The 229,868-nt window shown below is 63.7% G+C and carries 199 protein-coding genes, 1 tRNA gene and 4 pseudogenes (1 of these 204 running past the window's edge); 123 read left to right on the top strand and 81 right to left on the bottom strand.

Annotation, left to right across the window (positions count from 1 at the left end; genetic code table 11):
* Positions 1–3,216, bottom strand: partial view of a diguanylate cyclase gene (locus LQ956_RS02735; RefSeq protein WP_238629353.1) — the 5' portion only. Its footprint begins 672 nt before the window's first position; the window shows 3,216 of its 3,888 coding nt (coding positions 1–3,216); its start codon is at positions 3,214–3,216; the stop codon falls past the left edge of the window.
* Positions 3,217–3,316: 100 nt separating this feature from the next.
* A complete protein-coding gene (locus LQ956_RS02730) occupies positions 3,317–3,655 on the bottom strand; it encodes a cysteine-rich small domain-containing protein (protein WP_238629352.1) in 339 nt (112 codons plus the stop codon).
* Positions 3,656–4,031: 376 nt separating this feature from the next.
* Here LQ956_RS02730 and LQ956_RS02725 point away from each other — a divergent pair, with 376 nt between their 5' ends.
* Genes LQ956_RS02725 through LQ956_RS02715 form a run of 3 tightly spaced genes read left to right on the top strand, consistent with a single transcriptional unit; the run spans position 4,032 to position 8,838 of the window.
* Complete coding sequence (locus LQ956_RS02725; RefSeq protein ID WP_238623342.1) at positions 4,032–5,978, top strand: PrkA family serine protein kinase; 1,947 nt, start codon at positions 4,032–4,034, stop codon at positions 5,976–5,978.
* A 27-nt stretch (positions 5,979–6,005) separates the two neighbouring features.
* The gene (locus tag LQ956_RS02720; protein WP_238629351.1) at positions 6,006–7,289 is read left to right on the top strand and encodes a YeaH/YhbH family protein; all 1,284 of its coding nucleotides are present in this window, start codon (positions 6,006–6,008) and stop codon (positions 7,287–7,289) included.
* 13 nt (positions 7,290–7,302) lie between these two features.
* The gene (locus LQ956_RS02715) at positions 7,303–8,838 is read left to right on the top strand and encodes a SpoVR family protein (RefSeq protein ID WP_238623340.1); all 1,536 of its coding nucleotides are present in this window, start codon (positions 7,303–7,305) and stop codon (positions 8,836–8,838) included.
* A gap of 157 nt (positions 8,839–8,995) precedes the next feature.
* Here LQ956_RS02715 and hemF read toward each other — a convergent pair whose 3' ends face one another.
* From hemF to LQ956_RS02685, 6 genes are read right to left on the bottom strand one after another with little or no spacing between them, the layout of a single operon-like run.
* Positions 8,996–9,913, bottom strand: coding sequence for an oxygen-dependent coproporphyrinogen oxidase (gene hemF, locus LQ956_RS02710; RefSeq protein WP_238629350.1), 918 nt, complete (start codon positions 9,911–9,913; stop codon positions 8,996–8,998).
* Between the two features lie 4 nt (positions 9,914–9,917).
* Positions 9,918–10,481 carry an L-threonylcarbamoyladenylate synthase type 1 TsaC gene (gene tsaC / locus LQ956_RS02705; protein WP_238623338.1) on the bottom strand — a complete coding sequence of 188 codons (564 nt, stop codon included), beginning with the start codon at positions 10,479–10,481 and terminating at the stop codon, positions 9,918–9,920.
* A gap of 11 nt (positions 10,482–10,492) precedes the next feature.
* A complete protein-coding gene (locus LQ956_RS02700) occupies positions 10,493–12,997 on the bottom strand; it encodes a DNA topoisomerase I (protein WP_238629349.1) in 2,505 nt (834 codons plus the stop codon).
* Positions 12,998–13,028: 31 nt separating this feature from the next.
* Positions 13,029–13,499 (bottom strand): DUF494 family protein, encoded by a 471-nt coding sequence (locus LQ956_RS02695; RefSeq protein ID WP_238623074.1) that lies wholly within the window; start codon positions 13,497–13,499, stop codon positions 13,029–13,031.
* Complete coding sequence (gene dprA, locus LQ956_RS02690; RefSeq protein WP_238629348.1) at positions 13,496–14,617, bottom strand: DNA-processing protein DprA; 1,122 nt, start codon at positions 14,615–14,617, stop codon at positions 13,496–13,498. The genes LQ956_RS02695 and dprA overlap by 4 nt, the downstream gene beginning before the upstream one ends.
* A 28-nt stretch (positions 14,618–14,645) precedes the next feature.
* The gene (locus tag LQ956_RS02685; RefSeq protein ID WP_238623072.1) at positions 14,646–15,779 is read right to left on the bottom strand and encodes a LysM peptidoglycan-binding domain-containing protein; all 1,134 of its coding nucleotides are present in this window, start codon (positions 15,777–15,779) and stop codon (positions 14,646–14,648) included.
* Between the two features lie 190 nt (positions 15,780–15,969).
* Here LQ956_RS02685 and def point away from each other — a divergent pair, with 190 nt between their 5' ends.
* The 14 genes from def (at position 15,970) to LQ956_RS02615 (ending at position 34,900) form a co-directional block, all read left to right on the top strand.
* Positions 15,970–16,533, top strand: a complete 564-nt coding sequence (gene def, locus LQ956_RS02680; protein ID WP_238623071.1) for a peptide deformylase — start codon at positions 15,970–15,972, stop codon at positions 16,531–16,533.
* A 51-nt stretch (positions 16,534–16,584) separates the two neighbouring features.
* Positions 16,585–17,544: a methionyl-tRNA formyltransferase gene (fmt, locus tag LQ956_RS02675; protein WP_238623070.1), complete on the top strand. Its 960-nt coding sequence runs from the start codon at positions 16,585–16,587 to the stop codon at positions 17,542–17,544.
* Positions 17,545–17,641: 97 nt separating this feature from the next.
* Positions 17,642–18,943 carry a 16S rRNA (cytosine(967)-C(5))-methyltransferase RsmB gene (gene rsmB / locus LQ956_RS02670; protein WP_238623069.1) on the top strand — a complete coding sequence of 434 codons (1,302 nt, stop codon included), beginning with the start codon at positions 17,642–17,644 and terminating at the stop codon, positions 18,941–18,943.
* Positions 18,940–19,521 (top strand): DUF4390 domain-containing protein, encoded by a 582-nt coding sequence (locus LQ956_RS02665; protein ID WP_238623068.1) that lies wholly within the window; start codon positions 18,940–18,942, stop codon positions 19,519–19,521. Before rsmB ends, LQ956_RS02665 begins: the two co-directional genes overlap by 4 nt.
* A complete protein-coding gene (locus tag LQ956_RS02660) occupies positions 19,506–21,722 on the top strand; it encodes a sensor histidine kinase (protein WP_238623067.1) in 2,217 nt (738 codons plus the stop codon). Before LQ956_RS02665 ends, LQ956_RS02660 begins: the two co-directional genes overlap by 16 nt.
* Complete coding sequence (locus LQ956_RS02655; protein ID WP_238623066.1) at positions 21,719–23,092, top strand: sigma-54-dependent transcriptional regulator; 1,374 nt, start codon at positions 21,719–21,721, stop codon at positions 23,090–23,092. Before LQ956_RS02660 ends, LQ956_RS02655 begins: the two co-directional genes overlap by 4 nt.
* On the top strand, positions 23,089–24,462 hold the full coding sequence (gene trkA, locus LQ956_RS02650) for a Trk system potassium transporter TrkA (RefSeq protein ID WP_238623065.1): 1,374 nt from the start codon (positions 23,089–23,091) through the stop codon (positions 24,460–24,462). Before LQ956_RS02655 ends, trkA begins: the two co-directional genes overlap by 4 nt.
* Positions 24,463–24,473: 11 nt before the next feature.
* A complete protein-coding gene (locus tag LQ956_RS02645; protein WP_238623064.1) occupies positions 24,474–24,806 on the top strand; it encodes a tetratricopeptide repeat protein in 333 nt (110 codons plus the stop codon).
* Positions 24,803–25,765: an LpxL/LpxP family acyltransferase gene (locus tag LQ956_RS02640; RefSeq protein WP_238629347.1), complete on the top strand. Its 963-nt coding sequence runs from the start codon at positions 24,803–24,805 to the stop codon at positions 25,763–25,765. The genes LQ956_RS02645 and LQ956_RS02640 overlap by 4 nt, the downstream gene beginning before the upstream one ends.
* 117 nt (positions 25,766–25,882) lie before the next feature.
* Entirely contained in the window at positions 25,883–26,566 is a 684-nt protein-coding gene (locus LQ956_RS02635; protein WP_238623062.1) for a TetR/AcrR family transcriptional regulator, read from the top strand.
* Positions 26,567–26,819: 253 nt separating this feature from the next.
* The gene (locus LQ956_RS02630) at positions 26,820–28,670 is read left to right on the top strand and encodes an AMP-dependent synthetase/ligase (RefSeq protein ID WP_238629346.1); all 1,851 of its coding nucleotides are present in this window, start codon (positions 26,820–26,822) and stop codon (positions 28,668–28,670) included.
* A gap of 11 nt (positions 28,671–28,681) precedes the next feature.
* Positions 28,682–31,093, top strand: coding sequence for a 3-hydroxyacyl-CoA dehydrogenase/enoyl-CoA hydratase family protein (locus LQ956_RS02625; RefSeq protein ID WP_238629345.1), 2,412 nt, complete (start codon positions 28,682–28,684; stop codon positions 31,091–31,093).
* Between the two features lie 32 nt (positions 31,094–31,125).
* Positions 31,126–32,319 (top strand): acetyl-CoA C-acyltransferase, encoded by a 1,194-nt coding sequence (locus LQ956_RS02620; RefSeq protein WP_238623177.1) that lies wholly within the window; start codon positions 31,126–31,128, stop codon positions 32,317–32,319.
* A 100-nt stretch (positions 32,320–32,419) separates the two neighbouring features.
* Positions 32,420–34,900, top strand: coding sequence for an acyl-CoA dehydrogenase (locus LQ956_RS02615; protein WP_238617042.1), 2,481 nt, complete (start codon positions 32,420–32,422; stop codon positions 34,898–34,900).
* A 49-nt stretch (positions 34,901–34,949) separates the two neighbouring features.
* On the opposite strand, the gene metE is transcribed toward LQ956_RS02615, so the two are convergent.
* The gene (metE, locus tag LQ956_RS02610; RefSeq protein ID WP_238629344.1) at positions 34,950–37,241 is read right to left on the bottom strand and encodes a 5-methyltetrahydropteroyltriglutamate--homocysteine S-methyltransferase; all 2,292 of its coding nucleotides are present in this window, start codon (positions 37,239–37,241) and stop codon (positions 34,950–34,952) included.
* A gap of 112 nt (positions 37,242–37,353) precedes the next feature.
* Here metE and LQ956_RS02605 point away from each other — a divergent pair, with 112 nt between their 5' ends.
* On the top strand, positions 37,354–38,268 hold the full coding sequence (locus LQ956_RS02605; RefSeq protein WP_238629343.1) for a LysR family transcriptional regulator: 915 nt from the start codon (positions 37,354–37,356) through the stop codon (positions 38,266–38,268).
* A gap of 32 nt (positions 38,269–38,300) precedes the next feature.
* On the opposite strand, the gene LQ956_RS02600 is transcribed toward LQ956_RS02605, so the two are convergent.
* Complete coding sequence (locus LQ956_RS02600) at positions 38,301–39,647, bottom strand: OmpP1/FadL family transporter (RefSeq protein WP_238629342.1); 1,347 nt, start codon at positions 39,645–39,647, stop codon at positions 38,301–38,303.
* Between the two features lie 149 nt (positions 39,648–39,796).
* On the opposite strand from LQ956_RS02600, the gene LQ956_RS02595 reads away from it, so the two are divergent.
* The 7 genes from LQ956_RS02595 to LQ956_RS02565 all read left to right on the top strand — a co-directional run bounded on the left by LQ956_RS02595 (position 39,797) and on the right by LQ956_RS02565 (position 47,285).
* Complete coding sequence (locus LQ956_RS02595) at positions 39,797–40,324, top strand: thioesterase family protein (RefSeq protein WP_200171278.1); 528 nt, start codon at positions 39,797–39,799, stop codon at positions 40,322–40,324.
* 571 nt (positions 40,325–40,895) lie between these two features.
* Positions 40,896–41,942: a DGQHR domain-containing protein gene (locus LQ956_RS02590; protein ID WP_238629341.1), complete on the top strand. Its 1,047-nt coding sequence runs from the start codon at positions 40,896–40,898 to the stop codon at positions 41,940–41,942.
* Positions 41,932–42,750, top strand: coding sequence for a hypothetical protein (locus tag LQ956_RS02585; protein WP_238630359.1), 819 nt, complete (start codon positions 41,932–41,934; stop codon positions 42,748–42,750). Before LQ956_RS02590 ends, LQ956_RS02585 begins: the two co-directional genes overlap by 11 nt.
* Before the next feature lie 390 nt (positions 42,751–43,140).
* Positions 43,141–43,506, top strand: coding sequence for a hypothetical protein (locus LQ956_RS02580; protein ID WP_238629340.1), 366 nt, complete (start codon positions 43,141–43,143; stop codon positions 43,504–43,506).
* Between the two features lie 405 nt (positions 43,507–43,911).
* A complete protein-coding gene (locus LQ956_RS02575) occupies positions 43,912–45,777 on the top strand; it encodes an anti-phage dCTP deaminase (protein ID WP_238629339.1) in 1,866 nt (621 codons plus the stop codon).
* 424 nt (positions 45,778–46,201) lie between these two features.
* Positions 46,202–46,999, top strand: a complete 798-nt coding sequence (locus tag LQ956_RS02570; RefSeq protein WP_238629338.1) for a glucose 1-dehydrogenase — start codon at positions 46,202–46,204, stop codon at positions 46,997–46,999.
* A complete protein-coding gene (locus LQ956_RS02565) occupies positions 46,956–47,285 on the top strand; it encodes an RpnC/YadD family protein (RefSeq protein ID WP_238629337.1) in 330 nt (109 codons plus the stop codon). Before LQ956_RS02570 ends, LQ956_RS02565 begins: the two co-directional genes overlap by 44 nt.
* Here the strand turns inward: LQ956_RS02565 and fadJ are convergent.
* Entirely contained in the window at positions 47,268–49,424 is a 2,157-nt protein-coding gene (gene fadJ, locus LQ956_RS02560; RefSeq protein WP_238629336.1) for a fatty acid oxidation complex subunit alpha FadJ, read from the bottom strand. The two genes, LQ956_RS02565 and fadJ, sit on opposite strands and share 18 nt — an antisense overlap.
* Complete coding sequence (gene fadI, locus LQ956_RS02555; RefSeq protein WP_238629335.1) at positions 49,424–50,737, bottom strand: acetyl-CoA C-acyltransferase FadI; 1,314 nt, start codon at positions 50,735–50,737, stop codon at positions 49,424–49,426. Before fadI ends, fadJ begins: the two co-directional genes overlap by 1 nt.
* Before the next feature lie 611 nt (positions 50,738–51,348).
* On the opposite strand from fadI, the gene LQ956_RS02550 reads away from it, so the two are divergent.
* The 7 genes and pseudogenes from LQ956_RS02550 (at position 51,349) to hsdR (ending at position 58,631) form a co-directional block, all read left to right on the top strand.
* A complete protein-coding gene (locus LQ956_RS02550) occupies positions 51,349–51,687 on the top strand; it encodes a zinc ribbon domain-containing protein YjdM (protein ID WP_200176632.1) in 339 nt (112 codons plus the stop codon).
* 188 nt (positions 51,688–51,875) lie between these two features.
* Positions 51,876–52,154 carry a type II toxin-antitoxin system RelE/ParE family toxin gene (locus LQ956_RS02545; protein ID WP_238629334.1) on the top strand — a complete coding sequence of 93 codons (279 nt, stop codon included), beginning with the start codon at positions 51,876–51,878 and terminating at the stop codon, positions 52,152–52,154.
* 10 nt (positions 52,155–52,164) lie between these two features.
* Positions 52,165–52,511: pseudogene (locus LQ956_RS02540) on the top strand (HigA family addiction module antitoxin).
* Positions 52,512–54,002 carry a class I SAM-dependent DNA methyltransferase gene (locus tag LQ956_RS02535; RefSeq protein WP_238629332.1) on the top strand — a complete coding sequence of 497 codons (1,491 nt, stop codon included), beginning with the start codon at positions 52,512–52,514 and terminating at the stop codon, positions 54,000–54,002.
* Positions 53,999–55,219: a restriction endonuclease subunit S gene (locus LQ956_RS02530; RefSeq protein WP_238629331.1), complete on the top strand. Its 1,221-nt coding sequence runs from the start codon at positions 53,999–54,001 to the stop codon at positions 55,217–55,219. Before LQ956_RS02535 ends, LQ956_RS02530 begins: the two co-directional genes overlap by 4 nt.
* On the top strand, positions 55,216–56,220 hold the full coding sequence (locus LQ956_RS02525; protein ID WP_238629330.1) for a virulence RhuM family protein/type II toxin-antitoxin system death-on-curing family toxin: 1,005 nt from the start codon (positions 55,216–55,218) through the stop codon (positions 56,218–56,220). Before LQ956_RS02530 ends, LQ956_RS02525 begins: the two co-directional genes overlap by 4 nt.
* Positions 56,217–58,631 carry an EcoAI/FtnUII family type I restriction enzme subunit R gene (gene hsdR / locus LQ956_RS02520; protein WP_238629329.1) on the top strand — a complete coding sequence of 805 codons (2,415 nt, stop codon included), beginning with the start codon at positions 56,217–56,219 and terminating at the stop codon, positions 58,629–58,631. The genes LQ956_RS02525 and hsdR overlap by 4 nt, the downstream gene beginning before the upstream one ends.
* 32 nt (positions 58,632–58,663) lie before the next feature.
* Here the strand turns inward: hsdR and LQ956_RS02515 are convergent, their stop codons facing one another.
* On the bottom strand, positions 58,664–59,920 hold the full coding sequence (locus tag LQ956_RS02515; protein ID WP_238629328.1) for a D-amino acid dehydrogenase: 1,257 nt from the start codon (positions 59,918–59,920) through the stop codon (positions 58,664–58,666).
* Positions 59,921–60,109: 189 nt separating this feature from the next.
* Positions 60,110–62,299, bottom strand: a complete 2,190-nt coding sequence (katG, locus tag LQ956_RS02510; RefSeq protein ID WP_238629327.1) for a catalase/peroxidase HPI — start codon at positions 62,297–62,299, stop codon at positions 60,110–60,112.
* 345 nt (positions 62,300–62,644) lie between these two features.
* On the opposite strand from katG, the gene LQ956_RS02505 reads away from it, so the two are divergent.
* From LQ956_RS02505 to LQ956_RS02485, 5 genes are all read left to right on the top strand, one after another.
* Positions 62,645–63,895: a NupC/NupG family nucleoside CNT transporter gene (locus tag LQ956_RS02505; RefSeq protein ID WP_255721755.1), complete on the top strand. Its 1,251-nt coding sequence runs from the start codon at positions 62,645–62,647 to the stop codon at positions 63,893–63,895.
* A gap of 269 nt (positions 63,896–64,164) precedes the next feature.
* The gene (locus LQ956_RS02500) at positions 64,165–65,400 is read left to right on the top strand and encodes an exonuclease SbcCD subunit D C-terminal domain-containing protein (protein ID WP_238621123.1); all 1,236 of its coding nucleotides are present in this window, start codon (positions 64,165–64,167) and stop codon (positions 65,398–65,400) included.
* An 11-nt stretch (positions 65,401–65,411) separates the two neighbouring features.
* Positions 65,412–69,086 (top strand): AAA family ATPase, encoded by a 3,675-nt coding sequence (locus tag LQ956_RS02495; RefSeq protein ID WP_238629326.1) that lies wholly within the window; start codon positions 65,412–65,414, stop codon positions 69,084–69,086.
* Positions 69,087–69,615: 529 nt separating this feature from the next.
* The gene (locus LQ956_RS02490) at positions 69,616–70,416 is read left to right on the top strand and encodes an undecaprenyl-diphosphate phosphatase (protein ID WP_238629325.1); all 801 of its coding nucleotides are present in this window, start codon (positions 69,616–69,618) and stop codon (positions 70,414–70,416) included.
* Between the two features lie 23 nt (positions 70,417–70,439).
* Positions 70,440–70,787, top strand: coding sequence for a hypothetical protein (locus tag LQ956_RS02485; RefSeq protein WP_238629324.1), 348 nt, complete (start codon positions 70,440–70,442; stop codon positions 70,785–70,787).
* Positions 70,788–70,808: 21 nt separating this feature from the next.
* Here the strand turns inward: LQ956_RS02485 and LQ956_RS02480 are convergent, their stop codons facing one another.
* Positions 70,809–72,215, bottom strand: coding sequence for an ATP-binding protein (locus LQ956_RS02480; RefSeq protein ID WP_238630358.1), 1,407 nt, complete (start codon positions 72,213–72,215; stop codon positions 70,809–70,811).
* Between the two features lie 4 nt (positions 72,216–72,219).
* Positions 72,220–72,957 (bottom strand): response regulator, encoded by a 738-nt coding sequence (locus LQ956_RS02475; protein WP_238629322.1) that lies wholly within the window; start codon positions 72,955–72,957, stop codon positions 72,220–72,222.
* Between the two features lie 290 nt (positions 72,958–73,247).
* On the opposite strand from LQ956_RS02475, the gene LQ956_RS02470 reads away from it, so the two are divergent.
* The 5 genes from LQ956_RS02470 to LQ956_RS02450 all read left to right on the top strand — a co-directional run bounded on the left by LQ956_RS02470 (position 73,248) and on the right by LQ956_RS02450 (position 82,885).
* On the top strand, positions 73,248–75,449 hold the full coding sequence (locus tag LQ956_RS02470) for a TonB-dependent receptor domain-containing protein (RefSeq protein ID WP_238629321.1): 2,202 nt from the start codon (positions 73,248–73,250) through the stop codon (positions 75,447–75,449).
* A gap of 193 nt (positions 75,450–75,642) precedes the next feature.
* Entirely contained in the window at positions 75,643–78,129 is a 2,487-nt protein-coding gene (locus LQ956_RS02465) for a PepSY domain-containing protein (RefSeq protein ID WP_238629320.1), read from the top strand.
* A 60-nt stretch (positions 78,130–78,189) separates the two neighbouring features.
* Positions 78,190–79,512 carry an efflux RND transporter periplasmic adaptor subunit gene (locus tag LQ956_RS02460; RefSeq protein ID WP_238629319.1) on the top strand — a complete coding sequence of 441 codons (1,323 nt, stop codon included), beginning with the start codon at positions 78,190–78,192 and terminating at the stop codon, positions 79,510–79,512.
* On the top strand, positions 79,512–81,446 hold the full coding sequence (locus tag LQ956_RS02455; protein WP_238621112.1) for a MacB family efflux pump subunit: 1,935 nt from the start codon (positions 79,512–79,514) through the stop codon (positions 81,444–81,446). The genes LQ956_RS02460 and LQ956_RS02455 overlap by 1 nt, the downstream gene beginning before the upstream one ends.
* 5 nt (positions 81,447–81,451) lie before the next feature.
* Entirely contained in the window at positions 81,452–82,885 is a 1,434-nt protein-coding gene (locus tag LQ956_RS02450) for an efflux transporter outer membrane subunit (RefSeq protein WP_238629318.1), read from the top strand.
* 12 nt (positions 82,886–82,897) lie between these two features.
* On the opposite strand, the gene LQ956_RS02445 is transcribed toward LQ956_RS02450, so the two are convergent.
* The 5 genes from LQ956_RS02445 to LQ956_RS02425 form a co-directional block, all read right to left on the bottom strand.
* Entirely contained in the window at positions 82,898–83,245 is a 348-nt protein-coding gene (locus LQ956_RS02445; RefSeq protein WP_238621110.1) for a copper-binding protein, read from the bottom strand.
* A gap of 32 nt (positions 83,246–83,277) precedes the next feature.
* A complete protein-coding gene (locus LQ956_RS02440; RefSeq protein WP_238629317.1) occupies positions 83,278–86,415 on the bottom strand; it encodes an efflux RND transporter permease subunit in 3,138 nt (1,045 codons plus the stop codon).
* A complete protein-coding gene (locus tag LQ956_RS02435) occupies positions 86,412–87,872 on the bottom strand; it encodes an efflux RND transporter periplasmic adaptor subunit (RefSeq protein WP_238629316.1) in 1,461 nt (486 codons plus the stop codon). Before LQ956_RS02435 ends, LQ956_RS02440 begins: the two co-directional genes overlap by 4 nt.
* Positions 87,869–89,122 carry a TolC family protein gene (locus LQ956_RS02430; protein WP_238629315.1) on the bottom strand — a complete coding sequence of 418 codons (1,254 nt, stop codon included), beginning with the start codon at positions 89,120–89,122 and terminating at the stop codon, positions 87,869–87,871. The genes LQ956_RS02435 and LQ956_RS02430 overlap by 4 nt, the downstream gene beginning before the upstream one ends.
* A gap of 154 nt (positions 89,123–89,276) precedes the next feature.
* Positions 89,277–89,630 (bottom strand): hypothetical protein, encoded by a 354-nt coding sequence (locus LQ956_RS02425; RefSeq protein ID WP_238621106.1) that lies wholly within the window; start codon positions 89,628–89,630, stop codon positions 89,277–89,279.
* Positions 89,631–89,822: 192 nt separating this feature from the next.
* Here LQ956_RS02425 and LQ956_RS02420 point away from each other — a divergent pair, with 192 nt between their 5' ends.
* Positions 89,823–91,751, top strand: coding sequence for a methyl-accepting chemotaxis protein (locus LQ956_RS02420; protein WP_238629314.1), 1,929 nt, complete (start codon positions 89,823–89,825; stop codon positions 91,749–91,751).
* Here the strand turns inward: LQ956_RS02420 and LQ956_RS02415 are convergent.
* Positions 91,719–92,147: a cobalamin biosynthesis protein gene (locus tag LQ956_RS02415; protein ID WP_238621104.1), complete on the bottom strand. Its 429-nt coding sequence runs from the start codon at positions 92,145–92,147 to the stop codon at positions 91,719–91,721. The genes LQ956_RS02420 and LQ956_RS02415 overlap by 33 nt on opposite strands.
* A 106-nt stretch (positions 92,148–92,253) precedes the next feature.
* On the opposite strand from LQ956_RS02415, the gene LQ956_RS02410 reads away from it, so the two are divergent.
* Positions 92,254–93,288, top strand: coding sequence for a GGDEF domain-containing protein (locus tag LQ956_RS02410; protein ID WP_238621103.1), 1,035 nt, complete (start codon positions 92,254–92,256; stop codon positions 93,286–93,288).
* A 10-nt stretch (positions 93,289–93,298) separates the two neighbouring features.
* Here the strand turns inward: LQ956_RS02410 and cobF are convergent, their stop codons facing one another.
* Positions 93,299–94,075: a precorrin-6A synthase (deacetylating) gene (gene cobF, locus LQ956_RS02405; RefSeq protein WP_238621102.1), complete on the bottom strand. Its 777-nt coding sequence runs from the start codon at positions 94,073–94,075 to the stop codon at positions 93,299–93,301.
* 314 nt (positions 94,076–94,389) lie between these two features.
* Between cobF and LQ956_RS02400 the strand changes: the two genes are divergently transcribed.
* Positions 94,390–95,442, top strand: coding sequence for an LbtU family siderophore porin (locus LQ956_RS02400; protein ID WP_238621101.1), 1,053 nt, complete (start codon positions 94,390–94,392; stop codon positions 95,440–95,442).
* Positions 95,443–95,505: 63 nt separating this feature from the next.
* Positions 95,506–95,877, top strand: coding sequence for a DUF6746 family protein (locus LQ956_RS02395; RefSeq protein ID WP_238621100.1), 372 nt, complete (start codon positions 95,506–95,508; stop codon positions 95,875–95,877).
* 328 nt (positions 95,878–96,205) lie between these two features.
* Here LQ956_RS02395 and LQ956_RS02390 read toward each other — a convergent pair whose 3' ends face one another.
* The 5 genes from LQ956_RS02390 to LQ956_RS02370 all read right to left on the bottom strand — a co-directional run bounded on the left by LQ956_RS02390 (position 96,206) and on the right by LQ956_RS02370 (position 100,660).
* Complete coding sequence (locus tag LQ956_RS02390) at positions 96,206–96,655, bottom strand: cytochrome c (RefSeq protein ID WP_238621099.1); 450 nt, start codon at positions 96,653–96,655, stop codon at positions 96,206–96,208.
* 112 nt (positions 96,656–96,767) lie between these two features.
* On the bottom strand, positions 96,768–97,319 hold the full coding sequence (locus LQ956_RS02385) for a DJ-1 family glyoxalase III (RefSeq protein WP_238621098.1): 552 nt from the start codon (positions 97,317–97,319) through the stop codon (positions 96,768–96,770).
* Entirely contained in the window at positions 97,259–98,077 is an 819-nt protein-coding gene (locus LQ956_RS02380; protein ID WP_238621097.1) for a divergent polysaccharide deacetylase family protein, read from the bottom strand. Before LQ956_RS02380 ends, LQ956_RS02385 begins: the two co-directional genes overlap by 61 nt.
* Positions 98,078–98,097: 20 nt before the next feature.
* A complete protein-coding gene (locus tag LQ956_RS02375) occupies positions 98,098–99,405 on the bottom strand; it encodes a S41 family peptidase (RefSeq protein ID WP_238621096.1) in 1,308 nt (435 codons plus the stop codon).
* Positions 99,406–99,502: 97 nt separating this feature from the next.
* The gene (locus LQ956_RS02370; RefSeq protein WP_238621095.1) at positions 99,503–100,660 is read right to left on the bottom strand and encodes a murein hydrolase activator EnvC family protein; all 1,158 of its coding nucleotides are present in this window, start codon (positions 100,658–100,660) and stop codon (positions 99,503–99,505) included.
* 167 nt (positions 100,661–100,827) lie between these two features.
* Between LQ956_RS02370 and LQ956_RS02365 the strand changes: the two genes are divergently transcribed.
* The 5 genes from LQ956_RS02365 to LQ956_RS02345 all read left to right on the top strand — a co-directional run bounded on the left by LQ956_RS02365 (position 100,828) and on the right by LQ956_RS02345 (position 103,604).
* Entirely contained in the window at positions 100,828–101,133 is a 306-nt protein-coding gene (locus LQ956_RS02365; RefSeq protein WP_238621094.1) for an ArsR/SmtB family transcription factor, read from the top strand.
* Positions 101,134–101,230: 97 nt separating this feature from the next.
* Positions 101,231–101,659 (top strand): rhodanese-like domain-containing protein, encoded by a 429-nt coding sequence (locus LQ956_RS02360; RefSeq protein WP_238621093.1) that lies wholly within the window; start codon positions 101,231–101,233, stop codon positions 101,657–101,659.
* Between the two features lie 9 nt (positions 101,660–101,668).
* Entirely contained in the window at positions 101,669–101,959 is a 291-nt protein-coding gene (gene grxC, locus LQ956_RS02355) for a glutaredoxin 3 (protein WP_347402040.1), read from the top strand.
* 106 nt (positions 101,960–102,065) lie between these two features.
* Complete coding sequence (gene secB, locus LQ956_RS02350; RefSeq protein WP_238621092.1) at positions 102,066–102,590, top strand: protein-export chaperone SecB; 525 nt, start codon at positions 102,066–102,068, stop codon at positions 102,588–102,590.
* 12 nt (positions 102,591–102,602) lie between these two features.
* A complete protein-coding gene (locus LQ956_RS02345; protein ID WP_238629313.1) occupies positions 102,603–103,604 on the top strand; it encodes an NAD(P)H-dependent glycerol-3-phosphate dehydrogenase in 1,002 nt (333 codons plus the stop codon).
* A gap of 277 nt (positions 103,605–103,881) precedes the next feature.
* Here LQ956_RS02345 and LQ956_RS02340 read toward each other — a convergent pair whose 3' ends face one another.
* Positions 103,882–104,349, bottom strand: a complete 468-nt coding sequence (locus tag LQ956_RS02340; protein ID WP_238629312.1) for a tRNA (cytidine(34)-2'-O)-methyltransferase — start codon at positions 104,347–104,349, stop codon at positions 103,882–103,884.
* On the opposite strand from LQ956_RS02340, the gene LQ956_RS02335 reads away from it, so the two are divergent.
* Complete coding sequence (locus LQ956_RS02335; RefSeq protein WP_238621089.1) at positions 104,348–105,295, top strand: dihydroorotate dehydrogenase; 948 nt, start codon at positions 104,348–104,350, stop codon at positions 105,293–105,295. The two genes, LQ956_RS02340 and LQ956_RS02335, sit on opposite strands and share 2 nt — an antisense overlap.
* Before the next feature lie 6 nt (positions 105,296–105,301).
* Here LQ956_RS02335 and ntrC read toward each other — a convergent pair whose 3' ends face one another.
* The 5 genes from ntrC to LQ956_RS02310 form a co-directional block, all read right to left on the bottom strand.
* Positions 105,302–106,717: a nitrogen regulation protein NR(I) gene (gene ntrC, locus LQ956_RS02330; RefSeq protein WP_238621088.1), complete on the bottom strand. Its 1,416-nt coding sequence runs from the start codon at positions 106,715–106,717 to the stop codon at positions 105,302–105,304.
* Positions 106,710–107,777 (bottom strand): nitrogen regulation protein NR(II), encoded by a 1,068-nt coding sequence (gene glnL / locus LQ956_RS02325; protein ID WP_238629311.1) that lies wholly within the window; start codon positions 107,775–107,777, stop codon positions 106,710–106,712. The genes ntrC and glnL overlap by 8 nt, the downstream gene beginning before the upstream one ends.
* Before the next feature lie 197 nt (positions 107,778–107,974).
* Positions 107,975–108,514, bottom strand: coding sequence for a DUF4124 domain-containing protein (locus LQ956_RS02320; RefSeq protein WP_238629310.1), 540 nt, complete (start codon positions 108,512–108,514; stop codon positions 107,975–107,977).
* Between the two features lie 103 nt (positions 108,515–108,617).
* Entirely contained in the window at positions 108,618–110,027 is a 1,410-nt protein-coding gene (glnA, locus tag LQ956_RS02315) for a glutamate--ammonia ligase (RefSeq protein WP_238621085.1), read from the bottom strand.
* A 255-nt stretch (positions 110,028–110,282) separates the two neighbouring features.
* Positions 110,283–111,434, bottom strand: coding sequence for a cation diffusion facilitator family transporter (locus LQ956_RS02310; RefSeq protein ID WP_238621084.1), 1,152 nt, complete (start codon positions 111,432–111,434; stop codon positions 110,283–110,285).
* Between the two features lie 219 nt (positions 111,435–111,653).
* Between LQ956_RS02310 and glyQ the strand changes: the two genes are divergently transcribed.
* The 5 genes from glyQ to LQ956_RS02285 are packed head-to-tail and all read left to right on the top strand — an operon-like array spanning position 111,654 to position 116,650.
* A complete protein-coding gene (glyQ, locus tag LQ956_RS02305; protein ID WP_238621127.1) occupies positions 111,654–112,574 on the top strand; it encodes a glycine--tRNA ligase subunit alpha in 921 nt (306 codons plus the stop codon).
* A 19-nt stretch (positions 112,575–112,593) separates the two neighbouring features.
* Positions 112,594–114,666, top strand: coding sequence for a glycine--tRNA ligase subunit beta (glyS, locus tag LQ956_RS02300; protein ID WP_238629309.1), 2,073 nt, complete (start codon positions 112,594–112,596; stop codon positions 114,664–114,666).
* Positions 114,663–115,217: a D-glycero-beta-D-manno-heptose 1,7-bisphosphate 7-phosphatase gene (gene gmhB / locus LQ956_RS02295; RefSeq protein WP_238622084.1), complete on the top strand. Its 555-nt coding sequence runs from the start codon at positions 114,663–114,665 to the stop codon at positions 115,215–115,217. Before glyS ends, gmhB begins: the two co-directional genes overlap by 4 nt.
* Positions 115,210–115,977, top strand: a complete 768-nt coding sequence (locus LQ956_RS02290) for a lysophospholipid acyltransferase family protein (protein ID WP_238622085.1) — start codon at positions 115,210–115,212, stop codon at positions 115,975–115,977. The genes gmhB and LQ956_RS02290 overlap by 8 nt, the downstream gene beginning before the upstream one ends.
* Entirely contained in the window at positions 115,970–116,650 is a 681-nt protein-coding gene (locus tag LQ956_RS02285) for a protein tyrosine phosphatase family protein (protein ID WP_238622086.1), read from the top strand. The genes LQ956_RS02290 and LQ956_RS02285 overlap by 8 nt, the downstream gene beginning before the upstream one ends.
* Before the next feature lie 9 nt (positions 116,651–116,659).
* Here the strand turns inward: LQ956_RS02285 and LQ956_RS02280 are convergent, their stop codons facing one another.
* From LQ956_RS02280 to LQ956_RS02270, 3 genes are all read right to left on the bottom strand, one after another.
* The gene (locus LQ956_RS02280) at positions 116,660–118,387 is read right to left on the bottom strand and encodes an EAL domain-containing protein (protein ID WP_238629308.1); all 1,728 of its coding nucleotides are present in this window, start codon (positions 118,385–118,387) and stop codon (positions 116,660–116,662) included.
* Positions 118,388–118,496: 109 nt separating this feature from the next.
* A complete protein-coding gene (locus LQ956_RS02275) occupies positions 118,497–119,246 on the bottom strand; it encodes a tRNA threonylcarbamoyladenosine dehydratase (RefSeq protein ID WP_238622088.1) in 750 nt (249 codons plus the stop codon).
* Positions 119,243–120,061 carry a TatD family hydrolase gene (locus LQ956_RS02270; protein WP_238622089.1) on the bottom strand — a complete coding sequence of 273 codons (819 nt, stop codon included), beginning with the start codon at positions 120,059–120,061 and terminating at the stop codon, positions 119,243–119,245. Before LQ956_RS02270 ends, LQ956_RS02275 begins: the two co-directional genes overlap by 4 nt.
* Positions 120,062–120,494: 433 nt before the next feature.
* Here LQ956_RS02270 and LQ956_RS02265 point away from each other — a divergent pair, with 433 nt between their 5' ends.
* Positions 120,495–121,235 carry a ferredoxin--NADP reductase gene (locus tag LQ956_RS02265; RefSeq protein WP_238622090.1) on the top strand — a complete coding sequence of 247 codons (741 nt, stop codon included), beginning with the start codon at positions 120,495–120,497 and terminating at the stop codon, positions 121,233–121,235.
* A 119-nt stretch (positions 121,236–121,354) separates the two neighbouring features.
* Here LQ956_RS02265 and LQ956_RS02260 read toward each other — a convergent pair whose 3' ends face one another.
* Positions 121,355–121,840, bottom strand: a complete 486-nt coding sequence (locus LQ956_RS02260; protein ID WP_238622091.1) for a transcriptional repressor — start codon at positions 121,838–121,840, stop codon at positions 121,355–121,357.
* A gap of 276 nt (positions 121,841–122,116) precedes the next feature.
* On the opposite strand from LQ956_RS02260, the gene LQ956_RS02255 reads away from it, so the two are divergent.
* The 4 genes from LQ956_RS02255 to LQ956_RS02240 are packed head-to-tail and all read left to right on the top strand — an operon-like array spanning position 122,117 to position 126,910.
* Positions 122,117–122,512 (top strand): hypothetical protein, encoded by a 396-nt coding sequence (locus LQ956_RS02255; protein WP_238629307.1) that lies wholly within the window; start codon positions 122,117–122,119, stop codon positions 122,510–122,512.
* The gene (locus LQ956_RS02250; RefSeq protein ID WP_238622093.1) at positions 122,509–123,732 is read left to right on the top strand and encodes a hypothetical protein; all 1,224 of its coding nucleotides are present in this window, start codon (positions 122,509–122,511) and stop codon (positions 123,730–123,732) included. The genes LQ956_RS02255 and LQ956_RS02250 overlap by 4 nt, the downstream gene beginning before the upstream one ends.
* A 38-nt stretch (positions 123,733–123,770) precedes the next feature.
* Positions 123,771–126,632 (top strand): bifunctional diguanylate cyclase/phosphodiesterase, encoded by a 2,862-nt coding sequence (locus LQ956_RS02245; protein WP_238629306.1) that lies wholly within the window; start codon positions 123,771–123,773, stop codon positions 126,630–126,632.
* Positions 126,633–126,637: 5 nt separating this feature from the next.
* The gene (locus LQ956_RS02240) at positions 126,638–126,910 is read left to right on the top strand and encodes a YdcH family protein (RefSeq protein ID WP_430733390.1); all 273 of its coding nucleotides are present in this window, start codon (positions 126,638–126,640) and stop codon (positions 126,908–126,910) included.
* 56 nt (positions 126,911–126,966) lie between these two features.
* Here the strand turns inward: LQ956_RS02240 and LQ956_RS02235 are convergent, their stop codons facing one another.
* Positions 126,967–128,259 carry an NAD(P)/FAD-dependent oxidoreductase gene (locus LQ956_RS02235; RefSeq protein ID WP_238622096.1) on the bottom strand — a complete coding sequence of 431 codons (1,293 nt, stop codon included), beginning with the start codon at positions 128,257–128,259 and terminating at the stop codon, positions 126,967–126,969.
* Between the two features lie 16 nt (positions 128,260–128,275).
* Positions 128,276–128,593: a c-type cytochrome gene (locus LQ956_RS02230; RefSeq protein WP_238622097.1), complete on the bottom strand. Its 318-nt coding sequence runs from the start codon at positions 128,591–128,593 to the stop codon at positions 128,276–128,278.
* Between the two features lie 265 nt (positions 128,594–128,858).
* On the opposite strand from LQ956_RS02230, the gene LQ956_RS02225 reads away from it, so the two are divergent.
* Positions 128,859–129,131: a PilZ domain-containing protein gene (locus LQ956_RS02225; RefSeq protein ID WP_238622098.1), complete on the top strand. Its 273-nt coding sequence runs from the start codon at positions 128,859–128,861 to the stop codon at positions 129,129–129,131.
* 31 nt (positions 129,132–129,162) lie between these two features.
* On the opposite strand, the gene LQ956_RS02220 is transcribed toward LQ956_RS02225, so the two are convergent.
* Entirely contained in the window at positions 129,163–130,038 is an 876-nt protein-coding gene (locus LQ956_RS02220; protein WP_238622099.1) for a lysophospholipid acyltransferase family protein, read from the bottom strand.
* Positions 130,026–130,823, bottom strand: a complete 798-nt coding sequence (locus tag LQ956_RS02215) for a tRNA 2-thiocytidine biosynthesis TtcA family protein (protein WP_238622100.1) — start codon at positions 130,821–130,823, stop codon at positions 130,026–130,028. The genes LQ956_RS02220 and LQ956_RS02215 overlap by 13 nt, the downstream gene beginning before the upstream one ends.
* 353 nt (positions 130,824–131,176) lie before the next feature.
* Between LQ956_RS02215 and pip the strand changes: the two genes are divergently transcribed.
* Both pip and dtd read left to right on the top strand, forming a co-directional pair.
* Positions 131,177–132,133 carry a prolyl aminopeptidase gene (pip, locus tag LQ956_RS02210; RefSeq protein ID WP_238622101.1) on the top strand — a complete coding sequence of 319 codons (957 nt, stop codon included), beginning with the start codon at positions 131,177–131,179 and terminating at the stop codon, positions 132,131–132,133.
* Positions 132,130–132,570 (top strand): D-aminoacyl-tRNA deacylase, encoded by a 441-nt coding sequence (gene dtd, locus LQ956_RS02205; protein WP_238622102.1) that lies wholly within the window; start codon positions 132,130–132,132, stop codon positions 132,568–132,570. Before pip ends, dtd begins: the two co-directional genes overlap by 4 nt.
* A gap of 21 nt (positions 132,571–132,591) precedes the next feature.
* Here the strand turns inward: dtd and fnr are convergent, their stop codons facing one another.
* Positions 132,592–133,374, bottom strand: coding sequence for a fumarate/nitrate reduction transcriptional regulator Fnr (gene fnr, locus LQ956_RS02200; protein WP_238622103.1), 783 nt, complete (start codon positions 133,372–133,374; stop codon positions 132,592–132,594).
* A gap of 179 nt (positions 133,375–133,553) precedes the next feature.
* Here fnr and hisB point away from each other — a divergent pair, with 179 nt between their 5' ends.
* The 10 genes and pseudogenes from hisB to gpmI all read left to right on the top strand — a co-directional run bounded on the left by hisB (position 133,554) and on the right by gpmI (position 140,783).
* A complete protein-coding gene (gene hisB, locus LQ956_RS02195; RefSeq protein ID WP_238622104.1) occupies positions 133,554–134,147 on the top strand; it encodes an imidazoleglycerol-phosphate dehydratase HisB in 594 nt (197 codons plus the stop codon).
* A 36-nt stretch (positions 134,148–134,183) separates the two neighbouring features.
* Positions 134,184–134,831 carry an imidazole glycerol phosphate synthase subunit HisH gene (gene hisH / locus LQ956_RS02190; protein ID WP_238622105.1) on the top strand — a complete coding sequence of 216 codons (648 nt, stop codon included), beginning with the start codon at positions 134,184–134,186 and terminating at the stop codon, positions 134,829–134,831.
* Positions 134,832–134,856: 25 nt separating this feature from the next.
* Positions 134,857–135,594 carry a 1-(5-phosphoribosyl)-5-[(5-phosphoribosylamino)methylideneamino]imidazole-4-carboxamide isomerase gene (hisA, locus tag LQ956_RS02185; RefSeq protein ID WP_238622106.1) on the top strand — a complete coding sequence of 246 codons (738 nt, stop codon included), beginning with the start codon at positions 134,857–134,859 and terminating at the stop codon, positions 135,592–135,594.
* A 14-nt stretch (positions 135,595–135,608) separates the two neighbouring features.
* Positions 135,609–136,379, top strand: coding sequence for an imidazole glycerol phosphate synthase subunit HisF (hisF, locus tag LQ956_RS02180; protein ID WP_238622107.1), 771 nt, complete (start codon positions 135,609–135,611; stop codon positions 136,377–136,379).
* A gap of 294 nt (positions 136,380–136,673) precedes the next feature.
* Positions 136,674–137,081 (top strand): phosphoribosyl-AMP cyclohydrolase, encoded by a 408-nt coding sequence (gene hisI, locus LQ956_RS02175; RefSeq protein WP_238622108.1) that lies wholly within the window; start codon positions 136,674–136,676, stop codon positions 137,079–137,081.
* Positions 137,074–137,400 carry a phosphoribosyl-ATP diphosphatase gene (locus tag LQ956_RS02170; protein ID WP_238622109.1) on the top strand — a complete coding sequence of 109 codons (327 nt, stop codon included), beginning with the start codon at positions 137,074–137,076 and terminating at the stop codon, positions 137,398–137,400. The genes hisI and LQ956_RS02170 overlap by 8 nt, the downstream gene beginning before the upstream one ends.
* A 59-nt stretch (positions 137,401–137,459) precedes the next feature.
* On the top strand, positions 137,460–137,732 hold the full coding sequence (gene tatA, locus LQ956_RS02165; protein ID WP_238622110.1) for a twin-arginine translocase TatA/TatE family subunit: 273 nt from the start codon (positions 137,460–137,462) through the stop codon (positions 137,730–137,732).
* Between the two features lie 83 nt (positions 137,733–137,815).
* Positions 137,816–138,094: pseudogene (gene tatB / locus LQ956_RS02160) on the top strand (Sec-independent protein translocase protein TatB); the annotation flags it as partial.
* Positions 138,095–138,203: 109 nt separating this feature from the next.
* Positions 138,204–139,235 (top strand): twin-arginine translocase subunit TatC, encoded by a 1,032-nt coding sequence (gene tatC, locus LQ956_RS02155; RefSeq protein WP_238629305.1) that lies wholly within the window; start codon positions 138,204–138,206, stop codon positions 139,233–139,235.
* Entirely contained in the window at positions 139,236–140,783 is a 1,548-nt protein-coding gene (gene gpmI, locus LQ956_RS02150) for a 2,3-bisphosphoglycerate-independent phosphoglycerate mutase (protein ID WP_238629304.1), read from the top strand. It begins immediately after the preceding gene.
* Here the strand turns inward: gpmI and LQ956_RS02145 are convergent.
* Positions 140,776–141,345 (bottom strand): FHA domain-containing protein, encoded by a 570-nt coding sequence (locus tag LQ956_RS02145; protein ID WP_238629302.1) that lies wholly within the window; start codon positions 141,343–141,345, stop codon positions 140,776–140,778. The genes gpmI and LQ956_RS02145 overlap by 8 nt on opposite strands.
* A 156-nt stretch (positions 141,346–141,501) precedes the next feature.
* Between LQ956_RS02145 and gspC the strand changes: the two genes are divergently transcribed.
* From gspC to LQ956_RS02075, 14 genes are all read left to right on the top strand, one after another.
* Positions 141,502–142,428, top strand: coding sequence for a type II secretion system protein GspC (gene gspC, locus LQ956_RS02140; RefSeq protein ID WP_238622114.1), 927 nt, complete (start codon positions 141,502–141,504; stop codon positions 142,426–142,428).
* 76 nt (positions 142,429–142,504) lie between these two features.
* On the top strand, positions 142,505–144,475 hold the full coding sequence (gene gspD / locus LQ956_RS02135; protein WP_430733391.1) for a type II secretion system secretin GspD: 1,971 nt from the start codon (positions 142,505–142,507) through the stop codon (positions 144,473–144,475).
* Positions 144,472–146,016, top strand: coding sequence for a type II secretion system ATPase GspE (gspE, locus tag LQ956_RS02130; protein ID WP_430733389.1), 1,545 nt, complete (start codon positions 144,472–144,474; stop codon positions 146,014–146,016). Before gspD ends, gspE begins: the two co-directional genes overlap by 4 nt.
* Before the next feature lie 49 nt (positions 146,017–146,065).
* A complete protein-coding gene (gene gspF / locus LQ956_RS02125; protein WP_238622116.1) occupies positions 146,066–147,280 on the top strand; it encodes a type II secretion system inner membrane protein GspF in 1,215 nt (404 codons plus the stop codon).
* A gap of 36 nt (positions 147,281–147,316) precedes the next feature.
* Positions 147,317–147,751 carry a type II secretion system major pseudopilin GspG gene (gene gspG / locus LQ956_RS02120; RefSeq protein WP_238622121.1) on the top strand — a complete coding sequence of 145 codons (435 nt, stop codon included), beginning with the start codon at positions 147,317–147,319 and terminating at the stop codon, positions 147,749–147,751.
* A gap of 5 nt (positions 147,752–147,756) precedes the next feature.
* Positions 147,757–148,311 carry a type II secretion system minor pseudopilin GspH gene (gene gspH, locus LQ956_RS02115; protein ID WP_238622117.1) on the top strand — a complete coding sequence of 185 codons (555 nt, stop codon included), beginning with the start codon at positions 147,757–147,759 and terminating at the stop codon, positions 148,309–148,311.
* Positions 148,308–148,697 carry a type II secretion system minor pseudopilin GspI gene (gene gspI, locus LQ956_RS02110; protein ID WP_430733388.1) on the top strand — a complete coding sequence of 130 codons (390 nt, stop codon included), beginning with the start codon at positions 148,308–148,310 and terminating at the stop codon, positions 148,695–148,697. The genes gspH and gspI overlap by 4 nt, the downstream gene beginning before the upstream one ends.
* Positions 148,694–149,356, top strand: a complete 663-nt coding sequence (gspJ, locus tag LQ956_RS02105; RefSeq protein WP_238629298.1) for a type II secretion system minor pseudopilin GspJ — start codon at positions 148,694–148,696, stop codon at positions 149,354–149,356. Before gspI ends, gspJ begins: the two co-directional genes overlap by 4 nt.
* A 338-nt stretch (positions 149,357–149,694) precedes the next feature.
* Positions 149,695–150,558, top strand: coding sequence for a diguanylate cyclase domain-containing protein (locus LQ956_RS02100; RefSeq protein WP_238629296.1), 864 nt, complete (start codon positions 149,695–149,697; stop codon positions 150,556–150,558).
* Between the two features lie 101 nt (positions 150,559–150,659).
* Positions 150,660–151,262 carry a chemotaxis protein CheB gene (locus tag LQ956_RS02095; RefSeq protein ID WP_238629287.1) on the top strand — a complete coding sequence of 201 codons (603 nt, stop codon included), beginning with the start codon at positions 150,660–150,662 and terminating at the stop codon, positions 151,260–151,262.
* Between the two features lie 48 nt (positions 151,263–151,310).
* A complete protein-coding gene (gene gspK, locus LQ956_RS02090) occupies positions 151,311–152,120 on the top strand; it encodes a type II secretion system minor pseudopilin GspK (protein WP_238621298.1) in 810 nt (269 codons plus the stop codon).
* 69 nt (positions 152,121–152,189) lie between these two features.
* Entirely contained in the window at positions 152,190–153,446 is a 1,257-nt protein-coding gene (gspL, locus tag LQ956_RS02085) for a type II secretion system protein GspL (protein ID WP_238621297.1), read from the top strand.
* A complete protein-coding gene (locus LQ956_RS02080) occupies positions 153,443–153,934 on the top strand; it encodes a type II secretion system protein M (protein WP_238621296.1) in 492 nt (163 codons plus the stop codon). The genes gspL and LQ956_RS02080 overlap by 4 nt, the downstream gene beginning before the upstream one ends.
* Entirely contained in the window at positions 153,931–154,701 is a 771-nt protein-coding gene (locus tag LQ956_RS02075) for a type II secretion system protein N (protein ID WP_238629286.1), read from the top strand. The genes LQ956_RS02080 and LQ956_RS02075 overlap by 4 nt, the downstream gene beginning before the upstream one ends.
* Before the next feature lie 19 nt (positions 154,702–154,720).
* Here LQ956_RS02075 and ppnP read toward each other — a convergent pair whose 3' ends face one another.
* The 4 genes from ppnP to LQ956_RS02055 are packed head-to-tail and all read right to left on the bottom strand — an operon-like array spanning position 154,721 to position 158,538.
* On the bottom strand, positions 154,721–155,044 hold the full coding sequence (gene ppnP, locus LQ956_RS02070; RefSeq protein WP_238621294.1) for a pyrimidine/purine nucleoside phosphorylase: 324 nt from the start codon (positions 155,042–155,044) through the stop codon (positions 154,721–154,723).
* 21 nt (positions 155,045–155,065) lie between these two features.
* Positions 155,066–156,478: an MFS transporter gene (locus LQ956_RS02065; protein WP_238629284.1), complete on the bottom strand. Its 1,413-nt coding sequence runs from the start codon at positions 156,476–156,478 to the stop codon at positions 155,066–155,068.
* A 16-nt stretch (positions 156,479–156,494) separates the two neighbouring features.
* Complete coding sequence (sohB, locus tag LQ956_RS02060) at positions 156,495–157,508, bottom strand: protease SohB (protein WP_238629282.1); 1,014 nt, start codon at positions 157,506–157,508, stop codon at positions 156,495–156,497.
* A 16-nt stretch (positions 157,509–157,524) separates the two neighbouring features.
* Positions 157,525–158,538, bottom strand: coding sequence for an alpha/beta fold hydrolase (locus LQ956_RS02055; RefSeq protein WP_238621291.1), 1,014 nt, complete (start codon positions 158,536–158,538; stop codon positions 157,525–157,527).
* A 186-nt stretch (positions 158,539–158,724) separates the two neighbouring features.
* Here LQ956_RS02055 and LQ956_RS02050 point away from each other — a divergent pair, with 186 nt between their 5' ends.
* The 6 genes from LQ956_RS02050 (at position 158,725) to spoT (ending at position 164,718) form a co-directional block, all read left to right on the top strand.
* A complete protein-coding gene (locus LQ956_RS02050; RefSeq protein ID WP_238621290.1) occupies positions 158,725–159,168 on the top strand; it encodes a DUF4399 domain-containing protein in 444 nt (147 codons plus the stop codon).
* A gap of 133 nt (positions 159,169–159,301) precedes the next feature.
* Complete coding sequence (locus LQ956_RS02045; RefSeq protein ID WP_238621289.1) at positions 159,302–160,312, top strand: class 1 fructose-bisphosphatase; 1,011 nt, start codon at positions 159,302–159,304, stop codon at positions 160,310–160,312.
* Positions 160,313–160,395: 83 nt separating this feature from the next.
* Positions 160,396–161,451, top strand: coding sequence for a thioredoxin family protein (locus tag LQ956_RS02040; RefSeq protein ID WP_238621288.1), 1,056 nt, complete (start codon positions 160,396–160,398; stop codon positions 161,449–161,451).
* Positions 161,452–161,529: 78 nt separating this feature from the next.
* Positions 161,530–162,162, top strand: coding sequence for a guanylate kinase (gene gmk, locus LQ956_RS02035; protein ID WP_238621287.1), 633 nt, complete (start codon positions 161,530–161,532; stop codon positions 162,160–162,162).
* A gap of 42 nt (positions 162,163–162,204) precedes the next feature.
* Entirely contained in the window at positions 162,205–162,465 is a 261-nt protein-coding gene (gene rpoZ, locus LQ956_RS02030; RefSeq protein ID WP_238621286.1) for a DNA-directed RNA polymerase subunit omega, read from the top strand.
* Positions 162,466–162,522: 57 nt separating this feature from the next.
* Positions 162,523–164,718: a bifunctional GTP diphosphokinase/guanosine-3',5'-bis pyrophosphate 3'-pyrophosphohydrolase gene (gene spoT, locus LQ956_RS02025; protein WP_238621285.1), complete on the top strand. Its 2,196-nt coding sequence runs from the start codon at positions 162,523–162,525 to the stop codon at positions 164,716–164,718.
* 83 nt (positions 164,719–164,801) lie between these two features.
* Here the strand turns inward: spoT and LQ956_RS02020 are convergent, their stop codons facing one another.
* The 3 genes from LQ956_RS02020 to LQ956_RS02010 form a co-directional block, all read right to left on the bottom strand.
* Complete coding sequence (locus tag LQ956_RS02020) at positions 164,802–165,113, bottom strand: hypothetical protein (RefSeq protein WP_238621284.1); 312 nt, start codon at positions 165,111–165,113, stop codon at positions 164,802–164,804.
* Between the two features lie 107 nt (positions 165,114–165,220).
* Positions 165,221–165,856, bottom strand: a complete 636-nt coding sequence (locus tag LQ956_RS02015) for a thiol:disulfide interchange protein DsbA/DsbL (RefSeq protein ID WP_238621283.1) — start codon at positions 165,854–165,856, stop codon at positions 165,221–165,223.
* A 398-nt stretch (positions 165,857–166,254) separates the two neighbouring features.
* Positions 166,255–166,398, bottom strand: a complete 144-nt coding sequence (locus tag LQ956_RS02010; RefSeq protein ID WP_238621282.1) for a hypothetical protein — start codon at positions 166,396–166,398, stop codon at positions 166,255–166,257.
* A 150-nt stretch (positions 166,399–166,548) separates the two neighbouring features.
* Here LQ956_RS02010 and LQ956_RS02005 point away from each other — a divergent pair, with 150 nt between their 5' ends.
* Complete coding sequence (locus LQ956_RS02005; RefSeq protein WP_238621281.1) at positions 166,549–167,397, top strand: alpha/beta hydrolase; 849 nt, start codon at positions 166,549–166,551, stop codon at positions 167,395–167,397.
* Positions 167,366–168,133: a sulfite exporter TauE/SafE family protein gene (locus LQ956_RS02000; RefSeq protein ID WP_238621280.1), complete on the top strand. Its 768-nt coding sequence runs from the start codon at positions 167,366–167,368 to the stop codon at positions 168,131–168,133. The genes LQ956_RS02005 and LQ956_RS02000 overlap by 32 nt, the downstream gene beginning before the upstream one ends.
* A 21-nt stretch (positions 168,134–168,154) precedes the next feature.
* Here LQ956_RS02000 and LQ956_RS01995 read toward each other — a convergent pair whose 3' ends face one another.
* The 6 genes from LQ956_RS01995 to gltB form a co-directional block, all read right to left on the bottom strand.
* Positions 168,155–169,480: a TRAP transporter large permease gene (locus LQ956_RS01995; RefSeq protein ID WP_238621279.1), complete on the bottom strand. Its 1,326-nt coding sequence runs from the start codon at positions 169,478–169,480 to the stop codon at positions 168,155–168,157.
* A complete protein-coding gene (locus tag LQ956_RS01990) occupies positions 169,470–170,021 on the bottom strand; it encodes a TRAP transporter small permease subunit (RefSeq protein ID WP_238621278.1) in 552 nt (183 codons plus the stop codon). The genes LQ956_RS01995 and LQ956_RS01990 overlap by 11 nt, the downstream gene beginning before the upstream one ends.
* 75 nt (positions 170,022–170,096) lie before the next feature.
* Positions 170,097–171,215 (bottom strand): TRAP transporter substrate-binding protein, encoded by a 1,119-nt coding sequence (locus LQ956_RS01985; protein ID WP_238621277.1) that lies wholly within the window; start codon positions 171,213–171,215, stop codon positions 170,097–170,099.
* 87 nt (positions 171,216–171,302) lie between these two features.
* On the bottom strand, positions 171,303–171,809 hold the full coding sequence (locus tag LQ956_RS01980) for a glutathione peroxidase (protein WP_238621276.1): 507 nt from the start codon (positions 171,807–171,809) through the stop codon (positions 171,303–171,305).
* A 98-nt stretch (positions 171,810–171,907) separates the two neighbouring features.
* Positions 171,908–173,374 carry a glutamate synthase subunit beta gene (locus LQ956_RS01975; protein ID WP_238621275.1) on the bottom strand — a complete coding sequence of 489 codons (1,467 nt, stop codon included), beginning with the start codon at positions 173,372–173,374 and terminating at the stop codon, positions 171,908–171,910.
* Positions 173,367–178,040 (bottom strand): glutamate synthase large subunit, encoded by a 4,674-nt coding sequence (gene gltB, locus LQ956_RS01970; RefSeq protein ID WP_238621274.1) that lies wholly within the window; start codon positions 178,038–178,040, stop codon positions 173,367–173,369. Before gltB ends, LQ956_RS01975 begins: the two co-directional genes overlap by 8 nt.
* Before the next feature lie 501 nt (positions 178,041–178,541).
* Between gltB and LQ956_RS01965 the strand changes: the two genes are divergently transcribed.
* On the top strand, positions 178,542–178,886 hold the full coding sequence (locus LQ956_RS01965) for a hypothetical protein (protein WP_238621273.1): 345 nt from the start codon (positions 178,542–178,544) through the stop codon (positions 178,884–178,886).
* Positions 178,887–179,137: 251 nt separating this feature from the next.
* On the opposite strand, the gene LQ956_RS01960 is transcribed toward LQ956_RS01965, so the two are convergent.
* From LQ956_RS01960 to LQ956_RS01950, 3 genes are all read right to left on the bottom strand, one after another.
* The gene (locus LQ956_RS01960; protein WP_238629280.1) at positions 179,138–180,130 is read right to left on the bottom strand and encodes an Abi family protein; all 993 of its coding nucleotides are present in this window, start codon (positions 180,128–180,130) and stop codon (positions 179,138–179,140) included.
* A 30-nt stretch (positions 180,131–180,160) separates the two neighbouring features.
* On the bottom strand, positions 180,161–183,340 hold the full coding sequence (locus LQ956_RS01955) for an RNA-directed DNA polymerase (RefSeq protein ID WP_238629279.1): 3,180 nt from the start codon (positions 183,338–183,340) through the stop codon (positions 180,161–180,163).
* Between the two features lie 81 nt (positions 183,341–183,421).
* A complete protein-coding gene (locus LQ956_RS01950; protein ID WP_238629277.1) occupies positions 183,422–186,955 on the bottom strand; it encodes a mechanosensitive ion channel domain-containing protein in 3,534 nt (1,177 codons plus the stop codon).
* A 157-nt stretch (positions 186,956–187,112) separates the two neighbouring features.
* Between LQ956_RS01950 and LQ956_RS01945 the strand changes: the two genes are divergently transcribed.
* Positions 187,113–188,030, top strand: coding sequence for a patatin-like phospholipase family protein (locus tag LQ956_RS01945; protein ID WP_238621265.1), 918 nt, complete (start codon positions 187,113–187,115; stop codon positions 188,028–188,030).
* Here the strand turns inward: LQ956_RS01945 and LQ956_RS01940 are convergent.
* From LQ956_RS01940 to ccmE, 6 genes are all read right to left on the bottom strand, one after another.
* Positions 188,027–189,223 carry a Coenzyme F420 hydrogenase/dehydrogenase, beta subunit C-terminal domain gene (locus LQ956_RS01940; protein ID WP_238629276.1) on the bottom strand — a complete coding sequence of 399 codons (1,197 nt, stop codon included), beginning with the start codon at positions 189,221–189,223 and terminating at the stop codon, positions 188,027–188,029. The two genes, LQ956_RS01945 and LQ956_RS01940, sit on opposite strands and share 4 nt — an antisense overlap.
* A 156-nt stretch (positions 189,224–189,379) precedes the next feature.
* Positions 189,380–190,639 (bottom strand): c-type cytochrome biogenesis protein CcmI, encoded by a 1,260-nt coding sequence (gene ccmI, locus LQ956_RS01935; protein ID WP_238621263.1) that lies wholly within the window; start codon positions 190,637–190,639, stop codon positions 189,380–189,382.
* Positions 190,636–191,112: a cytochrome c-type biogenesis protein gene (locus LQ956_RS01930; RefSeq protein ID WP_238621262.1), complete on the bottom strand. Its 477-nt coding sequence runs from the start codon at positions 191,110–191,112 to the stop codon at positions 190,636–190,638. The genes ccmI and LQ956_RS01930 overlap by 4 nt, the downstream gene beginning before the upstream one ends.
* Complete coding sequence (locus tag LQ956_RS01925) at positions 191,109–191,645, bottom strand: DsbE family thiol:disulfide interchange protein (protein WP_238621261.1); 537 nt, start codon at positions 191,643–191,645, stop codon at positions 191,109–191,111. The genes LQ956_RS01930 and LQ956_RS01925 overlap by 4 nt, the downstream gene beginning before the upstream one ends.
* The gene (locus LQ956_RS01920) at positions 191,642–193,663 is read right to left on the bottom strand and encodes a heme lyase CcmF/NrfE family subunit (RefSeq protein ID WP_238621260.1); all 2,022 of its coding nucleotides are present in this window, start codon (positions 193,661–193,663) and stop codon (positions 191,642–191,644) included. Before LQ956_RS01920 ends, LQ956_RS01925 begins: the two co-directional genes overlap by 4 nt.
* A gap of 2 nt (positions 193,664–193,665) precedes the next feature.
* Complete coding sequence (gene ccmE / locus LQ956_RS01915; protein WP_238621259.1) at positions 193,666–194,121, bottom strand: cytochrome c maturation protein CcmE; 456 nt, start codon at positions 194,119–194,121, stop codon at positions 193,666–193,668.
* 350 nt (positions 194,122–194,471) lie between these two features.
* Between ccmE and LQ956_RS01910 the strand changes: the two genes are divergently transcribed.
* Genes LQ956_RS01910 through ccmD form a run of 5 tightly spaced genes read left to right on the top strand, consistent with a single transcriptional unit; the run spans position 194,472 to position 197,737 of the window.
* Complete coding sequence (locus tag LQ956_RS01910; RefSeq protein WP_238621258.1) at positions 194,472–195,407, top strand: chemotaxis protein; 936 nt, start codon at positions 194,472–194,474, stop codon at positions 195,405–195,407.
* 55 nt (positions 195,408–195,462) lie between these two features.
* Positions 195,463–196,119 carry a cytochrome c biogenesis heme-transporting ATPase CcmA gene (gene ccmA, locus LQ956_RS01905; protein ID WP_238621257.1) on the top strand — a complete coding sequence of 219 codons (657 nt, stop codon included), beginning with the start codon at positions 195,463–195,465 and terminating at the stop codon, positions 196,117–196,119.
* Complete coding sequence (ccmB, locus tag LQ956_RS01900) at positions 196,116–196,793, top strand: heme exporter protein CcmB (RefSeq protein WP_238621256.1); 678 nt, start codon at positions 196,116–196,118, stop codon at positions 196,791–196,793. The genes ccmA and ccmB overlap by 4 nt, the downstream gene beginning before the upstream one ends.
* A gap of 12 nt (positions 196,794–196,805) precedes the next feature.
* The gene (locus LQ956_RS01895; RefSeq protein ID WP_347402044.1) at positions 196,806–197,555 is read left to right on the top strand and encodes a heme ABC transporter permease; all 750 of its coding nucleotides are present in this window, start codon (positions 196,806–196,808) and stop codon (positions 197,553–197,555) included.
* Positions 197,552–197,737: a heme exporter protein CcmD gene (ccmD, locus tag LQ956_RS01890; protein ID WP_238621255.1), complete on the top strand. Its 186-nt coding sequence runs from the start codon at positions 197,552–197,554 to the stop codon at positions 197,735–197,737. Before LQ956_RS01895 ends, ccmD begins: the two co-directional genes overlap by 4 nt.
* 6 nt (positions 197,738–197,743) lie before the next feature.
* On the opposite strand, the gene LQ956_RS01885 is transcribed toward ccmD, so the two are convergent.
* The gene (locus LQ956_RS01885) at positions 197,744–198,214 is read right to left on the bottom strand and encodes a NapC/NirT family cytochrome c (RefSeq protein WP_238621254.1); all 471 of its coding nucleotides are present in this window, start codon (positions 198,212–198,214) and stop codon (positions 197,744–197,746) included.
* A gap of 288 nt (positions 198,215–198,502) precedes the next feature.
* Between LQ956_RS01885 and LQ956_RS01880 the strand changes: the two genes are divergently transcribed.
* The 4 genes from LQ956_RS01880 (at position 198,503) to LQ956_RS01865 (ending at position 202,359) form a co-directional block, all read left to right on the top strand.
* A complete protein-coding gene (locus LQ956_RS01880; RefSeq protein ID WP_238621253.1) occupies positions 198,503–199,723 on the top strand; it encodes a response regulator in 1,221 nt (406 codons plus the stop codon).
* Positions 199,724–199,746: 23 nt separating this feature from the next.
* Positions 199,747–200,445 (top strand): sensor histidine kinase, encoded by a 699-nt coding sequence (locus tag LQ956_RS01875; RefSeq protein WP_238621252.1) that lies wholly within the window; start codon positions 199,747–199,749, stop codon positions 200,443–200,445.
* Between the two features lie 28 nt (positions 200,446–200,473).
* Positions 200,474–201,193: a GAF domain-containing protein gene (locus LQ956_RS01870; protein ID WP_238621251.1), complete on the top strand. Its 720-nt coding sequence runs from the start codon at positions 200,474–200,476 to the stop codon at positions 201,191–201,193.
* Between the two features lie 242 nt (positions 201,194–201,435).
* Positions 201,436–202,359 carry a recombination-associated protein RdgC gene (locus LQ956_RS01865; protein ID WP_238621250.1) on the top strand — a complete coding sequence of 308 codons (924 nt, stop codon included), beginning with the start codon at positions 201,436–201,438 and terminating at the stop codon, positions 202,357–202,359.
* Positions 202,360–202,421: 62 nt separating this feature from the next.
* Here LQ956_RS01865 and LQ956_RS01860 read toward each other — a convergent pair whose 3' ends face one another.
* The 7 genes from LQ956_RS01860 to metK form a co-directional block, all read right to left on the bottom strand.
* Positions 202,422–203,705, bottom strand: coding sequence for an alginate export family protein (locus LQ956_RS01860; protein WP_238621249.1), 1,284 nt, complete (start codon positions 203,703–203,705; stop codon positions 202,422–202,424).
* 213 nt (positions 203,706–203,918) lie between these two features.
* Positions 203,919–204,281, bottom strand: coding sequence for an acyl-CoA thioesterase (locus LQ956_RS01855; protein WP_238621248.1), 363 nt, complete (start codon positions 204,279–204,281; stop codon positions 203,919–203,921).
* A gap of 33 nt (positions 204,282–204,314) precedes the next feature.
* A complete protein-coding gene (locus tag LQ956_RS01850; protein ID WP_238621247.1) occupies positions 204,315–205,598 on the bottom strand; it encodes an NRAMP family divalent metal transporter in 1,284 nt (427 codons plus the stop codon).
* A 20-nt stretch (positions 205,599–205,618) separates the two neighbouring features.
* Positions 205,619–206,200 carry a tRNA 5-(aminomethyl)-2-thiouridylate-methyltransferase MnmM gene (mnmM, locus tag LQ956_RS01845; RefSeq protein WP_238621246.1) on the bottom strand — a complete coding sequence of 194 codons (582 nt, stop codon included), beginning with the start codon at positions 206,198–206,200 and terminating at the stop codon, positions 205,619–205,621.
* 26 nt (positions 206,201–206,226) lie between these two features.
* Complete coding sequence (locus LQ956_RS01840) at positions 206,227–206,694, bottom strand: alpha/beta fold hydrolase (protein WP_238621245.1); 468 nt, start codon at positions 206,692–206,694, stop codon at positions 206,227–206,229.
* On the bottom strand, positions 206,691–207,491 hold the full coding sequence (thiD, locus tag LQ956_RS01835; RefSeq protein ID WP_238621244.1) for a bifunctional hydroxymethylpyrimidine kinase/phosphomethylpyrimidine kinase: 801 nt from the start codon (positions 207,489–207,491) through the stop codon (positions 206,691–206,693). The genes LQ956_RS01840 and thiD overlap by 4 nt, the downstream gene beginning before the upstream one ends.
* A gap of 153 nt (positions 207,492–207,644) precedes the next feature.
* Complete coding sequence (gene metK, locus LQ956_RS01830) at positions 207,645–208,817, bottom strand: methionine adenosyltransferase (protein ID WP_238629275.1); 1,173 nt, start codon at positions 208,815–208,817, stop codon at positions 207,645–207,647.
* A 478-nt stretch (positions 208,818–209,295) separates the two neighbouring features.
* On the opposite strand from metK, the gene tkt reads away from it, so the two are divergent.
* The 6 genes from tkt (at position 209,296) to LQ956_RS01800 (ending at position 217,725) form a co-directional block, all read left to right on the top strand.
* Positions 209,296–211,293 (top strand): transketolase, encoded by a 1,998-nt coding sequence (gene tkt, locus LQ956_RS01825; RefSeq protein ID WP_238622923.1) that lies wholly within the window; start codon positions 209,296–209,298, stop codon positions 211,291–211,293.
* A 90-nt stretch (positions 211,294–211,383) separates the two neighbouring features.
* Positions 211,384–212,388 carry a type I glyceraldehyde-3-phosphate dehydrogenase gene (gap, locus tag LQ956_RS01820; RefSeq protein WP_238622924.1) on the top strand — a complete coding sequence of 335 codons (1,005 nt, stop codon included), beginning with the start codon at positions 211,384–211,386 and terminating at the stop codon, positions 212,386–212,388.
* Between the two features lie 193 nt (positions 212,389–212,581).
* On the top strand, positions 212,582–213,760 hold the full coding sequence (locus tag LQ956_RS01815) for a phosphoglycerate kinase (protein ID WP_238622925.1): 1,179 nt from the start codon (positions 212,582–212,584) through the stop codon (positions 213,758–213,760).
* Positions 213,761–213,813: 53 nt separating this feature from the next.
* Positions 213,814–215,256, top strand: a complete 1,443-nt coding sequence (gene pyk, locus LQ956_RS01810; RefSeq protein WP_238629273.1) for a pyruvate kinase — start codon at positions 213,814–213,816, stop codon at positions 215,254–215,256.
* A gap of 83 nt (positions 215,257–215,339) precedes the next feature.
* The gene (fba, locus tag LQ956_RS01805; RefSeq protein ID WP_238622927.1) at positions 215,340–216,404 is read left to right on the top strand and encodes a class II fructose-bisphosphate aldolase; all 1,065 of its coding nucleotides are present in this window, start codon (positions 215,340–215,342) and stop codon (positions 216,402–216,404) included.
* A gap of 325 nt (positions 216,405–216,729) precedes the next feature.
* Positions 216,730–217,725 (top strand): phospholipase A, encoded by a 996-nt coding sequence (locus tag LQ956_RS01800; protein WP_238629271.1) that lies wholly within the window; start codon positions 216,730–216,732, stop codon positions 217,723–217,725.
* Here the strand turns inward: LQ956_RS01800 and betA are convergent.
* From betA to betI, 3 genes are read right to left on the bottom strand one after another with little or no spacing between them, the layout of a single operon-like run.
* Positions 217,722–219,374 carry a choline dehydrogenase gene (gene betA, locus LQ956_RS01795; RefSeq protein WP_238629270.1) on the bottom strand — a complete coding sequence of 551 codons (1,653 nt, stop codon included), beginning with the start codon at positions 219,372–219,374 and terminating at the stop codon, positions 217,722–217,724. The two genes, LQ956_RS01800 and betA, sit on opposite strands and share 4 nt — an antisense overlap.
* A gap of 41 nt (positions 219,375–219,415) precedes the next feature.
* Positions 219,416–220,900 carry a betaine-aldehyde dehydrogenase gene (gene betB / locus LQ956_RS01790; protein ID WP_238629269.1) on the bottom strand — a complete coding sequence of 495 codons (1,485 nt, stop codon included), beginning with the start codon at positions 220,898–220,900 and terminating at the stop codon, positions 219,416–219,418.
* 37 nt (positions 220,901–220,937) lie between these two features.
* Complete coding sequence (gene betI / locus LQ956_RS01785; protein WP_238622931.1) at positions 220,938–221,546, bottom strand: transcriptional regulator BetI; 609 nt, start codon at positions 221,544–221,546, stop codon at positions 220,938–220,940.
* Positions 221,547–221,833: 287 nt separating this feature from the next.
* Here betI and LQ956_RS01780 point away from each other — a divergent pair, with 287 nt between their 5' ends.
* From LQ956_RS01780 to LQ956_RS01770, 3 genes are all read left to right on the top strand, one after another.
* Entirely contained in the window at positions 221,834–222,784 is a 951-nt protein-coding gene (locus LQ956_RS01780; protein ID WP_238622932.1) for a choline ABC transporter substrate-binding protein, read from the top strand.
* A gap of 89 nt (positions 222,785–222,873) precedes the next feature.
* A complete protein-coding gene (dinB, locus tag LQ956_RS01775) occupies positions 222,874–224,013 on the top strand; it encodes a DNA polymerase IV (RefSeq protein WP_238622933.1) in 1,140 nt (379 codons plus the stop codon).
* 34 nt (positions 224,014–224,047) lie between these two features.
* Complete coding sequence (locus tag LQ956_RS01770) at positions 224,048–224,377, top strand: DUF3634 family protein (protein WP_238622934.1); 330 nt, start codon at positions 224,048–224,050, stop codon at positions 224,375–224,377.
* Positions 224,378–224,389: 12 nt separating this feature from the next.
* On the opposite strand, the gene mtgA is transcribed toward LQ956_RS01770, so the two are convergent.
* Positions 224,390–225,133, bottom strand: a complete 744-nt coding sequence (mtgA, locus tag LQ956_RS01765) for a monofunctional biosynthetic peptidoglycan transglycosylase (protein ID WP_238622935.1) — start codon at positions 225,131–225,133, stop codon at positions 224,390–224,392.
* 439 nt (positions 225,134–225,572) lie between these two features.
* Here mtgA and LQ956_RS01760 point away from each other — a divergent pair, with 439 nt between their 5' ends.
* A complete protein-coding gene (locus tag LQ956_RS01760; RefSeq protein WP_238629268.1) occupies positions 225,573–227,255 on the top strand; it encodes a choice-of-anchor I family protein in 1,683 nt (560 codons plus the stop codon).
* Positions 227,256–227,428: 173 nt separating this feature from the next.
* Positions 227,429–227,505, top strand: a tRNA-Arg gene (locus LQ956_RS01755).
* Between the two features lie 61 nt (positions 227,506–227,566).
* Here LQ956_RS01755 and LQ956_RS01750 read toward each other — a convergent pair.
* Together LQ956_RS01750 and LQ956_RS01745 are read right to left on the bottom strand one after the other, a co-directional pair.
* On the bottom strand, positions 227,567–227,863 hold the full coding sequence (locus LQ956_RS01750; RefSeq protein WP_238629267.1) for a nucleotidyltransferase family protein: 297 nt from the start codon (positions 227,861–227,863) through the stop codon (positions 227,567–227,569).
* Positions 227,864–227,873: 10 nt separating this feature from the next.
* Positions 227,874–228,065: a DUF4351 domain-containing protein gene (locus LQ956_RS01745; RefSeq protein ID WP_255721747.1), complete on the bottom strand. Its 192-nt coding sequence runs from the start codon at positions 228,063–228,065 to the stop codon at positions 227,874–227,876.
* Between the two features lie 244 nt (positions 228,066–228,309).
* Between LQ956_RS01745 and LQ956_RS01740 the strand changes: the two genes are divergently transcribed.
* Positions 228,310–228,600, top strand: coding sequence for a nucleotidyltransferase family protein (locus tag LQ956_RS01740; protein ID WP_238629263.1), 291 nt, complete (start codon positions 228,310–228,312; stop codon positions 228,598–228,600).
* On the top strand, positions 228,593–228,943 hold the full coding sequence (locus tag LQ956_RS01735; protein WP_238629261.1) for a HepT-like ribonuclease domain-containing protein: 351 nt from the start codon (positions 228,593–228,595) through the stop codon (positions 228,941–228,943). Before LQ956_RS01740 ends, LQ956_RS01735 begins: the two co-directional genes overlap by 8 nt.
* Before the next feature lie 59 nt (positions 228,944–229,002).
* Here LQ956_RS01735 and LQ956_RS01730 read toward each other — a convergent pair whose 3' ends face one another.
* A complete protein-coding gene (locus LQ956_RS01730) occupies positions 229,003–229,245 on the bottom strand; it encodes a DUF4351 domain-containing protein (protein ID WP_238629260.1) in 243 nt (80 codons plus the stop codon).
* An 87-nt stretch (positions 229,246–229,332) separates the two neighbouring features.
* On the opposite strand from LQ956_RS01730, the pseudogene LQ956_RS15035 reads away from it, so the two are divergent.
* Both LQ956_RS15035 and LQ956_RS15030 read left to right on the top strand, forming a co-directional pair.
* Positions 229,333–229,536: pseudogene (locus LQ956_RS15035) on the top strand (nucleotidyl transferase AbiEii/AbiGii toxin family protein); the annotation flags it as partial.
* A gap of 28 nt (positions 229,537–229,564) precedes the next feature.
* A pseudogene (locus LQ956_RS15030) lies at positions 229,565–229,868 on the top strand (nucleotidyl transferase AbiEii/AbiGii toxin family protein); the annotation flags it as partial.

Below are 229,868 nucleotides of genomic sequence, written 5' to 3'. Positions count from 1 at the left end.
GGCCTTGGTGTCCCGGCAGGTCAGCATGATGATGTAGGTGGGCAGCTCGGTATCCATGGCGCGAATCCTGCGGACCACTTCGACGCCGTCCATTTCCGGCATCGTCCAGTCGAGGATCGCCAGTCGGGGGGCATCGGGTGCTTGCATGACCCGCCATGCCGCCATCCCATCCCGGGTTTTGATCACCTCATGCCCCGCTTTTTCCAGCAGTGAGGCCAGCAGGGTGCGGGAAGTCAGGTCGTCTTCGGCGATCAGGGTGCGCACGGCCGTTTTTCTCGAATGACTCCCCCGCCGCGCCGCCGGCGCATCCCGGCCGTTGCAGGCGGTGTCGGCTTCCAGGCCCGGCTTGCGCAGGATGTCGGTAGCTACTTGTAGATTCACGGGATTGTCATCGGGCACCCGCATGCCGGTGTCGATACGAACGGACGGGGTGCCGGTCTCAGCCATCTTCACGGCGTCCGCCGAAGCGGGGGCATGCCGGGATGATTCGATGGCCTGGAGCTTGAGTGGTACCGTGAACATGAAGTTGGAGCCTTGCCCCTCCAGGCTCTCGACGGTGATATTCCCTCCCATGAGTTCCACCAACTGACGGCAGATGGCCAGACCCAGGCCGCTGCCGCCGTAGCGTCGGGTAGTGGAGGTGTCCACCTGGGTGAATTTCTGGAACAGCAGGTCCAGCTTGTCCGCCGGTATGCCGATCCCGGTATCTTGAACCTCGAATCGCAGCAGTATTCGTCCCTGCCGTTGCTTGTGCCCGTGCTTGTGTACGGTAATCCGCACCGACCCTTCGTGAGTGAACTTGACGGCATTTCCAGTGAGGTTGAACAGGATCTGGCGAAGTCGGGTCGGATCCCCCACCAGCTGTGTCGGCACCTCCGGTGCGAGACAGCACTGCAGGGTGAGGCCTCGGGCATGGGCCGTCGGGGTCAGAGTGCCGGTCACGCTGTCCAGCAGTTCCGGGAGAAGGAAAGGGATCTCTTCCAGTTCCAGCTTACCACCCTCGATCCTGGAGAAATCCAGAATGTCGTTGATCAGATCCATCAGGGCTTGTGCACTGGACAGCAGTGCCTGGGTGTAACCAGCCTGCCGCGGTTCCATGGGGGTGTCCTTGAGCAATTCCGCCATGCCGATGATGCCGTTCATCGGCGTGCGTATCTCATGGCTGATATTGGCCAGAAAGTCGCTTTTGGCCTGGCTGGCCATGAGGGCGGCCTCTTTGGCCTGCACCAGAGCCTGCTGGGCCTGATGACGAGAGGTGGTATCGTGGATGATCGAAAACAGCAGGGTCTGTCCGTCAATGGCCAATGGCGTGGAGTAGACATCAACATGACGGATACTGCCGTCATGCAGGTGGTGCCGGAATTGAAATTCCCTGCGGGATTGTTGCAGGGTCTGCCGCATGGCCTGTCTGATTTCGGCCTTCTGCAGGCTGTTGATCTGGAATATGGTCATTGCGCGCAGCGTTGCCGGTTCGTGGCCGTAGAACAGGGCGGCGGCGGGGTTGGCATCCACGATGCGCCCGTCATGAGGATTGATGAGCAGCATGACGGCACTATTCTTGTCAAAGAAGCTGCGAAACCGCTGCTCGCTGTCCCGCAGTTCCCGCTGCTGCTCACGCATGCCCGCATCGGTCCGTCGCAGCAGCACGAAGAGAAATCCGAACAGGCCCGCCAGCAGCGTCATGGCCGCGGCCATGGCGATGTTGAGCAGTCTCTCGTGGGAAGCCTGGAAACCGGAAATATCATGCAGCAGCATCAGGACTCCGACCCGATATCCTCCGGCATCCTGGAGCGGGGCCGCCAGAATCTGCCAGTCCTGCCCCCGCACGCGTATGTTTGCGATTTCGTGCAGTGGGGGGGCGTCGAAGAAGGGGGTAAGGGTTTCCTCCAGCATGGGGTCTGAAAGATAGAGCACCTGGTGACGGGTAATGGCCGGCATCAGTTCCCCATCTGGCGCGGGAACAGACATGATCAAGGTCAGTTCGATATCCGGTCGCCGGTGTCTGTCGGCGAGAATGGGTGTGATGGCCTGGCTCAGTTCAAGCCGGCCTATAGGGTCGCCCTGTGGACCCGGGGCCGGGTAGCGCTTGTGTGTCAGCAGATGGCCTGAAGAGTCTTGGACAAGCCGAGTGGGTATCGGTGACGCGTCAGGGGGGTACCCCGCCAGTTCGCGAAAGTCGGGCGGCCTTTCGGGTATGCAGAGCAGGCAATCGCCTTGTGTCGTCAGCAAGGCAATATGCTGCAGCTGATATTGCGCCATGAACTGTTCCAGCAGAGATGCCAGGGGCGGGATGGCCGTTGGATGATCCGGATGGTTTAGGGCCTGCACCAGGCGGGGGTCCCACGTGATCAGGCCGGCAGCGGCGTCCAGTATGCGGTCCTGCTCGCCCAGTTGACGGCGGATATCCTTCAGGACTTCCGCGTAGGCCTGGCGGCCGGCGGCCCGTATCTGCTCCGCCTGCAGCCGGACCATGGTGCCGCTGAAGCCGCCGACCAGCAGTATGAGCATCAGGGTCAGAGGGATCATCAGCCGAACCATGATGGGGCTGGGCGAGGTCTTGACTCGGTAGGTGGAAAGGAGGGCGGCTGCAAGCCCGATGACCAGGCTCCAGAACAGGCCCAAGGGTAGGGCTACCCGGCTGGCGATTTCCAGACGCCAGGTACCGGCCTCCACGTCGATGCCCAGAATGGCTGAAATATTCCCACTGTTCGGGTCAAGGATGGGCACGATGGCGCTGACCCAGATACCCCACTCATCGGGAATCGGCCCTTCCACGAAGGGTTGCCCGTGGTCAAAGACGCCCATCAGCTCAGGCGATGCCTCTTCGAATACCGACCCAGGGGGCAGTTCCAGGTCATCCTCCCAGGGGGCGGACTGCAGATCCACCAGATAGATGATTTCGCCGGCGGGATTGCGCCCCATCAGGTACAGGTAGGAAAAGTGCGGGTAGGTGTCACGTGCCTGATTGAGACGAGCCTGAATGGCCCGATAGGCCTCCAGTTCGATGTCGGTGGGATGCCCGCTCAGCAGTCTGATCTGCGCGGGATCCAGGGAATGGGCAAGCAGTCCGGCCTGTTCCAGCAGTTGCCGGCGAAGTGTCAGGTCGGCTTGCTGGACGATGATCCCGCTCAGCAGCAGGCCAAGACTCATTGTGATCGCCGCCACCACCATGGCGCGGCGGAGGGTCCAGCGACGCATCTGCTTCTCGGCTGCCATAGAAGGCAGTCTAGCCAAATTTGTCGGTGCAGTGCGGTCGTAGCCGATAGCCGAGAGATCTACCGGGAGGAGCGGTTGCTACGCGGGCAGGGGCGAGTATTCACGGATCCGGCTGGGCGTCTTCGGGCCGGGCCACCTTGTACCGGGTCTGCTCATGGCCGTCCCACAGCACCGGGCGTTCCAGCCATTTCTGGATGAAGTGCCAGGACTGACGGTAACCGTCGTGAGGCAGGGTGCAGTCGCTGCAGTCCTTGCGCCGCATGCCCCGTGGATCGGTAAAGATCTTGTAAGGCCCGGGACATTCGTAGGCAATCAGGGGGCAGTAACAGAACAGGCAGTTGAATTCCCGGGTGATGCCCCGGTGGCAGGGCATGAACGGGCAGGCGCTGTTGGTGAAGCCCTTGTAGGCCTCGTTTTCGGTGCTGTCTTTGGGCTCCATGATCTCCTCCGGGGGCCTGCGCGGGAGGGCAGGTTTGGGGATTGCCGGCCGGTTGTCAAGCCGGCGCGGGTTCGGGGAAAGTCCGATGACTGTACTATGCTTCATGCAGAGCGGGCGCCCGATCCTGTGGCAAAAAGCCGACCTTGCACAGGAACTGTGCGGGCCGGTCGGCGTCCAACCGGAAAGACAGCCCACGGGTCAGGTTTAAAAAGTACCCGGGCAGCCCATCCACCTTCCCGTTCAGGTTGCCGGTAGGCCGGGTCCCATACCCAGGGGGCGGCCTGGTGGGTTGAGTGCGACAGACGTTCGGCTGTGGTCCCTATCTTGCATAGGTCAACGCAGTGTCATCTGACTCCATAACGAGGGGGTGATTGCGATGGATTCGGCTGAAGCCTTGATTGCGCAGTACGCACGCGCATACCAGAAACGCCAGGAGACGGAGATGTCCCTGGGAGAATACCTGGAAGGATGCCCCGATGACCCGATGCGCTATGCCAGTGCCGCCGAGCGGCTGGTGGCCGCCATCGGCGAGCCCAGGGTCCTGGACACCGCCAAGGATGAACGGCTGGGGCGCATCTTTCTCAACCGCACCATCAAGATCTATCCCGCCTTCGAGGATTTCTACGGGATGGAAGAGACCATTGAGCGCATCGTGGGCTTTTTCCGCTATGCGGCTCAGGGGCTGGAGGAGCGCAAGCAGATCCTCTACCTGCTCGGCCCCGTGGGGGGCGGCAAGTCGTCCTTGTCCGAGCGCCTCAAGGCCCTGATGGAGAAGCATCCCATCTATGTGCTCAAGGCCGGTGACGAGATCTCGCCGGTGTTCGAGAGTCCCCTGGGGTTGTTTGACCCCACCGTCATGGGCGAGACCCTGGAGCAGCGGTTCAACATCCCCCGGCGTCGGCTCAACGGCCTCATCTCTCCCTGGGCGGTGAAGCGCTTGGACGAGTTCGGCGGCGACATCGCCCGCTTCTCCGTGGTGCGCCTCTATCCCTCCCGCCTGCGCCAGATTGCCGTCTCCAAGACCGAGCCCGGGGACGAGAACAACCAGGACATATCTTCCCTGGTGGGCAAGGTGGACATCCGCAAGTTGGAGCTCTATAGCCAGAACGATACCGATGCCTACAGCTATTCCGGCGGTCTCAACCGGGCCAACCAGGGGATGCTGGAGTTCGTGGAGATGTTCAAGGCCCCCATCAAGATGCTCCATCCGCTGCTCACCGCCACCCAGGAAGGCAACTACGTGGGCACGGAGAACATCGGCGCCATCCCCTATCAGGGGATCATCATGGCCCATTCCAACGAATCGGAATGGCAGAGCTTCAAGAACAACAAGAACAACGAAGCCTTCATCGACCGCATCTCCGTGGTCAAGGTGCCCTACTGCCTGCGGGTCACGGAGGAGGAGAAGATCTACGAGAAGCTGATCCAGTCCAGCGAACTGGCGGATGCCCCCTGCGCCCCGGCCACCCTGGACATCCTGGCCAGGTTCTCCATCCTCACCCGCCTGCGGGAACACGAGAATTCCAACCTGTTCTCCAAGATGCGCGTCTACAACGGCGAGAGCCTCAAGGACACCGATCCCAAGGCCAAGTCCATGCAGGAGTACCGGGACGTGGCCGGGGTGGACGAGGGCATGGACGGGGTCTCCACCCGCTTTGCCTTCAAGGTGCTGTCCGAGACCTTCAACTACGACACCCGGGAGGTGGCCGCCGATCCGGTGCACCTGCTCTACATGCTGGAGCAGTCGATCCGCCGCCAGCAGTTCCCGGAGGACACGGAGCGGCGCTACCTGGAGTACATCAAGGCGGAGTTGGCGCCCCGTTATGCCGACTTCATCGGCCACGAGATCCAAAAGGCCTATCTGGAGTCCTACAGCGACTTCGGCCAGAACCTTTTCGAGCGCTATGTCTCCTATGCCGACGCCTGGATCGAGGACCATGACTTCAAGGACCCGGACACCGGTCAGCTGCTGGACCGCCAGGCCCTGAACCAGGAACTGAGCAAGATCGAGAAGGCGGCGGGCATCGCCAATCCCAAGGACTTCCGCAACGAGGTGGTCAAGTTCGCCCTGCGGGCCCAGGCGAGTCAGGGGGGGAAGATGCCCTCATGGACCTCGTACGAGAAGATCCGGGAGGTGATCGAGAAGCGCATGTTCAGTCAGGTGGAAGACCTGCTGCCCGTGATCAGCTTCGGTGCCAAGACGGATTCCGACATGGAGCGCAAGCACACCGAGTTCGTCTTGCGCATGGTGGAGCGGGGGTACACCGAGCGGCAGGTGCGCCGTCTGGTGGAATGGTACATGCGGGTCAAACAGGCGGGCTGACGGCCCGGCTGCACGAGGAGGGGCACTGTGGTCAATATCGTCGACCGGCGTCTCAATCCGAAGGACAAGAGTCTGGCCAATCGCCAGCGTTTCATCGGCCGTGCCCGGCGTCAGATCCTGGACGCGGTACGGGATGTCTCGGCCCGGCGCAAGGTGGCGGACATCGGGCAGGGGGGCGAGGAGATCAGCATCCCGGCCGATGGGTTGCAGGAGCCCGGCTTCCGCAAGGGCAGCGGCAAGGGGTTGCGCCGCCACGTGGTGCCCGGCAACAAGCAGTACGTGGCCGGAGACGCCATCGCCCGTCCCGAGGGTGGGCAAGGGCAGGGCGGTCGCGGCGGCAGTCCCCAGGGCGAAGGGGAGGATGTCTTCCAGTTCACCGTCAGCCGGGATGAGTTCCTGGATCTGTTCTTCGAGAACCTGGAACTGCCCGACCTGGTCCGCACCCAGCTCACCAAGGTGGAACACCAGGGCCTGCAACGGGCCGGCTATTCCGTCTCCGGCTCCCCCTCCAACCTCAATCTTGCCCGCACCATGCGCAACTCCCTGTCCCGGCGCCTGGCCCTCAAGCGCCCCCGGCGGGAGGAGACCCGGGTCCTGGACGAGGAGATCGACCGCCTGGAGCGCTCCGGCAAAGACCCGGAGCGTTTGCGGGCGTTGATCAAGCTGCGGGAGGAGCAGATCGTCCGTGCCAAGCGGATCCCCTATATCGACCCCATCGACCTGCGCTACAACCGCTTCGACCCGGTGCCCAAGCCCATTTCCCAGGCGGTGATGTTCTGCCTCATGGATGTCTCCGGCTCCATGACCGAGGACATGAAGGACCTGGCCAAGCGCTTTTTCATGCTGCTGTACCTGTTCCTGCAGCGCCGCTACCAGCATGTGGACATTGTCTTCATCCGCCACACCCACATCGCCCAGGAAGTGGACGAGGACACCTTCTTCTATTCCCGGGAGACCGGCGGCACCCTGGTCTCCCCGGCCCTGGAGGAGATGGAGCGGGTGTTGCGGGAGCGTTATGACCCGACGGACTGGAACATCTATGCCGCCCAGGCCTCGGACGGCGACAACACGCCGGCGGACAACCCGGCAGTGGTGGAGATGATGGAGTCGTTGATCCTGCCGGTGTGTCGATACTTTGCCTACATCGAGGTGGCCGAAGAGCGGGGCTGGGAGATGACCACGGACCTGTGGCAGGTCTATGAGCGGCTGGTGAAGGCCGGCCGACCCCTGGCCATGCGCAAGGTGAAGTCCCGGGCGGACATCTTCCCCGTGTTCCGGGATCTGTTCACCCCAGTGGAATTGCGGCGCTAGGAGGATGAGCCCCATGAACGCAGACACCCCCCTCTACACCGGCGCCGACTGGGACTATCCGCTCATCAAGAAGGCCTTCGATGCCATCGAGCGCGTGGCCATCGACGAGATGGGTCTCGACCCCTATCCCAGCCAGGTAGAGGTCATCAGTTCGGAACAGATGCTGGATGCCTATTCCTCCATGGGCATGCCCCTGTTCTATCGCCACTGGTCCTTCGGCAAGCACTTCGCCCGCGACGAGATGTACTACCGCAAAGGCATGACCGGCCTGGCCTACGAGATCGTCATCAACTCCAATCCCTGTCTGTGCTACATCATGGAAGAGAACACCATGACCATGCAGACCCTGGTCATGGCCCACGCCGCCTTCGGTCACAGCCACTTTTTCAAGAACAACCACCTGTTCCGTTCCTGGACCGACGCGGAAGGCATCCTGGACTATCTGGATTTTGCCAAGGCCTATGTGTCCGAGTGCGAGGAGCGTTACGGCCAGCGGGAGGTGGAGCGGGTGCTGGATGCCGCCCATGCCCTGATGACCCACGGGGTACACCGTTATCCCCGCCGCCAGCCCCTGAACCTGCATCAGGAGATGCAGCGGAAGAAGGAGCGCCGCCGCTACGAAGAACAGACCTTCAGCGATCTGTGGCGCACCCTGCCCCAGCGTCCCGACCAGCCGGCACCCCAGGTGCAGGCGCTGGATAAACGCCGGGAGGCCCTGAGACTGCCGGAGGAGAACCTGCTCTATTTCCTGGAAAAGCGCGCCCCCCGGCTGCACCACTGGCAGCGGGAGATCCTGCGCATCGTGCGGGTGGTGTCCCAGTACTTCTACCCCCAGAAGCAGACCAAGGTGATGAACGAGGGCTGTGCCACGTCAGTGCACTATCACCTCATGACCCGCCTGCACGAGACCGGACGGCTGACTGACGGGGCCTTCATGGAGTTTCTGCACCACCATACCAATGTGGTGTTCCAGCCGGAGTACGATGATCCCCGGTTTTCGGGCATCAACCCCTATGCCCTGGGCTTCAACATCCTGCAGGATCTGAAGCGGATGTGCCTGAACCCCACCGAGGAAGACCGGCGCTGGTTCCCGGACATCGCCGGTAACGGGGACTTCCTGAGCACCTGGAAGCAGGCCTGGGCCGAGTACCGGGACGAGAGCTTCATCCTTCAGTTCCTGGGCCCGAAGGTGATGCGGGACATGCGTCTGTTTTCGGTACGGGACGACGCGGACGAGGCGAATCTGATGGTGGAGGCCATCCACGACGACGGGGGTTATCGGGACGTGCGCCGGGCCCTGTCGGGCCAGTATGACCTGGCCCGCCATGAGCCGGACATCCAGGTGGTGGACGTGGACCTGTCCGGAGATCGGCGGCTGATCCTGGAGCATCGCGCCGTGGATGGCCGCCTGCTGGAAGAGTCCGATGCCCGCCAGGTACTGCGGCATCTGGCCACCCTGTGGGGGTATGGGGTGAAGCTCTATGAAGTGGATCCGCGCACGGACAAGGTGCTCAATGAGTTTCCCGAGGTGGCACCGGCCACGGACTGAAGCAGGCCTGGTAAGGATGCCCTGAATCCGTCATTCCCTTCATCCCTTCATCCCTTCATCCCGTTATTCCGTCATTCTGGCATTCCGTCGTTCCGTCGTTCCGTCATTCCCGCGAAAGCGGGAATCCAGTGCCGGGTGATGACTTTGGACTCCCGCCTCAGACCCAGTCTCTGGGGGTGAGATACCGCTCCAGCAGCAGCGCCTCCGGACTCCCCGGCGGCGCCTGGTAGTTGTATTCCCACCGCACCAGGGGCGGCAGGGACATGAGGATGGATTCGGTACGCCCTCCCGATTGCAGCCCGAACAGGGTGCCCCGGTCATAGAGCAGGTTGAACTCCACGTAGCGCCCCCGCCGGTAGAGCTGGAAATCCCTCTGGGCCTGGGTGTAAGGCGTCCCGTGGCGCCGTTCCACGATGGGCAGGTAGCTGGGCAGGTAGCCGTCCCCCACACCGCGCACAAATTCAAAACAGCGTTCAAAGCCCCATTCGTTCAGGTCATCAAAGAACAGCCCGCCGATCCCCCGGTGCTCCCGGCGATGTTTCAGATAGAAGTACTCGTCGCACCACTGCTTGAAGCGGGGGTGCACCCCCTCGCCAAAGGGGGTGCACAGGGAGCGGGCATGGTCATGCCAGTGGACGCAGTCCTCGTCAACGCCGTAATAGGGGGTGAGATCAAAGCCACCGCCGAACCACCACACCGGATCTTCGTCGTCCTTTTCCGCCAGAAAGAAGCGCACGTTGGCATGGGAGCTGGGAACATGGGGATTGAGGGGATGGATGACCAGGGATACCCCCGCGGCCTGGAAGCGGCGTCCGGCCAGGGCCGGGCGATGGGCCGTAGCGGTGGGGGGCAGGCTGCGGCCGGAGACGTGGGAGAAGTTGACGCCGGCCTGTTCGAAGATCGCCCCTCGGCGCATCACCCGGCTGCGGCCGCCGCCGCCTTCCTCCCGGGTCCAGGCATCATCCACCCAGGCGGCGACCGGGTCCCTGTCGGCCAGGGTCCGGCAGATCCGGTCCTGCAGGTCGCGAAAATAATCCAGAACGGGTTCAATCCGGGGCGAGACAGTGCTGGCCATGGGATCAGCTGCCCCGTATCTGCCGGCCGGTCTGCAGATCCCGAATCTCGCTGGGATGCTCCCGGCCGCCGGTGGGGCCTTCCAGAATGCCATCCAGCAGCTCGCCCAGTGCCGCATTCACGGTGTCTGCATCCCGCCCGGGTGGCTGACCGGAAAGATTGGCACTGGTCGAGACCAGTGCCATGTCCGCCGCTCGGCACAGGGCCGCCGCCAGGGGGTGGTCGGTGATGCGCACTGCCAGGGTGTCATGGACCCCGGTGAGCCAGCGGGGAGCGTCCGGCCGGGCCGGCCACAGCCAGGTGTGAGGACCGGGCCAGGTGGCCATGGCCTGTACCTGCAGCCGGGCGTCTACCGGACGCAGGAAGGGGGCGAGCTGAACAAAGTCCGCCCCGATCAGGATCAGGCCCTGGTCGGGCAGGCGGCGCTTGATCTGCAACAGCCGGTGTACTGCAATCTCGTTACGGGGATCACAGCCCAGACCGAATACCGCCTCGGTGGGATAGGCAATCACGCCGCCGCCACGAATCAGTGCGGCGGCGTCGGCGATATCCGTCAGTCGTCGGTTCATGGATCAGGACATCAGTGGGAACTGCCGACACCGCCTTCGGCGGCGGGCTTGTCCTGATCCGTGGCCTTGGTCGCGGCAGTCTTGCGGGAACGGGTCGTGCTCCCGGAGGCCGCTTTGGTCGTCCTGGGCTTGCCGGCTGCGGCTTTTTTCGTGCCCGTGGCCTTGTCGGTTGTCGCCGGCTTGGTGGTCGCGGCCTTCTTCTTCGGCGCAGCCTTCTTGGTGCCCCGGCCCTTCTTTTCCGGGGCGGCCGCCAGCAGGGTGCGGCACTGCTCCAGGGTCAGGGCCTTGGGGTCTGCGTCCTTGGGAATGCGGGCATTCTTGCTGCCGTCGGTGATGTAGGGTCCGTAGCGGCCATTGAGGACCTGGATGCCGGCTTCCTCGAACACCTGGATGAAACGGTTGGCATCGATCTCCTTCTTCTCCGCCACCAACTCCAGGGCGCGGGGCAGTTCGATGGTATAGGGGTCATCCTCCTTCTTGAGGGAGGCATAGCGGCTGCCGAACTTCACGTAGGGTCCGAAGCGGCCGATGTTCACGCTCACCGGTTCCCCTTCCGGGGTTTCCCCCAACTCCCGGGGCAGCTGGAACAGGGCCAGCGCCTCGTCCAGGGTGATGCTGTCCATCTTCTGGCCGGGACGCAGGCCGGCGAAGCGGGGTTTTTCCTCATCTTCCTTGGTGCCGATCTGCACGAAGGGTCCATAGCGTCCCATACGCACCGAGACAGGGCGCCCGGATTGGGGATCGGTGCCGATCTCCCGGGCCTGCACCGCCTCTTCGCGGGTCACCGAGGCATCCTTTTCCTTCACCTGTTCATGGAAGCGGCTCCAGAAGCCTTCCATCACCGGAATCCAGTCCTTCTCACCCCGGGAGATCTCGTCCAGTTCATCTTCCAGCCGGGCGGTGAAGTCGTAGTCCACATACTGGGTGAAGTGCTGGGTCAGGAAGGTGTTGACGATGCGGCCGATGTCCGTGGGCACGAAGCGCCGGTTCAACAGTTCCGCGTATTCCCGTTGCAACAGGGTGCTGATGATGGAGGCATAGGTGGAGGGACGGCCGATGCCGTGCTCTTCCAGGGCTTTCACCAGGCTGGCTTCCGAGTAGCGGGGCGGTGGTTCGGTGAAGTGCTGATCCGCCTGCACGTCGTTCAGGGTCACCTGTTCGCCTTCCTTGAGTTCCGGCAGCAAACGTTCATCGCTTTCCACCGGGGCGTCGTCCTGGTCTTCCCGGTAGACGGCCATGAAGCCGGGGTCGCGCACGGAGGAACCGGTGGCACGAAAGACATGCTCGGGACTGCCTGCTTCAAGATCGGCGGCCACCGTGTCCAGGGTGGCGTGGATCATCTGGCAGGCCACGGTGCGTTTCCAGATCAGGTCATAGAGCTTGAACTGGTCGGTGGTCAGATGGGCTTTCACCTCATCGGGCAGATGCAGCACCGAGGTGGGGCGGATGGCCTCGTGGGCCTCCTGGGCGTTCTTGGACTTGGTCTTGTATTGGCGCGGGCCATCGGGGACTTTGTCCTTGCCGTAGCGCCGGGCGATCAGGGTGCGGATCTCCTCCACGGCCTCCTTGGCCAGGGTGAAGGAGTCGGTACGCATGTAGGTGATCAGGCCCACGGGGCCGGAGCCCAGGTCGATGCCCTCGTAGAGCTGCTGGGCCACGCGCATGGCGCGGCTGGCGGAGAAGCCCAGTTTGCGCACCGCCTCCTGCTGCAGGGTGGAGGTGGTAAACGGCGGTGCCGGGTTGCGGCGGCGTTGCTTCTTTTCCACCCTGGCCACCCGCAGACGGCCTTGGGCGGTGGCCAGCAGGGTCCGGCGGGTCTGGTCCGCGTCGGCCGCGTTGTTGATGTCGAACTGTTCCAGCTTGCGGCCGGCATAGATCTGCAGGCGGGCGGTGAACGGGCTGTCGTCCTTGGCCGCCAGGGCGTCCAAGGTCCAGTATTCCCGGGTGACGAAGCGTTCGATCTCTTCTTCCCGCTCCACGATCATGCGCAGGGCGGGGCTCTGTACCCGGCCGGCGGACAGGCCGCGCTTGATCTTCTTCCACAAAAGCGGCGAGAGGTTGAAGCCCACCAGATAGTCCAGGGCGCGGCGCGCCTGCTGGGCGTTGATCAGGTCGTTGGACAGTTCGCGGGGATGTTCGATGGCGTCGCGTACCGCCCGCTGGGTGATCTCATGGAAGACCACCCGCTCGGTGGTCTTGTTGTCCAGCAGCCCCCGCTCCTGCAGCAGTTCATGGAGATGCCAGGAGATGGCCTCGCCTTCCCGGTCCGGGTCGGTGGCCAGGATCAGACGATCGGCCTTCTTCAGGGCGCGGGCGATGCTCTCCACATGTTTCTCGTTGCGGTCGATCACCTGGTAGTGCATGCGGAAGTCGTGGTCCGGGTCCACGGCGCCCTCTTTGGGCACCAGGTCGCGCACGTGGCCATAGGAGGCCAGTACCTCGAAATCGCTACCGAGGTACTTCTTGATGGTCTTGGCCTTGGCGGGAGACTCGACGATGACCAGGTTCTTGCTCATGTCCTGGCTACCTGTTGTTCTTTGTGGGGTTTCAGTGCAGATACTCCGGCGGGCTGTCGAACATCATGTTCTCCAGCCAGGTATAGGCGGCTTCCTGCCCGGGCTGATTGAACAGCACCATGAGCGTGATCCATTTGATTTCTTCCAGGCTGATGTCTTCGGCATCCAGATCCATGATCCGGTTGATGACCACCTCGCGGGTGGCGGGGCTAAGGACACCGTTTTGTTCCAGAAACAGCAGAAAGCCACGGCTTTCTGCATCCATGCGGTTCATCTCGGCCTCTGTGTAGAGACGCAGTGCCGAGCCGGCATGCACCGTCTGCGGGGAATCCTGGCCGGCCAGGTTTTCCAGCCAGTCGAAGGCCTTGTGGATCTCGGCCACCGGGAAACCGGCATCCAGCAGAAGGTCCTGAAGCTGCTCACGATCCGGCTCAAGCTCGGTATCGTCATCAATATAGTTTTCAAATAAATACATCAGGACATCAAGTACGTTTTCTTTCATTTTCCGCTTTCCGACAGCAGGCGGACGTAACGACCACCGGACAAGGAGGCCACCTGGCCGCGCAACTCCATGAGCAGCAGCATGGAGGAAACCGCACTCACGGTCAATCTGGTGCGGGCCACGAGCTGATCCACCGCCACCGGGTCATGCCCCATGGCTTCGAGCAGCCGGGTGTGGTCCCCATCCGGCGCCGTCGCGGCGACGGCCGATGGGGGATCCGTTGCCGGGGCCGGAGAGCAGGGCGGCAGAAGCTCCCCCAACTCTTCAAGGATATCATCCGCCGTCTCCACCAGTTTGGCGCCCTCGCGGATCAGGCGATGACAGCCCCGGGCCAGAGGGTTATGGATGGAGCCGGGGATGGCAAACACCTCCCGCCCCTGTTCCGCCGCCAGCCGGGCGGTGATCAGGGAGCCGCTGCGGGTGGCCGCCTCCACCACCAGGGTCCCCACCGCCAGGCCCGCCAGGATACGGTTGCGCCGGGGGAAGTTCTGCGGTGTGGCCGGGGTGCCGGTGGGGAGTTCCGTCACCATGGCCCCTTCGGCCACGATGCGATGCCCCAGGTTGCGGTGGGCGGCGGGATAGATCCGGTCAGGGCCGGTGCCCGTCACCGCGACGGTCAGGCCATGGGCCGCCAGAGCGCCTTCATGGGCGGCGGCATCGATGCCTTTGGCCAGGCCGCTGGCGATCACCAGCCCGCGGCGGGCCAGGTGAGCACTGAAGGCGGTGGCGGTTTCACGGCCGCCGGGTGTGGGGTGGCGGCTGCCCACCACTGCCAGCATGGGCCAGGACAGCACCTGGGGATCCCCCACCACGTACAGGACCGGGGGTGGTCCCGGGATGTCCTTCAGGCGGACCGGATAGCGGGGGTCCGCCAGGGTCAGGATGTGATGTCCCTCCCGGCCGGCCCAATCCAGATCCGCTTGAACCCCCGGTGGTGTTTCTTCCTGGAGAAAGGTGATGGCCGTCGCCGACAGGCCCGCCGGGCGCCCGGCGGACGGACCGGCTGCCAGCACACCCTGGGGCGTGGCATGCTGCTGCAGCAGGCGCATGAAGGTGGCGGGCCCCACCCCCGGTGCGTGCAGGAGGTGGAGCCAGGCGGTCAGCGCGGACGAATCCATATGTCGTAGCCCTGTCCCTGTGCCCCGCTCAGGGGCGCTTGACGGTGAAGCCTCTCTCGATGGGATGGGTGGACTCCATCACCAGGGCGTAGCTCACCTTCTCGAAGGTACGGAACACCATGACCAGGCCGACCCGTTCATCGGGCAGGGTGACCTGCTCACCCAGACGTCCTGCCAGGCGGTCACGGACGACCCGGCCGGACTGGTAGGTGGCAAAGACATGGCCACGCTCAATGCCTTCCCGTTCCCCCAGGTTGATGACCGCCACCTGAAAACGGGCGATCTGACTGATGGCGTCGAACAGGGAGATGATCTGGCCTTCCGCCTCCCTGGGCGGTGCGGAAGGGGTGAAGAGGAAGTTCTGCTCCTCGGCCTCCTGATGCAGCAGGCGATCCCCGATCAGGGCCTCGCGATCGCTGCGTACAAGCAGTACCGTGGCCGGATCGCCTCCCCGAACCAGTTCGGCCTCGCCGACGGGGATGGCCTCGTAGCCCAGCAGTTCCCGGGTCTTCGGGTCCCTGAGTTCACCGCCGGCCCGGAACACGTCAAAACGTCGGCCGAGGGGTTCTCCCTGCAGACGGCGGGCGTAGAGGCGATCATGGGCACCGAATACCAGGCGTTCATCGCGGGCGGCCATCAGATAGGCGGAATCTTCCAACTGCTCCTTTGTCACAACTCTGGGACGAATCAGGAATTGCTGCAGGGCCTGGATCGGAACATCCATGGAGGGCGGCAGGGGCTCAGCCCTGACCTGGGGCGAGAGACGCAGGGTGGGCCGGACCCGCGGTCCTCCATCCACGGTGAGATGGGGGCGGCCGTCCACGTAGTACAGGGTGATGATGTCACCGGGATAGATCAGGTGAGGGTTGGCGATCTGCGGGTTGCTGACCCAGATCTCGGGCCAGAACCAGGGGTCGCGCAGGAACCGGTTGGAGATGTCCCACAGGGTGTCGCCTCGCTGGACCACGTAGCGTTCCGGTGCGGTGGGGCGGATGCGGACTTCCGCCGGAGGCGGCGCAGGGGCGGGTGCCGCCGCCGCCGGTACCGGCGGCAATGGTTCCGGCTCCGGTGGCGTGGTGGCGCATCCTGAGGCCAGGAACGCTAGAATAAGCGTTACGGCGGACAGGCGGCGCCCGATACGCCGCGGATTGGGAGCGGACATGGTTTCCCCTCGTCACTAAGGCATCATTGTTCCGGACCCTTCCGTGGCACTGCCCCGAAGACAGCCCATGGAAGCCCCATGGCTGGAGTAAAGAACCCGACCTGTACGGCAATGATCTAATATGATCCCAACTGTAGCAGAAATGATTTTGAGCCTGCACACATACACCCACTTTAGCGGATGAGCGGTCATGGCCCTGCTAGAAATCTTGCATTTTCCCGATCCCCGGCTGCGTCGTCAGGCCGAAACCGTCAAGGTGGTGGATGACACCATCCGCAAGTTGGTGGACGACATGTTCGAGACCATGTACCACGCCTCGGGCATCGGCCTGGCCGCGACCCAGGTGGGGGTGCTGCACCGGGTGGTGGTGATGGACGTGGCCGAGGAGGGCTCCGATGAGCGGTCCGGCCAGGGCCTGCACCCCATCTGCCTGATCAATCCGGAGATCGTCGGCCGCGAGGGAGACGTGGAGACCGAGGAAGGCTGCCTGTCCGTCCCCGGCTTCTACGAGCCGGTGCGGCGTGCCCAGCGGGTGCGGGTGCGGGCCTTGAATCGCGACGGCAAGCCCTTCGAACTGGAGGCGGGCGGCCTGCTGGCGGTCTGCATCCAGCATGAGATCGACCATCTGGACGGCAAGCTGTTCGTGGATCACATCTCATCCCTGAAGCGGGGCCGCATCAAAAAGAAGCTGGAGAAACAGGGCCGCCTGACCGGCTCCACCGGCACTGCCTCCCGCCACCGGGAAGCGGTCTGACTCGGTCGCTCCGTCCTACGCCTGTTCAACGCTTATCCACAAGGTTCTCCATTGCCCGGTCCTCTGCGCATCATCTACGCCGGCACCCCGCATTTCGCGGTGCCGGCCCTTGAGGCACTGATTGCTTCTCCCCATGACATCGTTGCGGTCTATACCCAGCCGGACCGTCCGGCGGGGCGCGGCCGCAAGCTGACGCCCAGTCCGGTGAAACAGGTGGCCCTGGCCCACGGCGTTCCCGTGGAGCAGCCCGAGCGCCTGCGGCCCGAACCGGTCCAGGAACGGCTGCGCGGCTATCGGCCGGATCTCATGGTGGTGGCGGCCTATGGCCTCATCCTGCCCCAGTCGGTGCTGGACATCCCCCGCCTGGGCTGCGTCAACATCCACGCCTCCCTGCTGCCCCGCTGGCGGGGCGCGGCCCCCATCCAGCGGGCCCTGGCGGAGGGGGATGAACGAACCGGCGTCACCCTCATGCAGATGGCGGCCGGCCTGGATACCGGCGACATGCTACGCAAGGGCGAATGCCCCATCACGCCTGCTGATACCGCTCAGACCCTGCATGATCAGTTGGCGGTGATGGGGGCAAAATTGCTGCTGCCGAGTCTGGATGACCTGGCGGCCGGCCGGATCAGGCCCGAACCTCAGGATGAGTCCCAGGCCACCTACGCCCGCAAACTGGACAAGGCGGAAGCCCTGTTGGACTGGTCGCGGCCGGCGGCGGCGCTGGACCGCTGCATCCGCGCCTTCAACCCCTGGCCGGTGGCCCAGACCCTGTATCAGGGGCAACCGTTGCGATTGTGGATGTCCCGGGTCCTGCCGGCGGCGGCCGTCGATGTGCTGCCGGGTACCGTGGTGGCCGAGGGACCGGAAGGGATCGACGTCGCCACCGGCGAGGGGATCCTGCGCATCACCTGCTTGCAGTTGCCCGGCGGCAAGCCCCTGGCAGCAGCGGCATTTCTGAATGCACGGTCGCTGCTGGGGACGTGCCTGGGGCAGGATACGGGCGGTTCCTGATCTGCCTGCATCCAGTGAGTTTTTGCCCGAAAATCAAGCATTGATCGACCTATTCCCCCCCAGGGGGCATTCTGCCGCAATACCACCGGAGTCATGCATGTCCCTGTCCGCCCGTGAAGCCGCCCTCAGCGTTATCCTGCGCGTCCTGCAGGAGGGCGGCTCCCTGTCCGAGGCCCTGCCGACCCGCCTTGACCAGGTCAGTGCCCGCGACCGGGGGCTGGTGCAGGCCCTGAGCTACGGCACCCTGCGCTGGCACCGCCGCCTTGAGGCCATGCTGGCCCAGTGGATGGACAAGCCCCTGCGGGGACGGGATCAGGATGTGGCCTGCGCCCTGGCCATGGGCCTGTTCGAGCTGCTGTACATGAACACCCCGGACTATGCGGCCATCCAGCAGACGGCCGATCTGGGGCGCCGGTTGCGCAAGAAATGGGCGGTGGGGCTGATCAACGGGGTCCTGCGGCGTGCCCAGCGGGAGGCCGATGAGATCGCCCGCTCCGTGGATCATGACCCCGCCGTGCGTCATGCCCTGCCGGACTGGCTCTACCGTCGCCTGGCCTCGACCTATGGGGAGGACGCCGAGACCCTCTGTCAGGCCCTCAATGCCCATCCTCCGATGACCCTTCGTGTCAACCTGGCCCGCATCGGCCGTGATGATTATCGCCGGTCGCTGGCGGATCAGGGCTTGGCGGCACAGCCCCACCCCTGGGTGGAAACCGCGCTCACCCTGGAGCAGCCTGTCGCGGTGGATCGCTTGCCGGGTTTTGATCAAGGGCTGGTCTCGGTCCAGGATGCCGCTGCCCAGCTCTCGGCGCCGCTGCTGGAATGTACCCCGGGCATGCGGGTGCTGGATGCCTGCGCCGCGCCGGGCGGCAAGACCTTGCACCTGTTGGAGCAGGCCGGAGGTGATCTGGATCTCACCGCCGTGGACGCGGACCCCGCCCGTCTGGAGCGGGTGCGCGAGAACCTGCGGCGCGGGGGCTTTGATGCCCACCTGATCGCCGCCGATGCGGGGGCGCCCGAACAGTGGCACCAGGGTCCCGGCTATGACCGCATCCTGCTGGATGCCCCCTGTTCCGCCACCGGGGTGATCCGTCGTCACCCGGATATCAAGCACCTGCGCCGGGAGGAGGACATCCAGGCATTGCAGACGCAGCAGGCCCGTTTGCTGCGGGCGCTCTGGCCCCTGCTGGCCCCCGGGGGTATGCTTCTTTACGTGACCTGTTCTCTGATGCCGGAGGAAAATGTCATGACGGTCGCCCCTTTTCTGGCGGAAGAGTCCGGGGCTCGGGAACGGCCCATCGAGGCCTCCTGGGGCTTGAACGCGGAGGTCGGGCGCCAGCTGCGAGCCGGCGAGCAGGGAATGGATGGGTTCTTTTATGCCCGACTGAGCCGCATTTGAGCGCTGTATCCTGCCAGTTCCGGGCATCGTCCCTGGTCCTGCTGCTGGCCTGGCTGCTGGCTTGGCCGGGGCTGCTGGGGGCGTCCGGAAACCCTCCCCTCAAGGTGCGTTGGGCCGCGACCGAACTGGTCAGCGGGATCTATCTGCTCAATGCCGATATCGATTACCGGCTGACCCGCAATCTCAACGAGGCGCTTCACAACGGCGTCAAGCTGACCTTCGAAGTCCAGATAGAGATCAACCGCAGCCGCGACTGGATGTGGGATGCCACAGTCGCCGAACTGGTGCAGCGTTATCGGGTGGAGTATCACGCCCTCAGCCGCCTCTACATCGTCACCCACCTCAATACCGGTGTCCAGCGGGCCTTCTACCGCCTGGAGTCGGCCATGAGCACCCTGGGAGACCTGCAGGAGCTGCCGCTGCTGGACGCCTCCCTGCTTGATGATGACCGGGACTATGCCATCCGGTTACGCGCCCGCCTGAAAGCGGAAGACCTGCCGCTGCCGCTGCGTGTGCGGGGGTACGTTTCCCGGGAATGGAGCCCGGTGAGTGAGTGGTACTCATGGTCGCTGCGCTGAAAAAAACCCCCGTGGGGTTGCTGTTCATGGCCGTGGTGTTCGTGCTGCTGCTGGGGTCCCTGGTGGTGATGGGGGATGCCGCACAGAATTCCGAGCGTTTCGAGCGCCTCTATGTCTGGATGCTGCTGTTCAATTCCCTGGCCCTGATCGTCATGGCGCTGGCCATCTGCGTACGCCTGTTGCGGGTGAGCCGGCAGGTCATCCGCCGGGAGCCGGGTTCCCGGCTCACCGCCAAGCTGCTGATCCTGTTTGTGGGCCTGTCCCTGCTGCCGGTCACCATCGTCTATTACTTTTCCATCAAATTTCTGGACGAGGGGATCGACAGCTGGTTCGACGTGCGGGTGGAAAAGGCCCTGGAAGATGCCCTGGAATTGTCCCGCTCATCCCTTGACCTGAGGGTGCGCCAACATACCCGCCAGACCGAGCTGCTGGCGCGGGAACTGGTGGATGTCTCCGAGACCCTGGCGGCCCTGCGCCTGCGGGACATGCGGGAGGGCAGCGAGGCCCTGGAACTGGTGCTGTTCGGGGCCAACAACCGCATCATCGCCTATGCCAGCGGTGAGCGGGTGCAACGGCTGCCGACCCTGCCGGCGGGCGAGGTGCTATTGATCCTCTCTCAGGGCAACAGTTACGCCGCCCTGGAGCCCATCTACGAGAACGGCCTGCATATCCGGATCGTGACCCAGATCCCGACCCGGGACCCCGCCGGGGATGGTCGGATCCTGCAGGCGGTCTATCCGGTGGCCCCCCGCATGAGCGTGCTGGCGGACAGCGTCCAGGACGCCTTTTCCGACTATAAGGAGTTTGCCTATCTGCGGGTTCCCCTGAAGCAGAGCTTCAACACCACCCTGTCCCTGGCACTGCTGGTGTCGGTGATGACGGCCACCTGGGCGGCCCTGTATTTTTCCGGGCGTCTGGTGGCCCCCATCCAGGAACTGGCGGAAGGAACCCGCTCGGTGGCGGCGGGTGAGTATCACAAGAAGCTGTTGGTCACCCGCAATGACGAGTTGGGCTTCCTGGTGAGTTCCTTCAACAGCATGACCGGCACCCTGGCCGCCACCCGGGACGAGGTGGAACGCAGCCGGCGACTGGCGGAAAGCCAGCGCATGTATCTGGAGACGGTGCTGCAGAACCTGTCGTCCGGGGTCATTACCCTGGACCGGCGCCTGACCCTGAGGACCGCGAACGCCGCCGCTGCGCAAATCATGGAAGTGGACCTGGAGCGGCACCTGGGGCGGTCCCTGGATGAGATCGGGCAATATTCCAAGGTGGTGGAAACCTTCAACGAGGCCCTGCGCAGTCGCTTCAATCACCGGGAGTCCGAATGGAGTGAACAGCTTACCGTCTTTGGCGCCGGTGGCCGCAAGGTGCTCATGTGTCGCGGCGTCTGGCTTTCTTACGGGGGCGGTCTGCGGGGTGGCCCGGTAGTGGTGTTCGACGATATCACCACCCTGTTGCAGGCCCAGCGGGATGCCGCTTGGGCCGAGGTGGCCCGCCGTCTGGCCCATGAGATCAAGAATCCTCTGACCCCCATCCAGCTCTCCGCCGAGCGTCTGCAGAAGAAGCTGCATCCCCATCTGGGGCCGGAGGAGGCGCAGGTACTCAGGCGGGCCACGCACACCATCGTGCAGCAGGTGGAGGCCATGAAGGCCATGGTCAACGCCTTCAGCGACTATGCCCGCCCCCCGGCCATGAGTCCCGTACCTTTGGATCTGAATCGCCTGGTGCGGGAGGTGACGGAACTGTATCGGCACGGGGATAGCTCGGTACAGCTCGTCCTGAACCTGTGTGACAACCTGCCCACCCTGGTGGCCGACGCCGGTCGCGTCCGCCAGTTGCTGCACAACCTGATCAAGAACGGCCTGGAGGCCCTGGAGGGAGCGCCTCAGGGACAGCTGGAGCTGGCGACACGCTTGATACGGCAGGATGAGTACCACGGCATGGTGGAGATCCTGGTGTGTGACAATGGGCGCGGCCTGCCCGAGGACATGATGCCCCGCCTGTTCGAACCCTATGTCACCAGCAAGCCCCGGGGCACCGGTCTGGGGTTGGCCATCGTCAAGAAGATCGTCGAAGAACACAGCGGTATGGTCTGGGCGGAAAACCGTACCGAGGGTGGGGCACGGATCCTTATCCACCTGCCCCTGTCCGGACCCGGCAGTCTCCATGCCGCGGCAAGTGATGCGAGGGAGGTTGTGTGAACGAAGCCTGTATCCTGGTAGTGGATGACGAGCCGGATATCCGGACCCTGGTTCAGGAGATCCTGGAGGATGAAGGCTACGTCGTGGCCGTGGCCGGCACCGTGGAAGAAGCCCGGGAGCAGCGGCGCCAACGCCGCTTTGATCTCATCCTGCTGGATATCTGGATGCCGGACGGTGACGGCATCAGCCTGCTCAAGGAGTGGAGCGAGGCCGGCGGCCAGCCCAGTCCGGTGATCATGATGTCCGGCCATGGCTCGGTGGAGACGGCGGTGGAAGCCACCCGTCTGGGGGCCTACGATTTTCTGGAAAAGCCCCTGTCCATGGCCAAGCTCACCCTCACGGTGGAACGGGCACTGGAAGCGGATCGGCTGACCCGGGAGAATATCGGTCTGCGCCGCCGGGTCAGTCGCGTGGTCCACCCGGAGGGTTCCAGCGCGGTGATGCAGGCCCTGCGGGAGCAGGTCCTGCGCATTGCCCAGCATGACACCTGGGTGCTCATCAGTGGTGAGGCGGGCGTGGGCAAGCAGACCTTTGCCCGCTACCTGCACAGCCACAGTGCCCGGGCCGCCCGCCCCTTCGTGGAAGTGCCGGTGGGGGCGATGAATGCCGATGAGGCGGCGGTGGAGATCTTCGGCCAGGAGCAGGGCAACCGTATCCGCTACGGCCTGCTGGAGCAGGCCGCGGGTGGCGTCCTCTATCTGGACGAGGTGGCCCAGATGGATCTGCACACCCAGGGGCGCCTGCTCTCCGCCTTGGAAAGCCGCCGCATGACACGGGTCGGCGGCAGTGATCCCATCGCCGTCAACGTGCGGGTGGTGGCCGCCACCCGCGAGGATCTGCGCGCCCTGGTGCGTGCCGGTGGTTTCCGGGAGGATCTGTACTATCGCCTGAGCGTGGTGCCCCTGCGTGTCCCGCCGCTGCGCGAACATCCGGAGGACATTCCCGAACTGCTGCGCCATCAGGCCGAGGCCCTGCACCAGGAGGAGGGCCTGCCCCTGCGTCACTTCAGCGATGCCGCCTGCGCCCACCTGGCCCGTTATCCCTGGCCCGGCAATATTCGCGAGCTGCGCAACCTGGTTCAGCGTCTGCTGATCCTGGGTAACACCGATGAAGTCGATGCGACCGAGGCGGAAGCCGCCCTGTCCGGGCGCGGCCCCCTGGCGCAGGACTGTCGGGACACCACGCCGGTGGACGTGGAGCTCCCCCTGCGAGAGGCCCGGGAGCAGTTCGAGCGAGACTACCTGCTGCGCCAGATGGAGCAGGTGGACGGCCACATGACCCGGCTGGCGGAGCGGGTGGGGCTTGAACGTACGCACCTATACCGTAAACTGCGCGCCCTCGGCATTGAGCCCAAGAAGGCCAGAGAATGAAGATACTGATTCTTGGAGCAGGGCAGGTGGGCAGTTCCGTGGCCCACAACCTGTCCAGCGAGGCCAACGACATCACGATTGTCGATACCCGGCCGGACATCCTGCGTGCCCTGCAGGACCGCCTGGACCTGCGCACGGTGACCGGCTTTGCCTCCCATCCGGAGGTGATGGAAGCTGCCGGCGCCCGTGACGCGGACATGGTCATCGCCGTCACCAACTCCGACGAGACCAACATGATCGCCTGTCAGGTGGCCTACACCCTGTTCCATACCCCCACCAAGATCGCCCGGGTCCGCGGGGTGGAATATCTGGGCTATCCAGCCCTGTTCGCCCCCGAGTCCCTGCCCATCGACGTGCTGATCAGCCCCGAGGAAGAGGTCACCAACTACATCCAGCGCCTGATCGAACATCCCGGCGCCCTGCAGGTGCTGGATTTTGCCGATGGCCGGGTCTCCCTGGTGGCGGTAAGGGCCTACTATGGCGGCCCTCTGGTGGGCAAGGAACTGCGCCACCTGGCCAGCCACATGCCCGGGGTACAGACCCGGGTGGCCGCGATCTTTCGCAAGGACACCGCCATCTACCCGGACGGGCAGACGGTCATCGAGGTGGATGACGAAGTCTTCTTCATCGCCGCCCGGCGGAACATTCGTGCCGTCACCAGCGAACTGCGCAAGCTGGACAAGCCTTACCGGCGTCTCATCATTGCCGGCGGCGGCAACATCGGCAAGCGCCTGGCCCAGGCCCTGGGACCGCACTTTTCCGTCAAGCTCATCGAGCACAACCCGGTCCGTGCCCGGGAGCTGGCCGAGGTGCTGGACAAGGTGGTGGTGCTCAGCGGAGATGCCGCCGACGAGGAGCTGCTGATCGAGGAGAACATTGAAAACACCGATGTCTACGTGGCGGTGACCAACGACGACGAGGCCAACATCCTCTCCGCCATGCTGGCCAAGCGTCTTGGGGCACGCACGGTGATGTCCCTGATCAACCGCCCCAGTTACGTGGAGCTGGTACAGAGCGGCATCATCGACATCGCCATCTCCCCCCAGCAGGTGACCATCGGCGCCCTGCTCACCCATGTGCGTCGGGGCGACGTGGTGGCGGTGCACAGCCTGCGCCGCGGTGCCGCCGAAGCCATCGAGGCGGTCGCTCACGGCGACAACAAGACCTCCAGGGTGGTCGGGCGCATGGTGGAGGAGATCAACCTGCCCCGGGGCTGTACCATCGGTGCCTTGGTGCGGGGGGACGAGGTCATCATCGCCCACCGCGATACGGTCATCCAGGCGGAAGACCATGTGATCCTGTTCCTCACCGACAAGCGCCGCGTCAAAGAAGTCGAGCGCCTGTTCCAGGTGAGCGTGACCTTCCTCTAGGGAGTTCATCCATGAGCAACATCCAGCGTTTTGAAGCCATGCTGGCCGGCGGCCAGGACAATGCCATGCTGCGTTTCACCCTGGGCAACGCCCATCTGGCGGAGGGGCAGCCGGGGGAGGCCGCCATCCATCTGCGGGCCGCCGTGGGTCATGACCCCGGGTATTCCGCCGCCTGGAAACTACTGGGCCGGGCCCTCATAGAGGGTGGCGCTCTGCATGACGCCATTGAGGCCTTCGATGAGGGTATCCGGGTGGCCGAGCAGAAGGGGGACCTGCAGGCGGTCAAGGAGATGAAGGTGTTCCGCAAGCGGGCGGAGAAACAGCTGGCCGGACCGGATCAATGACTGACCTGACCGACACCACCGGGCGGGATCAGGCCCCCGAGGGCTACCTGCCCCCCTTCCGCGCTTTCATGCTCCATCCCCGCTACTGGCCGACCTGGCTGGGCGTCGGTCTGCTGTGGGTGATCATGTGGCTGCCGCGGCCCGTGGCCCTGGGGCTGGGCCGGCTGGTGGGCTGGATGGCCTGGCGCAGCGGTGGCAAGCGTCGGCACTTTGCCGATGTGAACCTGCGCCTGTGCTTCCCCGACTGGGACGCCGCCCGCCGGGAACAGGTGCTGCGGGAGCATTTCCGCATTGCCGGTCAATGCTTCGTCGACTACCCCCTGCTGTGGTTCGGCAGCCGCCGCCGCCACCGGGAGCGCATCCGGTTGGTGGACGAGGCCGGGGTACTGGCCATGCAGCAGGCCGGCCGGCCGGTGATCCTCTGTGCCGCCCATGCCCCGGCGCTGGATTTCGGCGGTCTGCGGCTGAGCCTGGAGGTGGGCGGCGTCTCCTTTGCCAAGCCCATGTCCAACCCGGTGGTGGAGTGGATCAACACCCGCAGCCGATCCCAGTACGGCGCCGCCATGTTTTCCCGGGACCAGGGCCTGCGCCCGGCCATTCGCCATATTCGCCTGGGCAAGGTGTTCTACTACCTGGGCGACGAGGACCTGGGGCGGGAGCACGCCGTGTTCGCCCCCTTTTTCGGCATCCCCAAGGCCACGGTACCGGCCTTGGGGCGTCTGGTGAAACTCACCGGGGCGCCGGTGGTACCCGCGATCGGCTTCTACCGCACCGATGAGGACTGTTACGAGTTGGTGATGGCGCCGCCGCTGGAAGGTTTTCCCAGCGGGGATGACGCGGCCGACGCGGCCCGCATGAATGCTGCACTGGAAGCCCTCATCCGCCGGGATCCGGCTCAGTATCTTTGGACGTTGCGGTTCTTCAAGACCCGGCCGGATGGAGAGCGCCGCATTTACTAGCAGACGCATTGCCCGGCGTGGGCGAGGGGGCTTGGAATTGCGTTGTATCAAATTCTCCTTGACCTGCCCGTCCGGTGCGTTATAAATAAACGTACGTTTACTATTCCGAAAGGCATCATGGCTGAAGCGAGCGACACCAAGGATCGTATCCTGGATACGGCGGAGCAACTGTTTGCCGAACGCGGCCTTGGACAGACCTCCCTGCGCCAGATCACCTCCCATGCCGAGGTCAATCTGGCGGCGGTGAATTATCACTTCGGCTCCAAGGAAGGGCTCATCAAGGCGGTGCTGGCCCGGCGACTGGAGCCCCTCAACCGGGAGCGCATCCGGCGCCTGGATCGTCTGGAGCGCCAGGGCCGTGTGACCCTGGAGGGTTTGATCGAGGCCTTCATCGGCCCGCCCCTGGAGTTGAGTCGGGATGGGGGCGGTGGCAGTCGCTTCGTGCGCCTGATGGGACGCACCTATACGGAACATGCCAGCTTTCTGCACGAGCACATGCGTCATGCCAACGAGGCGCTGGTGAACCGCTTCAAGCCGGCCTTTCGGACGGTGCTGCCCGAGCTGCCCAAGACGGAACTCTACTGGCGGCTGCATTTCCTGGTGGGCGTCATGTCCTACGTGATGGCCGGCAACGACATGATGCAGTTGCTGGCGGCCAGCCGGAATTCGGAACAGGAAGAGCCACGAGAGATCATCCGTCGGGTGGTGCCTTTTCTGGCCGCAGGCCTGCGGGCACCGTTACCGGAAGAATTGGCGCAGGCCCGGGATGTTCTGGAAACGGCCCCTCACGACTTGGCCTGAGGTGCCGGTTATGGAATGAGTACGTTTTTTTAAAAAGACGTAAAACGAACGTTTTAATGACGCAATGCAGCACGACTACTGCAGAATGCTCGTTTGCGTCGGCATGCGTATTTTTTTTAAGTCAAATTCAAACAAACGTTCAATCTTTTGCGGTGCATCATCAGCTCAGTGGCTGATCATGAACCGAATGAAATCATCGGAAATCATGAATTCAGGCTGCACAGACAGCCCCGACAGGATCGGAGGAAACACCATGGGAACGCGAACGGATTACATCCCCCCGGGGGAGGTCGGCACCTTGCACCGGCTGTTCCTGGAACGGGTGCGGCGCACCCCCGAGGCCATCGCCTATCACCAGTTCGATGCCGACCTGGGCATCTGGCGGGGTTTTAGCTGGGCGACCACCGCAGCGGCGGTGGGGCGTTGGCAGGCGGCCCTGGCCCGGGAAGGCCTCAAGCCCGGGGACGTGGTGGCCGTCATGCTGCCCAACAGCGGTGAGTGGCTGACCTTTGATCAGGCGGCCCTGGGCCTGGGACTGGTGGTCGTCCCTCTCTACACCAGCGACCGGGCCGACAACCTGGCCTACATCCTGGAAGACAGCGGCGCCAGCGTGCTCATCCTTCAACACATGGAGGCCTGGCGCGGTATCGAACAGAGTGGGCAGACCCTCAAGCGGCTGCAGCGGGTGATCGTGACCCAGGCGACGGGTCCCATGGACAGTCGGGGGCGGGTCATGAGTCTGCGCCAGTGGCTGGATCGGGGGGGCGAGGGCAGGGCCGAACCGACACCCGCCGATGATGGCCATGACCTGGCCTCCATCGTCTATACCTCCGGCTCCACGGGGCGCCCCAAGGGCGTGAGGTTGTCCCACCGGAACATGCTGGAGAACGCCTGGGCCGGTCTGCAGCGCATCCCCATCTATCCGGACGATCTGTTCCTGTCCTTCCTGCCTCTCTCCCATACCTTGGAGCGCACCATCGGCTACTACGTGCCCGTCATGGCCGGTGCCACGGTGGCCTATGCCCGGTCGGTCCCCGATCTGCCCGAAGACCTGGCCTATCACCGTCCCACTGCCCTGGTCTCGGTACCGCGCATCTATGAACGGGTCTACGGACGCATCCTGATGGGCCTCAAGGATAAGCCCCCGGTGGCGCGCAGGCTGTTTCATCAGGCGACGGCGGTGGGCTGGCACCGCTACCAGAGAGGGCAGGGCCTGGTTCCCTGGCACCCGCGGGAACTGTCCTGGCCCCTGCTCAGCGCCCTGGTAGCCGGCAAGGTCACCCGCCGCCTGGGAGGGCGCCTGCGGGTGGCCATCAGCGGCGGCGCACCGCTCAGCCCCGAGATCTCCCGCCTGTTTCTGGCCCTGGGCGTCCCGGTGCTGGAAGGCTACGGACTCACCGAATCCAGTCCGGTCATCGCCGTGAACACCCTGAAAGATAACCGCCCGGGCACTGTGGGCAAGCCTCTGCCCGGGGTGGAAGTACGGATCGGGGAACAGGATGAACTCCAGGTGCGCGGACCCAACATCATGGCCGGTTACTGGAACAACCCCGCCGCCGACCGTCAGGCCCTGACCCGGGATGGTTGGCTGCGCACCGGTGACAAGGCCCGCCTGGACCCGGAGGGACGCATCACCATCACCGGCCGGATCAAGGAAATCATCGTCCTGGCCAACGGCGAGAAGGTGCCGCCCATCGAGGTGGAGATGGCCATCGCCAACGACCCGATGTTCGAGCAGGTGATGGTGGTGGGCGAGGGGCGCCCCTATCTGGTGGCGCTGGTGGTGCTCAACGAGGCGATCTGGCAGGAGGTGGCTGCCGAGCACGGCCTGCCCGGTCACATGGACGCCGCCAGTACCGCGCCGGAGGTGGAAGCCTGGGTGCTGGAGCGGATCGGTGGTCTGCTGCGCAGCTTCCCGGGCTACGTCCAGGTGCGACGTCTGCGGGTCCTGCCGGAACCCTGGAGCGTGGACAACGCCATGCTCACCCCCACCCTCAAGCTCAAGCGCAACAACATCCTCAAATGCTTCCAGGACGAACTGGAGGCGCTGTATGACGGGCACCAAAGCCCCCACCGGGCCGATCGTCAGGCCCACTCAAGATAATGGAGGAGTCCATGAGTTCAGTGATGATGCACCAGGCGGCGCTTGGCGCCCCCTTTCGTCCGGCGCCCACCTTCATCCGGCGTGCCGCCGTGCTGGGTGCCGGGGTGATGGGGGCGCAGATCGCCGCCCATCTGGTCAATGCCGGCATCCCGGTGGTTCTGTTCGAGCTGCCGGCCGCAGGCGGCGATCCCAATGCCCATGCCCGTCGGGCCATTCAAGGGTTGGGCAAGATGCAGCCCGCCCCCCTGGCAGACCCGGCCGACGGCGCCCACATCCGTCCCGCTAACTATGACAACGGTCTGTCGGCCCTGTCCGAGTGCGATTTCATCATCGAGGCCATCGCCGAGCGCATGGACCTCAAGCGGGAACTCTACGGTCGCATCATCCCCTTCCTGTCCGAGGATGCCCTGCTGGCCAGCAACACCTCGGGGCTGTCCATCAATGCCCTGGCCGATGTCCTGCCCAAATCCCTGCGCCGCCGCTTCTGCGGCGTTCATTTCTTCAATCCTCCCCGCTACATGCACCTGGTGGAACTGATCCCCGGGCGAGAAACCGATCCCGAGGTGCTGGATGCCCTGGAGACCTTTCTGGTGGGCGGATTGGGCAAGGGAGTGATCCGTGCTCGGGATACCCCCAATTTCATCGCCAACCGCATCGGCGTCTTCTCCCTGGTGGCCACCATCCACCATGCCGAAGCGATGGGCCTGGGGGCGGATGTGGTGGACGCCCTCACCGGCCCGGCCATCGGCCGACCCAAATCCGCCACCTTCAGGACCGCGGATGTGGTGGGTCTGGACACTCTGGCCCATGTGGTGGAGGGTTCGGCCCGTCTGCTGCGGACGGACCCCTGGCAGCCCTTTCTCCGGCTACCGGAATGGGTCGGCGGGCTGATCGGGCAGCGGGCTTTGGGCCAGAAGACCGGTGCCGGGGTCTATCGCCGTCAGGGCAAGCTGCTGCAGGTCTTTGATCCGTCCCGGGGAGGATACCGAGAGGCCCGCCAGGTAATGGACGAGGCAGTGCGGGAGATCCTGTCCCTGAAGGATCCGGGAGAACGGCTGGATGCCCTGCGATCCAGCGAACACCCTCAGGCCCGTTTTCTGTGGTCCATCCAGCGGGATGTCTTCCACTACGCCGCCTGCTGGCTGGCGGAAATCGCCGACAGCGCCCGGGATGTGGATCTGGCCATGCGCTGGGGCTTCGGCTGGACAAGCGGGCCGTTCGAGACCTGGCAGGCGGCGGGCTGGGAGCGGGTGGCCGGGTGGATCCGGGAAGATATTCAGGCCGGTCGCAGCCTTACCGATACCCCGCTGCCCGCGTGGGTGGATGCGGTGACCGAGGTCCATCGGTCGGAAACCTCGTGGGACGCCCGCGGGGAGGATTTTGTCACCCGCTCGCCGTTGCCGGTGTACCGGCGCCAGCTGTTTCCGGACCGGGTGCTGGGAGAAATCCCGTCCCGGGCCCGTTACGTGACCCTGGATACGGGGGCCGTGCGTCTGTGGCATCTCCAGGAAGACGTGGGCATCCTCAGTTTCCTGACCCCGCAACATGCAGTGGGGGCCGCCGTGCTGGAGGGTGTGCTGCAGGCCGTGACCGAGGCGGAACAGCGCTATCAATCCCTGGTGCTGTGGCATCCCGGCGAACTCTTCTGCGTGGGGGCGGACCTCAAGCAGGTGCTGGCCGCCCTGGAACGCAAGGACTATGGCAGCCTGGAAGACATGCTGGCCCGCTTCCAGGAGGCCACGCTGCGTCTGCGCCATGCCAGCATCCCGGTGGTGGGCGCGGTGCGTGGTCTGGCCCTGGGGGGCGGCTGCGAATTCCTCATGCACTGCGACCATGTGGTGGCCGCCATGGAGAGTTATATCGGCCTGGTGGAGGCCGGGGTGGGCCTGATCCCGGGTGGTGGCGGCTGCAAGGAGCTGGCCCGGCGGGCGGCCCAGTCCAGCCCCGACGGGGACCTGTTCCCCTTCATCCGTAGCGCCTTCGAAACCGTGGCCCTGGCCAAGGTGTCCCGCAGTGCCCGGGAGGCCCGGCAGATGGGTCTGCTGCGCCCTTCGGACACGGTGGTGCTCAATCCCCACGAGCTCCTGCACGTGGCCCATGTGCAGGCCCGTGCCCTGGCGGAAAGCGGCTACCGACCCCCCTTGCCGGTGCCTGTCCCGGTGATCGGCAAGGCCGGGCTGGCCAATCTGCAGGCCCAGCTGGTGAACATGCACGAGGGCGGCTTCATCTCCTCCCACGACCTGGCCATCGCCCGTCATGCCGCCGCCGCCCTGTGTGGCGGGGAAGTGGAAAGCGGCAGCAGCGTCAGCGAGGAATGGCTGTTGCAGCTGGAGCGCACTTCGTTCATGGCGCTGCTGCGCACCGATCAGACGCAGCAGCGGATCGCCCACATGCTCAAGACCGGCAAGCCCCTGCGCAACTGAGCCGAACCGATGACGGCAAGGAGTCATGCATCATGAGTGAAAACGCTGTGTACATTGTTTCCGCCCTGCGCACCCCGGTGGGCAAGGCACCCCGGGGGAGCCTGCGTCACACCCGCCCGGATGACCTGCTGGCCCACGTCATCCGCGGCGTGCTGGATGCCTGTCCCACCCTGGATCCGGCCCTGGTCGACGACGTGGTGGTGGGCTGTGCCATGCCGGAAGGCTCACAGGGGCTCAACGTGGCCCGGGTCGGTGCCCTCCTGGCCGGGTTGCCGGACCGGGTGCCCGGCTATACCGTCAACCGTTTCTGTGCCTCCGGCCTGCAGGCGGTGGCCCTGGCGGCGGACCGCATCCGCCTGGGGGAGAGCGAGGTGATGATCGCCGCTGGCACCGAGTCCATGAGCCAGGTGCCCATGATGGGGCATCGTCCCCAGTTCAATCCTTCCCTGTTCCACGACGAGGGCCAGGTGGGCATTGCCTACGGCATGGGCCTGACCGCCGAGAAGGTGGCGGTCCGCTGGGGCGTGAGCCGGGAGGATCAGGATGCCTTCGCCCTGCAGAGCCACGCCCGCGCCGTTGCCGCAATGGATGCCGGGCACTTCCGACAGGAAATCCTGCCGGTCACGGTGCGTCATGCGGCGCCGGACCCCCAGGGGAACTGTATCGCCGTTCAGGAACGTCGGGTGGACACCGACGAGGGGCCGCGTCCCGACACCAGTGCCGAGGCCCTGGCCCGCCTCAAGCCGGTGTTTTCCGCCGGCGGCAGCGTCACCCCCGGCAACAGCTCCCAGATGAGCGACGGCGCCGGTGCCGTGTTGCTGGTGAGCGAGCGTCAGGTGAAGGCCCTGGGACTGGAACCGTTGTCCCGTTTCGCCGGTTACGCGGTGGCCGGGGTGCCGGCGGAGATCATGGGCATCGGTCCCGTGGAGGCGGTGCCCATGGCCCTGCGCCGCGCCGGTCTGGGCGTTCAGGATCTGGACTGGATCGAACTCAACGAGGCCTTCGCCGCCCAGAGCCTGGCGGTGATGCGGGAACTGGATCTGGACCCGGCCCGGGTCAATCCCCTGGGCGGCGCCATCGCCCTGGGTCATCCCCTGGGGGCCACCGGCGCCATTCGTACCGCCACCCTGACCCATGGCCTGCGCCGTACCGGCGGCCGCTACGGCATGGTGACCATGTGCGTGGGCACCGGCATGGGGGCCGCCGGCATCTTCGAGCGCATGTAGGGGCGCCCGGACCTGGAAAACGCGGGTTGATGCGACCCTATATGAAACGATCGTTTGTATATGAGGGTGAGATGCCCTCGCCACCAAGAGGTGAACAAAAATGATGCTGGCAATTGCTATGGCCGTGGCCGTTCTGGGCGGGGTGTATCTGGCCTATCAGGGCGCGCCGCTGGTGATCTGGACCCTGGCGGTCTTTCTCTACGTGCTGGGACTGTGGGGCGGCGGCTTGCTGCCGGATGGGGGGATGCTCCTGACCCTGGCGGTGCTGACGCCCCTGGCCCTGGTACTGAATCTGCCGATGTTGCGCCGTCGCCTGCTGAGCCGGCGGCTGTTCACGGTGTTCAAGCGCAGCCTGCCGCCCATGAGCGCCACCGAACGGGAGGCCCTGGAGGCCGGTGATACCTGGTGGGAAGGGGAGCTGTTCAAGGGCAACCCGGACTGGCAGCGTCTGCGGTCCATCCCGGTGACCCGACTCACCGAGGAGGAACAGGCCTTTCTGGATCACCAGGTGGCTCACCTGTGCCGGATGCTGGACAACGATCGCATCGAACGGGAACAGGGCGACCTGCCCGCCGAGGTGTGGGAATACATCCGCAAGGAGCGCTTCTTCAGCCTGATCATTCCCAAGGCCTACGGTGGCCGGGAGTTTTCCAGCTACGCCCAGAGCTGCGTCGTCACCCGCATCGCCACCCGCAACATCTCCACGGCGGTGACGGTGATGGTCCCCAACTCCCTGGGACCGGGGGAACTGATCCTGCACTACGGCACCCAGGCCCAGAAGGATTACTGGTTGCCCCGGCTGGCGGATGGCCGGGAAATCCCCTGCTTTGCCCTCACCGGCCCCGACGTGGGCTCGGATGCCGCCTCCATGCCGGATTTCGGCGTGGTCTGCCGAGGCATGCACGAAGGCCGGGAGGTCCTGGGGGCGCGGGTCAGTTTCTCCAAGCGCTACATCACCCTGGCCCCGGTGGCCACGGTGGTGGGCCTGGCCTTCCGTCTTCATGACCCGGAGGGTCTGCTGGGCGCGCCCCGGGAATACGGCATCACCTGTGCCCTGGTGCCCGCCGCCCATCCGGGCATCCGCATCGGCGACCGCCATCTGCCCATGGGGCTGGCCTTCATGAACGGTCCGGTGGAAGGGCGGGACGTGTTCATCCCCCTGGAGTGGATCATCGGCGGCCCCGAGATGGCCGGCAAGGGCTGGCGCATGCTGATGGAATGCCTGTCGGTGGGCCGTGCCATCTCCCTGCCGGCCCTGGGCACCGCGGCCGGGCACATGAGTTTCCGCATGACCGGCGCCTATGCCCGCATCCGGCGCCAGTTCCGGCTGCCCATTGGACGCTTCGAAGGGGTGCAGGAGGCCATGGCCCGCATCGGGGGCTATGCCTACCGCATGGAGGCGGCCCGGCGGCTCACCGCCACCGCCGGCGATCTGGGCATCAAGCCCTCGGTCATCTCCGCCATTGCCAAGTACCACATGACGGAAATGATGCGCCGATCCATCAATGACGCCATGGACGTGCACGGCGGCCGGGGCATCATCTTCGGACCCCGCAACTACCTGGGTTACAGCTATCAGGCCATCCCCGTGGGGATTACGGTGGAGGGGGCCAACATCCTCACCCGCAACCTGATGATCTTCGGCCAGGGGGCGGTGCGGTGCCATCCCTTCGTGTTCCAGGAGATGGAAGCGGTGCGCAATGATGATCTGGCCGCCTTCGACCGCCTGTTGCTCGGCCATATGGGGTATTCCATCAACCGGGGGACGCGGGCCCTGGTGCTGGGCCTGACCGGTTCCCGCTGGGCGCAGACACCGGTCCGGTCCGGCCCCACCGCCGATTACTACCGGCAGCTGACCCGGATGAGTGCGGCCCTGGCCTTTGTTTCCGACGTGGCCATGGGGGTGCTGGGCGGGGAACTCAAGCGCAAGGAGCGTCTGTCCGCCCGTCTAGGGGATGTGCTCAGTCACCTCTATCTGGGGTCCGCCGTGCTCAAGTTCCACGAGGATGCCGGTCGCCCGGAGGCAGAGTTGCCGTTCGTGCGCTGGGCCCTGGATGACTCCCTCAACCAGATCGGTCTGGCCTTCGACGAGTTCTTCCGCAACTTCCCCAGCCCCCTGCTGGGTGCCGCGCTGCGGGCCCTGGTCTTCCCCCTGGGCCGTCCCTACCACCCGCCCCGGGACAAGGATGGCCAGTCCATCGCCCAGGCCATGATGCAGACCGGCGGGGTGCGCGACCGCCTCACCGGCATCGGCTTCTGGGCCGAGGATGATGGGGAGGATGCCGTCGGCCGCATGGAGGTGGCCCTGCGCATGCTGGAGCAGGTGGAGCCGCTGTATGACCGCTTCCAGAAGCTGGTGGCCCGGGGAGAGGTGGAAGGCCTGACCTTCGGTGAGCGTCTGGCCCAGGCTCGGGAGCGGGGGCTACTCGACGAAGAGGAAGCCGAACGGCTGCAGGTCTATGAAGACCTGCGCTACGAGTGCGTCCTGACCGATGCCCTGCCGCCGGAGGCCCTTGCCCCGATCGGCGCCAGGGCCTCATCCGGCCGGCGCCGGGAAAGGGCGGATTCCGCCGCCGTATAGGCCCGTGGCGGGTCTTGGGGGTTGCCGGGTCTTGGCCCGGCAACCCTGTTCATGCATATCCGGCACGCAGCGTCTTTGCGGCGGCCACCATCCGGGTCAGGGCCGGGATCACCTCGCCCCACTGGCGGGTCTTGAGGCCGCAATCCGGATTCACCCACAGGCGTTCGGCGGGAATCCGCGCCGCGGCCTTGGTCATCAGGTCGACCATGTGGGCTTCGGTCGGGATGTTGGGCGAGTGGATGTCATAGACGCCGGGTCCGATCTCGTTGGGGTACTTGAAACGGTCGAAGGCATCCAGCAGTTCCATGTCGGAGCGCGAGGTCTCGATGGTGATCACGTCGGCATCCATGGCGGCGATCGACTCGATGATGTCGTTGAACTCCGAGTAGCACATGTGGGTGTGGATCTGGGTCTCGTCGCCCACCCCGTTGGCGGTGATGCGGAAGGATTCCACCGCCCAGTCCAGATAGTCTTGCCACTGGGAACGACGCAGGGGAAGGCCCTCGCGCAGTGCCGCCTCGTCGATCTGGATGATGCCCACGCCGGCCTTTTCCAGGTCCAGCACCTCCTCGCGGATGGCCAGCGCCAGCTGCCGACAGGACACCGCGCGCGGCTGGTCGTCGCGCACAAAGGACCAGTTGAGGATGGTCACCGGGCCGGTGAGCATACCCTTCATGGGTTTTTCAGTGAGCGACTGGGCATGGCTGATCCAGTCCACGGTCATCGGCCGCGGGCGGCTGATGTCGCCGAACAGGATGGGTGGCTTGACGCAGCGGGAGCCGTAGGACTGCACCCAGCCGAACTGGCTGAAGGCGTAGCCGTCGAGCTGTTCACCGAAATACTCCACCATATCGTTGCGCTCGGCCTCGCCGTGCACCAGCACGTCCAGCCCAAGCGCCTCCTGCTCGCGCACACAGCCCGCGATCTCCCCGTGCATGATCTCCTGATAGGCTGCCGCGTCGATCTCACCCGCCTTGAAACGCCGCCGCGCCACCCGGATTTCGCTGGTCTGCGGGAACGAGCCGATGGTGGTGGTGGGGAACTTCGGCAGCTGGAGCCGCGCCGCCTGCCGGATAGCACGCTCGGCATAGGGGCTCAGGCGCCGGCCCATGCCGGCATCGATCCCGTCGATGGCCGCCTTCACGGTCGGATTGTTCACCCGGGGAGAGTGTCGGCGCGCCTCGATGGCGGCGCGGTTGGCGTCCAGTTCGGCCCTGACCGCCTCGCGCCCCTGATTCAGGGCTGTCGCCAGGATGCGCAGTTCCTCCAGCTTCTGCCTGGCGAAGGCCAGCCAGGACTGGATCTCGCCATCCAGCTTGCGCTCGCTGTCCAGGTCCACCGGCACATGCAGCAGGGAGCAGGACGGCGCGATCCACAGGCGCTCGCCGAGCTGCGCGTGGATCGGCTCCAGCCAGTCCAGCACCCCGTTCAGATCGGTCTTCCAGATATTGCGCCCGTTGATGACACCCAGCGACAGCACCTTGCCGGAAGGCAACAGGTTCAGCAGCGGCATGACGTCATCGCGGCCGTTGATGGCGTCGATGTGCAGGCCGGCCACGGGCAGGTTGGCGACCAGATAGCGCTGGTCCTGGAGTTCGCCGAAATAGGTCGCCAGCAGCAGCTTCACGGGCACGCTCTTGAGGGTGTGATAGGCGTCCTCGAAGGCATGGCGCCACGGCGCGTCCAGTTCCGTGACGAGGATGGGTTCGTCGATCTGCACCCACTCGACCCCATGGGCCGCCAGGGTGTTCAGCAGTTCTCCGTACACCGGCAGCAGGCGATCGAGCAGGGCGAGGCGGTCGGCCCCATCCTTCGACTTGCCCAGCGCCAGATAGGTCACCGGACCGATGATGACCGGCTTGGCGCTCACGCCTTGTGCCCTGGCTTCCTCCAGCTGCGCCAGCAGACGGGAGGCATCAAGCCTGAAAGCCGTGTCGGCGGTGAATTCCGGCACGATGTAGTGATAATTGGTGTCGAGCCACTTGGTCATCTCGCCGGCGGCGACGCCTCCGCAACGGGCCCGGGCATCCGCTTCGGGCGCCGAGCGCCCGCGGGCGACACGGAAATAGTTGTCCAGCGCATCCCCTTCGAAGCCTTGTACGCGCTCGGGCAGGTTGCCCAGCGTAAAGCTCATGTCGAGCATCTGGTCATAGAAGGCGAAATCCCCCACCGGTACCCGATCCAGACCTGCCTGGTCCTCCCAGTGGCGCGCGCGCAGCTGGGCGCCCACCGCCTTGAGGGCATCCAGGGATGACTCACCCTTCCAGTAAGATTCCAGAGCGAACTTCAATTCCCGCCTGGCACCGATGCGGGGAAAGCCGAGGTTGTGCGTGATGGCCATGCCGATTGTCCTGAGTGGTGAATGGATGACACCATTCTGATCGGCCATTACCATGAATAAAAATGGTTTTATTTCATCAAAACATGTATGAAATTCATGTGAGGCGGATGCCATGACACACCTGGACCGTTCCCATCTGGCGATCATCCGTGCCGTGGATCAGCACGGCTCCCTGACCGCCGCCGCCGAGCACCTGCATCTCACCCAGTCGGCCCTGAGCCATGCGGTGCGCAAGCTGGAAGCGCAGCTCGGCGTGGCCATCTGGTACCGGGAGGGCCGAAGTCTGCGGCCGACCCAGGCGGGTGAATATCTGCTGGCGGTGGCCCATCGCCTGCTGCCCCAATTTGCCCACGCGGAAGCCCGTCTGCGGCAATTCGCCCAGGGGGAGCGCGGCGCCCTGCGCATCGGCATCGAATGCCATCCCTGCTATCAGTGGCTGCTGAAGGTGGTCGCCCCCTACCTTGACGCCTGGCCGGACGTGGACGTGGACGTGAAGCAGGAATTCCAGTTCGGCGGCATCGGCGCGTTGTTCGGCCACGAGATCGACCTGCTGGTCACGCCCGATCCCCTCTACACCCGCGGCCTGCGGTTCGAGCCGGTGTTCGACTATGAGCAGGTGCTCGTGGTCGGCAAGGGGCATCGCCTCTGCCATGTCCCCTTCGTGGAGCCGGCGCAGCTCGCGGAAGAGACGTTGATCACCTATCCGGTGGCCATCGACCGGCTCGACATCTACACCCGATTCCTCCTGCCGGCGGGCATCCGGCCCAAGCGTCACAAGCCCATCGAGACCACCGACATCATGCTGCAGATGGTGGCCGGCGGACGCGGCGTGGCGGCCCTGCCGCGCTGGCTGGTGGAGGAACATGCCCAGCGGCTTGACCTGACCTCGGTGCCGCTGGGGGCGCAGGGCATCGCCAAGCAGATCTTTCTTGGTACCCGGCAAGCCGATGCCGACATTGACTATCTGCGGGCCTTCATCGCGCTGGCGCGCACCCTCCGGGACCGCGCGGAACCGCCGACGGCATGATGCCCATGGCGGCCCGCATCCGCCCCTCCGGATCAGAAACGATGATTGAACGAAGCGGTGAGGATCTGCACCGAGCTTTCATAGCCACCGGGGATCTCGGGCAGGGTCGATTCCTCGTTGAGCACGATGTCCGCGTCCTGGAGGCGGATGTAGGCGTACCCTAGATCCAGGCGGGTCCGGTCGGACGGCTGGAACGTAGCCCCCACGGTCATCCAGGTGCGGTCATCGTCGGGGATGCGCGGGGTGCGGCAGCAGGTGCTCACCGGGCTCTCGTCATGGGCGAGCCCGCCTCTCAGGGCCCAGCGTTCATTGACCCGATAGCTGACGCCCACGGCCAGGAACCAGGTGTCCTGCCAGCTGTATTCATCCACGCTCTCGGAAATGGCGCTGATGGGCAGGCCGGTGACCGGGTCCGTGGCCAGGGCGATGTCATCCGCAAACCGGATGCGCAGTTCGTCGAAGCGGCTCCAGCGGGTCCAGGTAGCGTCCGCCATCACCGACCAGCGAGGCCCGATGTCCTGATGCAGACCGAGACCGACGGTCTCCGGCAGCTCCAGCTTGGCCGTGCCGCCCACCTTCTGGGGGGCGGCGGTGACCGGTCCCAGACCGGCCGGGGTATAGCGGGCGTGGCCCGACAGCTCATGGCTGATGCGGGAACGGTAGGCCAGCCCCAGGCGCGTGCCCGCCACGGGTTCATAGAGCAGGCCCAGATTGAAGCCGTAGGTCCAGTCGTCCCCCTCTATCTCTATCTTGCCGTCGGTGTCCGGGGTGATGCCCGCCCCCGGCACGGCACCGCTCAGGCTGGCATCCGCATACTGGGCCGATAGACCGATCCCCAGGGCCAGCCGGGGAGACACCCGCCAGGCCAGGGTGGGATTGATGTCCACGGTGATCAGGTCGGTATTGATGGCATCGTAACGGCCCACCCAGCGGCGGACATAATCGGTCTCCAGACCATAGGGCACCGTCACGCCCAGCCCCAGGCGCAGCCCTTCACCCAGATCCCGCGCCACGAAGGCCGCCGGCACAAAGGCCCCCTGATCGCTCTTGCTGCGATGGGCACCGGGGTAGGGCAGACCGGCCGCCGAGTTGTCCGAGGCATATTCGAACTGCGGCAGGATCAGGCTGCCCACCAGAGAGATCTCGGTCCCGGTGCCGTAGGCCAGGGCGGCGGGATTGAAAAAACTGTAACTGATGTCCTCCGCCCCCGCCGTGGCCCCCGCAAAGGCATTGCCCAGGGCGGCGGCGCTCTGCTCCTTGAGGGCGAAGGCGGCCCCCTGGGCGCCGCCGGACAGGGCACTCATCAGCAGGGCGCCGGGCAAGGCCGCCTGCCAGGCACGGCGGCGGGTGAAACGTCCATCACTGCTGTCATTGCGCATGATTGCGCCTCCTCAACCTTGGATCCATGGTGGTTTATTCGTTCTAATTTGATCGTTTGTTCGATCGCTTATGAGCTTATGTAGGCCTTGATTTTCTTTCAAGCGTTTGAAACACTCGGGGCATTGCCCACCCCCAGGAGTCCGAACGGATGAACCTGTACTTCCGGCTGCTTCTGCTGATGATCACCATGCGTTTCCGGCCCCGTCTGGGTCCCCTGGACGAGTCGGTGCTGCGGATGCGGGTACTGCCCAACGACCTGGATCTGAACCGCCACATGAACAACGCCCGGTTTCTGCTGCTGATGGATCTGGGGCGGGTGGACCTGATGTTCCGCAGCGGCATGGGCAGGCTGGTGGTGCAGGAAAAATGGATGCCGGTCATTGCCTCGTCCATGATGCGCTGGCGCCGCTCCCTCATGCCCTTCGAGCGCTTCGAACTGCGCACCCGGGTGCTCTACTGGGACGACAAGTGGTTCTACATGGAACAACGCTTCGTGCGGCAGGGGCGCACCGTGGCCATCGGCCTGGTGAAGGGACTGATCCGCTGCAAGGGCGGCCATGTGGCCCCGGAACGGGTCTTTGCCAAATCCCTGGGCTTCACCCCGGAAACACCGCCCCGGCCCACCGCCATCGAAGACTGGCTGGCTATGGAGAGCCACCTGTCCGGCGTGGATTGAATGGCGCTGATTGCAGAATAAACCTGACCTGAAACAGGAATTGCGTCACAAAATCGGCTAATCTCGACTTCAGGACCATGCATTGGAAAAGGTCATGGAGTACAGGGAACCCGTGCGGCCCGAATGGGGTAGGGCCGCGGCATCTCACCTTGATCAATCCCCGATCACATTCCTCATCGCGGACGCGAAGCCGCCGGCCTGTTGCCATCAGTGCGACGTTTTACTGTTTGCCGGGCGGGTCCGTGTTTCATCTCCAGGGTTGAACGGAATGCGTCGGTATCGCCCGGCGAACGTTGTATCTCATTCCGTGCATGTCAACTTATACAGAATCCGTATAGCACACGACCGCGTGGGTGCCTTCAATCATTGGGGGGGCTGCGTTGGGCGTACCTTTTCGGGCTGGATGGCTTTTTGAATCAGAGGGTTGTGGGGGCGGGACGGAAGATGGGTGTGTTGTTGGTTGGAGGTGAAGCGGGTTACTGGGGTGTGCTATGCGGAATCTGCCTTTCCTGAGAAATGCGGATTCTATCCATTAAAGCTGTTAGCAAAATTTAAGAAATAAGGAGTAAGTATGCAGGACACATATAAAACAGAATATTTTGAGACTTCTTTCGGGGAAATACCTGCGTTTACGTTCTCAATGAAGGTTCGTGACCTTCTGCACATACATTATGTTGCAGTGAGAGGCAAAGATGATGAAGAAGGTGCGGTTCAGAGAATACTAAATAAACGTCGAATAAAAGACATAAAAAATTATGTTCTCGACGGAAACATGTTTTTTAACTCATTTATTTTGAACTGGACAGATGACAATTTTTCGCCCAAAAGACAGGCGCAGAACATAGAAATCCCACTTGTTCCTGCAGGAGCTCAAGTTATTGATGGGCAGCATAGGCTGGCTGGGCTAGAAGAAGCAATGAAGGAAGAAGATGGAATTGGCGATCAGGAGGTAATAGTTACGCTCTCAGAGCATTTGACAACACCTCAGGCTGCGAAGATTTTTCTAAACATTAACACTGAGCAAAAGCCCGTCCCGAAAAGCTTGATCTACGATTTGTTTGGTGAAGCAATCGATGATGCAGAGCACGTTGTTATAAGAGCTACCGATATTGCAAAGGAGCTAAATGATGACCCGGAATCTCCTCTTTATAAAAGCATCAAATTGCCGGGTGCTCCTAGAGGGTCGGGTAGCATAGAGCTTTCAACTTTCGTTTCTTCTTTTAAGCAACACTTGGGAAGAGATGGTGTTTTTTACACCGTAAATTTACCGAGCTTCAAACACCAGAAAACAGTCATTGAAAATTTCTTCTCTGTGATGAAGGATTTTTACCAGCACGAAAAATTATGGACATCTAAATCTAAGAATCCATTTTTAAAAGCAGCAGGTTTCAATGGAGCGGTAGATTATTTAACCGGCACCCTCATGTTGAAATGTGCGGAAAGAAAGTCATTTACAATTGAAACCATGAAAAAAATTATTGACCTCCCATATGACAACTTGCTTGCTTGGGATGAAATGAAGGGGTTAGACGGAAAAACAGCCAGAAAGAAAGTTAAAGAATACCTTGAGTCTAGTGTAATTAACTCCCTGCCAAGCTATGATGAATATGAATTTTAATCGATTTCGGGTTCAGGTATATATTGAGACTGCAGTTGGCTGTAGTAATCTTGATAATTGGCATAGTTATCGACCAAAACTGGAAAGCTATCAGGTCTCCCATAGCGATGAAGACTACATTAAAGATCAATTGTTAAAAGATGGTGAGGATTTATATTATAAAGGTATTGCTAGTTTAAGCGAAGGTATAGCTAGTGTTGCAATGGGTAGACACTCTTGGTCTGTTGTGAAATTTTACTATTCAGTGTTTTATTTTCTGAGATCATCTCTGGCAGCGAAGGGGTTTGCTCTAATAAAGAATCAGTCCCAGTATTTATGGGAGATTCGTGCTGGAGAAACGCCACTTAAGCGGAGTAATAGTAGATATCGAAACGATCATGTTGGGGTTATTAATATATTTGATGACTTAGTGGGTGAGAACGACCTTCTTTCCACAAACACCATAGAGGGTAAACCTGTTTACGTATGGTTGATGGAGCTGAGACATCAAATACACTATAGGCAACGCGATTTTCTAGAGCCAGGCTTCATAGATGAATATCAGAATGCAAAAGTCTCGATAGAGCGTTCACTATACTCCAAATTACTCGACAGATACTACGATGATGACACTCCCATATTTTGCTTCGACGCAGATCATGCTTGTATTGCTGCTCCATTGAAACGAGCAATGCTGACAAAAGGAGATCTTATCAGGAACGGTATTTCGTGCTTCTCACCGGAAAAAATGTCATCCGCAAAAAAGCTACTGGAAACCTGCATTTCTAGTGACTGTAGGGTCTTTGAGCTTTTCGAGCCATGTTGCTAACAAACGGCATCACAGCGACCGCTTTTCCGCCGCTTCGCGGCTCCAAACCGGCGCATGTGTCGGGCGTTAAGGCTTAAGGGCAAGAAAGTAAGAAAGTAAGGGACAGGCACTCTTGAGTTATCTTGATTTTTTTGGTGGGTTTTTCGGTTGATTACTCATTACATCGACTGCCCCTGTCCCGGGTTTCCTCCAGTTTCCGGCTCCTGAACCACTACTATGTCCTGATTTCCCGTCGATTTCCACCCCGGCAGACGAGCAGTGTCCAAGGACAATCCTCGGCACATGACCGCAGAGAGGAAACCATTGAAACAGGGGGGAGGGCTATCAGGCCACTGATCGTCGTCGCTGTTGTCGGTACAGTGAGTTCTAGGGACAGGCACTCTTGAGTTCTTGATAAAAGAATTCGACTACAAAAATGTCACTATCGATGGCGGTGAGGCGAGATTGGCTACCATTGATTTGAGTAAATTTGAAAGGGACTGCTCCCATCTGGATATTGAAATCAATATGGTCGAACCCGGATTCGATCATTGGAAGATGCTCTCATTTAGTGCGCTGCAGCCGACTGATGGATTCAGGCACTACTTACGGTGTGAAGATGGTCTAAAAGTTAAAGATTTCCATACATTCGTCCACGGGGCGCGTATGTACGTCGATAGGAAAGGTGAGGGCGAACTGACAGCCAGTTGTAACGAATGGGTGAATGAAGGAACTGGCATCTCTATGTTGATTTCCGTGAGCGATGCGCACTCCTGATCTGAACCGGTGTTCGCCCAAAGAGGGAAAGAGGGAAAGTTAAGAGACAGGCACTCTTGAGTTCGTTCAAAGAATGCACAAGCTGGATGTGGAAGTCCCACAGAGGATTCGAGAGAAGCACCGTCATATTCAAAGTAACGTTTCCGTGCTTCTCCAAGATAAATAAAATGCGAATCGGGTAAGGGCGAGTGTTTAGCCCGCCCTCCCCACACCGCCTAGCATGCGGGTCCGCACTAGGCAGTTCATAAGAAGAGAACATACGAAGATTTCAGGCGTAACCATGGAGCAAAAGTAAGGGACAGGTACTCTTGAGTTTTCCTACCACGACGTTCCGTTTGATATCCCTGCTGCGCAATTAGTATAGAAAAACTGAGTCATCTGTCCAAAGAGTAAGAGGTGTTTCAAATGGCTGACGTAGCACCATTGTCCAAGCTGTTTCTTGAGCGAAGCAAGTTCATAGTGATTGGGCTTACTGGGCGCACTGGCTCCGGTTGCACTACGGCTGCATCAATTATGGAGTCTTCCGAGCCTGATATACCGGCTATGGACGACCTAAGATACAAGTGCAACGCGTTCTATGACGGACTGGATTCCAGGCGGTACGAAGTGCTTAGTTGTTATGCCAAAAATAACTGGAAGAGATTTTTCGCAATAAAAATAAGTGACCTCATATCCGCGTACCTACTCGCAATGGATATAGGTGATTTGGCAAGCTTTGTGGCAGCGTGCGATCCAACGGGAATCTCTGATGCGGCACAGATTGAAGGTGTTTTGTCATCAGTTGCCTATGGCAACAAGATTAATGTGGGCAGAAGCAAACGCGTTATTCAGATGGTCTTAGACCACGAATCTGACTTTGATCCAAGGTATGTGGCTAAGAGATCCATCCTGAGGAGTTTGGTTTCTTACAGAAAGTTTACTAATGAATTTAAGGCTGAGCTTGACGCGATGTCCCCTGGCCTCTATGTAGAGACGTATCAAGCTGCAGGAAACTCTATACGGAAACTTGGTCGGGTTTCTGTCGGATACAAAAGTGCTAAATTTGACCCGGGGCAAATTTTTCACCTGCCTGAAACCATTAACAGGATAATAAAGATTCTTAGAAAATCTTTTGATAGCGCATTCGTGGTTATTGATGCCATACGCAATCCATATGAGGCGAGATTTTTTAGAGAACGGTACTCGGCTTTCTATCTTGTATCTATCAATGCACCCGATGAAGATAGGAGCGCCTACCTCAGAAATGTTAGAAAATTTGATGAAGCCAGTATCAAAAAGATAGATGAGGCAGAGTCTGGTAGCTCGGCCATTTTGGACGGAGACTTCGTTGCTCAGAACGTCAAGCGTTGTATTGAAATGTCTGATATCCATCTATTTAACCCCAGGAATGAACTGGACAATAGTAACATTCTGAAGTCGCAGATTGTTTGGTATGTATCATTGATGATACATCCGGGATTGGTTCCTCCGACTGCCATGGAGCGTGTGATGCAGATCGCGTTTACAGCGAAGACCAACTCCGGCTGTATATCTCGGCAGGTTGGAGCGGTGATCACTGACACGGACAACTCAATTAAGGCCGTGGGATGGAACGATGTTCCGTCCGGTCAAATTCCTTGCTCTTTAAGATCCTTAGATAGGCTTTTACATAGCTTCGATCCGCTTGTTTACAGTGACTATGAACGAAATGACAAGGAGTTTCGTTCTCGTGCAGCCGAGCATAGGGCAGCGCTAACCTCTAGTAAGGAACTGTTGAGTGGGAGAAATCTTTCGTACTGCTTTAAAGATTTAAAGAACAGTTTGGACAGTAAAGGTAATCAGGTTCATACGAGATCTTTGCATGCGGAGGAAAATGCTTTTCTTCAGCTTTCGAAATATGGAGGTAAAGGTATTTTAGGTGGAAAGCTCTACACCACAGCAAGCCCATGTGAATTATGCGCGAAGAAGGCGTATCAGCTAGGGGTGAAAGAAATTGTATACATCGATCCTTATCCTGGGATATCACGGCAACATGTTATTTCTATAGGTAGCAAGATACCGGAGCTTGTGCAGTTTAGAGGGGCGGTTGGAAAGGGTTATCATCAACTTTATGAACAAACTCTTCCATATAAGGATGAGCTTGAATACTTCGATGACGGCAGCCTTAAGCGTAGAGAGAAAAGGAAGAAGGTTTTAGATAGTATTAAGGTATTGAGTGTCTGTGGCCTGATAACCCAAGATGAGATGAATGGGCTGGTTTCCAAGGTAGATGATCTTGAAAAAGAAGAGTAGGGAAGGAGTAAAGGACTAGAACGAAAGTTAGGATGAGTTTTTTGGGGATGAGTTTTTTGGGACAGGCACTCTTGAGTTTGAAAGCTGCATGCGGGAAAACCGCACGTGCAGTTTGAGCGGCGGACGGAGGCCAGCGCGTGAGCGCGCCTCCTCCGACCCGACACTCCGAGACGGTAGGGCCGATCAAATGAGTAATGGGCTGACAGTCATGCGTATTCGCCAAAGGCAACCTCTTCGGGACAATGTAGGTCTCGATTATAAGAGGCAAACTTTCCTGGCGAAAATATCCACGGGGTACATTGTACCCTCTGCGCGTGTGAGTATGGCTGAGGAGCCCGGTGCGGGAAAACCGCACGCCGGGGCTTGTGCAGGGGACGTCGGGTAACCGGCATTCCTACTGCGACGACATTAGGAGAGCGGAGTTTTGAGACTCGAAGGAAAAGTTGCTTTAGTGACTGGGGCTGCCAAAGGAATTGGTGAGTCGATAGCTCGGCATTTTGTAGCGGAAGGTGCTTTTGTTTATGTAACGGACATTGATCAGACCAATGGGCAGCAAGTAGCATCATCCCTCGGCCAATCTGCTTGCTTTGCTTTTTTGGATGTTCGCCATGAAGAAGCTTGGCAAAAACTTACAGAGAAAATAATCGGGGCACATGGTCGGCTTGATATTGTCGTCAACAATGCTGGCATTACTGGTTTTGAAGAGGGCTACGTACCGCATGACCCAGAACATGCCACCTTAGACGCTTGGCGGAAGGTGCATGAGACAAACCTCGATGGGGTGTTTTTAGGTTGTAAGTACGCCATTAAAGCCATGCGCGCCACGGGCAAGGGTTCCATTATCAATATATCGTCGCGTTCTGGCATTGTCGGTATTCCAACTGCCGCTGCCTATGCCTCCAGCAAAGCGGCTGTCCGGAATCATACCAAAAGTGTAGCCTTGTACTGCGCGCAGCAGAATTTGAAGGTGCGCTGTAATTCAATTCATCCAGCCGCAATTCTGACACCTATGTGGGAACCGATGCTCGGTAATGGGCCTGAGCGTGAGGCTAATATGGCCGCCTTTGTTCAAGATACACCACTTAGGCGTTTCGGTTTGCCCGAGGAAGTAGCCTGTGTTGCTGTAATGCTGGCTTCAGATGAATCTGGCTATTTGACAGGAACGGAGATAAACATTGATGGTGGCATTCTGGCTGGTTCAGCAGGAACGCCTGCGAAATAATGTCGAACAGGGTGCCGAGGCGGGGCAGGCGCTGGAACAGATCAACAGTTTGGTGGAGGACAATGCGATGCTGGCGGAAAATCTTCAGACGTGGGCGGAGAAGGAGCGACAGAAAGGCGAAGCGATTGGCTTGCAGAAGGGGCGTCAGGAAGGCCGCCAGGAAGGCCAGCGTCTGGCGGCCATCAACCTGCTCAAGCTGGATCTGCTCACAGACGAGCAGATCGCCCAGACCACGGGCCTGTCCCTGGCCGAGGTGAAAGTGCTGAGGTCAGACCGATCCCACTGAAGGGCATGGCCGTGCCGGTGAAGCACTGCCATCCCCCTCCAGCACCTTCTCCAGCCCGGGTGCCGGCTCGAAGCGGTCCCCGTGACGGGTCTGCAGTTCGTTCAGGCGCTCTGCCACCGCTTTTGGTCCCCGCCGGGCCAGTTGATGGAACGGTCCGCCCAGGAAGGGGGGGAATCCGATGCCGAAGACGGCTCCGATGTCTCCATCCCGCCGGTGACGGATGATGCCTTCCTGGTGGCAACGGACCGCCTCGTTGATCATGGGCAGCACGGTGCGGTCGATGATTTCCTGGGCCGGCAGGCGTTGCCCGGGCTGTACCCCCAGTTCGGTGTAGACCGCTGCATCCACCTTGGGGGCGCCGCGCCCACGGCGATCATGGCGGTAGAATCCCTTGCCGGACTTGCGGCCCCGCCGCCCCTGGGCCAGCAGGCGCTCGCCCACCGGTGAGGGGCGCATGCGTTCGCCGAAGGCTTCATGCAGGATGGGTCCCACCTTGCCGCCCACGTCCAGCCCCACCTGATCCAGCAGGGCGAAGGGTCCCATGGGGAAGCCGAACCGTACCAGGGTGGTGTCGATGTGGTCGATGGGCACGCCCTCCATGAGCAGATGGCAGGCCTCGTTCAGGTAGGGGGCGAGGATGCGGTTGACGTAGAACCCGGCCCCGTCCTGAACCACGATCACCGTCTTGCCCTGGTCCCGGCCCAGGGCCACGGTGGTGGCGATCACTTCCGGATCGGTGCGGTCGGTGACGATCACTTCCAGCAGGGGCATGCGTTCCACCGGCGAGAAGTAGTGCATGCCGATGACCCGTTCCGGCCGCCGGGCCGGCGCGGCGATCTGCGCGACGGGGATGGACGAGGTGTTGGTGGCAAAGATCACTGTCTCCGGACAATGGGCCTCCACATCCGCCAGCATGCGGTGCTTGAGTGCCAGATCCTCGAACACCGCCTCGATCACCATGTCCAGACGACCAAAGCCGCTGTAGTCCAGGGTGGGGGTGATGCGGTTCAGCCGGCGTCCCACCTCGAAGTCGCTTAGCCCCTGGCGCCGCTGCCGGGTCCGGATTTGGCGATGGACATGGCCCATGGCCTCGTTGAGCCGTTCGGCGCTCACGTCCTTGAGCCGTACGTTCCTGCCGGCCTGGGTGCTGGTGACATGGGCAATCCCGGCCCCCATCAGGCCCGCGCCCAGCACGCCCACGGTCCGCACCGGACGAGGGGTGGCCGACGGCGAGGTGACCGGGGCCTTTTTCAGGGCATTGCCGGCCAGATACAGGGACATCAGCGCCTCTGCCTGGGGCGTCATGGCCAGGGTCCCGAAATGCCTGGCCTCGGCGGCGAGCCCCGCCCGCCGACCGGATTCCAGGCCGGTGCGCACGGCGTCGATGATGCGTTCCGGGGCCGGGTAGTTGCCCTGGGTGCGGGCGTGTACCCGCTTGCCGACCTGCCGGTAGACCAGGTGTCGCCCCAGTGTGTTGTTTTCCAGCAGGCGTTGGTGCCAGGGCCTGCGGCGGCGGGTCTGTTTCCCGTCCGCCAGGGCCTGCACCCGGGCACGGGCCGCCTGCATCAGCAGGGGCGGGGGCACCAGTTCATCCACCAGCCCCTGCCGCAGGGCCTGGCGCGGGCGCAGCTGGCGTCCGGTGAGCATCATGTCCAGGGCCTGCGGCAGGCCCACCAGGGCCGGCAGCCGCTGGGTGCCGCCGCTTCCCGGCAGCAGGCCCAGCTGTACTTCCGGCAGGCCCAGGCGGGTGGCGTCATGATCCGTGGCCACCCGGCCGTGACAGGCCATGGCCAGTTCCAGTCCGCCGCCGAGACAGGGGCCGTGGATGGCGGCCACCACCGGCACCGGGAAGCCCTCCAGTCGGTCGAACAGGGCCTGTCCGGCGCGGGCCAGGGCGGCGGCGTCCTCGGCGCTGTCGCAGGCGGACAGCATGCGGATGTCGGCCCCGGCGATGAAGTTGTCCGGCTTGCCGCTGGTGATGATGACGCCCCGCAGGGTGTTGTCCCGTGCCAGGGTATCCAGCAGGGCGCCGCATTCGTCCACCATCTCCGCCCGGAGTACGTTCATGCGCTCATCGGGCAGGTCCACGGTGATGACGGCCACGTTCCGGTCATCCTTCTGCATGTGAAAGGCATTCATCAGTCCACCTCCAGGATCAGGGCCGCGCCCAGGCCGCCCGCGGCGCAGGCGGTGGTCAGCGCCAGTCCGCCGCCCCGGCGGCGCAGTTCGCGCAGTGTCTGGATGATCATGCGTCCCCCCGTGGCGGCGAAGGGATGGCCGTAGGCGATGGAGCCGCCCAGTACGTTGAAGCGATCCGGGTCCACCTCGCCGATGGGGGCGTCCCGTCCCAGGACCTCCCGGGCAAAGCGCGGGCACCGCCATTGTTTGAGATTGGCGAGTACCTGGGCGGCGAAGGCCTCGTGCATCTCCACCAGTGCCAGGTCTTGCAGCCGGATGCCGGCCCGGTCCAGGGCCAGGGGGGTGGCATGGGACGGACCCATCAGTCCGTCGTTGAAGGGGTCGATGGCGGTGAAGGCCCAGCCGCGAATGAAGCCCAGGGGGTCGAAACCCAGTGCCCGCGCCCGGGATTCGGTCATCAGCAGCAGGCTGACGGCGCCATCGGTGAGCGGGCTGGAATTGGCGGCGGTGACCGTGCCGTGGCGACGGTCGAACACCGGCGGCAGGCGTGCCATTTGTTCCAGGCTGGTATCGGGTCGCAGGGTGTTGTCCCGGGTGATCACTTCCCGGAAGGGGGGCACGATGCCGGTCATCACCTCGGCTTGCAGGTGTCCCGCCTCCCAGGCCTGGTGGGCCTTGTGGTGGGAAGCCACCGCCAGGGCATCCTGCTCCGCTCGTCCGATGTCGTGATTGCGGGCCATCTGTTCGGCGATATCGCCCATGCGCAGACCGGTGGAATAGTCCGCCACCGCCGGTGGGTTGGGCAGCAGATGCCCGGGGCGGATGTCCTTGAAGCAGCGCAGCTTGTCCAGCAGGGAGCGGGCCTTGCTGGCCCGCATGAAGGCGCGGGCCAGGGGGGCGCTGAGCTGCAGCGGCAGCACCGAGGTGGAATCGGCGCCACCGGCCAGCCCCACTTGGATCTCGTTGCGGGCGATGGCGGCGGCCACGTCCACGGTGCTCTGCAGGCTGGTGGCGCAGGCGCGGGAGACGCTGTAGGCATCGGTTCCTGCTGGCAGGCCCGCGCCCAGCAACACTTCGCGGGCAATATTGGGGGCCTGGGGGAGGATCCCCACCTGACCGTAGACCACCCGTTCCACCAGCGCCGGGTCCAGGTCCGTGCGGGCCATCAGTTCGCTGGTGACCAGAATGCCCAGATCAATGGCGGACAGGTCCCGGAAGGCGGTGAGCTGCCGCGCAAACGGCGTGCGCAGCCCGGCCACCACCGCCACGCGCTGGCCGGGTCGGGTGGGTGCGGGGTTGGGTGTCTTGTTCATGCGAGTTCCCTTGGTGTGGCGTCGGCCGGCCGTGGACACCCTGGAGCGATCCCGGCGGCATCATGGTTTGATAATCATCAAGGGGAACTCTAACAGTCGTTTGAATGAATAGGCAAGCCGGACGTGTGGTCCCCTGCCCGGCGGTAGCGGTCCACCTCCAGGCCGGTGGGGTCGATGTCTGGCCTCACCCCAACATTCGATGTTTTCAGCGGTGAGGATGTTTGTCGATCCACTGGGATAATCGAGCTTCAGTGGCCTGCTGGACATGCTGTTGGCAGTACAATCCTGGCCCGGGCGCCGAATTTGCGCTTGATGAGGCGCAGCATAGCCGGTCACTGCGGGTGCTGCGCAGGTTCTCATCGATGAATGAGCCAGCTACGGGCTGGGGCTCACCGGCCATCTTGTCGGTGAGGGCCTTGGGAACTTAAAGCTACTCCTTCTAACCAGCAATATTGGTTGGTAGCGTTACTCCGTCAGTTCGGGCAAGAAGGTGTGGTAGTTCAAGTCACGGAGTCAGGCCCTTGTAGGCTCAGCTAAACCAAAACGTACGCACATCAACGTACGCACATCGATGGCAAGTGTTTTCCGATACGACATTTGAGAGTTGACTGATGAGTAATTTACCTAATTGTCCAGGTTGTAAATCCAGCTTTACATATGAAGATAGAGGCGCTTTAGTTTGCCCTGAATGTGGCCATGAGTGGAAGGCAGGAGAAGGTGAGGAGCAATACGCTGGTATAGTAGTAAAGGATTCAAATGGAAACTTGCTGAGTGATGGTGACACAATTACTGTGATTAAAGATCTAAAAGTTAAGGGAACGTCCCTCGTGGTGAAAGTTGGAGTCAAGGTCAAAAACATCAGGTTGGTAGATGGTGATCATAATATTGATTGCAAAATCGATGGCATCGGTCCAATGAAGCTAAAATCTGAGTTCGTTAAAAAGGCATAAAGAAGGACATGGCCGTGCCGGTGAGCACTGCCATCCCCCCCGCGTCGGAACGTCTACGAAAAAGTAAGGGACAGGCACTCTTGAGTTGCGTGAGTGAGAGTTTACCTGGGGGCTTGGAGACGTGCCCAACAGCCGGCCTTCATTCACGTGTGATTGAAACCTGGTACGTGGCAGGTTGCATTCGCAACATGATTCGAAGCTCCAAGCACAAGGGCTTGGCCAAACTTTTCAGTTCCGGCAGCACCGCTGGGATCCAGGCCGCTCATTCCGCGAGGCTTCGACTGATTCTCGGCAGGCTGAATGCGGCATCGGATGTCAAGGATATGGATCTGCCAGGCCTTCGACTGCACCAGCCTTCGGGGAATCGCGCCGGAATATGGTCAGTAACGGTCAGTGGTCACTGGCGCGTGACCTTCCGGTTCGAGGATGGAGATGCCGAGATCGTGAACTACGAAGATCACCACTGAGGTATCACGGATGTTGATGCACAACCCCCCCCCCATCCTGGTGAAGTGTTGCGTGAGCTTTGCCTGGAGCCCTTGGGCCTCTCTGTAACGGCCGCTGCAGAAGCATTGGGAGTCAGTCGAAAAACCCTGAGTGCTGTGTTGAACGGCAGGGCGGGCATTAGTCCAGAGATGGCCATTCGGCTTTCCATTGCGTTTGGTACTTCGGCAGAGAGTTGGCTGAATCAGCAGTCACAGTATGAACTCTGGCACGCTGAGCAGCATCGTGAAGAACTCAAGGTCAAGCGGCTTGTGGCCGACTCAAGCAATACATCATCAGGCCATGCGCCGGATTTGACTAACCTGAACACAGGACAGTGAATGTTTGAACAAACCTTCCGCAACATCGATGACGTGCTATGGAAAGAGGCCGGTTGTGCCACGGAACTGGACTACACCGAGCAGACGTCATGGATGTTGTTCCTCAAGTACCTGGATGACCTGGAGTTTGAACGTGCCCAGGAGGCCGAGCTGGTGGGCAAGTCCTACCCGTTCATCATCGATGAGGCCTACCGCTGGTCGGCCTGGGCCGCGCCCAAGACGGCTGACGGCCAGTTCGACCATGACACGGCCCTGACCGGCGCCGACCTGATCGACTTCGTCAACGACGAGCTGTTTCCCTACATGCAGGGCTTTCGGGACCGCGCCACCGGGCCGGACACCATCGAATACAAGATCGGGGAGATCTTCAGCGAGATCCGCAACAAGTTCTCCAGCGGCTACAGCCTGCGGGATGCCCTGGAGCTGATCGACGGGCTGAGCTTCCGGTCGCAAAAGGAGAAGCACGAGCTCTCCCACCTGTACGAGGCCAAGATCCGCAACATGGGCAACGCCGGGCGCAACGGCGGTGAATATTACACGCCGCGCCCACTGATTCGCGCCATGATCCAGGTGGTCAAGCCCCGCATCGGCGAGCGCATCTACGACGCCGCCGCCGGTTCCGCGGGGTTTTTGTGCGAGGCGCATGATTATCTCCGCTACGGCCCGGACGGCCAAGGCGATGGCCAGCGCGACGGCAACCCCCTGTCCACCCGCGACCTGGAGATCCTCCAGACCCGCACCTTCTACGCCAAGGAGAAGAAGAGCCTGCCCTATGTCATCGGGATCATGAACATGATCCTGCACGGCATCGAGGCGCCCAACGTGGTCCACACCAACAGTCTCACGGAGAACCTGAGCGACATCCAGGAGAAGGACCGCTTCGACGTGATCCTGGCCAATCCGCCCTTCGGCGGCAAGGAGCGCAAGGAGGTCCAGCAGAATTTCCCCATCAAGACTGGGGAGACGGCGTTCCTGTTCCTGCAGCACTTCATCAAGTCCCTGAAGGCGGGAGGCCGGGCCGCCATCGTCATCAAGAACACCTTCCTGTCCAACAGCGACAATGCCTCGCGGGCGCTGCGCAAGGAGCTGCTGCAGAGCTGCAACCTGCACACCGTCCTCGACTGCCCCGGCGGCACGTTCCTGGGCGCCGGGGTGAAGACCGTGGTGCTGTTCTTCGAGAAGGGCGCGCCAACCCGGAGGATCTGGTACTACCAGCTCGACCCGGGCCGCAGCCTGGGCAAGACCAACCCGCTCAATGACAACGACCTCAAGGATTTCGTCGCCCGGCAGGCCGGATTCGAGGATTCCGAGAATGCCTGGACGGTGGACGTGAAGGATATCGACCCGGACAGCGTGGATTTGTCGGTGAAGAATCCCAATAAGGCGGAAGCCGCGCCTTTGCGTGATCCTGAGGTGATCATCAACGAGATCGAGACGCTGGACAGGGAGAGCGAGGAGATCCTGGAAGGGATTCGGGGGATGTTGTTATGAGGGAGGGGTGGAGCTCTACGGCACTGAAGAATGTTTGCACTGTTGATAAGGCCAAACATAGCGGGACTACTTTGCCGTATGTAGGCTTGGAGCACATTGAAAGCGGCACGGGCAAGTTTATTGGCAGCTTGGCGCCTGCTATGGTCAAGAGTACAACTTTTAGTTTCACTGCGAGTCATGTATTGTATGGACGTCTCCGGCCGTATCTAAATAAGGTTCTTTTGCCGGAGTTCGACGGCCATTGCTCCTCTGAGATTTTTCCATTACGGGTCGAATCCAGTCTCGATCGCCGGTTCCTTTACTATTGGTTGACTTGGGAGCCTGTAGTAAAAGAGATCGATAGTACAAGCACTGGCGCACGAATGCCGAGAGCGAATATCAACAAGCTGCTTGAGTTTGAGCTTCCGCTTCCTTCCCTCCCCGAACAAAAGCGCATCGTCGCCATTCTCGATGAAGCCTTCGCGGGAATCGCCATCGCGGTCGCCAACACCGAAAAGAACCTCGCCAATGCCCGGGAGTTGTTTGAGAGTTATTTGAATGCGGTGTTCAGCCGACGCGAAGAAGGATGGATTGACGGGCCTTTGAAAGAATTCTCGAAATGTGTATCGACTGGGCCGTTTGGTTCGATGTTACATAAGTCGGACTATGTATCCGTTGGCGTTCCTCTCGTGAATCCCATAAACATGGTTGACGGGAAAATACAGCCAGACGTAAGAAAGATGATTAGTTTGGAGACTAGAGAAAGGCTCCAATCTTATGTCCTTCAGGCCGGGGACATTGTTATTGCTCGGCGAGGCGAGATTGGCCGTTGTGCTGTTGTCACTAAAGAACAAAGCGGTTGGGTTTGCGGGACAGGCTGTTTTTTTGTGAGGCCAGAAAATACGATAGACTCGGATTTTTTGGCTTACATGCTAAGATCAGCTCGATATCGTTTGGAGCTTGAGCGGCTATCCTCCGGGGCAACCATGCTAAACCTTAGTAATGCAGCGCTCTCGAATCTGGGAGTGTCCGTGCCAAAGCTAGCGCAACAAAGGAAAATGGTTGATCAGGTATCTGAGCTTTTGGTTCAATGTCAAGAAGTTCAGTCCATATATCGCAGTAAGCTTCACGCGCTTTCCGAGCTCAAACAATCCATGCTACAAAAGGCCTTTTCGGGCGAGCTGACAGCAGGCCCGGTAAGCCTCAACGATGCTCTCAAGGAGGAGTTAGTCACATGACCCAGGAACACCAGGCGCCGATCATCATCTACGGCGCAGCCGACAAGGCCGTCGAGGTCCGGCTGGATACGGATCAGGAGACGGTTTGGCTCTCACAACGGCAAATGGCTGACCTCTTTGATACCTCGACGGACAATATCGGCCTGCACCTCAAGAATATCTACGCTGACGATGAACTGGTCGAGGAGGCAACTACCGAGGAATCCTCGGTCCTTCGTCAGGAAGGCCAGCGGCAGGTTCGGCGGCGCGTCAAGCACTACAACCTCGACGCGATCATTTCAGTCGGCTACCGGGTCAACTCAGGCCGTGCAGTCAGGTTCCGCCAGTGGGCCACCCGCATCCTGCGCGAACACCTCACCCAGGGCTGGACCCTGAACCGCCAGCGCTTCGAGGAAAATGCCCGTGAACTGGAGGCGGCCCTGGCGTTGGTGCGCAAGGCCGCGCAAAGCCCGGCGCTGGACGCGGGCAGCGGTCGCGGCCTGGTGGATATCGTCAGCCGCTACGCCCAGACCTTTCTGCTGCTGCAACGCTACGACGAGGGCCTGTTGACCGAGCCACGTGCCCAGCCGGGTGGAAGCCTGCCCACACTGGAGCAGGCGCGGGCCGCGCTGGATCGTCTGAAATCCGAGCTCATGGCGCGCGGCGAGGCGACCGACCTGTTCGCCCGAGATCGGGGCGACGGTCTGGACTCGCTGCTGGGCAACCTGGATCAGAGCGTGTTTGGTGAGCCGGCCTACCCCAGCGTGGAGGCCAAGGCCGCACATCTGCTGTACTTCGTGATCAAGAACCACCCGTTTTCCGATGGCAACAAGCGCAGCGCGGCCTATCTGTTCGTGGACTTCCTCCACCGTAATGACCGCTTGTTGAATGCGGCGGGTGAGCCGGTGATCAACGATGTGGGCCTTGCGGCCCTGACCCTGTTGGTGGCCGAGTCCGATGCCGCCAACAAGGAGACCATGATCCGCCTGATCATGAACATGCTGGCTGGAGCCCGAGAGTGAAGGAAGCCGGCCTCAACGAAGCCGAAACCCGCGCTGAACTCATCGACCCGGCCCTGAAGGAGGCAGGGTGGGGTGTGATGGAGGCCAGCCGGGTGCGGCGTGAGGTGATCACCCTCGGTCGGCTGCAGGGCGGCGGCAAACGGGCCAGGCAGGACATCGCCGACTATGTGCTGATCTATCGCGGCCAGAAGCTTGCGGTGATCGAGGCCAAGAAGCGCAGCCTGCCAGTGACCGAGGGGCTGGCTCAGGCCAAGCGGTATGCCGAGCGTTTGCAGACCCGATTTGCCTATGCCACCAACGGCGACGGCATTTACCGGGTGGACATGGGCACGGGCACGGAGGGGCTGGTGGATGCCTGGCCCTCTCCCGATGCGCTGTGGGTGGAGACCTTCGGCGTGGAAGGTGGTGTTCAAGACACCTGGCGGGAACGCTTCGGCGCGGTCCCCTTCGAGGACAAGGGTGGGTTCTGGCAGGCGCGCTATTATCAGCACAACGCCATCAACCAGGCGCTGGAGGCCATCGCGGCGGGTCGGGATCGCATCCTTCTGACCTTGGCCACCGGCACCGGCAAGACCGCCATCGCCTTCCAGATTGCCTGGAAGCTCTTTCATGCCCGCTGGAGTCTGACGGCACGCGCCTCGGGCACGCCTGGTCGGCAGCCGCGCATCCTGTTTCTGGCGGATCGGAACATCCTGGCCAATCAGGCCTTCAACGATTTTTCCGCCTTTCCCGAGGACGCCCTGGTTCGTATCGATCCAGAGATCATCCGTAGGAAGGGCCGGGTGCCCAAGAACGGGAACGTCTTCTTCACGATTTTCCAGACCTTCATGACCGGGCGTGATGCGGCGGGCAATCTTGCTCCCAACTTCGGAGACTACCCATCGGATTTTTTCGATTTCATCATCATCGATGAATGCCACCGGGGCGGCGCCAACGATGAGAGCCACTGGCGGGGCATCCTGGAGTACTTCCAGCCCGCCGTGCAGCTCGGCCTGACCGCCACCCCCAAGCGCACGCTCAACGCCGATACCTACGCCTACTTCGGCGAACCGGTCTACATCTACTCCCTGAAGGAGGGCATCAACGACGGCTTCCTGACGCCCTTCAAGGTCCGCCAGATCGCCACGACCCTGGATGACTATGTCTACACACCCGATGACCAGGTCATCGAGGGCGAGGTCGAGGCAGGGCGGCGCTACAGGGAAGATGACTTCAACCGCGTCATCGAGATCGCGGAACGTGAACGGTACCGGGTGAAGCTGTTCATGGACCAGATCGACCCGCGGGAGAAGACGCTGGTGTTTTGCGCCACTCAGGAACATGCCCTGGCGGTCCGCGACCTGATCAACCAGCTCAAGACCAGCACCGATCCCCATTATTGCGAGCGCGTTACGGCGAACGATGGCAAGGAAGGCGAGCGCTTCCTGAAGCAGTTTCAGGACAACGAGAAGACCATCCCGACCCTCCTCACCACCTCGCAGAAGCTCTCCACCGGTGTGGATGCCAGGAATGTCCGCCACATCGTGCTGATGCGGCCGGTGAACAGCATGATCGAGTTCAAGCAGATCATCGGCCGGGGGACGCGGCTGTTCGATGGCAAGGACTATTTCACGATCCACGATTTCGTGAAGGCCTACGAGCACTTCAGTGATCCGGAATGGGATGGCGAGCCGTTGCCCCCCGAGCCCTGCGAGCAATGCGGAAACAGCCCTTGCAGTTGCACCAGGCCACCGCCTCAGACTTGCGCTGTTTGTGGCGAGCGGCCTTGTGTGTGCGAGAAGGAACCGCCGGAACCTTGCCAGGTCTGCGGCGAGAGGCCCTGCCTTTGCGAGAAACGCCGCAAGGTGAAGATCCGGCTGGCCGATGGCAAGGAACGCACCCTCCAGCACATGACCGCCACGAGCTTCTGGGGTCCGGACGGCAAGCCCATTTCAGCAGCCGAGTTCATCCAGCGCCTGTTCGGGGATCTGCCCGAGTTGTTCAAGGATGAGGACGAACTACGCCGCCTGTGGGGCCGGCCGGATACCCGCAGGAAACTCCTGGAGGGGCTGGAGGAGAAGGGCTACGGCAGGCAGCAGTTGGCCGATGTGGGCAAGCTGATCGAGGCCGAGCACAGCGATCTCTACGATGTGCTGGCCTACATCGCCTTCAACATGGCGCCGGTGAGCCGGGCCGAGCGCGTGGATGCCCACAAGGAACGCATCTTCCATGGCCACGACTACAGACAGCGGGAGTTCCTGAGATTTGTCCTCGATCACTATGTGGCTCAGGGCGTGAGTGAGCTGGACACGGCGAAGCTGCCGCAGTTGATAGAGTTGAAGTACCACAGCGTCGGCGATGCCGTGCGGGAGCTGGGGCCCGTGGGCAATATTCGGGAAGTTTTTGTGGATTTTCAGCAGTATCTGTATTGAGACAGGTCTCCGGGCATGGGGTACGCTGCCGTTCAGCGGTAGCGATCCACCCCCAGGCCAGCGGGATCGATGTCCGGGGAATGTCCGCTGACCAGATCGGCCACGAATCTTGCCGAGCCCAGGGACATGGTCCAGCCCAGGGTGCCGTGGCCGGTGTTCAGGAACAGGTTGTCGTAGCGGGTCCCGCCCAGGATGGGCACGTTGTCCGGGGTCATGGGGCGCAGCCCGGTCCAGAACTCCGCCGCCTCCACCGCGCCGCCGCCGGGGAACAGGTCGCGCACCACGAATTCGATGGCCGCCCGCCGCCGCTGCGGCAGGTCCTTGTTGTCGCCGGCGATCTCCGCGATCCCTCCCACCCGGATGCGGTGGTCGAAGCGGGTGACGGCCACCTTATACTTCTGGTCCATCACCGTGGATTGGGGCGCCCGGTCCTCGTCCAGGATCGGCATGGTGAGGGAATAGCCCTTGAGGGGATAGACGGGTAGGTGGATGCCGATCCCGCTCAGTACCCTGGGTGATTCACAGCCCAGCGCCACCACGTAGCGGTCGGCGGTCAGGGTGCCGGTGGAGGTCCTGACGCCGGTGATTTTCCCGTTGCCGGTGTCGATGGCCTCGACCGAGGTGTTCATCAGGAAGGTCACGCCCAGGGTTTCACAGGCCTTTGCCAGGGCCAGGGTAAACTTGCGGCAGTCACCGGTTTCGTCCCCCGGCAGCAGCACGCCTCCGGCGATCTTTTCCCGCACGTGGGCCAGGGCCGGTTCATGGCGGATGCAGGCATCCACGTCCAGCAATTCGTGGGGAATATGCCAGCGTTCCAGAATGGCCACATTGATGGCCGCATCCGCCAGTTCTTTTTCGGTGCGGAACAGTTCCAGGGTGCCCTTCTGGCGGCCATCGTAGTGCAGCGGCAGTTCTTCCCGCAGTGCCTTGAAGCATTCGGCGCTGTAACGGGCCACCCGCAGCATGCGTTCCTTGTTCACCTCGAAGGCCGAGTTGGTGCACTGCCCCAGCATCCTGACCAGAAAGCCCAGTGCCCGGATGTCGATGGCCCTTGGGTTGATGTAGAGGGGCGCGAGGTCCTGCATCATCCATCGGATGGCCTTGAAGGGGACGCCCGGTGCGGCCCAGGGGGTGGAGTGGTCAAACGACAGCATGCCCGCATTGGCGTGACTGGTTTCCATGGCCGGCGCCTCCAGCCGGTCGATCACCGTCACTTCGTGTCCCGCCCTGGCCAGATACCAGGCGCTGGTGACACCGACCACGCCACTGCCCAATACCAGAACTTTCATCGGTGGAACCTCATGCGCCGGGAAGGGGATGGGTCTTTCCAGGTAAGAATGATTCGGTGCGGGAAAGTTTTCTGTTTGATGGACTTTCAGCAGATCAGGGGCGGCGGATGAAAAAAGGGCGCGGCCGGAAGACGGCTGCGCCCGAAGGGTTCAGAGTGAATGATGGAGGCGACGCCTCCATCCCGGTGCCTATTTCAGATCAAAGCGATCCGCATTCATCACCTTGACCCAGGCCTTGACGAAGTCCCTGACGAACTTCTCCTGGTTGTCGTCCTGGGCATAGACTTCGGCATAGGAGCGCAGGACCGAATTGGAGCCGAACACCAGGTCGACCCGGGTGGCCGTCCACTTCACCTCGTCGCTCTTGCGGTCACGGATTTCGTAGAGGTTGTTGCCGACCGGCTTCCAGCTGTAGCGCATGTCGGTGAGGTTGACGAAGAAGTCGTTGCTCAGCACGCCCTCGCGATCCGTGAACACACCATGCTTGCCGGCGCCGTGGTTGGTGCCAAGGACACGCATGCCGCCCACGAGCACGGTCATTTCATGGGCGGTCAGGCCCATCAGCTGGGTGCGGTCCAGCAGCATCTCTTCCGGGCTGACCACGTAGTCCTTCTTCACCCAGTTGCGGTAGCCGTCATGCAGCGGCTCCAGTACGGCGAAGGATTCAGCATCGGTCATCTCTTCGGTGGCATCGCCACGGCCCGGTGCGAACGGTACGGTGATGTCGACACCGGCATCGCGGGCCGCCTTTTCCACCGCCGCGGTGCCGCCCAGGACGATCAGGTCGGCCATGCTCACCGGCTTGCTCAGATCGGCCTGGATGCCTTCCAGCACCCCCAGCACCTTGTTGAGCCGTTCCGGTTCGTTACCTTCCCAGTCCTTCATCGGGGCCAGGCGAATCCGGGCACCGTTGGCGCCGCCCCGGTAGTCCGAACCACGGAAGGTCCGGGCGCTGTCCCAGGCGGTGGTGATCAGCTCGGAGGCGCTCAGGCCGCTCGCGAGGAGCTTTTTCTTGAGGTCGGCGATTTCACCGTCATCCAGCGTGTAATCCACGGTGGGGATGGGGTCCTGCCAGATCAGGTCTTCCTGGGGCACGTCCGGCCCCAGGTAGCGGCTCTTCGGCCCCAGGTCGCGATGGGTCAGCTTGAACCAGGCCCGGGCGAAGACCTCGTTGAAATATGCCGGATCCTTGTAGAAACGCTCGGAGATCTCCCGGTAGATGGGGTCCTTGATCATGGCCATGTCGGCGTCGGTCATGATGGGGTTATAGCGGATGGACGGATCTTCCACATCCACCGGCTTGTCTTCCTCCTTGATGTCCACCGGCTCCCACTGTGAGGCACCGGCCGGGCTCTTTTTCAGTTCCCATTCGTGCTCCAGCAGCATCTTGAAATAGCCGTTGTCCCACTGGGTGGGGTGGGTGGTCCAGGCGCCCTCGATGCCGCTGGTGATGGTGTCGCGGCCGCGGCCCTTGCCCTGGGGGTTATGCCAGCCCAGGCCCTGCTCCTCGACACCGGCTGCCTCGGGTTCCGCCCCCAGCTTGGAGGCATCGCCGTTGCCATGGCATTTGCCCACGGTATGGCCGCCGGCGGTCAGTGCCACGGTTTCCTCGTCGTCCATCGCCATGCGGGCAAAGGTGATGCGCACATCATGGGCGGTCTTGAGCGGGTCCGGCTTGCCGTCCACCCCTTCCGGGTTGACGTAGATCAGCCCCATCATCACGGCGGCCAGAGGGTTTTCCAGGTCGCGCTCGCCGGAATAGCGGCTGTTGGGGTTGTCGGTGGGTGCCAGCCATTCCTTCTCGGAACCCCAGTAGATGTCCTTTTCCGGGTGCCAGATATCCGCACGCCCACCGGCGAAGCCGAAGGTCTTCAGCCCCATGGACTCATAGGCCATGTTGCCGGCCAGGATGATCAGGTCGGCCCAGGAGAGCTGGTTGCCGTATTTTTTCTTGATCGGCCACAGCAGGCGGCGGGCCTTGTCCAGGTTGACGTTGTCCGGCCAGCTGTTGAGCGGCGCGAAGCGCTGGTTGCCGGTTCCGGCACCGCCGCGGCCGTCGGCAATGCGGTAGGTGCCGGCGGCGTGCCAGGCCATGCGGATCATCAGGCCGCCGTAGTGACCCCAGTCGGCTGGCCACCAGTCCTGGCTGTCCGTCATCAGTGCGCGCAGGTCCTGCTTCACCGCCTCCAGATCCAGCTTCTTGAATGCTTCAGCATAATCAAAGTCTTCACCCAACGGATCGGTCTTGGTGTCATGCTGATGAAGGATGTCCAGATTCAGTGCATTGGGCCACCACTCCATATTGGAGGCCCCGCTTGCAGTATTGCCGCCGTGTACTACCGGGCATTTGCCTCCGCTGCTGACGTTATTTCCGGCCATGTCTATCTCCCCTGCTATTTGGTTGGTTGGTATCGATCCATAAATCCAGACCACATTCGGGGCAGGGCAACCCGCTCAGGCGGCCTGTGCGAGGCCACGCTCCCCGGCCATTGTTGCCGGGAGCGACTCGCGCCGATCCATTCACCCTGCTTTCGTTATTAAGTTATAGAGGTTATGGGTGATATATTCAAATGAATGGTTTGCATTTCTACAATAGTTTTTATTAATGGTTCGCAGGTGGTCGGCTTGGGCCGGGAAAAGGGAGCTGCGCCTTCGGATATCCAGATTCGCCATCCGCGGGTTATTCTTCCCGGCATTTGACCCTGGGGGAGTGCACCCGTGTTGATGGTGCAGGGAATTGCCGGGCTGGTGGTCTTCATCGGCATCGCCTGGCTGCTGAGCGAGGATCGATGGCGCATGCCCTGGCGGGCAGTGGCGGCGGGCCTGGGACTGCAATTCGGTCTGGCGGCGTTGCTGCTGTGGGTGCCGGGAGGGCGTCACCTGTTTCTCTGGGCCAACGAACTGGTCATCGCCCTGAGTCAGGCCACTCAGGCGGGCACGGCCTTTGTCTTCGGTTATCTGGGTGGGGCCGAGTTGCCCTTCGAGGCCGAAGGGGCAGGGCAGGCCTTTGTCTTCGCCTTCCAGGCCCTGCCGCTGATCCTGGTCATGAGTGCCCTGTCGGCCCTGCTTTTTCACTGGCGGGTGTTACCGCTGATCATTCGCGGGGCCTCCCGGGTGCTGGAGCGCAGTTTCGGCATCGGCGGGGCCCTGGGGGTGGGGACGGCGGCCAATGTCTTTCTGGGGATGGTGGAGTCCCCCCTGCTGGTGCGCCCCTATCTGGCGCGCATGACCCGCAGCGAGCTGTTTGCCCTGATGACCGTGGGCATGGCCACCCTGGCAGGCACCATGCTGGTGCTCTATGCCACCTTCATCGGCCATGTGCTGGACGACGCCCTGGGGCATCTGATCATCGCTTCGGTGATCAGCCTGCCCGCAGCACTGCTGATCGCGGCGGTGATGGTCCCCTCCACCGGCCCGGCCACTCAGGGGGCGCTGGGCGAGGGGCTGGACCCGGCGGCCGGGGCCATGGACGCCATCACCCGGGGCACCCTGCGCGGCCTGGAGCTGTTGCTGCAGATCGTGGCCTTGCTGGTGGTGCTGATCGCCCTCGTGGCCCTGGCCAACGGCCTGTTGGGCCTGCTGCCCGCGGTGGGGGGAGAGGCCCTGAGTCTTGAACGCCTGCTGGGTTGGATCATGGCGCCGCTGGCATGGTTGATGGGCATTCCCTGGTCGGAGGCGCGGGTGGCCGGGACATTGCTGGGGGTAAAGACCATCCTCAATGAAATGCTGGCCTTCCTGCAACTGGCGCAGCTGGATCCGCAGGTGCTTTCCCCGCGTTCCGAGCTCATCCTGATCTATGCCCTGAGCGGCTTTGCCAACCTGGGCAGTTTGGGGATCCTCATCGGTGGTCTGGGGGCGATGGTGCCGGAGCGGCGTGGCGAGGTGGTGGCCCTGGGGATGCGAGCCCTGGTGGCCGGGACATTGGCCACCCTGATGACCGGATCCGTGGTGGGGTTGCTGACGCCGTTGGGGTGAGAGGGGAAGGCAATGGGCTCCTGTTGCCGCGCGCGTCATTCCCGCGAACGCGGGAATCCAGGGGCCGCGTGCCGGAAATCCTGGGCTCCCGCTTTCGCGGGAGTGACAAAAAAGTAGTCGGGAGTGATGAAGTAGTCGGGAGTGATGGAGCGGCGTGTGGCGGAGTTTCCGATGGAGCATTTCTTCAACAATGTCGGCCCCATGGTGCCGACGGACCACCGTGCCATTGCCGGCATCGGGGCGACACCGGTAGCGCGAGGGGGGCGTGGATGAAAATCCTTCACACCTCCGACTGGCATCTGGGCCGACGCCTCTATGGCCGGCAGCGCTATGACGAATTCGAGGCCTTTCTGGATTGGCTGGCCGTGCTCATCGAGGACGCCGGGGTGGATGTGCTGGTGGTGGCCGGGGATGTGTTCGACACCAGTACCCCCAGCAACCGGGCCCAGTCCCTGTATTACCGGTTTCTGTGCCGGCTGGCCGGTTCCTGCTGTCGACATGTGGTGGTGGTGGCCGGCAATCATGACTCCCCCACCTTTCTGGATGCCCCCCGCGAACTGCTGAAGGTGCTGGATGTGCACGTGATCGGCGCCGCTCCCGACGACCTTGCCGACGAGGTGCTGACGCTACATCACCCGGAGACGGGGGCGGCGGAGTTGGTGGTCTGTGCCGTGCCCTATCTGCGGGACCGGGACATCCGTCGGGTGGAGGCAGGGGAAAGCCTGGAGGACAAGGACCGCAAGCTGATCGAGGGAATCCGTGACCATTACCGCGCCGTGGTCGAACTGGCCTGTCGGCGCCGGGCGGCACTGGATGGGCATCCGCCCATGCTCGCCACGGGCCATCTGTTCACCGCCGGTGGCCGGACGATGGACGGCGACGGCGTGCGGGATCTGTATGTGGGGTCCCTGGCCCACGTGGGTCGCGATATCTTCCCTGATGGTCTGGACTATGTGGCCCTGGGCCATTTGCACGTGGCGCAGACGGTGCAGGGCTCGGAGCGGGTGCGCTACAGCGGCTCGCCCCTGCCCATGGGCTTTGGCGAGGCCGGGCAGCGCAAGAGCGTCTGCCTGGTGGAATTGGAGGCGGGCGGCACTCTGACAGTGCGTTGTCCGGAGGTGCCGGTGTTCCAGCCCCTGGCCCGGGTGCGTGGCGACTGGGCGGCGATCCAGGCCCGGTTGCGGGAGCTGGTCGCCACCGATTCGCGGGCCTGGCTGGAGGTCATCTACGAGGGGGAGGCGGTGATCGGTGATCTGCGGGCGCGGCTGGACGAGATCCTGGCGGGCAGCCGTCTGGAGGTCCTGCGGCTGAAGAATGCCCGGGTCATCGACCGTGTGCTGGCGCAGTGCCACGACCGGGAAACCCTGGATGATCTGGATGTCCATGATGTCTTCGAACGCTGCCTGACCCGGCATGAAGTGCCGGACACGCAGCGGCCGTCCCTGCGCCTGGCTTATCGGGAGACCGTGACCGCCCTTGATGATGCCGACCCGCTCGCGGAATAGGAATCTGCCCCATGCGCATCCTGCAGATACGCTTCAAGAATCTTAACTCCCTGGCCGGTGAATGGTCGGTTGATCTGACCCACCCCGCCTTCACCGCCGACGGCATCTTTGCCATCACCGGCCCCACCGGCGCCGGCAAGACCACGTTGCTGGACGCCATCTGCCTGGCCCTTTACGGCCGCACACCGCGCCTGCACCGGGTCAACCGCAGCGGCAACGAAGTCATGTCCCGGCACACGGGTGACTGCTTTGCCGAAGTCACCTTCGAGACGCCGGCGGGGCGCTATCGTTGCCACTGGAGTCAGCATCGGGCCAGACGGCGGCCCGACGGGGAGTTGCAGGCCCCCCGCCACGAGATCGCCAATGCGGACACCGGGGAGATCTTTGAGGCCAAGGTTCGGGGGGTGGCGGAACAGATCGAACAGGCCACGGGCATGGATTTCGAGCGCTTCACCCGCTCCATGCTGCTGGCCCAGGGCGGTTTTGCGGCCTTCCTGCAGGCGCCGCCGGATGAGCGTGCGCCGATCCTGGAGCAGATCACCGGCACGGAGATCTACAGTCGCATCTCCGTGGCCGTGCATGAGCGCCGCGGCGAGGCCCGCCGCACCCTTGAGCATCTACGGACGGCACTGGAAGGCATGCGTCTGCTCAGTCCGGAGGAAGAGCAGCAGTTGTCCGCGGAACTGGCGGCGCGGCAGACCCAGGAGACGGCCTTGCACGCACAGGTGGAACAGCACCGCAAGGCCGTCGACTGGCTGGAGGGGATCGCGACACTGGAGGCCGCCCAGTTGCAGATCCAACAGGAGGCAGTGGATCTTGAGGACCGTATCAGGGCCTTCGCCCCGGATCGGCAGCGGCTGCACCGGGCCCGGCAAGCTCTGGAGCTGGCGGGTGATCATGCCGCCTTGATCCAGTTGCGCCAGGGTCAGGCACAGGATCGGACGCGGCAGGTTGCCGGTGAGGCCTCGTTGCCCGGTGCCGAGGCGGCGGCCCGGCAGGCGGAAGCCGCTCAGCAGCAAACACTGGCACAACTGAATGCCGCCCGCGGGACGTTGCGGGCGCGTCTGCCGGTGCTGCAGAAGGTACGGGAACTGGATCTGCAGATCGCCGACCGTCTCACGGCCCTGACGCACTCTCGTGAGGTGTTGGCCGCCTCGAAACAGCGCCTGCAGGCGCTGCAGGCGGAACAGACCGGGGCGGCAGCGCGGTTGCAGGCGGTTCGGGAACAGACCGGGGTATTGCGTGGTGAACTGGACCGGACCCGCGCCGATGAAACCCTGGTGGGTCGGCTGACCGGCATCCGGGAGCAGGTCAATGCCCTGGAGGCCCTGCATCGACAGCGGGATGACGGGATCACCGCGTTTCGGCAGCATCGGGAGGCCCAGGAACGGGCCGAGGCGGAGCGACAGGCCTGCCAGGAGCGGTTTGAAGCCTTGACCCTGGCGCAGCAGGATCTGCAGGCCGGGTGGCAGGAGATCCACCAGGTCATGGAAACCCGGCTGCAGGGCCGGACCCTGGCCGACTGGCGCTCGGATCTGGCGGCGTTGCAGGCGCGGGAGACGCGGATCCGGCAGGCCGGGGAGGCCCTGGCGGCCCGGGATCAGGCCCGTACCCGGCTGGCGGCCCTGGTGGTGGAGGAGCAGGGACTGTCCGCAGACCTTGAGCGCCTGGGCGGGGAGGCCGGAACCCTGTCCGAACGGCTCCACGGGCTGGAGGAGAAGGCGACATTGCTGGAGACCCAGCAGGGTCTGCTGCAGCGCATCGAGGCCCTGGAATCGGCGCGTGGGCAGTTACGGGACGGGGAACCCTGCCCCCTGTGCGGCGCCCTGGACCACCCCTATGCACGAGGCAATGTGCCCGCGGCGGACGAGACCCGGGAAGCCCTTGACCGGGTCAGGGCCGAACTGAAGACCCTGCGGCAACAGGACACGGATCTGCAGGTTCGGCGGGCTCAGGTGGGGAAGGATCTGGAGCGGATTTCCAGGGAACGGCAGACCCAGACTGCGGCCCTGGAGGCCCGGTCCGCCGAACTGGTCCGCCATGGGGCGGCCCTGGCACCGGCGATGGCAGACCCCGAGTGGCCCGGGCGACTGGAGATCCTGGCCGGGGACAATGCCGATCAACTGAATGCCGTCGCCTCGCGCATTGAGGCGGTGGAGGCGGACCAGACGGTGCTGGAGGGGCGTCGACAGGCGCTGGAACGGGCTCGGGAGGCGCTGGTCGAGGCGGAAAAGGCCTTGATGGCCGCCGGTCATCACCGGGATGGGGAAGCGGCGACGGTCCGGCGTCTGGAAGGGGAACTGTCGGATCTGCGGGCGCGACTGGCCCGGCAGCAGGATCTGCTGCTGGGTTCGGTGCAGCCGCTGGGCATCCGGTCCGTCGAGCGGGCATCCCTGCCCGCGTTGCTGGAACAACTGGAGCAGCGTCACGCTCAATGGCAGTCCCGTCAGCAGGCCCTGGCGACCCTGGAGGGAGAGCTCAAGAACCTGGAGATCGGCATGACCCACCGTGCCGGGCAGATCCGGGACAGCGCAGAGGATGTGCGTCAGCGATCCGTCCAGGCCGACACCCTGAAACAGTCGGCCGAGGCCCTGCGGGCCGAGCGCCAGCGGTTACTGGGCGAGCAGTCTCCTGAGACCGAACAGCAACAGCTGGAGGCCGCCGTGGAAGCGGCGGAAGGGGCGCTGGAGTCGGCTCGCGAGCAGGCTCGCCGGACGGGCGATGAGCGCCGGCAGCTGCGCACCCGGCTGGAGGATCTGCGTGCGGCCCTGGCGGAGCGGGAGCCCCGGCTGCGGGAGGCGGAGATGGCCTTCCGACAGCGCCTGGAGGCACTGGGCCTTGCAGACGAGGCCGACTTTCAGGCCGCCGGTCTGCCGGAATCCGAGCGCCGGGCACTGAGTGGACAGGCCCAGACACTGGAGGCGGAGCGGGCGGCCCTGGGCGCTCGCGCGGAGGACACCCGCCGTCAGCTGGCGACGGCCCGGGAGCGGGCCCTGACCGATCAGCCCCTGGCGATGCTGCGGGAACAGCTGGCGGATCAGGTCCGCGCCCATCAGGCGCTGCAGCAGGCGATCGGCGGGCTGCGTCAGCGCCTGGCGGACAATGACACTCTTCGGAAGCAGTATCAGGACCAGGCGGCGGCCATCGAGGCGCAGCAGCAGGAATGTGACCGCTGGGATCAGCTGCATGAACTCATCGGGTCCGCCGACGGCAAGAAGTACCGCAACTTTGCCCAGGGGCTGACCTTCGACATGATGATCGGTCACGCCAACCGGCAGTTGCAGAAGATGACGGACCGTTATCTGCTGATCCGTGACGAGGCCCAGCCGCTGGAGCTGAACGTGATCGACAGCTATCAGGGGGGCGAGATCCGTTCCACCAAGAACCTCTCCGGCGGCGAGGGGTTTATCGTCAGTCTGGCCCTGGCCCTAGGGCTGTCCCACATGGCGGGGCGCCAGGTGCGAGTGGATTCCCTGTTCCTGGACGAGGGGTTCGGCACCCTGGACGACGATGCCCTGGATACGGCCCTGCAGACCCTGGCGGGGCTGCGGGAAGAGGGCAAGCTGATAGGCCTGATCTCCCATGTACCCGCGCTGAAGGAGCGCATCGCCACCCGCATCCAGGTGACCCCCCAGACCGGTGGCACGAGCCGGATCAGCGGTCCGGGGTGTCGAAACGGCCCATGATCCTGCCGTCGCGCTTCGTCAGGTAAGCGCCGGCCCGAACTCATGTCTTGTAGCCCTGGACCTGCTTGTGCAGCGATGTAGCCGTTCCCGCGAGCCCATCGCAAGCGGTGGCGATGTCCATGGCGCTCTGGGCGTTTTGGATGGCTGGTTTCAGTGACGTCATTCCCGCGAAAGCGGGAACCCGGGGGGCCAACATTGATGCCTGGTTTCAATGACGTCATTCCCGCGCAAGCGGGAACCCGGGGGTGTCCAACATTGATGCTGGCCTTTAATGACGTCATTCCCGCAAAAGCGGGAATCCAGGGACGGACTTGGGCATTATGGGCTCCCGCTTGCGCGGGAGCGACGGCAAAGATTTGCAGGAGCGACAGCAAGAGATTGCAGGAGTGACGGCGGGAGATTCATGGGTGTGACGACAGGTGCGTTGCGCAACCGGCCCCATGGAAGAAAGGCAAGCAGAGAGAAGGGCTGTTCAAACGGGGCGTGGCACGGATAATGTTCCCCCGGAACCCACGAATGGAGCCTTCCCTTGGATCTCTTTCAGACCCTGATCCTTGCCCTGGTACAGGGCCTGACGGAATTCCTCCCCATTTCCAGCGCCGCCCACCTGATCCTGGTGCCCGAGCTCACCGCCTGGGAGGATCAGGGGCTCACCTTCGACGTGGCCACCCATGTGGGCAGTCTGGCCGCCGTGATCCTCTATTTTCGGGTCGAGCTGCGTCGCATGGCCACCCACTGGGCCGGGTCGCTGGTGGGGCGGGGCTTTACCCCGGATGCCAAGCTGGCCTGGGCCGTGGGTCTGGGGACCATTCCGGCGGGCCTGGCGGGGCTCCTCTTCCACGACGTGATCTCCACCAGCCTGCGTTCGGTGGAGGTGATCATCTTCACCACCATCACCTTCGCCCTGCTGCTGGGGCTGGCGGACTGGGTGGGTCGGCGGCGCCGGGATGAGTACCAGATCGGCTGGCTGGACGTGCTGGTGATCGGCCTGGCCCAGGCCCTGGCCCTGATCCCCGGGGTCTCCCGCTCCGGCGCCACCATGACCGCTGCCCTGTTCATGGGGTTCAATCGTCAGGCGGCGGCCCGCTACTCCTTCCTGCTTTCCATTCCCATCATCGCCCTGGCGGGCGGCTATGAGACCTGGGGACTCATCCAGGCCCCGGAGGAAAACGTCGCCTGGTCGATGATTCTGATCGGCGCCCTGGTGGCCGGGGTCAGCGCCTATCTGTGCATTCACCTGTTCCTCAAGCTGCTGGCTCGGATGAGCTTTTTGCCCTTCGTCATCTACCGGCTGCTGCTGGGGGCATTCCTGATCTTCATGTTCTGGTAGGTCCTGTCCGGGGAGGGATGGCCATGGCCGATGGGTTTGGTTATGTGAGCAACCGCCTGAGGTTTCTGGTGGTGGTCATGGGGTTTGCCCTGGTGGCCGGGCTGTGGCTGCTGCCCCGGGGTGCCCCGGTCACGGGACAGGTGAGCGCGACGGTGCTGGAGGTCAACGAAGGCACCGCCACCGGACTGCGCTCCGGTCAGTCCGTCACCCTGGTGACCCTGCGGGTCCGTCTGGAAACCGGCGAGGAAACCCGGGTCCAGGTACTGGGCCGTCCGCCTGCGGTGGGTGATACCGTCATGCTGCTGGAGTCGGCATACCCGGACGGCAAACGGCGCTATCGCCTGTTGCCGGAGCACGGTGTGCTGGACTGATCGCGGGAAACAACCCGCCGGTCACGGCCTGGTCAGCGGCAGGCAGACGCTGATCCGCAGTCCCCCCAGGAGGGAAGGCGCGGCGGTGATCCGGCCCCCGTGACCTTCCACGATGCGTCGGCACAGGGCCAGCCCCAGGCCTGCGCCGCCGTGGCGCCGGCTGCGGGAGGGCTCCACCCGGAACAGGTGTTCGAACAGCAGGGGCAGGGCGTCCGCGGGCACGCCGGGGGCGGTGTCATCCAGGGTGATGATGAGCTGCCGATCCTGTTGCCGGGCCTCCACATGCAGTCTGCCGCCGGGGTCCGTGTAGCGCAGGGTGTTTTCCAGCAGGTTGTTCAGTAACTGCTTCAGGCGGGTCGGGTCGGCCTGGACGAAGGCCGGGGCGGGCGGCAGTGCCTGGGTGATGGTCAGCCGTTGCTGGGTGAAACGGGTCTGGTGCTGGACCGCGGTCTCCCGCAGCAGGGCGATCATGTCCACGCTTTCCCGGTGACAGTCCAGGCAGCCCACATCGCACAGGGCCAGCTGATAGAGGTCATCCACCAGTTTTCCCAGCAGGGCCGCCTCTGTCTGCAGTGACTGGAGGGCCTGCAGGTCCAGCGTGCGGATGCCGTCTTCCAGCGCCTCCATTTCTCCCCTCAGTACCGACAGGGGGGTACGCAGTTCATGGGAGATGTCGGCGATCCAGCGGCGCCGGGCCGCTTCATTTCGCGCCAGGGTGAGGGCCAGCTGGTTGAAGTCCTCGGCCAGGGTCTGGAATTCATCCCGGGTGCGCAGCCGTACCCGTGCCGAGTAGTCCCCCGTGGTCAGGGCGCGGGTGCCGCCCGTCAGGGCTTGCAGCGGACCCAGCAGGCGGTTGGCCAGCAGGTAGGAGGCGATGGCGGCCACCAGCAGGGCGATCAGGCCGATGAGGCCCAGGATCCGTTCCTGCTGACGCTCGAATTGCTGGGCCAGCCCGTCGGTGATGTGGCTGGACGGCATCACATACAGGATGCCCACGGTGGTGCCGTCCACCTGCACCGGGTAACGCTTGCCCTCGTCCGGGAACGGCAGGGGCGGTCCGATCAGCCTGCGGCCCGTCTCATCCAGCAGGGCAAGACGTCCCGGTCGCCGGATCAGATCCTGGAGTACCGCGTCTTCGGACGGATAGGCCGGCGGCGCGCCGTCGGCCATCCGCTGCAGGCGCCCCCACAGGCGCGGATTTTGTACCAGGGACTCCCAACTGCCGTTGACCCGGTAATACGCCGCCAGGGTGCGGGTGAAATTATGCGCCTGTTCCTGCTCCACCTGCGCCAGATACCCCGCCAGTCCGTGCTGAAAGCTCAGGCGCGTGGTGCCCATGATGGCCAGGGTCAGGATGGTGAAGGTGATCACCATGGCGAGAAACAGCTTGGTGCGCAGCCCAGGGGCGGGTGGGTGAAGTTGAGCCAATGATTCAGGGTGCCAAGGAGGTGAAACGGTAGCCGACACCATAGACCGCCTGGATCAGGCGGTGTCCCGGCGCGACGGCCTGCAGTTTCCTGCGCAGGTTCTTGATGTGGCTGTCCACCGTGCGTGCCGTCACCACTCTATGGTCATCGTAGAGACTGTCGAGCAGGTTTTCCCGGCTCAGGACGGTGTTCGGATGGCCATGGAACTGTTGCAGCAGACGAAATTCCACGGGGGTGAGCGTGAGTTCCCGGCCGTTGAATACGGCCCGGTGACAGGTGGGTTCAAGATGCAGTCCCCGGGTGTCTCCGGTACTCATCGTCGATGGTATCGGCTCCTGTCCCGCCCGGCGCAGCAGGGCCCGGACCCGGGCCATGACCTCCCGGGGACTGAACGGCTTGCAGACATAGTCATCCGCGCCCAGTTCAAAGCCCCTGAGCCGATCGGCTTCCTCGATCCGGGCGGTGAGCATGATGATGGGCACGGTGGATATCTGCCGGATCTCCCGGCACAGGCGCATCCCGTCCATGTCGGGCAGCATGATGTCCAGCAGGATCAGGTTGGGGGGGGCGGCACGAAGCCTGTCCATCACCGGCTGCCCGCTGTCCAGCAGGCTGACCGTGTAGTGGTCCCGATGCAGGTAATCCGAGAGCAGGCCGGCGATCTTGGGTTCGTCTTCCACCACCAGCACATGGGCGGTGGTCACGGGAGGAATGTTGGGGTGGGGGTCAGGGAAAGCAGGCATGCCGCGGGCAGGAGTCTCGTCAATTGTGGAGATTGTGTGAAGGTGCGCCGCCCGAGCCGCAGGAAGGGGGACGGTTGCTGATAATATTAATTGATATCGATTAGCATTCGCACCCTTATTTCTTCCTCCTGTTGCTGTCAGCCAGCCAGTCCTGTCCCTGACGCGGGATGTCTCCAGGTCAGGGCATGCAGCCTGCCAGAACAGTTCAACCCGCATGAAATGGGAGTTTTCACGTCATGGTTTCACCCGCTCGACCCTCGGCATCTTCATTTCCGACCCTTCGCCCCCGGATGCTCAGGACCGCCGTGGCCCTGGCCCTGGGGAGTATGGCCGGTTCCGTCCTGGCTTCGGAAACCCTCCAGCTGGACGAGATCACCGTCATCAGTGCCGCGGGTTTTGAGCAGGCGCTGCGGGATGCCCCCGCCAGCATCTCGGTGGTGACCCGGGAGGATCTGGAGCAGAAACGTTTTTCCAATCTGGCCGAGGCCCTGGCGGATGTGCCGGGGGTGGATGTGCGGGCGGGCGTGGGCAAGACCGGCGGACTGAACATCGGTATCCGCGGCCTGCCCAGTGAATACACCCTGATCCTGATCGATGGTCGCCGCCAGAACACCTCAGGCAATGTCACCCCCAATGGCTTCGGCGAGACCTCCACCAGCTTCCTGCCGCCGCTGTCGGCCATTGAGCGCATCGAGGTAATCCGTGGCCCCATGTCCACCCTGTATGGATCGGACGCCATGGGCGGGGTGATCAACATCATCACCCGCCCGGTCAGCCGACAGTGGGGGGGCAGCGTCACGGTGGAAAACACCTTCCAGGAAGATCGGAGTGCCGGCAACAGCTCCAGCATCAGCGTCTTCACCACCGGACCGCTGGTGGAGGACCGGCTGGGTCTGCAGGTCCGTGGGCGCTTGTTCGACCGGGATGCCTCGGACCGGTTGATCGAAAACAGTGCCGGGCGTGATCCCCGCCCGCCGGAGGCGCGGATCCACTCCCTGGGCGGTCGTCTGACCCTGACGCCTGTGGACGATCAGCAGGTCTGGCTGGATCTGGAACGTGCCCGTCAGACCTATTCCAACGAAAACTGTCGTCTGGGCACCCTGGATGGCACCAACCGCAATACCTGCGCCCCTCAACCCGGTACGGTCTGGGGTTATGAAGATGAGCTGCGCTTCAATCGGGACCAGGCCGTGCTGGGTTATCGCGGTCATTTCGAGGCCGGTACCCTGGAAGGCAGCGTGACCCGCATCACCACGGAGACCTTGGGGCGCACCCTGCCTGCGGGCAGTGCGCCGGACTATGGCTATGAGGCCGTGGGTGGCGAACCCCGGCTGTTGGAGAACCGCGACCTGGTGGTGGACGGCAAGTGGGTGATGCCCGCCGGGGATCACATGCTGACCCTGGGTGGACAGTATGTGGATTCCAGGCTGGAAGACGGCGCGGCAGGCAGCGAGGCCTTCGAGCAGAGCAATTGGTCGGTCTTCGTCGAGGACGAGTGGTGGCTCAGACATGATCTGGCCCTCACCCTGGGGGCCCGCTATGAAAATCATGACGCCTTCGACGCACACTTCAGCCCCCGCGCCTACCTGGTCTGGAAGACCGATGATCAGTGGACCCTGAAGGGCGGCGTCGGCCGGGGGTACAAGACCCCCACCCTGAACCAGCTCCATGACGGCATTACCGGTTTTACCAACCAGGGGCGGACCATCACCATCGGTTCTCCCCATCTCAAGCCGGAAAAGACCACCAACTATGAGCTGGGCGCGAGCTTTGACAATCGGGCCGGCCTGTCCGCGGATGCCACTCTCTTCCATACCCGCTTCACCGATCGGATTGCCGGCGGTGAAGGGATCCTCAACTGCCAGTATGTGGATGGGAACGGCAACCAGCCGCATGCCGGGACACCGGGCTGTCTGAGCATCGGCAACTTCACCGAGCAGGAAGATTTCTCCCAGTCGGTGAACATCGATCGCGCCATCTCCCAGGGGGTGGAACTGAGCGCCCGTTATCGCTTTGCACCGGCCTGGGAGATCAGTGGCGGCTATACCTACACGGACACCGAGATCCGTTCCGGTGACCAGAAGGGCCTGCTGCTGACCAACACGCCGGAGCACGCCCTGACCACCCGATTGCTGTGGGATGTCAGCGACCGGCTGTCAGCCCGCCTGGACGGGGAGCTCTATTCATCCAGGGAGCGGTTTAGCGGCGGGCTGCCCACCTCCGGTCAGAACCTTTCCCTGTATCAGCAACTGGGTAACAAGCTGGACAGCTACGCCGTGTTCAATCTGGGCGCCACCTATCGCATGTCCGATCGGGTACGTCTGACCGGCACCGTCTACAACCTGCTGGACAAGGACTTCGGCAAATCGGACACCTATGTCCACGACGGTCAGATCTACCACGCCTACCGGTACACCCAGACCGCTGCCGCCACCAGCGGGGTGTATCTGGACCGGCGGAGTCTGTGGCTGTCCGCCACCTACGACTTCTGATCCAAAGCGGATGCCGGCCCCCGATGGGAGTCAATCCCCGGGGGCCATCCCTGTGGGAGCGGCCCAAGACGGCGAAGGACCTTGCCTGAGGGCACCGACGGCGATCTTCGCCCGCAGGCCGGCGCCCATGGGACTCATGTATTCGGCCGTGTTTTCTTCGCCTTTCCTTCTCCATGCACAGGCACATTCTTCCATGCTACGCAAACTCTGGTTCCAGCTTCACTGGTTCATGGGCATCACGGTCGGTGTCGTGTTGATCATCCTGGGCGTGACCGGGGGAATGCTGACCTTCGAGCGGGAGATCATCCGCGCCATCAACAGTGATGTCCTGCGGGTGGAGCCCCCGGACACACAACGCCTGTCCCCGGAAGCCCTGCTGCGACAGGCCCAGCAGGCCCTGCCGGAACGGCAGATCAATGCCCTGAGCCTGTCTTCCGATCCCCGGGATGCGGCCACCGTGAACGTGGCCGGTGACGGGCCGCAGGCCCGCCGCGGGGTCAATCACTATTTCAACCCCTACACCGGGGAACTGATCGGCGCCGAACTCAAGGGACAGGCCTTTTTCCTCACCCTGCAGCGCCTGCATCGCTGGCTGCTGATGGGGGACGTGGGCAAGCAGATCACCGGGGCGGCCACCATCATGCTGATCATCCTGGTGCTGTCGGGCATCTACCTGCGCTGGCCCCGGTCCTGGAAGGCCCTGGCCGGCTGGTTCACCTTCAGTTTTCGCCGCTCGGGGCGCGGGTTCGTCTCCAGCATGCACGGGGTGGTGGGTACCTGGGTGCTGCCCCTCTACCTGCTGGCAGCCCTGACGGGGCTGTACTGGTCCTATGACTGGTACCGGGCGGGTCTGCATGAGCTCAGCGGTGTCCCCATGCCGGTGCGCCCGGGTCCGCCGCAGCCCGCCCAGGAGGGTAACGCCGAGGCCCGGGCCGGCGGTGCCCGGAGCGGGGAAGAGGCTCCCCGTGGCCGCATGGGCCGTGAGGCGTCTTCGCCCCGGGAGCCGGCGGCTGACCGCTTTGCACAGGTGAACGCTATCTGGCAGGCCTTCGAGCAGGCGGTACCTCTGGGCTATTCCACCGCCACCCTGCGTCTGCCCCAGCCAGGGGGGGAGTACCCGTTCATGTATTTCGACCCCCGGCCGGCCCATGATCGGGCCTGGAACCGCCTGACCCTGGCGGCCGGTACCGGCGACGTGCAAAGCCATGTCCGCTATGCGGACCGTCCCCTGAATGAAAAGCTCATGTCCAGCATGCTGCCGCTGCACAGCGGTTCGTTCTTCGGCATGCCCGGCCGCATCGCCATGATGGTGGCCAGTCTGATCATGCCCCTGTTCGCCATCACGGGACTGGTGCTGTATATCGATCGCCGTCGCAAGGCCGGTGTGACCCGGTCGGCCCTGCTTCAGGCCGGTCTGAAACCCGCGGGTGACAGCGGGGCCGGGGAGGGCGAGCGTATCCACGTGGTCTTCGCCAGCCAGACCGGCAACGCCGAGACCCAGGCCTGGAAGACGGCCGGTGCGTTCCAGGCCGCCGGTCTTGCCGTGACAGTCCACCCACTGGGCACCCTGACCCCGAATGACCTCAAGGATATGGGGCGCGTGCTGTTCATCGCCTCCACTTACGGGGAAGGTGAGTCCCCCGATCCGGCCCGTCCCTTTGCCCGCCTGATGGACCGGCAGCATCCGGATTTGAGCGCAATGGAATATGCCCTGCTGGCTCTGGGCGACCGGGGTTACTGCCACTTCTGCGCCTTCGGCCGCGCCCTGGATGAATGGCTGCGATCCTGCGACGCCATCGCCGTGGCCCCCCGGGTGGAGGTGGACAGTACCGAGCCCGCCGCCCTGGGCCAGTGGCAGGTATTGCTCCGTTCCCTGGGAGCTGCGGAAATGGACATGAATGGGGAGATGTCGCCACCGACTTCCTGGACCCTGACGGAGCGGCGGGAACTCAATCCCGGTTCCGTGGGCGGTTCCACTTTTCACCTGTCCTTCAGGCCGGACCCGGGGGCGGATGCACACTGGCAGGCCGGTGATCTGGTGGCGGTGCATGTCCCCGCCGCCGTCACCGGGGGACACGAAGTCACTCGCCTGTATTCCATCGCCTCCGTGCCCGCCGAAGGCTGTCTGAACCTGCTGGTGCGGCAGGTCCGTGGCGAGGACGGTCGACTGGGCCTGGGATCGGGCTATCTCACGGCCACGCTGGAGCCGGGGCAGTTGGTGTCCCTGCGCCTTCGTCCCAATCGCAATTTCCGTCTCGACCAGGAGACCCGTCCCTTGATCCTGATCGGCAACGGGACCGGCCTGGCCGCCTTGCGTGCCCACCTGGTGGCGCGGATCACCGCCGGGCAGCAAACCAACTGGCTGGTCTTCGGGGAGCGCCAGCGGGCCTATGATTTCTACTACGAGGACGAGATCCGAAGCTGGCAGGCCCAGGGTGGACTACCCATGCTATCCCTGGCCTTTTCCCGGGACGGGGAACAGCGGGAGTATGTCCAGCATCAGTTGCGGGACCATGCCGAGGACTTGATCCGTTGGGTGGACGAGGGGGCGGTGGTGCTGGTTTGCGGCAGTGCCCTGACCATGGCGCCGGCGGTGGATGAGGCCCTCCGGGAGATTCTGGGCGAAGAAAGGTTCGAAACCCTGTCAACGGATGCCCGCTATCGGCGTGATGTGTACTGAAGGGGGGATGCTTCCCCCCCAGTCGATGACCCCGTCGCCATCCGGAGCCTGAACCGTCCCATGAATCCGCCCAACCGTTCCCAACGGCGTTGGCCGCGCCGCCGTGCCTTCATCCTGCTGATGGTTCTGCTCCTGCTGGCCGGTGGGGCCTATGGCGCCTGGAGCTGGCTCGGCGGTGGCAAGGATGAGGAAACCACCCGGCTGACCGCCAAGGTCAGCCGGGGTGACATCGAGAACCTGGTGACCGCCACCGGCACCCTGCAGCCCAGGAGTTATGTGGATGTGGGGGCGCAGATCTCCGGTCAGGTGATGGCCATCCATGTGGAGGTGGGCAGCCAGGTGGAGGAGGGGCAGTTGCTGGCGGAGATCGATCCCACGGTCTATCTGGCCCGGGTGGACGCCAGCCGCGCCCAGCTTCGTTACCAGCGTGCCCAGTTGCAGGACCGGGAGGCCCAGCTGGCCCTGGCCCGAATCACCCACACCCGGCAGCGCAACCTGTATGCGGAGGACGCCACCACTCTGGAGTCCCTGCAGACCGCCGAGGCCGGTCTGAAGTCGGCCCAGGCCCAGATCGAGATGCTCCAGGCCCAGATCGAGCAGACCGAATCCAGCCTGCGGGCCGACGAGGCCAATCTGGAGTACAGTCGGATCCTGGCGCCGATGGCCGGGACGGTGGTCTCCGTCACTGCCCGTCAGGGACAGACCCTCAATGCCAATCAGCAGGCCCCCATCATCCTGCGGATTGCGGAGCTGTCCACCATGACCGTGCAGACCGAGGTCTCGGAGGCGGATGTCTCCCGCCTGCAGCCCGGCATGGCGGTCTATTTCACCACCCTGGGCGGGGGGGATCGCCGCTGGCACGGCAGTCTGGAACGCATCGAACCCACGCCGACGGTCACCAACAACGTGGTGCTTTACAACGCCCTGTTCAATGTGCCCAATCCGCGCCACTTCCTCATGACCCAGATGACGGCGCAGGTCTTCTTCATCGAATCGGCGGCGCGGGACACCCTGCTGGTGCCCATGTCGGCGCTGACCCTGACCGGTCCGGCCGCGGGTCGCACGGGGCGTCCCGAAGGACGCGAGGGCCCCCCGGAGATGCGGGAGGCCCGTTCCGGGTCCGGGAACGAAGAACCCCCCGTCGTCCGGGCGCGTCGCGGTCTGGTCAAGGTGCTCAAGGACGATGGACGCATTGAGGAACGGGTGGTCGAGATCGGGGTCAGCAACCGGGTGCAGGCCCAGGTGCTGTCCGGCCTTGAGGAGGACGAGACGGTGGTGCTGGCCGGTCGCGCACCCACGGCCTCGTCCACGACTACCCGTCAGGCCGGCAGTGACCGCATCCCCGGGTTGGGTCCCACCGGTATGGGGCCGGGGCTGCGCTGATGACGACCGCCGGCATGCACCCGCTCATCCGGCTCTCCGGCGTCACCCGCTGCTTCGTCAACGGGGATCTGGAGGTGCCGGTACTCCATGGCATCGACCTGGAGATCCAGGCCGGGGAATTCGTGGCCATCGTCGGCGCCTCCGGTTCCGGCAAGTCCACCCTCATGAACATCATCGGTTGCCTGGACCGGCCTTCCGGGGGGCATTACCACTTCATGGGAGAGGACGTCTCCGGGCTGGGCCCGGATGATCTGGCGGCCCTGCGCCGGGAGGCCTTCGGCTTCGTGTTCCAGAGCTACCACCTGATCCAGGGGCTGTCCGCACGGGAGAACGTGGAGGTGCCCGCCCTGTATGCGGGCATGGCACCCGTGACGCGCCATGAGCGTGCCGAATCCCTGCTCACCCGACTGGGGCTGGGGGAGCGTCTGGAGCACCGTCCCGCCCAGTTGTCCGGCGGTCAGCAGCAGCGGGTGTCCATTGCCCGGGCGCTGATGAACGGGGGCCGCATCATCCTTGCCGACGAACCCACCGGGGCCCTGGACAGTCGCAGCGGCAAGGAAGTGATGGCATTGCTCAAGGACCTGTCGGCCCAGGGCCATACCATCATCCTCATCACCCATGAGGCGGAAGTGGCCGCCTATGCGGACCGGGTGATCGAGGTGCGTGATGGCAGGGTGCTGTCCGATACCGGCACACGGCGGGTGGCCGAGGTACTGCCGGAGCCCGCCGACAATGGGCACGAATCTCTTCCGGGAGAGGTGTTCGAGGCCACCCGTACCGCCTTCAGGGCCCTGAGTGCCAACCTGTTCCGTTCCATCCTCACCCTGCTGGGCATCGTCATCGGCGTGGCCTCGGTGATTTCCATGCTGGCCATCGGCGACGGGGCAAGGCAGGTGGTGGTGGACCGCATCAGCGCCATGGGCACCAACCTGCTGCTGGTGCGCCCCTGGGCGCCGAACATGCGCGGCTTCGGCATCACCACCCTGGTCCACGAGGACGTGGTGGCCATCAACGAGCTGGATAACATCATTGCCGCGGTGCCGGAACTGACGGGCAACGTGACCTTGCGATACGCCGGCAGGGATCAGTCCACCTCGGTGACGGCCACCTCCGCCAGCTTCGTCGCGGCCCGCAACTGGCCGGTGGCCCACGGGGTCTTCTTCGACGAGATGGATGAGCAGAGCTATGCCACCGTGGCGGTGCTGGGCGATACCGTGGCCCGGGCGCTGTTTCCCGGAGAGGACCCCTTGGGCCGGTTCGTGATGGTGAACAACATCCTGTTCCAGGTGATCGGCGTGATGTCGCCACGGGGCGCCTCGCCCATGGGCCAGGATCAGGATGATGTGGTGTTCATGCCCTTTCATACCGGGAGCCTGCGGGTATTCGGCCAGCGCAACTTGCGTAACGTGACCGTGGCGGTGGAGGATGTCTCCCGCATCGACGAGACCCAGGCGGCGGTGCATGCCCTGCTGCTGCAGCGCCATGGAGTGGAAGACTTCCAGATCCGCAACATGGCCTCTCTGTTGGACAGCGCCAGCGAAACCCAGAACACCCTCACTCTCTTGCTGGCCTCCATTGCCGCCATCTCCCTGCTGGTGGGCGGGATCGGGGTGATGAACATCATGTTGGTGAGCGTCACCGAGCGGACCCGGGAGATCGGCATCCGCATGGCCACGGGGGCGCGCATGCGCAACATCCAGCAGCAATTCCTGATCGAGGCGGTGACGGTTTCCGCCCTGGGCGGGGCCATCGGGGTGGTGATCGGGCTGGGTGTGGCGGCCCTGATCGGACATCTGGGCACGCCCATCCAGTACAGTCCGACGCCGGTGGCGCTGGCCTTCGGCTGTGCCTTTGCCACCGGTCTGGTGTTCGGTTACCTGCCCGCCCGCAAGGCCGCCCGGCTGGACCCGGTGGTGGCCCTGGCCTCGGAGTGAACTTCATGACGGTCAATACCGATAAACGTTTTGCCGCGGGCGCGATGGTGGTGGTCGGGCTGTTTCTGGGCGGATGCGCCGGCACGGCGCCGCTGACGGGGCCGGTTCTGGACATGCCCGAGGTTTACGGCCGCGATGCCCCGGAGGCGGCTCAGGTCCAGCCCGGCTGGTGGCGGACCTTTGAGTCTCCGTTGCTGGAATCCCTGATGCTGGAGGCCCTGGAATACAGTCCCGACCTGGCCATTGCCCGGGAACGGGTGGTGCAGGCGGAACTGCAACTGCGCAGCACCGGTGCCTCCCTGTTCCCGTCGGTGGATCTGTCCGGCGGCAGCACCTTCCGCGAGACGCGGGCGGATGAGGGCGATACCGCCACCAGCCGTTCCAGCAGTCTGTCCCTGGGGGTGGGTTACGAGGTGGACCTGTGGGGTCGGCTGAGTGCCGGCGTGAACGCCGCCCAGGCCGGTCTACAGGCCACCCGCCATGACCAGGAAGCCGTGCGCCTGAGCCTGGTGGCGGGGGTGGCCAGTGGCTATTTCCAGTGGCTGTCCCTGAACGAGCGGCTGCGTATCGGCCGCCGGAACCTGGAAACCGCCGAGCGCCTGCTGGACATCGTGGAATCCCGTCATCGCCATGGGGTGGCCACGGCCCTGGACGTGAGCCGCCAGCGCACCGCGGTGCTCAGCCAGCAGGCAGCCCTGGTGCCTCTGGAGGTGCAGGCACGGCAGGCCCTGGCGGCCCTGGCGGTACTCAGTGGTCGGGCACCCCAGGGTTTCGAGATGGAACCCGAGTCCATCCAGGGACTGGCGGTCCCCGAGGTGGGACCGGGGCTGCCCTCGGAACTGCTGGTCCGGCGCCCGGATATCGCTGCCGAGGAGGCGCAGCTACTGGCCAACGACGCCAACCTGCAGGTCGCCCGGGCGGCTTTGCTGCCCAGCATCCGCCTCACCGGTTCCGGTGGTCTGGCCAGTACGGCGCTGTTTTCCCTCGCCGATCCCACCCAGAGCCTGAGCCTGGGGGCCAGCCTCGCCCAGGTGGTGTTCGACGGCGGCCGTTTGCGGACCCAGGTGGGCACTGCCGAGTCCCGGCGCCGGGAGGGGCTGGAGAGCTACCGCCGCACCGTGCTCACCGCCCTCAAGGAAGTGGAGGACGCCCTGGGAGATGTGGCCCGTCATGGGGAACAGGAACGGGTGCAGGAGGCCACCATTCAGGAGGCCGAGCGCAGCCTGAGGCTGGCGGAGTTGCGCTACCGGGAAGGGGCGGGGGATTTCACCAGCGTGCTGGATGCCCAGCGCACCCTGTTCCAGGCCCAGGAGCAGGCGGTCCAGCTGCGTCTGTCCCGCCTGGTGGCCGCCGTGGATCTGTACAAGGCCCTGGGCGGGGGCTGGCAGCGGGAGGCGGCGCCGGACATGCCTTCCGACATGCCCGGCCTGGCCACCTGAGCCTCGGTACCGTTAATCCAGGGCCTTCAGCTCGATGATTTCATAGTCCGTCGGCCCCACCTGCTCCAGGGTGAAGCGAATGCGATCACCGGCCGCCACGCCGTCTGCCAGCGCGGTATCCCGCAGACGCAGGTCCATGGTCATGGGTGGCCAGCGCAGGGCCGGGATGGGGCCGTGGCTCAGGGTGACCGTGCCCGCGTCCCGGTCGATGGCCTCCAGCACCCCTTCCGCCTGGGCGGTCAGGGCGGCGTGGCCGGTATGGCCATGATGGTGGTGGTTGTCGGCGGCCGACAGCACCGGGACCGACAGGCCCAGGGCACAGGTCAGGATGAGGGTGGATACGGGACGTGCGTGGGACATGATGGAACTCCTTCTTGGTTTCATGCAATGGTTCATGGATGGACGTCATGGGTCCGCCCCCTTGCCGGGGCGGGGTTGTCGGGCAGAGGCCCGCGTTGCCACAGCCAGTACAGCACCGGGATCAGCAGCAAGGAGACCAGGGGGGCGGTGATCATGCCGCCGATCACCGGGGCGGCGATGCGCTGCATGGCCTCGGAGCCGGGGCCGCTGTCCAGGAGCAGGGGGGAGAGCCCCAGCACCACCGTCAGCGAGGTCATGGCCTTGGGGCGCACCCGCATCACCGCCCCGGCGATGATGGCCTCCTCCAGGGCCTGCCGGTCGGTGGGCCGTTGCCGGGCCACGGCATTGCGGATGTACATGAGCATCACCACCGCAAACTCCGCCGCGAGTCCCATCAGCAGGATGAAACCCGCCGCCACCGCCACCGACAGGTCGTGGCCCAGCCAGTACACCAGCCAGATCCCCCCCACCGCGGCGAAGGGCAGGGCCCCCATCAGCATCAGCGCCTCCGGGCCGCTGCGAAAGCACAGGTACAGGAGCAGGAAGATCAGCACCAGGGTCACCGGGATCAGGTAACCCAGGCGCTCCCGGGCCCGTTCCATGTGCTCGTACTGGCCAGACCAGGCGATGGCATAGCCGGGGGGCAGCGTCACCTGTTCGGCCACCAGCCGGCGGGCCTCGGCCACGTAGGAACCCAGATCCCGATCGCGGATGTCCACCACCACCCAGCCGTTGAGACGGGCGTTTTCGGTGCGGATCATGGCCGGGCCGTCCACGATGCGGATGGTGGCCAGACTGCCCAGGGGCACGTGGGCACCGGCAGGGGTGATCACGGGCAGCGCCTCCAGGGCCTCGGGGCTGTCCCGCCAGTCCTGGGGATAGCGCAGGTTCACCGGGTAGCGTTCCCGGCCTTCCACGGTCTCGGTGACCCCCATGCCGCCCACCGCCGTCTGCACCAGGGACTGCAGTTCGGCCACGCTCACCCCATGGCGCGCCGCCCGCTCCCGATGGATCTCCACCTCCACGTAGCGGCCGGTGGCGGCCCGGTCGGCGAAGGCCGAGGCGGTGCCGGGCACCTGGGCGAGTACCGCCTCGATCTCCCGGCCGAGGCGTTCGATCCCGGCCAGGTCCGGACCGGAGATCTTCACCCCCACCGGGGAGCGGATGCCGGTGGAGAGCATGTCGATGCGGGTCTTGATGGGAGGCACCCAGACGTTGGCCACGCCGGGAAACTGCACTGCCGCGTCCAGTTCCCGGATGATGTCCGCCTTGGTCATGCCTTCCCGCCACTGATCCCGGGGCTTGAAACGGATCACCGTCTCCAGCATGCCGATGGGGGCCGGGTCGGTGGCGGTATCCGCCCGGCCCGCCTTGCCGAATACCTGCTCCACCTCGGGCACCGAGGCGATCAGCCGGTCGGTCTGCTGCAGGAACTCCCGCACCTTGTCCAGGGAGACCCCGGGGTTCAGGGACGGCATATACATCAGGTCACCCTCGTCCAGTTCGGGCATGAACTCGCTGCCCAACCGGGTGCCGGGCCACAACATGGTGAGGGCCAGCAGCAGGGCCGCCGCCACGGTGGCCCAGGGGTGGCGCAGCAGCAACCGCAGCAGGGGTTGATAGAGGGCGATCAGCAGCCGGCTCAAGGGGTGCCCGGCCTCGGGCCGGATGCGCCCACGTACCAAGTAGCCCATCAGTACCGGCACCAGGGTGATGCCCAGCCCGGCGGCGGCCGCCATGGCATAGGTGCCGGTGAAGGCCAGGGGCTTGAACATGCGGCCCTCCTGCCCTTCCAGCACGAACAGGGGCAGGAAACTCACGGTAATGATGAGCAGGGCGAAGAACAGGGGGCGGCCGGTCTCCTTGGCCGCCTCGGCCACCAGGGCCCAGCGGTCCTCCTCGGGACGGGCCCGCTCCAGGCGCTTGTGCAGGTTCTCCACCATGACGATGGCCGCGTCCACCATGGCGCCGATGGTCACGGCGATGCCCCCCAGGGACATGATGTTGGCGTTGATGCCCTGCTGTTGCATGATCATCAGGGCCGCCAGGATGCCGATGGGCAGGCTGACGATGGCCACCAGGGCCGAACGCAGATGCAGCAGGAACACCAGAGACACGGCGGCGATGATCAGGAACTCCTGCCACAGTTTGCTGGACAGGTTGTGTACCGATTCCCGGATCAGGGTGGAGCGGTCATAGGTCTCGACGATCTCCACACCGGGCGGCAGGCTGGGGCGCAGGGCGTCCAGGCGCTGTTTCACCCGTTCGATGGTGGCCAGGGCGTTTTCGCCGTGGCGCATCACCACCAGGGCCCCCACCACTTCACCTTCTCCATCCAGGTCCGCCAGGCCGCGCCGGGCCTCGGGACCCAGGCGGATCTCGGCCACGTCCTCCAGCAGCAGCGGGGTGCCGTCGGCGGTCCGGCCCACGGGGATGTGGGCCAGATCCGCCGCGCCGGTGAGATAACCCCGGGTCCGCACCATGTATTCGGCCTCGGCCATCTGCAGCACCGAGCCGCCCCCCTCCCGGTTACCCGCCTGGATGGCGCTGCGGACCTGCTCCAGGGTGAGGTCGAAGGCCCGGGCCCGGTTCGGGTCCAGCACCACCTGGTACTGCTTGACCATGCCCCCCAGGGTGGCCACCTCGGCCACGCCGGGCACCGACTGCAGTTCGTATTTGAGGAACCAGTCCTGCAGGCTGCGCAGGTCCGCCAGGTCATGGGTGCCACTCCGATCCACCAGGGCGTACTGGTAGACCCAGCCCACCCCGGTGGCGTCCGGCCCCAGGGCCGGACGGGCCCCGTCCGGCAGATCCGGGGCGACCTGGCTCAGGTATTCCAGCACCCGGGACCGGGCCCAGTAGGGATCGGTGCCGTCCTCGAAGATCACGTAGACGTAGGAATCCCCGAACATGGAAAACCCTCGCACGTCCCGGGCGCCGGGCACCGCCAGCATGGCGGTGGACAGGGGGTAGGTCACCTGGTCCTCGACGATCTGGGGGGCCTGGCCCGGATAGCCGGTATGGACGATCACCTGCACGTCCGATAAATCCGGGATGGCGTCCAGGGGCATGTCCCGCAGTGAGAACAGGCCCCAGGTGATGAAGATCGCCGTCAGCAGCAGGACCAGCAGGCGGTTGTCCAGGGAGGCCTGGATGATGCGGTCGATCATGGTGCATCTCCCGGACGGGGGGCCACGTGGGTCAGTTCATAGACGTATTCCTCCCGTTCCCGGATGCGAATATGCACGGCATCGCCGGGGGACAGTCCTTCCAGACTGACCCCGTCCGCCACCTCGAAGTCCATGGTCATGGCGGGCCAGCCCAGGACGGGAATGGGCTCGTGGTACAGGTTCACCCGGCGCGCTTCCCGGTCCACCCGGTTGATGCGGCCTTCGGCGGGGACGCTGTCGTCGTGGGTGTCGCCGCCGTCTTCAGGCGTCTCCAGGCGGGCCAGGGCCACGCTCACGGCGGCCTCCGAGTCGATGAGGAACTGGCCTGAGACCACCACCTTGTCCCCCGCTTCGATACCCGCCAGGATCTCCAGCCGATCCCCGGCGCGTCGCCCCAACGCCACTTGCCTGACCTGAAAGCGGCCTTCTTCCAGGGCGAGCACGACGCGATTCTCGTGGCCGGTGCGGATCACCGCCTCCACCGGGACATGGACCACCTCGCCGGTGGGGATGGCCGCGAGACGGGCCTCAACCCAGGCGCCGGGCCTGAGGATGCCGTCCGGATTATCCAGTCCCAGGCGGGCGCGCACCGTGCGGGTGGGCTGGGTCAGGGTGGGATAAAGGTAGTCCAGGCGGCCTTCCAGAACCTCGTCCGGATGGGCGGGTAGTCGCAGAGTGACATGGCTTCCCGGGGAGACGGCCGCGGCCTGTTGTTCGAACAGGTCCAGCATGACCCAGACCCGGGACAGGTCGCTGATCCGCATCACCTCGGTGCCCGGGGTGACGAACATCCCTTCGGCGACATTCAGGGCGGTGACGATGCCGTCCCGTGGGGCCGTGACCGGCACCCGTGTCAATGCCTGTCCCCGGGATTCCACCTCACGGATGGTGTCCCGGCTCAGCCCCAGGGCCCGCAGCCGTTCCCGGGCCGGTTCCGCCGGGCCGCCCCGGCGCAGGATCTGCAGCAGTTCTTCCTGGGCGTTCACCAGCAGGGGGGAATAGATCCGGAACAGTATCTGACCGGCCCGCACCGCCTCGCCGGTGGTGCGCACCCGCAGATCCTCGATCCAGCCCTCGGTGCGCAGGTGGACGTGGGCCAGACCGGCTTCATCCTCGGTCACGAAGCCGACGGTGCGGATCTCCCGAGTCAGTTCGCCCCGTTCTGCGGCGGCGGTGCGCACCCCCATGTTTTGCATCACCCGAGGGCTGATGCGTACGCCGCCCTCATCTGCAGGGTCCGTGTCTCCGGCGTAGATGGGAATGAAGTCCATGCCCATCTCGTCCTTGCGGGGTTCGTCCGAACGAATGGCAGGGTTGTGCGGGTGGCGGTAGTAGAGCACGGTCCGGCCGCCACCGTCTTCGGCCCGGGAGGCGGTCTCTCCATGGTGCCAGAGGATGGCGCCGGCACCCAGGGTGATGCCCAGGGACAGGCTCAGCAGCAGGGGCATGATTTTCATGACGGGTCCTCCCCCAGCAGGGACAGCAGACGGGCCTGGGCGATCCACCGGTCCCGGGTGACGTCGGCGGTGGTGATCTGCAACGCCAGGTGGTTGATGCGGGCGCGCACCAGGCCGGGCAGGTCCCCGGTGCCGGCAGCGTAGGCTTCTTCGGCGGCTCGAATGGACGCCTCGGCCAGGGGCAGCAGGCGCTGCCGGTAGCGCCGTTCCCGTTCAGTCAGTTGCTGCCAGGTGGCGTGATCGGTCGTGAGAGACTGCCGCAGTTCGCGGTGTTGGGCCTCCCGGTCGTGCCCGGCGGCGGCCGCCTCCCGCAGGCTGGCGGCCACATCCCGGTCCTGGCGATTGCGGGTGAACAGGGGGAGATCCAGCATCACCATGGCCGAGAGCCGGTCCGTGTCGTTCATGCCTGAGCGGGTCGAGGTACCGTAGGTGAGTTCCACCGACCATTCCGGTCGATAGCCCTGTCTGGCCAGGGCCACGCCCCGTTGCTGCTCGGTGACCATCAGGTCCTGGGCACGCAGCAGGGGGTGTTGATCAATGTCGTCGGTCAGGTTCGGGGTCGGCAGTTCGGGCAGACTGTCCGGAAGCGGACGGCGAGCGGCCTCCGCGCCGATCCATCGGGCCAGGCGGGCCTGTGCCCCGGTGGCGTCGGCCCGGTTGGCGTCAAGGCGGTCTGCCAGGTTTTCCAGCGCCAGTTCGGTCTCCAGGAGCGTCTGGTGTATGCCCCGTCCGGCGGCAAACTCCCGTTCGGTGACTTCCAGCAGTTCGCGCAACTGATCCCGGCTGGCCTCCAGCAGACTCAGGAGCCGACGCTGGTAATGCAGTTCCACATAGGCCTGGCGGACCTGGGCGCGGGTTTCCCGCATGGTCGCCTCCGCCCGGGCGTGGAAGGTCATGGCGCGCAGCCATTCCCGTTCACGACGCAGCGCCCGGCTGTCCCCCCGGGGGAAGGTCTGGCGCAGGCCCAGCCGGAGTTGGGTCATGTCATCGCCTTCCAGTTGCAGACGCTCTGCGGGCAGATCCATCCATTCGATGATCAGCATGGGATCCGGCAGGGCACCGGCGCTGACCGCGGATTCCGCCCGTGCCGCCGCCTGTTCCCGGTAGCGGGCGGTCAGGGGGTCCTGATCCAGGGCCAGGGTTTCGGCCTCGGCCGGACTCAATGGCAGGGGTGGAGGGGCCGCCGGGAGTGCCCCCGGCAGCAGAAGCAGCAGCAGGCCGGGCAGCCTGCCGGGGTTCTGGGATGGCATGAATTGACGTCCTCGCCTTGGGGTCGCGCGGGACCCCGTTGCATCGGGTCGACCCGGCGACGTTCAGACGCGTGGCAGAACCCGTATGGGCCGGCTGCGCGTGACGAGGGCCGAAGGGACGACCGGTATCCGGCGGCCCGTGGCCGCCCGGGGGTCAGGCGAGGTGGGGTTTGGGAGGTCGGTGTTCCAGCTGGGGAATCCGGGAGTGCAGGCCATGAATGATGCCGGCCGGGGCGGGCTGGCAGGCACGCTGTTCGACGGGTGGCTCCTGGGCCATTGCCAGGGCGCAGGCGGCACAGAAGGCACACTGCTCCTGGCTGGTTTCGGCCTGCTCGTCCCCGGTTTCACCGCAATGGCCCGTGTCGGCAGCGGGGACGTGATCCTGATGATGACCCTGGTGCATCCAGGCATCGCCTTTGGCGGCAGGCGAGGCCGCCAGCACATGGTGCATCGGCATCGCCAGAAGGGACGCGATCACCAGCAGGATGATGGCACGGACGTGCAGCATGAAACGATGCTGGCACATCTGTCGGGGACGGGCAAGCACTCTGGTCCGACGGCTTCGGATGACCGGTCAGGTGCGGACGATCGGCGGAGGGTATGGCGATCTTTTAAGTCATCGTCTTAAAACCGATATCCAGTATTATTCTCATTTAGTAATTTGAAATGGCATAACACCCAGGTCTATAGGAGTGCCTGAATGAAAGTTTTGCTGGAACGGACCGGTCTTGCCGGAGGGCTGACCATGCTGATGGGAACACTGGTCCTCACCAGCATCCTGGTGGTGACCGGGATGGTTTTCATGCAGTACCGGGAGGCCTATACCCAGGGGACGCTGCAGCAGCTCCAGTCCGCCGCGGCCATGAACACCCAGTCCTTCATGGACTGGCTTCGGGTGCGGCAGGACGAGATGCGTTATCTGGCAAGGCTGGAAGAGGCCGCGGACATGGATCCGGCCGGACTTACGCCCCTGCTGCTGGCCATGGTCGCCAACGGCTATTACGACACCATCATGGTGGTGGATCCCCGGGGGCATGGTATTGCCGGCGTATCCCACGACGGTCAGGCTCGGACGTTGCCGGCGGAACAGGTGGCCGGCTTCCGTCTGGACAACCGTTCCTGGTTTACCCAGGTAGTGGCCGGAACGGAGGTGATCGGCAAGCCGGTGCATTCCCGCTTCACCGGTTATCACGTGAGCCCCGTGGCGGTCCCTATCCACCGGGATGGCCAGGTGGTGGGGGTGGTGCGGGGCGCGGTCCGGCTGCAAAGCGTGTTTGAGCGGGTGCGGGAACTGTCTTCGGATGCGGACGGGGAGATCTTTCTGGTGGACGGTGCCGACGGTCGACCGGTGACCCCGGCACGCTCCATCCGCGATATCGATACGCCCCTGGATACCGAGGCGGTCCGGGCCATTCGCGAGGGCGGTAGCGGGGTGGGCCGCTACCCTAATTCGGCCGGGGCGGAGGTGATCGGCAGTTATACCCACATCCCCCTGCTGGGTTGGGGGCTGGTCCTGGAGCGGGAGGCAGGTCCTGCCTTTGCGGACATGCGTGCCATGCTGGCCCGACTGGTCGTCATTGCCGGTCTGATGATTGTCGTGGCCATGGCGCTGACTCTGCTGGTGGTGCGCACCGTAAATGCCATCATCGGCGGTGAACCTGCCGATGTGGCCGGTGCAGTGCAGCGGGTGGCCGGGGGAGATCTGAGCGTGCCGGTCCAGGGGCGGACGGGCGACTCCTCCAGTCTGGCGGCCGGTATCGGTGCCATGCAGGTCCGGCTCCGTGAAATGGTGGGGGAGATTGTCGATGTCTCCGGACGCCTGAGCGTCGCTGCTTCCCGTCTCTCCCGGGTGAATATGGATACGGACGAGGGTCTGCGGCGTCAGACTGAGCAGGTGGACGGCGCAGTGGTGGCCATGAACCAGATGGTGGCCACGGTGGATGAGGTGGCAAGGAACACCCAGTCGTCGGCCCATCTGGCCCAGGACACCCTGGCACAGGTGCAGGCCGGCAAGACGGAAGTGGGGCGCAGCATGGCCACCATCGAATCCCTGGCGGAAAACGTCAACGATTCGGCCCAGGCCATGGACTCCCTGCGGGAGGATGCCGAGCGCATCGGTACCGTACTGGAGGTGATCCGCGATGTCGCAGAGCAGACCAACCTGCTGGCCCTGAATGCGGCCATCGAGGCTGCTCGTGCGGGGGAGCAGGGGCGGGGATTTGCCGTGGTGGCTGCCGAGGTCAGGACCCTGGCCAGCTGTACCGAGAAATCCACCGCCGACATCCAGGGCATGATCGACCGGTTGCAGAACAGCGCCAGGAATGCTGCCCAAGTGATGGTGGTCAGTCGTGAGCAGGCGGTGCGGAGCGTGGATGAGGCGGCCCGGGCGGGGGAATCCCTGGACCGGATCACCGCATCAGTGACCCATATCAGCGACGTGATCCGGCAGATTGCCGGCGCTACCGAGGAACAGAGTGCGACGGCCCGGGACATCAATGGCGGCATTCAGCAGATCCATGCGGTCTCCGAGCAGACCCGGCGCTGTATGGACGAAACTTCCCATGCCGCGGAAGACCTCTCCGCTCTGGCGGACCAGCTACAGGGGCTGGTGCGGCGCTTTCGCATGTGATCGTTGTCGAGCGATGGAGATGGTGGCGGCCTTGTGCGCTCCGTCACGGTGAATCAGCTTTTCCAGCAGCAGGTGGCTTGGGTCCCGCGTTCCGGCCGCCAGCAGGGCCGCCGCCTCGGCGACGGCCGGTGTGCCCATTATCTGTCTGACCCGCTCGGAAGGATTGGGGACGGGTACCTGGGACAGGGTTTGGGCGGAAAACACCTGGATGTTCCAGCCATGGTGTTTTGCCACGAAGAGGATGGCCGGCTCGTGCCGGCGTTGTACGATGGTCCCCAAGCCGCCGACGGCATCCGGTGCGAGTGCCGCCATTTCCAGTGCCCTGTGTACCGCAACCATCATGGCGTCGGGATGAAGGCCGGGGGTACAGCCCACCCCTAAAAACGCATGTTTCATGAAGATGACCCCGCCATGACCTTGTTCTGCACGGCTTGAGGCGCTACTTTACCAGACCACGGTCTCCATGCCGTAGCCCGACGGCGCACAGGAATCGACCCACTCCATGACTTCAGGAAACACGCCCCGGGGTTCGCGCCCGGATCTGCAGCCCAACTTCGGGTATCGCATTCTCAAGCTGCTTGAGGGGCATGGCCTGGATCCTTCTCCCATCCATTACTGGATTTTTCACGAGTATCTACAGGCCGCCAACGAAGAGCTGGTGCAGGCGGTCAGTGAACAGCTCAGTACGGGCAGGAAGCTGGATTCCTTTGCCCTGCATCATCTGTTCGAACGCTACGTGGCCGGCGAGAGTCTGTCCCGTTTCAGCGGCATGGGGGATGAACTGGAGGCGTTGCTGGGGGGCGTCATCAGTCTGCTCCGAGATGCTGAACGCAGTACGGCGGGCTTTCATGAATGTCTGACGGACAATCTGCAGGCCCTGGATCAAACGGAAAACCCTGAAGGCCTGAAAGCCATCGCCAAACGCCTGGCGGCCGCGGTGGTCACGGCCAGTTCCGATAATCTTGCGCTGCAAAGGAACCTCGAAGAGGCGGAGCTGGAGGCTCGGCATCTGCGCAATGAGTTGGAAAAGCATCGGAAGGCTTCCATGACCGATCCCTTGACCGGCCTGTTCAATCGTCGGGGCATGGAAACGGAGATGGCCCGTGTTCTCATGGCTTCGGATGAGCTCCGTAATACCATGCTGGTGATGGATATTGACCATTTCAAGTCCATCAATGATCGTTATGGCCATGCCGTCGGTGATGTGGTCATCCGCAAGGTGGCCGTCTCCTTGCGCCGTGTCCTGCCGCCCGATGCGGTGCTGGTGCGTTTTGGCGGCGAGGAGTTCGTCGCCCTGTTATCGGGTTATACCGTACAGGAGGCCGTCGCCCTTGCCGAGCAGGCACGGACGATGGTGGAGCGCCTCAGGTTGGTGAACCGGCAGGATGATACGGTGGTGGAAGGCTTCACCATCTCCGCAGGCGTGGCGCCGGCAACGGCGGGCGACACGGTAGAAACCCTGTTCGCTCGGGCGGACAAGGCCCTTTACCAGGCCAAGCATGCGGGACGTAACCGGGTGGTGGTGGCCTCGGGCTGAAAATGCAGCCCTAATCCGAGCGTCGGGGGCGCCGTAGCAGGTAGGTGTCCATGATCCACCCCTTGGCGGCCCTGCCCGCCTGGCGAGCCTGTTCGATCTGCGGCGTGACGGTTTTCGCCGGACCTGAGATCAGGATCTCGTCCTCGGTCCCCAGATAGGCCCCCCAGAATATCTCCATGTCCTCTTCCAGTACCTTCCGATAGCTCAGATCCCCGTCCAGCATCACCAGGACCGCATCCAGGTCTTTGGGGAGGCCCTTGGCAAGTTGCCGGCCCGTGGTGACATGCACTGGCTCACCGATGCGATTGAGGGGGATGCGGTGACCCGCCGCCAGGGCCTGTACGCTGGTGATGCCGGGGATGACCCGGTAGTCCAGCGCCAGATTGCCCCGTGCCTGAATGATCTCCATGAGCCGCATGGCGCTGTCATAGAGGGCGGGGTCGCCCCATAGCAGCAGGGCGCCGCACTGCCCTTCCTCCAGTTCGTTCCGGATGGCCTGCTCCAGCAAGACTGCCCTGGCATCGTGCCACTCTTCCACCACCGAGGCGTATCCCCCCCGGCTCTGATCCCGCACCGGATCCTGCAGGGTGACGAAACGCCATGGGCGGTCGGTGGCGAACTGCTCGCAGATCTGCCGACGGAAGCGGGTCAGCTCCGCCGTTTCCGCTCGCTTGTCCAGGACGAAGAAGACATCCACGCGGTTGATGGCCTTGATGGCCTGCAGGGTCAGATAGTCCGGGTCGCCGGCGCCGATGCCGATCAGCAGGAATTCTCTCATGGGCGTCATGGTCAGGTCGGGGAGGGCAGTGTAGCAGGAAGTCTTTCGGTACGGTTTTCGTCTGTTTCGCGATAAGTAAATAATTTCAGGAAATATGATGCGAATAAGATAGATTATCGTTCAAGTTTGTATTTTTTATTGCTACACTGCGTTCCGGTCACTGCCATTGCGGTCATGTTTTCGAACCGGCAAAGGCACGTCGCCGTCACTCCCGCGAAAGCGGGAGTCCAGCGGGTGTTAGTGCGTGACTGGATTCCCGCCTGCGCGGGAATGACGACTTCGGCGTTCATTGTGACGACATTATCTTGAAATGGGGGAATTTCATGAAGGGTGAAATCATCGTGCGGGGTGGGCAAAACAGGCTGACCCGCGGCCTGGCGCTGGCACTGGGGAGTGCCTTGGCCGTGACCGCGACAAGTGCCCAGGCACAGATGCCGGAACTGACCTGGTCCGGTCTGCTGGAGATCGAGGCGGGCTGGGCCGAGGACTATGACGGCGGCTCCGAGAGTGATCTGAATCTGGCAACCGTGGAACTGGGGCTTGAGGCCCGGTTCAATGAACTCCTGTCTGCCCGCATCCTGCTGCTCTACGAAGATGATGGCGAAGAGTCGGAAGTGGAGGTGGACGAGGCTGTGATCTCCCTGGGGCTGCCGGCCCTGCCGGGTGCTTACCTGGAGGTGGGACGCCGGTACGTCCCGTTCGGTCGGTTCGAGACCGCCCTGGTCTCCGACCCGTTGGCCCTGGAATTGGCGGAAACCCGTGAGACCGCCGCCTTGCTGGGCTGGGAGGGCGAGCAGTTCTATGGGGCGGCCTGGCTGTTCAGCGGCGACACCCGTGACAACCTGAGCAGCGTGGGCCTGAACCTGGGGGTGGCATTCGATGTCGGTCCTGTGGAGATGGATCTGGGCGTCGCCTACACCAGCACCCTGGGCGATTCCGATGCATTGCAGGAAGTGGAAACCGTGGTCGAAGGCAAGCGCGTGGGCGGTTACAACGCCCATATCACCGCCGTCCATGGCCCCTTTACCCTGGCCGCCGAATATGTGGTGGCGGAGAAGCGCTTTGATGCCGGGCAGCTTGAATTTAACGGCAAGGGTGCTCGTCCCAGCGTCTGGGGGGTGGAGCTGGCCTATGAGCTGGATGGTCTGCAGCGTCCGGTGACCCTGGCCGCCGCCGCTCAGGGCAGCAGCGAGGCATTCATTGAGGATGCGCTGGAACTGCCGCGCTACCGCTATCTGGCCGGTGTGTCCATCGCCCTGATGGATCAGCTATCCCTGTCCTTCGAATACAGCCATGACCGCGATTACCGTGAGCGCGATGGTGGTACCGGCGACTCCGCCAATGCCTTTTTGGTGCAACTGGCGGCAGAGTTCTAAGTCCGCAGGTTTCGACCTGCACCCTTTCAATCCACGTCAACCTGTAAGCTTTTGGAGCAAATCATGAAAAAGACCCTCCTCACCGTTGCCCTGGCCGCCGGCCTGGGTCTGGCTTCCGGCAGTGTCATGGCCGATCGCGTCGAGCACTTCAAGGGGACGCCCTCGGAAACCCTGGAGCAGGCGGTCAAGAATTTCAGCGAATATAACGCCAAGCTGGAGGCCGTGCTGGCCGGCGAGCTGACCTCCGAAAAGGTGGCTGAGGTCCATGAGCTGACCTATACCCTGGAAGTGGCGCTGGAAAAGATCAATGAAGAACTGGAAGAACTGGCCGAGACCCTGGAGGAGCTGCACGTGGCTTCCGAGGAGAATGACTTTGCTCTGGTGAAGGCCAAGGGTGAAGAGTATCTGTCCGTGTCACGTAAGGTCATCAAGTAAGCCTTACGATTCCCTTTCGTGCCGCCGCCACTCCCGTCGTGCAATGGGGGATCCAGGTTTTCTATCTGCGTCATTCCCGCGCAAGCGGGAATCCAGTCGGACAATGCCTCCCTGGGCTCCCGCTTTCGCGGGAGTGACGGTGGGGTTGAAAGTAACGGCAAATTTGAGAGTGACGGCAAGTTTGAAGCCGTCATTCCCGCGCAGGCGGAAATCCAGGCTTTCTATCTGCGTCATTCCCGCGCAAGCGGGAATCCAGTCAGGCAATGACACCCCCTGAACTCCCGCTTTCGCGGGAGTGACGGTGGGGTACCCGGCAATCCCGCAACTCTCAGCGTGTCCGGAAGGACATGTGACAGGCCACGCAGGTGGCCGTGAGTTCATGCAGGGCCTTTAAGGCCTCCTGCAGATCCCCCTGTTCGGCCACCTTGGCGAATTCGGTGGCGGATTCATGCATGGCAAAACCCATCTGCCGCATGCCGTCGGGCATGAATCGTCCCGGTCCTCCCAGGCCCCGCGTGGCGGCGGCATGCTTGCCCATGGTGCTGATGCCCATGGTGTTCTCCGCCATTTCTCCCGCCTGTGCCAACTCTCCACGAGCCAGCAGATCAAGGATACGTTGATAGGCAATCAGGTGTTCCTGCATTTCCTCCCTGAGCAGTTCCCTTTGCAGCGTGGGCATTTCCACCAGGTGTCTGTGGTCCGGGGGTGGTTCCGGCGCCTGCGCCAGGGTCAGCGTGGGGATGAACAGCAGGATGAAGGCAAGGAAAGGGCGGGGCATGACGTTCACCGGAGAATGATCCTTCCCCACACTACCCCTTGCCATGCCGCAGCGCAAGAAAGGCGGCGACGGTGACCACCCCGGCAATCCCCGGGGTGGCCCCGCAATGGCTTCAGCAACGGCAGAGCGGGTCTTCCACCTGTTTGCGCTTGTCGGTGCCGGCCAGCAGTTCGACCAGGGCAAGGGCGAATTCCATGGCGGTACCCGGACCCCGGGATGTGGCCACGTTGCCGTCCACTTCCACCGGCTGTCCGGTGAGCTGGGTATCGGTAAGCCCCATGCCTTCCAGTACGGTGGGGTAGGCGGTCGCCCGGCGATCCGCCAACAGCCCGGCCTTGGCAAGCACCTTGGGCGCGGCGCAGATGGCCCCGACATAGCGTCCTTCATCATGGAGCTTGCGCAGCAGCGCGTGGATGCGGGGATCGTCATTGAGATGGTCCGCGCCGGGCAGGCCGCCGGGCAGCACCATCAGGTCATATGACTCGTGCTGAGCCTGTTCCAGTTCCGTGTCCGGCATCAGTACGATGCCGTGCGCGCCGGTGACGGGGCCGGGTTCCAGGCCGGCGGTGATCACGTCGAAGTCGGCCCGGCGCAGCAGGTCGATCAGGGTGACGGCTTCAAGTTCCTCGCAGCCGTTGGCGAGGGGGATAAGGATGCGTGCCATTGGCGAACTTCCTCCTTCTGCTTGAGATATTCACTGACCGTTATCAGGCGTATACCCCGGGACGCCAGGGTGGGCAGCACTTCTTCCAGCACCTGGAGAGTGGCCGGGTAGGGGTGGCCGATGGCCAGGGCATGTCCTTGGGTCCGGGCCAGCCGGATCAAGTGCTGCATCTGCATGCGGGCAAATTCCACGTCATGGGGTCGGGAGTCCAGAAAGACATCCCGCTGGGTGGTGTTCAGGCGTGCCCACTCGGCCACATGGCGCCCCAGGGTCTCCACGTGGGTGCGGCTGTCCACATAGTAAAGATCGGGGTCATGGGCGCGTAGTTCCGACATCACCCAGGCCAAGTGATGATATTCCCGGGAGAGGCGGCTGCCCATGTGGTTATTCACGCCCCGTATATGGGGCACCGAGGCCAGGGCCTGGCGCACACGGGACCGGGTTTCCCGTTCATCCAGGTGGCTCAGGATCGCCCCCGAACCCGGGTTGCTGCCGTTGTCCGCCTCCATGGGCAGGTGCAGCATCACTTCCTTGCCCCTCTCATGAGCCAGTTCCGCCGAGGCCTCGGAGAAGCGGAGATGGGGCAGCACGGCGCAGGTGACGGCGCCCGGGAGTGTCGTGGTGCGCCGGGCCTCCCGCAGGTCATTGCCCAGATCATCAATGATGATGGCAATGAAGGGCAGGCGCTCACCGGCCCCTAAGGGGCCGGTGAGAAGGCACAGGCACAATGTCAGGGCACACAGGCCCGAGACGTGCACGGGGAGCGGCCTTGCCTTTACTACCGGCGGGCCTGGAGGATGTCCAGGCCCTTGAGCAGGTTGAGGGCCTCGTAGAGCTGGAAGTCCCGCTGGGCCAGCGGTTCCTTCTCATCGTCATCTGTTGTGCTGGTCTCGGTGGCCCCTTCGCGGCCCTGCAGGTGACGGTTGAGTTGGGACTCGGTGATGGGCCTGACGTCCGGGGTTTCCGCCCGAGCCACGGTGACCGGCTCCAGCTTGATGTCCGGCTCGATGCCTTCCGCCTGGATGGAGCGCCCGGCAGGCGTGTAGTAACGGGCGGTAGTCAGCTTGAGCGCCTTGCCCTGGTTCAGGGGCAGGATGGTCTGCACCGAACCCTTGCCGAAAGTGGGGGTGCCCATGATGATGCCGCGCTGGTGATCCTGCAGGGCACCGGCGACGATTTCGGAGGCGGAGGCGGAGCCCTGGTTCACCAGGACCACCAGCGGCGCACCCTTGAGCACATCGCCGGGTGAGGCGGTGTAGCGGAACTGGGCATCACTGACCCGGCCCTCGGTGTAGACGATCAGGCCTTCCGTGAGGAAGGCGTCGGAAACACCCACGGCGCCGTTGAGGACGCCACCGGGGTTGTTGCGCAGATCCAGCACCAGTCCCTTGAGACCACCACTGTCCCGCTGCAGCTTGCGGATTTCCTCCACCAGGTTCTGGGCGGTCTTGGACTGGAAAGTGGTGATGCGCAGATAGCCGAACCCCGGCTCCAGCATCTCGCTGCGCACGCTGCGCACACGAATGGTGTCCCGGGTCAGGGTGACTTCGAAGGGACGATCCACACCTTCACGGACCACCGTGAGGGTGATCTTGCTGCCGCGGGGGCCGCGCATCTTGTTGACCGCTTCGTTCAGGGTCATGCCCTTCACCGGGTTGTCATCCAGGCGAATGATCAGGTCGCCGGCCTGGATGCCGGCGCGGCTGGCAGGGGTGTCGTCGATGGGGGAGATGATCTTGACGAAGCCGTCCTCCATGCCCACCTCCAGGCCCAGGCCGCCGAACTCACCGCTGGTCCCGATCTGCAGTTCCGAAAATTCGCTGGGGGTCAGATAGGAGGAATGGGGGTCCAGCCCGGAGAGCATGCCTCGAATGGCATTCTCCAGCAGTTTGGAGTCCTCGACCTCTTCCACATAGTTGCGCTTGATGCGCATGTAGACGTCGGTGAAGGCGCGCAGGTCCTCCAGTGGCAGGGCGTCGGCCTCATGCTGCTGGCGGTCCGCCATGACGCTGAAGGAGATGCTGAGCGCAACGCCCAGAATCAGGCCCATCAACAGGCCGGCGCCGACGCGGGTTTGGGTACTCATAGCCTTGAACTCCAAATGATTCTCTCCGTCTTGAGCGGGAGATTGAGGGCTTGATCGGTGCGGATCATGTGTCCGGATGGCCCCTATGGTGCGCTTATTAGCGAGAGCCTACCACTGGGAGCTTAGAGTCGCACCATTGGGAGGGGTTCACCGGGTTGCCTTTGTGACGAATCTCGAAATACAGGCCCGCACGTTCGCTACCGCCGCTGTCTCCCACCCGGGCAATCAGATCACCGGCCTGTACCCAGTCCCCCGGTGACTTGTACAGGGCCTGGTTATGGCCGTAGAGGGTCATGTAACCGCCGCCATGGTCGACGATCAGGAGCATGCCGAAGCCGCGCATCCAGTCGGCAAAGGCGACTCGGCCGTGATGGATCGCCTGTACCGGTTCTCCTTCGCGGGCGCTGATCACCAAGCCCTGCCAGCGGCGGCCGGTACCGCTGTCCCGGGTGCTGCCGAAGCGGTGGATGATTTCCCCCTGGACGGGGAACGGCAGCTTGCCGCGGCGTTCGGCGAAGGCCTGATTTGGCAGGGCGTCGTCGGGGATGTCGCTCAGGACTTGGTCCAGGGCCTTGAGCAGTTCTTCAAGACCCTCCTGGTCCGCCTGCAGGCGGGAAAGCGAGGTGCCTGCCTGGGTGATTTCCCGGCGCAGTTTTTCCAGCACCTGGGCCCGTTCCCGGCGCTGCTGTTCCAGTTGTTCCCGGTGCGCCAGCAGGGTCCGGCGCTGCTCTGTCTGCTGCAGGCGGGTCAGGTCCAGCTGGTGGTGGGTCTCGGCCAGCGCCGCCAGGGCCTGGGTGGCGGCCTCGATGCGGGCGTGCCGGGCCCGATTGTAGTGCTCGTAATAGACCAGCATGCGGCCGATACGGGCCGGATCTTCCTGATTCAGCAGCAGTTTCAGATGGTCCTGCCGGCCGGTCTGATAGGCGCTGCGAAGCTGGGCGGCCAGGGCGGTACGATGCTCCGCCAGTCGGGCCATTTCGTCACGCCGGCGGCGCTCCAACTCGCGCAGGCGGGTTTCCGTGGCCTTGAGGGCGCTCTCGCCGGCGGCCAGGTCGCGGCCGGTCCGGTCCATGGCGCGCTCCGTCTCCCGGAGTTGTCCTTCCAGCCGGCCCTGTTCGCCCCGAGCCGCTTCCAGGCGTCCCCGAACCTGCTGGATCTGCCGCTGTACCTGCTCCAGGCGGCGTGTGGCCTCTTCCCGTTCCGTGGCGGCCGGGATCGGAGAGGGGAGACCCAGCAGGGGAATGAGCAGGGCCATAACAAGATGACGCGGCCGGGGTATCATGGGCGGCGGATACGGAAAATCGTTGAAATATTTTTGATAAAGATCATAATCGAATCATCCAATTCTAATATATCAGCCCCCGGCCCATGGCTAAGGTGGCCCCCTTCGAGCCGCAAGCCCCCATGAATACAGTATCCGATATGATCCCTGATCTCCTGAACAAGGAAGAAGATATCGAGCGTGCCTCCCGCTCCCTCAAGGCCATGGCCCATCCGCTGCGCCTGAAGATCCTCTGCGTTCTGGGTGACAGAGAGGTGAGCGTGCAGGAGATCGTCGATCATGTGGGGACCTCCCAGAGCAATATATCCCAGCACCTGGCCATCCTGCGCGACAAGGGGATCCTGGCCTCCCGCAAGGATGCCAATCGGGTCTATTACCGGGTCAGTGATGCCAGAACCCTGCGTCTGATCAGCATGATGCAGGACGTCTTTTGCCGCTCCGCGTGAGTCCCCCTGCTCACGGGCTGGCCTGACTGACTTGCCCGCGGGGGCGCATGGCTTCAGAATGCGCCCTTTCCAATGATTCACGAGTCTTGAGCGATCCATGGACCAATACCTGGAGTTTGTTGCCAATCACCCCCTCCTGTTCGGTCTGCTGGCGGCGGTCATTGGTGCCATCGGCTATACCGAATACACTCGCCTGACGCGGAAATACAAGGTGCTCGGGCCAGCTGACGTGGTTCGGATCATGAACCAGGATCAGACCGTGGTGGTGGATGTGCGTGAGGAGGGCGAGGCCCGCCAGACCGGCAAGATTGCCGGTGCCCGCCACATCCCCCTGACCAAGTTCAAGGACCGTTTCACCGAGATCAACAAGTTCAAGGACAAGGCCGTCGTCGTCTATTGCCAGACCGGCGCCCGTTCCGGTCAGGCCTGCAACACCCTGGTCAAGAACGGTTTCGAGAATGTGGTCAATCTTCAGGGTGGCGTCCTGGCCTGGGAGTCCGCCGGTCTGCCCCTGAGCAAGAAATAAGGCGGCCCCGTGGCGGATTCATCGCCACCCACGGGCGGCACCACCGTGGTGATTTACGGGACCGACTCCTGCGCCTTCTGCATGCTGGCCCGGCGATTGCTCAGGAGCAAAGGCGTCTCCTTCGAGGAGATCCGGGTAGACCGGGACCCGGTCCAGCGTGAAGTGATGGAGCAGCGCTCGGGGCGGGAGACGGTACCTCAGGTGTTTGCCGGGGACCGGCATCTGGGCGGCTATACGGACTTGGTGGCGCTGGATCGACAGGGTGAGTTGGACGCCCTGCTAGGGCTGGATGGGGGCTGAGACCTGCTTTCCCGCCCGTTATCATCCTGTCATTTGCAGCCCCTGGGCCGCCCCCCCTATCATTGTCCGCTCGATCACCTCGTACCCAACCAGTCACGGAGTCAGCATGACGGAAAATCAGGCACCGAAACCCAACGCCGACGGCGTTGCCCAGGGACAGCCGCAGCAGGAGTTCGGGCTGCAGAAGATCTATGTGAAGGATATCTCCTTCGAGTCGCCCAATTCTCCCGCCGTCTTTACCCGCGAGTGGAAGCCGGAAACCCAGGTGCAGCTGAACTCCCAGGCCCGGTCCCTGGATGAGAACGGACTCTTCGAAGTGGAGTTGACGGTGACCGTGACCACCAAATCCCAGGACAAGGCGGCGTACCTGGTGGAAGTGAAGCAGGCCGGCGCCTTCGTGCTGCGGGGCATCCCCCAGGACCAGATGGGTCCGCTGCTGGCGGCCTACTGTCCCAATCTGCTGTTCCCCTTTGCCCGCGAGGCGATCTCCGATCTGGTCACCCGCGGTGGCTTCCCGCAAATGCTGCTGGCTCCGGTCAACTTCGATGCCCTCTATACGCAGAAGCTGCGTAACGAGCAGCAGGCGGCTCAGGGTGGCGGTGGTGATGCCGCGCCCACCCCGCTGAACTGAGCTCCGGCCTCCATGGGTGTCGTGGGTCATGTGGCGGTGCTGGGCGCCGGTTCCTGGGGGACGGCGCTGGCGATTCATCTTGCCCGCAAGGGTCTGAAGGTCGGCCTGTGGGGGCGTGACGGGGAGCGGATGGCGGAAATGCGGGCCGCCGGTCGCAATGTCCGCTATCTGCCGGATGCCCCGTTCCCGGCGACCTTGACGCCCGTTGATGATCTCGATGCCCTTGTGTCCGCGGCCGATCGGGTCCTGCTGGCCGTGCCCAGCAGCGGTTTTCACGAGATTCTGCGCCGCATTGCCCCGCAACTGCCGGGGCGTGGGCTGGTGTGGGCCACCAAGGGTCTGGATCTGGAAACCACCCGCTGGCTCCATGAGCTGGTGCTGGAGGATCTGCCTGGTGATGTGCACTGGGGGGTGGCCTCCGGTCCTTCCTTTGCCTCCGAGCTGGGCCGGGGCCTGCCCACCGCACTGACCCTGGCTGCGCCGGATCCGGCCTTTGCCGAGGATGCCCGTGCCTGGCTGGCAGGTGGTACGTTGCGGGTATACACCAGTGACGACGTGGTGGGTGTGCAGCTGGGCGGTGCCTTCAAGAACGTGCTGGCCATTGCCGCCGGGGTGTCCGATGGCCTGGGTTTTGGGGCCAATGCCCGTGCCGCACTGATCACCCGGGGGCTGGCGGAGCTGATGCGTCTGGGGGCCGCCACCGGTGCCCGCAACGAGACCCTGATGGGGTTGTCTGGTCTGGGGGATCTGGTGCTCACCTGTACCGACAACCAGTCCCGCAATCGTCGCCTCGGCCTGGCCCTGGGCCAGGGGCAGGGGATGGATGAAGCGGTGGCGGCCATCGGCCAGGCGGTGGAGGGTGTGCGCACCGCCCGGGTGGCAGTGGCCAAGGCCGCCGCCCTGAAGGTGGACATGCCCATCTGTCGGCAAGTGTACCGGGTCCTTTATGAAGGGCTGGCGCCGATGGCTGCGGTGGAAGAGCTGCTGAGCCGGGACCCCAAGCCGGAGTTCTAGCTGTCTGACGGCCCCTTTGACACGGGCTTGTGCATGTCACGTCAGGCGTCGTTCTGAAAAACATCGCCGCTCCCGCTGGAAAGCAGCGTCGTTTCCGCAGGAAAACATCGTCACTCCCGCGAAGGCGGGAGTCCAGGGTTTTCAGTTCGTCACTGGATTCCCGCCTTCGCGGGAATGACGGGATAGGGTGCGGGAATGACGGGATAGGGCGCGGGAATGACGGGATAGGGCATGGGAATGACGGGATAGGCAGGGGTATGTTTTGCTCTGCACATCTTCAGGTGGCGGCACCGGGGTAGCCCAGTTGCCGCCAGGCCTCCATCACCACCACGGCCACCGAGTTGGACAGGTTGAGGCTGCGGCTCCCCGGCATCATGGGGACGCGCAGGCGTTGCTCCGCGGGGAGCGTTTCCAGCACCACCTCCGGCAGGCCCCGGGTTTCCGGGCCGAACAGGAAGGCATCCCCCGTCTGAAACGGGATCTCGCTGTAGACCCGGCTGCCTCGGGTGGACAGGGCGAACAGCCGCTGCGGCTGTATGGCTTCCGAGAAGGCCCCCAGGCTGTCATACTCCGTCACCGGAGCCATATCCCGATAATCCAGCCCTGCGCGCCGCAGGCGTGCGTCATCCAGCGTGAACCCCAGCGGGTGGATCAGGTGCAGCCGGCAGCCGCTATTGGCCGCCAGGCGCATGACGTTACCCGTGTTGGGCGGTATCTCCGGTTGATACAGGACGATATGAAACATGCCAGTCGACACTTCCCCTAAACAGGCCCTTGCGATCGATTTTTGCGGGCTTTCCATGGCCTCTCCCCTGGTGCTGCTCTCGGGCTGCGTGGGGTTCGGCGAGGAGTATACCCGTGTGGCGGGTTTCTCCAATCGTCATGTGGGCGCCGTCTGTCTCAAGGGCACCACGGGTCAGGCCCGTTCGGGCAACGCCCCTCATCGGGTCTACGAGACCCCCGGCGGCATGCTCAATGCCATCGGCCTGCAGAATCCGGGGGTGGACTTCGTGGTGGACGAGATCCTGCCCGGCCTGGACTATGACGAGACCCGTTTCATCGCCAATGTTTCCGGCTCCACCATCGAGGAATACATCGAAGTCACCCGCCGTTTTGATGATTCTCCGGTGGATGCCATCGAGATCAACATCTCCTGCCCCAACGTGAAGGAGGGTGGGGTGGCCTTCGGCAATGATCCGGACATGTCCGCCCGGGTGGTGGCGGCCTGTCGCAAGGCCACCGGCAAGCCGCTGATCACCAAGCTCTCTCCCAATCAGACGGACATCGCCGCCAATGCCCGGCGCTGCATCGAGGCCGGCACCGATGCCTTTTCCGCCATCAACACCCTGATGGGGATGGCCATCGATGCCGAGCGTCGCCGCACCGTGATCGGCAACAACCAGGGCGGCCTGTCCGGTCCGGCCGTCAAGCCGGTGGCCCTGCTGCGGGTGCATCAGGTCTATCAGGTGGCCAAGCCCCATGGGGTGCCCATCATCGGCCAGGGCGGGGTGGCCTGTGCCACCGATGCCATCGAGTTCCTGCTGGCGGGGGCCACAGCGGTCGGGGTGGGGACGGGGCTGTTCTATGATCCGTTGCTGTGCCAAAAGATCAACCAGGGTATTCAGGATTACCTGAAGCGCCACGGGTTTGGCCATGTGTCGGAGCTGACGGGGACCCTGCAGCTGAACTGAGGGGCATCAGGCCCCCAGATCCTCACCCTCATCCATGTTCAGTTCGTTGATCTTGCGGGTGAGGGTGTTGCGCCCCCAGCCCAGTAGTTTTGCCGCATCCTGGCGTCGCCCGCCGGTCTTCTTCAGGGCGGCCTTGATCATGATGCGCTCGAAGGCCGGGGTGGCCCGGTCCAGCAGGGAGGCATTGCCCCGCGCCAGTTCCTGTTCCGCCCAGTGAGCCAGCTCTTCCTCCCAGCCGCCGCCGTGGCTGTTGCCGGAGCGCTCGTGCAGTTCCGGCGGCAGGTCGTTGGTGTGGATCTCCCGGCCCGAGGCCATGACCGTGAGCCAGCGGCACAGGTTTTCCAGTTGCCGCACATTGCCGGGCCAGTCCAGGGCCGAGAGATACTCCATCACCTCCGGCAACGGGACCTTGCGCTCCACGTTCAGCTCGGCCGCTGCCGTCCCCAGGAAGTGATTCAGCAACAGGGGGATGTCCTGGCGCCGTTCCCGCAGGGCCGGGACATGAATGCGAATCACGTTCAGCCGATGGAAAAGGTCTTCCCGGAACAGGCCTTCCTGGACCCGGCTTTCCAGGTTCTGGTGGGTGGCGGCGATGATGCGTACATCCACCTTCACCGGCATGTGCCCGCCGACCCGGTAGAACTCGCCGTCCGCCAGTACCCGCAACAGCCGGGTCTGTAGTTCCGCCGGCATGTCACCGATCTCGTCCAGGAACAGGGTGCCGCCGTCCGCCTGTTCGAAGCGTCCGCGACGGGCGCTCTGGGCACCGGTGAAAGCCCCCTTCTCGTGACCAAACAGTTCCGATTCCAGCAGATCCTTGGGAATGGCGGCGGTGTTCAGGGCGATGAAGGGCATGTGTGCCCGGGGGCTGTGGCGGTGCAGGGCGTGGGCCACCAGCTCCTTGCCGGTGCCCGACTCGCCGTTGATGAGAACGGTGATGTTGGAGCGCGACAGTCGACCGATGGCGCGGAATACCTCCTGCATGGCCGGCGCCTCGCCGATGATCTCCGGGGTCTTGCTGTTGCCGGAGGGTTCCTCCCGGCCTCGCTCCCGCCGTGCCTGACAGGCCCGTTTCACCAGCGAGACCGCGTCGTCCACGTCGAAGGGCTTGGGCAGGTATTCGAAAGCGCCGCCCTGGTAGGCGGAGACCGCGCTTTCCAGGTCCGAATGGGCGGTCATGATGATCACCGGCAGTTCCGGGTGTTCCCGCTGCAGCCGGCTGAGCAGTTCCAAGCCGTCCATGCCCGGCATGCGGATGTCCGTCACCAGCGCGTCCGGTACGTCGCGTTCGAGGCATTCCAGGGCCTCGGCGGCACAGGCGAAGGAGGTGACCTCGATGCCGGCCTTGTTCATGGCCCGTTCCAGCACCCAGCGGATGGATCGGTCGTCATCAATGACCCATATATGTTCACGTCTAGTCATCCATAAGCTCCACGGGGATCAGCAGTGAAAACACCGTCTGCCCCGGACGGGAAGTACACTCGATCAGGCCGCCCATCTGGTTGAGCAGGGATTGGGCGATGGAAAGCCCAAGCCCCGTACCCCCGGCGCGGCCCGAGACCATGGGAAAGAAGATGCGCTCGCGGATGTCCTCGCTGATACCCGGCCCATCGTCGATGATCTGGATCAGGGCCACCAGCTTGTGACGGATCTGGCCGATGGTGTACTGGCGCCGCACCCGGGTCCGCAGGCGGATTTCTCCGCCATCATCCAGGGCCTGCACCGCGTTGCGCACGATATTGAGTACCGACTGGATCAGCATGTCCTGGTCGGCGTTGACATCGGGGATACTGGGGTCGTAGTCGGTGCGGATGTGAATCTCTTCCGGGGCTTCGACGCTCACCAGGCTGCGGACATGCTCCAGCACCCGGTGGATGTTGAGGGGGCGGGAGTGGGGCAGGCTGTTGGGTCCCAGCATCCGGTTGACGAGATTCTGCAGGCGATCTGCCTCGCCGATGATGATCCGGGTGTACTCCTGCAGCTCAGGGTCCGGCAGCTCCCGTTCCAGGAGCTGGGCCGCGCCGCGCAGCCCTCCCAGGGGATTCTTGATCTCGTGGGCCAGGCCCCGGACCAAGGCCCGGGTGGCGGATTGCTGGTTGAGGAGTTGCTCTTCCCGGGTGATGCGCAACTGCCGGTCCACCTGGATCAGTTCCACCAGCAACTGTCTGGCGTGCCCCGGCTCGGAGAGGGGGGAGGCGGTCAGGTCCACGGTCACCTCCCGGGCGAAATGCAGGGCCAGGAGTCGTTCCCGCTCGGTAAACGGGTGGCCCGTGTCCAGGGATTGCCTCAGGCTGGCGATAAAGGTTTCGTCTTCCCGGAACAGTCCCTGGATGGGTAGGCCCTGGATCCGGTTCAGGCTCATCTCCATCAGCATCTCCGCCGCCGGGTTCATGTAGACCAGGCGCAGCTGATCATCTGCCACCAGGACGGCGGTGGTCAGGGTCTCCAGCAGTTGTCGGTGCAGGCTGTGATCGTGAGGCATACGGATTCCCTAATGCAAGAAACAAACCAGAATGATGCCGCCCGCGGGAATCGCGCATTCATCCCGCAAGACGGCTTCGGGGCGCCGCTTCCGGGGCATCGGCGGTCAGGGCGTGAGGGATGTTCCGGCGCCTTTGGAGCATAGTATGCACCATGATGGTGCGCGCCGGGTCCGGGCCGGCGATTGGCGCGCGGGCTTCAGGGGCGTGGTCGGGATTGCTGCTGTACGGTGGTGCGCAGGAGGTGGAAGGTGATCGTGTCGGAGCGGATCAGGGCGCTGCCGCCCTCATCCAGGACCTCTGCCTGCAGGGTGTGCGTCCCCGGCGGCACGTCTTCCAGGGTGGTCTGGGTGGCCTGGGTGGTGACGGCGGCGTCGCCGTTGAGGCGGATCCGGATTCGGTGTCCCAGGTCTGTCTTGAGAGTGGGGCTTAGATTCACGGCGATGTCGACCTGCCCCAGGTTGGTGCGTACCACGCCGTCCTGTTCCGGTTGGTTGATGGTCAGCCGCTGATAGGCGTCCTCCGATTCCTCTGTTGCGGAAGGGGGGGGCGGCTGCAGGATCTGTCGGGCATCGGGCAAGCCGGGGAGGGTCGCGGGCCGGTCAACCCGGACCGGGCGTGCATCGACCCCGTCCGGTGGCGTGTCGCCGAAGGCGGGGCGTCCCTGCTCGTCAGTCCACTGGTAGATCTGGGCCTGGACGGGCACGGCGAGTATCAGCAGCAGGAGCAACAGGGGCATGGCGGTGTCCTTTGTATCCTCTGTTCCAGGTCGCTTGCACGGAAAAAAGAACCCCCGGCAAGCCGGGGGTTCGGTGCTTCCGGACTGCTGACCCGTCTTGTACTTACAGACTGTAGTACAGATCGAACTCCACCGGGTGGGTGGTCATGCGCAGACGGGTGACTTCTTCCATCTTCAGATCAATGTAGGCATCAATCATGTCGTCGGTGAACACACCGCCGGCGGTGAGGAAGGCGCGGTCCTTGTTGAGGGCTTCCAGGGCCTGGTCCAGGGCATGACAAACCTGCGGGATCTGCTTTTCCTCTTCGGGGGGCAGGTCGTACAGGTTCTTGTCCATGGCTTCGCCCGGGTGGATCTTGTTCTGGATGCCGTCCAGGCCGGCCATCAGCATGGCGGCGAAGGCCAGGTAGGGGTTGGCAGTGGAGTCGGGGAAGCGCACCTCGATGCGACGGGCCTTCGGGCTGGACACCCACGGAATCCGGATGGAAGCGGAACGGTTGCGGGCGGAATAGGCCAGCATCACCGGAGCTTCGAAGCCGGGCACCAGACGCTTGTAGCTGTTGGTGGAGGCGTTGGTGAAGGCGTTCAGGGCGCGGGCGTGCTTGATGATGCCGCCGATGTAGTACAGGGCGGTTTCGGACAGGCCGCCGTATTTGTCACCGGCAAACAGGTTTTGCCCGTCCTTGGCCAGGGACTGATGCACGTGCATGCCGCTGCCGTTGTCGCCCACCAGGGGCTTGGGCATGAAGGTGGCGGTCTTGCCGTAGTTGTGGGCCACGTTCTGCACCACGTACTTGAGCATCAGCACTTCGTCGGCCTTGCGGGTCAGGGTGCCGGGGCCGACACCGATCTCACACTGACCGGCGGTAGCCACTTCGTGGTGGTGAACTTCGGTCTTGAGACCCATGTCTTCCAGCACCAGGCACATGGCGGAACGCAGGTCCTGCAGGCTGTCCACCGGGGGTACCGGGAAGTAGCCGCCCTTCACGGAGGGGCGGTGGCCGATATTGCCGTCTTCGAACACCTTTTCGGAGTTCCAGGAGGCTTCGTCGGCGTCGATCTTGAAGAAGGCGCCCTGAATGGAGTTGCCCCACTTGATGTCGTCAAAGACGAAAAATTCGTTTTCCGGGCCCCACAGGCAGGTGTCGGCGATGCCGGTGCTGGCCAGGTAGGCCTCGGCGCGCTTGGCCAGGGAGCGGGGGCAACGGTCATAGCCCTGCATGGTGGCCGGTTCCACCACGTCGCAGCGCAGATTCAGGGTGGGCTCGTCAAAGAAGGGGTCCATGACCGCGGTGTCCACATCGGGCATGAGGATCATGTCTGACTCATTGATGCCTTTCCAGCCGGCGATGGAGGAGCCGTCGAACATCTTGCCGCCTTCCAGCACGTCTTCATCGACGGCGTGGGCGGGCACGGTCACGTGCTGTTCCTTGCCACGGCTGTCCACAAAGCGGAAATCGACGAATTTCGCGCCGTTTTCCTTGATCATATTCAGAACATCTGCTGCTGACATGCGTACTCCTCCAGGGCTTGAATGAGAGAGGCCTGTTGAAACGGATCCCCGCCTGAGCGGGCGTTCAATTCGGTCGATCCATAGCAAGCATGAAGCATGCCATGGGTTTGAGTGGGATGATGCGGCCTTTTGGGGCGGATTTTCGGGTCCGGCCCATCAATGCACGCACAATCTTAGTGCGTTTTTAAGTATTTTGCGCTGTTATGGGGCGAGCGGTGTGGGCCCTGGTGTCCGCGCGGCTTGCCCGCAGACCATTCAGTGCCGGAACAGGACCTGTACCTGGCCGACGTCTTCTGCTTGCAGGCTGGACGCTACCAGGGCCCGGGCAATGCTATCGGCCTCGGTCAGGTTGTCGAGCGCCTGCAGAGGCAGTTGCAGTTCCAGATGCACCCGTCCCTGCAGGTAATGGATGATCACCTGGTCTACATGCCGCGATGCCGGTAAGTCATGCCATTGTGCCTGCAGGCGTTTGAGCATCTCCGTGCGGTTGGGCAGATGGCTGCTGGGGGCACTCTGCTGGTCGTCTTCGGGGTCGATGTGGACCAGGATGTCGCCCAACTCGTCCTGGACCCCGTGCATCGCCACACAGACGGCATCCGCGATGTGATGCCCCTCGGAGACGCTGATGCGGGGCGCGACCTGGACATGGACGTCCGCCAGCAGGGTGCCCGCCATGCGCCGGGTGCGCAGGTCATGGACTCCCTGGATGCCGTCCAGTCGACGGACCGCTTCCAGCATGCGCTCCTGTTCTTCCGCTTCCACCCCGGTGTCGATGAGTTCCCGGGCGCTGTTCCAGATCAGCTTGACCCCCATGTGGCCGATGAGCAGGGCCACCAGGATGGCCGCGACCGCATCCATGAAGGGCATGCCGGCCAGGGTGGCGCCCACGCCCACCAGCACCACCACCGACGAGATCACATCGGAACGGTGGTGCCAGGCATTGGCCTCCAGCATGCGTGAGCGAACCTTTTTGGCGACGCGCATCGTGTAGTGGTACAGGGCTTCCTTGCTGATGATGGCGATCGCCGCCAGGACCAGGGCCAGGGGAGTGGGGTTCAGGAGTTCTGCCGGATTGAGCAGGCGCCGGGCTGCGTCCGCCATGATGCCCACAGCCACCCCGGCCAGGATCAGGCCCACCGCCACGGTGGCCAGGGTCTCGATGCGGCCGTGACCGTAGGGATGGTTGGCGTCAGCGGCTTCGTTGGCCTTGCGGGCGGCGAACAGGACCATGATGTCGCTGATCAGGTCGGAGAGGGTATGGACGCCGTCGGCGATCAGGGCCTGGGAGTGGCTCATCCAGCCGCCGACGATCTGCGCCGTCGCCAGGCTCACGTTGGTCATGGCGCCGATGAGGGTGACGCGACGCATGGCCTGATAACGCTGTTCGCTGGGGAGCCCGGCTGACATGGGGGCCTCGTTGATCATGGCCCGGGTGGGCACGGCTTGGGGAAGCGGGATTGTAAACCCTGGTGACACGTGCGCCCAGTCCCGTCGGTCATCGGGCGTTTGGTCGGGACCGAACACGCGCGGGGCTGGGCGCCCACGGCGAGGCACCGTTATACTGACGAGCTTTGCGTGACCCACGATCAGGGTCGCGCCATCCACGAATCACTCGGGTCGATCCTCATGTCTTCTCACGATGTCTCTACCTTCCAGGGCCTGATCCTGGCCCTGCAGGACTACTGGGCAGGCCACGGCTGCGTGCTGCTCCAGCCCTACGACATGGAAATGGGGGCGGGTACCTTCCACTCCGCCACCTTCCTGCGGGCCATCGGCCCGGAGCCCTGGCGCACCGCCTATGTGCAGCCTTCCCGCCGGCCCACCGACGGCCGCTACGGGGAAAACCCCAACCGGCTCCAGCACTATTACCAGTTCCAGGTGCTGCTCAAGCCCTCGCCGCCGGACATCCAGCAGCTCTACCTGGGCTCCCTGCAGGCCCTGGGCATCGACCCGCTGGTGCACGACATCCGTTTCGTGGAGGACAACTGGGAGTCTCCCACCCTGGGCGCCTGGGGCCTGGGCTGGGAGGTGTGGCTCAACGGCATGGAGGTGACCCAGTTCACCTATTTCCAGCAGGTGGGTGGCCTGGACTGCCGGCCGGTGAGCGGTGAGATCACCTACGGCCTGGAGCGCATCGCCATGTACCTGCAGGGTGTGGAGAGCGTCTACGATCTGGTCTGGACCCGAGGACCCCAGGGTGTGGTCACCTACGGTGACGTCTACCACCAGAACGAGGTGGAACAGTCCACCTATAACTTCGAACACGCCAATGTAGAAGCCCTGTTCGGCTGGTTCGAGACCTGCGAGCAGCAGAGCAAATATCTCATCGAGCAGGGCCTGCCCCTGCCGGCCTACGAGCAGATGCTCAAGGCCTCCCATACCTTCAACCTGCTGGATGCCCGGCGCGCCATCTCCGTCACCGAGCGGCAGCGCTACATCCTGCGGGTGCGTGAGCTGGCCCGCGCCGTCGCCGAGGCCTACTACGCCGCCCGCGAACAGCTGGGCTTCCCCATGCTCCCCGCCGCGGCTAAGGCCGAGCGCACCTGACCTGGGACTGGATCAAAACATGAGTAAGACACAGGATCTTCTGATCGAGATCGGCACCGAAGAGCTGCCGCCCAAGGCCCTCAAGGGGTTGCGGGATGCCTTTGCGGACGGGGTCGTCAAGGGCCTGGCGGATGCCGGCCTTGGCCCCGTCGACCACGTGGCTTATGCCGCGCCCCGCCGCTTGGCGGTGTGGGTGCGGGGGCTACCGCCGGGCCAGGCGGATCAGGCCATGGAACGGCGGGGGCCGGCCTTGGCCGCCGCCTTCGACCGGGACGGCAACCCCACCCGCGCTGCCCAGGGTTTTGCCGCCTCCTGCGGCGTGGCGGTGGGTGACCTGGAACGCCTGGAAACGGACAAGGGTGCCTGGCTGGTACACCGCCACCTGGAACCGGGCCGTGACACCGTCGCCCTGGTGCCCGCCATCGTCGAGGCCGCCCTGTCGGCCCTACCCATCCCCAAGCGCATGCGCTGGGGTGACGGCGACGCGGAGTTTGTGCGTCCGGTGCACTGGGTGGTGATGCTGTTCGGCACGGAGGTCATCCAGGCCTCCATCCTGGGCATCCCGGCGGGCCGCGAGACCCGCGGGCATCGCTTCCATCATCCTGCCGCCCTGTCCCTGTCCGCACCGTCGGATTATGCCTCGCTGCTGGAGACCCAGGGCTGGGTGAAGGTGGATTTCGAGGCCCGCCGTGCCGCCATTCGCGGCCAGGTGGAGACCGCCGCCGCGGCACTGGGCGGCCGGGCGGTCATCGAGGCGGACCTGTTGGATGAGGTGACCGCCCTGGTGGAGTGGCCGGTGGCGGTGGTGGGCCATTTCGAGGCCCGCTTCCTGGACGTGCCTCAGGAGGCCCTGATCTCCACCATGCAGGACAACCAGAAATACTTCCCCGTGGTGGATGGGGAAGGGCGCCTGATGCCCCATTTCATCACCATCAGCAACGTGGATTCCCGGCAGCCCGAGCGGGTGCGGGAAGGGAATGAGCGGGTGATTCGGCCACGCTTTGCCGATGCGGAATTCTTCTGGAACCAGGACCGTCGCCGCCCCCTGGAGAGCCATCTGGAGGCCCTGAAGACGGTGGTGTTCCAGCACAAGCTGGGCAGCCTGTACGACAAGACCCAGCGGGTGGCCCGTCTGGCGGGCCTGTTGGCCCAGGCCGTGGGTGCCGATGCCGCTCAGGCCCGCCGGGCCGCCTTGCTGAGCAAGTGCGACCTGCAGACCCTGATGGTGTTCGAGTTCACCGAACTGCAGGGCACCATGGGCCGTTATTACGCCGCCCATGACGGCGAGCCGGAGGCCGTGGCCGCGGCCCTGGAACAGCAGTACCTGCCCCGTCATGCAGGAGATGCCCTGCCGACCGGCCCGGTGGGCCGGGTGCTGGCCCTGGCGGACCGCCTGGACACCCTGGTGGGGATTTTTGCCATCGGCCAGAAGCCCACCGGCGCCAAGGACCCCTTCGGCCTGCGCCGCGCCGCCCTGGGGGTGCTGCGCATCCTGGTGGAACTGGAGTTGCCCCTGGATCTGGAGACCCTGCTGCAGCAGGCCGCGACAGGCTACGAGGGCCGGGTGCCCGCCGCCCCGGCCGTGCCCCAGGTGCTGGAGTACGTGATGGAACGCCTGCGGGCCTATTACCTGGACCGGGGCATCCGTCCCGAGGTGTTCGAGGCGGTGCTGGCGGTGCGTCCCACCCGACCCCTGGATTTTGACCGGCGGGTACGGGCGGTGGAGCACTTCCTGGGCCTGCCGGAGGCCGAGGCCCTGGCGGCGGCCCACAAGCGCATTCACAACATCCTGCGCAAGGTGGAAGGCGGCCTGCCGGACCGGGTGGAGACCGCCCTGCTGACGGAGCCGGTGGAGCAGGACCTGCACCGCCACCTGGAAGGATTGCGGGAGGCGGTGGCCGCCCATCTGGATGCGGGCGAGTACACCGAAGGCCTGACCCGGCTGGCGGCCCTGCGCGGCCCCGTGGATGCCTTCTTCGACCAGGTGATGGTGATGGTGGAGGACCCGGCCCTGCGGGATAACCGGGTGGCGCTGCTCAATCGCCTGGCCGGGTTGTTCCTGCGGGTGGCGGACCTGTCACGGCTACCATGAAGCTCATCATTCTGGACCGGGACGGGGTTATCAACCGGGATTCCCCCGACTACATCAAGTCGCCGGCGGAGTGGGTGCCGCTGCCCGGCAGCCTGGAGGCCATCGCCCGCCTGACCCGGGCCGGCTGGTGCGTGGCGGTGGCCACCAACCAGTCGGGCCTGGCCCGAGGCCTGTTCGATCTGCCCACCCTGCGGGCCATTCATCAGCGCATGGAAGAGGCCCTGGCCCCCCTGGGGGGGCGCATCGACGGGATCTTCTACTGCCCCCACGGTCCGGACGAGGGCTGCGATTGTCGCAAGCCCCTGCCGGGTCTGTTCGAGCGCATCGGCCGGGCCTTCCGGGTGTCCCTGAGCGGTGTGCCCGCCATCGGGGATTCAGCTCGCGACCTGCAGGCCGCCGCCGCCGCCGGCTGCAGGCCCATCCTGGTGCGGACCGGCAATGGCCGTCGCGCCCTGTCCGAGGGGCGTGTACCGGCACAGACGCCGGTATTTGCGGATCTGGCGGCGGCGGTGGATCACCTGTTGGCTGAAACGGATCATGTCCATGACTGAACACACACCTTCCAAACCGCTGCTTTATCTACGGGCGGGCCTGTTCTGGATCGGCCTGGCGCTGTCCACGGTCCTGTTCGCCCTGCTCAGTCCCCTGATGCTGCCGCTGGGGTGGCACGGGCGCTTCCGGGTGCTGTCCCAGTGGACCCGTTTCAATCTGTGGTGGCTGACGCTGACCTGTGATCTGCGTTATACCGTGACCGGCACCGAGTACCTGGCCGGCGAGGCCCGGGTGCTGATGTGCAAGCACCAGTCGGCCTGGGAGACTCTGGCCCTGCAGCAATTCACCCCGCCCCAGGTGTGGGTGCTCAAGCAGGAACTGTTGCGTGTCCCCTTCTTCGGCTGGGCCATCAGCATGCTGGAGCCCATCGCCCTGGACCGGTCCGCCGGCCGCAAGGCCATGGAGCAACTGGTGGTGCAGGGTCTGGATCGTCTCGACCGGGGGCTGTGGGTGGTTCTGTTTCCGGAGGGAACGCGTACACCGCCCGGCCACCAGGGGCGTTACAAGGTGGGCGGTGCGGTGCTGGCGGCCCGCAGCGGTCGGCCGGTGATCCCGGTGGCCCACAACGCGGGCCTGTTCTGGCCCCGTAACAGCTTCATCAAGTACCCGGGGACCATTCAGGTGGAGATCGGGCCGCCCATCCCCACCGAGGGTAGAAAGCCCGAGGCCATCATGCGGGATGTCCAGACCTGGATCGAGGCTCGCACGGCGGTGTTGTGCGGATTGCCCGAGCCGGGTGCGGGGCGCGCCCATGAGTAAGGTCCCCCGCTGGGACCTGAGCACGCAGTCCGGGCGACGTCGAGCCTATCTGCAGGCTCTGTGGCTGGATGACGGCTGGGTGAGGGAGTACGGCCTGTCCAACTTTCACCGGATTTCCGGGCAGGCCTGGCGCTCAGGGCAGCCGTCGCCGCGACATCTGTACCAGCGCATCCCTCGCCACGGCATCCGCACCGTGGTGAACCTGCGCGGGGATGAGCCGGACAATCCCATGCTGGCCCTGGAAACGGACGCCTGTGCATGTCTGGGGGTGGCGCTGCATCATCTGAAGCTCTACTCCAGGGATCTGCCGGCTCCGGAGGCGATTCACGAGGCCCATGACCTGCTGCAGCGCATCACCTATCCCGTCTGGTTTCACTGCAAGTCCGGGGCCGACCGGGCGGGGCTCATGAGTACCCTCTACCTGCACTGGATGGAGGGGGTCCCCCTGGCGCAGACACGACAACTGCGCCTGTGGCCCTATTTCCATTACCGCTGGGCCAAGACCGGTCTGCTGGATCATTTCTTCGAGGCCTATCTTCTGGATACGGCGGACTCACCCATGACCCTGCTGGAATGGGTGGATACCCGGTATGACCGCCGGGCCTTGAAAAAGGGCTTCCGGCCTCGGCGGGCAGTGGACGCCCTGGTGGATCGGGTCTTGCGCAGGGAGTAGGGCGGAGGGTCAGCGTCCCAGCACCACCGACTCCAGCGGTCTTGGCTTGCCGATGAAATGGCCCTGCACGTGGTCCACGCCGATCTCCCGCAGGATCTTCAGGATGGCCTCCGATTCCACGTATTCGGCGATGGTCTGCTTGCCCATGAGATGGGCGATATCGTTGATGGAACTCACCAGGGCCCGGTCGGTGGCATCCTGAACCACATCGCGCACGAAAATGCCGTCGATCTTCAGATACTTTACCGGCAGGGTGCGAAGATAACCGAAGGACGACATGCCGCTGCCGAAATCATCCAGCGAGAAACTGCAGCCCAGTCGACTCAGGCTTGAAAACAGGTGATTGGCGTTGTCCAGGTTGGCAATGGCGACGGTTTCCGTCACTTCGAAGCAGAGTTTTTCGGGTGGGATATTGGTGTGCTCCAGGACCCCCAGTACAAAGCCGAGGAAGGTGGCGTCTCCCACCGAGTGTCCCGACAGGTTGATGGCGCAGGCATCCAGCAGGCTCAGCAGAGAGTACTGGTCCGCCAGCCAGGCCAGGCATTGCCGGATGACATGGCGGTCAATGGCAGTGGACAGATTGTAGCGTTCCGCCGCCGGCAGGAAGTCCCCGGGATTGATGAGTCTGCCGTGGTCTTCCTGCATGCGAACCAGGACCTCGAAGTGGGTGCCCTTGTCTTCCCCTTCCGACAAGGGGCGGATGGGCTGGGCGAACAGGATCAGCCTCGACTCCTTGATGGCGGACTGAATCCGGTTGACCCACTGCATTTCTCCCTGGAGCCTGAGCAGTCCGGTGTCATTCTGCTTGAAAACGCTGACCCGGTTGCGCCCCTTGTCCTTGGCGGCATTGCAGGCGGTATCCGCTGCCGCCATCAGGGCGATACCGCTGGTGCTTCCGGGGGTGACGGGTACGACACCGAGGCTGGCGCTCACGCTGAAATCGCGATTTTCCCAGCGAAACGTGAAGCTCTGCAGGGATTCACGCAGGGTCTCCGCCCGGGTCATCGCCTGCTCCAGGGGGAGTGTCTGCATCAGCAGCGCGAATTCATCCCCGCCCAGGCGGGCCAGGGAGTCGCCAAGAAGCATGTGCTCACTGAGCAGGTTACCGATCCGGCGCAGCAGTTCATCGCCTGCCTCGTGGCCGCTGGTGTCATTGATGACCCGGAATTGATCCAGATCCAGGTAGATCAGGGCATGCTGGTGCTCGTTTTTTCTGGCGTCGTGGATGGCGCGCTCCAGCCGGAACATCAGTTCACGGCGGTTCAGCAGTCCGGTCAGGGGGTCATGGCCGGCTTGGTAATTCAGCTGGGTGATCAGCGAGCGGAATTCGGTGGCATCGCTGAAGTTGACGACGGCACCGCTGATGCCGGTGCCCTGCCGCAGCGGGGTGATGGAAAGGTGAACGGGCTGGGGATGGCGATCCTTGCGCCAGAGGACGGTTTCCAGCCGTTCCACGGGCCGCCCGTCACGCAACACCTGCCGGATGGGGGAGTCTTCCCAGGCGGCGGGAGTGCCGTCTTCGGCGGCCTTCATCAGCAGGGCGTGGGCCGACTGGGCCAGCAGGGCAGGGCGGGAGAAACCCAGCAGGTTCAGGGCCGCCTGATTCACGTAAGTGATCAGCCCCAACTCATCCACGGCAAACAGCGGCGAGGGCGCGTGATCCAGCAACTGATTCAGACGCTGCGCCAGCCGAGCCGCATCCGGGCGCCTGGCCTCTGGGGATTGGGGGGCTTGCATCGTGTCCCTTGCAACAAGTCGGAGCGACCAACCACACATCATTTCTTTTGCCGGGGGCGGGTTCCGGGTAATGCTTATCCTGACTATAGTGTAAAACCACGATGGGGCGTTAAGCCCCTTGCTGACGTGCCGGTATCAGGTTCTGGATGACATGGCCGGCCAACATCAGTCCGAACAGCCCGGGCATATAGGAAATGGTGCCGTTGACCGCCCGGGCACGACCACTGACGGGGCCTTCGATGGGACGATGTTCGGTACCTTTGATGGCGGTTTCGGTGGAATGAACCACGGGATAATCCAGGTGTGCGCCCAGGCGGCGCAGCCGTTTTCGCATCTCCCGGGCCAGGGGGCACTTGTCGGTCCCTCCCAGCGGACCGATGCGTACTGCCGTCGGGTCCAGGCGTCCGCCCGCCCCCATGCTGGAGATAATCGGTACCCCCCGTTGCTGACAGACATGCACCAGGGCGGCCTTGCAGGCGATGGAATCGATGCAGTCCAGCACGTAGTCCACGTCCACCGGCAACAGGGCATGCACGTTGTCCGGTGTCAGAAAATCCCCCAGTACCGTGACCGTGAGGGCGGGATTGATGTCCCGGATCCGTGCCGCCATCACTTCCGCCTTGGACTGGCCCAGGGTGGAATGCAGGGCCACCAGTTGGCGATTCATGTTGGAGGGTCCGACCCGATCGTGATCCAGCAGGGTGATGCGCCCGATGCCTGCCCGGGCAATGGCTTCCGCGGCGCTGCCGCCGACCCCGCCCAGGCCGGCGATGAAGACATGGCGGCGGGCAAACTGTTCCAGGCCTTCCGGGCCGATCAGCAGTTCGGTGCGTTCGTGGAGCGGATTCCGGTGGTTCAAGGTGTTGTCTGCGGCTGGTGAATCAGGGGTGGATCATCGGGGATGTGGTTCAGCCTGTCCAGGCGAAACAGCTGGATGGCGTTGTCACGGGTGATCCGGGCGATCTCTTCCGGGGGCTCATTCCTCAGCGTGGCAAGGGTCTGGACCACCTCCGGCAGCCAGGCGGGTTCATTGCGCTGGCCCCGGTGGGTCTGCCCCGGCTGGTCGGGGGCGTCGCTTTCCACCAGCAGGGCTTGGGCCGGCAGCCAGGCCGCCAGCGCGCGCAGACGCTGTGCCCGGGGGTAGGTGAGGGGGCCGCCGAGCCCCAGTAAAAACCCCAGGTCCAGCAGTTTTTCCGCCTGTTGTCGGCTGCCGGAAAAGCTATGTACGACACCCCTTAGTCCCGGTCGTTGCCTCAGGGCCTGGGTGACCTGGTCCACGGCCCGCCGGGCGTGGATGATCACGGGCAAGTCATGGGTCAGTGCCAGGTCCAACTGGGCCCTGAAACAGGCCTGCTGCGTCTTTTCATCCAATCCCTCGGCAAAAAAATCCAGGCCGCACTCACCGACCGCCACGGCCGGTTCCCGCTGCAGCCACTGATCCAGGGCATGGATATCGTCCGGCCGGTGGGAAGCCAGGTAGACCGGGTGCAGGCCATAGGCGGGATAGAGGCCGGACGCGGAGGTCGCCACCGCCCTGAGTCGTGGCCAGTCGGCGCGGGTGATGGCCGGAATGATCATGGCCTGTACGCCTGCCTCCCGGGCGCGTTGCCGGCAGGCTTCCCGGTCCGCGTCAAAGGCCGGGACGTCGAAATGGCAATGGCTGTCGATGAGCATGGCTTCACTCCGTGCAGGCGGTTGGACAAAGGCGTACTTCCCCTGGTGTTGAAAAATCCTGTCCGCGGCGTCACCTTATGGTGCCGGGTAAGTTCTGGAAAAGCACCTTGGGTGACCCCGCGAAGATTCCTTGTTGTGACCTTGCGAAGATTCCTTGTCGCGACTCCACGAAGGTTCCTTGTTGTCACTCCCGCGAAGGCGGGAGTCCAGGGTTTCCAGTCCGTGACTGGATTCCCGCTTGCGCGGGAATGACGATCATCGGACGGAACAGCAAGAGACGGTTTGGCTGGGTTCCCGCTTACGCGGGAATGACTTATCCAGAACACCCCTGGAGGGTTGTTCGGTCGCTGTCAATCAATGCGCCTGATAGGCATATCGTCGGCGGCCGGATCATCCCGCGACTATTCTCCGGACAATTTTAAAGGGCGGAACCATGGCAGGATGGCTCAGTGGCGAAGTGGTGGAACTCAAGCGCTGGACGCAGCGACTCTATTCCCTGCGTGTGGAGGCGCCCGTGGACCCCTTCAAGGCGGGCCAGTTCAACCGGCTTTCCGTGATGGTGGGCGGCGAGCGGGTGGCGCGTCCCTACTCTTACGTGAATGCCCCGGATGAGCGCCCGCTGGATTTTTATTTCATTACCGTCCCGGAAGGTCCCCTGACCAATCACCTGGTCACCCTGTCTCCGGGAGACGCCGTGGATGTCATGGCCAAGGCCAATGGATTTTACACCCTGGAAGAAGTACCCGATGGTGACGTGCTCTGGATGTTCGCCACCGGGACCGCGCTGGGTCCCCACCTGTCCATCCTCAAGACCGAGGCGCCCTGGCAGCGTTTTCAGCGCATCGTGCTGGTGCATGCGGTCAGGACCCGTGAAGAGCTGATTTATCAGGACACCATTGATGCGTTTCGCGACCGTGGGGAACAGTTTCAATTCGTGCCCTTCGTCAGTCGTGAAGAGACCCCGGGGGCCTTGCCCGGACGCGTCCCCGCTGCGATCGAGTCGGGCCTGCTGGAGCGGCATACGGGATTGCCGCTGACGCCGGATGCCGCCCAGGTGATGATCTGTGGCAATCCGGATATGGTTCGGGATACCAGCGAGGTGCTCAAGGGGCGTGGCATGATCAGGAACCGGCGTCGTGAACCCGGGCACATCACCACGGAAAACTACTGGTAGATACGGGTGGCGCGGTGACCCGGGGATGTTTCGAATCAGTCATTCCCGCGTAAGCGGGAATCCAGCCACGGACGGCAGGGGACTTACCCTATGTTTCTCCGGCCCGTAGTGTGCGTCTGTCACTGCTCCCGGCAATGGGCGCATAGCCCCCGCCCCTCCATGATCTGATGCTCCAGCTGGAAACCCTGTCGGTGCGCCTGTTCTTCCAGCGTTTGCTTGATGGTCGTGTTTTCCATCTCCGTGACCACGCCGCAACGCCGGCAGATGAGCAGCAGACAGTCATGCTCATGTTCCGGGCTGGTGCAACCTACATAGCCATTGAGGCTCTCAATGCGGTGAATCAGGCCCTGTGCCAGCAGGAACTCCAGGACCCGGTAGACGGTGGGGGGTTTCACCGTATGGTCATCGGAACTCAATTGATGGATCAGGTCATAGGCCTTGATGGCCTCATGGCTTTGCCAGATCTGTTCCAGCACCTGGCGTCGTAAGGGCGTCAGCCTGACGCCTCGTGCCGAACACAGGTGTTCTGCGGATTTAAGGGCCGTGGCAATGCAGGCCGCATGGTTATGGCGGGGATCGGCAATATCCGGCATGGATCTGTCCATCAGGGTGTGTGCCTTTGGCGGTGTCGCCTGGATATATCACAAATGAAGTGACGTCAGGGCCAATACTCCGGATTTCCGGTATGGACGCGGCAGTGACCCCGGGCTATTGTGACCCGCTGAGGCTCATGGAGCGTATGCATATATTTATTATGGGGTGGCGGAAGTAGGCGCCGTGGGGTAGATAGGGGCATGAGGGAAGATTTCTATCGGAGGTTTGGAAAATGGGGTACCTCCGGCCGGCGTTTGGCCACTCTGGTGTGTCTTCTGTGGGTCGGCATGGCTCTATTTCCCGGCGCCGTTGTCGGTGCCCAAGTTGTCGTGGTTAATGACTCCATCACCCGGAATGCCCTGCCTGTAGCCACGGTGCGGGCTATTTTCAGTCTGCGCGTACAGGTGCTGGACGGGCATAAGCTCACGGTATTCGTCCTGGACCCAAGGGACCCGGTCCATACCGGTTTCAGCAAGGATGTCCTGGGTGTCTTTCCCTACCAGCTTGAGGCCGCCTGGAATCGGAGTATCTTTTCCGGTGCCAGTAGAGGCCCCGTGATCGTGAATTCCGAAGCGGAAATGCACCGTCGTGTGGCCAATACAGTGGGTGGCGTCGGATACCTGAGTCAACCGGTGGCCCATGAAAGCATTCGGATTTTGAACATTGAAGGGAGTCATCCATGACCGGCCGGCGGAAGGTGGTGCCGTGGTTCATCGTATTCGTGGCGATGGTGTGTTCCTGGCCGCTGCAGGCCGCGGACCGGCCGCTGAATATCCATGGTTTCGTCAGTCAGGGCTATCTGTCTTCCACGGATAACAATTATTACGGTGACAGTACCCAAGGGAGTTTTGACCTGACGGAGTTGGGTGTGAATGTCTTTCACGCGCCCATGCCGTCCCTGTCCCTGGCGGCCCAGGTGGTCAGCCGCCGGGCCGGGGCATTGTATGACGGCGATCCCCGGGTCGACTATGCCTTTCTGGATTATCGCCTTCTCTCCTCGCTGGATGGCTACGGCGGGTTTCGTCTGGGACGGGTCAAGATTCCCATCGGCTTCCATAACGAGACCCGGGACGTGGCCGCCACCCGTCCGGGCATCCTGTTGCCCCAGTCCATCTATGTGGAAGGCCTGGGTATCCGCGACTTCTACATCGGTGTGGATGGCTTGGCCGCTTACGGGGAATGGTTCCTGGCCCGATCCACCCTGCAGCTGGACGTGGGCCTTGCCGTACCGACCACCCTGCAGGACGAGACTCAGGCGGCCTTTCTGCGCACCGTGTCGGCGCCGGGAGATCTGCGGCTGACCTCGGGGCAGAATCTTCGGCTGCTCTATGAGCAGGATGGCGGCCGGCTCAGGCTGGCAGCCACCTATTCTCGGGTGCGCACCGAGTACCGGCCTGCCGCCCAGGACTTCCTGCTGCGCGGGCTTGCGCCGGTGGATGCCCTGGTGCTGAGTGCAGAATGGAACTGGGAAGATTTCAGCCTCATGGCTGAGGCGGTGCATCGCCGTATCCGCCGCAGTGGCTTTATCCCGTCGGTGCCCGATGCCGGCCGCTACGAGCAGGGTTATTACATCCAGGGGACCTATCGCCTGGGCAACGGCTGGGAGGCCTTTTTGCGCTATGACACCCACTGGAACGACCGCACGGATCGTGCAGGTCATCGCCAATCCATGGAGTCGTTGGCGCCGGAGTCCCTGGCCCCACAGGCGCCCCATCGCTTCTATCAGCATCAGTGGACCCTGGGGACGGGCTGGCGGATCACGCCGCAGTGGTTGCTGCGGGCCGAATGGCACCATGTCCATGGTACGGCGCTGACGCCGCTTGCCGATAATCCGGTGTTCGACGAGGCCGGGGGCAAGGCGCGCTGGGATCTGTTTGCCCTGCAGGCGTCTTTCACCTTCTGAGTATGAATCTCCTGGCCGACAGAAGGAATGGTGGGGTCTTGAGTCTGAAGTGGAAGCTGCTTCTGGTGATGGGTGTGCTGCTCGCGGGGCTGTTCACCGGGTTTGCATGGCTGAATCACCAGAGTCTGCAAGGCCAGTATGAAGAATTGCGGTCGATGGAACAGCAGCGTTCCCGCATGCAGCTGCAGGGACTGCTGCAGCAATCCCAGGCAGACCTGCTGGGTCTGGCGCATCTCGTTCCTTCCCTGTCCGGGCTGCGGCAGGCCCTCAAACAGGGGGATGCCGGGGAGCTTGGACGGTTGTTTGCACCTCAGTGGGCCAGTCTGCAGGTGGATACGGATCTGGTCAGGGCGGGTTTTCTCGATATCCATGGCCGATTCCTGGTGGAGGTGCAAATTCTGGAAGCCCGTTACGAATGGCCGCCACGTCTTTGGTCTGCGCTGGATCAGGCGTTGTTGACGGAAACGCCCAGCACCTTTACCGACTGCAACTCACTCTGTCTGAGCTATGCCGTAGCACCGGTCCTGGCCAATGGCCAGACGGTGGGGGCCGTAGTGCTGGCCCGCCCCATGTCTCACCTGGTGGTGTCCTTTAACGAACTGTCTGCCCTGGACGTGGCCGTGTTCAGGCTGGCTCTTGAAGGGCGGGAGGGGGACGATGGGCAGCAGGTGATAGGGATCACCAGCCGTGATCGGCTGGAGCCGCTGCTGGACTCGGGTGTACTGGAGACGTTAACCCCCGAGCAGGTGACGCTGTTTCAGCTCGAGGGGCGTTGGCAGTTGGAGCTGAGTCCTTTTCTTCTCCTCGACGACGAGTCGGGCTACCAGATTCTTGCCGTGGTGATCAGCGATGTGACGCTGGCCCGGCGACAGATTGCCGTCGCTCAGCGCCGGAATGTGTTCATGGGTGTGGTTGGCCTGGTGCTCTTTGCCATGGTTGTTGTGGCAATGACGCGAACACCGCTTATTCGCTTGCGCCGTGTGGCGCGTCTGTTGCCGTTGCTGGCCGAACGGCGTTTTGATTCCGTCCGGAACGAGCTGGCGAGTCCCGTACGTCCGTTTTTCCCGGACGAGCTGAGCCTGCTGGAGCACACCACGCTCAAGCTGGCGAATCGGCTGGAGCGGTTGGAGGCCGATGTTCGCCGACAAAGAGACTCCCTGGATCTGAAGGTGCAGGAGCTGTCCATTGAGCGGGAACGCTACGCCCTGGCGGCCGCCGGTACCAAGGATGGGATTTGGGACTGGAATCTGGAAACCAATGAAATCTTCTATTCCCCCCGTTGGCAGACCATGCTGGGCTGTGAGTCGGGCGAGATGACTTCCCAACCCGACGAGTGGTTTGGGCGCCTGCACCCGGATGACCGACAAAGATTGCAGCAGGAACTGGATGCTCACCTGGAAGGCCATAGCCCCTGGCTGGAAACGGAGCATCGCATGCGTCATGCGACGAATGGCTACCGCTGGATGCATTTCAGGGGGGTCGCTGTGCGCAACGCCTCCGGCAGGACCCACCGTATTGCCGGTTCCATGAGCGATGTGACCGAGCGCCGTCGGATTGAGGAACAGCTGCGTCATGACGCACTGCATGATCATCTGACCCAGCTGCCTAACCGCCCCCTGTTCGTAGATCGCCTGGAACACGCCATCTCCCGTTTCAGGCGTTCCGGCAGTGGCTATGCCGTACTATTTCTGGATCTGGATAATTTCAAGACGGTCAATGACAGCCTGGGGCATATCGTCGGTGATCAGATGCTGATCCAGACGGGGCAGCGGTTGCAGATGTGCCTGCGTCCGGGAGACTCGGTGGCGCGCTTTGGTGGTGACGAGTTCGTGCTGTTGTTGGAGGATATCACCTCCGAGGATGAGGTCCATCAGGTGGTTGCGCGTCTGCAGTCAGCCATGCAGACACCGGTCAGCGTCGGTGATCAGGAAATCTTCGTCAGTTTCAGCGTAGGCATTGCCCTGGGAAGCCCCGAGGACCGGAGCGCGGATGATGTGCTGCGAAATGCGGATACGGCCATGTATCAGGCCAAGATCCATAATCCCGGGAACAGCATGTTTTTCAGTGGCAGCATGCGGGCCAGTGCAGTCCGGAGGCTGACCCTGGAGACCGCCATGCGGCGGGCTTTGGAGCGGCATGAATTTGTCTTGCATTACCAGCCGCTGGTCTCCATGGGAGATGGGCGTTTGCTGGGTTTCGAGGCCCTGCTGCGATGGCCGAGGCTGGGGGGTAGACCGGTTTCGCCGGTCGACTTCATCCCGCTGGCGGAGCAGACCGGCCTCATCATTCCCATTGGTCGGTGGGTTGTGGAGCAGGCGATTGAGCAGGCTGCGCGATGGCAGCGCCTGGGTCTCTCTCCCGGTGAAGCCGTCTTGCCCATCAATATCAACGTTTCCGGCAGGCAGTTCCGCGACCCTGAACTCGTGCCCGTCATTCAGCAGGCATTGAAACACCATGGATTGTCCGGACGATGTCTGAAAGTGGAACTCACCGAGAGTGCCGTGATGGAGAGCGGGACACAGGCCCTGGCGCTCATGGAAGCCCTGAAAGATGCCGGGATTGATTTGTGCATGGATGATTTTGGGACCGGCTATTCTTCCTTGAGTCAGTTGCGGGATCTTCCCTTCGATGTGGTCAAGATCGACAAATCCTTTGTGCACCGTTTGAGCAGCGATCCCAGACACGTGGGCATTGTCAGGGCGGTGACCGCGATAGCGAGGGAGTTGGACAAATCCGTGGTGGCCGAGGGTGTGGAAACCCCGGAGCAGGTAGGCCTCCTGCTGGACTTGGGTTGTACCACCGGCCAGGGCTACCTGTTTTCTCCGGCGGTGGAAGCGGAGCGGGCCGAGATCTGGCTCAGGCATGCGGGGGGCTGTTTTGCGGCTGTCTTGGGGCGATGAGTCTCATGAGCGTGGCGTCCCGATGCCGGTTTTGGGATGATGCCCGGGTAGGTGTTGCCGGAGAGAACGGTTTGAATACAGAAGATCTGGAACCGCTGCGCAGCCATCTGGCTGAACTCAAGGAAGAGCATCGTGCCCTGGACGATGCGATCCACCGTCTGGCGGAGGGACCGTTCGTGGATCAGATCCGCCTGACCCGGCTGAAGAAACGCAAGCTCCAGCTCCGGGACGTGATTGCAAGGCTGGAGAGTCGCCTCATACCGGACCTGAATGCCTGAAAATCCAGGTTGGTGGCGGGGGTGCACGCCGCCAACCTGGATGCCGCCTCAGGGTATTACCCCCAGATATCCGACGTGATGCTGTCGTACCAGCCCTGGGCGTAGCGGGCCTCCTGGCGCCGGAAGTTGGGACCCGCATCCGCGGGACTCACGCCGCCGGAACCGGGGACACCGGTGATGGTGCCATCCGTGAACCGGTAGACGGCGGCAATGCTGATGCCGTACTCCGGTCCCACCAGGCTGTAACAGGTATTCACCGTGGACAGGGCCAGCATGTCCTGATTCGCCATGGCACGGACAATGGCGGCAGCGGCGGTCTTCCCCTGGGTGTTGGCGGAATGGCCGGACTTGGGCATCTGGCCCGCGATACAGGCGTCGCCGATCACGAAGATGTCCGGATCCATTTCCGACTGGAAATTGAGCTGGTTGACCGGACACCAGCCGGTTTCTGCGGTCAGGCCGGCCTCCCTGGCGATACTGCCTGCCATCTGGGGTGGGATGAAGTTCAGCACGTCCGCCCGGAAGCGGGTGAGGCCCCCGTCCGAATAAGCGGTCCGGGTGGCCGCATCAATCCGTTCCACCTGCCCTCCCTGGGAACTGGGCACCCATTCGATCATGTCGCCGTAAAGCTGTTTCCAGCCGTCCATGAACAGACCTTGCTTGGAGAAGGACTCCTTGTTATCCAGGATGATGATCTTGGAGCGCGGCTTGTGCTGCTTGAAATAGTGGGCCACCATGCCGGCCCGCTCATAGGGGCCGGGCGGGCAACGAAAGGGGTTTCCCGGGGCCACCATGACGAAGACGCCCCCGTCCGGCATGGCCTCCAGCTGGCGGCGCAGGGTTACGGTCTGGGGGCCGGCCTTCCAGGCGTGGGGGATTTCTTCCGCCACGGCCGCACTGTAGCCTTCCACCGCCTCGTAGCGGAAGTCGATGCCCGGTGAGACCACCAGTTTCTGATAGCCCAGTCGCTCTCCACCGGCCATATGAACGGTGTGGGTGTCCCGGTCGATGGCCGTTACGGTGTCATGGATAACCTCGACGCCATGCCTGTCGCGAAGCGCCCCGTAGGTCTGTTCCAGGTTTTCCATGCGGGTCAGCCCGCCCAGATACCAGTTGGAGCCATAGCAGGTGTGATGGCGTGCGTTCGGCTCGATCAGCACCACCCTCAGGCCGGGTTCGAATCGCTTCAGATACTTGGCGGCCGTGGCGCCCCCCGAGCCGCCACCGATCACCACCACTTGAGCCTTGCCCTTGCGGCCGTCCGGCAGGGTGCCGCAGGCCGCCAGGGCCGTGGCGGCCCCGCCGGCGCCGAGGGCACGGAGGAAATTTCTGCGTGACATCTGTTCCATGGTCGCTGTGCCTCTCCTAGCGCAGGGTGCTGAGATATTCGGCGATGAGCTTGATTTCCTCATCCGTATACCCGGTGGCATGGCGGTCCATGACGGTAGCGGGTCGGGTACCGTCCCGGAATGCCTTCATCTGCGCGATCATGATCTCCGGCGGGTAGCCGTAGATGCTGGGGATGGCGCCGGCACTGCGGCCGTCGGTGCCGTGACAGGCATAGCACGTGGTCGCCATGAGGGCGCCGCGCGAGACCTCGGCGGTCGCGGTGTGAGTGAAGCCCAGTCCGGCCAGGGCGAGCAACAGGGCACGGCTTGAATGGCGTAAAAGGGTATGTTTCATGGAATTCAGTATCCTCCTTTTGTAGTTTTGGTCGTCCCCTGGACCCATCTTGCCTCTTAATGATATCAAGCTATATGCTTTGTCTTTTTAGATATTTAAAGGTTGATGTATGTCAACCACTCCGAGGGTTGTTCTTCCTGCCTTGGGCAATTTCAGGGGCAATATATAATTGTGCTGGTAAATATCGCTAATAAACAATAATCCGGATATAAGAACCTATGGGCATGAGTTTTCCAACGACGGCAGACGCAAGAGACGTCCTTCCATGAGTAGTGATCAGCGCAGACACCCGCGGGTGCCCATGGAAATCACGGTGGAACTTCACTGTGAGGACGAGGCTCCCAGGCGCGTGCAGACCATCGACCTCAGCGGCGGCGGGGTCATGCTGCTGATCCCGGAGGGCACGATCCCCGACGAGGGGACTGAAGTGAAGGTAAGGGTCTGCGGACAGCTGGGAGACGGCGAAGCACCGCCACTGGTCAATGCCAGGGTGGTCAGGCGCCTGCCGGAGGGTGTGGCGGTGGAGTTTCTCCCCTGAGTTCAGGTTCAGGGCGTGCGCCGCGGCAGCATCAATAGACCCGTGGCGCGCCGGGTGGGCGGGCGGCAAAGCGCTTGTAGCTCCAGACGTACTGCTCGGGGCATAGCCGGATCAGCGTTTCCACGGCTTCGTTGACGGCGCAGGCCGCGACCTGCGGATCTTTCGCATACACCGTTTCCGGCACCGGGATGCACCGGTAGCGATATCCTTTTCCCGCAGGCAGGCGCTGCGCAAAGGCGAATACGATCGGCACTTGCCGTGGTCCGGCCAGCCGGTTGAGCAGGGTCATGGTGAGGGCCGGATGTCCGAAGAAAGGGGCAAAGATGCCTCGGGCACCCTTGGGCGTCTGGTCCGGCAGCATGCCGATGAGTCCGCCGTGGGAGACGGCCCGCTGGATTTCCTTGATGCCGGCCAGGGTCGTTGGCACCAGACGGGCGCCGGTGGCCGCCCGAGCTTCCCTCAGCGGCCGATTCAGGGCGGCCAGTCGGGGCGGGCGGAACAGGCTGGTCATGGTGCCGAAGCCAGCCGCGTGCAGTCCCGCGAATTCCCAGCTTCCCAGGTGAGGTGAAACCAGAAAGGCACCCCGGCCTTGTGTCAGTGCGGACTGAAGATGTTCCTCGCCTTCCACGCCTGCCAGCAGGGCCTGTACTCGCGCACTGCCGGCGTGCCAGAGCCAGGGCGCTTCCGTCAGTGCCTTGCCGGTCTCCATCAGGCTCTGCCGGGCAATTTTTTGATGCCAGCGGGCATCCCGCTCCGGAAAGCAGGTGGCCAGGTTGAGCAAAGAGATGCGCCGCGGCTCGGTTCGCAGCACCCAGGCCAGCCAGCCCAGAAGGGCGCCCAGGGCGTGGTTCGCCCGCAAGGGCATCCGGGCCAGCAGGCTGAACAGGAGACGAATCAGGGGTTCCATGGCGACTGCTCCATCCGGGGGGTGGCCGGGAGATCGTCGGCGATGTCGGGGACATCATCCAGTCCTACCGACATGAGTGGTGTCAGGGTGCGGGTCAGGCTCTTGAACAGCCCCGGATTGTCCTGTTCCTCCCGGGCCAGCAGGGCCTTCATGTGGGGCCGCTGGGTGGGTTTGCCGAAGCGGGTGGGGCAGTTTTCTTCCATGATCGGCAGTCCGGCCCTGTGCGCGAAGTCGCGAATCCGCCGTTCGCGGGCGTAGACCAGGGGGCGGATCACGCGCAAGTCTCCGGCCTCGATGAGATAATGGGCCTTCATGGTCTTGAGGCGCCCACCATGGAAGGCGCTCATGAGAAAGCTCTCTGCCAAGTCATCCAGGTGCTGTCCCAGGGCGATGACGTTGTAGCCCTGTTCCCGTGCCGTGCGGTAAATGAGTCCCCGGCGCATGCGGGAGCAGAAAGAGCAGTACGAATGGTTGTCCAGATGCTTCTCGGCACGGGCCAGGATGGGTTCACTCACGTAGGCGTAGGGTATGCCCAGTGACTGGAGATAGGGGATCAGGGCGCGTTTGTCGGTCAGGCCGGTCTGGGGGTCGATGGTCACGGCGCCGACCTCGAAACGAACCGGTGCCCGTTGCCGGAAATATAGCAGCAGATGCAGCAGGGTCAGAGAGTCCTTGCCGCCGGATAGGCCAAGGAGGATGCGATCACCGTCGCGTATCATGCGAAAATCGCCGATGGCACGACCGGCGTCCCGAATCAGGGAGCGAGGAGGAATCAGGCTGGACATGGCCGCCGAAGATACTCACTGGGCGGAAGTGATGGCAAGTCTTTCTTCGGGGTAAAAAAACCCCCACCATCCTTGGTGGGAGCGAGACCATCCCTGGTCAGGTGATTGATCCTGCGTTCCGTGCCTGCCTAGTGGATTCATTCCACGCCTGGTCCGAAGTCGTCCTGTACCCCATCACTCCAGGATCCCTGGGAGGCGCTTCGTGCACCATGGGTATATGATTTCATAGTCGAGGGGGCGGTGAACACTGCCCCAAACCTGCGAAAAACAGGCTTTTGGGGCAAAAGTCTGTAAGGATTTTCTTACACGCGTGCCTTGCCCCCCACCACTGAGCCCGGAAAAGGTTTTCGTCCATGTCTGCCGCCCCCCTGTTTCCCGATATTCGTCCCTATCGCTCACATCATCTGGATGTAGATCCTCCGCATCGTCTCTATCTGGAGGAGTGCGGCATTGCCGGGGGGCTGCCGGTGGTGTTTCTCCATGGCGGCCCCGGTTCCGGGTGCGAATCCTGGCATCGACGTTTTTTCGATCCCAACCGCTATCGCATCGTCCTGTTCGATCAGCGAGGGTGCGGCCGTTCCGTGCCCCATGCCGGCTTGGAAGGCAACACCACCTGGGATCTGGTGGCGGACATGGAGCGTATCCGCGAGTATCTGGGAATCGATCGCTGGGTCCTGTTCGGCGGTTCCTGGGGCTCCACCCTGGCCCTGGCCTACGCCCAGACCCACCCTGAGCGGGTGCTGGGAATGGTGCTGCGGGGGATCTTCCTGTGTCGTGACGAGGATATCCAGTGGTTCTATCAGGAGGGCGCCGGACGCCTTTTCCCCGATTACTGGGCCGATTATCTGGCGCCGATTCCCGAAACGGAGCGGGGGGATATGGTCGCCGCCTATTACCGGCGCCTGACCGGGGCCGACGAGGTGGCCCGTATGGCGGCGGCCAAGGCCTGGTCGGAATGGGAGGGGCGTACAGCGACCCTGATGACCAACCCGGCCGTGGTAGGGCATTTCCAGAATCCCTTCACCGCCCTGAGCCTGGCCCGTATCGAGTGCCACTATTTCCGGCACCAGGCCTTCATGGTGCCGGGGCAGTTGCTGCGTGACGCCCACCGTCTGAAGGACATTCCGGGTTACATCATCCATGGGCGTTATGACGTGGTCTGTCCCGTGGATCAGGCCTGGACGCTGCACCGGGCCTGGCCGCAGGCAGAACTCACCATCGTGCCGGATGCGGGGCATTCCGCCGGTGAGCCGGGGATTGCCCGCGCCCTGGTGGCTGCCACCCAGGCGCTGGCGGATCGCCTGGCATGATCGCGCTGTTGCAGCGGGTGAGTCAGGCGCGGGTGGTAGTGAGTGGTGAGACCGTCGGTGAGATCGGCCCCGGCATCCTGGCATTGGTGGGTGTGACGCGGGAGGACGGCGCCGTTCAGGTGGCACGTCTGCTGGAACGGATGCTGGGATATCGTCTGTTCGAGGATGGGCAGGGCCGCATGAACCTGAGTCTGCGGGACACCGGGGGTGGCCTGCTGCTGGTGCCTCAGTTCACCCTGGCGGCGGATACCCGCAAGGGCCTGCGGGCCAGCTTCACCCCGGCGGCCGACCCCGCCGTGGGGGGGGTCTTGTTTGCTCAGCTGGCCGCCCGGGCGCAGGAGGCCTGGCCCCGCGTGGCGACCGGGCGCTTCGGGGCCGACATGGCGGTGTCCCTGACCAATGACGGCCCGGTGACCTTCTGGATTGAGGCCCGATAGCTCGTCCCGATCCTGCGCCCCCTACATCGGGGGTGATTTGCCGTTGCCGTTGTGGTGATTACGCAGATCTTCCACCGGCTGGGTGCCTGCCACGGTATACAGTCCGTCCAGGTCGTAGATGGTGATCAGCTTGCGTCGCACCAGGATCAGCCCGGCGGCCTGGAATCGGGTGAACAAGCGGCTCACCGTCTCCACCGCCAGACCCAGATAATTGGCGATGTCATTTCTCGACATGGTGAGGTTGAATTCCGTGCGCGAGAACCCACGTATGCCCAGGCGGTTGGAGAGACTGAGAAGGAAGGCGGCAAGCCGGGCATCGGAAGCCTTCTTGCCCAGCAGCATCATGAAATGCTCGTCGGTCTGGATTTCCCGACTCATGATGCGAAAAAGTTGGTGTTGCAGACCCGGGATGCGAACTGAAAGCTCTTCCAGACGGTCAAAGGGGATCTCGCAGATGCTGGTGGTTTCCAGAGCGCGGGCGGCGCAGGGATGGACACCGTCACTGATGGCATCCAGGCCCAGCAGTTCGCCCGGCAGGTGGAAGCCGGTGATTTGTTCCTGGCCATCGTCGGTGAGGGTGTAAGTTTTTACCGTGCCGGAACGTACCGCGTAAATGGATGTCATACGGTCACCTGGTCGGTACAGGTGATCCTTTCGCTGCAGGGGACGTTTTCGGTTGATGATCCGTTCGAGCATTTGCAGCTCTTCGTCGCCGACCCCCAGGGGTAGGCACAGATCGTGGAGACTGCAACTTTTGCAGGCTTGCTTGAGACTGCCTAGATCAAGGATCTTGGGGGCGGACATGCGGGTTCAACCACTCCTGCAGCCTTTCGGCCGCCAGCTTATTGCCGAGGTTCGGTTCGGTACGCACTGATTCGGCACCTTAACCAAAGCCGGGCCGGGAGACAAGCCGGCAGGGCTCACCGTGGGCGTAATGCTGTGGTACGATGGCCCCCTGAATCCCCACCGGTGCTTCAGCGCCCATGACCTCCCGCACAGCCCAGATCAAGCGCGATACCCTGGAAACCCGGATACAGGTGACTCTCAACCTGGACGGGCAGGGCCGCGGCGAATTCGCCACCGGCGTCCCTTTCCTGGACCACATGCTGGATCAGGTGGCCCGCCACGGCTGTATCGACCTGTCCATTCAGGCGGATGGTGATCGCCATATCGATGATCATCACACGGTGGAGGACATCGGTATCGCCCTGGGGCAGGCCGTGGCCCAGGCCGTGGGGGACAAGCAGGGGATCCGCCGCTATGGCCATGCCTATGTACCCCTGGACGAGGCCCTGTCACGGGTGGTCGTCGACTTTTCCGGACGGCCGGGCCTGCAGTATCACGTGGCCTACCCCAGGGACCGCATCGGGCAGTTCGAGGTGGAACTGTTCGAGGAGTTCTTCCAGGGTTTCGTGAACCACGCCCGCGTCACCCTGCATCTGGACAACCTGCGGGGCAAGAACGCCCACCATATTGCCGAAACCCTGTTTAAGGCCTTCGGTCGTGCCCTGCGCATGGCGCTGGAGTCGGACCCCCGCATGCAGGGCGTGATGCCCTCCACCAAGGGTGTGCTTTGAACGATCCTGTTTCCCGGCCTGAATAAAGAATCCCTTATGAATACTGTTGCGGTGGTGGATTACGGCATGGGCAACCTGCGTTCCGTGGTCAAGGCCCTGGAGCATGCAGCGCCTGCCGGCACCCGGGTGCTGCTTACGGATCACCCCGCGGATATCCTGGAAGCGGATCGGGTGGTTTTCCCCGGCCAGGGGGCGGCCCGCGACTGCATGCAGGCCCTTGATCAGCGAGGTCTGTCCGGGGTGCTGCGTGAGACGGCGCTGACCCGGCCGTTTCTGGGTATCTGTATGGGCATGCAGGTACTCATGGACCACAGCGAGGAAAACGGGGGTACCGAGTGTCTGGGGATCGTCCCGGGGCGGGTGCGCTGGTTTGGTGTCGATCTGACTGATGCTGGGGGCGAGCGCCTGAAGATTCCCCACATGGGCTGGAACCAGGTCCATCAGGTCCATGCCCATCCGCTCTGGGCCGGCATCGAACAGGATAGTCGTTTCTATTTCGTACACAGCTATTATGTGGAGCCGGCCGCCCTCCAAGTGGTGGCGGGTACCACGGACTACGGGATGCCGTTCACCGCGGCCATCGCCAAGGACTACATCTTCGCCATTCAGTGCCATCCTGAAAAGAGCGCCGCCACGGGTCTGACCCTGCTGCGCAATTTCATGCACTGGACCGGCGGTGTCTGAAATCAGTTAATCAGGGGAATAGATCATGCTGGTGATCCCGGCCATCGACCTCAAGGACGGTAAATGTGTGCGGCTGCGCCAGGGGCGCATGGATGACTCGACGATATTTTCCGAAAGCCCGGTGGAGATGGCTGCGCGCTGGGTGGACGAGGGCGCACGGCGTCTGCATCTGGTGGATCTGGACGGCGCCATCGCCGGCCGTCCCCGTAACGCCGATATCATCGGTGAGATCGTCTCGCGCTTCCCCGATCTGCCGGTGCAGGTGGGTGGCGGGATTCGGGATGACGACACGGTGCAGGCCTATCTGGATGCCGGCGTGCAATGGGTGATCATCGGCACCAAGGCCGTCAGCGCCCCCCATTTCGTCAATGACCTGTGTCTGGAGTTCCCCGGTCGCATCATTGTCGGGCTGGATGCCAAGAACGGCAAGGTGGCCATCGACGGCTGGTCCAAACTGTCCCATCACGATGTGGAAGACATGGCCAAGCACTTCGAGCAGGATGGTGTGGCCGGCATCATCTTCACGGACATCTCACGTGACGGCATGATGCAGGGGGTGAACGTGGACTCCACCGTGAGCCTGGCCCGTTCGGTGAACATCCCGGTATTCGCCTCCGGCGGTGTGACCAGCATCGAGGACATCCGCCGCCTGTGCGCAGTGGAGGACGAGGGGGTCACCGGTGTCATCGTCGGGCGTGCCCTCTATGAAGGTACCCTCAGTCTTGCCGAGGCCCAGGCCCTGGCGGACCAGAACGCCGCCTGAGCCCAGGGTCGATCATGCTTGCCAAGAGAATCATCCCCTGCCTGGACGTGGACCGTGGACGCGTGGTCAAGGGCGTCAACTTCGTCGATATCCGGGATGCCGGTGATCCGGTGGAGATCGCCCGGCGCTATGATGCCGAAGGGGCGGATGAACTCACCTTCCTGGATATCACCGCCAGTTCCGATGAGCGAGAGACCATCGTGCATGTGGTGGAGCAGGTGGCCGAACAGGTATTCATCCCCCTGACGGTGGGAGGGGGCATTCGCCGGATCGAGGACATTCGGCGCCTGCTCAATGCGGGTGCGGACAAGGTGTCCATCAATACCGCCGCGGTCTTCAACCCGGATTTCGTGCGCGAGGCGGCGGACCGGGTAGGTTCCCAGTGCATCGTCGTGGCCATCGACGCCAAGCAGGTGTCCGCGCCGGGGGAGTCCCTGCGTTGGGAGATCTTCACCCACGGCGGTCGCAAGCCCACCGGGCTGGATGCCATCGACTGGGCCCGGCGCATGGTGGACAACGGAGCGGGCGAGATCCTGCTCACCAGCATGGACCGGGACGGCACCCGCCAGGGCTTCGACCTGCCACTCACCCGAGCCATCGCCGATGCGGTGACGGTACCGGTGATCGCCTCCGGCGGCGTAGGGCATCTTCAGCATCTGGTGGAGGGGGTCACCGAGGGGCACGCGGACGCGGTGCTGGCCGCCAGCATCTTCCATTTCGGTGAGCACACCGTGGGCGAGGCCAAGCAATACATGGCCGAACGGGGTGTCGAGATTCGCCTGTAGGGGTGACCTGAAGAGGTCATTTTCGTCTCGGGGCATGTCATCGGCGCCTCTGGGCATGTCATTCCCGCGAAAGCGGGAATCCAGCGGCGGATTGAACATCCTGGACTCCCGCCTTCGCGGGAGTGACGGCAAAAGGGCCTTCGCGGGAGTGACGGCAAAAGGGCCTTCGTGGGAGGGCGGCAAAAGGGCCTTCGGGGTAGAACTTCCTTGGGGGCATGTTCCCCGGTTGCTGGTAAATTCCCCCGCCAACGGTTTAAAGTACATGCCCGATACCTATATCCTGATACCCGGCGCATGACCCAGAACAGTCCCCTGGACACGATTCGATGGAATACCGACGGCCTTGTCCCCGTCATCGCCCAGGACCATGCGGACGGCTGCGTGCTGATGGTTGCCTGGATGGACCGGGAGGCCTTGGCCCGCACCCTGGAGACCGGCGAGGCGGTGTACTGGTCCCGTTCCCGGGGCCGGTTGTGGCACAAGGGTGAAAGCTCCGGGCACGTTCAGGTCGTGCATGATGTGCGGCTGGATTGCGACCGCGACGTGATCCTTCTGAAGGTGGAGCAGAAGGGCGGTATCGCCTGCCATACCGGGCGCCGTCACTGCTTCTATCATCAGTATCGGGATGGTGACTGGGTGGAAAGCGAGCCGGTCCTCAAGGATCCGGCGACCATCTACGGCGAGGCTCCTTCCCATGGCTGACGATCGTATCCTGGAACAACTGGCCCAGATACTGGAGTCCCGCAAGGGCGCGGATGCCTCCAGTTCCTATGTGGCGAGTCTGTACGCCAAGGGGCTGGACGGCATCCTCAAGAAAGTGGGCGAGGAAGCCACCGAGACCGTGGTGGCCGCCAAGAACGGCGACCCTGAGCAACTGATCTATGAGACCGCCGATCTGTGGTTCCACACCTTGGTGATGCTGGCGCAGCAGGGGCTGGGTCCGGGCCAGGTGCTGGCGGAACTGGAGCGGCGTTTCGGTCTGTCGGGGCTGGAGGAGAAGGCGGCACGTAGTGCCCGCTAGCACGACGGCCACGGCACTGATCACAGCGGACACATTACTGACACATCTGGAGGCATCTCATGGGTTTTGGCGGCATCAGTATCTGGCAATTGCTCATCATCCTGGTCATCGTGGTCTTGCTGTTCGGGACCAAGAAGTTGCGCAACATGGGCGGTGATCTGGGCAGCGCCATCAAGAACTTCCGGCAGTCGGTCCGCGACGGCGAGACCGAGGCCGACGGTAAGGGCAACGAAGACACGGAACGCAAGCCCCTGGAAGACAAGCCCGGCCGCGTATTCGAGGCCGAGGCGACCACCGAGAACAAGACCCGGGAAGGCGAGCGCCACTCCTGATCTCCGGAGGGTCTTCATGCCGGGCGGCGGCCGTCAGGCCCCGCCCGCTCAATCCTCATAACCGCGGCGGTTGATACGGACGCATGTTCGATTTCGGATTCTGGGAACTCATCGTCATCGGCTTGGTGGCACTTCTGGTCGTGGGGCCGGAACGGCTGCCCAAGCTGGCCCGTGAAATCGGTCGCTGGGTGGGTAAAATCCGCCGTTTCGTCAGCAGCGTGCGCTCCGATATCGAGCAGGAGCTGCGGACCGAAGAACTCAAGAAGATGCTTGAGGATCAGGAGCGGGAGATCGGTCGCCTCAAGACCATGATGCAGGATACGGAACAGGACCTGCGTCAGTCGGTGGACAAGACCCGGGAGCGGGTCAGTTCCGTGGAGGCAGAGGTCAAGGAAGGTGCCGCCGCCCAGGCGGCGTCGGCCCCTTCCGCACCGACGCCTCCCGAGTCCGATCAGACCCGGAAATCGAATCATGAATCATAAGCCCGAGTCCCCCCAGGCCGGAGACGAGGCCGAGGGGACCTTGCTGTCCCACCTGGTCGAACTTCGCACCCGGTTGCTGCGCAGTGTGCTGGCGATCCTGCTGGTCTTCCTCGTGCTGTTCCCCTTCGCCAATCCCATCTATACCTTCCTGGCCGGGCCGCTGATGGTACACCTGCCGGAAGGCAGCAGCATGATCGCCATCGAAGTGGCGGCACCGTTCCTGATCCCCTTCAAGCTGGTGCTGATGCTGGCGATCGTGATCTCCGTGCCTTTCCTGCTGTATCAGGCCTGGGCCTTCATCGCGCCGGGGCTGTATCGGCACGAGAAGCACCTGGCCGTGCCCATGCTCGTCTCCAGCACTATCCTCTTCTACCTGGGCATGGCCTTTGCCTACTTTGTGGTCTTTCCACTGATCTTTGCCTTTTTCACCTCGTCGGCCCCGGAAGGGGTCTCGGTGATGACGGATATTTCCCGCTATCTGGATTTTGTCATCCTGCTGTTCCTGGCCTTCGGTATCGCTTTTGAAGTACCCATCGCCACCATCCTGCTGGTGGCCATGGGGCTGACCACCCCCCAGCAGCTGGCGGCCAAGCGGCCGTATATCATTGTCGGCGTGTTTGTGGTCGGCATGATCCTGACCCCGCCCGATATCATCTCCCAGACCCTGCTGGCGTTGCCCATGTGGTTGCTGTTCGAGATCGGGATCGTGCTGTCAAAGGTCCTGGTCAAGAAGAAGGCGGCCCGGGAGGCGGAGGAGGGGGAAGATCCGCCGCCTGCCGATGATCCGCCGAGCCGTCCCGCCCCCACGGAGGCCGCTGATCTGTCGGCCCGTGCCGCCGCAGCCGCCGCCAAGGCCCGGGCCAAGGCCGCCACCGCCGTCGCCAGGGCCCGGCAGGGACGCAAACATGAAACCGATCAGCCCCTTTCGGCGTCGGAGATGGATGAGGCCCTGGATCAGGCCGAAGCGGAGGAGCGTCGGCTACGGGGCGCTTCGGACAACTCCAAGCCACAGGACAAGTGAATGACGCAGTCTTCCCACAATGCCCCTCGCCGTCCCACCCTGCTGATCATCATGGACGGTGTCGGAGTCAATCCGGGCAAGCTTAACAACGCCTATCACGATGCCGCCACGCCGCGGCTGGATCGGTACTTTGCTCACCATCCCCATACCCTGCTGGAGGCCTCGGGCCGGGCGGTGGGGTTGCCTGATGGGCAGATGGGTAATTCCGAGGTGGGGCACCTGATCCTGGGGTGCGGTGCTGTCATTCGGCAGGATCTGGTCCGTATCGACGATGCCGTCGAAGACGGCAGCTTCATGGACAACGCGGCCCTGACGGCGGCGGCGAAAACGGCCGCAGAGGCCGGTCGGCCCCTGCATCTGATCGGGCTGGTGTCCGATGGCGGTGTGCACAGCCATCTCCGTCACCTGCATGCCCTGATCGAGTTGTGCGGTCGCCATGGTGCCAAGCCGGCGATCCACATGATCACCGATGGTCGCGATACCGCGCCCAAGTCTTCTCCCGGTTATGTCCCCTCGCTGGAAAAGGCCCTGAAGTCCTGCGGCGGCCAGATCGCCACCGTGACGGGCCGGTATTACGCCATGGACCGGGACAAGCGCTGGGATCGCACACAGCTGGCCTTTGATGCCATGGTGCATGGCAAAGGGACCCGCGCCTCCAGCGCGGCCGCGGCCCTGTCCGCCGCCCATGAGGCGGGGGAGACCGACGAATTCATCAAGCCCCGGGTCATCGACAAGGGGGCGCTGATTCGCAGCGGTGATCCGGTGCTGTTCTTCAACTTCCGCAATGATCGCCCCCGCCAGCTCACGGAGGCCTTGAGCCAGTCGGACTTCATCCACTTTGATCGCGGCGACTTCACGCCGGTCACCGTGACCTGTCTGACCCTTTATGATGCCCGCTATGACCTCCCGGTGGCCTTCCTGCCGGAGCGGCCCAGGGTGACCCTGTCACGGGTGCTGAGCGATGCAGGCCTGAAGCAGTTTCACTGCGCCGAGACGGAGAAGTACGCCCACGTCACCTTCTTTTTCAACGGCGGCGTGGAGACACCCGCCGAGGGTGAGGATCATGTCATGATCCCTTCTCCCAGGGTGGCCACCTATGACCTAAAGCCGGAGATGAGTGCCCCCGAGGTGGCGGATGCCACCATCCAGGCCCTGGAAAGTGGTCAGTACGATTTTGTCCTGGTGAACTTCGCCAATGGGGACATGGTGGGTCATACCGCGGTCTACGAGGCGGTGGTGAGTGCGGTGGAGGCCCTCGATACGGCTGTGGGGCGAGTGCTGGACGCGGCCGTGGAGCGGGGGTATTCCGTGATCCTTACCGCCGACCACGGCAACTGCGAGGAACTGATCGATCCCTTCACCGGTGAGCCCCATACCCAGCACAGCATGTATCCGGTGCCCTGTCTGGTCATCGACGGCAGTGTCCGGCATCTGCTGACCGGTGCGGGGCTGAGTGCCATCGCGCCCACCGTACTGCAACTCATGGGGCTGGCACAGCCGCCGGAGATGACCGGGAGGTCGTTGCTGCTCGATACCTTGGTCAGGTAACGAGGGCGTTTTCCCGGCAATAGAAATACACCAGATTATCCGCGTTTTCCGTCAGTGGAGACCCCAGGCTCAGATAGCCGGACCCGGTGAGCGGGGCGTCGTCCTGGTGGATGAAGCGGACCTCGCCGGTCTTGTCCTGCAGGTAAGTGCCATTCAGGCTTTGATCCACGAGTACGAAGCCGCCGTTCCGGCATTCCACCCGGGCATGGCGGCGGGAGACGAATTCCTTGGGCACGACCAGGTCGCACTGTCGATTCCGCCCCATCAGGAAACCGTCGTCCGAGGGGTGCAGGTTGACCACCGCGTCCCGGTAATGCAGGAGCAGGCTGCCACCACTGCCCCCCGAGGATTTTTCACCGGGCCTTGAGGGCTTGGGCTGGGTGATGGGGCTTGGACTTGGGCTTGGGCTTGGTACGTACTCCTGATCCTCGGAGATCTCCCCGGCGCGTCGATCCACGAGGCGACGTCGATTGCTGATGACCCACTCCCCGAAGCTGTCCCGAAACGGATAGTTGGGGCGTCTTTCGTAGCGACGTCGCTCTCCCTTTCTTCTAAGATCCATGCCCGTGTGCTCCGCGACAAGATATTATCCGCTCCAGTATAAACCAATCGCCCATTGGCGAACCGAGGGTGCTGTCACGGACTTGGCATGGTGACAAGGTCCGTCCCCATGCTAGGATCGGCAACACTTGCCCTTATTTCTCATCGGGTTATCGCCATGTTGAGCGCATCCAGGATCATCTCCGCACGCGGTGCCCGTCCCGCTCCGGAGGACGTGGCTCGCTTGGGGCGCTGGCTGGTCCTGCCGCTGGTGGTGGTGTTGGCATGGAGTCTGGCACAGCTCACCTGGACCCTGTTGACCCCGCAGGAGATCGGGCCTCTTCCCGTGGCGCGGGACTTGCCTTCGGCGCCCCCGTCCGTGGCCCCCCTCTCCAATGAGGTTCCGCGCCTGACGGCAGTGGCCGATTTGCAGCTGTTCGGGCATGCGGAAACCGTGATTGAAGCCCCGGCGGTACCCACAGAGGCCCCGGAAACCCGTCTGCGCCTGACCCTGAAAGGGGTGGTGGCCTCCCCCGAGCCTGCCCTGGGCGTGGCACTGATCGCCGATGACCGCCAGAATGAACGCCATTACCGGGTGGGTGCCGAGCTGCCGGGGAGTGCCCGGCTGGAGCAGATCTTCGGCGATCGGGTCATCCTTTCCCGTGAAGGGCGTTTTGAGATGTTGCGTTTGCCTCGGGAGACCCTGGACAGCGCGGCGGTGGTGCCGGCCGTGCAATCCAGCCAGGCAGGCGGGACCGAGCCGGCACCGCCGCTGCGAGACGCGGGACTGGCGGCAAGCCTGGCGACGCGACGGGATACCTGGCTGCAGGAGCCCGGCCAGTTCATGGAAAGCATCCGGGTGCGGCCGGTGATGGAGCAGGGGGCGATGAAGGGTTTTGCGGTCTCCCCCCGGCGTGACCCGGCCCTGTTCCGTCAGGCGGGCCTGCGGCCCGGCGACGTGGTGACCGGGATCAACGGCACGCCGATCAGTGCCGTCACCGATCCTCAGGCCCTGATGGCCGAGCTGGCGCAGGCCACGGAAGTCAGGCTGGATCTTGAGCGTCAAGGCCGTGCCATGTCATTGACCCTGCCCATCGGGCAGTGATGGAGAACCGCATTTCATGAGTGGACGACGAGACCTGTCTGCAATCCGGCCCCGAGGATTCGCCCGCCATTGCCGGATGCGCCTGATCCCGCCCCTGCTGGCGCTCGCCTGTCTGCTGCCGGCCGGCCTGCAGGCGGAGGAGGACAGCGCCACCCTCAATTTCCGGGATGTGGACATCCAGGCCCTGATCAATTACGTCTCCGAGGAGACTCAGACCAATTTCATCGTCGATCCCCGCGTCCGCGGCCGGGTGACCGTGGTCTCGGGCCGTCCGGTCAGCCGCTCGGAACTGTACGAGATCTTCCTGTCGGTGCTGCGGGTCCATGGCTTTGCCGCCGTCCAGACCGATGGGGTGATCAAGCTGGTGCCCGATGCCATTGCCAAGCAGGCGGAAGTGCCCACTGCCTCCGAGCGTAGTCCGTTGCAGGGGGATGAGTACATCACCCGAGTGATCTCTGTGAACCATGTGGATGCCGCCCAGCTGGTACCCATCCTCCGGCCCCTGATCCCCCAGAGCGGTCATCTGGCCGCGTCCCCGGAATCCAATACCCTGGTCATCTCCGATACCGCCGCCAACGTCAATCGGTTGGTGGGCATCATCGGCCGGATCGATCAGGAAAGCCGGGAAGACATGGAGGTGATTCCGCTTCAGCATGCCGCCGCCGCGGAGGTGGCGCGGATCATCAGTACCATGGAGGGGGCCGAAGGCCGTCAACGCCCCGGCTCGCGCCTGCAGGTGATGGCGGACGAGCGCACCAACAGCATCCTGCTGAGCGGCGATCCCAAGCGTCGCATCCCCGTGCGGGCGGTGATTTCCCATCTGGATATTCCCATGGAGGGGGGCAATACCCGGGTCATTTATCTGCGCTATGCCAAGGCCGAGGATGTGGCCGAGGTCCTCCGGGGACTGGCCGCCTCCATGGAGGGGGGGGCTGCCGGTGCCGGTGGTACTGCGGGCGCCGGGCGGGGGGGCAGCATTCATGTGCAGGCCCATGAGAGTACCAATGCGGTGGTGATCAGCGCGCCGCCGGATGTGGTCAGGGACCTGCGCGCGGTGATCCAGCAACTGGACGTGCGTCGTGCCCAGGTACTGGTGGAGGCGATCATCGCCGAGGTGTCCACGGAGCGGGCGCGGGAGTTGGGCGTGCAATGGGGCATCGGCTCCGAGCGTGACGGGGTGGGGATCATCAATTTCGGCAGTTCCGGTTCGGGGCTTTACCAACTGGCGCGGGGCTTCTATTCCGGTGGCACGGATCTGCCCAGCGTGGGGGATGGCCTGACCGTGGGGGGCATCGGCCAGTCCGGCGGGACCTCCATCGCCGTCCTGCTCAGGGCCCTGGCCGGGGATTCCGCCAGCAACATCCTCTCCACCCCCAGCCTGCTGACCATGGACAACGAGGAGGCCGAGATCATCGTGGGCCAGAACGTGCCCTTCCGTTCGGGGCGGGCCATCGAACAATCCGGGCAGGCCTTCGATACCATCCAGCGCCAGGACGTGGGTGTGAAGCTTACGGTGCGTCCCCAGATCAACGAGGGTAACGCGGTGAAGTTGGAGATCGAGCAGGAAGTCTCTCAGGTGGCCCCCAGTATCAGCGGCCAGGACGCGGCGGATCTGATCACCAACAAGCGCAGCCTGCGGACCAGCGTGATGGTGGATGACGGTCAGATGGTGGTGCTGGGTGGCCTGATCGATGATGTGCTGGTACAGACCCGCAACAAGGTGCCGGGCCTGGGGGACATCCCCGGTCTTGGGCGGTTATTCCGCTACGACACGTCCACCAAGGAAAAGCGCAATCTGATGGTCTTCCTGCACCCGGTGATCATTCGTGAGCACAATGACCTGACCGGACAGACGGCGGCCAAGTACAACTACATCCGGGCCGAGCAACTGCGTTCCCGCGCCCAGGGGGTGTTGATGATGCCCGACGAGACGGTGCCGGTGCTGCCCGACTGGGAAGCCTTGCTGCACCTGCCGCCGCCCTTTGAAGCCACTGCGGCCGCCACGGTGCGGGGCCTGTCCATCCAGCCACCTCCGGGTCGTCAATGAACGCCCGCACGGCACCGGAGGCCATGGAGGGGCTGCCCGCGGCCCGCCCGGTGGAGGATGCCCCGGCACTGTCGCCGGTGCGGGGCGTGAGTTTCGGTTTTGCCCGCCGTCATGGGGTCGTGGTCATGGAAGACTCGGGCGCGGCCCTGCGGGTGGTGTGCCGGCAGGGCGTCAGTAGCCGGACCCTGACTGAACTACGTCGCCACCTGGGACGCCCCCTGACGCTGGAAACGGTGCCGGAAGCCCAGTTTGACGTATTGCTGCGCACCCGGTACGAGAGCAGCAGCAACGACGCCATGCAGCTCATGGAAGGCATGGGGGAAGAAGAAGACCTGGACAGCGTCGCCCGAAGTCTGGCCGAGCCGGAAGACCTGCTGGAGACCGAGGATGACGCCCCCATCATCCGCCTCCTCAATGCCCTGCTCACCGAGGCCATCAAGGAAAATGCCTCGGACATCCATATCGAGCCCTTCGAGAACCGTCTCACCGTGCGCTTCCGTGTGGACGGGGTGTTGCGGGAGGTTCTGGAGCCCCCGCGGGTCCTGGCCCCGCTGATCACCTCGCGCATCAAGGTCATGGCCCGTCTGGACATTGCGGAAAAGCGCCTGCCCCAGGATGGGCGCATCTCCTTGAAAGTGGCGGGTCGGGCGGTGGATGTGCGCGTTTCCACGTTGCCCTGCGGCCACGGTGAGCGGGTGGTGCTGCGCCTGCTGGACAAGCAGGCCGGGCGCCTGGACCTGCGTCATCTGGGCATGGATCCGGACACCCTGGCGGTGATGCGGCGTGTGATTGCACGCCCCCACGGCATCATCCTGGTGACCGGTCCCACCGGCTCGGGCAAGACCACCACCCTCTATGCGGCCCTCTCCCAGCTCAATGACCGCAAGCGCAACATCCTCACGGTGGAAGACCCCATCGAATACTATCTGGACGGCATCGGGCAGACGCAGATCAACAGCAAGGTGGATATGACCTTCGCGCGGGGGCTGCGGGCCATCCTGCGCCAGGACCCGGACGTGGTGATGGTGGGCGAGATCCGTGACGTGGATACGGTCAACATCGCCATCCAGGCCAGTCTCACCGGCCACCTGGTCTTTTCCACCCTGCATACCAATACCGCGGTGGGGGCGGTGACCCGCCTGCGGGACATGGGGGTGGAGCCCTTCCTGCTGTCCTCCACCCTGGTGGGCCTGCTGGCCCAGCGCCTGGTGCGTCTGCTCTGCGATCACTGCAAGGCCCCGTACCGGGCCTCCGAGGCCGACAGCCGTCTGCTGGGGCTACCCCCGGGGGAGCACACCCTGTTCCGGGCCGTAGGCTGCCCCGAATGCAATCAGCTGGGCTACCGGGGGCGCACCGGCATCTATGAACTGGTGGAGCTGGACGAGACCCTGCGATCCCTGATCCATGACGGCGCCGGCGAACAGGCCATGGAACGGCACGCCCGTGGCCATGCCACCAGTATCCGCCAGGACGGCATTCGTCGCATCCTGGCCGGTCACACCACCCCGGAGGAGGTCCTGCGGGTCACCAAGGACGACTGACCACCGATGCACTCCAGCCTGCCCGCCACCGGACACCCGCACCTGAACCATGCCCGCCTTTGAATACACAGCCCTGAAACCTACCGGCCGCCAGGTCCGCGGAGTGCTGGAAGGGGATACCCCCCGTCAGGTGCGCCAGCAGTTGCGGGAGAGCGGCCTGACCCCGCTGTCGGTGGAGGCGGTCCAGCAGCGGGAGCGTCGGCGTCGGCGGCTGCCGGGACTGGCCCGAGGCATCAGTGCCATGGACCTGGCCCTGCTCACGCGCCAGCTGGCCACCCTGGTGCGTTCGGGGCTGCCCCTGGAAGAGGCCCTGGGAACGGTGGCCCGCCAGAGTGAGAAGGCCCGTATCCGCAGCATGCTCATGGCGGTGCGCACCCGGGTGATGGAAGGGCATTCCCTGGCCCGCGGCCTGGGGGATTTTCCCCACGTATTTCCCGATATCTATCGCACCACGGTCTCCGCCGGGGAGCAGTCCGGGCATCTGGACATGGTCCTGGAGCGGCTGGCCGACTACACCGAAAACCGTCAGCAGATGCGCCAGAAGATCCAGCTGGCCCTGTTCTATCCTGCCATCCTCACCACCATGGCGGTGTTGGTGACCGTGGCCCTGCTCACCTACGTGGTGCCGGAGGTGGTCCAGGTATTCAGCGGCATCGGCCAGGAACTGCCCTGGCTGACCCGCACCCTGATCGCGGTGAGCGATGCCCTGCGTGACTATGGCCTGATGCTGTTGGTGGCGCTGGTGGCGGCCGGTGTGCTGTTCAAGTATCTGCTACGGCGGCCAGGGCCGCTGCGGACCTGGCACCGGTTGCTGCTGCGCCTGCCGCTGGTGGGGCGGCTCACCCGGGGCATGAACACGGCCCGATTTGCCCGCACCCTGTCCATCCTCTCGGCCAGCGGCGTGGCGGTGCTGGAATCCCTGCGCATCGCCGCCGAAGTGATCGCCAATCGCCCTATGCGCGAGGCGGTGCAGACGGTGGCCCAGCGGGTGCGGGAGGGTTCCGGCATCGGCGTGGCTCTGGAACGCTCCGGCTATTTCCCGCCCATGACCGTCCACCTGATCCGCAGCGGCGAGGCCAGTGGCGCCCTGGACGAGATGCTGGAGCGGGCGGCAGTGAACCAGGAGCGGGAACTGGAAACCCGCATTGCCATGATCATGGGCATCCTGGAGCCGGTGCTGATCCTGGTGATGGGGCTGGTGGTGCTGGTCATCGTGCTGGCCATCCTGCTGCCCATTTTCGAACTCAATCAGCTGGTCAATTAGTGGTCATACTCAATTAAGGGGATTGCGCGCAAAATGATGAACATTCACCCACGCAGACAAGGCGGTTTCACCCTCATCGAAGTCATGGTGGTGGTGGTGATCCTGGGTATCCTGGCGGCCATCGTTGTGCCCCGGATCATGGATCGTCCCGACGAGGCCCGGATCACCAAGGTACAGAACGACATCCGTGCCCTGGAGAGCGCCCTCAATCTCTACCGCCTGGACAATTTCGTCTACCCCAGCACGGATCAGGGGTTGCAGGCCCTGGTGCAGCGGCCCTCGGGCCAGCCGGAGCCGCGCAACTGGCGCCAGGGCGGGTATGTCGACCGCCTGCCCATGGACCCCTGGGGCAACCCCTACCAGTACCTGCATCCGGGCACCCGGGGCGAGTTCGATCTCTACAGCTTCGGCGCCGACGGCCGCCCCGGTGGTGATGGCATCAACGCAGAGATCGGCAACTGGGGTCAGTGACCTGCATGTGCCGTTCCTGCCGCGGCTTCACCCTGTTGGAAGTGGTGGTGGTGCTGTTCATCGTCGGCATCATGGTTTCCTTCGCGGTGATCGCGGTGGGCGACGGCGGCCGTGACCGCCACATTGAGCAGGAAATGCGCCGCTTTGTCGCCCTGGTCGCCCTGGCCCGGGACGAGGGCATCCTCACTGCCGAGGAGACCGCCTTGAGCGTGGGCCGGCACGGGTACGGTTTTCTGCGCGAATACCAGGTGGATGCCCGCAGCTATGAGTGGCTTCCGGTGCCGGGGGATCGGCCGCTGCAATGGCGCGAGCTCGGGGGGCTGGGTATCGAGCTGGCCCTGTCTCTGCAGGGGCAACCGGTGAGCCTGGAGCGGGAACCGGCCAGTCCGATGCCCCATGTGTACCTGGGCATCAGCGGTGAGATCACCCCCTTTGAACTGCAGTGGCTGACCGATCAGGCCCGCACGCCCCGCTTCGTCATCCGTGGTCATCCCGGGGGGCGGATCGAGATACTGGAGCCCGCGGACCTCCACGGCAGGGATCTGCGGACATGGCGATGAAGCCGCAACAGGGTTTCACCCTGCTGGAAGTGCTGGTGGCGGTCACCATCCTGGCGGTGGCCCTGGGGGCGGTGATCAAGCTGGGTAGCGACAATGCCCGCATCGCTGCCGAACTGCGTGATCGCACCTATGCCCACTGGGTGGCCTCCAACGTCATGGCCCGTTATCGGGCTGGGCTGGAGGTCCCGGCCGAGGCCGTGGTGCGGGGGAGCAGCATGATGGCGGAACGGGAATGGTTCTGGGAGGTGCGTCTTGATCCGGCCATGCTGGATGTGGGCGGCTTTGAACTGGGGCCCGTGCCCCGGATCGAGATCAGCGTCCGCGACAGGGATGATCCGGGTGCCTCCCCCTTGGCCCGGCTGGTGGGTCACCTGAACTGGCAATGAGCCTCCGTCGCCCCCCTTCTGCACGCTACGGACGTGGCTTCACCCTGCTGGAGCTGATTGTCTCCCTGGCCGTGTTTGCCCTGGTCTCCGTGATGGCCTATGGCGGCCTGCGGGCGGTGCTGGAGGTGCGGGCCTTCACGGATGAATCTGCCGCCCGTCTGGCGGAGGTCCAGATGGCCATGACCCTGCTGGGGCGGGATCTGGAACAGGTGGCCCGGCGCCCGGCCCGGGATGGCCTGGGGGAATTCCAGCCGCCGATCCGTCATGACGGTCTCCAGGTGCCACCGCGGCTGGAGGTGATCCGTGCCGGGGTGCGGGGTGGTGCCGGTCGCAGCAGTTTGCAGCGGGTGGCCTGGGAGGTGGAGGAGGGCAGCCTGTATCGACTTTACTGGTCCGCCCTGGACGGGGGCGGGGATCTCCCCATCGGCCGCATGCCCGTGATCCTGCGCCGGGAGGGATTCGGCCTGCGGGACTGGGAACTGCGTTTCCACCATCGGGACGGGATCGAGGGCCTGACCACGGTGGCCTTCTGGCCTCCCTTGGGCAGAGAACAACAGGACATGGCCCTGCCGCTGGCGGTGGAGATCATCCTGGATCTGGAAGGGATCGGCCGGGTATCGCGGCTATTTCCCGTGACCCATTCTGCCCGTGATCATTGAAGTGATGGGGGAACCTGGGGATGGCTCTTGCCGTCACTCCCGCGAAGGCGGGAGTCCAGGATCCTCAGTCCGTGACTGGATTCCCGCTTGCGCGGGAATGACGGATTCATCGGCTTCAGGAAAAGTCGCACTGGATGACTGGGAAGCTAAGGGTCTAGAATTAATTGAGAAATCTGTTGTCGCTGCCGGTGAGGCATTTCGAGAAGCTTTTCGCAATAATGTGGAAGAGAATGGCCCTGCATTGGCAGGTACTTATACTGTGACGAGTCGATCCTTCCCGCCTACCGTCGCGATAGGGCTATAATTAAGAGGCATGAATCACCTAATTCCCCCGAATTATGCCCGTTGATATAAGAGCACTTTATCCTAAGTTGCTTAATCTGATGCTGGATGCGGTCTTCGTGGTTGACGAGGACAGCAAGATCGTCTTTGTGAGCGATGCGTGTGAGACGCTGCTCGGTTATCGCGCCGACGAGTTGATCGGCACGTCGATCACCGACTATATGCATCCTGACGATTTGGTGGCCACACGGGCTTCCATTGCCCAGGTCATGAACGGTCAGCCCCACGTGGACTTCAGTAACCGTTATATCCACAAGGATGGCGCTGTCGTGCACATCCTGTGGTCTGCCCGCTGGTCCGAGGAGAATGGTGTGCGGATCGGTGTGGCGCGGGACGTGACGGCCCTCAAGCAGGCCGAGGAGAAATTACGTTTCCTCGCCCATCACGATCCGTTGACAGGGTTGACTAACCGATCGCTGTTCAATGATCGACTGGATTCGGCTCTGCATGCGGCCCATCGCCACCAGAGCGGTCTGGCTTTGCTGTTTCTGGATATCAATGACTTCAAATATATTAATGATACTCATGGACATGCGGCGGGTGATCGTGTGCTCTGTGAAATTGCACGACGGCTGGAAGGCTGCGTACGTGAAACCGACACGGTGGCCCGGATGGGCGGTGACGAATTCGTTGTTCTGTTGACGGATCTCCATTCCGAGGTTGCCATTTCCGGGAAGGTGGAGCAGATTCTCGCATTCATGGCCGAGCCAATGGACGTTGAATTCGGTGATATCAGAATGCCGTCCTGTAGTATCGGCGTGGCCTGTTATCCCGCGGACGGGGTGGATGCAGATACCCTGTTGAGGCATGCGGATGAGGATATGTACCGGCTGAAAGGGGGACGTTCGAAAACTGGCTGACGAAAAAAGCTAAGGGTAAGACAATGCCTCTTTTGGCTTTGTCTTGAGCTTTTATTTCGCTCATGGCGAAATTTTGCAGTGCTAATAAGGATGGATTGTTAATGGATGCCAATCTCGCTAAAAAGAACTTTCCTGTCGTTTGCGTAGGCGGTTCAGCCGGTGGCCTTGATGCCTATATCCGTTTGCTCCAGAACCTGCCGGCCGATATGGGCGTGGCTATTGTGATAGTTAATCACGTGAGAACACAGGCCACCCTGCTTCACCAGATTCTTCCGAACTATACAAAGATGCCGGTTGAACTCATCACGGAAAAACTGGTTATTGTTCCCAATCATGTTTTCATAATCCCTGGGCAGCGTGATCTGCACGTTCTCGACGGTGAGTTTCTTCTAAAACCGATATCAAAACCGAGGGGATGGCCTGACGTAATCACGGTGTTCCTGGGTTCTTTGGCGGAGCACTGGGCCGCAAAAATTGTCGCGATCATTGTCTCTGGCTATGATGGCGACGGCGCAGAGGCCCTGTGCCGCATTAAAGAGGTGGGGGGTATTACCATCGCGCAGACGCTCGATACGGCTGCACAGCCGGATATGCCTGAGAGTGCAATCGCTACAGGTTGCATAGATTTTGTCCTTTCGCCCGAAAAAATCGCGCAAAAAATCGTGCAGATTGCATGCTCGGAGTCTGGTTTGCCTGATGCTTGACGACGAGGGAATGGTGAAAGCGTTCCGGCCCTGGAGCGACTACGAGTAGTGACCGCCGCCATGTATCGCCGTCAACAGGGTGTCGCCCTGATCACTGCACTGCTGGTGGTGGCCCTGGCCACCATCGCTGCCGTGTCCATGGCCACCCGGCAGCATCTGGATATCCGCCGGACCACCAATGTCTTCACCCATGACCAGGCCTATCAGCTCTCCCTGGGGGCGGAGGCCTATGCCCTGCGCCTGCTGGGGGAGCGCGGCGAGGACGATGAACTGCCCTGGGAGGGGTGCGTGTCACCGGCGATCCCCGTCTATCTGGAGGAGGCGGAGTTGGTCGTCCTGCTGGAGGATCTGCATTGCCGCTTCAATCTCAATGCCCTGGCGCGGGAGGACGATGAACTGCGACAGGGATTTGTCCGGTTGCTGGAAGAGATTGCCCGGGAAACCCCGGACCTGCGCCTGGATCCCGAACGCCTGCTGGTCCATCTCACCGACTGGCTCGATCCGGAGACCGATGACCCCGCCTATCGTGCACTGGATCCTCCCTATCTGAGCGGGAACCGGCCCATGCTCAGCCCCAGCGAACTGCGACTGGTGCTGGGGGTGACGACACCCATCTGGTGGGCCGTGGTGCCTTACGTGACCGCCCTGCCGGAGACCACGTCCATCATGAATCTTCAGGTGGCCCCGGAAGTCCTGCAGCGGGCCTTCGGCACCGCCGAGGATACGACGGTGGAGTCCCGGTACTTCCGTCTGGCGGTTCGCACGGAACTGGCCGGGCGGCGCTTCCTGCTCTGCAGCGTGCTCGATACCCGGGAACAGCGGGTGGTGCTGCGGGAACAGACCGCCTGCGGTCCCTGACACACCCTGAAGATCCTGGGCAAAATTTGTCATGATGATGTCCGTCAGTCCCATCACTGGAGAATTTCCGTGAATCCCAGCCAGGTCTTTTTAAGACCCACCGATCCCAATGATCCCGAGGCCCCCTGGGAGGCCCTGCTGCAGATGGCGGATGGCTCCGTGCAGATCCTGCCCCCGGAGGGGCTGGATGGACTGGCGGAACGGATTCGGGCCGGGCGCCTGATCGTGCTGGTACCTGGGGCCCGGGTCTTGCTGACCCGTGTGGAAATGCCCACCCGCAACAGCCGCGCGATGATGAAGGCTTTGCCCTATGCCCTGGAGGATCTGCTGGCCGACGAGGTGGAAAGCCTGCATTTCGTCCCCGGTGCTCGAGACCCGGATGGACGTCTGCGGGTGGCCGTGGTGTCCCGGGGTGACATGCAGTCCTGGCTGGAGGCCTTGCGCGCTCAGGGGCTGGAGCCTCATCTGCTGGTGCCGGAGACTGCTGTCCTGCCCACGCCACCGGATACCTGGACGGTCCGGCTGGAAGGGAGCATGGCCTGGCTGGCCACGGCCGACGGCGACGGGGCTGCTATGGAGCGGGACAATGCGGCTTTTCTGTTGCAGTTGCAATGGGACGAGACCCCGCCGGATCGGCGTCCCGAGCGTCTGGAGATCCATCGACATGGTCCGGCGCTGCCCGGTGACGAGGCCCTGGATCGTCTGGATCAGACGTTCGGTGCAGAGGTCAGGTGCCATGCCGCCGATGAACGTCTGCTGGTTGCCATCGTCGGGGAGTGGCCGAAATCGGTACCCTTCAATCTGGCCTGCGGCGCCTTCGGTCCCCGCGACGGCCTTGGCCAATGGTGGCGCCCGTGGCGTCCGGCGGCGATCCTGCTGCTGGCATTGGTCGTGGTCCAGTTCATCACCCTGGGCTGGGAACTGCACACCCTGCAGGCGGAGCAGGATCGGCTGGATCGGGAAATCACCCAGGTCTTTGAGCGGACCTTCCCCGGCAGTCGGGTGGTAGACCCCCGGCGCCAGATGCAGAGCGCCCTCAACAGCCTGCAGCAGGGCCAGGGCGGCGGTCCCGCGACCTCGGGCCTGGATGCCCTGCTGACGGTGGCCGGCCCGGCCCTGGCCGCCGAGCAGGGGTTGACGATCCAGAGCCTGCGCTACCAGCCGGGGCGGCTGGATCTGGACCTGCATCTGGCCGATCTCCGGAGTCTGGACCGTCTTCGACAGCAGCTGGAATCGACCGTAGGCTGGAGCGTGGAGATCCAGTCCGCCAGCACCCGGGAAGACCGGGTGGACAGCCGTATCCTGATCCGGAGCAACGATTCATGACCCCATGGTGGCAAGCACTTTCATCCCGTGACCGGCGGATCCTGGTCCTGGGCGGTCTGTTATCGGCGCTGATCCTGTCCTACGGCCTGATCTGGCTGCCCCTCAATGACCGGGTCGACGCCGCGACGCGGACCGTGGAACGGCTGCAGGGGGATCTGGGGTGGATGGAGGCGGCCTCGGCGCAGGTGCGGGCCGCCAGGGGCCAGTCCGGTCCTGCGCCCGCGGCCCAGGGCACCCAGTCCCTGCTGGGGCTGGTGGATGCCACGGCTAGGCAGGCGAATCTGGCCTCCAGTCTGCGGCGGGTCCAGCCGGAGGGGACGGGCACGGTCCGTGTGTGGATGGAGAATGTCGCATTCGATGACCTGTTGCGCTGGCTGGACGGGCTGGGGCAGCAGTACGGGATTCAGGTCAGCGGTCTGGTCGTGGACCGCCAGCCGGCCGCCGGCCGGGTCAATGCACGACTGGTGCTGGAGGGGCAGGGGGCGTGAAGTCGGGTCTGAAGTCGTGGCATTACCTGGTACTGGGGGGAATCGCCTATCTGATCTTCCTGCTGGTGACCCTGCCGGCATCCTTCGCCTGGCAACTGGCCCGGGACCGGGGTCTGGTGCCTGACGGGGTGGAACCCGCGGGGATGTCCGGCACCCTCTGGCGGGGTCAGGCGCGACAGGTCCGGCTGGATGAACTGATGCTGTCGGATCTGCAGTGGCGGGTACGTCCCCTGGCGGGGCTGCGCGGGGAGTTGCGGGTGGATGTCACCCTGCGGCCGGCGGGCGGGACGGCCGCCGGCCGCCTGGGTCTTCACCCTTCGGGCCTGCGCCTGCGGGATCTGCGGGTCGATCTGCCGGCGGCGGCACTGGCCGATGCCTATCTGACCCTGCCGGTGATCGTGCAGGGGCGGGTCCTGGCGGACATCTCCAGCCTGCGGCTTGACCGGCAGGGGCGTTTCAGTCAGGTGGAGGGCGTGGTGGGCTGGCTCAATGCCGCCTCGGGACTGCCCGAACCCCTCCCCCTGGGGGATCTGCGGGCCACCCTGACCGCCACCGAGGCGGGTCATCTGGAGGCCGTCATCCGCGACCAGGGCGGGCCGTTGTTCGCGGAAGGCACGGCGGGACTGGCCCCGGACGGGAGCTATCAGCTGCGTCTGCGCCTGGGGACGCGGGAAGGAGCCCGTCGGGAGCTGTCCCAGGCCCTGGGCTTCATGGGGCGGCCGGACGCGGAAGGCAGGGTCCCCCTGAACCTGTCCGGACGCTTCTGAGGCGCCGTCGCGGCAACGATTATCCGAAGTGGCAGATGTAGTGGAAGGGCTCGCCGTCCACTTCGATATCGAAGCTGGCGTCGCCGGGCACCGAGAATGACTCTCCGGCAGCGACGCTGCGCCATGCATCCTCTCCCGGCAGACGGACCCGGCAAGCCCCGGCCACGCATTCCATGATCTCCGGCGCCCCGGTGTTGAAGGTCAGGCGGGCGGGCAGGATCACGCCCACCGACTTGCGGGTGCCGTCCGCCAGGGTGAAGCCGTGGCTGACGCACTTGCCGTCAAAGTACACATTGGCCTGGGTGTTCAGGGTGACGTTGTCGAACTGTTGGGTGATGCTCATGGAAAAGGGCTCCGAAAAAGGTCAGGTCTTGCGATCCCGCGGCCGGTGGGCCGGGTCGATCCATGGGTCCTGGGAGGTCGGCGGGGCCATGCCATCACGCTCCACCTCCACCTGGGAGATGGTCATGCCGGGGGCCTTGGCCCGGACATAGAAGCTGGCCAGCATCATCAGGATATTGATGGCACCCACCAGGACGAAGGGGGCGCGGGGATCGATCTGGTCGAACAGGCGGCCGCCGATCATCATGATCAGCAGGATGCCCAGGGCACCGCTGATGTTGAACATGGCCAGTACCGAGCCGCGGGTGGCCTTGGGGGCTTCCTGGCCGATCAGGGACTGCCCGCCCAGGAACACGCTCATCTGACCGATGCCCAGCAAGATGAAGAAGATCCAGGTGGTGCCGCCGCCCAGGGGATTGTCCATGAAGATCACCGCCAGGTTGCCCAGGGCCGCCAGGCCCATGCAGACGCCCAGGGCGGTGACCCGGTTCAGGCGATCCACCAGCGGACCCAGCAGCGGCGCCGAGAGCAGGGCCGCCACCTGGGTGATGACGAAGATGAGGGTGGCCTGCTTGATGGCCTCGGGCGCACTCATGCCCATGCCGATGCCCACCGTGGTGCCCCAGAGCACGACGAAGGCGGCATTGATGGACTGGTCGCCCCGGGCGATGAAGGCGGCGCCGTAGGCCAGCAGGATGCGCGGGTTGCGGGCCTCGGTCACCCCGGTGACCAGCAGCTTGCGCACCGGCGGCCGAGCCTCCCGGGTGGGCGGCACCCCGCCCTTGAGGCCGAAGCCGATGATGATGGCGGAGACCACCGCCAGCCCCGCTACCAGCAGATGGGTATAGAGCCCGGCATCGGTGCCGCTGACCCCGCGGGCGGTGAATACCTCCGGCAGTACCCCGAACATCTGGCCGATCATCACGATCCCCAGGCCATTGAGCATGCCGATGATGGCCACCAACTTGCCCCGGGAGCGCTCCGCCGGGTAATCCGCCAGCACCGTGGACAGGGCGCCGGCGATGGCGACGATGCCCATGGCATAAATGGCCCGATACAGGAACAGGTCGTCGCTGGAGCCCGCCAGAGGATAGAGCACGTAGGTGGCCGCCAGCAGCATGAAGCCGGCAATGAAGATCGGCCTTCGGCCGATGCGATCGATGAGGATCCCCGCCGGGATGAACAGCAGCAGGGCCACCACCTCGGTCCAGAACACCAGATCCCCGGTGAGGGTGCCCTGCTGGTCCAGGGGGATATTCAGGTGCTCGTTGAGGATGTAGGTCTGGCCGATGGTGATGAACACCAGCAGGCCGATGGAGACAAAGCCGCCGTAGAAGAAGGTCCAGCCGTGGAGGGGCAGGATGCCCGGTGCCAGATGGATGGGGCCGATCCGGTGAGTATCCACCGCTGAAGAGGGGCTGCTGGTCTGGGTCATGGGATGGGTTGAGATCTCAGGTTCTGCCAAGAAGCCGCATCATGCGGTCCAGCGCCCCGTCAACGGCACCGCTGAAGCGCTTGCCCAGGGTCTGCTTGCGACGGTAGGTGACCTCGTACAGGTCGAACTCCCTGGACAGGCGCATGAGTTCGTCGTCACTGGTGCTCAGCGCATCCACCAGGCTAAGGGGCAGGGCTTGCTCCCCGTACCAGTGTTCTCCGGTGGCCACCGTATCCAGGTGGAGCTGGGGCCGGTAACGGCCCAGGAACGCCTTGAACAGGGCATGGGCCTCGTCCAGCTCCTGCTGAAACTTGGCCCTGCCTTCCGGGGTGTTCTGTCCCAGAACGGTGAGGGTGCGCTTGTACTCGCCGGCGGTGAGCAGTTCCACGTCCACCTCGCGGCGCTTGAGCCAGCGGTGCAGGTTGGGTAGCTGGGCCACCACGCCGATGGAGCCGACGATGGCGAAGGGCGCGGCGACGATGCGGTGGGCCACCGCCGCCATCAGATAGCCGCCGCTGGCGGCCACCCGGTCCACGGTGACGGTGAGATGCAGTCCTGCGTCCCGCAGCCGGACCAGCTGGGAGGCCGCCAGGCCGTAGTGGGGGACCATGCCGCCGCCGCTCTCCAGGCAGACCACCACCCGGTCCAGGTCCTTGCGGGCCTGGGTCAGGATGGCGGACACCTCTTCCCGCAGGTTTTCCACCCGGGAGGCGCGAATGTCGCCGTGAAAGCGCAGCACGAAAATCCGGCTGCGATCCGGGTCCGGCGGCGGGGAGGTCTTCTTGTCATCCTGTTTCCGGCCCAGCCGTCGCAGGCGCTGACCCAGGCTGCGGGGTGTCTTGAGGTGTTCGCGCAGGGTCTTTTCCATGTCCCGGTAGCGCTGGTTGAGATGCCGGACGTCCAGGTGTTCCTGGCTCCGTTCCCGGGAGCCGCCGGCGGCAGCGGTGATGCTGCCCAGCAGGATCAGGGCGGCCACCACGAAGGTGACCGCCTTGGCCAGGAACAGGCCGTACTCGTACAGGAATTCCATCAGTGGTCAGCCCCGATCAAGCGTCGCCCTTGGTGCCCAGGGTCTTTTCCACGAAGGCGTCATAGTGCTGCACGAACTCTTCGGGCAGTTCATAGAAGGGCAGGGCGCCGGTGGCGAACTCCTCCACCCGCCAGTTGGGCAGGCGCTCCACCGCCGCCTTGCCGCGGTAGTCCACGAAGTCGCCCCGCTCGCCATGGCACATGAAAACCGGCAGGGTCAGGGATTCGTAGATCCGGGTGATGTCCTTGCTGAACAGGTTGCCCGCCAGGAAATGATAGGGCGCATGTTGGGCGCCGGGCTGCCGGGTGGTGGCCACGCTGTATTCCAGCAGGCCCAGATCAATGCGGCGGGAACCCCATGCCTTGTTGAGGAAATAGCGGATGACGCTGCGCTTGGTCAGGGCACTGAACAGGCCCTGATTCCAGGGACCCCGGGTGAGCACGGTGTGCAGCCAGGGCATGCCCCGGGTGCTTTCCGGGGGGCCGTCCAGGCGGCCGGTGCCCCGGAAGCCGGTGGGGCTGACCAGGGCCACGGTACGAAAATCGGCGGCGGATTCGGCGGCGGCCCGGGCCAGGAATTCCGAGCCCAGGGACAGGGCGATGGCATCGATGGGGCTATCGCCCATCAGTCGCCGGATTTCCTGCACCATGGCGTGGATGGCGTCGGTCATGAGGCGGGGCGTGTAGGCCCGGTCGCTGCGGTCCGAGCCGCCGAAGCCGGGCAGTTCCAGGGCAAAGACGGGGCGCAGGCGGCTGTAGTGGTCGTACAGCGGTTTCATTTCGTAGGCGGAGCCCGCGGCATTCACGCTGTGAATGAGCAGCAGGGGCACGGCGGTCTGCTGTTCTTCACGCCGAGCCGGGCCACCCTGGTAATAGCAGAGCAGGCCTGCCTTGCTGTCGAGGGTGCGCCGCTCGCCGCTCAGGGCCGGAGGCAGCGTGGACGGCGGGGCCTGGGTGTCGGTCTTGTCGGCAGCGCCCGTGACGGCTTCGGCAAACTGGATCGAGGGCTGTGACGTGATCGTCCTGGACATGGCGGCAACTCCTGGGGATGCGTTGACTGACCGAGGGGAATCCCCTCATCAATAATTTTGCTTTGAGCGTAGGAGTATCCATGGGTGCCGGAGGTTTCTCAAGCGACGTCGGCAAAATCAATAAAGGGGCTATAATCCTAGCGGAATGCCAGGATTTGTGGTCCGTCAACCTTGGAGGATTTTCACATGTATCGTCATTTTCCGAACAGCCTGATTACCCTGTCACTCCTGGGAGTGCTGACGCTGGGCACGGCACAGGCGGATCTGGGGCGCATCGCACCGCCCGAGGGGGCTTCGGTGTATTTCATCAGTCCGGCCGATGGTGAGACGGTTGCTGCGCCCTTTACGGTGCGCATGGGGCTCAAGGGCGCCGGTGTGGCTCCCGCCGGTGTGGATCGCCCCGATACCGGCCATCATCATCTGCTGGTCAACAAGGATCTGTCGGCAGTGAATCTGGATAGCCCGCTGCCGTTTACCGACCACACCCTGCACTTCGGGGGTGGCCAGACCGAGGCCGAGGTGAGTCTGCCGCCGGGTCGGCATACCCTGCAGCTGCTGTTCATGGATTATCGCCACGCCAGTTTTGATCCGCCGCTGGTGTCCGAGCAGATCACGGTGATCGTGGAGTAGATGTCAGCCCGGATGGTTCTACAGGATGGTTCTGATAGTATAACCGTCAGAAAGGCGCGGCGCCCCGATAGGGGAACATCACAATAACAGTGCCGCGCCGGACGGCTTCAACACCACCAAGGGAACACCATCCATGTATATCGGCACCACGCTTACCAATTTCATCATTGAGACCCAGCGCCAGTTCGAGGGGGCCACCGGTGAGTTCACCGGGCTTTTGAACGATATCGCGGTGGCCTGCAAGAAGATCTCCGATCTGGTGAACAAGGGCGATCTGGTGGGGGTGCTGGGCACCGCCGGTTCCGAGAACGTCCAGGGGGAGCAGCAGAAGAAGCTGGATATCATCTCCAATGAAATCTTCATCGAGGCCCTGGCCCATAACGGCCACGTGGCCGGCCTGGCCTCGGAGGAGATGGATGACGTCCATCATCTGCCGGATAATGCCCCCAGGGGCAAATATCTGGTGCTGTTCGATCCCCTGGACGGCTCCTCCAATATCGACGTCAACGTTTCGGTAGGGACCATCTTTTCCATTCTCAAGGCCCCGCCGGGGGTGAAGAATCCCGCCAAGGAAGACTTCCTCAAACCCGGCACCGAGCAGGTGGCCGCCGGTTACTGCCTCTACGGCCCTTCCACCATGATGGTGCTGACCACGGGGCGGGGTACCAACATGTTTACCCTGGACCGGGATTTCGGGGAGTTCCTGCTCACCCACTCCAATGTGCAGATCCCGGCGGATACTCAGGAGTTTGCCATCAACACCTCCAACATGCGGTTCTGGGAGGCGCCGGTGAAGCGCTACATCAGCGAATGTCTGGAAGGTAAGGACGGCGCCCGCGGCAAGGACTTCAACATGCGCTGGATCGCCTCCATGGTGGCCGAAGTGCACCGCATCCTCACCCGGGGCGGCATCTTCATGTACCCCATGGACACCAAGATCCAGGCCAAGGGTCAGGGCGGCAAACTGCGTCTGATGTATGAGGCCAATCCCATGGGGTTCATCATCGAGCAAGCGGGGGGCGCCGCCACCACGGGGCGGGAGCGCATCATGTCCCTGGACCCCGAGGATATCCATCAGCGGGTACCGGTGGTGCTGGGGTCGCGCAACGAGGTGGAGCGGGTCACCGGTTATCACCAGGAATGATCCGATCAGGACCCGGCTTCGGCCGGGTCCCGTCGTTTGGGGAACATCCACCGCAACAGCCCTGAGCGGGCCAGGAGGTTGCCATGAGCCCTGTCCGATCGTTCATGTTCATCCCGGCGGTATTGTTGATGGTCGCGCTGTTCGCCTGGAGCGTCGCGCCGGCCCAGGAAGCCCGCCTGGATCCGGGCATGGTCAACCCGGGCTGGGTTGAGCCGCCGTCCTGGTTCCATGAGTCCTTTCTGGATATCCGGGAAGACGTTCAGGAGGCCACGGACGCAGGCCGTCGCCTCATGCTGTATTTCTATCAGGACGGTTGCCCCTACTGTGAAAAACTGGTGCGGGACAACTTCGGCCAGCGCGACATCGCCGACCTGACCCAGCGGCATTTCAATGTCATCGCCATCAACCTCTGGGGAGACCGGGACGTCACCGACATGGCGGGTCGCGAGACCACCGAAAAGGATTTTGCCCGGGATCTGAACGTACAGTTCACCCCCACCCTGCTCATGTTCAACGAGGATTTCCAGGTGGTGGGGCGCATCAATGGCTATTTCGAGCCCCATCGCTTCCGTGCGGCGCTGTCCTGGATCGGGGAGCGGCGGGAACACGAGATCGGCTTCCAGGCGTATTTCGAGCAACTGTCGCCGGAGCCCGCCAGCGGCGTACTACATGCCCGGGAAGGCTGGCTGCCCTCTCCCCATGACCTGGCCTCAGCCCTGAGGGAGGATGAACGGCCCCTGTTGGTGCTGTTCGAGCAGGCCCAGTGCTCCGCCTGCGATGAGTTGCACCTGGATATTCTGGCCCGGCCCGACAGCGAGTCCCTGCTGGCCCGGTTCCAGGTGGCACAGATCGATGTCGCCGGTCGTGATCCGGTCATCACCCCGGCGGGCGAGGAAACCACCGCGGCGGCCTGGGCCAGGGACAGTGGCGTGCTTTACACCCCCACGCTGGCTTTCTACACCCCCGAGAGCGGCGAGGTGATCCGTGCCGAGGGTTATCTGCGGACCTTCCATGTGCAGTCCCTGATGGAATACGTGCTGACCGGGGCCTACCGGGACGAGCCTGAGTTGCAGCGGTACCTGGATCGGCGCGCTCAGTCCCTGTATGAGCAGGGGATTGAAGTGGATCTGCTGGACTGATTGCCCCCGGGCTGCATCCGGCACCTGCCTTGAGTTACCCTAGCGGGTCATCCAGTCGTCCAGCCGGGAGTCAGCAACTTGGTCAAGGGAACCCTCTTCATCGTGTCCGCACCCTCCGGGGCCGGCAAGACCAGCTTGGTGGCCGCCCTGCTGGAAGCCCGTCCGGATCTGGTGGTATCCGTCTCCCATACCACTCGCCCGCCCCGGCCGGGCGAGGTGGACGGCACCCATTACCACTTCGTCAATGCCGAGCATTTCCTGGGTATGATCGAGGACGGGGCCTTTCTGGAGCATGCCCGGGTCTTTGACCACTATTACGGCACCTCCCGCGCTGCGGTGGAGGCGGAGCTGGACCAGGGCCGGGACGTGATCCTGGAAATCGACTGGCAGGGCGCTCAGCAGGTCCGCCGCCTGATGCCCGATTGTCAGTCCATCTTCATCGTTCCTCCCTCTCGGGATACCCTGCGCGCCCGGCTTCAGGCCCGGGGCAAGGACAGCGCTGCCGTGATCGAACGGCGTATGCAGGATGCGGTCAAAGAAATGACCCATTACGTTGAATATGACTACCTGGTGGTCAATGACCGCTTTGAGGACGCACTGGCGGACCTGAAGGCCATCTTCACCGCCAATCGTCTGCGCATGTGGCCCCAGCACCACAGCAAACGGGCGTTGCTGAGCGAATTGCTGGCATCCCGGGTTCTGAACCCCTAGTATTGACCGTTTTCCGCCGTTTTTTCAGGAGCACTGCCAGCCATGGCACGAGTGACCGTAGAAGACTGTCTCGACAATGTAGACAACCGTTTCCATCTGGTGTTGGTGGCTGCTAAGCGCGCCCGTCAGCTCGCCGGAGGCACCAATCCCCTGGTGGAATGGGAGAACGACAAGCCCACCGTGGTGGCCCTGCGGGAGATTGCCGCCGGCCTGGTGGGACCGGAAGTCCTGAACGAAGTGGCTGCCCGTGACCATGCCGGCCAGTCCAAGATCAGCGACGAGGAGGTCGGTTCGGAGATCTAGCCCCGTCTGCGGATTGCTCCGGGAACCGCAACAGGGCCACTCCGCATGACAGCCGCCATGGTCGAGAGCGCCCCCACCCCCACGATCCCCAGCCCCCAGCCGCTGGACACCACCCGTTTCATGGCCGGTGACCTGTGCGCCTACCTGGAGTGCTATCTGGAGCCGGAGCAGATCAAGGAGGTCTACCGGGCCTATCTGTTCGGTGCCGAAGCCCACGAAGGGCAGACCCGTCAGAGTGGGGAACCCTATATCTTCCATCCCCTGGCCGTGGCCAAGACCATGGCCGAGATGCGGATGGACTACAAGAGCATCATCGCCGCCATCCTCCATGACGTCATGGAGGATACCCACATCAGCAAGGAACGCATCATCGAGGAGTTCGGGGATGATGTGGCCGAACTGGTGGATGGTGTCTCCAAGCTTACCCACCTCAAGTTCCGTTCCAAGGCCGAGGCGCAGGCCGAGAATTTCCGCAAGATGATGCTGGCGATCACCCGCGATCTGCGGGTGATCCTGGTGAAGCTGGCCGACCGCCTGCACAATATGCGCACCCTGGGCGCCCTGCGGCCGGACAAGAGCCGACGGGTGGCCCGGGAGACCCTGGATATCTATGCCCCCATTGCCCAGCGTCTGGGCATGAACGCCATCCGCCGCGAGCTGGAGCTGCTCGGTTTTGCCGCCCACTATCCCATGCGCCACAAGGTGCTGGAGGCGGCGGTGAAGAAATCCCGGGGCCACCGCAAGGAAGTGATGCAGAAGATCGAGACCGCCATCTGCGGTCGCATGGAAGAGGTGGGCATTGAGGCCCGCATCGTCGGCCGGGAGAAGAACCTCTACAGCATCTATCGCAAGATGAAACAGAAGCGTCTGTCCTTCTCTGAGGTCTATGACGTTTTTGCCATCCGCATCATCGTCGCCGACGTGGATACCTGCTACCGGGCCTTGGGGGCGGTACACAATCTCTACAAGCCGGTGCCGGGGCGCTTCAAGGACTATATCGCCATCCCCAAGGCCAACGGCTACCAGAGCCTTCACACGGTGCTGTTCGGACCTCACGGCATCCCCATTGAGGTGCAGATCCGCACCGAGGAGATGGACCGGGTGGCCGAGACCGGTATCGCCGCCCACTGGCTTTACAAGGCCGGTGATCGGCAATCCGCCACTGCCCAGGATCGGGCCCAGGACCGGGCCCGGGAGTGGCTCAAAGGGGTGCTGGAGATCCAGCAGGCCGCCGGCAACTCCATGGAATTCCTGGAGAACGTCAAGGTTGACCTGTTTCCGGAGGAGGTCTACATCTTCACCCCCCAAGGGGACATCATGGAGCTGTCCCGGGGCGCCACCGTGGTGGATTTTGCCTATGCCGTGCACTCCGACGTGGGCAATACCTGTGTGGCCGCCAAGATCGACCGGCGCCTGGCGCCCCTGTCCACCCCCCTGGAGAGTGGCCGCACGGTGCAGATCATCACCGCCCCCGGTGCCCGCCCCAATCCGGCCTGGCTGAACTTCGTCGTCACCGGCAAGGCCCGCACGGCCATCCGCCACTACCTCAAGAACCTGCAGCAGGACGAGGCGGTCAGTCTCGGCCGCCGGTTGCTGGAAAAGGCCCTCTCGGTCTACGAACTCTCGCTGGAGCAAGTGCCCGAGGAACGCCTGCGGGCGTTGCTGGAGGAATTACAGTTGCCGGATGTCAAAGCCCTGCTGGCGGACGTGGGTCTGGGGAACCGCATGGCCGCGTTGGTGGCCAGACGCCTGTCCGTGGCGGAGGATGCCGATGCCTCGGCCATGGAAACCACCCCCGCAGGCATGGGACGACCCTTGGCCGTGAAGGGTACCGAGGGTATGGTGCTGTCCTTTGCCAAGTGCTGCAATCCCATCCCCGGCGATCCCATCGTGGGGGTCATGAGCACCGGGCGCGGCCTGGTGGTCCACCGGGAACACTGCCGCAACGTGGCCGATTACCGGGACAAGCCGGACAAGTGGATCACGGTGGAGTGGGCGCCGGATGGCAGTCAGGAATATGCCGCCAGCGTGCGTATCCAGACCGCCAACAAGCGGGGCGTGCTGGCCAGTCTGGCGGCGGGGATCGCGGACATGGGCTCCAATATCGAGCACGTTTCCTTCGACGAACGGGATGGTCATGCCACCACGATCACCTTCACCCTGAGTGTCCGCAACCGCAAGCATCTGGCCGACATGATGCGCCGCCTGCGTCGTATCCCCGAGGTTTTGCGTATCGTCCGCGCCAAGGGCTGACGGGACTGTCAGCGGCCTTGACGTGGATCATTCAGCGCCTTTTCGGGGCCGGGAGCCCGCCTGGCCCCGCTGCAGTCGGGTATTTACTCTCCGCCGACGGCGCCTCGGGCCGGACCCTTGGGGGCGCCGCCGGTCGGCTTTTTGAAGGTCTTTTTGGTGCGAGGACCATTTCCGCTGCTGCCTGATCTTGGCTGCCTGGCTCCACGGGCCTGACGCGGACTGCTGCGTGTTTCGGCGGCCTGCTTCTCACCGCCGGTGATCTGGTTGACGGGCGCCAGGGAGATCTCCAGTTCGATGATCTCGTCCCATTGCTCTTCGGTACGCTGGTTGTCAGGGATCGCCAGCAGGGTCTGCAGGCGTCGACGGGGGGAAATCGCTTGAGAAGAATCGTTCATGGCTAGGATGTCATGTGGTTGGGCGCCGCGGGCGCTGCAGGAAAAGACATGAACAGGACGTCTGTCATTGGTGCTGTACTCCTGTTGTCGGAAGAAAACAGCCCGGGTCAGGTGCGGGCCTTGTCGATGAGTTGTCCGGCAATATCAAGGATGTCATCGAAGCTGCGGGCCTGTTCGCCGACCACGACGAAACGGCCGTCGACCACCAGGGTGGGGACGCTGTTGATGCCGAAGCGGGTCTGCAGGCGGTCGTTACGGGCCACTTGGGCTCGAATATGGGAGGCGTTGAAGACCTGGCGGAATGCCTCGGTATCCACGTCCCTTTCCCCAAGCCAGTCCATGATGGCGGTTTCGGTGAATAGGGGTTCCCGATGCACCCCGACCGCGTCAAATACCGCTTGATCCAGCTCACCGGCCAGACCGGTTTCCTCCAGGGCCAGGGCCAGGCGGGCCAGGTTGGCCCAGGCGGTGCGGTTGAAGGAGATGGGGACGCGCCGGAACACCACGTCATCGGGCTGTTCCGCCAGCCAGGGCTTCATCACCCGGGCCAGCTGTCCGCAGAAGGGGCAGCCGTAGGAAAAGAACTTGGTCAGTTCGATCTTGCCCGCGGGCGCTTCCGACTGGGGGCGGGCGATGGCACGCCAGTCCTGACCTTCCACCAGTCCGGCCAGGACATTGGGGGTCAGGGCCGCGCCTAGCCCACCTGCAAGCAATTGGTTGAAACGGCGTCGGGTCAGGGGCATAGCATCGCTCCAGGGGCTGGTTGGGTGGTGCAAGGGTTCATCGTGCCGCCATTGTGATGTGGACGACCGGTGCCCATCGGTTGGGCTGACACCCCTGTGTCCCGGACAAGGCCGGGTCTGACTGGGAGATTCTGCTGGGGTGCCGGTGTCACCGGTATGCGGGTCTCATGACCCGCTCAGCGCCGCCGAGGCGGCAACACAGCATTTCCCGCCCAGGGAGGCGGGGCCGCATGACCGTCGAGTCCTGGACTCGACGGATTGATGATTTATGTATGGTTCCTTGTCCGAGGCCTTTCAAGGCCTGACCGGCAACGTTGCCTGATTTACAGACAAAAGGCCGGGCGGGTTATTGTGGAGGATTATAAAGACTTTGTGGAAGATTTGCCCGTTTCCCGGGGTCAGCCCTGGCTGATCTGGATCAATCGTGCGATGAAGAACACGCTCAGGAGTAGCCAGCCGACAGGGTAGGGGAACACCCCGATGTACCAGGCGGTCAATGTGCCCAGCAGCAGGGCGCCGATGATCAACAGTGGAATGTCCATGGAACGATCTCCTGCGCTTGTTATCATTGGAGCGCGTCCGGCCGGGCGTTGTTCCCCGTGGTTTCCAACATCCCTGCATGGAATCTCATGTCAGTCTTTCATGGCTTTTTTATCGTCAGTGTTCCGGTCCTTGGATTGGTGCTTGGTTTGATGGTCCTTCGGTCATGGCTGCTGCGGGCCTTTCGCATTCAGGCGCGGTCATGGGTGACCGAGCCACAGGCCCTGGGCCTGTCTCCCGAACGGGTCCGGATCATCAGTCGTCGGCGCAAGGCTCTGGCCGCCTCGTTTTTCCTGCCTCATCCCGGTGCCCCGGTCGTGGTCATGGTGCATGGCTGGGGTGCCAACAGCTCCCACCTGCTGTTCATGGTGCCCCGGGTGCTGGCCGAGGGGTTGAACGCGGTGGTCTTTGATGCCCGTTGTCACGGCCTGAGTGATGATGACGGCTTTGCCTCTCTGCCGCGCTTTGCCGAGGATGCGGAGGCCGTCATGGAGGTGCTACGCCGGCGAGGATATGGGGATATCATCCTGCTGGGGCATTCCGTGGGCGCCGGTGCGGTACTGCTGGCGGCTTCCAGAACCCCGGATCTGCGCGCGGTGATCAGTCTGTCCGCCTTTTCTCATCCTGAGCCGATGATGAACGGCTGGCTGGCGGAGCAGGGTATCCCGCGCCGGCCATGGGGGGTGGTCATCAATCGCGGCGTGGAATGGTTCATCGGCCATCGCTTCGATGACATTGCCCCCCGGACCACGGTGGACCGGATCCAGGCGCCGCTGCTGTTGGTGCATGGCGAGGACGATGACGTGGTGCCCCTGCATCATCTGCAGATCCTGGCCGGTGCAAATCCCCGGGCGACAGTGCTTACCCTGCCGGGTGTGGGGCACAATGACCCGGAAGGATTTGCCCGTCATGCCGGGCAGATCATGGACTGGCTCAGGCCCTATCTGCCGAGTCGCTCCCACTTGAAGGATGCCCATCCCCGTGCCACTGGAACTGTTTGATCTTACCCTGATCGTGACCGCCGCCTTTGTGGCCGGCATCATCAATGCGCTGGCCGGGGGAGGCAGCTTTCTTACCCTGCCGGCCCTGGTCTTCACCGGCGTACCGCCGGTGGCCGCCAACGCCACCGGCACGGCAGCCTTGCTGCCCGGCTATCTGGCCGGCGCCTGGGCCTACCGGGACCTGATCCAGGCGCCCCGGGGGATGACGGTGCTGGGGGTGGTGCTCATTGGTACGGCGGGGGGCGCGGTGGGGGCCTTGCTGCTGCTGGCGACCTCCAACGAGGCCTTCCGGGTGATCGTGCCCTGGCTGTTGCTCTTTGCCACACTGCTGTTTGCCTTCGGCCCCCGCCTGAACCAGTATCTGGCCCGGCGCAGCCGGGGCACCGGCGGTTTCTGGGGGCGGCTCGGGGTGTTGGGTGTGTGCGGCTACGGCGGCTATTTCAACGGCGGCATGGGCATTGTCATGCTGGCCATGTTCCGGCTGCTGGGCGTCAATGACCTGAACGTGGCCAACGGTCTGAAGAACCTGCTCTCCGCCGTACTCACCCTGATGGCGGTGATCATCTATGCCTGGGGCGGCGCCATCTCCTGGCCGGAGATCCCCCCCATGGCCCTGGCGGCAGTCCTGGGCGGTTTGGTGGGGGCCCGCATCGGTCGTGTACTGCCGCCGACGGTCCTGCGCAACGGCATCGTGGTGGTCGGCGCGGTGACCACGGCACTGTTCTTTTTCCAATAATCCAAGAATAAAGATCACGCCCTACCATCCGATGGCTTCCGGTAGCCACAGGGCGATCCCCGGGAACAGGATCAACAGCCCCAGGGCCATTAGCTGGATGAATACAAAGGGGATCGCCCCCCGGTAGATATCCGCAGTCCGTATCCCTTTGGGCGCCACTCCCTTCATGAAGATCAGCGACCATCCAAAGGGCGGCGTCAGGAACGAGGTCTGCAGGTTCATGGCGATGAGGATCGCGATCCAGACCATGGAGAACTCCGGATACCCCGCCAGGAACGGCATGAACAGGGGGACGGCGATGTAGGTGATCTGAATCCACTCCAGGAAGAACCCCAGCAGGAAAATCAGCAGCATCATGAACAGCAGGGTGCCGTAGGGTCCGCCGGGCACCCAGTTGAACATGGCCTCCACCAGGAACTCCCCGTCCAGCCCCCGGAACGCCAGGGCAAACACCTGGGAGGCGATCAGCACGAAGAACACCATGGCGCTGATACGCACCGTGATGATCAGTGCCTCGTTGACGACCGGCAGGCTCAGGCGCCGCATCAGCGCCGCCACCACCACCGCGCCCACCGCGCCCACCGCCGCGGCCTCCGTGGGCGCGGCGATGCCGCCGATGATGGCCCCCAGTACCGCCGCCACCAGGGCCAGGGGCGGCAGCACCGAGGTGAACAGGTCCTTCCAGAGCTGTGCCTTGCTTATGGCCGCCCGTTCCTCGGCATCGATGGCCGGCACATCCGCCGAACTGTACCAGGCCAGAAACAGCAGATAGACCACGTAGAGTCCGGCCAGCAGCAGGCCCGGCACCAGGGCGGCGGCGAACAGGCTGCCCACGGACAGGTTCATGGTGTCCGCCAGCACCAGCAGTACCAAGCTGGGGGGAATGATCTGCCCCAGGGTGCCCGAGGCACAGATGGTGCCGCAGGCCACCGACGGTTTGTAACCGCGGTGGATCAGGGTGGGCAGGGCCATCAGGGTGAGGGTGACGATGGCCGCCCCGACAATGCCCGTGGCCGCACCCATGAGCACACCCACCAGGATTACTGCCAGCGCCATGCCGCCGGGCAGGGCGCCGCTGGCGTGGCCGATCACCTCCAGCATGCGTTCCGCCACCCGGGTCTTGTCCAGCATCACCCCCATGAATACGAACAGCGGGATGGCCAGCAGGGTGTAGTTGGTGATGGTGCCGAAGATGCGGGAAGGCAGCAGCTCGAACAGCCAGCCTTCGAAACCGATGAAGCCGAACACGAATCCCACGGCGGCAATGGCGAAGGCCACCGGCATCCCGGTGAGCACGAGGACGAAGAAGGCACCCACCATCATCAGCGCGATGTACTCAAGGGGCATGGACAATCCTCCGGCGGGGTCCGGGGCGGCGATAGTGGAACAGCAGGCGTCGACCGATGCTCAGGGTTTGCCGCAGGGCCTCGCTGAGGATGAGGGCAAAACCCAGCAGGATCATGGCCTTGGGAAGGAACAGCCAGGGCATGCCGCCAGCGTTGGGCGAGCCTTCGCCGCGCACATAGGAGATGTTGACGAAGGGCCAGGTGTAGAAGAGGACCAGGGCCGCAATGGGGATGGCCACCAGCACCATGGTGATGCCGTTAAGCCAGAGTTTGCCCACCCGGCTCAGACGATGGGAAAAGACATCCACCCGAACGTGTTCATCGGCGCGCATGGCATAGGCGATGCCGGTCATCACGCTCAGGGAGAGCAGATACCATTCCAGTTCCTGCAGCCACACGGCGCCGGTACCGAAGGCGTAGCGGGCGGTCATGTTGCCGAAGATCAGCAGTATCATGGCGGCCATGGCGACGGCCGAAACCCCGCCGGCAAGGCTGGTGATCCGGTACAGCACACGCTCGAAGCGGAGGAGGAGCCGGGGCATGGCGATCTCCAGGCGATCCCGTCGGAATGAGTCGGATGAGCCCCGCTCCCGAGGGAAAGGGGCTCCGGAGCAGGCTCAGGCGAGGATCTTCCCGCCCAGGTCCCGGATCTGGGTCTGGAAGGCCGTTTCCGAGTTTTGCTGCCAGCGGTCATGGCGGGCCTTGAACCCGAAATAGCTCTCATGCACCCGGCGCACCAGCGGGTCCTTGGCGGCCCGGTCGCTGAGAATATCCCGGGTGGCTTCCAGCAGGGCCTGGATCACGTCGTCGGGCAGCGGCCCGAATTGCACCCCATGATTGGTCACCAGGTCGTCCAGGGCATCGGCGTTTCTGGCCTCCAGCCAGGCATGGGAGGTGATGTTGCAGGCCGCCGCGGCGTTGCGCATGATGGCCTGCAGATCCTTGGGCAGGGATTCCCAGGCGCGGCGGTTGACCACCACCTCGGTGCTGGTGGCCGGTTCGTGCCAGCCGGAGGAATAGTAGTACTTGGCGGCCCGGTGCAGACCCAGTTCGCGGTCGGAGTAGGGACCCACCCACTCCGCGGCATCAATGGCACCCCGCTCCAGGGCCGCAAACAGTTCACCACCCGGCAGCAGGCGGGCATTGGCGCCGATGGCGTTGTAGATGTCCCCAGCCAACCCCGGCATGCGGATGTTCAGGCCGCGGAAATCCCGCAGACCCTCGACCGGGCGCCGGAACCAGCCCACCGGCTGCACCCCGGTGCAGCCCACCACCAGGGGCACCAGATCAAAGGGCTTGTAGACCTCTTCGTACAGTTCATAGCCGCCCCCCTCGTTGAGCCAGGCGTTATGACCCTGGAAGGTCATGCCGAAGGGGACGGTGGTGAAGTATTGGGCGGCGAAGGACTTGCCGGCCCAGTAATAGGCGCAGCCGTGATTGAGCTGGACCTGACGACCGGAAGAAGCGGCATCGAAGCCCTCGAAGGCGGGCACCAGTTCATTGGCGGAATAGACCCGGATGCGGATACGGCCGCCGGACATTTCCTCCACTCGCCGGGCGAAGTCGGTGGCACTGCCGGGTCCGGTCTGGAAGAAGGGCAGGCCGGCGGGCCAGGTGGTGGTCATGCGCCAGTTGAAACGCTCTTGGGCCTTGACGATGGCCGGTGCCCCGATGATGGCGGCCCCGGTGGCCACGGCGGTGCCGGCCTTGAGAAAATCTCGACGCTTGATGGACATGGCCTTGATGCTCCTCGGTGGTGGGTTCGCTTGATGTTGTTTTTGGAATATGAACCAAACCGGTTATGCGTGACAACCTTGTGCCGATTAGGTTGGTGGCATCTCAAGCAGGCGCTCGATCTCCCCAGCAATGGCTTCCGGCGGGACATTGGGGGCATAGCGCCGGACCGCCCGACCATCTCGACCCACCAGAAACTTGGTGAAATTCCACTTGATGCCCTGGGACCCCAGCAGACCGGGCGCGGCGGCCTTGAGGTGACGAAACAGGGGATGGGCGTCAGCGCCGTTGACCTCCACCTTAGCAAACAGCGGGAAGCTCACCCGGAAGCTTGTGGTGCAGAAATCGGCGATCTGGTCCTCGCTGCCCGGTTCCTGGTTGCCGAACTGATTGCAGGGAAAGCCCAGCACGTCGAACCCCCGGTCGTGGAAACGATCCTGCAGGGCCTGCAGGCTGCTGTACTGTTTGGTGAGGCCGCAGCGGCTGGCCACGTTGACGATGAGCAGAACACGACCGGTGAATTCGGCCAGGGTGCGGGGTCGGCCCTGGATGTCGGTGGCCTCGAAAGTGTGGATAGTGCCTGGGTCGGTGGCCATGGCGTGTGCTCCAGTGGTGGGGCGGCGGGGGTTCACCGCAGAGTATCCCGGCCCCGGAACGAAAAAAAGCCCGGCAAAGCCGGGCTTTTTTCATGGCGTCACCGCGGCAGATCGGAACTTCCCATCAGCCACTGATCCACTGCCCGGGCGCACTGGCGCCCTTCGCGGATGGCCCAGACCACCAGGGACTGGCCGCGGCGCATGTCGCCGGCGGCGAACACGCCGTCCACGCTGGTGTGATAGGCCTTGGCGCCTTCGGTCACACCCTTGACGTTGCCCCGGGGATCCAGCTCCAGGCCGGATGCCTGCTGCAGTTGGGCCAGCATGCCCTCCTGTACCGGATGCACGAAGCCCATGGCCAGCAGCACCAGATCACAGCGGATTTCCCGCTCGGTGCCCGGTACTTCGCTCATCTGGAAACGGCCCTCGGCATCCTTCTCCCACTTCACCGTCGCCACCCGGGCGGCCTTGACCCGGCCGTGGCCGTCGTCGATGAAGGCCTTGGTGGCCACGTTCCACTCCCGGGTGCAGCCCTCTTCCTGGGAGCTGGAGGTGCGCATGCGGTTGGGCCAGTTGGGCCAGGTCAGCCCCTTGTTCTCCTTTTCAGGCGGCTTGTCCAGGATCTCCACCTGGGTGACATGGACCGCGCCATGACGGTTGGAGGTGCCGATACAGTCGGAACCGGTATCGCCGCCGCCGATCACCAGCACGTGCTTGTCCTGGGCGCTGAGGAAGTCCTCGTCGGGTACGAACACGCCCTGGACTCGCTTGCTGTTGCGGGTGAGGAAATCCATGGCGTAATGCACGCCCTCCAGTTCACGGCCGGGCACCGGCAGATCGCGGGGCTTTTCGGCCCCCCCTGCCAGCACCACCGCATCGAACTCCGCCTGCAGTTTCGCCACCGGGATGTCCACGCCGATATGGGTCTGGGTGTGGAACTGCACCCCTTCCGTGCGCATCTGCGCGATACGGCGGTCGATATGCGTCTTGCTCAGCTTGAAATCGGGGATGCCGTAGCGCAGCAGGCCGCCGATGCGGTCCGCCTTCTCGAACACCTCCACGCTGTGACCGGCACGGGCCAGCTGCTGGGCGGCCGCAAGACCCGCGGGGCCGGAGCCCACCACCGCCACCCGCTTGCCGGTGCGGCGCTGGGCCACCTGGGGCCGGATCCAGCCTTCTTCCCAGGCCCGGTCGACGATGGCGCACTCGATGGTCTTGATGGTCACCGGGGTGTCGTCGATGTTCAGGGTGCAGGCGGCCTCGCAGGGGGCGGGGCAGATGCGGCCCGTGAACTCGGGGAAGTTGTTGGTGGAATGCAGCACCTCGATGGCCTGCTTCCAGTCGTCCTTGTACACCAGGTCATTCCAGTCCGGGATGATGTTGTTCACCGGGCAGCCCTGATGGCAGAAGGGGATGCCGCAGTCCATGCAGCGGGCCCCCTGCTCACGCACCTGTGCCACGTTCAGCGGGATGACGAACTCCCGATAGTGAACGATACGGTCACTCACCGGCGCATAGCGCCGGTCGCTGCGTACAAATTCCAGGAATCCGGTTGGCTTACCCATGAGCGGCGCTCCCCTCAAGCGGCTGGTTGGCGGTCAATGGTCGGTTGGCACCCGGCGGACGGGCCTTCTGGGCCTGAAGTTCTTCCAGGGCGCGACGGTAATCCACCGGCATCACCTTGACGAAACGGGGCAGGAAATTATTCCAGTCCGCCAGGATGCGTTTGGCCTGGGCCGAGCCGGTGTAGGCCAGATGACGCTCGATAAGGGTCTTCAGGCGCCGGGCATCGTGGTTGGTCATGTCGTGGCTCAGGTCCACCCGGCCGTGGGTTTCCAGATCCCCGCCCTGGTGATCCAGGGCTTCCAGGGCATCGTCCTCGGCGGCGATGGGCTCCAGTTCCACCATGGCCAGATTGCAGCGCTGGGCGAAGTCACCGTCCTCGTCCAGCACGTAAGCCACCCCGCCGGACATGCCGGCGGCGAAGTTGCGGCCGGTGCGGCCCAGGCACACCATGATGCCGCCGGTCATGTACTCGCAGCCGTGGTCGCCCACGCCTTCCACCACGGCGGTGGCGCCGGAATTGCGCACGCAGAAACGCTCACCGGCCACGCCGCGGAAGAACACCTCGCCATTGATGGCGCCGTAGAGCACGGTGTTGCCGACGATGATGTTGTCCTCGGCCCGGTCGATGGCGGCATGGGCCGGCGGATAGATGATGATGCGACCGCCGGACAGGCCCTTGCCCACGTAGTCGTTGGCTTCACCTTCCATCTCGATGGTCACGCCCTTGGCCAGCCAGGCGCCGAAGGACTGGCCGCCGGTACCGCTGGCCTTGATGTGGATGGTGTCGTCCGGCAGGCCGGCATGGCCGTAGCGGGCCGCCACCTGACCGGAGAGCATGGTGCCCACGGTGCGGTGGAAGTTGCGGATCCGGGTTTCGATCTTCACCGGCTTGCCCTCGGTCAGGGCTGGCTGGGCCTGCCGGATCAGTTCGTGATCCAGCGCCTTGTCCAGACCGTGATCCTGGGTCTCGGTGTTGTAGATGGCCACCTCGGCCGGCACCTGGGGCCGGGCCAGCAGACGGGTGTAGTCCAGCCCCTTGGCCTTCCAGTGGCTGATGGCCTTGCGCATCTCTAGCAGATCGGCACGACCGATCATCTCCTTCATGGTGCGGAAGCCCAGCCTGGCCATCAGGCGGCGGACTTCCTCGGCCACGAAGAAGAAGTAGTTGATGACGTATTCCGGCTTGCCGGTGAATTTCTTGCGCAGTTCCGGATCCTGGGTGGCCACGCCCACCGGGCAGGTGTTCAGGTGGCACTTGCGCATCATGATGCAGCCTTCCACGATCAGCGGCGCGGTGGCGAAGCCGAACTCATCGGCCCCCAGCAGGGCGCCGATGACCACATCGCGGCCGGTGCGCAGGCCGCCGTCCACCTGCAGCGCCACGCGGCCCCGCAGGCGGTTGAGCACCAGGGTCTGCTGGGTTTCGGCCAGGCCGATCTCCCAGGGACTGCCGGCGTGTTTGATGGAGGTCAACGGGCTGGCCCCGGTGCCGCCGTCGTAACCGGCGATGGTGATGTGGTCCGCATGGGCCTTGGAGACGCCGGCGGCCACGGTGCCCACACCCACCTCGGAGACCAGCTTCACGGAGATGCGGGCCTTGGGGTTGGCGTTCTTCAGGTCGTGGATCAGCTGTGCCAGATCCTCGATGGAATAGATGTCGTGGTGGGGCGGCGGCGAGATCAGGCCCACGCCGGCGGTGGAATGACGCACCCGGGCGATCTGGGCATTGACCTTGTGGCCGGGCAGCTGGCCACCTTCGCCGGGCTTGGCGCCCTGGGCGATCTTGATCTGGATGTCGTCGGCGTTCACCAGGTACTCGGTGGTGACGCCGAAGCGGCCCGAGGCCACCTGCTTGATGGCGGAACGTTCCGGATTCATGGAGCCGTCCGCCAGGGGCAGGAAGCGTTCCGGCTCTTCACCGCCCTCACCGGTGTTGGACTTGCCGCCGATGGCGTTCATCGCCTTGGCCAGGGTGGAATGGGCCTCGTAGGAGATGGAGCCGAAGGACATGGCACCGGTGGCGAAGCGCTTGACGATCTCGGCCGCCGGTTCCACCTCGTCCAGAGGGATTTCGGTATCGGCGAACCTGAAGTCCATCAGACCGCGCAGGGTCAGCAGGCGCTCGGACTGCTCGTCGATGAGCCGCGAGAACTCGGCGAAGCTCCCGGCGTCGTTGGCGCGGGTGGCGTGCTGCAGCTTGGCGATGCTGTCCGGGGTCCAGATGTGATCTTCGCCGCGGATGCGGAAGGCGTAGTCGCCGCCCACGTCCAGCTGCTTGCGGTAGATCTCCGCATTGCCGTAGGCCTGCCGGTGCCAGCGCACCGCCTCTTCGGCCACTTGGGACAGGCCGATACCCTCGATCTTGCTGTGGGTGCCGGAGAAGTACTGGTCCACGAACGGCGTGTTGAGGCCGATGGCATCAAAGATCTGGGCGCCGCAGTAGGATTCCAGGGTGGAGATGCCCATCTTGGACATGACCTTGAGCAGCCCCTTGCCGACGGCCTTGATGTAGCGCTTCTGGGCCTCTTCGAAGCTCAGCCGCTCCGGCAGACGCGGCAACATGGACTGGATGGTGTCGAAGGCCAGATAGGGGTTGATGGCTTCGGCGCCGTAGCCTTCCAGGGTGGCGAAATGATGCACTTCCAGGGCGGCCCCGGTTTCCACCACGATGCCGGAGGCGGTACGCAGCCCCTTCTCGATCAGGTGATGGTGCACGGCCGAGGTGGCCAGCAGCATGGGGATCGGAATCCGGTCCCGGTTGGTGTCGCGGTCGGACAGGATAAGGATATTGAAGCCATCCAGAACCGCCTGTTCCGCCTCGGCACACAGGCGATCCAAGGCGGCGCCCATGCCTTCGGCGCCTTCGACGGCGGGGTAGCACACGTCCAGGGTGCGGGTACGGAAGGCGCCGCCGGAGTGGTACTCGATGTGGCGGATGCGCTCCAGGTCCTGGTTGGTGAGCACCGGCTGGGGGGTTTCCAGGCGCCAGTGCCGGCCGGCCTCGTTGATGCCCAGCAGGTTGGGGCGGGGACCGATCATGCACACCAGCGACATCACCAGTTCCTCGCGGATCGGGTCGATGGGCGGGTTGGTCACCTGGGCGAAGTTCTGCTTGAAATAGGTGGACAGGTGCTTGGGCCGGGCCGACAGCACCGAGGGCGGGTTGTCCGCGCCCATGGAGCCTATTGCCTCCTGGCCGGTGAGGGCCATGGGGGTGAGCAGGAACTTCAGGTCTTCCTGGGTATAGCCGAAGGCCTGCTGGTGATCCAGCAGGGTGGCGTCATCGGGGGCCATGGGACCGACGCCGGTGGGCAGGTCTTCCAGACGGATCTGGGTCTTCTTCAGCCATTCGCCGTAGGGGCGGGCTGCGGCCAGTTGGGTCTTGATCTCGTCATCGCTGATGATGCGGCCTTCCTCCAGGTCGATCAGCAGCATCTTGCCCGGCTGCAGGCGCCACTTCTTGACGATCTGCTCTTCGGGAATGTCCAGCACGCCCATCTCGGAACCCAGGATTACCAGGTCATCCTTGGTGACCAGGTAACGGGCGGGGCGCAGGCCGTTGCGGTCCAGGGTGGCACCGATCTGGCGGCCGTCGGTGAAGGCCATGGCGGCGGGGCCGTCCCAGGGCTCCATCAGGGCCATGTGGTATTCATAGAAGGCGCGACGCTTCTCGTCCATCAGGGTGTTGCCGGACCAGGCTTCGGGGATGAGGATCATCATGGCATGGGCCAGGGAATAGCCCCCCATCACCAGCAGTTCCAGGGCGTTGTCGAAGCAGGCGGAGTCGGACTGGCCTTCCGGGATCAGCGGCCAGATGGTGTCCAGGTCGTCGCCCAGGATCTCGGAACGCATGGTGTGACGGCGGGCGGCCATCCAGTTGACGTTGCCCCGCAGGGTGTTGATCTCGCCGTTGTGGCAGATCATGCGGAACGGCTGTGCCAGGTCCCAGGTGGGGAAGGTGTTGGTGGAGAAGCGCTGGTGCACCAGGGCCAGGGCGCTGACGAAGGTTTCGTCCTGCAGGTCCAGGTAGTAATGGCCCACCTGGCCGGCCAGCAGCATACCCTTGTAGTTCACCGTGCGGGAGGACATGGAGGCGATGTAGCAAGCCTCGAAACCGTGACCGGCATCGCGGATCTCGTTATCCATGCGCTTGCGGATGACGAACAGTTTGCGCTCGAAGGCATCCTGGTCGGCACAGTTGTCGCCCCGGCCGATGAACACCTGGCGCACCCTGGGTTCGCTGGGCAGCACACTTTCGCCCAGGTCGCTGTTGTCGGTGGGCACGTCGCGCCAGCCGAGCACGGTCTGACCGCTTTCCAGAATGTGCTTTTCGATGATGGCCTGCATCCGGGCGCGGATGTCCGCATCCTGGTGCAGGAAGATCATGCCCACGCCGTAGTGTCCGGTCTCGGGCAGGTCGAAGCTCACCTGGGCGCGGAAGAAGGCCTCGGGGATCTGCACCAGGATGCCGGCGCCGTCACCGGCCTTGGGGTCGGCACCGACGGCGCCGCGATGATTGATCCGCTCCAGAATCTCCAGACCCTGCTGGACGATCCGATGACTTTTCTGATTCTTGATATGACAGACAAAGCCGATGCCGCAGGCGTCGCGCTCGTGGGCTGGATCATAGAGGCCCTGCTCGGGCGGTAAGGCATGAAAGCTCATCATTGACCTCGCTGGTATCTGGTCGCTGGCCGGCATCCGCGGCAGTCTGGTGTCGGGGGATCGGGCGGTTTTACCGTCGCCGACCTCCTGCTATTGACTTCCGTGAATATCGCCGAATTCCGGCGGGTTGGGGAGATTAAAGGGAAAGTGTCCGCGACGCCAGAGGGCGAGGGGCGCTTCCTTCAAGAACTTGTAAAAATGCACTGCTTTGGTGCGCTTATGAACTGTTTTGGGGCGTTTTTATGTCGGTTTTTGTGTTTTTCTACGGTTTTTCGTAATGATCAGGGCGTCTTATTCCTGCGCTGCTGTTTCATATCAATCTGCGTGCCAATAATTGCGATGGCTTTGCGGACACGAGGCTGGATGAAGCACGGTGAGCGGGCATTTGCAGTACGGGTGCACCAATGCCGGGCAATCTTTGCGGGATTCGGTGCAGGTGGTATGGTCCTCACATGACCTCTCTACCTTCGGGGTGCGCGGCCGGGCGCAGGAGAGGGCCGGTTGTTGGTTCAAGAGGGCGAGGGCATGGGCAATGCACTACTGGTGGCGGTGGTGGCGGACGAGTTCGAAGAACAGGCCCTGGCCATCGCTGCCCGCGAGGGGGCTCTCCAGGCGACCACGCTGGCAGGCCGAGGCATCAACTTTCCCGAACACGTCACCTTTTTCGGTCTCACCTATCAGGGGGTGGAGCGGGTCTGCCTCTGGATCCTTGAGGAGGAACGGGCCACCCATGTGGCTGAGTGCCTCAACCGGGAGCTGGATCTGCTCAAGCCCTTCAAGGGGCTGGCGTTCTCAGTCCGGATCGACGGGCCGGGACCCCTCCCGCCAGATCATCTTCCCGACTGAGTTGCTTCGGGTCGCAGGCGTGCAGTAGGAAAACGGACAGATTAAGGGAGCCAGAGGCCGGCCTGGGTTTTAAGCCCCCTCCGTCATGCGGGTGCCCAAGGGGAACAGACCGCGCTACCCAGTGAGCGCCTGTGGATTGTCAAGGATATTGACGGGCAGGCTAGCCAAGCCTAGAATTGTCGCCAACACGGCCCCTCTCGGTGACCCCGCTTCGGCGGGGAGCTGCTGAGGGGTTTTTTTGTTGCCTGTGTTCACCACTCAGCTTCCCAGCCAGTCGGCGCGCCCATCCCCGCCAAGTTCAACTCAAGGTGGGTCAGATTGGGGAAGGCTAGCAAATGCGCCTTCATTCGCTCCGACCAGCTCGACTTTGGGTTGAACACGCGCAGCAGATGGGAGGCGATTTTCAGCAGCAGGAAGCAGCGTGCCCGGGCATGCGCATCAGCCTCAAATGGAGCCACCCACTGCAATTCGGTGGCTGACGGCAGTTTGGGCTGATCGACGATGTTGCGGTTCCACAAACGACTGTGATGTGCACAGATGTTGCGCAGATAGTTCAGGCTCCGCAACCAGGTGGCGAAGGTGCGGCCATTGCTGACGCCGTACTGGCTGGCAATCATATCCTGCTCAGCTTCGCGCATACCGTCGAACAGTGTCGAGAGCGTGCCGAAGTCCCACACCTCACACGCCACCCAGATTGCTAGTGGCAGGCCGTACTTGGCCCGGTTGTGGCGTACGAACTCTTCCTTGGAGCGACCGATCAACTGGGCATGTTTGCTCAGCCAGTTGTGATGCTTGGTCAGGCCGCTGTCTTTGTCCAGCTTGGCGCTGAACTCGTTGTGGAGCAGCTCGGGCTTGAGATAGGCGAACCGGTCGAGCTTGCCAAGCGTATGCGATACATCTACCCGCAGCGCCACCTCAATGCGCTCGAGCGCGTCCAGCACCAGCAGCCGCAACTGCTTATCGAACACGTAGAGATCCACCGCGTTTTGGAAGGTCGTCCCCGCCCGAAACGAGTCCAGCGCAATGCGTTCCACGCGCCCTCTCTTCGTCTTCCTGTCATGCTCGTCCAACAGGCACAGCGGCCCGCTACGCTCGCGGCACGCGAACCAGTAGCCGCTCAGGCGGTAGTAGCCGATGCGCTCCAGGTAGTCGAGCGCACGCTCCCGGTCGGTGACAAGCATTCCACGTTCGATTAGTTGGTTCAGTTGATCGTCGTAGCTTTTCCAGGGTTTGTGGTAGCTCATCTGGCTATTCCTTGATGCGGTGCTCTAGCTTTATCGTGGTATCGTCTTACGAAACTTCGCAACGGCGAACCCCTCAGGCACCGGCTTATACGGATCATCCTCACGAGGCCAACGCTTTTCACGGCTCTGGAAAGCTCGAAGGTTTGCAATTTCCAGTTCCACGACGGCCACATGCTCATTCTCGCCTCCACGAAGCCTGCAAGCGTCTCGCTTGAAGGCTTCTTTGGCTGGGTTTCTCACCCTGCTATCACCATATTTCCGGTTGTTAACGAGTGCAATGTGTGCGTGGACGTCTAGGCTTGCTGATTCCACGAGCGCAGAAAATGTCTCCAGGTCCTGGTTCCAGGAAAGGATCATCATGCAATCTACGTTGCCCTGGAATTGCTGGCGATGTGCAATGTTCTGCAACTCAGAGCAGATCAGAACACCAAAGCAGAAACCGTAGTGAATGTAAACGGGCTTGCGCTCGTTAGCCAAATGCGCCGGCCATTGCAACCCGAATAACCGCAACAAGGTTTCTTCCTCACCTGCCGCAGGCAGAGACTTCGCCTGCCGGATCTGAACCGATGACGGAAATCCCAGCCTGTCATCCGCCAAAACCAGGACCGCCTCGCTGTGAGCCTCGGAAGAAGGCCCCCGGTGGTAATCGAGGCCAGCAATCAGGCTAATTCCCGCCTCCTGAAGAAGTCGGGATACGGTGTCGATCCATCGCTCGGGAAGTGACAATTCAGGCAGCATCAAGTGCGTTGGTCGCGGATAGGCATCAATGGCCTGATTGATCAGGCGCTGAATGCGCTGGTATCTGCTGCGTGAAAGATCTGAACGTCCGTTGGCTGCAGCAATGAAGCTCTCGTCATTGGTCAGCAGGCTGCTGATTCCCAGCCTTACTTTCGGCACTGCCCTACTACCCCCCATTCTTGCAATGCGCTCAGGAGTTGGCTTATCTTCCTTCGTGCTCTCGTCCTTGTCATTATGGATGAGGTCAGTCTGAACCAGCGAACCCAAAACCCATATCCCCCGCACCGCCTGGACGTATCTTGCCCAGTTCCGTGCTGGAGCATCGCCCAAGCCTTCGAAGACGCATTCCTCTGGTAGGAACAAAGATACTTCTTGCGCAGTATATGGACGAGTGGGCAGGAGGTATGGCAACAGCGATGGCGTTAAGGCGCCTTCAGAAGTGTCGATGCAACGCGAGGGAACACGTGCAGCGCCAGTGCCGTTGACGGATGCGACCGATTTTTTCAAAAAGTCGCACAGGTCGTGTTCGTGCGGATAGATGTGATGCAATTGGTGTTCTTGCTTAACGGCCGGTCGCTGGCGGGCCGCATGCCTGCGCAGGTGATCCTTGTAAGCCGATTTCGCCCAATCTGTTTCACGCAAGCCCAGTGCCTGAGCTGCAATGGACTCAACGTTTTTTCCAAGGCCGACTGCTTCACAGACGTCGAGAGCGGTTTTGCCGAGCGGGCGCATGGCTCCCTTGCTGTGGCTCCAGCGCACTGATCGCAGAAGAGCGTCGCTCGCCAAGTCCAGTGTGGTCTTAAGGAGTCCGTCCCATAATCGGCCTTCGGCACAAGGCTTGGCCCTGAAACCGTTCACCTTGACCTCCGATGATGCGGTCTTGGCCTGCAGCGCTTTCAATGCATTCAAGGTTGACTCGACTAACCGGTGGGCATCAGGCCAGTCCATCAACGCGACTGCTAGAGATAGCAAGCGCGGAAGGTAGTCTAGATGATCGAGGATTTTGTCTGGCCGCAAGATATGACTATGCGCAAACTCATAGAACTGCTTGCGCTCCTGTCGCCAATCATCTTCGCGCAGGTCGCGCGCCAAGGTCTCCACCGCTCTCAGCTGTATCGACCACCCAAGCCGACGCACGGACAAGCTGTCTGCACGTCGCAGCGTGTCGGCTTCTTCAGATGGATGCCCCGCAGCGGTGAGAACTTTGGCCGACGCCATAGACTCCAGTCGGTCTGGAGATGCCATCAACCTGCGCTCGCTGGAAACGCTACGAATCTGTGATTCAATGTTGCTCAGCAGGTCGATGCCTACCTGTCCCTGCAGGAAAAAGGTCTTTTGCTTGCTCTGTTGCAGCAATAACTTCGTCTTGCCCTGAAACTCTCCGGGCAAGGTCAAATAAACTTCGCCCTTCGTGGCCCTGCCGTCACTCGGAAAGCTCTGCGTTCGTGCAGCAAAGTACGACAAAACCTGGTCTGCTGAAACCAGATGACCTGGGTCGCGCAACACCAGGAACAGGTCATCGACATACCGACCGTAATAAACCGGCGTCAGTCCCTGCTCAATGTCGTGATCCAATCCGGCCAACAAAGCATTGGCAGCCACCCTCGAAAGTGATAGGCCGATTGGTAGCCCACCGACTGCGACTTTACTGCAACCCAGCGCGTGCATTTCACTCGCGACTTGCTTGGACCACTCGACCAGTATAGCCGTAAAGCCTCGGGTGAAGTTCTGTTCCCATTCGGAAAGCGAAATACCAGCCATTGCAAGGAATCGACTATCGGAAATGAAGGTAGGATCAATGAGATGGTAATAGCTGGTCAGGTCCATCGAAATCGCAACAACCGCGTGTCCGGCTTCCAACTCGGTGCGAATGGCTCTTAGGCCACGATTTCGCCATTCCTTGTATGGTCCGAAGTACGGCTGGAAAGACCCGATCGCTTCTAGGTGGTAATCCCCGACACTGCCTTTCGGTGCGCCAGGCTCCGGCCGATAGCGGCGTAGTCGTGAACCGTAGGCCGATTTAGAAAGCGCTGCGTCAAACTTGTGGCCGATCAAGTTGATCCATAGCGCTGACAAGACGTGCATCTCGACCGGGAAGTCCCCGATCAGCCGAAACTCTGGTGTCAGATCGTGTGAGTCGTACAAGTGATCAAACGCACGGATAGGATCGGAGAAAAAGCCATGGCCATCAGGTGTAGTGCGTTTTTTTGGTGATTTGGCGGCGGTACCCAGTTTCTTGGCAACCACGCGCCTCTGCCCGAGGTTCTCTGCAAGCAAGGCTTCTACTTGGTCCTGATGCAGGCGAGCAAGCAAGGCCGTCAGCCTCTGAGCCAAGTCGTGCTCGTAATTGGCAAACTCGCGGGCAATACAGATGGAGCGCTCAAAAAAGCAGTCGGCCTTGGCCTTCCGGAACGCGAAAAAGAGGTCTGTCAGGTCTACATCCTGCCAAGTGCGAATTGCTTTCGTTTTCATTGTCAGTTCGCCCGGTAGCTGCAGCGGGGATTGTCGCAGTCGGTGAGCAGCTTGCCGATTTTTTTGAGGATGTTGAGAGTGTCAGTCACTGCGTTCTCCCGGTTCGGTGCCCAATGAAGACTCGGAATCCGGATTTTCAGGCCCCGGTTCCGGTAGCTCCAGGCCCGGGTCCATGTCCGCCGCGCCTCGGGCGCGGGGCGGCTGGCCGGCGGCTGGCGACTGGGTGGGGCCACCGGGCGCGGGGACCATGTCCCGTATATGCAGATCCATCTGCGGGAAGGCGATCTCGATGCCCAGTGCCCGGAAACGCTTGATGATGGTGGTGTGCAGTTCGCTGGTGGTCATCAGCCGTTCCCGCAACTGGCTCACGTAGACCCGTAGCTCGAAGTTCAGGGCGCTGTCACCGAAGTGGATGAAGAACACGCTGGGGCCCGGTTCCTTGAGTACCTGGGGGTTTTCCGCCGCGATCTGCAGCAGAGTCTCCCGCACCAGGTCCACATCCGCCGAGTAGCTGACCCCCACCGGGATCACCAGTCGGGTGACCGTGTCCGACAGGGTCCAGTTGATCAGTCGTTCGGTGATGAAGTTTTTGTTGGGAATCACCACCTCCCGGTTGTCCCAGTCCACGATGGTGGTGGCGCGGGTGCGGATACGGGCTACGGTACCGCTGTATTCACCGATCGTGATGGTGTCGCCCACCCGCACCGGGCGTTCGAACAGCATGATCAGACCCGACACGAAGTTGGCCACCACCTCCTGCAGACCGAAACCCAGGCCCAGGGTGAGGGCCGCCACCATCCATTGCAGTTCACTCCAGCGCAGCCCCAGCAGGGAGAATACGCTGATGATGGCCACCACGGTGAGGGCATAACGCAGCAGCATGGTGACGGTGTAACGACCGGAGGCATCCATCTGAGTGCTGCGGGAAAGCAGGATCTCCACCAGGCCGGGCAGGTTGCGGGCCGCCAGAGTGAAGACCACCCCCAGGAAGATGGCCATCAGGAAGTTCAGCAGACTGACGCGGCTGAGCACCTCGGCCTCGCCCACCATGATGGTGCGCGACCACAGGGTGATGCCGTCCAGCCAGGTGAGGGCCGGCAGGACATCGGACCAGGCCCAGAACAGGGCCAGGGCCACGGCCGCCCACACGGTGATGCGCATCAGGGTGCGGGTCTGCAGGTTCACGTCTTCCATGCTCAGGTGGGGTTCCGGGATATCCAGCCCACCTTCCGCGCCGGTGCCGGCACTGCTGCTTTCCATGGTCGCCGCCTTGGCCCGCTGCTCACGCATGCGCCGCACCCGCAGGCGTGTTTCGCTCAGGATCAGTGCCCGGGCCGAGAGGTTGTAGCCCAGCCAGACGATGCCCACGATCACCAGGGTGTCGATACTGCGGCTCATGAGTTCGGCCACCGTCAGCAGGTAACCCGCCAGGGTCAGTCCCGCCAGCGTCAGTACCGCCACGCCGATCACCGTCCGCAGCATGCGCCGGCGGCGTTCCTTCAGGGGAGGCTCCTCGCCTTCGGGGAAGGGACTCAACAGCCACCAGCCGAACAGGGCGCTGACCACCACCGCGGCCAGCAGGGCCATGCGACCGAAGACGTCGAAGACTTGGTCGGATGGATGGCTGAAGGTCAGGGCCAGGAGCAGGATCAGCAGCAGTTGGGTGGGCAGGAACCAGGTCAGGTGGCGCCGCAGGCGTCTGACCATGAGCGGGTTCCACTTGAAGTGGGCGGTGCCGACACCGTTCTTGTGGGTGAGCAGGATCAGAAGATGGCCCGCCAGCCACCAGATCGAGGTGCTGAAGAAGATGGTGGCCAGGGCTTCCACTCCGTGGCCCACCTCCGGGATGGCCTCCAGGCGCAGGGACGTGGCCATCAGCAGGACAGGGATCGGCAGGACCCGCAGCAGACTCCAGCCCAGGGCTTGCAGGGTCAGTTTGATGCTGTCGGTGAAGCGGTGCCGGGTCCGGGCCGCCAGATCTTCCAAGTGACTGGGTGTTCTCCGTCCCGGCACGTAAAGAGACAGTGCCAGCAGCAGGGTCAATCCCAGGGCGATGGGGCTACCCACGGTCACGTCCCACAGGACCTTGTAGACTTCCTGCCAGGCGGTGGGGTCCAGCAGGGCCAGGGTGGCCGCCGGGATGCGGACGGACCAGTCCACGCCCACGGGGACATGGCTGGGCCACCAAAGCAGGGTTTCCCTCAGGATCTGGTCCAGCTCATCCACCAGGACCACTACGGTCCGCAGGCGCAGCTCGGTCTGGCGGAGTTGGTCGGCCAGGGTGTCTTCGGCGTGGAGCTGGATGGTCAGGGCCTGCTCCTGCAGTCGCCGCAGTTCACCCTGACCCAGGTCGTCGCCGTTGAGGATCACCGCCCTGGGCTGAGTACTCAATTGCTCCCGCAGGGTGATGGCTCGCAGCCGGGACTGGGCCAGTTCCCGTTCGATGCCCCGGACCGCATAGCGGGCTTCTTCCAGATCCCGCAGTCGCCGCTGCTCTTCCAGAAACAGGCTGCCCAGGGCCTCGGTGAGTCCTCCCACTTCCAGACGTTCACGTACGTTGGCCAGGGTCTGGGTCAGTTCCCGTTCGATGCGTACGTAGCGATCCCGTTCCTGTTGCAGGGTACGAACGCGGGCCTGGGTCTCGGCGATCCGGTCGAAGCGGACCCGCAGGGCCTGGATCTCGCCGGCAAAGCGGGTCCTGGCTTCCGGCTCCCGTTCTACCAGCCGCTGCAGCCCCTGTTGCAGGGTCCTCAATTCCTCCGATGAGCGTTCGCCGAGTTCCCGTTCCAACTCGGCCAGGCCGGCCCTAAGCCAGCGCAGCTCCAGTTCCAGAGCGGGAATCTCCAGACGCAGGACCTCGATGCGGGGTGTCAGACTCTGACCATCCAGCTGGGCGGCAATAATGCGGGCATCGGCGCGTCGGGTGATGGCGTGGCGGGCGGCCTCCACGGCATTGCTTAGCTCTGCGTCTTCCGGGGTGGGCGGCAAGGCCTCCAGTTCCTCGGTACGCTGGTGCTGCAGGCGCTCCAGGGTTTCGGCCTGGGTCCGTGACTGTTCCTCCAGGCGGGAGAGGGTGACACGCCGCTGGTCCAGTTCCAGGGCTGTCTGTTCTCGACGCCGTTCCAGTAGGCCGATGTCATCCTCGATCTGGCTGATGCTGCGGTCTTCGCCGGGGCTGTAGGGTTGGCGCAGCGACTGATCCAGCCGCTGACGCGCTTCCTGAAGGCGATCGGTGGCCGCCTTGGCGATGCCTGCCCGATCCAGGGCGCCACGCAGGCGCTCCACTGCAGACCGCTCCTGTTCCAGGGCCGTCTGCCACAGGGTGCGCTCCGTCTCGGACAGTTCCCCATCGCCGGCCCGCTGGCTCAGGCGCTGTTCGGGACTGGTTCGCAGCCAGGCCTCGGCCGGCGCGGTATCGACGGCCTCTGCCAGCGAGCGAATGCGGGCGATGCTTTGATTGAGGCTGTCCCGCTGGGTATCCAGCTCCGTCTGGCTGACAGGCGCGGGTCCTGTGGGCGGCGCCACACCCGCTTCTTGGGCCGGAACAGGCATCCCGAGCCCAAGGTACAGGGCAAGCATGAGCAATAGCCGGATTGTCAGGCGTTGGGTGGACATGGGGAAATCAACCTCTGGATATCCGGCGGGGGTACTGGATATGGTGATGTGATGTGCTGGACAATGGCACTGAAGCGCCCGCCCCCGGGCGTCCATTGTGCCTCAGTTGGGGGCCATGCGTCAGTTCGGTGGCCGGGGCCAGACTTGTGGAAAGTTCATGACAGAGAAAGACGGACGGGATCATCGCACCGTGTCGCTGGTGCTGGGCTCGGGCGGGGCGAGAGGGTTGGCCCATATCGGTGTGATCCAGGAGCTGGAAGCACGAGGGTATGAGATCAAGGCCATTGCCGGCAGTTCCATGGGGGCGCTGGTGGGCGGGATCTATGCCCTGGGGGAACTGGATACCTATGCCGACTGGGTGAAGGGTCTGGATCAGACGGACGTGCTGGCCTTGGTGGACTGGTCTTTGTCGGGCGGAGGGATCATCCGCGGTGACAAGCTGATCCGCAAGCTCAAGGACCTGGTCGGCTGCCGAGACATAGAACACCTGCCCATCAGCTACACCGCGGTGGCGGTGGACATCGAGCGGGGCAAAGAGGTTTGGATGAGTGATGGTCCGCTGTTCGATGCCATCCGTGCCTCCATCGCCATCCCGGCGGTGTTCACGCCCCATCGTTACCGGGGGCGGACACTGGTGGACGGCGGCCTGCTCAACCCGGTGCCGGTGGCCCCCACCTTGCGGACGCTGACGGATCTGACCATCGTGGTGGATGTGAATGGGCCGGCGCTGGAACCCGGTGAGGATGCCCCTGAGTCCGAGCAGGAAAGTCGGGCCTCGGAAGAGGGTCGGTCCGGCTTGCTGCGACGCATGCGGGGGTATGTGGAATCCTTCGGTGGCGACAGCGGGGGAAAGGAGGACGGGCTGGCCCTGACGGAGGTTTTGATGCGCTCCCTGGAAACCATGCAGGCGGCCATCACCCGTCAGCATCTGGCCGTGTTCCGGCCGGACGTGGTCGTCAGCGTGCCCAAGAATATCTGTATGATTCATGAGTTTCATCGTGCCGGCCCCGTGATCGAGCTGGGGCGGCAGCTGGCGCGGGAGCGCCTGGATGCCTTGCCGGGAAAGGAGGGCTAAGTTCCCCGCTCCCCCGACTGTGGTTCGAGTTCATAGGGCTTTACCAGTTGCCACACATGGTCCGGGATCATGTGTTTCATCCGTCCGGGCTGAGCCCGGCGCAGGTGCAGCACTGTCTCCACCGCCTTCATCTCCACCCGCGCCCGGGCAAACTCCAGTCCCCGGGGGCCGATGCGGGGCATGAGAAAGGCCGCCAGGGGGCGAGCCCAGTCGGGCATGCTGCGCAGGGGCAGGCCGCCCGCCGCCCGCTCGGTATTCTTCAGAAATCCCTTCACCGGCCCCTGCCGCTTGCCGGCGCTGGTGCAGGGTGCGGTACGCACTTCATCGCCCAGGAGATCGAGCAGGGCCTCGCCCTTGTCGTTGCGCACCACCAGCCACTGTTCTCCCCGTCCCGCCATGTAGCCCACGGTGATGTCCGCCAGGACGTTGGTGTAGTCCACGCAGGTCTGACAGGTGAGGGGGAAGAAATCCCGGGGCAGCTTGGAGATGGGCAGTTTGAGGAAGGGGATGGTCTGTACCCGGCCATCCTCGAATCGTAGTTCCACACGGTAATCGGCGCGGAATTCCAGGTAGGTCACCGTCTCCGGCCGGTCCGCCAGCAGGGCCAGGAAGTCATGGAAGTGCTCGGTGGTGGTGTTGTCGGAGCAGGGGGTCCCGATGACGTGGAGTGCATCCAGATCCAGTTCCGGCTCGATGGCGCGCAGGGCGTAGATCTGACAGGGCAGGCCGATCACCGCCAGGCGTCGGTAGCCCCGGGCCAGGGCCGGTTCCAGGTGGGCCAGCAGGGGGGCATAGCCCATGCGCATGCCCCGGCACCGGGCCATGTCCTCGGCCCGGGTGACCAGAATGGGCTGTGGGCGCCAGCGGTCCTGGGGATCGGCCGTCATGGTGAGGACGGCATCCACCTGACCGGTCTCCAGCAGGCGTTCGCCGATGCGGGTGGTGATGCCGGTCCACTGGGCGCCTTCTTGCGGGGTGTTCATGGCCGCCTGCAGCATCCGACGATAGGGGCCGAAGAACAGTTCGTCTTCCTTGTCCGGGTTCCGTGCCCGACCATGGACCTGCGTCTCCAGCCGGTCATATCGGGGGTGGATGAACTGGCAGGCCCGGCCGCAGCGCCTGGGGTCGGCGGTGCGGGACAGACCACAGTCGGTACACAGGTCGCGGTGGGGAATGGCGGCGGCTTCGGTCACGGCACTGGATCTCTGGGTTTTCGTGTTTCAAAAACAAAACCGCCCCCGGGTCATGGGGGGACGCCGTGAACACATCCCTGTAGGCTTGACGGTCGCATCCCTGCGGCCGACACATGCCTATGGCATCACCCTATGACCCGGGGTCTCCTCATCAAATCAAGGCAGAACGCGGTCAATGGTCAGCCTGACCTTCGGCGCGGGGGTGTCGGCACTGACGGTGACCGCCTCGCTGACGCCTTCCATGTCGCCGCTCTCGGCCTGGGCCATGCCGGTGCGGCTGAGGCGGGCCACCACTTGCACTTCGCCGAACTCGCGCATGGACATGCCTTCCACCATGCCGCCCTCGTCTTCCAGGCGCAGGTTCAGGGGGAAGGACTCCGCCCTGGCGCGCACGATGGCCAGCGGCATGCGAGGACCCTGGGCGGGGCGGGCAAAGACCATGATGAACTCCTCGCCGGTTACACGCCCTGCCAGTGACTCGTCCAGTACCACCTCCACCTCAATGGCCAGGGCGCCGGCATCGGTACCCGCATCGGCCGTGGGGGTCTGCTCACCGGCCATGCCGCCGGTCATGGTCCGGACATCACGCAGCGCCTCGGCCACGGAGCGGGCGGCGTCACTGCCTTCCGGCAGCCGACTCAGCAAATGGTCCAGACGCTGCGCGGAGCGCGGGTAATTCTCCTGCTGGAAATCCGCGATGGCGCCCAGCCAAAGACCATTCTGGTGGTCGGGGTCCAGCTCCAGGGCACGATCGAGCAGGCGGCTTGCCTGGCGGCTTACCCGACCGTCGGTGGCCAGCATCAGGGATTCGGCGTAGTCCACGTTCAGATCCGGCTCATCTCCCGTGCGTCGATAGGCCTCGTCAAAGGCGGCAGCCGCGTCCTCGAACCGTTCGACGAAGCCGTAGGTGCGGGCCAGGAACAGCCAGTTCTCCGTGTTGTCCGGGTCTACCTCCAGGCGCTCCCGCAGCTGCACGATCATGCGTTCGATATCCATCATGTCGTGACTGGGTTCCTGGCCCATGGCCAGGGTCTGGGCGGGCGACATGCGCGGGGCCGTGTCCAGCTGAAAATAAATCAGCAGGGCCGCCACCGGCACCAGCACGGCGGTAATGCCCAGGAGGATCATCCCCTGACGGGGAGCGGGTGTGGGGACCGCCGGGGTTTCCTCCGGCTGTTCCACGTCGGTGATGAGATTGTCTTCCAGCTCCGCCTTGGCGGCCTCGTACTGCTCACGGGTGAGCAGGCCGTTGGACAGTTCCTGATCCAGCTCGGCCATGCGCTGGCGGTAGATGGTGAGATTGAGCCCGCGGAAGGCCACGTCGGCCTGTTGCCGGCGGCGGATGAAGGGCCAGAGGATCACCAGCGCCGCCAGCGAGAACAGCAGAACGGCACCGATCCAGAATCCAGTACTCATGCATCTTTTCCTTCATTCAGCAGGCGGCGGGCACGCTCCCGCGCGGCGGCGTCGGCAACGGGCTGCTCATCCCGGCGATGACTACGGCGGGCGGTGAGGTAGAGGGCCGCCAGGCCGATCAGGAGCAGGATGAACGGACCTGCCCAGAGCAGGAAGGTGGCGGCGGAGAGGGGCGGGCGATAGAGCACGAACTGACCGTAGCGGGCCACCATGTAGTCGATGATCTGCGCATCGGTGGCGCCGGCCCGGAGCTGGTCGCGCAGCTCCCGGCGCAGGTCCCGCGCCAGCCCGGCGTCGGAATCCGCCAGGGACTGGTTCTGGCATACGGTACAGCGCAGTTCGTGGAGCATGGCCCGGTAGCGCTGTTCCAGCACCGGATCATCGAAGTCGGTGGGATCCAGCCCGCCGGCAAGACTCAGTCCGGGCAGGCAGAGTGTCAGACACAGGCCCAGGGCGGTCAGCAGCGATTTCACAGGGCCTCCCTCCGCAACTGTTCAACCATGGGCAGGACCGTGTCCCGGGCATCCTGCCAGCTCAGGGGGCCGACGTGCTTGTAGCGGATCCGACCCTGGTGATCAATGACGAAGGTCTCCGGGGTGCCGTAGACCCCCCAGTCGATCCCCACTCGCCCTTCCAGGTCATGGGCGTTCCAGACATAGGGATTGCTCATGCTGCGCAGGTAGGCCAGGCCATCGCCGCGCTCATCCTTGTAGTTGAGGCCATAGATGGGTACGCCCTGGTTGGCCAAGGCCACCAGCACCTGATGCTCCTGTCGGCAGGAAACGCACCAGCTGGCCCAGATGTTCAGCAGCACCACCTCGCCATCGAAGTCGTTGCTGCCCACCACCCGCTCGGGGTCTTCCAGGGCGGGCAGCTGGAACCGGGGGGCGGGCTGATCCACCAGCGGCGAGGGCACCCGGCGGGGGTCCAGGCTCAGTCCGATCATCATGAATCCCCCCAGGACCGCGACGATGATCAGGGGCAACAGATAACGCAGACGCTTCATGAGGCGGAACTCCGGCCGGCGGCTTCGGGCAGGTTGTCGGTGTCGGCCTTGCCGGCGGCATCGGCACGGCTTTCGCTGGTACGGCGGGCGAACACCCGGTAACGACGATCCGCCGCGGCCACCAGACCGCCCAGAACGATGAGGGTGGCACCGATCCACAGCCAGACCTGGAACGGGTTGTGATAGAGACGCAGGGACCAGGTATCGCCCGGCAGGGGCTCACCCAGGGCGACGAAGATGTCGCGGGTGAAACGGGTCTGGTAGGCGGCCTGGGCCATGGGTTGGGTCTGTACCCGATAGACCCGGCGCTGGGGGAAGAGCTCGGTGACGAACTCGCCGTCCCGGGTCACCACCACCCGGGCCTCGACGGCCTCGTAGTTGGGGCCGCGCACGCCGTAGGTCTCCCGCAGTTCATAGGTGTAGCCGGCCAGGGTGTGGCTCTGGCCGTAGCCCAGGCGCACGTCCTGTTCCTGCTCGAAGGCCATCAGCAGGGTGATGCCGATCACCAGGACGGCAAACCCCAGGTGGCTGACGGTCATGCCGTAATAGCCGGCGGGAGTCCTGCGCAGGGCGGTCAGCGGGTTGCCGCCCCGCTGGGTGGCGCGACCGTAAAGATCGCGGGCGATGGTGAAGAGGATCCAGAAACCCATGGTGGTGCCCAGGATCACCATCAGGGTGACGCTGCCCTGCATCGCCAGGGGGAACACCACTCCGGCCACCAGGGCCGCCAGCAGGGTATGCCACAGGCGCCGGGTCACCTCCAGGGGCGAGACATGCTTCCAGCGCAGCAGCGGCCCCAGGCCCACCAGGAAGATCAATGGGACCATGAGGGGGGCAAAGACCGAGTTGAAGTAGGGCGGACCCACGGAGATCTTGCCCATGCCCAGGGCATCCAGCAGCAGGGGATAGAGGGTACCCAGCAGCACGGCGGCCAGGGCCACCATGAGGATGACGTTGTTGGCCAGCAGGGCGCCTTCCCGGGAGACCGGGTCAAATTCCGCATGGCTGCGCACCGTGGGGGCGCGCCAGGCATAGAGGGCGAAGGAGATCCCCGTCACCGCCAGCAGCAGCATCAGGATGTAAACACCTCGAGTGGGGTCGGTGGCAAAGGCATGTACGGACACCAGGACCCCGGAGCGGACCAGGAAGGTGCCCAAAAGGCTCAGGGAGAAGGCCAGGATGGCCAACAGCACGGTCCAGCTGCGGAAGGCACCGCGCTTCTCGGTCACCGCCAGGGAGTGAATCAGGGCGGTGGCCGCCAGCCAGGGCATGAGGGACGCATTTTCCACCGGGTCCCAGAACCACCAGCCGCCCCAGCCCAGGGTGTAGTAGGCCCACCAGCTTCCCAGGGCGATACCTGCGCCCAGGAAGGCCCAGGCGGTGGTGGCCCAGGGACGGGTCCAGCGTGCCCAGGCGGCGTCCAGGCGGCCGCCGATGAGGGCGGCCACGGCGATGGCGAAGGGCACGGCCAGACCCACGTAGCCCATGTAGAGCATGGGTGGGTGGATCACCAGGCCCGGGTCCTGTAGCAGGGGGTTGAGATCCCGGCCGTCCGCCGGGATCGGAAAGATGGGCTCGAACGGGTTGGAGGTGAACAGGGTGAAGGACAGGATACCGACGCTCACCAGGCCCATGACCGCCACGGTGCGGGCGGCCATCACCGCCGGGAGCCCCTTGCTGAACAGAGAGACCGCCAGTGACCAGCCGGCCAGCATCAGCGCCCACAGGACCAGGGAGCCTTCATGGCCGCCCCAGACACCGGAGATGCGGTACATCAGCGGCAGGGCGGAGTTGGAATGGTTGGCCACGTAGGCCACGGAGAAGTCATGGGTGATGAAGGCGTAGGTCAGCGTCAGATAGGCGATGGCCAGGAACAGGAACTGGCCGGCCACCGCAGTATGGGCGGTGGCCATCCAGGTGGTGGTGCCGCGGTGGGCGCCGATCAGGGGGATGGTGCCCTGGACCAAGGCCATGAGCAGGGCGAGGATGAGGGCGAGCTGACCGATTTCGGGCATCATGCTCAGTACGCCTTCTTGCCGGGGTGTTCTTCATAGCCCGCCGCCTTCAGGGCTGCGGCCACTTCCGGCGCCATGTAGTTTTCGTCATGGCGGGCCAGGACCCGTTCGGCGCGGAAGACGCCGTCCGGCCCCAGGCGGCCATGGGTGACCACGCCCTGGCCTTCGCGGAACAGGTCGGGAAGCAGACCCACGTACTCCACCGGGATGCTGTTCTTGGTGTCGGTGACGTGAAAGAAGACCGTCAAGCCTTCCTCGGCATGACGGATGGAGCCGTCCTCTACCAGACCACCGAGACGGATGATGCGTTCACCGGGCGCCTCGCCTTCCACCAGCTGGGTGGGGCCGTAGAAATACATGAGGTTTTCCCGGAAGGCGCTCAAGGCCAGGGCGGAAGCCCCGGATACCGCCAGGACTACCAGCGCCACGCCGGCCATCCGTCTCTTCTGTCGAGGTGTCATTGCACTCTCCTGCCTGCTGAGGGGTCTTGCGATGGGAGCCTGTGCCCCGGTTGCCGCCGGGCAGCGCGCCATTGATATCACCGATCCGGGTGGAGCCGCAACCGCGCTCAGGGTGCCGGACGGCCGCTTCACGGGGCTTTCCTAGTGACAGCCAAACATTGTTCCGGTTCTAAACCAGTGGGTCGGATCTTGATTTGCGTCAAGCCAAGAGTGGCCGATGTTCACCGATGCGGGAGGGGCCCCGGCTGTGAGCGGGGAACCTTGTCATGTCGCCCACCCTGATGAATTCATCCAAGTGAGTCCCGATTGCCTTAACATGTAGTCAAACTCAGATCATCGGGAGTCTGCTCATGGTGGATCAGCACTGGGGATCATCCCTGGAGTCCAATCGGGTTGCCGGCACCCGCCTTGAATTGCTGCTCTTCCAACTGGAGGGGCGGCAGCTTTACGGGATCAATGTCTTCAAGGTGCAGGAAGTCATCCCCTACCAACCCCTGTCGCGGTTGGCGGGAGCCCATCCGCTGGTGAAGGGGATCGCCACCCTGCGCGGTATCACCATGCCCATCATGGACCTCTCTCTGGCCATCGGTGGCCCTGCGCTCAAGGCGCCTGAAAAGGGCAACATCATCATCACCGAGTACAACCGCTCCGTACACGGCTTCCTGATCCGACGCGTGGATCGCATCATCAACACCCAGTGGGATCAGGTGCAGCCCCCGCCGCGCAGTACCGGACGCAATGCCTATGTGACCGCTGTGACCCTGATAAACGATCAGATCATCGAGATCCTGGATGTGGAAAAGGTACTGGACCAGGTGGTGCACGCCAGTACGGAGGTCTCTCGTGCCCTGAGCGAAACCGTACGGGCGCAGGACTGCAAGGTACTCGTGGTGGATGACTCCAGTGTGGCCCGCAACCAGATCCGTGCCTCCCTGGAGCAGCTGGGGGTGCAGTGTTCCCTGGTCACCGACGGCAAGCACGCCATGGAACTGATCCTGCGCCTGCAGGCGGATGGTGTGGATGTGGCGCGGCACTTCACCATGGTCGTCTCCGACATCGAGATGCCGGAGATGGATGGTTATCAGCTCACGACGCGCATTCGACAGGACCCACGGCTCAAAGACCTCTATATCCTGCTGCATTCTTCCATCAGCGGCGTCTTCAATGTGGACATGGTGCGGCGCACCGGCGCCAACAAATTCATCCAGAAGTATCACCCGGACGATTTGGCCCAGGCCGTTCGTGATCGTCTGGCGCAGATCGGCGCCGCTCTCGCGGAAGGCTGACAGCCCGTGGACCTGCGTGTACCATCAGCCGTTCGCCGAGTCACCCGTGCCGTCCATGAGTCATGCTGCCCGTGTCGTCTTTCCGGCCCATCGGCTGGAAGTGGAAGGCCTCGTCGCCGAACGAGGTGAACGCCTGTTGATTCAGGATCTGGGGTTTTCCCTGGCGGGCGGGGAACTGTTGCAGGTGGCCGGTCGCAATGGTGCCGGCAAGACCAGCCTGCTGCGCATCCTGTGCGGGCTCTCCCGCCCCCTGGAAGGCCGCATCTGTTGGGACGGCGTGCCCGTGCAGCGCCGGGAAGAAGGCCCCACCGCCCATCTGGCCTATCTGGGCCATACCAACGCCCTCAAGGATGAACTGTCCGGCGAGGAGAACCTGCGCATCCAGTCCGCGTTGCAGGGGCGCCGGCTGGGGCGGGACGAAGCCTGGGAAGTGCTCGGACGCATGGGATTGGGTGGTCATGAAGACCTGCCGGTGAAGTTTCTCTCCCAGGGCCAGAAACGGCGGGTGGCCTTGGCGCGCCTGCTGCTGGTGCGCCGCCCGCTGTGGATCCTGGACGAACCCTTTGCCGCCCTGGACGTACAGGTCATCGAGGTGCTGCGCTCGGCCCTGGAAGCCCATCTGGCCGCCAACGGCATGATCATCCTGACCACCCATCAGGCGGTGCCGATTCAGGGTCGGCAACATACCCTGACCCTGGGGAAAGCATCATGAACGGCCTGGCAACCGCCCTGTTCACCCTGCTCCGGCGTGACCTGATCCTGGCCCTGCGGCGGCGTCAGGATGCCTTGGTGGTGCTGGGGTTCTTCGTCGTCGTGGTGTCCCTGTTTCCCCTTGGTGTCGGCCCCGACCCTCAGTTGCTGCGCAGCATGGCGCCGGGGGTGTTATGGGTATCCGCCCTGCTGGCTACCATGCTTTCCCTGGAACGACTGTTTTCCGATGACTTTCGCGACGGTTCTCTGGAACAGATCCTGCTGGCACCCCAGCCCCTGAGCCTGATGGTGATGAGCAAGATCCTGGCCCACTGGCTGATTACCGGTCTGCCCCTGGTGCTGATTTCCCCGCTGCTGGGCATGCAGCTCAATCTGGACGGCACGGAAATCCTCACCCTGATGGCGGCGCTGCTGCTGGGGACCCCCATTCTCAGTCTGGTGGGCGCGATCGGCGCCGCCCTGACCCTGGGCCTGCGGGGCGGCGGCGTGCTGATCTCCTTGCTGATCCTGCCCCTGTATGTGCCGGCCCTGGTGCTGGGTGCCGGGGCGGTGGATGCGGTCATGTACGGATCCAGCGCCCAGGCCCATCTGTCCCTGATGGCCGCCTTGCTGATCCTGACCCTGTTGCTGGCGCCCTGGGCCATTGCCGCGGCGCTGAGAATCATGTCGGATTGATGGAGGAATAACGTGGCTGAACAGCGCGTGCAGTGGTTCAAGTTCGCATCACCGCCCAATTTCTATGATCTGGCCGGGCGTCTGGCCCCCTGGTTCGGGGGGCTGGCCGCTATCCTGTTCGTGGTGGGGCTTTATGTCGGTTTCGTCCTGGCACCCCCGGACTATCAGCAGGGCAACAGCTACCGGATCATGTTCATCCATGTGCCCACGGCCTGGATGTCCATGTTCCTGTATGTGCTGATGGCGGTGTACGCGGCCATCGGCCTGATCTGGCGGGTGAAGACCGCCGAGGTGATGGCCAAGGCCATCGCCCCCACCGGTGCCCTGTTCACCTTTCTGGCCCTGTGGACCGGTGCCCTGTGGGGCAAGCCCACCTGGGGGACTTACTGGGTCTGGGACGCCCGACTTACCTCGGAGCTGATCCTGCTGTTCCTCTACCTGGGTTACATGGCCCTGCATGCGGCCATCGAGGACCGTCAGCGGGCCGCCAATGCCAGTGCCATCCTGGCCTTGGCCGGGGTGGTGAACGTGCCGATCATCTACTTCTCGGTGGTCTGGTGGAACACCCTGCATCAGGGGGCGTCCATTACCGTGACCAGTGCGCCGACTATGGAGACGGTGATGTTCAGCGCCCTGATGCTCATGACTTTCGCCTGCTGGATGTATGCCATCGCCGTGGTGCTCTGGCGGGCACGGCTGGAACTGCTGGAGCGTGAGCGACGGGCCGCCTGGGTGCTGGAACGCATGGGAGAGAAGGCATGATCGAATTTCTTGCCATGGGGGGGCATGGCCCCTATGTCTGGGGCTCCTATGGGGTGGCCCTGGTGGTGCTGGTGGCTGAACTGGTGCTGCTGAGCCGCCGCCGTACGGCGATGAACCGGCGTCTGGCCCGTCTGGCCCGTCTGAACCGGGAGAACGGCGCTGAGCCGTCCCCGGATTCCTGAGCAGTCTTACTGAGCGTAGCGCGGCGCGGTGAAGCGCATCGCCTGCAGGTCCCGGTCATGGCCGGTGTTACGGTGGCATGTCAGGCAGCTGTATCGCCCCTCCATGATCTCGGTATGCTCCTGATAGAACTCAGGGTCGTTTTCGCGGACGCGGTCACTCAGATGGCATGCGCTGCAGTTTTCCGAGATCCTGACCGGATGGGTCTGTGAGGGGGCGTCATGGTGGGGGTTCACCTGACCGCTGAACATCAGGTAGACCTTGCGTGCGCCGTGGATCTTGTCGGTGACGAAGCCCTTGGTATGACAGGTCAGGCAGTCGACTTCGGGGTGGTCGCCATGATCCCAGGAGACCTTTTCATAGGCATGGCAGGTGATGCAGAAGTCATTCTGGGTGGAGATGTGATGCCCCCCCACGCCGCCGGCGGCGACCAGGCCCAGGGCCAGCAGAATGATCAGGGTAATCCAGAGTTTGCCCATGGCGACATGTTCCCGGCAGTCGGTCTTGAGTGAATCCGTGGACGAGCCCGTTTGTGGACGTGATCATTTCAACGCTGTCCCCGGATGCTGTGATCTCTTACAAAATGTAGCAAAATTGCGCAGGCATGGGTGGCGGTGAAGTTGACCCAGTCCCGGAAACCCTCATTTTCCGGTGTTTTCCGTCGCATGTGGGCTGGTTACCCGATCCTTAAGGTCTCGTGCTAATGTCAATCTAATGGCGATTCATCCGGAGCACTTCCCGAGCCGTACGCCCTAGCCGGAAACACCATGGACATCACCCTGGGCCGCAAGGCGGTACTAATCATTGATGACTTCCAGAACATGCGGGCGCAGCTTTCGCAGATGCTCGGGTCTCTGGGTGTGCAGCGCAAGCCTGATGTGGCCGGTTCCGCCGAAGAGGCTTTGGAGCTGCTGCGTTCCCGCCGCTATGACATCGTCCTGTGTGACTACAATCTCGGCGAAGGGATGCACGGCCAGCAACTGCTTGATCTGGCGCGCCGTGAGGGGTGTGTGGATGTGGCCACCGTGTTCATCATGGTCACGGCGGAAAATTCCACGGAGATGGTCATGGGGGCCCTGGAAAGCGGGCCGGATGCCTACCTGGCCAAGCCCATCAGCAAGGAACTGCTTAATGCGCGTCTGCTCAAGGCCCTGCGGCGCCGTGTACCCATGTCGCCCGTCGCTCAGGTACTCAGGCAGGGGGACACTGAACAGGCCCTGCAACTGCTGGATACCATGCTGGCGGCAGGGCGGGGGGAACGTGCTGACATCTTGCGCCTGAAGGCTGAGCTGGCCCTGGAGACGGGGGCGCTGGATCTGGTGCAGGAGGTCTGTGAAGCCGTCATCAGGGAGCGGCCGGTGGCCTGGGCCATCACGTCCCTGGGCCAGGCGGCCATGGCGCGAGGCGAACTGTCCCGGGCGGAGACCCTGTTTCGGCAGGCGATTGTGGTAACACCGTATTTCATGGCGGCCCATGATCACCTGGCGGCGGTGCTGGAACTCCAGGGCCGGTCCCGGGATGCGCTGGAAGTGCTGGAGCAGGCCGTGGTTCGCTCTTCCCGCTCCCTGTCCCGTCAGCGACGTCTGGGCTGGCTGTCTATGCAGCAACGGGAATGGGAGCTGGCGCGATCCGCTTGGCGGCAGGTGATCGAGTTGGGGAAGCCCATGGAGTCAGTGCGCGCCGAGGACTACTTCAACCTGGTCTGCGCCTTACTGGAGATGGGGGAGTCGGCCAGGGCCGCCAAGGCGCTGGAGGAGATGCAGCAGTCGGTGGCGGCGGACCCCCTGTTGCGGTGGTGGTTCATGCTGGGACGGCTCCATCTGGCCATCCGTGATCGCGATGACAAGGAGGCGGCCCTGGATGCCCTGGACGGGCTCATGCTCAAGGCGATCCCCCCCCTGGAGGTACACAAGGCGCTGATCGAAGTCCTGGGGCGCTTGGGCGAGGTGACTCGGGCGGAGCTGTTGCGCCAGCAGCTTCCAGACTGACAGTGGACCACCAAGGAGGAGACTTGAGCAAGCTGGACTTCAATACGGTGCTGGCCATCAGCATCCACGACATGAAAAATTCCCTCAACCTGCTCCTGGGTTCCCTGGATGATCTGTTACAGAGGGAGGAGCAGCGGCCTTCGATGGACTCCGATCGCTTGGCGCTATTGCGTTACGAGGCCCGGCGTGTCAATGACACCCTCATCCAGTTGCTGGCCCTGTATCGCAGCGTCAAGGGTCTTTACCACCCCTATTTCACGCCGGTCTCCATCCATGACTTGCTGGAAGAGTACTGGCTCAACAACAAGATACTGATGGATCACCGAAACGTGGAATGCCATCTCACCTGTGACGAAGATCTGGTCTGGGTCCTGGACCGGTATCTGGTGAACAGCCTGCTGGAAAACGTGGTCAATAATACTGTGCGCTACACTCGAAGCAGGATCCACATGTCTGCCCGGTCGGATGGTGACTGGCTGCTGGTGCAGGTCGCCGACGACGGCCCGGGTTTCCCCCGGTCCATGCTCGGGCGTCAGGCCATTCGTGAAGGGGTCCAGCTGGACCCTCAGCGCGGGCGGACCGGGCTGGGACTCTATTTCTGCGCCCTGGTCGCCGATATGCACGGCGGTAATGGTGATCGTGGATTCGTCGAATTGTCCAACGGGTGCGAACTGGGTGGCGGCTGTTTCACTTTGCATCTCCCCAAGTTGCCGCTTAACTGAAGTACCCCTGATCCTGGAGTCCAGGCCCATGTCTGATGACGATTTCATCAATAAGCTCTCGGAGTTGGCCAACTTTGTGGAATCCACCCGTTCCCTGGAAGCGGGGTTGGAGCGTCTCACCTCTCTGGTTGCCCATGCCATGGCCTGTCGGCATTGTTCCATCATGCTGGTGTCTGAGGAGGGCCACACCGCCGAGCCTCACCTGCGGGTGGAGGCCCATTCCGGCGGCCTGCCGGCGGAGGCGAAAGATCATCGCCAGCCGCTGGGATCGGGGATCGCCGGCCAGGTGGCCGGTACCGGCAAACCCCTGTTGATCCTGGATCTGCACCGCTCCGTCTATGCCGGTCTGGCCCGACGTGATGAACCCGGTACGGTGGACGTGATCTCGGTCCCCCTTCGCCTGGAAGCGCAGGTGATCGGGGTGATCAATGTGGACAGTCCTCTGGATCGCCCGCGCTTGAGCTTGGCGGATCTGCGTCTGGCCACCATCCTGGCGCTGGTGGTCTCCAAGTCGGTGCAGATCCATCGTCTCAAGGGATTGCTCAAGACCAATTTCATGCAACTTGCCCTGGCCCGGGAGGCCCAGCGCACGGGCGGGGCCATTACTCAGGACCCGGCCCGGGTCGCCCGTCTCATGGCCCATACCCTCTATGACGAGATGATCCAGGCCGGTTTTGCCCGGGATCACGTCCTGATGGTGGCCACCGAGATCCTGTCCCAGGTCCACGACGCCTTGAGTCATCGCTGACCCCTTCCCTTGAGGGGGCGGGCAAGTCATTCCCGCGCAGGCGGGAATCCAGTCGCGGGCCGGGCATTCCGGACTTCCGCGTGCGCGGGAGTGACGGCAGGAGAATGATTCGGTGCTTCCCCTGTGGGGATGGCCTGTGTGCCTCCCTCTGTGGGAGCGGCTCTCGGCCGCGAAGGGGGAGAAGCCCCCCGCCAGTCCCGCAGAGAGTACAATCCCCCCTTTTTGCCGCCATAGGAATTTTCATGTTCAAGAATGCCCGCCTGTTTCGTCTCGAGGATGCCCTGGGCCTGGATGCCATGGCCCTGGAGCAACAGCTCACCAACCGGCGTTTCCAGCCCTGCGGCCCCCTGACGCTGTCCACCATGGGCTGGTCCGAGCCTTTGGGCGGCGAGACGCAGGCCCTGGTCCATGAAGCCGCCGGTTGCCTGCTGATCTGCGCCAAGCGCCAGGAACGCCTGCTGCCCGCGTCGGTGGTGGCAGAGGTGCTGGAAGAGCGGGTCTCGGACATCGAGACCGCCGAGGGCCGCACGGTGGGCCGCGCGGAACGCCGTCAGCTCAAGGAGGCGGTGACGGCCGAACTGCTGCCCCAGTCCTTCACCCGCTCGCGACGCATCTTGGCCTACGTGGACACGGTGGCCCACTGGGTGGTGGTGGATGCCGCCAGCGAGCGCATGGCCGAGGATCTGGTGAGCCTGCTGCGGGAGACCCTGGGCACGTTGCCTGCCAGTCTGCTGCGTCCCTCGGTACCGCCGCCGACCCTGATGACCCGCTGGGTCTCCGAAGGTCGCGGCGAGCAGGGCTTCGAGCTGGGGGATGCCTGTGAACTCAGAGACCCCAAGGACAAACAGTCGGTGGTGCGTTGCCGCGGCCAGGATCTGGCCGGGGACGAGATCGCCACCCATCTGCAGGCCGGTAAGCAGGTCACCCAACTGGCCCTGGAGTGGGAACAGCGTCTGAGCCTGGTGCTGGCGGAGGATCTGTCCCTCAAGCGTCTGCGCCTGACCGATGAGCTGATCGAGGACAGCGGCGTGCTGGAGGCCGATGATCCGGCCGCCCGGTTCGATGCCGAATTCACCCTGCTCATCCACGAGATGCGCGGACTGCTGGAACGTCTGGACGGACTGTTCGGGCTCTCCAGCTCGGAGGCCGCCGAAGTCCCCTGGTGACGGGCTGGAGGGGCCTGTGGGAGCAGCTTCCACAGGCCCCTTTGGACACCAGTGCCTGAGGCCTAGAAAGTGTATTCCACGTTGGCTCGCAGGAAGTGGGCGTCTGAAGTCCCGGACGGGTAGTAGTCCCCCGTATCCAGATACTCCGCCCACAGGTGCGCTCTGAGGCTGGGGCTCAGGTTGATGCCCAGCACGGCGGTGAACAGATCTCCCCGATGATCGCCGTCGCCATTGCCGTCTTTCTCATCGGCGTACAGCCGGTGGGCACGCAGCTTCAGGGCGGTGTTGTCGGAGGGATTCAGGTCCAGGCCGATGAAGGGGGCCTTGAGGTTGGTCCAGCCGGCGATGCTGAACTGGGTGCCCACATAGGAGTAGACATACAGTTCACTGAACTGGGGCCAGCGGGAGAACACCGGATACCAGGCTTCGTTGTTGCCGGTGCCTGCCTCATTGCCGGACAGGTAGTAATAACCGGCGGTGAAGGCCGGGCGGGTCTGACCCCAGATCGCCGGGCGCAGGGTCAACGAGGCATCCAGCAGGCGCCCTTTGAGGTTGGCATCGCCATGGCTGCCGTCCTGGGCCGCCAGCTCCAGGTTGGCCGAGATGGGGCCGTTCCGGGGCATGAAGCGGACACCCAGGGTATGGAAATCTGCGTCGGCCTTGCCGCCGTCCGCCGTGCCGGAACCCAGCTCCTCCTTGTAGATCCAGTAATACTCGAACGGCATGGCTTCGGACTGACTGTTCCTGCCATAGACACCCATGGCCCGTTCATTGTGCTCGATGAGGCTCAGCCCGGACTGCCGGTTGATGGTCAGGGCATCCTGCCTGGCGTTGTAGATCGCCAACAGGTCCAGGGTGTGACCCTCGTTCACCGTGAGGGCGGCCTTGACGGCATTGAAGAACAGGGAGCGGGAACCATCCAGGGGCGTGCCGTTGAGGATGATGTTGCCGGTGCCGTAGATCAGCTCCTGGCGACCGATGCGCAGATCCAGCAGGCCGTCGGCCAGATTGTTGAAATCCATGTACAGCAGGTCGGGCACCACCTCGCTGAGGAATTTCTGATCATCGTACTGATTCCGGTCTTCGCCCCGCTCATAGATGCGGAACTCGTTCATCAGGCGCCCGCGAAAGGCGACGTCCTCATTGAATTGGTAGCCGGCCCAGAGGCGGGTGCGGGTGCGGTTGAAGAGCAGATCGAACTGTAAGCTGCCGGCTTGAGTGGGAATGCTGTCCAGGTCCGTGACCCGGACCCGCAGGTCCCCACCCCAGTCCCACCCGGCCTGTGCACTGCCCATCCCCATGAGCAGTGCCAGCGCGCTGGCCGATAACGTCGTCTTTTTCAGCATGACTCCCCCTGACAGGTCTTTGTGTATGACGGTTTAACCCTTGTAAAAGGAGGATTATCCCGTCTTTGCCGGTGGATGTCCTGAAAAAACACGCTTGGGGAACGCTGAGCAACTCTCCTGCCGTCACTCCCGCGAAGGCGGGAGCCCAGAATGCCCGGTCCGTAGCTGGATTCCCGCCTGTACGGGAATGACTGACTCAGAGTATCCCTTGCTTCACGGCGTCATCGGCAGGGGGATCTTGTTGCCTTCGTTGTCCAGGCGCACGAAGGTGATGCAGGTGGAAAAGATGGGTTCTTCCGTGCCGCTTTCCAGGTCATCACAGAAGACGCTCACGGCATACTGCACCGAGGTGTTGCCGCGCGTGTGCTCACGGCTACTGAAGCGCAGCACCGTGCCCTGATGTACCCCGCGGTGAAACTCCACCCCGTTCATGGCTACGGTCACGAAGCGGCAGCCGGGATGGTCACGGCTGGCGGCGATCCAGGCGATCTCATCCACCCACTTGAGCAGGAAGCCGCCGAAGAGATAGCCGTAGTGATTCAGGTGTTCGGGTCTTACCAGTTTGAAGGTATCCAAGGGTCACTCCTTGTGGAATCCGGTGGGGAGGCTTCAGCCCAGCAGGCGCCATCCCAGCCAGACCAGGGAAAAGCTCAGCAGAAAGATCAGCCCCGCCCAAGCCAGGCCCAGCAAGCCCCGGCCCGGCTGGGCGGACACCGGGACATGTTCATGGGTGACCACCCGCAGGGTGAGCCAGGCCAGGATCGGGGCCGAGAGGAAGGAGATGGTGGTGGCAAAGTCGATGAACTGGGTAAAGCGCGTCCCGGCAAAGTGGATCATGAGCAGTGCGCCGCTCAATACGACGATCAGGCTGATCAAATAAGGTCCGCGCCGGTGTTCCTCGGGACCGGGGGTGCGGCCCCGGTCGCCGGCCCGGGCGGCGGCGAACAGGGCGCTGATGACCCGGGGATAGGCATCCGTCACCGCCAGGGTGGTGCTGAACATGGCGGTCAGTGCCGCCACGGCGATGATGGGGCGGCTCCATTCACCCAGGGTGCCCGCATAGAGGTCCACCAGCTGGGCGGAAAAGCCCACCGCGGAATCGGCAAAGCTCATGCCGCTGGCGTGCATGGTCAGGGCGCCCAGCAGCAGGAACGCCGCGGCCATCAGGGTGGCAGCGACATAACCGATGCGAAAGTCCGTCAGCGCATGGCGCAGACTGGGTTGGGTCCGGGTCTCCCTGGCCCGTTCCAGGGTCCAGAGGGAGTGCCAGGCGGCTACATCCAGGGGGATGGGCATCCATCCCAGCAAGGCCAGCAGAAAGGCAAAACCGGCCGCGCTCCAGATCAGCCCCGCATCCTGCCAGCCGGAGAGCCGGGACCAGTCCGGCTCTCCGCCGAAGGCCAGCGCCACGGTGGCCAGGGTGGACACGGTCAGGGCGGCCATGATGAGCTTCATGCCCAGGTCCAGTCCCCGGTAATTGCCGATGGCCAGAAGCAGCAGACAGGCCCCCATGATCCATGCCGACAGGGTGGCCGCGGAGGCCTCCAGTCCGAACACCAGACCGAACAGACCCGCCGTGACCACGGTGACCACGGCCTGGATGATGAACATGGTTCCCAGGGTGACCAGGGCGAACAGGCCCAGGGCCCAGCGCCCGAGCCGGCGGTAGCCCACCAGCAGGTTCTCTCCGGTGGCGGCGGCATAGCGGGGGCCGAATTCGATGAAGGGGTACTTGAGCAGACAGGCCAGCAGCACCACCGGCAGCAGCAACAGGCCGAATTCGGCACCGGCCCGGGTGGACTGTACCAGGTGAGAGACACCGATGGCCGCGCCGGCCATGAGCAGGCCGGGGCCGATGGCATGGCGCAGGGTACTGCCGCGAAGTTCATTCATCAGGAGGGAATCTCAATGAGTCAGCAATCCGGACAGGGCAGGCTGTTGCCCAGCAGTACCAGCACCGGGCCGTCATCTCCGGCGGGTTGATGGGGGAAACAGTGCAGTTCCGGATGAACCTGTTGCAGCCAGGCGCGGATGGCTTCGAACTCATCCAGGCCACCGCTGTGGCCGCGATAGATCATCAGGCTGATGATTCCGTCCGGCCCCAGCACGGCGCGAGCCGCTTCCAGGGCGGCCAGGCTCGTCTCCGGCCGGGTGATGATGCCATGATCCCCCCCGGGCAGGTAGCCCAGGTTGAAAGTCACCGCCCTGATCCGGCCTCGGGCCTGATCGGGCAGGTGGCGCTCCAGGTGCTGGTGTCCATCCTGGATCAGGGTGACCCGTTCCGCCACGCCGGCGGCTTCCAGGCGCTTGCGGGTGGCGTCCAGCGCGGTGGCCTGGATGTCGAAGGCCCAGACATGACCGGCATCACCCACCGTCCGGGCCAGGAACAGGGCGTCATGTCCATTGCCGGCGGTGGCATCCACCGCCAGATCGCCGGGCTTGAGGATCTCGGTCAGTTGTTCGTGGGCAAGGCGGGTGAGGGGCTTGGGGTACATCTGTCAGGTCCTTCTGCTGATGAGGCTCAAGGCGCAACGTGGTTTTCACAGGCCCGCTGCATGGTTTGTAGGGAGTCCGGGTCTGCCAGGCGATGATCCGAGCCGACCGTGATCAGGGTGACGGCCGCGGGCCGGCTGTTGTCGACCAGGCATCGGGAGTCGGCGAAGGGGATGACTTCGTCCGTCGGGGAATGGAGGATGATGGTTCCCGTCTTCACTCGGTCGACGGTGCCCCAGCGCCGCCATGCCGGGCAGAGCAGCACCAGCGGGATCCGGTGGCTGTCCAGGGCCATGGCCACGGCACCGCCGCGGGAGGAACCGACGATGACCTGGGGGCGATGGATTTCCAGGGTGGATTGCGCCGTGTCGACGGCGGCCTCGAAGTCATCGTCGTCCAGCAGCGGGTTGATGACCTCGTGACCCCGTGACAGCAGGTATGACGGTTTGAGGCCTCCGGGTGTGGATTGCCAGCCGTGGAGAAAGAGGATCTTCATCGGGTCTCCGTGCAGGGGACGTGCATGTTGACCGGCCCATGCCCGTGTCCCAAGCCAGGTGCGCTCCGGATGGCCCGGTGGATGAAGGACTTGGCCTGCCGGGCCGCGCCTTCCACGTCCTTGCCCAGGGCCAGGCCGGCGGTGACGGCGGCGGCAAAGACGCAGCCAGTGCCGTGGGTGTGGGGCGTGTCCTGATGGGCGGCGGGCAGTCGGGTGACGCGGCCGTTGCTGAACAGGATGTCCGTGGCGGCATCGACCAGGGCGCCGCCGGTGATGACCACATGGGCCGCTCCCAGGTCGGCCAGGGCCGCGGCGGCCTCGATCATGGTCGCTTCGGAATCCACCGTCAGGCCGGTCAGGGCAGCGGCCTCGTGCAGGTTGGGAGTGACCACGTCGGCCAGCGGGAGCAGCCGCCGACACAGGGCCTGGCGGGCGGCCTCATCCACCAGCGGGGCGCCATGCTTGCTGACCATGACCGGGTCCAGCACCAGGGGGAAATCCGCGGCATCGGGCCGTGACAAGCGTTCGACCACGGCCTCCACCATGGCGGCACTGCCCAGGGCGCCGATCTTGACGGCCTTGGGCGGGATGTCTTCCAGCACCGCGTCGATCTGTCTCAGCACGAAGGCGGGGTCAATGCCCAGCACGCCGGTGACGCCCCGAGTGTTCTGTACGGTCAGCAGGGTCACCACGCTCATGCCGTAGAGCCCGAACTGATGGAAGGTCTTGAGATCCGCCTGCAGTCCCGCGCCCCCGGAAGGGTCGGAACCGGCGATGGTGAGGGCAGGCGCTTGCATGATGGTCACTCCTGATCTGCCCGCGGCAGGGATGGATGATCCGGGCCTGTTTGCGGTGACCGAGGCACGGGAATGTCTCGCGGGATCATGCCCCGGCGGGGGCCATGCCGGGAAGACCCGCGCCCCCCGAGGGGACGCGGGTGGTCGGGACGATCAGAGACCGGCCGCTGCCTTGAGGGTATCCGCCTTGTCGGTGCGTTCCCAGGGCAGGTCCACGTCTTCACGGCCGAAGTGACCGTAAGCCGCCGTCTGCCGGTAGATGGGGCGCAGCAGATCCAGCATGCTGATGATGCCCCAGGGGCGCAGATCGAAGTGCTCGCGCACCAGGTCGACGATCTGCTGGTTGGAGATCCTGCCAGTGCCGAAGGTGTCGACACTGATGGAGGTGGGGCGGGCCACGCCGATGGCGTAGGAGACCTGGATCTCACAGCGCTCCGCCAGACCGGCGGCAACGATGTTCTTGGCCACGTAGCGGCCGGCATAGGCGGCGGAACGGTCCACCTTGGAGGGGTCCTTGCCCGAGAAGGCACCGCCGCCGTGACGGGCCATGCCGCCGTAGGTGTCGACGATGATCTTGCGGCCGGTCAGGCCGCAGTCGCCCACGGGGCCGCCGATGACAAACTTGCCGGTGGGATTGATGTGGATGTTGTCATGGCTGCAGGTGGACAGCCACTCGGCGGGCAACACCGGCTTGATGATGCAGTCCATCACCGCTTCGCGCAGGGATTTCTGGTCGATCTCCGGGGCGTGCTGGGTGGACAGCACGACGGCGTCGATGCCCACCGGCTTGCCACCTTCATAGCGGAAAGTGACCTGGCTCTTGGCGTCGGGGCGCAGCCAGGCCAGTTCGCCGGACTTGCGCACGTGGGCCTGACGGCGTACCAGCTCATGGGCATAGTGAATCGGGGCGGGCATCAGCGCGCCGGTTTCGTTGCTGGCGTAGCCGAACATCAGGCCCTGGTCGCCGGCACCCTGTTCCAGACGGTTGCTCACGTCCCGGTCCACACCTTGGGCGATGTCGGGAGACTGCTTGCCCAGGGCGTTGATGACGGCGCAGGTGTGGCCGTCAAAGCCGGAGTCGCAGTTGTCGTAGCCGATGTCGTTGACCACGCCGCGCACCAGGGCCTCGTAGTCCACGTGCACGGGGGTGGTGATCTCGCCGGCCAGTACCACCATGCCGGTCTTCACCAGGGTTTCACAGGCGATGCGGGCATGGGGGTCTTCCGCCAGGATGGCGTCCACGATGGCATCGGAAATCTGGTCAGCCATCTTGTCCGGATGACCCTCGGACACGGATTCGGAAGTAAACAGATGGGAATCGTTCATATTGTTCAGCTACTCCGGCTCTCGGGTGCCCGCCTGGCGGCTCACCCACGGATTGATGATGTTTGTAATCCGCGGCGGATTTTAACCTGAAAGGCCCGATTATGGCGCGCCAAGCCGGTCCGAGAATTCCCATTATCTACATATTGCGGTCTTCATCATGTAATTTATCGTTGTATCTGAATGTCTTATGGGGCGGTGCAGCAAAAGGCCCCATGCTTCGCTCGGGCTTGCGACAAGCCCCCCTGTCAGGGAAAATGCAGGCCGATAACGCTGTGGTCAATGCATATTCCATGTGGTATTCATTGCCGGGTGATATGCCGGGGGTTTGGGCTAACTTTCTGTCCCTAAAGACCTTTTTCAGTGACCAGTTTGAGGTGTGCCGCGTCTTTCCCGTATCCGAACAACCAGAACACCGCTCAACGGTGTCGGCGCGGTAGACCATGAAGACCACTATTTCCACCCTTGTCAGGAGATCTGCATGCCTTCCCGCAAAGAGCTAGCCAACGCTATTCGTGCGCTTTCCATGGACGCGGTCCAGAAGGCCAATTCCGGTCATCCCGGTGCGCCTATGGGCATGGCAGACATCGCCGAAGTGCTCTGGAACGATTACCTCAAGCACAATCCGGCCAACCCTCGGTGGGCGGACCGGGATCGTTTCGTGATGTCCAACGGCCATGGTTCCATGCTGGTGTATTCCCTCCTGCATCTGAGTGGCTACGACCTGCCCATCGACGAACTCAAGCGGTTCCGGCAGTTCCATTCCCGTACTCCCGGTCATCCGGAATACGGCTACACCCCCGGTGTCGAGACCACCACCGGGCCGCTGGGGCAGGGCATCACCAATGCCGTAGGCATGGCGATTGCCGAAAAGGCCCTGGCGGCCCACTTCAACCGTCCCGGCCATGAAGTGGTGGATCATCACACCTATGCCTTCCTGGGTGACGGCTGCCTGATGGAAGGCATCTCCCACGAGGCCTGCTCTCTGGCCGGCACCCTGGGTCTGGGCAAGCTGGTGGCCTTCTACGATGACAACGGCATTTCCATTGATGGCGAGGTGGAAGGCTGGTTCACCGACGACACCCCAAAGCGTTTCGAGGCCTACGGCTGGCATGTGGTGTCGGGTGTGGACGGCCACGATGCCGAGGCGGTGAAGCAGGCCATCGAACAGGCCCGGGCGGTGAAGGATCGTCCCACCCTGATCTGCTGCAAGACCATCATCGGTTTCGGCTCTCCCAACAAGCAGGGCAAGGAGGAGTGCCACGGCGCCCCCTTGGGTCAGGACGAGATCGCGCTGGTGCGCGAGACCATCGGCTGGCCCCACGAGCCGTTCGTGATCCCGGACGAGATCCGGGCCGGCTGGAATGCCCGTGACAAGGGCGCCCGGGCCGAAAGCGCCTGGCAGTCCCGCTTTGCCGAATATGCCGAGGCCCACCCGGAACTGGCCGCCGAATTCACCCGCCGCATGAGCGGCGAACTGCCCGCCGACTGGGAACAGAAGGCCCAGGCCTTCATCCAGGAGACCGTGACCAAGGCCGAGACCATCGCCAGCCGCAAGGCCTCCCAGAACGCCATCGGCGGCTATGCCCCGGCCCTGCCGGAGCTGCTGGGCGGCTCCGCCGATCTGGCCGGTTCCAACCTGACCCTGTGGAAGGGGGCCAAGGGCATCAGTAAGGAAGACGGCGACGGCAACTACCTGTTCTACGGGGTGCGCGAATTCGGCATGGCCGCCATCATGAACGGCATCGCCCTGCACGGCGGCTTCATACCTTACGGCGGCACCTTCCTGATCTTCAGTGACTACGCCCGCAATGGCCTGCGCATGTCCGCCCTGATGAAGCAGCGGGTCATCTACGTGATGACCCATGACTCCATCGGCCTGGGCGAAGACGGCCCCACCCACCAGCCGGTGGAGCAGGTCACCAGCCTGCGACTGATTCCCAACATGCATGTCTGGCGTCCCTGCGACGCGGTGGAAACCGCGATGGCCTGGAAGGCGGGTATTGATCGTACCGACGGTCCCAGCCTGCTGAGCCTGTCCCGCCAGAACCTGCCTCATCAAGTCCGTACACAGGCCCAGTTGGCCGACATCGCCCGGGGCGGTTATGTCCTGCATGATGCCGGCGGCCGGCCGGAAGCCATCATCCTGGCCACCGGCTCGGAAGTGGGCATCGCCATGGAGGCGGCCAGGTTGCTGGAAGCCAAGGGCAAGCGGGTCCGGGTGGTGTCCATGCCCTGCCAGGAAGTCTTCGATGCCCAGGATGCCGCCTACCGGGAGTCCGTGCTGCCCGGCGCCGTGCGTGCCCGCGTGGCCGTGGAGGCCGGCGTGACCGCCGGCTGGCTCAAGTATGTGGGCCTGGATGGTCGTGTGGTGGGCATGGACCGCTTCGGCGAATCCGCCCCCGGCGGCGAGCTGATGAAGCATTTCGGCTTCACGGCGGACAACGTGGTCAGTACGGTGGAAACCGTGCTGGGCTAAGCCTGAGCCCCTGGCCATTTGCCGGCAGGCCGGGCAGGAGCCCGGCCCCGGAGCACTGAATTTTTCAAAGCAAGCTGGAGAAAACAAACGATGACAATCAAAGTCGGTATCAACGGTTTCGGCCGCATCGGCCGCATGGCCTTCCGGGCCATTTCCAAGGAATTCCCGGAGTTGGAAGTGGTGGCCATCAACGATCTGCTGGACCCGGAATACCTGGCCTACATGCTGCGCTATGACTCCGTCCATGGTCGCTTCGACGGTGAAGTCTCCGTGGAAGGCGACCACATGGTGGTCAACGGCAAGAAGATCCGCTTGACCGCCGAGCGCGATCCCGCCAACCTCAAGTGGAATGAGGCCGGCGCCGAGCTGGTGATCGAATCCACCGGCTTCTTCCTTACCGAAGAGACCTGCCGGAAGCACATTGAGGCCGGTGCCAGGAAGGTTATCCAGAGCGCCCCGTCCAAAGATGCCACCCCCATGTTCGTGTACGGCGTGAACCACAAGGAATACGCCGGTCAGGCCATCATCTCCGCCGCCTCCTGCACCACCAACGCCCTGGCGCCGGTGGCCAAGGTGCTCAACGACAATTTCGGCATCAAGCGTGGCCTGATGAGTACCGTGCATGCCGCCACCGCCACCCAGAAGACCGTGGACGGCCCCTCCCAGAAAGACTGGCGCGGCGGTCGCGGCATCCTGGAGAACATCATCCCGTCCTCCACCGGTGCTGCCAAGGCCGTGGGCAAGGTGCTGCCCGCCCTGAACGGCAAGCTCACCGGCATGGCTTTCCGTGTGCCTACCTCCGACGTCTCCGTGGTGGACCTGACCGTGGAACTGGAGAAGGGGGCCTCCTATGAAACCATCTGCCAGACCATGAAGTCCGCCGCCACCAGCGGTGACCTGCAGGGCGTGCTGGGCTACACCGACGAGAAAGTGGTGGCCACGGACTTCCGCGGCGTGAATTTGCCGTCCATCTTCGACGCCGAAGCCGGCATCCAGCTGGATGAGACCTTCGTTAAGGTGGTGGCCTGGTACGACAACGAGTACGGCTATACCTGCAACATGCTGCGCCTGGCGCGGCACGTGGGCGGCCAGTAAACGGCCGGCCCTCACCCCACCCCCTCTCCCCTTGGGGAGAGGGGCGTCTGTTCCCTTCTCCCCTTGGGGGAGAAGGGCCGGGGAAGAGGGGAGAGAAAACAACCCGCCCAGAGCGTTCCGGCAAGCCCCGGTTTGCCCGAACACTTTGCAAGACCCCAGAACAACGATCCGAAAACCATCCAAGGAGTTGCGCATGTCCGTCATCAAGATGACCGATCTGGACCTGAAGGGTAAGCGGGTGCTGATCCGCGAGGACCTTAACGTCCCCGTGAAGGACGGCAAGGTGACCTCGGATGCCCGCATCCGCGCCAGCCTGCCCACTATCGAGCACGCCATGAAGGCCGGTGCCCGGGTCATGCTCATGTCCCATCTGGGCCGCCCGGAGGAAGGCGTGTTCAGCGAGGCCGACTCCCTGGCACCGGTGGCCGCCCATCTCTCCGGTCTGCTGGGCAAGGACGTGCGTCTGGTGCGCGACTACCTGGACGGCGTGGACGTGGCCGAGGGTGAGGTGGTGCTGCTGGAAAACGTCCGTTTCAACCAGGGTGAGAAGAAGGATGACGAAGCCCTGTCGAAGCAATACGCCGCCCTCTGCGACATCTACGTGATGGACGCCTTCGGCACCGCCCACCGGGCCCAGGCCTCCACCCACGGTGCCGGCAAGTTCGCCCCCGTGGCCTGCGCCGGCCCCCTGCTGGCGGCGGAGCTTGAGGCCCTGGGCAAGGCCCTGGACAATCCGAAGCGTCCCTTGGTGGCCATCGTCGGTGGCTCCAAGGTCTCCACCAAGCTGACCGTGCTCGAATCCCTGTCCACGGTGGTGGATCAGCTCATCGTCGGCGGCGGCATCGCCAACACCTTCATTGCCGCCCAGGGTCACGGGGTGGGCAAGTCCCTGTGCGAAAACGACCTGATTCCGGAGGCAAAGCGTCTGATGGAAGCGGCCCGGGCCAAGGGCGGCGACATCCCCGTGCCCACCGATGTCACCGTGGGCAAGGCATTCTCCGAATCCACCCCGGCCGCGACCCGCAGTGTCGCGGATGTGGCCGATGACGACATGATCTTCGACGTCGGGCCGGACACCGCCGCCGGTTACGCCGAACTGCTGAAGAAGGCCGGCACCATCGTCTGGAACGGCCCTGTGGGTGTGTTCGAGTTCGACCAGTTTGCCGCCGGCACCCAGGCCATGGGCGAGGCCATCGCCGCCAGTGATGCCTTTTCCATCGCCGGCGGCGGTGACACCCTGGCGGCCATCGACAAGTACGGCCTGGCGGACCGCATTTCCTACATCTCCACCGGCGGCGGTGCCTTCCTGGAGTTCCTGGAAGGCAAGACATTGCCCGCCGTGGCCATGCTGGAGGCACGGGCCAAGGGCTGAGCGGTTGCCACTCACCACCTCCGGTACATCACCGAGCAAGGACAAGGCCCGATATGCGTAGAACCAAGATCGTAGCAACCCTGGGACCGGCCACGGACAGCCCGTCCGCCATGCGCGCGCTGGTGAAGGCCGGCGTGGATGTGGTGCGCATCAACTTCTCTCACGGCGATCCGGACGATCACCGCAAGCGGGTGGCTCTGCTGCGGGAAACCGCCCGGGAAGCCTCCCGCATCATCGCCGTGCTGGGGGATCTGCAAGGTCCGAAGATCCGCACCGCCCGTTTTGCCTCGGGCAGTGTGGACCTCAAGGAGGGCGATGCCTTCACCCTGGACGCCGCCCTGGACCCCAATGTCGGCACTCGGGAACAGGTGGGCATCACCTACAAGGAACTGCCCGGCGACGTCAATCCCGGTGACAACCTGCTGCTGGATGACGGTCGTCTGGTGCTGACGGTGGAGCGGGTGGAGGGTCCTCGGATCCATACCCGCGTGGCCGTGGGCGGCACCCTGTCCAACAACAAGGGCATCAACCGTCAGGGAGGCGGTCTGTCAGCACCCGCCATCACCGACAAGGACCGTGCGGACATCCGTCTGGCCGCCGAGCTGGCCGTGGATTTCCTGGCTATCTCCTTCCCCCGCAGCGCCGCCGACGTCAACCGCGCCCGGGAGTTGCTGCGGGAGGCCGGTGGGCAGGGTGCCCTCTGCGCCAAGATCGAGCGGGCCGAGGCGGTGGACGCCATTGACGAGATCCTTACCGCCACCGACGTGATCATGATCGCCCGCGGGGATCTGGGGGTGGAGATCGGGGATGCGGAACTGCCGGGAGTGCAGAAGCGCCTGATTCACCAGGCCCGCGTCCGCAATCGGGTGGTGATCACCGCCACCCAGATGATGGAGTCCATGATCCAGAACCCCATCCCCACCCGGGCCGAGGTATTTGACGTGGCCAACGCGGTACTGGATGGCACCGACGCGGTCATGCTCTCGGGCGAGACGGCCACCGGCAATTATCCCCACAAGGCGGTGGAGGCCATGGGGCGGATCTGCGAGGCGGCGGAGCGCCAGCGCAGTGCCCGGGTATCCACCCATCGCATGGACAGCTACTTCGACCGGGTGGACGAGGCCATTGCCATGGCCACCATGTACACCGCCAATCACCTGGATGTACGTGCCATCGCCGCCATGACGGAATCCGGTTCCACCGCCCAGTGGATGTCCCGCATCAGCTCCGGCATCCCCATTTTCGGCATGACCCGCCACGAAAGCACCTGTCGCAAGATGGCCCTGTACCGGGGGGTCTATCCGGTATTGTTCGAGAGCGACAACACCAGTCATGCGGCCAACAACCGTCAGGTCGTGGCCATGCTGCAGGAAGCCGGTATTGTCAGGGACGGGGATCTGGTCATCATCACCAAGGGCGATCTCACCGGCGTCATGGGTGGTACCAATGCCATGAAGGTCGTCCAGGTGGGCGCCTTGCAGGACTTTGAGCCCTAGGCGCCCTTGATTCCCGAACCCATAACGACAACGATACCGAACCGTAAAACGATTCGAAGACCACAACCCACAGGAGGTCCTTCATGGCCCTGATTTCTCTGAGACAGCTGCTGGATCATGCCGCCGAGCATGGTTACGGCATGCCCGCTTTCAACGCCAACAACATGGAACAGGTACATGCGGTCATGCAGGCCGCCGACGAGGTGGATGCCCCGGTGATCATCCAGGCCTCCGCCGGTGCCCGCAAATATGCCGGTGAGCCCTTCCTGCGTCACCTGATCATCGCCGCCGCGGAACAGTATCCCCACATCCCCATCGTGCTGCACCAGGACCACGGCGGCGAACCGGCGGTGTGCCTGGCCTCCATCCAGTCCGGTTTCACCTCGGTGATGATGGACGGCTCCTTGATGCCCGACATGAAGACGCCTTCCACCTATGAGTACAACGTGGAAGTGACCCGCCAGGTGACCGAGATGGCCCACTGGCTGGGCGTGTCCGTGGAAGGGGAACTGGGCTGCCTGGGTTCCCTGGAGACCGGCATGGCCGGCGAGGAAGACGGTTCCGGCGCCGAAGGCCAGTTGTCCCATGACCAGCTGCTCACCGACCCGGACGAGGCCGCCGACTTCGTCAAGAAGACCGGCGTGGATGCCCTGGCCATCGCCATCGGCACCAGCCACGGCGCCTACAAGTTCACCCGCCCGCCCACCGGCGACATCCTGGCCATCAAGCGCATCAAGGAGATCCACGCCCGCATCCCCAACACCCACCTGGTGATGCACGGCTCTTCTTCCGTGCCCCAGGACTGGCTCAAGATCATCAATGAGTACGGTGGTGACATGGGCGAGACCTACGGTGTGCCGGTGGAAGAGATCCAGGAAGGCATCAAGCACGGTGTGCGCAAGGTGAACATCGACACCGACCTGCGCATGGCCTCTACCGGCGCCGTCCGCAAGTTCCTGGCGGAAAACCCCAAGGAATTCGATCCCCGCAAGTTCCTCAAGGTCTCCACCGCCGCCATGAAGGACATCTGCAAGGCCCGCTACGAGGCCTTCGGCTGTGCCGGTATGGCCTCCAAGATCAAGCCCTTGAGCCTGGAAGCCATGGTCAAGCGCTATAAGTCCGGCGAGCTGGCGCCCAAGGTGCAGTAAAGGCAACACTGAACAAGTCCCCTGCTGCCACTCGCGCCTTCGCGGGAGTGACGGATGTCCAGGTCGTGACTGGATTCCCGCTTGCGCGGGAATGACTTGCTCAGAACATCCCAACCGACAAGCCCCTCTCCCCTTGCGGGAGAGGGGTTGGGGTGAGGGGAGAGCGGTTCTGCTAAAGTGCCGGTAACCGGTACACCGTTCCTCTTCACCCTTTCTCTCCTCACGGGAGCGCAGGGTGTCCGTATCCCTGGATCCTTACATGCGTATACCCAGCCCTCGTCCCCTCGCACGTGTTCTGCCTCTCCTGCTCCTGCCGGTTACGGCGTTGGCGACTCCGCTGGCCGAGGCCCTTCAGTCCTGTACCGGCATCACCGACGATCTCGCCCGCCTGGCCTGCTACGACCGGTTGGCCGAACAGCCCGTTGCAGACGGGGACGGTGTGTCGCCGCCGCCATCCAGAATCCTGGCACTGCCTGGCGGCGAGGCAGCGCGAGATCTCGCCCGAGTCCGCCGGCCGGCCTCCCACATCGATACCGCTTGGGGTTTTGCCCCTGACAGCAGTCGCTACGTGATTGCCTCCCACCGCCCCAGCTACCTGCTGCCGGCCCGTTACACCGACCGCCCCAACGAACAGCCCTTTTCGCCCCTGATGGAACTGACTGATGCCGACCGGGTGGAACTGGATTCGGTGGAGGCCAAGTTCCAGTTCAGCTTCAAGACCCGGCTCTGGGCCTCGGAAGACCGCCGCTGGGGCCTGTGGGGCGCCTATACCCAGCAGAGTCAGTGGCAGGTCTATAACGACCGGGACGGGGTGTCACGACCTTTTCGTGAAACCAACTACATGCCGGAGCTGATCCTGAGCTACCGACCGGACCTGTCCCTGGGAGGCTTCCACTGGCGCTTGCTCAATGTGGGCTACAACCATCAGTCCAACGGCCGGGCCGAGCCCCTGTCCCGTAGCTGGGACCGGCTCTTTGCCGAGGTGGCCGTGGAGCGGGATGACCTGGTCCTCAGTGCCCGGCTTTGGCACCGAGTCCAGGAAAGCGGCAACCGGGACGATAACCCGGACATCACCGACTATCTGGGCTACGGTGACCTGACCGCTTTCTGGCGGCGAGACGGCCACAGCTACACCCTGATGCTCAGAGGCCGCCCCAGCACTGGCAAGGGTGCCGTGCAGGCCACCTGGATGACTCCGCCGGTACTGGGGCCGCTGCGGGCCTATGCCCAGGTCTTCAGCGGTTATGGGGAGAGCATGATCGACTACAACTGGCGCCAGAACACCCTGGGTTTCGGGCTGGCCCTGAGCGACCTCTACTAGCCTTCCCTTCGGGGCATGTGTTCCGGCGGCAACGGCGCCCGTCCCCGCATCCGGTCGGCGATCTTCTCCGCCATCATGATGGTGGGGGCGTTGAGGTTGCCGGTGATGATGCGGGGCATGATGGAGGCATCCACCACCCGCAGACCCTCCACTCCGAGCACCCGCCCTTCGCCGTCCACCACCGCCATGGGGTTCGCCGGCGTCCCCATGGCGCAGGAGCCCGCCGGGTGGTAGGCGGTTTCGCCGTGCTCGCGCACGAAGGCATCCAGCGCCGCCTCCGAACGGACGTCACTGCCGGGGGACAGCTCCCGCCCCAGGTACGGCGACAGGGCCGGCTGGGCCATGATCTCCCGAGTGAGACGGATGGCATCCCGGAATTCCCGCCAGTCCTGGGGGTGGCTCATGTAGTTGAAGCGGATGCGCGGGGCCAGGCGCGGATCCTTGCCGGCCAGGCGGATCCAGCCCCGGCTGGGAGAGCGCATGGAGCCTACATGGGCCTGGAAGCCGTGGGCCTCCACCGCCTGGGTGCCGTTGTAATTGATGGCGATGGGCAGGAAGTGGTACTGGAGATTAGGCCACTGGAAGGCCGGATCGCTGCGGATGAAGCCGGCGGCCTCGAAGTGGTTGCTGGCGCCGATGCCACGGCCCGAAAACAGCCACTGGGCGCCGATCCAGGGCTGGTTCCACCATTTCAAGGCCGGGTAGAGGGTGACGGGGCGGCGACACTGATACTGGATGTAGATCTCCAGGTGATCCTGCAGGTTCTCGCCCACGCCCGGCAGGTCATGGACCACCGGGATGTCCAGGGTCTCCAACTCGGCGGCCGGACCGATCCCCGAGCGTTTGAGCACCGCCGGGGAGAGGATGGCGCCGGCGCAGAGAACCACTTCCCGCTGGGCATAGGCATGTCGGCGCCGACCCCGGTGGATGAAGCTGACCCCTTGGACGGAATGCCCTTCGATGAGTACCTGCTCGGTGAGGGCATGGGTCAGGATGCGCAGATTGGGCCGTGGGCGGGCCAGGTCCAGGTAGCCTCGTGCGGTGCTGGAACGGCGCCCTCGGGGGGTGGTGGTCCGGTCCATGGGGCCAAAGCCCTCTTGCTGATAGCCGTTCACGTCCGGTGTGTGGGGATGACCGGCCTCCTGGGCCGCCTGAATGAAGGCCTGATAGAGCGGGTTGTTGTCCGTCCGGGGCGTGGTCACCTGCAGGGGACCCTGGTCGCCGTGATAGGCGTCGGCGCCGATGTCCCTGTTTTCCGCCTTCTTGAAGTAGGGCAGGCAATGGGCATAGTCCCAACCCGGCAGGCTGAAGTCTGCGGCCCAGTGGTCATAGTCCAGGGCATTGCCGCGGATATAGCACATGCCGTTGATGAGGGACGATCCGCCCAGGCCCTTGCCGCGGCCACAGTCCATGCGTCGCCCGTTCATGTGGGGTTCCGGTTCGGTCTGAAAGCCCCAGTTGTAGCGACGGCCCTGCAGGGGATAGGCCAGGGCGGCCGGCATCTGGGTGCGAAAGTCCGCCCGCCAGTCCCGTCCGCCGGCCTCCAGCAGCAGCACCCGGGTGTCCGGGTCTTCGGTCAGCCGGGAGGCCAGTACGGCGCCGGCGGAACCGGCACCGATGATGATGTAGTCGTAGGTCATGTCCTGCATGGGGGCTCCGGATTCAGATGAGGGGTGGGTCTCCCTCCGGGTTAGAACACGCTGTCCACCGTGCCGAGTTCCACGTACACCGACTTGCGCTGGGTGTAGTGCTCCAGGGCGGCGCGCCCGTTTTCTCGTCCGATACCCGACAGCTTGTAGCCGCCCACCGGCATCTCCACCGGTGACAGGTTGTAGGTATTGATCCAGCAGATGCCTGCCTGGAGTTGGTGGATCACCCGGTGGGCCCGGGCCAGATCCCGGCTGAATACGCCTGCGGCCAGGCCGTAGCGGGTGTCGTTGGCCCGCCGGATGACGGCCGCTTCATCCTCAAAGGACTGCAACACCATCACCGGGCCGAAGATCTCCCGGCGCACCAGGGGGTGGTCATCCGGGCAGTCGGCGAACACGGTGGGTGCCACGAAAGCCCCCTCCGGGGCGTCGTCGGGGCGCAGTCGTTCCCCGCCGATCAGGCAGTGCAGGCCGTCTTCCCGGGCCTGTCGGATGCGGCCCATGACCTGCTCGCAGTGGGCCTCGCTGATGACCGGTCCCAGGGTGGTGGCCGGGTTCAGCGGGTCCCCGGCGCGGATGTGCCGGATGCGTTCCAGCAGGCGGCTCTGGAAGACCTGACGGATGGAGGCCTCCACGAAGACCCGGGTACCGTTGGTGCAGATCTGGCCGCTGCTGTAGAAGTTGGCCATCAGGGCCGCGTTCAGGGCCTGCTCCAGATCCGCGTCGGCAAAGATGATCAGCGGCGACTTGCCCCCCAGTTCCATGGTGACCTGCTTGAGGCTGCTACGGGCGGCATCGGCCATCACCGCTTTGCCGGTTTCCACCTCTCCGGTGAAGGAGATCTTGGCGATATCGGGGTGATGGGTCAGGGCCCGACCCACTTCCGCGTCTCCCTGCACCACGTTGAAGACACCCGGCGGTAGACCCGCCTCGGTGAAGATGTCCGCCAGCGCCAGGGCGCTCAATGGGGTGAGTTCGCTGGGTTTGAAGACCATGGCGTTGCCGCCGGCCAGGGCCGGGGCCGCCTTCCAGCAGGCGATCTGCAGGGGGTAGTTCCAGGCGCCGATGCCGGCGCATACCCCCAGGGGTTCCCGGCGGGTGTAGATGAAGGCCTGCTCGCCCTGGGGGATTTGTTCCCCTTCCAGCCCCATGGCCAGTCCGGCGAAATATTCCAGGGCGTCGGCGGCGGTCTGGATGTCTACGCTGGCAGTCTCGCTGATGGGCTTGCCGGTGTCCTGGGTCTCCAGGGTGGCCAGGGCCTCGTTGCGGTCGCGCAGCAGATCCGCCGCCCGGCGCAGGATGCGACTGCGGGCCATCGGGGGCATGGCGGCCCAGGCTTTCTGGCCCAGCGCCGCCGAGCGCACGGCCTCGTCCACCAAGGCCTGATCCGCCGCCTGAATACGGGCGACGGTCTGCCCGGTGGCCGGGTTGATGGTATCGAAACAGGGGCCCTCCTGGACCTGGATACGTTGTCCATGGACGTAACTGCCCTGGATTATTTCAAAGGCGGGCTGGGTGTGGGGCATGGGTTCTCCCGGTGCTCTGCGGATGGGAAGGGTTTGCTTACGTCCGGAAATCCTGGGGTACGTGCTGCCCCAGCCAGGCCCGGGCATTGTCCCTGGCCAGTCGCCGGCAGGCTTCGATATCGATGCCTGCCGGTGTCAGGGCGCCCCGCAGCCAGAGACCGTCGATGAGGGCGGCCACGGACCGGGCGGCATCCCGGGCCTGATCCGCCGGCATGACCTTGCGGAACTGGTGGCACAGGTTGGCATACAGGCGCCGTTCGTTAACCCGCTGCAGGCGGCGCAGGGAGGGCTGATGCATGCTGGCGGCCCAGAACTCCAGCCAGGCCCGCATGGCGGCCACATTGGTCTGGCTGGAGTCGAAATTACCGTCGATGATGGCATTCACATGGCCGGCAACATCCTCCGCAGGAATCTGTCGGCGCCGTTCTGCCACCGCCTCCCCCAACTGTTGAAGCAGATGGCGCATGGTCGCCTCCATCAGCCCCGCCTTGTCCCCGAAATAATGGCTGATGATGCCGGTGGATACCCCCGCCAGGCGTGCGATACGTGCAATGGTGGCATCCGCCATGCCGTACTGGTGAATTGCTGTGAGTGTGGCGCTGATCAGTTGTCGGCGTCGTCCGGCCGCCATGAGGGATGATTGCATTATGGGCTCCAGTAGGCGCGTATATTTCACTCTAAATCAGATTGAATGATCGTTCAATTATAGTTTGATTGATCGTTCAATCAGGGTTGATTTGTCAGCAGATACTGGGCACTCTGAAAAGGCAACACTGAACCAGTTCCTTGTCATCACTCTCGCGAACCTCCAATGCTCCCATGAACTTCCGTCACACTCGCGAGCCGCCGTCATTCCCGCGAAGGCGGGAATGACTTACTCAGAACATCCAAAATGTCACGCCCGTTCCGGGGCGAATGAGGAGAAGAGTCAACATGCATCGTTTGCTGAGCGCAATCACCGTATCCGCCATGACCCTGACCGGTATTGCCCAGGCTGCCGAACCCGCTGAATGCGCACAGGTGCGGTTCGCAGAGGTAGGCTGGACCGACATCACCGCCACCACGGCGACTGCCCAGGTAGTTCTGGAAGGCATGGGCTATGACACCCGCAGCCTCACGGTGTCCGTCCCCATCGCCTATGCGGGGTTGGAGAACCATGACTTTGATGTCTTCCTGGGTAACTGGATGCCCAGCATGGCCAGCATCATCCAGCCCTATCTGGAGCGGGGTACGGTGGAGACCATTGCCACCAATCTGCAAGGGGCCAAGTACACCCTGGCGGTACCCCGGTATGTGCATGATGCCGGCGTGACCCATTTCAGTGATCTGGCGGAGCACCGGCGCCGGTTCGGCGGGCGCATCTACGGCATCGAATCCGGCAATGACGGTAATCAGATCATTCAGCAAATGATGGATGACGATGCCTTCGATCTGGGGCGTTTTCGTCTCATGGAGTCCAGTGAGGCCGGCATGTTGGGTGAGGTGCGTCACAAGACCGCCCGCGAGGAATGGATCGTATTCCTGGCCTGGGAGCCCCATCCCATGAATACCCGGTTCGACATCGCCTACCTGGAGGGCGGAGATGAATATTTCGGCCCGGACTTCGGTGCCGCCACGGTGCACACCAATGTGCGTACCGGCTACACGGCCCAGTGTCCGAACGTGGGACGTCTGCTGACTCAGCTCTCCTTTACCCTGGAGATGGAAAACCATCTCATGGACCAGATCATGAATCGGGACGTGGACCCCAAGGTGGCGGCCCGCGCCTGGTTGCAGGAAAATCCTGATGTCCTGGAAGGCTGGTTGGACGGCGTCACTACCCGGGACGGTGAAGATGCCCTCACAGCAGTGGCCCAGGCTATCGCCGCGGCGACGGCCGAGTAGTTCTCCGCCCTCCAAGCCGGCCTGCCGGCGAACAGCGACGCCAGCCGGGTGCAGACGTTCCGGGGGGTTATCGGCTATCTTCAGCCTCCATGACTGCTCCGCGCCGCATCGCCCACTTGGACATGGATGCTTTCTATGCCTCCGTGGAACTGCTGCGTCATCCGGAGTTGCGCGGTCAGGCGGTGGTGATCGGAGGTCGCCGCCGCGCCTTGGGGGAGCCCGGACAGGCCGCCGCCGCCCGGCTGGGAGAGTATGCCGGACGCGGGGTGGTTACCACGGCCACTTACGAGGCCCGCGCCCTGGGCGTCTCCTCGGGCATGGGACTCATGAAGGCGGCCCGGAAGGCCCCGGAGGCCATCCTGCTGCCGCCGGACTTCGAGGCCTACCGGGACTATTCCCGGCGCTTCAAGACCGCGGTGGCCGCCATCGCCCCCTGCATCGAAGACCGGGGCATTGATGAGATCTACATCGACCTGACCCATGTCCCCGGCGCATCCGGGCCCTTGGGGCAGCGGCTCAAGCAGGCCGTTCGTGATGCCACGGGCCTGTCCTGCTCCATCGGCATCGCCCCCAACAAGCTTCTGGCCAAGCTGTGTTCCGAGTTGGACAAGCCGGATGGCCTCACCCTGCTGGCTATGAACGATATCCCGGCGCGGATCTGGCCTCTGCCGGTGGGCAAGGTCAACGGCATCGGTCCCAAGGCCTCGGTCCGGCTGGAAGCCTTGGGTGTCATGACAGTGGGAGATCTGGCTGCCTGCGGCCCCGGCCTGCTGCGGGAGCAGTTCGGACCCACCTACGGGGCCTGGTTGCATCAGGCGGCTCGGGGCATTGATGATCGGCCGGTGGAAACCGTTTCGGTGCCCCGTTCGGTCAGCAGGGAAACCACCTTCGAGCGGGATCTGCATCCCCGTCAGGATCGGGCCGAACTATCGGAGATCTTCACAGCCCTGTGTGTGCGGGTGTCCCAGGATCTGGCCCGCAAGGGCTGCCGGGGCCGCACGGTGGGTATCAAGCTTCGCTACGAGGACTTCCGCACCCTTACCCGTGACATTACCCTGGCACGTCCGGTGTCCGAGGCGATGGATATCCGCCGGACAGCAGGGGAATGCCTGCGCCGGGTGCCCCTGGAGCAGCGGCTTCGCTTGCTGGGAGTGCGTGTGTCGGGACTGAGTTTCGGTGACGAGGATGCGTCGGCCGACGGGGGCACGCAGATGGAGCTGCCACTCTGATGATGTTGAGCCAATACGACCGAACGAGAAAACGATGCTGTTGACCCTTGCCGTGATGCTGTTGATCCTGTTGTTGGGCTTGGTACTGCTGCTGTGGCATGCCCGTACCGCCTTCGTCATCACGCTGGAGAAGGGCAGGGCGCGGACCTTGCGGGGGACCTCGCCACCCGGTTTCCTGCGTGGCTGCGATGAGGTGGCGCGGATGTATCGTCTCACCCAAGGGCGCATCAGCGGCGTCCGGACCGCCCACGGGGTGCAACTGCGCTTCTCCCGTGAGATCCCGGCCCATGTACACCAGCCTTTTCGCAATGTCTGGACACCGCCCACGGACGGCGGCGGCGGCGGTCATCGGGCCGCCGGGTAAGACCGCTTCGGATCAGGGCGCAGTGTCCCAAACCCCCTGCAGAAAGCCGGTGCCGCCCAGGTAGCCCATCTGGCGTTCTATCCAGGCCTGCCGGGCACGGACATAGTCCGAGGGGGCGGCCACCCGGTATCGCACCGGTCCGGGCAGTACTGCCGCCAGCAGTGCCGCTTCCCTGGTCGTGAGTTCCGCCGCCGGTTTATCGAAGTAGATCCGGCTGGCCGCCCCCACCCCGTAGACATTGGGTCCGAACTGGGCCACGTTCAGATACACCTCCAGGATGCGTTCCTTGGGCCAGAGGGCCTCGATCAGAACGGTCAGGTAGGCCTCGGTCACCTTGCGGGTCAGGCTGCGCTCGGGCCACAGGAATACGTTCTTGGCCACCTGCTGGGACAGGGTGCTGGCACCGCGCAGACGTCCCCCGTCCCGGTATTCGTCAATGGCGGCACGGATGGAACGAAAATCGAATCCCCGGTGATCCAGAAAACGCTGATCCTCTGCAGCGATCACGGCCAGGGCCGCCTGGGCGGAAATCTGCTGCCGGGGCACCCACTCGTGGTTGACCGGGATGGTGCCGATGGCGGGGCGGGAGGACCACTGGTGTTGCAGCATGAAGGCGGTGGTAGGAGGGTCCACCCACCGCAGGCTGCCCACGATCAGGGCGCTGAGCAGCACCAGCGCCACCAGGCTCGCCAGGAGCCAGCGCAGCAGGCGCCCCCACAGGGGCCGGCGACGGGGTTTGGACGGGTATTTTCGCACCCGGGAACTATCTCAATTTCCAGCCCGGATCGGAAGCCGTGCGTGCCGATATCCCACTGACCGGCGGTAGCTCATGGGGATTCTCCCGCGAAGCGGCTAAATGCTCGGCATCAGAGGGAAAATGCCGACTATCCACAAATGCTGTGGATAAGTCTGTGGAGAGCATGTCGGAAACCGGGTCGAGGGCGCATGAGAACAGGGGGCTGCTAAATTGGTCATGAAATGATCAAATTTTTAATTATTTGATTTTAAATGCTTTTATTTTTATTGCCGGCCATGCCTGAGCATGGCTGATGGGTTCCATGTCGCTGCATCAGGTATTTCCCATGCTGTGCATATTCCTGGGCATATCCACGCCTGTCATTCGATTTTCATGCTTTCTTGATCAGTCTTTAACGGTGGGAAAAGACACTCCTCATTTTTCGAGGAGATACCGACCATGCAACGCGCCCTGTTAGCCTCTGCCCTGGCAACGATCATGGGCTCTACCATGCTGATGTCCGGTTGTGACTCATCTTCCAACAGCGCAGATGATCAGTCGGGTCATGGCACGGTAGAGTTGTCGGTGCTCGGCCAGTATCAAAGCGGAGAATATGCCCGCAGTGCAGCCGAGATCGTGACCTATGATCCGCAAAGCCGCCGTGCCTTCGTGATCAATGCCGCCAGTGGCCAGGTGGACGTGCTGGACATGAACGATCCGGCCAATCCGGCCCGGCTGTTTGCCATCGACGTCTCGGATATCGGCGCCGACGCCAACAGTGTGGCGGTAAAAGACGGCATTGTCGCCGTGGCTGTGGAAGCCAATGTGCGTACCGATAACGGCTCGGTCGCCCTTTTTGACGCCGATGGCAATCGGCTGAACGTAGTGGAAGCAGGCGCCCTGCCGGATGCATTGACCTTTTCTCCCGACGGCCGTTATGTGCTGGTGGCCAACGAGGGTGAGCCCAACGACGACTATACGATCGACCCCGAAGGGTCCGTGTCCATCATCGATCTTAGCGACGGTGCGGATCTGGCTACCGTACGTACGGTGGATTTCAGGGCCTGGAATGGCCGGGAGGACGAACTGCGCGCCGCCGGCGTGAGGATCTTCGGCCCCGGCGCCACCGCTGCCCAGGACTTCGAGCCGGAGTGGGTGGAAGTCTCTGCCGATTCAAGCACCGCCTACGTGTCTCTGCAGGAGAACAATGCCATTGCCGTGGTGGACATTGCCACGGCCACGGTGACGGCCATCCTGCCTCTGGGCTTCAAGGACTGGTCGGAAAGCGGTGAATGGGCCGGTAACGGTTTTGATGCCAGCGACCGTGACGGCGGCATCCATATCCTTCACTGGCCCGTCCTTGGGGTCTATCAGCCGGATACCATCCGTCTCTACGAGACCGGGGGGCAAGCCTACATCCTGACCGCCAACGAAGGGGATGCCCGGGACTACGGCGGCTGGACCGAGGAGTTCAGGGTGGGTCAGCTGCAGCTCGCCCCGGCGGCTTTCCCCAACGCGGCGGAGCTGCAGCAAAATGAACAGCTGGGACGCCTGCGGGTGACCTCCACGCTGGGAGTGAGCAACGACTGCGATCCGTCCAGCAAGGCAACCGACGTGCGTCAGGATTGCGTCTATGACACCCTCTACGCCTTCGGTGCGCGGTCCATGTCCATCTTCCGGGTCACCGAGACGGGACTGGTCAAGGTGTACGACACCGGATCGCAGATGGAGGAAACCACCGCGGCGCTGTATCCCGACGATTTCAATGCCAACAACAGCGAAAACAACAGCTTCGACACCCGTTCCGACGACAAGGGGCCGGAGCCGGAAGGGATCGCCATTGGCGAGGTGGATGGTCGGGTCTATGCCTTTGTCGGGTTGGAACGCGTGGGCGGCGTGATGGTCTACGACATCACCGAGCCGGAGCAGACCGTCTTTGTGCAATACATCAACAACCGGGACTTCAGTCTGCCCAATACGCCGGAGGCCCTGACCACCACCGATCTGGGTGCCGAAGGCCTGCATTTCATCCCGGCCGCCGATAGCCCTGATGCCCAGGGTCGGGCGCTGCTGCTGGTGGGCAACGAGGTCAGCGGCACAACGACGGTCTTCGCCATCGACGTGGTTCCCGCCGCCCAGTGATTTTGCACCAGGGGGGATCCAACGCGGATCCCCCCTTCCTCAGGCCACCCCCTTGGAACCCGGACCGGTTTAGGCTATCCTGCGCCACCTTGCCGCAGTCGAAATTTCCCGCATCGGCAGGCGACGTTTCCCAGCGCACATTCGCCCTGAAACGTGCTAACATCCTTTTTCACGCGCCCGTAGCTCAGCTGGATAGAGTACTGCCCTCCGAAGGCAGGGGTCACTGGTTCGAATCCAGTCGGGCGCGCCATAAAATAGAGAACAAAAACAGCCGCTTACAGGATATCCTGGGCGGCTTTTTTGTTGCCTGGTCACATGGGAGTGCTGCTGTGTGCCCAAAATGTGCCCATCCCCTCGCGCCCTTTCCAACATGTTCTGGTCAAAACGTCCACAGGAACACCGAGTAGCTTGCCGAGTTCGTGGCGGATTGCGCCGATGTCGAGCAGCGTCGTTTCAGGCGTCGGATCAATCAGGATATCCAGGTCGCTGCCATCCGTGTCTTGGCCGCGCAGGGCAGATCCAAACACCCGAGCATTGCAGGCGCGGTGAGACTCGACCACATGCCGGATCGCGGTACGATTCGAGTTCAAGGCTTCAGAGGGCTTCATGTGATGGATCTCAGTGTCTGGGCGCCTCGCTCAGCAAAGCCTCCAGTGTCTCCGCCTCCAGGATGGCATCAGCCCAGGTTTCCAGTTGCTCAGGGCCGGCCTGGTCGAGCCGGGTCTGCGCCCATGTGGGGATCGCACCGTACTTCTTGACGATCTGCCGGGCGAGCATGCGACGGGTACCTTGCTCACGCCCTTGTTCCAGTCCTCGCTCCAGCCCTTGCTCCAGCGCTCTTCCCCCAGATAGCAGATATTATTAACCCGGCAATCAAAAGTCTTTGACTTGAAATCTCAAGCTATTGATTTTATTCGTTTGAAATTGAAAATAATCATACTTGTTTAATTGCCGGTTTAATATATTGCCGGGTAGTTTTGAATGGCGCTCGTGCGCCCAGTGGTTTCAGGTGCGCGAAAGCCCAGAAGATGAATCCGCCTTTGGAGGCTGAGCGATGGACAGACGGCGTGCCCTTGACCTGCTAAGCCGCAGCAAGCCTGAGTTGCAGGCCCGGTTCGGCGTGATCCGGCTTGCCCTGTTCGGCTCCACCGCCCGTAATACGGCAGGAAGTGGCAGCGATGTCGATGTGTTGGTGGCCTTTGACGGCCCGGCCACTTCCAAACGTTATTTCGGTGTGCAGTTCTACTTGGAGGACATGTTTGGCTGCCCGGTCGACTTGGTCACAGAAAAGGCCCTGCGGCCGGAGCTTCGCCCTTACATTGAACAGGAGCGAGTCAATGTCTGATACCAGGAAGCGCGAGTGGCGCTTCTACCTCGACGACATGATCGATTTCTCCGGGAAGGTGTTCGCCTACACCGACGGCCTCGACCAAGCCGGTTTCGTGGCCAGCGCTCTCACCTACGACGCCACTCTGCGTAATCTGGAACTGATCGGCGAAGCCGCCACCCATATCCCTGATGAGGTCCGGGCCGCCCATCCTGAAATCCCCTGGCGGATGATCATCGCCACCCGCAACCGCCTCATCCATGGCTACCTCGGCATCGACGACGACACCGTGTGGAGCATCATCCGGGATGACTTGCCCGAACTTTTGCCGAAGCTCAAGGCGCTTAAGGACGAGACATAGGCGTGAAACCTGGCAGCGTCAAGATCATCGACTGATGCCGGGTTTCCATTCATTGGGACTCAGTGTCTGGGCGCCTCGCTCAGCAAGGCTTCAAGCGTCTCCGCCTCCAGGATGGCATCAGCCCAGGTTTCCAGTTGCTCGGGACCGGCTTGGTCGAGTCGGGTCTGCGCCCATGCGGTGATCGCGCCGTACTTCTTGACGATCAGACGGGCCAGCATGCGACGGGTACCTTGCTCACGCCCTTGCTCCAGGCCTTGCTCAAGGCCCTCTTGGCGCCAGCGTTCCTCTCCATTGTAGAGCACCACCGGCAGGACAGGCGGCAGCTTGCCGTTAGGGTCAAGGACCGAGTGGAAAGTCTGAGGGAGATCAACGAGACGCTCGACAGGATCATGGACGCGGCCAACGCCAGCATTCCGCGTCTCCGCGCGCAGCGCATCGAGGGTGGTAGTGGCGGCGCCACCCGTATCCGAGCCCGGCTCGACGGCGCCGAAGTCAAAATTGAAATCTCACCGGTCACGCGTGGCGTCGTGCACGATCCTGAACGCCGCGCCGTATCCCCAACGGTCGAAGATGAATTCGGCTATGCCGCCGTCCAGGTTGTGTCATTTGAGGATTTGTTCGGTGGCAAACTCCATGCGGCGGTCGATCGCCAGCTCCCCGCGCCCGACGCATCAACTGCTCGCGCCCGGACTGAGCGATCTGCACGAACCCTATGCCAGGGAATTCGTCGGCATGACGACCATCCCGATCTCCGTCGACGAGCTCGAAGCGACCAGAGTTCGGCTCATCGCCGATATCCGCGGTCGCCTGTGTGACAACACCGCGCAATTCCTACTCAGCCTGCATGACGGCGAACCTGATTTCGAAGCGATCGGATTGCCGCAGGCACAAACCCTTCCAGCCATCCGCTGGAAACTCTTCAACC

Origin of the sequence: Ectothiorhodospira lacustris, from assembly GCF_022227845.1 — a bacterium.
GTDB classification, from domain to species: Bacteria; Pseudomonadota; Gammaproteobacteria; order Ectothiorhodospirales; family Ectothiorhodospiraceae; genus Ectothiorhodospira; species Ectothiorhodospira lacustris.
The sequence above is the reverse complement of the archived record's forward strand: the minus strand, read 5'-3'. Positions and strand labels throughout refer to the sequence as shown.

Bases quoted from the DNA above. Each gene is read 5' to 3' on its own strand.
- LQ956_RS02730 (WP_238629352.1), bottom strand. From the start codon at position 3,655: ATGGAGCCCAAAGACAGCACCGAAAACGAGGCCTACAAGGGCTTCACC.
- LQ956_RS02725 (WP_238623342.1), top strand. From the start codon at position 4,032: ATGGATTCGGCTGAAGCCTTGATTGCGCAGTACGCACGCGCATACCAG.
- LQ956_RS02715 (WP_238623340.1), top strand. From the start codon at position 7,303: ATGAACGCAGACACCCCCCTCTACACCGGCGCCGACTGGGACTATCCG.
- hemF (WP_238629350.1), bottom strand. From the start codon at position 9,913: ATGGCCAGCACTGTCTCGCCCCGGATTGAACCCGTTCTGGATTATTTT.
- tsaC (WP_238623338.1), bottom strand. From the start codon at position 10,481: ATGAACCGACGACTGACGGATATCGCCGACGCCGCCGCACTGATTCGT.
- LQ956_RS02700 (WP_238629349.1), bottom strand. From the start codon at position 12,997: ATGAGCAAGAACCTGGTCATCGTCGAGTCTCCCGCCAAGGCCAAGACC.
- LQ956_RS02695 (WP_238623074.1), bottom strand. From the start codon at position 13,499: ATGAAAGAAAACGTACTTGATGTCCTGATGTATTTATTTGAAAACTAT.
- dprA (WP_238629348.1), bottom strand. From the start codon at position 14,617: ATGGATTCGTCCGCGCTGACCGCCTGGCTCCACCTCCTGCACGCACCG.
- LQ956_RS02685 (WP_238623072.1), bottom strand. From the start codon at position 15,779: ATGTCCGCTCCCAATCCGCGGCGTATCGGGCGCCGCCTGTCCGCCGTA.
- def (WP_238623071.1), top strand. From the start codon at position 15,970: ATGGCCCTGCTAGAAATCTTGCATTTTCCCGATCCCCGGCTGCGTCGT.
- rsmB (WP_238623069.1), top strand. From the start codon at position 17,642: ATGTCCCTGTCCGCCCGTGAAGCCGCCCTCAGCGTTATCCTGCGCGTC.
- LQ956_RS02660 (WP_238623067.1), top strand. From the start codon at position 19,506: ATGGTCGCTGCGCTGAAAAAAACCCCCGTGGGGTTGCTGTTCATGGCC.
- trkA (WP_238623065.1), top strand. From the start codon at position 23,089: ATGAAGATACTGATTCTTGGAGCAGGGCAGGTGGGCAGTTCCGTGGCC.
- LQ956_RS02645 (WP_238623064.1), top strand. From the start codon at position 24,474: ATGAGCAACATCCAGCGTTTTGAAGCCATGCTGGCCGGCGGCCAGGAC.
- LQ956_RS02640 (WP_238629347.1), top strand. From the start codon at position 24,803: ATGACTGACCTGACCGACACCACCGGGCGGGATCAGGCCCCCGAGGGC.
- LQ956_RS02635 (WP_238623062.1), top strand. From the start codon at position 25,883: ATGGCTGAAGCGAGCGACACCAAGGATCGTATCCTGGATACGGCGGAG.
- LQ956_RS02630 (WP_238629346.1), top strand. From the start codon at position 26,820: ATGGGAACGCGAACGGATTACATCCCCCCGGGGGAGGTCGGCACCTTG.
- LQ956_RS02625 (WP_238629345.1), top strand. From the start codon at position 28,682: ATGAGTTCAGTGATGATGCACCAGGCGGCGCTTGGCGCCCCCTTTCGT.
- LQ956_RS02620 (WP_238623177.1), top strand. From the start codon at position 31,126: ATGAGTGAAAACGCTGTGTACATTGTTTCCGCCCTGCGCACCCCGGTG.
- LQ956_RS02615 (WP_238617042.1), top strand. From the start codon at position 32,420: ATGATGCTGGCAATTGCTATGGCCGTGGCCGTTCTGGGCGGGGTGTAT.
- metE (WP_238629344.1), bottom strand. From the start codon at position 37,241: ATGGCCATCACGCACAACCTCGGCTTTCCCCGCATCGGTGCCAGGCGG.
- LQ956_RS02605 (WP_238629343.1), top strand. From the start codon at position 37,354: ATGACACACCTGGACCGTTCCCATCTGGCGATCATCCGTGCCGTGGAT.
- LQ956_RS02600 (WP_238629342.1), bottom strand. From the start codon at position 39,647: ATGCGCAATGACAGCAGTGATGGACGTTTCACCCGCCGCCGTGCCTGG.
- LQ956_RS02595 (WP_200171278.1), top strand. From the start codon at position 39,797: ATGAACCTGTACTTCCGGCTGCTTCTGCTGATGATCACCATGCGTTTC.
- LQ956_RS02590 (WP_238629341.1), top strand. From the start codon at position 40,896: ATGCAGGACACATATAAAACAGAATATTTTGAGACTTCTTTCGGGGAA.
- LQ956_RS02585 (WP_238630359.1), top strand. From the start codon at position 41,932: ATGAATTTTAATCGATTTCGGGTTCAGGTATATATTGAGACTGCAGTT.
- LQ956_RS02575 (WP_238629339.1), top strand. From the start codon at position 43,912: ATGGCTGACGTAGCACCATTGTCCAAGCTGTTTCTTGAGCGAAGCAAG.
- LQ956_RS02565 (WP_238629337.1), top strand. From the start codon at position 46,956: ATGGTGGCATTCTGGCTGGTTCAGCAGGAACGCCTGCGAAATAATGTC.
- fadJ (WP_238629336.1), bottom strand. From the start codon at position 49,424: ATGAATGCCTTTCACATGCAGAAGGATGACCGGAACGTGGCCGTCATC.
- fadI (WP_238629335.1), bottom strand. From the start codon at position 50,737: ATGAACAAGACACCCAACCCCGCACCCACCCGACCCGGCCAGCGCGTG.
- LQ956_RS02550 (WP_200176632.1), top strand. From the start codon at position 51,349: ATGAGTAATTTACCTAATTGTCCAGGTTGTAAATCCAGCTTTACATAT.
- LQ956_RS02545 (WP_238629334.1), top strand. From the start codon at position 51,876: ATGATTCGAAGCTCCAAGCACAAGGGCTTGGCCAAACTTTTCAGTTCC.
- LQ956_RS02535 (WP_238629332.1), top strand. From the start codon at position 52,512: ATGTTTGAACAAACCTTCCGCAACATCGATGACGTGCTATGGAAAGAG.
- LQ956_RS02530 (WP_238629331.1), top strand. From the start codon at position 53,999: ATGAGGGAGGGGTGGAGCTCTACGGCACTGAAGAATGTTTGCACTGTT.
- LQ956_RS02525 (WP_238629330.1), top strand. From the start codon at position 55,216: ATGACCCAGGAACACCAGGCGCCGATCATCATCTACGGCGCAGCCGAC.
- LQ956_RS02515 (WP_238629328.1), bottom strand. From the start codon at position 59,920: ATGAAAGTTCTGGTATTGGGCAGTGGCGTGGTCGGTGTCACCAGCGCC.
- katG (WP_238629327.1), bottom strand. From the start codon at position 62,299: ATGGCCGGAAATAACGTCAGCAGCGGAGGCAAATGCCCGGTAGTACAC.
- LQ956_RS02505 (WP_255721755.1), top strand. From the start codon at position 62,645: ATGGTGCAGGGAATTGCCGGGCTGGTGGTCTTCATCGGCATCGCCTGG.
- LQ956_RS02500 (WP_238621123.1), top strand. From the start codon at position 64,165: ATGAAAATCCTTCACACCTCCGACTGGCATCTGGGCCGACGCCTCTAT.
- LQ956_RS02495 (WP_238629326.1), top strand. From the start codon at position 65,412: ATGCGCATCCTGCAGATACGCTTCAAGAATCTTAACTCCCTGGCCGGT.
- LQ956_RS02485 (WP_238629324.1), top strand. From the start codon at position 70,440: ATGGCCGATGGGTTTGGTTATGTGAGCAACCGCCTGAGGTTTCTGGTG.
- LQ956_RS02475 (WP_238629322.1), bottom strand. From the start codon at position 72,957: ATGCCTGCTTTCCCTGACCCCCACCCCAACATTCCTCCCGTGACCACC.
- LQ956_RS02470 (WP_238629321.1), top strand. From the start codon at position 73,248: ATGCTCAGGACCGCCGTGGCCCTGGCCCTGGGGAGTATGGCCGGTTCC.
- LQ956_RS02465 (WP_238629320.1), top strand. From the start codon at position 75,643: ATGCTACGCAAACTCTGGTTCCAGCTTCACTGGTTCATGGGCATCACG.
- LQ956_RS02460 (WP_238629319.1), top strand. From the start codon at position 78,190: ATGAATCCGCCCAACCGTTCCCAACGGCGTTGGCCGCGCCGCCGTGCC.
- LQ956_RS02455 (WP_238621112.1), top strand. From the start codon at position 79,512: ATGACGACCGCCGGCATGCACCCGCTCATCCGGCTCTCCGGCGTCACC.
- LQ956_RS02450 (WP_238629318.1), top strand. From the start codon at position 81,452: ATGACGGTCAATACCGATAAACGTTTTGCCGCGGGCGCGATGGTGGTG.
- LQ956_RS02445 (WP_238621110.1), bottom strand. From the start codon at position 83,245: ATGTCCCACGCACGTCCCGTATCCACCCTCATCCTGACCTGTGCCCTG.
- LQ956_RS02440 (WP_238629317.1), bottom strand. From the start codon at position 86,415: ATGATCGACCGCATCATCCAGGCCTCCCTGGACAACCGCCTGCTGGTC.
- LQ956_RS02435 (WP_238629316.1), bottom strand. From the start codon at position 87,872: ATGAAAATCATGCCCCTGCTGCTGAGCCTGTCCCTGGGCATCACCCTG.
- LQ956_RS02430 (WP_238629315.1), bottom strand. From the start codon at position 89,122: ATGCCATCCCAGAACCCCGGCAGGCTGCCCGGCCTGCTGCTGCTTCTG.
- LQ956_RS02425 (WP_238621106.1), bottom strand. From the start codon at position 89,630: ATGCTGCACGTCCGTGCCATCATCCTGCTGGTGATCGCGTCCCTTCTG.
- LQ956_RS02420 (WP_238629314.1), top strand. From the start codon at position 89,823: ATGAAAGTTTTGCTGGAACGGACCGGTCTTGCCGGAGGGCTGACCATG.
- LQ956_RS02415 (WP_238621104.1), bottom strand. From the start codon at position 92,147: ATGAAACATGCGTTTTTAGGGGTGGGCTGTACCCCCGGCCTTCATCCC.
- LQ956_RS02410 (WP_238621103.1), top strand. From the start codon at position 92,254: ATGACTTCAGGAAACACGCCCCGGGGTTCGCGCCCGGATCTGCAGCCC.
- cobF (WP_238621102.1), bottom strand. From the start codon at position 94,075: ATGACGCCCATGAGAGAATTCCTGCTGATCGGCATCGGCGCCGGCGAC.
- LQ956_RS02400 (WP_238621101.1), top strand. From the start codon at position 94,390: ATGAAGGGTGAAATCATCGTGCGGGGTGGGCAAAACAGGCTGACCCGC.
- LQ956_RS02395 (WP_238621100.1), top strand. From the start codon at position 95,506: ATGAAAAAGACCCTCCTCACCGTTGCCCTGGCCGCCGGCCTGGGTCTG.
- LQ956_RS02390 (WP_238621099.1), bottom strand. From the start codon at position 96,655: ATGCCCCGCCCTTTCCTTGCCTTCATCCTGCTGTTCATCCCCACGCTG.
- LQ956_RS02385 (WP_238621098.1), bottom strand. From the start codon at position 97,319: ATGGCACGCATCCTTATCCCCCTCGCCAACGGCTGCGAGGAACTTGAA.
- LQ956_RS02375 (WP_238621096.1), bottom strand. From the start codon at position 99,405: ATGAGTACCCAAACCCGCGTCGGCGCCGGCCTGTTGATGGGCCTGATT.
- LQ956_RS02370 (WP_238621095.1), bottom strand. From the start codon at position 100,660: ATGGCCCTGCTCATTCCCCTGCTGGGTCTCCCCTCTCCGATCCCGGCC.
- LQ956_RS02365 (WP_238621094.1), top strand. From the start codon at position 100,828: ATGATCCCTGATCTCCTGAACAAGGAAGAAGATATCGAGCGTGCCTCC.
- LQ956_RS02360 (WP_238621093.1), top strand. From the start codon at position 101,231: ATGGACCAATACCTGGAGTTTGTTGCCAATCACCCCCTCCTGTTCGGT.
- secB (WP_238621092.1), top strand. From the start codon at position 102,066: ATGACGGAAAATCAGGCACCGAAACCCAACGCCGACGGCGTTGCCCAG.
- LQ956_RS02345 (WP_238629313.1), top strand. From the start codon at position 102,603: ATGGGTGTCGTGGGTCATGTGGCGGTGCTGGGCGCCGGTTCCTGGGGG.
- LQ956_RS02335 (WP_238621089.1), top strand. From the start codon at position 104,348: ATGCCAGTCGACACTTCCCCTAAACAGGCCCTTGCGATCGATTTTTGC.
- LQ956_RS02340 (WP_238629312.1), bottom strand. From the start codon at position 104,349: ATGTTTCATATCGTCCTGTATCAACCGGAGATACCGCCCAACACGGGT.
- ntrC (WP_238621088.1), bottom strand. From the start codon at position 106,717: ATGACTAGACGTGAACATATATGGGTCATTGATGACGACCGATCCATC.
- glnL (WP_238629311.1), bottom strand. From the start codon at position 107,777: ATGCCTCACGATCACAGCCTGCACCGACAACTGCTGGAGACCCTGACC.
- LQ956_RS02320 (WP_238629310.1), bottom strand. From the start codon at position 108,514: ATGCCCCTGTTGCTCCTGCTGCTGATACTCGCCGTGCCCGTCCAGGCC.
- glnA (WP_238621085.1), bottom strand. From the start codon at position 110,027: ATGTCAGCAGCAGATGTTCTGAATATGATCAAGGAAAACGGCGCGAAA.
- LQ956_RS02310 (WP_238621084.1), bottom strand. From the start codon at position 111,434: ATGTCAGCCGGGCTCCCCAGCGAACAGCGTTATCAGGCCATGCGTCGC.
- glyQ (WP_238621127.1), top strand. From the start codon at position 111,654: ATGTCTTCTCACGATGTCTCTACCTTCCAGGGCCTGATCCTGGCCCTG.
- glyS (WP_238629309.1), top strand. From the start codon at position 112,594: ATGAGTAAGACACAGGATCTTCTGATCGAGATCGGCACCGAAGAGCTG.
- gmhB (WP_238622084.1), top strand. From the start codon at position 114,663: ATGAAGCTCATCATTCTGGACCGGGACGGGGTTATCAACCGGGATTCC.
- LQ956_RS02290 (WP_238622085.1), top strand. From the start codon at position 115,210: ATGACTGAACACACACCTTCCAAACCGCTGCTTTATCTACGGGCGGGC.
- LQ956_RS02285 (WP_238622086.1), top strand. From the start codon at position 115,970: ATGAGTAAGGTCCCCCGCTGGGACCTGAGCACGCAGTCCGGGCGACGT.
- LQ956_RS02280 (WP_238629308.1), bottom strand. From the start codon at position 118,387: ATGCAAGCCCCCCAATCCCCAGAGGCCAGGCGCCCGGATGCGGCTCGG.
- LQ956_RS02270 (WP_238622089.1), bottom strand. From the start codon at position 120,061: ATGCTCATCGACAGCCATTGCCATTTCGACGTCCCGGCCTTTGACGCG.
- LQ956_RS02265 (WP_238622090.1), top strand. From the start codon at position 120,495: ATGGCAGGATGGCTCAGTGGCGAAGTGGTGGAACTCAAGCGCTGGACG.
- LQ956_RS02260 (WP_238622091.1), bottom strand. From the start codon at position 121,840: ATGGACAGATCCATGCCGGATATTGCCGATCCCCGCCATAACCATGCG.
- LQ956_RS02255 (WP_238629307.1), top strand. From the start codon at position 122,117: ATGGCTCTATTTCCCGGCGCCGTTGTCGGTGCCCAAGTTGTCGTGGTT.
- LQ956_RS02250 (WP_238622093.1), top strand. From the start codon at position 122,509: ATGACCGGCCGGCGGAAGGTGGTGCCGTGGTTCATCGTATTCGTGGCG.
- LQ956_RS02240 (WP_430733390.1), top strand. From the start codon at position 126,638: ATGAGCGTGGCGTCCCGATGCCGGTTTTGGGATGATGCCCGGGTAGGT.
- LQ956_RS02235 (WP_238622096.1), bottom strand. From the start codon at position 128,259: ATGGAACAGATGTCACGCAGAAATTTCCTCCGTGCCCTCGGCGCCGGC.
- LQ956_RS02230 (WP_238622097.1), bottom strand. From the start codon at position 128,593: ATGAAACATACCCTTTTACGCCATTCAAGCCGTGCCCTGTTGCTCGCC.
- LQ956_RS02225 (WP_238622098.1), top strand. From the start codon at position 128,859: ATGAGTAGTGATCAGCGCAGACACCCGCGGGTGCCCATGGAAATCACG.
- LQ956_RS02220 (WP_238622099.1), bottom strand. From the start codon at position 130,038: ATGGAACCCCTGATTCGTCTCCTGTTCAGCCTGCTGGCCCGGATGCCC.
- LQ956_RS02215 (WP_238622100.1), bottom strand. From the start codon at position 130,823: ATGTCCAGCCTGATTCCTCCTCGCTCCCTGATTCGGGACGCCGGTCGT.
- pip (WP_238622101.1), top strand. From the start codon at position 131,177: ATGTCTGCCGCCCCCCTGTTTCCCGATATTCGTCCCTATCGCTCACAT.
- dtd (WP_238622102.1), top strand. From the start codon at position 132,130: ATGATCGCGCTGTTGCAGCGGGTGAGTCAGGCGCGGGTGGTAGTGAGT.
- fnr (WP_238622103.1), bottom strand. From the start codon at position 133,374: ATGTCCGCCCCCAAGATCCTTGATCTAGGCAGTCTCAAGCAAGCCTGC.
- hisB (WP_238622104.1), top strand. From the start codon at position 133,554: ATGACCTCCCGCACAGCCCAGATCAAGCGCGATACCCTGGAAACCCGG.
- hisH (WP_238622105.1), top strand. From the start codon at position 134,184: ATGAATACTGTTGCGGTGGTGGATTACGGCATGGGCAACCTGCGTTCC.
- hisA (WP_238622106.1), top strand. From the start codon at position 134,857: ATGCTGGTGATCCCGGCCATCGACCTCAAGGACGGTAAATGTGTGCGG.
- hisF (WP_238622107.1), top strand. From the start codon at position 135,609: ATGCTTGCCAAGAGAATCATCCCCTGCCTGGACGTGGACCGTGGACGC.
- hisI (WP_238622108.1), top strand. From the start codon at position 136,674: ATGACCCAGAACAGTCCCCTGGACACGATTCGATGGAATACCGACGGC.
- LQ956_RS02170 (WP_238622109.1), top strand. From the start codon at position 137,074: ATGGCTGACGATCGTATCCTGGAACAACTGGCCCAGATACTGGAGTCC.
- tatA (WP_238622110.1), top strand. From the start codon at position 137,460: ATGGGTTTTGGCGGCATCAGTATCTGGCAATTGCTCATCATCCTGGTC.
- tatC (WP_238629305.1), top strand. From the start codon at position 138,204: ATGAATCATAAGCCCGAGTCCCCCCAGGCCGGAGACGAGGCCGAGGGG.
- gpmI (WP_238629304.1), top strand. From the start codon at position 139,236: ATGACGCAGTCTTCCCACAATGCCCCTCGCCGTCCCACCCTGCTGATC.
- LQ956_RS02145 (WP_238629302.1), bottom strand. From the start codon at position 141,345: ATGGATCTTAGAAGAAAGGGAGAGCGACGTCGCTACGAAAGACGCCCC.
- gspC (WP_238622114.1), top strand. From the start codon at position 141,502: ATGTTGAGCGCATCCAGGATCATCTCCGCACGCGGTGCCCGTCCCGCT.
- gspD (WP_430733391.1), top strand. From the start codon at position 142,505: ATGCGCCTGATCCCGCCCCTGCTGGCGCTCGCCTGTCTGCTGCCGGCC.
- gspE (WP_430733389.1), top strand. From the start codon at position 144,472: ATGAACGCCCGCACGGCACCGGAGGCCATGGAGGGGCTGCCCGCGGCC.
- gspF (WP_238622116.1), top strand. From the start codon at position 146,066: ATGCCCGCCTTTGAATACACAGCCCTGAAACCTACCGGCCGCCAGGTC.
- gspG (WP_238622121.1), top strand. From the start codon at position 147,317: ATGAACATTCACCCACGCAGACAAGGCGGTTTCACCCTCATCGAAGTC.
- gspH (WP_238622117.1), top strand. From the start codon at position 147,757: ATGTGCCGTTCCTGCCGCGGCTTCACCCTGTTGGAAGTGGTGGTGGTG.
- gspI (WP_430733388.1), top strand. From the start codon at position 148,308: ATGAAGCCGCAACAGGGTTTCACCCTGCTGGAAGTGCTGGTGGCGGTC.
- gspJ (WP_238629298.1), top strand. From the start codon at position 148,694: ATGAGCCTCCGTCGCCCCCCTTCTGCACGCTACGGACGTGGCTTCACC.
- LQ956_RS02100 (WP_238629296.1), top strand. From the start codon at position 149,695: ATGCCCGTTGATATAAGAGCACTTTATCCTAAGTTGCTTAATCTGATG.
- LQ956_RS02095 (WP_238629287.1), top strand. From the start codon at position 150,660: ATGGATGCCAATCTCGCTAAAAAGAACTTTCCTGTCGTTTGCGTAGGC.
- LQ956_RS02080 (WP_238621296.1), top strand. From the start codon at position 153,443: ATGACCCCATGGTGGCAAGCACTTTCATCCCGTGACCGGCGGATCCTG.
- ppnP (WP_238621294.1), bottom strand. From the start codon at position 155,044: ATGAGCATCACCCAACAGTTCGACAACGTCACCCTGAACACCCAGGCC.
- LQ956_RS02065 (WP_238629284.1), bottom strand. From the start codon at position 156,478: ATGACCCAGACCAGCAGCCCCTCTTCAGCGGTGGATACTCACCGGATC.
- sohB (WP_238629282.1), bottom strand. From the start codon at position 157,508: ATGGAATTCCTGTACGAGTACGGCCTGTTCCTGGCCAAGGCGGTCACC.
- LQ956_RS02055 (WP_238621291.1), bottom strand. From the start codon at position 158,538: ATGTCCAGGACGATCACGTCACAGCCCTCGATCCAGTTTGCCGAAGCC.
- LQ956_RS02050 (WP_238621290.1), top strand. From the start codon at position 158,725: ATGTATCGTCATTTTCCGAACAGCCTGATTACCCTGTCACTCCTGGGA.
- LQ956_RS02045 (WP_238621289.1), top strand. From the start codon at position 159,302: ATGTATATCGGCACCACGCTTACCAATTTCATCATTGAGACCCAGCGC.
- LQ956_RS02040 (WP_238621288.1), top strand. From the start codon at position 160,396: ATGAGCCCTGTCCGATCGTTCATGTTCATCCCGGCGGTATTGTTGATG.
- rpoZ (WP_238621286.1), top strand. From the start codon at position 162,205: ATGGCACGAGTGACCGTAGAAGACTGTCTCGACAATGTAGACAACCGT.
- spoT (WP_238621285.1), top strand. From the start codon at position 162,523: ATGGTCGAGAGCGCCCCCACCCCCACGATCCCCAGCCCCCAGCCGCTG.
- LQ956_RS02020 (WP_238621284.1), bottom strand. From the start codon at position 165,113: ATGAACGATTCTTCTCAAGCGATTTCCCCCCGTCGACGCCTGCAGACC.
- LQ956_RS02015 (WP_238621283.1), bottom strand. From the start codon at position 165,856: ATGCCCCTGACCCGACGCCGTTTCAACCAATTGCTTGCAGGTGGGCTA.
- LQ956_RS02010 (WP_238621282.1), bottom strand. From the start codon at position 166,398: ATGGACATTCCACTGTTGATCATCGGCGCCCTGCTGCTGGGCACATTG.
- LQ956_RS02005 (WP_238621281.1), top strand. From the start codon at position 166,549: ATGGTCCTTCGGTCATGGCTGCTGCGGGCCTTTCGCATTCAGGCGCGG.
- LQ956_RS02000 (WP_238621280.1), top strand. From the start codon at position 167,366: ATGCCCATCCCCGTGCCACTGGAACTGTTTGATCTTACCCTGATCGTG.
- LQ956_RS01995 (WP_238621279.1), bottom strand. From the start codon at position 169,480: ATGCCCCTTGAGTACATCGCGCTGATGATGGTGGGTGCCTTCTTCGTC.
- LQ956_RS01990 (WP_238621278.1), bottom strand. From the start codon at position 170,021: ATGCCCCGGCTCCTCCTCCGCTTCGAGCGTGTGCTGTACCGGATCACC.
- LQ956_RS01985 (WP_238621277.1), bottom strand. From the start codon at position 171,215: ATGTCCATCAAGCGTCGAGATTTTCTCAAGGCCGGCACCGCCGTGGCC.
- LQ956_RS01980 (WP_238621276.1), bottom strand. From the start codon at position 171,809: ATGGCCACCGACCCAGGCACTATCCACACTTTCGAGGCCACCGACATC.
- LQ956_RS01975 (WP_238621275.1), bottom strand. From the start codon at position 173,374: ATGGGTAAGCCAACCGGATTCCTGGAATTTGTACGCAGCGACCGGCGC.
- gltB (WP_238621274.1), bottom strand. From the start codon at position 178,040: ATGAGCTTTCATGCCTTACCGCCCGAGCAGGGCCTCTATGATCCAGCC.
- LQ956_RS01960 (WP_238629280.1), bottom strand. From the start codon at position 180,130: ATGAGCTACCACAAACCCTGGAAAAGCTACGACGATCAACTGAACCAA.
- LQ956_RS01955 (WP_238629279.1), bottom strand. From the start codon at position 183,340: ATGAAAACGAAAGCAATTCGCACTTGGCAGGATGTAGACCTGACAGAC.
- LQ956_RS01950 (WP_238629277.1), bottom strand. From the start codon at position 186,955: ATGTCCACCCAACGCCTGACAATCCGGCTATTGCTCATGCTTGCCCTG.
- LQ956_RS01945 (WP_238621265.1), top strand. From the start codon at position 187,113: ATGACAGAGAAAGACGGACGGGATCATCGCACCGTGTCGCTGGTGCTG.
- ccmI (WP_238621263.1), bottom strand. From the start codon at position 190,639: ATGAGTACTGGATTCTGGATCGGTGCCGTTCTGCTGTTCTCGCTGGCG.
- LQ956_RS01925 (WP_238621261.1), bottom strand. From the start codon at position 191,645: ATGAAGCGTCTGCGTTATCTGTTGCCCCTGATCATCGTCGCGGTCCTG.
- LQ956_RS01920 (WP_238621260.1), bottom strand. From the start codon at position 193,663: ATGATGCCCGAAATCGGTCAGCTCGCCCTCATCCTCGCCCTGCTCATG.
- ccmE (WP_238621259.1), bottom strand. From the start codon at position 194,121: ATGACACCTCGACAGAAGAGACGGATGGCCGGCGTGGCGCTGGTAGTC.
- LQ956_RS01910 (WP_238621258.1), top strand. From the start codon at position 194,472: ATGGTGGATCAGCACTGGGGATCATCCCTGGAGTCCAATCGGGTTGCC.
- ccmA (WP_238621257.1), top strand. From the start codon at position 195,463: ATGAGTCATGCTGCCCGTGTCGTCTTTCCGGCCCATCGGCTGGAAGTG.
- ccmB (WP_238621256.1), top strand. From the start codon at position 196,116: ATGAACGGCCTGGCAACCGCCCTGTTCACCCTGCTCCGGCGTGACCTG.
- ccmD (WP_238621255.1), top strand. From the start codon at position 197,552: ATGATCGAATTTCTTGCCATGGGGGGGCATGGCCCCTATGTCTGGGGC.
- LQ956_RS01885 (WP_238621254.1), bottom strand. From the start codon at position 198,214: ATGGGCAAACTCTGGATTACCCTGATCATTCTGCTGGCCCTGGGCCTG.
- LQ956_RS01880 (WP_238621253.1), top strand. From the start codon at position 198,503: ATGGACATCACCCTGGGCCGCAAGGCGGTACTAATCATTGATGACTTC.
- LQ956_RS01870 (WP_238621251.1), top strand. From the start codon at position 200,474: ATGTCTGATGACGATTTCATCAATAAGCTCTCGGAGTTGGCCAACTTT.
- LQ956_RS01865 (WP_238621250.1), top strand. From the start codon at position 201,436: ATGTTCAAGAATGCCCGCCTGTTTCGTCTCGAGGATGCCCTGGGCCTG.
- LQ956_RS01860 (WP_238621249.1), bottom strand. From the start codon at position 203,705: ATGCTGAAAAAGACGACGTTATCGGCCAGCGCGCTGGCACTGCTCATG.
- LQ956_RS01850 (WP_238621247.1), bottom strand. From the start codon at position 205,598: ATGAATGAACTTCGCGGCAGTACCCTGCGCCATGCCATCGGCCCCGGC.
- mnmM (WP_238621246.1), bottom strand. From the start codon at position 206,200: ATGTACCCCAAGCCCCTCACCCGCCTTGCCCACGAACAACTGACCGAG.
- LQ956_RS01840 (WP_238621245.1), bottom strand. From the start codon at position 206,694: ATGAAGATCCTCTTTCTCCACGGCTGGCAATCCACACCCGGAGGCCTC.
- thiD (WP_238621244.1), bottom strand. From the start codon at position 207,491: ATGCAAGCGCCTGCCCTCACCATCGCCGGTTCCGACCCTTCCGGGGGC.
- metK (WP_238629275.1), bottom strand. From the start codon at position 208,817: ATGAACGATTCCCATCTGTTTACTTCCGAATCCGTGTCCGAGGGTCAT.
- tkt (WP_238622923.1), top strand. From the start codon at position 209,296: ATGCCTTCCCGCAAAGAGCTAGCCAACGCTATTCGTGCGCTTTCCATG.
- gap (WP_238622924.1), top strand. From the start codon at position 211,384: ATGACAATCAAAGTCGGTATCAACGGTTTCGGCCGCATCGGCCGCATG.
- LQ956_RS01815 (WP_238622925.1), top strand. From the start codon at position 212,582: ATGTCCGTCATCAAGATGACCGATCTGGACCTGAAGGGTAAGCGGGTG.
- pyk (WP_238629273.1), top strand. From the start codon at position 213,814: ATGCGTAGAACCAAGATCGTAGCAACCCTGGGACCGGCCACGGACAGC.
- fba (WP_238622927.1), top strand. From the start codon at position 215,340: ATGGCCCTGATTTCTCTGAGACAGCTGCTGGATCATGCCGCCGAGCAT.
- betA (WP_238629270.1), bottom strand. From the start codon at position 219,374: ATGCAGGACATGACCTACGACTACATCATCATCGGTGCCGGTTCCGCC.
- betB (WP_238629269.1), bottom strand. From the start codon at position 220,900: ATGCCCCACACCCAGCCCGCCTTTGAAATAATCCAGGGCAGTTACGTC.
- betI (WP_238622931.1), bottom strand. From the start codon at position 221,546: ATGCAATCATCCCTCATGGCGGCCGGACGACGCCGACAACTGATCAGC.
- LQ956_RS01780 (WP_238622932.1), top strand. From the start codon at position 221,834: ATGCATCGTTTGCTGAGCGCAATCACCGTATCCGCCATGACCCTGACC.
- dinB (WP_238622933.1), top strand. From the start codon at position 222,874: ATGACTGCTCCGCGCCGCATCGCCCACTTGGACATGGATGCTTTCTAT.
- LQ956_RS01770 (WP_238622934.1), top strand. From the start codon at position 224,048: ATGCTGTTGACCCTTGCCGTGATGCTGTTGATCCTGTTGTTGGGCTTG.
- LQ956_RS01760 (WP_238629268.1), top strand. From the start codon at position 225,573: ATGCAACGCGCCCTGTTAGCCTCTGCCCTGGCAACGATCATGGGCTCT.
- LQ956_RS01750 (WP_238629267.1), bottom strand. From the start codon at position 227,863: ATGAAGCCCTCTGAAGCCTTGAACTCGAATCGTACCGCGATCCGGCAT.
- LQ956_RS01740 (WP_238629263.1), top strand. From the start codon at position 228,310: ATGGACAGACGGCGTGCCCTTGACCTGCTAAGCCGCAGCAAGCCTGAG.
- LQ956_RS01735 (WP_238629261.1), top strand. From the start codon at position 228,593: ATGTCTGATACCAGGAAGCGCGAGTGGCGCTTCTACCTCGACGACATG.